Source organism: Algoriphagus ratkowskyi (genome assembly GCF_002150505.1).
Lineage (GTDB): Bacteria > Bacteroidota > Bacteroidia > Cytophagales > Cyclobacteriaceae > Algoriphagus > Algoriphagus ratkowskyi.
Window position 1 is genome coordinate 115,343 of record NZ_MSSV01000009.1, and the last position, 178,556, is coordinate 293,898.

Annotated in this window: 139 protein-coding genes, 3 tRNA genes, 1 other RNA gene and 1 pseudogene (1 of these 144 cut by a window edge); 44 read left to right on the forward strand and 100 right to left on the reverse strand. The window is 39.0% G+C overall.

Annotated features, from left to right (window positions below; all coding sequences use genetic code 11):
• The 5 genes from BVH02_RS11710 to BVH02_RS11730 form a co-directional block, all read right to left on the reverse strand.
• Positions 1-492, reverse strand: partial view of a SusD/RagB family nutrient-binding outer membrane lipoprotein gene (locus tag BVH02_RS11710; RefSeq protein WP_086501640.1) — the 5' end (the start) only. Its footprint begins 1,092 nt before the window's first position; 492 of the gene's 1,584 nt are visible here — the first part of the coding sequence; the start codon lies at positions 490-492; its stop codon lies beyond the left edge, outside the window.
• Between the two features lie 10 nt (positions 493-502).
• The gene (locus tag BVH02_RS11715) at positions 503-3,607 is read right to left on the reverse strand and encodes a SusC/RagA family TonB-linked outer membrane protein (RefSeq protein WP_086501641.1); all 3,105 of its coding nucleotides are present in this window, start codon (positions 3,605-3,607) and stop codon (positions 503-505) included.
• 482 nt (positions 3,608-4,089) lie between these two features.
• Positions 4,090-6,012, reverse strand: coding sequence for an OmpA family protein (locus BVH02_RS11720; protein ID WP_086501642.1), 1,923 nt, complete (start codon positions 6,010-6,012; stop codon positions 4,090-4,092).
• A gap of 4 nt (positions 6,013-6,016) precedes the next feature.
• Positions 6,017-6,643 carry a 7-carboxy-7-deazaguanine synthase QueE gene (locus BVH02_RS11725; protein WP_086501772.1) on the reverse strand — a complete coding sequence of 209 codons (627 nt, stop codon included), beginning with the start codon at positions 6,641-6,643 and terminating at the stop codon, positions 6,017-6,019.
• A gap of 179 nt (positions 6,644-6,822) precedes the next feature.
• The gene (locus BVH02_RS11730) at positions 6,823-8,427 is read right to left on the reverse strand and encodes an amidohydrolase (protein ID WP_086501643.1); all 1,605 of its coding nucleotides are present in this window, start codon (positions 8,425-8,427) and stop codon (positions 6,823-6,825) included.
• Between the two features lie 172 nt (positions 8,428-8,599).
• Between BVH02_RS11730 and leuS the strand changes: the two genes are divergently transcribed.
• The 5 genes from leuS (at position 8,600) to BVH02_RS11755 (ending at position 15,669) form a co-directional block, all read left to right on the forward strand.
• On the forward strand, positions 8,600-11,374 hold the full coding sequence (gene leuS / locus BVH02_RS11735; RefSeq protein WP_086501644.1) for a leucine--tRNA ligase: 2,775 nt from the start codon (positions 8,600-8,602) through the stop codon (positions 11,372-11,374).
• A gap of 88 nt (positions 11,375-11,462) precedes the next feature.
• The gene (locus tag BVH02_RS11740) at positions 11,463-12,485 is read left to right on the forward strand and encodes a glycosyltransferase family 4 protein (protein WP_086501645.1); all 1,023 of its coding nucleotides are present in this window, start codon (positions 11,463-11,465) and stop codon (positions 12,483-12,485) included.
• A gap of 528 nt (positions 12,486-13,013) precedes the next feature.
• Complete coding sequence (locus BVH02_RS11745) at positions 13,014-14,177, forward strand: dipeptidase (RefSeq protein WP_086501646.1); 1,164 nt, start codon at positions 13,014-13,016, stop codon at positions 14,175-14,177.
• Entirely contained in the window at positions 14,178-14,906 is a 729-nt protein-coding gene (locus tag BVH02_RS11750; RefSeq protein WP_086501647.1) for a VIT1/CCC1 transporter family protein, read from the forward strand.
• Position 14,907: 1 nt separating this feature from the next.
• Positions 14,908-15,669: a DUF5995 family protein gene (locus BVH02_RS11755; RefSeq protein WP_086501648.1), complete on the forward strand. Its 762-nt coding sequence runs from the start codon at positions 14,908-14,910 to the stop codon at positions 15,667-15,669.
• Between the two features lie 20 nt (positions 15,670-15,689).
• Here the strand turns inward: BVH02_RS11755 and BVH02_RS11760 are convergent, their stop codons facing one another.
• Positions 15,690-16,811 (reverse strand): DUF4407 domain-containing protein, encoded by a 1,122-nt coding sequence (locus BVH02_RS11760; protein WP_086501649.1) that lies wholly within the window; start codon positions 16,809-16,811, stop codon positions 15,690-15,692.
• Positions 16,812-17,110: 299 nt separating this feature from the next.
• Here BVH02_RS11760 and BVH02_RS11765 point away from each other — a divergent pair, with 299 nt between their 5' ends.
• The 3 genes from BVH02_RS11765 to BVH02_RS11775 all read left to right on the forward strand — a co-directional run bounded on the left by BVH02_RS11765 (position 17,111) and on the right by BVH02_RS11775 (position 19,754).
• On the forward strand, positions 17,111-17,758 hold the full coding sequence (locus tag BVH02_RS11765) for a GDSL-type esterase/lipase family protein (protein WP_086501650.1): 648 nt from the start codon (positions 17,111-17,113) through the stop codon (positions 17,756-17,758).
• Positions 17,759-17,965: 207 nt separating this feature from the next.
• Positions 17,966-19,066 carry a peptide-methionine (R)-S-oxide reductase MsrB gene (gene msrB / locus BVH02_RS11770; protein WP_086501773.1) on the forward strand — a complete coding sequence of 367 codons (1,101 nt, stop codon included), beginning with the start codon at positions 17,966-17,968 and terminating at the stop codon, positions 19,064-19,066.
• Positions 19,067-19,346: 280 nt separating this feature from the next.
• The gene (locus BVH02_RS11775) at positions 19,347-19,754 is read left to right on the forward strand and encodes a hypothetical protein (RefSeq protein ID WP_086501651.1); all 408 of its coding nucleotides are present in this window, start codon (positions 19,347-19,349) and stop codon (positions 19,752-19,754) included.
• On the opposite strand, the gene BVH02_RS11780 is transcribed toward BVH02_RS11775, so the two are convergent.
• From BVH02_RS11780 to trxA, 13 genes are all read right to left on the reverse strand, one after another.
• Positions 19,755-20,186 carry a Dabb family protein gene (locus tag BVH02_RS11780; protein ID WP_086501774.1) on the reverse strand — a complete coding sequence of 144 codons (432 nt, stop codon included), beginning with the start codon at positions 20,184-20,186 and terminating at the stop codon, positions 19,755-19,757. It lies immediately after the preceding gene.
• A gap of 281 nt (positions 20,187-20,467) precedes the next feature.
• Entirely contained in the window at positions 20,468-20,662 is a 195-nt protein-coding gene (locus BVH02_RS11785; protein ID WP_086501652.1) for a cold-shock protein, read from the reverse strand.
• Positions 20,663-20,666: 4 nt separating this feature from the next.
• Entirely contained in the window at positions 20,667-20,957 is a 291-nt protein-coding gene (locus tag BVH02_RS11790; protein WP_086501653.1) for a cold-shock protein, read from the reverse strand.
• A 9-nt stretch (positions 20,958-20,966) separates the two neighbouring features.
• Entirely contained in the window at positions 20,967-22,169 is a 1,203-nt protein-coding gene (locus BVH02_RS11795) for a DEAD/DEAH box helicase (RefSeq protein WP_086501654.1), read from the reverse strand.
• A gap of 7 nt (positions 22,170-22,176) precedes the next feature.
• Positions 22,177-23,169 (reverse strand): fatty acid desaturase family protein, encoded by a 993-nt coding sequence (locus tag BVH02_RS11800; protein ID WP_086501655.1) that lies wholly within the window; start codon positions 23,167-23,169, stop codon positions 22,177-22,179.
• A gap of 518 nt (positions 23,170-23,687) precedes the next feature.
• Positions 23,688-25,034, reverse strand: a complete 1,347-nt coding sequence (locus tag BVH02_RS11805; protein ID WP_086501656.1) for a hypothetical protein — start codon at positions 25,032-25,034, stop codon at positions 23,688-23,690.
• Positions 25,031-26,077: a c-type cytochrome gene (locus BVH02_RS11810; protein WP_086501657.1), complete on the reverse strand. Its 1,047-nt coding sequence runs from the start codon at positions 26,075-26,077 to the stop codon at positions 25,031-25,033. The genes BVH02_RS11805 and BVH02_RS11810 overlap by 4 nt, the downstream gene beginning before the upstream one ends.
• 107 nt (positions 26,078-26,184) lie before the next feature.
• On the reverse strand, positions 26,185-26,901 hold the full coding sequence (locus BVH02_RS11815; protein ID WP_086501658.1) for an acyl-[acyl-carrier-protein] thioesterase: 717 nt from the start codon (positions 26,899-26,901) through the stop codon (positions 26,185-26,187).
• On the reverse strand, positions 26,898-28,073 hold the full coding sequence (locus BVH02_RS11820) for an MFS transporter (protein WP_086501659.1): 1,176 nt from the start codon (positions 28,071-28,073) through the stop codon (positions 26,898-26,900). Before BVH02_RS11820 ends, BVH02_RS11815 begins: the two co-directional genes overlap by 4 nt.
• Positions 28,074-28,334: 261 nt before the next feature.
• Complete coding sequence (locus BVH02_RS11825) at positions 28,335-28,820, reverse strand: DUF6691 family protein (protein WP_086501660.1); 486 nt, start codon at positions 28,818-28,820, stop codon at positions 28,335-28,337.
• Between the two features lie 10 nt (positions 28,821-28,830).
• The gene (locus BVH02_RS11830) at positions 28,831-29,412 is read right to left on the reverse strand and encodes a YeeE/YedE family protein (RefSeq protein WP_086501661.1); all 582 of its coding nucleotides are present in this window, start codon (positions 29,410-29,412) and stop codon (positions 28,831-28,833) included.
• A gap of 259 nt (positions 29,413-29,671) precedes the next feature.
• A complete protein-coding gene (locus BVH02_RS11835) occupies positions 29,672-31,093 on the reverse strand; it encodes an MBL fold metallo-hydrolase (RefSeq protein ID WP_086501662.1) in 1,422 nt (473 codons plus the stop codon).
• A gap of 184 nt (positions 31,094-31,277) precedes the next feature.
• Positions 31,278-31,592 carry a thioredoxin gene (gene trxA, locus BVH02_RS11840; protein ID WP_086501663.1) on the reverse strand — a complete coding sequence of 105 codons (315 nt, stop codon included), beginning with the start codon at positions 31,590-31,592 and terminating at the stop codon, positions 31,278-31,280.
• A gap of 167 nt (positions 31,593-31,759) precedes the next feature.
• On the opposite strand from trxA, the gene BVH02_RS11845 reads away from it, so the two are divergent.
• Positions 31,760-34,741, forward strand: coding sequence for a glycosyltransferase family 117 protein (locus BVH02_RS11845; protein ID WP_086501664.1), 2,982 nt, complete (start codon positions 31,760-31,762; stop codon positions 34,739-34,741).
• A 433-nt stretch (positions 34,742-35,174) separates the two neighbouring features.
• On the opposite strand, the gene BVH02_RS11850 is transcribed toward BVH02_RS11845, so the two are convergent.
• The 21 genes from BVH02_RS11850 to BVH02_RS11950 all read right to left on the reverse strand — a co-directional run bounded on the left by BVH02_RS11850 (position 35,175) and on the right by BVH02_RS11950 (position 62,149).
• Positions 35,175-35,369, reverse strand: coding sequence for a DUF6728 family protein (locus tag BVH02_RS11850; protein ID WP_086501665.1), 195 nt, complete (start codon positions 35,367-35,369; stop codon positions 35,175-35,177).
• A 125-nt stretch (positions 35,370-35,494) separates the two neighbouring features.
• Positions 35,495-37,477: a (E)-4-hydroxy-3-methylbut-2-enyl-diphosphate synthase gene (gene ispG, locus BVH02_RS11855; protein WP_086501666.1), complete on the reverse strand. Its 1,983-nt coding sequence runs from the start codon at positions 37,475-37,477 to the stop codon at positions 35,495-35,497.
• Positions 37,478-37,483: 6 nt separating this feature from the next.
• A complete protein-coding gene (locus BVH02_RS11860; protein WP_086501667.1) occupies positions 37,484-38,188 on the reverse strand; it encodes an SDR family oxidoreductase in 705 nt (234 codons plus the stop codon).
• 63 nt (positions 38,189-38,251) lie between these two features.
• Positions 38,252-41,716, reverse strand: a complete 3,465-nt coding sequence (locus tag BVH02_RS11865; RefSeq protein ID WP_086501668.1) for a hypothetical protein — start codon at positions 41,714-41,716, stop codon at positions 38,252-38,254.
• A gap of 46 nt (positions 41,717-41,762) precedes the next feature.
• Positions 41,763-45,467, reverse strand: a complete 3,705-nt coding sequence (locus tag BVH02_RS11870) for a sensor histidine kinase (RefSeq protein ID WP_086501669.1) — start codon at positions 45,465-45,467, stop codon at positions 41,763-41,765.
• Between the two features lie 56 nt (positions 45,468-45,523).
• The gene (locus BVH02_RS11875) at positions 45,524-45,775 is read right to left on the reverse strand and encodes a hypothetical protein (protein ID WP_086501670.1); all 252 of its coding nucleotides are present in this window, start codon (positions 45,773-45,775) and stop codon (positions 45,524-45,526) included.
• Positions 45,776-45,895: 120 nt separating this feature from the next.
• Positions 45,896-46,450: a DUF420 domain-containing protein gene (locus BVH02_RS11880; protein WP_086501671.1), complete on the reverse strand. Its 555-nt coding sequence runs from the start codon at positions 46,448-46,450 to the stop codon at positions 45,896-45,898.
• Positions 46,431-47,105 carry an SCO family protein gene (locus BVH02_RS11885; protein ID WP_086501672.1) on the reverse strand — a complete coding sequence of 225 codons (675 nt, stop codon included), beginning with the start codon at positions 47,103-47,105 and terminating at the stop codon, positions 46,431-46,433. Before BVH02_RS11885 ends, BVH02_RS11880 begins: the two co-directional genes overlap by 20 nt.
• A 76-nt stretch (positions 47,106-47,181) precedes the next feature.
• A complete protein-coding gene (locus BVH02_RS11890) occupies positions 47,182-47,514 on the reverse strand; it encodes a cytochrome C oxidase subunit IV family protein (RefSeq protein ID WP_086501673.1) in 333 nt (110 codons plus the stop codon).
• A gap of 18 nt (positions 47,515-47,532) precedes the next feature.
• Positions 47,533-48,309, reverse strand: a complete 777-nt coding sequence (locus BVH02_RS11895; protein ID WP_086501674.1) for a cytochrome c oxidase subunit 3 — start codon at positions 48,307-48,309, stop codon at positions 47,533-47,535.
• Positions 48,310-48,336: 27 nt separating this feature from the next.
• Positions 48,337-48,918: a cytochrome c oxidase subunit 3 gene (locus BVH02_RS11900; RefSeq protein WP_086501775.1), complete on the reverse strand. Its 582-nt coding sequence runs from the start codon at positions 48,916-48,918 to the stop codon at positions 48,337-48,339.
• Positions 48,919-48,920: 2 nt separating this feature from the next.
• On the reverse strand, positions 48,921-49,823 hold the full coding sequence (cyoE, locus tag BVH02_RS11905; protein WP_086501675.1) for a heme o synthase: 903 nt from the start codon (positions 49,821-49,823) through the stop codon (positions 48,921-48,923).
• 2 nt (positions 49,824-49,825) lie between these two features.
• Positions 49,826-50,902 carry a COX15/CtaA family protein gene (locus BVH02_RS11910; RefSeq protein ID WP_086501676.1) on the reverse strand — a complete coding sequence of 359 codons (1,077 nt, stop codon included), beginning with the start codon at positions 50,900-50,902 and terminating at the stop codon, positions 49,826-49,828.
• Positions 50,886-52,769, reverse strand: a complete 1,884-nt coding sequence (locus BVH02_RS11915; protein ID WP_086501677.1) for a cytochrome c oxidase subunit I — start codon at positions 52,767-52,769, stop codon at positions 50,886-50,888. Before BVH02_RS11915 ends, BVH02_RS11910 begins: the two co-directional genes overlap by 17 nt.
• A gap of 18 nt (positions 52,770-52,787) precedes the next feature.
• On the reverse strand, positions 52,788-53,819 hold the full coding sequence (locus BVH02_RS11920) for a cytochrome c oxidase subunit II (RefSeq protein WP_086501678.1): 1,032 nt from the start codon (positions 53,817-53,819) through the stop codon (positions 52,788-52,790).
• A 22-nt stretch (positions 53,820-53,841) separates the two neighbouring features.
• Positions 53,842-55,134 (reverse strand): quinol:cytochrome C oxidoreductase, encoded by a 1,293-nt coding sequence (locus tag BVH02_RS11925; protein WP_086501679.1) that lies wholly within the window; start codon positions 55,132-55,134, stop codon positions 53,842-53,844.
• A 2-nt stretch (positions 55,135-55,136) separates the two neighbouring features.
• Positions 55,137-55,835, reverse strand: a complete 699-nt coding sequence (locus BVH02_RS11930) for a c-type cytochrome (RefSeq protein ID WP_086501680.1) — start codon at positions 55,833-55,835, stop codon at positions 55,137-55,139.
• A gap of 13 nt (positions 55,836-55,848) precedes the next feature.
• Entirely contained in the window at positions 55,849-56,379 is a 531-nt protein-coding gene (locus BVH02_RS11935; RefSeq protein ID WP_086501681.1) for a DUF3341 domain-containing protein, read from the reverse strand.
• Between the two features lie 2 nt (positions 56,380-56,381).
• A complete protein-coding gene (gene nrfD, locus BVH02_RS11940) occupies positions 56,382-57,746 on the reverse strand; it encodes an NrfD/PsrC family molybdoenzyme membrane anchor subunit (protein ID WP_086501682.1) in 1,365 nt (454 codons plus the stop codon).
• A gap of 17 nt (positions 57,747-57,763) precedes the next feature.
• Entirely contained in the window at positions 57,764-60,847 is a 3,084-nt protein-coding gene (locus BVH02_RS11945; protein ID WP_086501683.1) for a TAT-variant-translocated molybdopterin oxidoreductase, read from the reverse strand.
• A 39-nt stretch (positions 60,848-60,886) separates the two neighbouring features.
• Positions 60,887-62,149 (reverse strand): c-type cytochrome, encoded by a 1,263-nt coding sequence (locus BVH02_RS11950; RefSeq protein WP_086501684.1) that lies wholly within the window; start codon positions 62,147-62,149, stop codon positions 60,887-60,889.
• Positions 62,150-62,514: 365 nt separating this feature from the next.
• On the opposite strand from BVH02_RS11950, the gene BVH02_RS11955 reads away from it, so the two are divergent.
• Positions 62,515-62,585, forward strand: a tRNA-Cys gene (locus tag BVH02_RS11955).
• A gap of 116 nt (positions 62,586-62,701) precedes the next feature.
• Here the strand turns inward: BVH02_RS11955 and BVH02_RS11960 are convergent.
• The 3 genes from BVH02_RS11960 to BVH02_RS11970 all read right to left on the reverse strand — a co-directional run bounded on the left by BVH02_RS11960 (position 62,702) and on the right by BVH02_RS11970 (position 67,737).
• On the reverse strand, positions 62,702-63,247 hold the full coding sequence (locus tag BVH02_RS11960; RefSeq protein ID WP_086501685.1) for an outer membrane beta-barrel protein: 546 nt from the start codon (positions 63,245-63,247) through the stop codon (positions 62,702-62,704).
• A gap of 315 nt (positions 63,248-63,562) precedes the next feature.
• On the reverse strand, positions 63,563-65,338 hold the full coding sequence (rpsA, locus tag BVH02_RS11965; protein WP_086501686.1) for a 30S ribosomal protein S1: 1,776 nt from the start codon (positions 65,336-65,338) through the stop codon (positions 63,563-63,565).
• 743 nt (positions 65,339-66,081) lie between these two features.
• Entirely contained in the window at positions 66,082-67,737 is a 1,656-nt protein-coding gene (locus BVH02_RS11970; protein WP_086501687.1) for a vWA domain-containing protein, read from the reverse strand.
• Positions 67,738-68,382: 645 nt separating this feature from the next.
• Between BVH02_RS11970 and BVH02_RS11975 the strand changes: the two genes are divergently transcribed.
• On the forward strand, positions 68,383-69,171 hold the full coding sequence (locus tag BVH02_RS11975) for a LytR/AlgR family response regulator transcription factor (protein WP_086501688.1): 789 nt from the start codon (positions 68,383-68,385) through the stop codon (positions 69,169-69,171).
• A gap of 570 nt (positions 69,172-69,741) precedes the next feature.
• Here BVH02_RS11975 and BVH02_RS11980 read toward each other — a convergent pair.
• Positions 69,742-72,954, reverse strand: coding sequence for a S41 family peptidase (locus BVH02_RS11980; RefSeq protein WP_240507422.1), 3,213 nt, complete (start codon positions 72,952-72,954; stop codon positions 69,742-69,744).
• A gap of 967 nt (positions 72,955-73,921) precedes the next feature.
• Here BVH02_RS11980 and BVH02_RS11985 point away from each other — a divergent pair.
• Both BVH02_RS11985 and BVH02_RS11990 read left to right on the forward strand, forming a co-directional pair.
• A complete protein-coding gene (locus BVH02_RS11985; RefSeq protein ID WP_223271861.1) occupies positions 73,922-80,113 on the forward strand; it encodes a S8 family serine peptidase in 6,192 nt (2,063 codons plus the stop codon).
• 501 nt (positions 80,114-80,614) lie between these two features.
• The gene (locus BVH02_RS11990; protein ID WP_086501690.1) at positions 80,615-82,774 is read left to right on the forward strand and encodes a tetratricopeptide repeat-containing sensor histidine kinase; all 2,160 of its coding nucleotides are present in this window, start codon (positions 80,615-80,617) and stop codon (positions 82,772-82,774) included.
• A 642-nt stretch (positions 82,775-83,416) separates the two neighbouring features.
• On the opposite strand, the gene BVH02_RS12000 is transcribed toward BVH02_RS11990, so the two are convergent.
• Both BVH02_RS12000 and BVH02_RS12005 read right to left on the reverse strand, forming a co-directional pair.
• Positions 83,417-84,148: a LytR/AlgR family response regulator transcription factor gene (locus tag BVH02_RS12000; RefSeq protein ID WP_086501692.1), complete on the reverse strand. Its 732-nt coding sequence runs from the start codon at positions 84,146-84,148 to the stop codon at positions 83,417-83,419.
• Positions 84,145-86,091, reverse strand: coding sequence for a tetratricopeptide repeat protein (locus BVH02_RS12005; protein ID WP_086501777.1), 1,947 nt, complete (start codon positions 86,089-86,091; stop codon positions 84,145-84,147). The genes BVH02_RS12000 and BVH02_RS12005 overlap by 4 nt, the downstream gene beginning before the upstream one ends.
• A 193-nt stretch (positions 86,092-86,284) precedes the next feature.
• Here BVH02_RS12005 and BVH02_RS12010 point away from each other — a divergent pair, with 193 nt between their 5' ends.
• Complete coding sequence (locus BVH02_RS12010) at positions 86,285-86,803, forward strand: nuclear transport factor 2-like protein (protein WP_086501693.1); 519 nt, start codon at positions 86,285-86,287, stop codon at positions 86,801-86,803.
• A 283-nt stretch (positions 86,804-87,086) separates the two neighbouring features.
• On the opposite strand, the gene BVH02_RS12015 is transcribed toward BVH02_RS12010, so the two are convergent.
• The 8 genes from BVH02_RS12015 to BVH02_RS12050 form a co-directional block, all read right to left on the reverse strand.
• A complete protein-coding gene (locus BVH02_RS12015) occupies positions 87,087-88,106 on the reverse strand; it encodes a bifunctional 3-deoxy-7-phosphoheptulonate synthase/chorismate mutase (RefSeq protein WP_086501694.1) in 1,020 nt (339 codons plus the stop codon).
• Between the two features lie 104 nt (positions 88,107-88,210).
• Positions 88,211-88,993, reverse strand: a complete 783-nt coding sequence (gene trpA / locus BVH02_RS12020) for a tryptophan synthase subunit alpha (RefSeq protein WP_086501695.1) — start codon at positions 88,991-88,993, stop codon at positions 88,211-88,213.
• A 230-nt stretch (positions 88,994-89,223) separates the two neighbouring features.
• Positions 89,224-90,402, reverse strand: a complete 1,179-nt coding sequence (gene trpB, locus BVH02_RS12025) for a tryptophan synthase subunit beta (protein WP_086501696.1) — start codon at positions 90,400-90,402, stop codon at positions 89,224-89,226.
• Positions 90,403-90,411: 9 nt separating this feature from the next.
• On the reverse strand, positions 90,412-91,065 hold the full coding sequence (locus BVH02_RS12030; RefSeq protein WP_086501697.1) for a phosphoribosylanthranilate isomerase: 654 nt from the start codon (positions 91,063-91,065) through the stop codon (positions 90,412-90,414).
• Positions 91,066-91,176: 111 nt separating this feature from the next.
• On the reverse strand, positions 91,177-91,995 hold the full coding sequence (trpC, locus tag BVH02_RS12035) for an indole-3-glycerol phosphate synthase TrpC (protein WP_086501698.1): 819 nt from the start codon (positions 91,993-91,995) through the stop codon (positions 91,177-91,179).
• A gap of 6 nt (positions 91,996-92,001) precedes the next feature.
• Positions 92,002-93,012 (reverse strand): anthranilate phosphoribosyltransferase, encoded by a 1,011-nt coding sequence (gene trpD, locus BVH02_RS12040; protein ID WP_086501699.1) that lies wholly within the window; start codon positions 93,010-93,012, stop codon positions 92,002-92,004.
• Positions 93,013-93,042: 30 nt separating this feature from the next.
• Entirely contained in the window at positions 93,043-93,609 is a 567-nt protein-coding gene (locus BVH02_RS12045; RefSeq protein ID WP_086501700.1) for an anthranilate synthase component II, read from the reverse strand.
• Positions 93,610-93,650: 41 nt separating this feature from the next.
• On the reverse strand, positions 93,651-95,063 hold the full coding sequence (locus tag BVH02_RS12050; RefSeq protein WP_086501701.1) for an anthranilate synthase component I family protein: 1,413 nt from the start codon (positions 95,061-95,063) through the stop codon (positions 93,651-93,653).
• Positions 95,064-95,395: 332 nt separating this feature from the next.
• Here BVH02_RS12050 and BVH02_RS12055 point away from each other — a divergent pair, with 332 nt between their 5' ends.
• From BVH02_RS12055 to BVH02_RS12090, 8 genes are all read left to right on the forward strand, one after another.
• Positions 95,396-95,950, forward strand: a complete 555-nt coding sequence (locus BVH02_RS12055) for a hypothetical protein (RefSeq protein ID WP_086501702.1) — start codon at positions 95,396-95,398, stop codon at positions 95,948-95,950.
• Positions 95,951-95,974: 24 nt separating this feature from the next.
• Entirely contained in the window at positions 95,975-96,205 is a 231-nt protein-coding gene (locus BVH02_RS12060; RefSeq protein ID WP_086501703.1) for a hypothetical protein, read from the forward strand.
• Positions 96,206-96,324: 119 nt separating this feature from the next.
• Positions 96,325-96,410, forward strand: an RNA gene (gene ffs / locus BVH02_RS12065) — signal recognition particle sRNA small type.
• Positions 96,411-96,598: 188 nt separating this feature from the next.
• The gene (fsa, locus tag BVH02_RS12070) at positions 96,599-97,258 is read left to right on the forward strand and encodes a fructose-6-phosphate aldolase (protein ID WP_086501704.1); all 660 of its coding nucleotides are present in this window, start codon (positions 96,599-96,601) and stop codon (positions 97,256-97,258) included.
• A 43-nt stretch (positions 97,259-97,301) separates the two neighbouring features.
• The gene (locus BVH02_RS12075; RefSeq protein ID WP_086501705.1) at positions 97,302-97,505 is read left to right on the forward strand and encodes a fructose-6-phosphate aldolase; all 204 of its coding nucleotides are present in this window, start codon (positions 97,302-97,304) and stop codon (positions 97,503-97,505) included.
• Positions 97,506-97,507: 2 nt separating this feature from the next.
• Positions 97,508-98,218 (forward strand): cell division ATP-binding protein FtsE, encoded by a 711-nt coding sequence (locus BVH02_RS12080; RefSeq protein ID WP_086501706.1) that lies wholly within the window; start codon positions 97,508-97,510, stop codon positions 98,216-98,218.
• 63 nt (positions 98,219-98,281) lie between these two features.
• On the forward strand, positions 98,282-99,673 hold the full coding sequence (locus BVH02_RS12085; protein ID WP_086501707.1) for a S41 family peptidase: 1,392 nt from the start codon (positions 98,282-98,284) through the stop codon (positions 99,671-99,673).
• A gap of 185 nt (positions 99,674-99,858) precedes the next feature.
• Complete coding sequence (locus BVH02_RS12090; RefSeq protein WP_086501708.1) at positions 99,859-101,085, forward strand: S8 family peptidase; 1,227 nt, start codon at positions 99,859-99,861, stop codon at positions 101,083-101,085.
• 507 nt (positions 101,086-101,592) lie between these two features.
• Here BVH02_RS12090 and BVH02_RS12095 read toward each other — a convergent pair.
• From BVH02_RS12095 to BVH02_RS12110, 4 genes are all read right to left on the reverse strand, one after another.
• Positions 101,593-102,303, reverse strand: coding sequence for a tetratricopeptide repeat protein (locus BVH02_RS12095; protein WP_086501709.1), 711 nt, complete (start codon positions 102,301-102,303; stop codon positions 101,593-101,595).
• A gap of 21 nt (positions 102,304-102,324) precedes the next feature.
• A complete protein-coding gene (locus BVH02_RS12100; protein WP_086501710.1) occupies positions 102,325-103,758 on the reverse strand; it encodes a CCA tRNA nucleotidyltransferase in 1,434 nt (477 codons plus the stop codon).
• The gene (locus BVH02_RS12105; protein ID WP_086501711.1) at positions 103,755-104,324 is read right to left on the reverse strand and encodes a hypothetical protein; all 570 of its coding nucleotides are present in this window, start codon (positions 104,322-104,324) and stop codon (positions 103,755-103,757) included. Before BVH02_RS12105 ends, BVH02_RS12100 begins: the two co-directional genes overlap by 4 nt.
• Before the next feature lie 915 nt (positions 104,325-105,239).
• Complete coding sequence (locus BVH02_RS12110; protein ID WP_086501712.1) at positions 105,240-105,644, reverse strand: hypothetical protein; 405 nt, start codon at positions 105,642-105,644, stop codon at positions 105,240-105,242.
• Positions 105,645-106,851: 1,207 nt separating this feature from the next.
• Between BVH02_RS12110 and BVH02_RS12115 the strand changes: the two genes are divergently transcribed.
• Complete coding sequence (locus BVH02_RS12115) at positions 106,852-108,468, forward strand: CTP synthase (protein WP_086501713.1); 1,617 nt, start codon at positions 106,852-106,854, stop codon at positions 108,466-108,468.
• 42 nt (positions 108,469-108,510) lie between these two features.
• The gene (gene yidC, locus BVH02_RS12120) at positions 108,511-110,316 is read left to right on the forward strand and encodes a membrane protein insertase YidC (RefSeq protein WP_086501714.1); all 1,806 of its coding nucleotides are present in this window, start codon (positions 108,511-108,513) and stop codon (positions 110,314-110,316) included.
• 1,069 nt (positions 110,317-111,385) lie between these two features.
• On the opposite strand, the gene BVH02_RS12130 is transcribed toward yidC, so the two are convergent.
• Positions 111,386-111,459: transfer RNA gene (locus BVH02_RS12130), tRNA-Arg, on the reverse strand.
• A gap of 181 nt (positions 111,460-111,640) precedes the next feature.
• Between BVH02_RS12130 and BVH02_RS12135 the strand changes: the two genes are divergently transcribed.
• Complete coding sequence (locus tag BVH02_RS12135; protein ID WP_086501716.1) at positions 111,641-112,396, forward strand: porin family protein; 756 nt, start codon at positions 111,641-111,643, stop codon at positions 112,394-112,396.
• A gap of 49 nt (positions 112,397-112,445) precedes the next feature.
• On the opposite strand, the gene BVH02_RS21410 is transcribed toward BVH02_RS12135, so the two are convergent.
• Together BVH02_RS21410 and rpoN are read right to left on the reverse strand one after the other, a co-directional pair.
• Positions 112,446-113,066, reverse strand: coding sequence for a PA-phosphatase (locus BVH02_RS21410; protein ID WP_086501717.1), 621 nt, complete (start codon positions 113,064-113,066; stop codon positions 112,446-112,448).
• Positions 113,066-114,520, reverse strand: coding sequence for an RNA polymerase factor sigma-54 (gene rpoN / locus BVH02_RS12145; protein ID WP_086501718.1), 1,455 nt, complete (start codon positions 114,518-114,520; stop codon positions 113,066-113,068). Before rpoN ends, BVH02_RS21410 begins: the two co-directional genes overlap by 1 nt.
• Before the next feature lie 180 nt (positions 114,521-114,700).
• On the opposite strand from rpoN, the gene asnS reads away from it, so the two are divergent.
• On the forward strand, positions 114,701-116,152 hold the full coding sequence (gene asnS / locus BVH02_RS12150) for an asparagine--tRNA ligase (protein WP_086501719.1): 1,452 nt from the start codon (positions 114,701-114,703) through the stop codon (positions 116,150-116,152).
• Between the two features lie 162 nt (positions 116,153-116,314).
• On the opposite strand, the gene BVH02_RS12155 is transcribed toward asnS, so the two are convergent.
• From BVH02_RS12155 to BVH02_RS12240, 18 genes are all read right to left on the reverse strand, one after another.
• Entirely contained in the window at positions 116,315-117,784 is a 1,470-nt protein-coding gene (locus BVH02_RS12155; RefSeq protein ID WP_086501720.1) for an NAD(P)H-hydrate dehydratase, read from the reverse strand.
• Between the two features lie 2 nt (positions 117,785-117,786).
• On the reverse strand, positions 117,787-119,100 hold the full coding sequence (locus BVH02_RS12160; RefSeq protein WP_086501721.1) for an MFS transporter: 1,314 nt from the start codon (positions 119,098-119,100) through the stop codon (positions 117,787-117,789).
• A 61-nt stretch (positions 119,101-119,161) separates the two neighbouring features.
• On the reverse strand, positions 119,162-119,620 hold the full coding sequence (locus BVH02_RS12165) for an ExbD/TolR family protein (protein WP_086501722.1): 459 nt from the start codon (positions 119,618-119,620) through the stop codon (positions 119,162-119,164).
• Position 119,621: 1 nt separating this feature from the next.
• Positions 119,622-120,257 (reverse strand): ExbD/TolR family protein, encoded by a 636-nt coding sequence (locus tag BVH02_RS12170; protein WP_086501723.1) that lies wholly within the window; start codon positions 120,255-120,257, stop codon positions 119,622-119,624.
• Between the two features lies 1 nt (position 120,258).
• A complete protein-coding gene (locus BVH02_RS12175) occupies positions 120,259-120,588 on the reverse strand; it encodes a hypothetical protein (RefSeq protein ID WP_086501724.1) in 330 nt (109 codons plus the stop codon).
• A gap of 56 nt (positions 120,589-120,644) precedes the next feature.
• The gene (locus BVH02_RS12180; protein ID WP_086501725.1) at positions 120,645-121,442 is read right to left on the reverse strand and encodes a MotA/TolQ/ExbB proton channel family protein; all 798 of its coding nucleotides are present in this window, start codon (positions 121,440-121,442) and stop codon (positions 120,645-120,647) included.
• A gap of 519 nt (positions 121,443-121,961) precedes the next feature.
• Positions 121,962-123,515, reverse strand: coding sequence for a glycoside hydrolase (locus BVH02_RS12185; protein WP_086501778.1), 1,554 nt, complete (start codon positions 123,513-123,515; stop codon positions 121,962-121,964).
• Positions 123,516-123,734: 219 nt separating this feature from the next.
• Positions 123,735-124,415, reverse strand: coding sequence for a PAQR family membrane homeostasis protein TrhA (gene trhA, locus BVH02_RS12190; RefSeq protein WP_158093885.1), 681 nt, complete (start codon positions 124,413-124,415; stop codon positions 123,735-123,737).
• A 600-nt stretch (positions 124,416-125,015) separates the two neighbouring features.
• Complete coding sequence (locus tag BVH02_RS12195) at positions 125,016-125,660, reverse strand: hypothetical protein (RefSeq protein WP_086501727.1); 645 nt, start codon at positions 125,658-125,660, stop codon at positions 125,016-125,018.
• The gene (locus BVH02_RS12200; protein ID WP_086501728.1) at positions 125,653-126,045 is read right to left on the reverse strand and encodes a hypothetical protein; all 393 of its coding nucleotides are present in this window, start codon (positions 126,043-126,045) and stop codon (positions 125,653-125,655) included. The genes BVH02_RS12195 and BVH02_RS12200 overlap by 8 nt, the downstream gene beginning before the upstream one ends.
• A 717-nt stretch (positions 126,046-126,762) precedes the next feature.
• Positions 126,763-126,847 (reverse strand) — tRNA-Ser (locus BVH02_RS12205).
• A gap of 99 nt (positions 126,848-126,946) precedes the next feature.
• Entirely contained in the window at positions 126,947-128,014 is a 1,068-nt protein-coding gene (locus BVH02_RS12210) for an asparaginase (protein ID WP_086501729.1), read from the reverse strand.
• Positions 128,011-128,787, reverse strand: a complete 777-nt coding sequence (locus BVH02_RS12215) for a TatD family hydrolase (RefSeq protein ID WP_086501730.1) — start codon at positions 128,785-128,787, stop codon at positions 128,011-128,013. Before BVH02_RS12215 ends, BVH02_RS12210 begins: the two co-directional genes overlap by 4 nt.
• A gap of 128 nt (positions 128,788-128,915) precedes the next feature.
• The gene (locus BVH02_RS12220) at positions 128,916-130,025 is read right to left on the reverse strand and encodes a glycosyltransferase (RefSeq protein WP_086501731.1); all 1,110 of its coding nucleotides are present in this window, start codon (positions 130,023-130,025) and stop codon (positions 128,916-128,918) included.
• Positions 130,022-130,648: a polysaccharide deacetylase family protein gene (locus BVH02_RS12225; RefSeq protein WP_086501732.1), complete on the reverse strand. Its 627-nt coding sequence runs from the start codon at positions 130,646-130,648 to the stop codon at positions 130,022-130,024. Before BVH02_RS12225 ends, BVH02_RS12220 begins: the two co-directional genes overlap by 4 nt.
• Positions 130,649-130,652: 4 nt before the next feature.
• Positions 130,653-131,852, reverse strand: a complete 1,200-nt coding sequence (locus BVH02_RS12230) for a PP2C family protein-serine/threonine phosphatase (protein ID WP_086501733.1) — start codon at positions 131,850-131,852, stop codon at positions 130,653-130,655.
• A 2-nt stretch (positions 131,853-131,854) separates the two neighbouring features.
• Complete coding sequence (locus tag BVH02_RS12235) at positions 131,855-132,106, reverse strand: hypothetical protein (RefSeq protein ID WP_086501734.1); 252 nt, start codon at positions 132,104-132,106, stop codon at positions 131,855-131,857.
• 34 nt (positions 132,107-132,140) lie between these two features.
• On the reverse strand, positions 132,141-133,241 hold the full coding sequence (locus BVH02_RS12240; RefSeq protein WP_086501735.1) for a glycosyltransferase: 1,101 nt from the start codon (positions 133,239-133,241) through the stop codon (positions 132,141-132,143).
• A gap of 21 nt (positions 133,242-133,262) precedes the next feature.
• Here BVH02_RS12240 and ruvC point away from each other — a divergent pair, with 21 nt between their 5' ends.
• A complete protein-coding gene (gene ruvC, locus BVH02_RS12245) occupies positions 133,263-133,838 on the forward strand; it encodes a crossover junction endodeoxyribonuclease RuvC (RefSeq protein WP_086501736.1) in 576 nt (191 codons plus the stop codon).
• A 255-nt stretch (positions 133,839-134,093) separates the two neighbouring features.
• Here ruvC and BVH02_RS12250 read toward each other — a convergent pair whose 3' ends face one another.
• On the reverse strand, positions 134,094-134,648 hold the full coding sequence (locus BVH02_RS12250) for a porin family protein (RefSeq protein WP_086501737.1): 555 nt from the start codon (positions 134,646-134,648) through the stop codon (positions 134,094-134,096).
• A 179-nt stretch (positions 134,649-134,827) separates the two neighbouring features.
• On the opposite strand from BVH02_RS12250, the gene BVH02_RS12255 reads away from it, so the two are divergent.
• The gene (locus BVH02_RS12255; protein WP_086501738.1) at positions 134,828-135,391 is read left to right on the forward strand and encodes a Crp/Fnr family transcriptional regulator; all 564 of its coding nucleotides are present in this window, start codon (positions 134,828-134,830) and stop codon (positions 135,389-135,391) included.
• Positions 135,392-135,535: 144 nt separating this feature from the next.
• Here BVH02_RS12255 and BVH02_RS12260 read toward each other — a convergent pair whose 3' ends face one another.
• The 3 genes from BVH02_RS12260 to BVH02_RS12270 all read right to left on the reverse strand — a co-directional run bounded on the left by BVH02_RS12260 (position 135,536) and on the right by BVH02_RS12270 (position 137,047).
• Entirely contained in the window at positions 135,536-135,922 is a 387-nt protein-coding gene (locus BVH02_RS12260; protein WP_223271860.1) for a hypothetical protein, read from the reverse strand.
• Between the two features lie 170 nt (positions 135,923-136,092).
• Complete coding sequence (locus BVH02_RS12265; RefSeq protein WP_086501739.1) at positions 136,093-136,581, reverse strand: hypothetical protein; 489 nt, start codon at positions 136,579-136,581, stop codon at positions 136,093-136,095.
• A 91-nt stretch (positions 136,582-136,672) separates the two neighbouring features.
• Positions 136,673-137,047 (reverse strand): hypothetical protein, encoded by a 375-nt coding sequence (locus tag BVH02_RS12270; protein ID WP_143244210.1) that lies wholly within the window; start codon positions 137,045-137,047, stop codon positions 136,673-136,675.
• A gap of 89 nt (positions 137,048-137,136) precedes the next feature.
• Between BVH02_RS12270 and BVH02_RS12275 the strand changes: the two genes are divergently transcribed.
• The 11 genes from BVH02_RS12275 to BVH02_RS12325 all read left to right on the forward strand — a co-directional run bounded on the left by BVH02_RS12275 (position 137,137) and on the right by BVH02_RS12325 (position 154,421).
• Positions 137,137-138,597, forward strand: coding sequence for a potassium/proton antiporter (locus tag BVH02_RS12275; protein WP_086501741.1), 1,461 nt, complete (start codon positions 137,137-137,139; stop codon positions 138,595-138,597).
• 438 nt (positions 138,598-139,035) lie between these two features.
• Positions 139,036-140,406: a purple acid phosphatase family protein gene (locus BVH02_RS12280; protein WP_086501742.1), complete on the forward strand. Its 1,371-nt coding sequence runs from the start codon at positions 139,036-139,038 to the stop codon at positions 140,404-140,406.
• Positions 140,407-140,659: 253 nt separating this feature from the next.
• The gene (locus BVH02_RS12285; RefSeq protein WP_086501743.1) at positions 140,660-145,594 is read left to right on the forward strand and encodes a translocation/assembly module TamB domain-containing protein; all 4,935 of its coding nucleotides are present in this window, start codon (positions 140,660-140,662) and stop codon (positions 145,592-145,594) included.
• Positions 145,584-147,878 carry a translocation and assembly module lipoprotein TamL gene (gene tamL, locus BVH02_RS12290; protein WP_086501779.1) on the forward strand — a complete coding sequence of 765 codons (2,295 nt, stop codon included), beginning with the start codon at positions 145,584-145,586 and terminating at the stop codon, positions 147,876-147,878. The genes BVH02_RS12285 and tamL overlap by 11 nt, the downstream gene beginning before the upstream one ends.
• A gap of 65 nt (positions 147,879-147,943) precedes the next feature.
• Positions 147,944-149,827 (forward strand): DUF4153 domain-containing protein, encoded by a 1,884-nt coding sequence (locus BVH02_RS12295; RefSeq protein ID WP_086501744.1) that lies wholly within the window; start codon positions 147,944-147,946, stop codon positions 149,825-149,827.
• 109 nt (positions 149,828-149,936) lie between these two features.
• Entirely contained in the window at positions 149,937-150,836 is a 900-nt protein-coding gene (locus BVH02_RS12300; protein WP_086501745.1) for a DnaJ C-terminal domain-containing protein, read from the forward strand.
• A gap of 1 nt (position 150,837) precedes the next feature.
• On the forward strand, positions 150,838-151,140 hold the full coding sequence (locus BVH02_RS12305) for a chaperone modulator CbpM (protein WP_086501746.1): 303 nt from the start codon (positions 150,838-150,840) through the stop codon (positions 151,138-151,140).
• A 21-nt stretch (positions 151,141-151,161) separates the two neighbouring features.
• Positions 151,162-151,620 carry a DinB family protein gene (locus BVH02_RS12310; protein ID WP_086501747.1) on the forward strand — a complete coding sequence of 153 codons (459 nt, stop codon included), beginning with the start codon at positions 151,162-151,164 and terminating at the stop codon, positions 151,618-151,620.
• A 13-nt stretch (positions 151,621-151,633) separates the two neighbouring features.
• The gene (locus BVH02_RS12315; RefSeq protein ID WP_317045428.1) at positions 151,634-152,131 is read left to right on the forward strand and encodes a VOC family protein; all 498 of its coding nucleotides are present in this window, start codon (positions 151,634-151,636) and stop codon (positions 152,129-152,131) included.
• A 36-nt stretch (positions 152,132-152,167) separates the two neighbouring features.
• Positions 152,168-152,731 (forward strand): class I SAM-dependent methyltransferase, encoded by a 564-nt coding sequence (locus tag BVH02_RS12320; protein WP_223271859.1) that lies wholly within the window; start codon positions 152,168-152,170, stop codon positions 152,729-152,731.
• 583 nt (positions 152,732-153,314) lie between these two features.
• Positions 153,315-154,421, forward strand: coding sequence for an acyltransferase family protein (locus tag BVH02_RS12325; protein ID WP_086501748.1), 1,107 nt, complete (start codon positions 153,315-153,317; stop codon positions 154,419-154,421).
• A 233-nt stretch (positions 154,422-154,654) separates the two neighbouring features.
• On the opposite strand, the gene BVH02_RS12330 is transcribed toward BVH02_RS12325, so the two are convergent.
• Positions 154,655-155,191 (reverse strand): pyridoxamine 5'-phosphate oxidase family protein, encoded by a 537-nt coding sequence (locus BVH02_RS12330; protein WP_086501749.1) that lies wholly within the window; start codon positions 155,189-155,191, stop codon positions 154,655-154,657.
• A 218-nt stretch (positions 155,192-155,409) separates the two neighbouring features.
• Positions 155,410-156,504, reverse strand: coding sequence for an SGNH/GDSL hydrolase family protein (locus BVH02_RS12335; protein ID WP_086501750.1), 1,095 nt, complete (start codon positions 156,502-156,504; stop codon positions 155,410-155,412).
• Between the two features lie 207 nt (positions 156,505-156,711).
• Between BVH02_RS12335 and BVH02_RS12340 the strand changes: the two genes are divergently transcribed.
• The 3 genes from BVH02_RS12340 to BVH02_RS12350 all read left to right on the forward strand — a co-directional run bounded on the left by BVH02_RS12340 (position 156,712) and on the right by BVH02_RS12350 (position 161,522).
• Positions 156,712-159,720 carry a PVC-type heme-binding CxxCH protein gene (locus BVH02_RS12340; RefSeq protein ID WP_086501751.1) on the forward strand — a complete coding sequence of 1,003 codons (3,009 nt, stop codon included), beginning with the start codon at positions 156,712-156,714 and terminating at the stop codon, positions 159,718-159,720.
• Positions 159,721-159,912: 192 nt separating this feature from the next.
• On the forward strand, positions 159,913-160,653 hold the full coding sequence (bla, locus tag BVH02_RS12345) for a subclass B1 metallo-beta-lactamase (protein ID WP_086501752.1): 741 nt from the start codon (positions 159,913-159,915) through the stop codon (positions 160,651-160,653).
• A 146-nt stretch (positions 160,654-160,799) separates the two neighbouring features.
• A complete protein-coding gene (locus BVH02_RS12350) occupies positions 160,800-161,522 on the forward strand; it encodes a 3-ketoacyl-ACP reductase (RefSeq protein ID WP_086501753.1) in 723 nt (240 codons plus the stop codon).
• Between the two features lie 36 nt (positions 161,523-161,558).
• On the opposite strand, the pseudogene BVH02_RS12355 reads toward BVH02_RS12350, so the two are convergent.
• Positions 161,559-162,670: pseudogene (locus BVH02_RS12355) on the reverse strand (endo-1,4-beta-xylanase).
• A gap of 194 nt (positions 162,671-162,864) precedes the next feature.
• Between BVH02_RS12355 and BVH02_RS12360 the strand changes: the two are divergent.
• Both BVH02_RS12360 and BVH02_RS12365 read left to right on the forward strand, forming a co-directional pair.
• Positions 162,865-164,157: a parallel beta-helix domain-containing protein gene (locus BVH02_RS12360; RefSeq protein WP_086501754.1), complete on the forward strand. Its 1,293-nt coding sequence runs from the start codon at positions 162,865-162,867 to the stop codon at positions 164,155-164,157.
• Complete coding sequence (locus BVH02_RS12365; RefSeq protein ID WP_086501755.1) at positions 164,157-165,248, forward strand: SO2930 family diheme c-type cytochrome; 1,092 nt, start codon at positions 164,157-164,159, stop codon at positions 165,246-165,248. Before BVH02_RS12360 ends, BVH02_RS12365 begins: the two co-directional genes overlap by 1 nt.
• A gap of 186 nt (positions 165,249-165,434) precedes the next feature.
• Here the strand turns inward: BVH02_RS12365 and BVH02_RS12370 are convergent, their stop codons facing one another.
• The 14 genes from BVH02_RS12370 to BVH02_RS12435 form a co-directional block, all read right to left on the reverse strand.
• The gene (locus tag BVH02_RS12370; protein ID WP_086501756.1) at positions 165,435-166,031 is read right to left on the reverse strand and encodes a porin family protein; all 597 of its coding nucleotides are present in this window, start codon (positions 166,029-166,031) and stop codon (positions 165,435-165,437) included.
• Positions 166,032-166,104: 73 nt separating this feature from the next.
• On the reverse strand, positions 166,105-167,178 hold the full coding sequence (locus BVH02_RS12375; protein WP_086501757.1) for an alanine racemase: 1,074 nt from the start codon (positions 167,176-167,178) through the stop codon (positions 166,105-166,107).
• Position 167,179: 1 nt separating this feature from the next.
• Complete coding sequence (locus tag BVH02_RS12380) at positions 167,180-167,620, reverse strand: GNAT family N-acetyltransferase (protein ID WP_086501758.1); 441 nt, start codon at positions 167,618-167,620, stop codon at positions 167,180-167,182.
• Positions 167,617-169,053, reverse strand: coding sequence for a sodium:solute symporter family protein (locus tag BVH02_RS12385; protein ID WP_086501759.1), 1,437 nt, complete (start codon positions 169,051-169,053; stop codon positions 167,617-167,619). The genes BVH02_RS12380 and BVH02_RS12385 overlap by 4 nt, the downstream gene beginning before the upstream one ends.
• Before the next feature lie 466 nt (positions 169,054-169,519).
• Entirely contained in the window at positions 169,520-169,837 is a 318-nt protein-coding gene (locus BVH02_RS12390; protein ID WP_086501760.1) for a hypothetical protein, read from the reverse strand.
• A gap of 60 nt (positions 169,838-169,897) precedes the next feature.
• Positions 169,898-170,692 carry an alpha/beta fold hydrolase gene (locus BVH02_RS12395; RefSeq protein WP_086501761.1) on the reverse strand — a complete coding sequence of 265 codons (795 nt, stop codon included), beginning with the start codon at positions 170,690-170,692 and terminating at the stop codon, positions 169,898-169,900.
• Between the two features lie 234 nt (positions 170,693-170,926).
• Positions 170,927-171,910 (reverse strand): glycosyltransferase, encoded by a 984-nt coding sequence (locus BVH02_RS12400; RefSeq protein ID WP_086501762.1) that lies wholly within the window; start codon positions 171,908-171,910, stop codon positions 170,927-170,929.
• A gap of 413 nt (positions 171,911-172,323) precedes the next feature.
• Complete coding sequence (locus BVH02_RS12405; protein WP_223271858.1) at positions 172,324-172,605, reverse strand: HD domain-containing protein; 282 nt, start codon at positions 172,603-172,605, stop codon at positions 172,324-172,326.
• 590 nt (positions 172,606-173,195) lie between these two features.
• Positions 173,196-174,947: a WG repeat-containing protein gene (locus tag BVH02_RS12410; RefSeq protein WP_086501763.1), complete on the reverse strand. Its 1,752-nt coding sequence runs from the start codon at positions 174,945-174,947 to the stop codon at positions 173,196-173,198.
• A gap of 244 nt (positions 174,948-175,191) precedes the next feature.
• Positions 175,192-175,638, reverse strand: coding sequence for a hypothetical protein (locus tag BVH02_RS12415; RefSeq protein WP_143244211.1), 447 nt, complete (start codon positions 175,636-175,638; stop codon positions 175,192-175,194).
• Positions 175,631-176,098 (reverse strand): hypothetical protein, encoded by a 468-nt coding sequence (locus BVH02_RS12420; RefSeq protein ID WP_086501765.1) that lies wholly within the window; start codon positions 176,096-176,098, stop codon positions 175,631-175,633. Before BVH02_RS12420 ends, BVH02_RS12415 begins: the two co-directional genes overlap by 8 nt.
• 179 nt (positions 176,099-176,277) lie before the next feature.
• Positions 176,278-177,033: a hypothetical protein gene (locus BVH02_RS12425; RefSeq protein ID WP_086501766.1), complete on the reverse strand. Its 756-nt coding sequence runs from the start codon at positions 177,031-177,033 to the stop codon at positions 176,278-176,280.
• A 192-nt stretch (positions 177,034-177,225) separates the two neighbouring features.
• The gene (locus BVH02_RS12430; protein WP_086501767.1) at positions 177,226-177,825 is read right to left on the reverse strand and encodes a hypothetical protein; all 600 of its coding nucleotides are present in this window, start codon (positions 177,823-177,825) and stop codon (positions 177,226-177,228) included.
• Positions 177,826-177,986: 161 nt separating this feature from the next.
• A complete protein-coding gene (locus tag BVH02_RS12435; protein WP_143244212.1) occupies positions 177,987-178,415 on the reverse strand; it encodes a hypothetical protein in 429 nt (142 codons plus the stop codon).
• Between the last annotated feature and the right edge of the window lie 141 nt (positions 178,416-178,556).

A 178,556-nucleotide genomic window follows, 5' to 3' on the forward strand; every position in this document is an offset into this window, starting at 1 on the left:
TTTGTACACCTCAGTCTGGCTATCATAAGCAGGAGTTACGTTGATTGCTCCTTTAAGACCTTCGCTATAAGGAACATCTCCGAAAACATCAACCAACATAGCGTAATCAAATGCTTTCATAGTCTTAGCTACGGCATTAAAGTAAGCTAGACCTGGCTCCTCTGCTGATTGATCTTCAATATATTGATAGTTGACTAAATCATCATAAGTAGAACTCCAAAGCGTGTTATAAGAAGTTGTGGTCATGTTATAAGTAACAATTGCACCCCATCCACCATAACCACCAGCATTGACGGTGTATCCATTAATCCACATTGCATTGTAGCTGTATTGCAAAAATAAGTTTGCAGAACTAACAAGGGCATTTGGCAATACAAGCTCAGGCGTAGCTGAAGTTGCTTCATTAGGATTCACATTATCTCCTAGAAATGACTCACATGCCGTGAGGGAGATAAAGGAAGCAAGAATAAATATTCTTAATATATTTCTCATTTCAATTTTATTAAAATGTTAATGTAATAGAACCACCGTAGAATCTTGTAGGCGGTGATGCAGATAGTGTTACAATACCTACAGCATTTCCGTCATTGAAGTTGAAATCAGGATCCGTGTAAATATTTGAATTTGGAGTGAAGATCAATAAGTTTCTTCCTTGTGCAGTGATAGTAGCTCCTTGGATAAATCCAATCTTGCTCATCATAGTAGCTGGGAAGTCGTATGAAAGTGCAACTTCTCTCAGTTTCCAGTAAGCACCGTCAATTAGGTAGTTTTCTGCTACGTTTCTTCTGAATGAACCATCTGTCCAGAATCCAGCACCACCATCTGTTACTGTTACATTTGTGTTTTCAATGTATGTTCCTGGACTCTCAGGATTCTCATAAGATGAATTTGGAATTACAAAACGCTCTCTATTGAAGTAAGTAGTAGTAATACCTGATCCAGAGAAGTCAAATGATCCACCTCCGCTGTAATAGATGCTATATCCACCTCTGTATTCAGCAAGTGCATAAAGTCTAAATCCTTTATAAAGTAGTTCAGTATTCAGACCCAGTCTATGTCTTGGCTGGGTATTACCAAGCTGTACTTGCCCTTCAGCAACACTTGGATATCCAGAGTTAGCATCTACAATAATTCTTCCTTGGTCATCTCTCTTGTAAACAGATCCTATCAACATAGGGTAAGACTCCCCTTCGATTGCATATACTTGAGCGTTTCCACCTGTTGAAAGTGCTAATCTATCCAAATCGTCAGCGATCTCTTTTACGTAGTTATCATTGAAAGTATAGTTAGCGCCTATGTTGATCTGGAAGTTATTTCTAGAAAATGCAGTTACATTCAACATGGTTTCATATCCTTGGTTTATCACGATACCTGTGTTTTGCAAGTATGAAGAGAAACCTGTAGAGTTAGCCACTCCAGTAGGAATAGTTTGATTTTCTGTCTCTGACTGGTAGTAAGTGAACGATCCGTTTACTTTACCGTCAAATAAGATGAAATCCGTACCAAACTCGTAGGATGTAGTAATCTCTGGCTCAAGATCAGCTGCAACCAAACGATTGTCCAAAGAATAACCTGAAAGGCTACCGAAAGGAAATCCAGAAGATGGGCTGAACGTAGGGTTCAATTCGTATGGATCCAAGTTAACTTGTCCTACCTGAGAAATACCACCTCTAACTTTGAACTGAGAGATAACTTTACCTTTCATAGTAGGGAAAGCGTCAGAAGCCACAAACGAAACGTTTGCTGCTGGATAGAAGAATGATCTGTTCTCTTTAGAAAGAGTGGAGACCCAATCATTTCTACCTGTTAATTCAAGGAACAAGTAATCTTTGTATGCAGTCTTGAATTGTGCAAATACACCAACTTGGCTTGACTCAAAGTTACTTTCACTTGCACCAGCCTCACCTACTCTGTTAGACACATTATATAGGTCCGGAATTACCAGGCCGTTAGCGGTAGCATCTACATTCTTAGACTGATTCTTTCTTAATTGGTTACCCAATAATAGGTTGAAGAACAAGTCATCACCAACTGGTTTCTTCAAATTGATTAAGAAATCAGAGATAAGCTGGTTGCTGTAGCCAGCTCCATCAGAAGTATATCCAGCCATATCAGTTTTTGCTGATGAAATGCCTTTGGTATAATCCGTAAATGTAAATTTACCAGTAGTACTCTTATTATAATTAGTTCTATTTGACATACCTACACGATATGTGAAATCCAACCATGTAAGCGGCTTATACTTCAACTCTACGTTACCTACGAGATAATTATTTCCAGAATCCTGACGGCTATTATCCGCTTGGAAATAAGGGTTATCATAGTACTCATTGTAGTATCCGTTTGGATTAGCAAAAGGATCATTTCTCCAATCTTTATAACTAGTCAATGGAACATGAGCAGGAGTCTGGAGGATCTGATCATACATACTAGAAGTTGCTCTAGTAATATCATATTTGTTCTGAACATAGTTAGTAGATAAATTCAAAGACAATTTATCACTGAACTTTCTTGTGCTGTTGAATCTAACGGATGCTCTAGTATACTTGTCACCTGGAGTAGTACCGTCATTCGTAAGGTACTGAGCAGAGAAGAAGTTTGTTGATTTATCATCACCACCGCTAATAGATACATCTGTCTGGTTGGTTACACCGGTCTCCCAAAAATCATTTTTGGAGTTAGTGTTAGAATAAGGAACAGTCTGAATAGAACCATCTTCCAAAGGCTTACCTATTTGCACCATAGATCCATCGAATCGTGGACCGTACTGCTGATTCTCGTAAGAAACATACTCATGAGGATATCCACCCGCATAACCAGAACCAAACTCATCCTGAATCTTTGGATAGAAACTCACTTGCTCAAGATTAACAGTATGTCCTACTGTTACTTTTGGAGCCCCAGATTTACCTTTCTTCGTAACGATGATCAATGCACCGTTAGATGCAGCAGAACCGTAAAGGGCAGCAGCGTTAGCACCATTAAGTACAGTGATTTCTTGGATATCCTGAGGATTAAGATTACCTAGGATTGTATTAGGAACAATAACATTATCCACAACAATCAAGGCTTCGTTGTCTCCAGTTAAAGAACGGCTACCTCTCAATATAACTCTTACGTTAGGGTTGACACCAGAACCGGTTGTATTGATTTGAAGACCTGCAACTTTACCAGTCAAACCAGCAGCTACGTTAGCAGCTCTACCTTGAGCCACGTCACGTGTCTCAATGCTTGTTGCATTGTAACCCATCTCAACTCGTCTGGACTCAATACCTGCCGCACCTGTGATCACGACTTCACTCAAACTCTGAACATCTGGTTGTAAAACAACGTCGATAACAGACTGCTGACCAATATTGATCTCCTGAGTAGTTGTTCCGATGAAACTAAACACCAAAACTTTCCCATCAGTTGGGATATCCAATGTGTACTTACCATCAATGTCTGTGGCAGCACCTACGCTAGTACCTTTAACTAATACAGTAGCGCCTGGTATTGGCCCACCATCTTCGCCCGAAGATACTATTCCGGTTACTTTACGCCCCTGTGCAAATGCCACAGCACTTACTAGGAAAAGCGAAAGCCCTAGGAGTAAAATTTTCTTCATAAGTAATATGATTTGGTTTATATTATATACCAATGATATTCTTAATGAAGGAAAATCACAAAACAGCGGTCTAAAAAAGCAGGTAGTAGCCTAAATCAGTGTTTTAACAAAAATTGGGCATTGATCTAAACTTCCAAATTATAATTGGAAAGTGAATTAAAAAACTACTTCATTTTAGGAATATAGACTGTTATTCTATTGTTAACAAAAGTTAATTTTCTGCTAAAAAACAATTGTGGTTGAATAACGCTCTTAAATAGACAGGGATATTTTTATATTTCAATATATGGCTTCTAGACAAAATTTAAACCATTCTATTTATTAGAATTAAGACTATAAGTACCTAAAAATTCAGTATTAGTAAAATTTTAATCGGATTACACTAGATCAATTATTTATATAACTATTTCAGTAAAAATGAAATTAACTAATTAGATTATATTAGAAAGGTAACAATCTGTTTATAATTAATTAATAAGGCTTTATAAAATTTTTATAGTTATTCTTCGGTTTAGTGCTTGATTTTGAACTGTGGTATTTGGGACCATAGGTTCATTATCTCCCTTACCTTCAACCAACACTCTACCATGATGAAACCCATGGCTCGTCATATATTCTTGAACACTTTTGGCTCGATCTAAACTTAGCTTCTGGTTGTAAATTGCGCTACCTACATTATCCGTATGTCCCGTAATCAAAATATTTACATTTGGGTTTTCAGCCAAAAACTTCACAAGCCTAGAAAGTGATGAAATTGACTCAGACCTTAATTGATACTCATCAAATTCAAAAAATACATTTTCAAATATGAATTCTTCTCCCGAAGCCACAGGAATCAACTCAACTTTTAAATCTTTTACATTTTTGACATTATCCCGATCTACATTGTAAATCTTTGGCAGAAAACCTTTTTTCTCTACATACAAACCAGATATAGCTTTCTCAGGATATAACATGGTGAATGCTCCGGTTTTTCCATCAGCCTTAAACTGGTAAAGTGTGCTATCATTTGCCAAAGACACCAATGATAAGGTAGCGTCAATTGGCTCGCCAGTCTTTGAATTAAAAACTTTCCCTTCAGTTACTGTTAAGTTTTCCCCTAATGAGATTTCATCGGGAAATTTGAACCTATACAATAAGGAACGGTCATTTTCATTTTCGGAAGTAGTCAACTCTGTGAAATAGGCGTAGTCTTTTTGGGCAGTTATAAACAATGCGACCTGATCCAACTGATCATTGATCGGAAACCCAAGATTAGTAGGTTTAGTAAATTCACCATCAATCACCTTTGAAAGCTGTATATCCATACCACCAAATCCAGGGTGACCATTAGATGAGAAAAAAAGTATCTCATTATTAAAGAACATAAAAGGAGAAATTTCATCTTTTGGTGTATTCACTATGGGACCAAGATTTTTTGCCTCAGACCAGGTAGCCTCATTTTGCATGACAGTATACCAAATATCATTTCCCCCATATCCTCCTTTACGATTAGAGGAAAAAAACAAAACCCTTCCATCTGCAGAAAGTGAAGGTTGGGAATCCCAGGATCTGGAGTTCACATTTTTACCCATATTTTTAGGTCGCTGCCACATTCCATTTACTTTGTACGCTATGTACAAATCACAACTCCCCTCAGAGTCTGGCGCATCGCATGACGTGTAAATCAAAATATTACCATCCGCAGTTATTGAACAAGTCCCTTCATTATAAGGAGAGTTTATAGCCTGCGCTACACTTTGGGGTTTTGACCAAGCTCCCTCTGGAGAAACATAAGCCATATAAATATCTTCCTTATCGTTATTCCCTATTCCATCTCTTTTAGTAAAAAGCATCTGCTCGCCATCCGCAGTGAGCACGGGGAAATATTGCAATTGAAATTCATTGAGGGGTTCAGGCAGTCTCTCCTTTTCAATCTGTTTAAAATTCCCTAGCTGAGTAGTTAAAAAATCCATTTGAGCCTTCATCTCACTATAATAGTGTGACTGTCGAAAAGACTCCTCAAATAAAGGATCTACAGTTACGAACTCATTAAAAGCTTCTTGAAACTTCCCTTGTTTTAAATACAAATTGGTAAAGACCCAACCTATATCAGCGCGATTTTTATTAGAAGCATTTTTCCCACCAAGTTTTCCCTTTCCTACACTTGCGGTATTCTCGGCATCTTCCAATTTACCTTGGGTAATCTGGAGCTGAGCCAATTTCACGTAAGCCTCCAAAAATGAAGCTTCTCGTTTAATCGCATTTTGATATTTCTCTATTGCTTCATCATAATTCCGAATAAGTGTAAGCGCCTCTCCTTCCTGATACATCTTGATCGCCCTACCATCAACAATAGAATAGCTTTGCGCATTCGCGAAAGAAAGGGTAAGAAAAAATAAGAATATGGCTAAAACAGGACGCATGGTCTTAGGGAATGTCCATAAATTTATGAGTTTGCAGCGATATTTTCCATTTTGGGTGATTTTTCGCAAAATCGATAATGACTGGAGTGAACTTGTCCGCCTTGCTCCACTCTGGCTGAAGCCTTAATTCACAGCTAGAATTCACTAATCTCGCATGCTCTTCAGCAAACTCAAAATCACTTTGATGAAAAACTACAACTTTCAATTCATCTGCCTCATCATAGATAGATGGATGTGGTTTTTTAAATTTCTTAGGAGAAAAACAAACCCAGTCAAAATCACCTGAAAATGGATGAGCTCCAGAAGTTTCAATATTTGTCGTAAACCCTTTTTCTTTCAAAAGTGCAGTCAATGGACCCAAATTGTACATCAAAGGCTCACCACCTGTGATTACAACTAATCTCCCTGGAAAAGCCACTGCGTCTTCCACAAGTTGCTCTATGGAAATAACAGGCCATTTTCCAGCCTCCCAACTTTCTTTGACATCACACCAGACACAACCCACATCACAGCCACCAAGCCGGATAAAATAAGCGGGATGCCCGGTAAATCTACCTTCTCCTTGTATCGTGTAAAATGCTTCCATCAGCGGAAGCTCTAAACCTTTCGCTACTAACTCCTTTGTATTCATATTCATCTGAATTTTTGATAAAGCGGGCAATTGAACCGCTGGGTGAATGAAGACGCAAAGGTAGGGAATGGATTGGGAAATTCTAAAATTGAAAAATTGGAAGATTTTTCTCCTAATCAAACCGCAACAAATTTTCGTACGGCTTGATGGAGTTAATCAATATCCTATATTCCAATTGTTCAATCCTTCTTAATCGTAGGGTATTTCACACCAAGCTGCTCTAAATAAGTGTCGAATTTTGTCTCATCATAATAGAATTTCTCAAGCTGTGGACGGAACTGATCCATGATTTGCTTATTCAAATAAATCGGAGCCTCATCATCTGTAGTGATCATTGGTTTGTATTCAGTTTCTTTTGTCTGGACATTTTTGAAATAATCCCAAGCTTCATCTACCAACTCCGGCTTCAGAAGAAAGTCTAGTATCGTCATCGCTGCTGCTTTTGCGCCAGCGGTCACTCCTTTGTGCGCAATAGGAGTAGCCATCGCTATTGCATTGCTCCAATGATGCCCTTGGAGTCCAGGGATATTAGAAGGAAACCTCAACGTAACTGTTGGAACTACCCAGGAGACATCGCCGATATCATCTGAACCCCCAGAAACTGGAATGATTACTGGCATACCCAAGGTGTCAAGTTTAGTCGATAGCCCTTCGATTTTACTCGATCCAACTTCTTCCTGTACCGCTTTTGCCAGTGCTTGATCAGCATCAGACCATTCTGGCAATCCCACCTTTAAGATGTTCACATACATCTTTTCAGCTATCACTTTATTAAAATGCCTTGGCCATGCGGTTCCCAATATTTTCGATGACACTTCTGTATCTGTCATTAAAGCTGCTCCTTCAGCCATCTTATTCGCAGTTGCATACATTTCCATGATTCCCTCATAGGTTACATCCCTGAAATAATACCAAATAGAAGCTTTAGAAGGAACTACATTAGGCTGATCCCCGCCGTCTGTGAAGATAGAATGAGAGCGTTTCAGCGGATCCATATGTTCCCGCTTGTAGTTCCAACCCACATTCATTAGCTCTGCAGCATCAAGTGCACTTCTTCCTCTCCACGGCGAACCTGCGGAATGTGCAGCCTCACCTGAGAAAGTATATTCCACCGAGATCAAGCCCGTGCCAGAAGTCTGACCATAGCTTACTCCGAGGTTATTTGCCACATGGGTAAAGATGCAAATATCAACATCATCAAATAATCCATCACGTGTGTACCATGCTTTTGCTGCGACCAATTCCTCTGCTATGCCTGGCCAAAGCACAAGCGTACCACCGATATTTTCCCTCTCCATGATTTTCTTAACTGCCAAAGCTGCGGTGACATTTAAAGGTATGCCTGCATTATGCCCTTCTCCGTGACCAGGAGCACCCTCGACCATAGGCTTATGATAAGCTACACCTGGATATTGGGATGCCTTCGGGATGTCATCCACATCCGAACCTAATGCTATTGTAGGCCCTTCGCCATTTTTCCAAGTGGCAAACCATGCCGTAGGAATGCCTGAAACCCCCATTTCTATTTCAAAACCATTTTCCTCCAAAATTCCAGTTAGGTAATTTGAAGACTCTACTTCCTGAAAACCTAGCTCCGCAAAACTGAAAATTTTATCAACCATGACTTGACTCATTTTCGCATCCGCTTCGACCAGTTCCATCGCTTCTTGCTTGAGTGCGTCAATTTGCTTTTGAGAGATCTTCTTTTGTGCCAAAGAAAAATGTGCAAGACACATTAGAAGCATTAACATGCTCAATGCTCTACTATTTGAATTAAGTTTCATGGATATGGTGGTTTGTCAGGATGTAAAATACTAAAATCTTTCAAATCATCCCTGAGAAAAGTAACAGAGGAAATAATAGGATTTAGGGAGGAATTACCGATTTGAACCACAAAGCCCACCAATTTTCCTATTTTTGCAGGCGTTTAGCTAAAAAACTAGAAATAATTCAATCATGGCGGAATACACTTTTAAGGAGATCGAGAAGAAATGGCAGGCATACTGGGAAAAGAATCAAACTTTCCTCGCCAAAGTAAATCCTGACAAACCAAAGTTTTATTCCTTGGATATGTTCCCCTATCCATCAGGAGCTGGACTTCACGTAGGGCATCCGCTTGGTTATATCGCATCGGATATCGTTTCCAGATTCAAGAAACTCAAAGGTTTCAATGTCCTCCACCCGATGGGCTACGACAGCTTTGGCCTTCCAGCTGAGCAATACGCAATACAAACCGGACAGCACCCGGCAATCACCACCGAGCAAAATATCTCACGCTATACAGAACAGCTGAAGAATATTGGGTTTGCTTTTGACTGGAGTAAAGAAGTGAGAACTTCAAACCCTGATTATTACAAATGGACGCAATGGATCTTCATGCAGCTTTTCAATAGCTACTATGATCTTGATGCTGATAAAGCACTTTCGATTGACTCATTAATTGAGCGATTTGAGAAAGAAGGCAACGCTACAGTAAAAACAGTTTGCGACGAGGACACTGAGAAGTTTAGCGCTTCGGACTGGAGTGCTTACTCCGAAAAAGAAAAACAAGAAATACTGCTTAAATATAGATTGACCTTCCTAGCCGAAACTACCGTAAACTGGTGTTCAGCATTAGGCACTGTTCTTTCGAATGACGAAGTAAAGGAAGGCTTCTCCGAACGAGGTGGACATCCAGTAGAGCGCAAGAAAATGATGCAGTGGTCGATGAGAATCACCGCATATGCTGATCGCCTACTCAAAGGTTTGGACAAACTAGATTGGTCTGAGCCAGTCAAAGAAATGCAGCGAAACTGGATAGGCAAATCCATCGGGGCTGACGTTGTGTTCCAGGTAAAAGATTCCGAACAAACCATCAAAGTCTTCACCACGCGTGTGGACACTATATATGGTGTGACATATTTGGCTTTGGCACCAGAATCTGATCTGGCAGCAGCATTAATCACAGAAGATCAGCGAGAGAAAGCTGAAGCATACATAGAAGTAGCAAAAAACCGTTCCGAGCGGGACAGAATGAGTGATGTCAAAACCATCTCTGGCGCTTTCACTGGTTCTTATGCGATCAACCCCTTCAACGGAGAAGAAATCCAGGTTTGGGTGGCTGATTACGTTTTGGCTGGATATGGTACCGGTGCAGTGATGGCAGTACCTGCTCATGATGAGCGAGATTTCAACTTTGCGGAGCACTTCGACCTAGAGATCCGACAAGTGATCGATGGCTCGATGGAGGAAGGCTCTTTCCCTGGAAAAGGAGGCTTGATTATCAATTCAGGCTTCATTTCCAATTTGTATATGAAAGATGCCATGACCAAAGCGATTGAGTTTTTGGAAGAGAAAGGCATAGGAAAAGGTAAAATCCAATACAGAATGCGTGACGCGATTTTCACTCGTCAGCGCTATTGGGGCGAGCCACTTCCTGTTTATTTCAAAGAGGGATTGCCTTATTTGATAGATGAAAAAGATTTGCCTTTGGTTTTGCCAGAGGTAGATAAATACTTACCCACTGAAGATGGTGAGCCTCCACTTGCTCGCGCAAAAGACTGGAACTACAAAACTTCGGATGGAGAATTTCCATTGGAAAGAAGCACGATGCCAGGCTGGGCAGGATCTAGCTGGTATTTCTTCAGATATATGGATCCAAAGAATGAAACTGAGTTTGCGGACAAAACAATAACGGATTATTGGGGAGCTGTAGATTTATACATTGGAGGATCCGAGCATGCGACAGGTCACCTATTGTATTCCAGATTCTGGACAAAGTTCTTGTATGACCTTGGAGTTGTGAGCATAGAAGAACCCTTCCAGAAGATGATCAACCAAGGCATGATCCAAGGAAGATCGAACTTTGTGTACAGAGTGAAAGGCACAAACAAGTTTGTAAGCTACGGTCTGAAAGATCAGCACGACACATTTGCAATGCATGTGGATGTGAATATTGTCTACAACGATCAGTTGAATCTAGAGAAATTCAAAGCATGGAGACCTGATTTGGCGGATGCCGAATTCATCCTAGAGGACGGCAAATACATCTGCGGATCTGAAGTGGAAAAAATGTCTAAGTCGAAATACAACGTGGTCAATCCAGATGACATCATCGAGCGCTACGGGGCGGATACGTTAAGATTGTACGAGATGTTCCTTGGGCCATTGGAGCAATTCAAACCTTGGAATACCAATGGAATCGACGGAGTATATAAGTTTTTGAGAAAACTTTGGAACCTCTACCACTCCAACGCTGGAGAACTACAGATTTCCGATGCGGAGCCAAGCAAAGGAGAATACAAAGCGCTGCATAAAGCCATCAAGAAGATGGAAGATGACATGACAAACTTCTCATTCAACACTTCTGTATCGAGCTTTATGATCTGTGTAAATGAACTAAGCGCTCTAAAGTCTAACAAACGTGCGATTTTAGAACCATTAGCGCTAGTGGTTTCTCCGTATGCACCGCACATTGCCGAAGAACTTTGGAGTTTACTAGGACATGAAGGTTCTATTACCGAAGCTACATTCCCTATTTTTGATGAAAGTCACCTGAAAGAAAGTGCATTTGAATATCCTGTCATGATCAATGGAAAAATGAGAGCGAAGCTTAAACTTGACCTTTCTTTGAGTAAGGATGAAATTCAGGAAGCTGCTTTGGCAGATGAAAATGTACAGAAATGGCTGGAAGGAAAAGCACCTAAGAAGATCATTATCGTACCAGGAAAGATTGTGAATTTGGTGATTTAAATTTTTAAGCAATAATTGAAAGGGGCAAAGAGAATATAGCATTCATTTTCTTTGCTCCTTCTTTACTTTAAGAACTATCTTACTATCAATGATCATTTACACCTACCCCGTTCGTACTGCATTTACCGATCGAGACTTAGAAATGATCAGCCCAGAACTGGCTATAAAAGGAATCGAATTCACTCAAAGCCCTATAAAGCTTCCATTTTACTTTATACTGCAATTCTTCCAATTACTTTGGTTTCTTCCCAAGACTAATCAATACCTCTGTTTTTTTGGCGGCTATCATAGTGTGCTACCGGTATGGTTTGGCAAAGTCTTCCACAAAAAATGCGTGATCCAAGCGGGCGGTACTGATTGCATTAATATGCCAGAAATAGACTATGGTAACTTCCGTAAGAAATGGCTTCGCAAAGCAACTGTTTACAGTTTTAAAAATTGCAGTTTGATTTTGCCAGTCGCAGAGGCATTAGTCAAGCAGGAATATAGATATGACCCAACTATTTCTCCTAAGCAAGGTCTATTAAATTTAATTCCTTTTCTGAGCACTCCGATTCATGTTATTCCAAATGGATTTGACACAGATTTTTGGAAGGATCAGAATCTAGACAGATTACCTAATTCGCTTATTTCTATAGCAACTGGCACTTCTAAAAGATCTAGAGCAATTGTCAAGGGATATGATTTGATAGAAAAATTAGCTTCGCTTCATCCTGATATAAACATCACTTTGGTAGGAGACGAAAACTATTCTTCCCCATCGCAAAATATAAAAGTGGTTGGCAAACAAAGCCGAAGTGAATTACACAAGCTTTATAACTCTAACCACATCTATCTTCAACTCTCCACCTCAGAAGGCTTTCCAAATGCACTAGCAGAAGCTATGGCTTGCGGTTGTATTCCTATCGGATCAGCTGTGGGAGCTATTCCTGAAATCATCGGATCACCTGAGCTTATTCTTAAGACCAAAAACTTCGATCAATTAGAATCTATTGTCCAAAATTTAATAAAGACTGACACAACTGACAAGCGAAATAGTAGTAGAGAAAGAATAGTAACAAACTTTTCTTATCAAAAAAGGAAAGCAATGCTATTATCAGAACTAGCTTAGTTAGCGTCAAATTGAAGTCATATTCCTCGATACCAGTCTTTTCGGAATTTTCGGAAGGGCTTTTTCAATTATGCCAAATTTTCAATTAGATAGCTCCTAAATAAAATTGGCCACTAAAACAAACCGATATTTCTATAATCAACACAAATTTGATCTGCATCAAACTTATTTTAAACCAATATTCCTCATATTATCTATATGTTAAAAAAAGTATGGACAAAAAAAAGGGGCTTTTTGGAAAAAGCCCCTTAGAGTGGGTCTATTATCAATCATCTAAAACCAAATATACTTTTGTAATCCTTACTGTGTATTTGTTTTTTTGATCTTTATATTTCCTTAAACATAAGGAAAATGTTTTAAACTGCCCAAAAACAAATAATTATTTTTTTTAGAAATTAGCTTTTCCATTTCTTTAAAACAGGAAAGAGTCCTATAACCACATTGTATATCCTACTCAAAGCTTCGTATATGTTATTTTTTTAACACAAACTCTATTTTTTATTACCTTCAAAAGTGTAACCACCTGCTATGAAGAAAATAATTATTGTTTTGGGAACGATCACAATTCTGTACTATGCTACCACCTTACTAGTCCCTCCCTATATTGAAACCCAAAGAAACCCAGTTAAGTCAGCACCTCCCTATTCCGTATCATCAGAAGCTCAAGCTATATATGATCGATTGGATTTCATCTCAGATTTACACTGCGACGCTTTGCTGTGGGGAAGAGACCTGACCAAAAGAGGAAGTAGAGGACAGGTGGACTTCCCTCGTATGCGTGAAGCTAGTGTTGCATTAGAAATGTTTACCATTGTAACCAAATCTCCTGCTGGCCAAAATATGCAAAGCAACACAACCAATGCTTTTGACAATATCACACCATTAACAATCGCAAAAGGGGAATCTCCAGCCAACTGGTTTAGTCTGATCAATCGAACACTCACTCAGTCCGAAAACCTAGCCAATTTTATAGAAGGTGAAAATGGACAAGCTATTTTAATCAAGACTAAAACAGACCTGAATAAATTGATTGCCGCTAGAAAAAACGATAAATCTGTCATAGGTGGGATGTTAGGTATAGAAGGCGCGCATGCGCTAGAAGGTGAAATAGAAAACCTTGACAGAGTATATGCAGCTGGAGTTCGCATGATTGGATTGACTCATTTTTTCGATAACGAACTTGGAGGCTCTGCCCATGGACAGAGCCAGGCTGGCCTTACAGAATTTGAAAGATCAGTTGTGAAAAAAATGAATGAATTGGGAATATTTGTGGATCTAGCTCATTGCTCAGCAGCGATTATTGACGACGTACTTGAAATTACCAACATGCCAGTGATGGTGTCTCACACGGGAGTGCGTGGAGTCTTGGATTCTCAAAGAAACCTTAGTGACAATCATATTCAGAAGATTGCTAAGAATGGCGGGATCATAGGAATCGCTTTTTTTGATGAAGCTGTGGGAGTCCCAGAATTGCCCAATATTATTGCTTCAATCAAGCATATTAGAGATCTAGTAGGAGTTGAATATGTTGCACTAGGATCAGATTATGATGGTTCAGTAGCTGTTCCATTTGACATCACAGGATTCCCGTTTTTAGTTGAGGGAATGATGAACGCTGGTTTTAGCCAAGATGAGATCAAAGCTGTGATGGGCGAGAACGTGAAGAGATTTTTACTTCAAAACCTTAAATAGATGAAAGAAACACATATCCACCAAGAGAATAGATATTTTCAAAAATTCCAGGAATATATCCGGGAGTTCGTTTACGGAGGAATTGATGGAGCCATTACTACTTTTGCCGTAGTAGCTGGTGGATTTGGAGCTAACCTAGACTCTGGAATTATTATAATTTTAGGTTTTGCCAATCTGCTTGCTGATGGCTTCTCAATGTCTGTTGGCGCTTATCTCTCTGCCAAAAGCGACAAGGAAAATTACAAGAAACATGAAGCTTTAGAGTACTGGGAAATTGAGAATCTTCCAGAAACAGAGCGTGAAGAAATCTCAGATATATATAAAGCGAAGGGTTTTGAAGGAGAATTATTGGAAAAAGTAGTGGATCAAATCACCTCCAATAAAGATCTCTGGGTAGCGGAAATGATGAAAGACGAATTAAATCTAATGGAGGAAACTAAGAGCCCATTCAAAATTGGTTTGGCAACATTTATATCTTTTATAATCGTGGGTTTTATCCCACTTACAGTTTATCTATGGACATTTGTCTATCCTTCCCCTATTAATATTTTCTTTTGGACAAGTGTGCTTACCACATTAGCCTTTGTAATTATCGGAGCTTTAAAATCACTTGTTAATCAGACTTCACCTATTAAAAGCATTGCTGAAACAGTTGCACTGGGGCTTTTAGCAGCTATTGTAGCTTTCTATGTAGGAGATATTTTACAGACATTTTTTATCAAAAGCTAAGATGAAAACCATAGATGAAGTTCTCGTAAGAATGGATCAAATAGTAGAGGAATGTAAAATCACCGAATCACGAATTGGATATTTTGCAATTCTTTACAGGCAAGTAACTCGGAGAATTCGAGATGGGATTATTACTCGGGAGTTTGAAGACAATCCTAGAATGGAGAGATTGGATGTGCTATTTGCAGGTCGATTCATCAATGCGTATAACTCTTGGAGAAGCGGCCAAAAGCCCTCAGAAAGTTGGTTTTTAGCTTTTGAGGAAGGCAAAGCAAATAAGCATCTTGTACTTCAGCATTTGCTCTTAGGCATCAATGCACATATCAACCTGGATCTTGGTGTATCAGCAGCAGACACGATGGGAATCGAACCTATCGCAGGTATTCAAAGCGACTTCAACAAGATTAATGCTGTCCTGGCGGAATTGGTGGATGGAGTTAAATCAAACATCAGTAAAGTTTCACCGATTTTCGGCTGGCTAATTCCCTTAGTAAAAGGGCGAGATGAAATGCTATTAAACTTCTCCATCCAACTAGCAAGAGATGGTGCTTGGAAATATGCGGGAGAATATTACGATTGCGAAGATCGCCTTTTATCGATTCAGGAACGAGATGTGAATATTGCCAAGCTGGCGAACAGGTTGATCAATCCCGGGAAATTTCTTCTTTTCGTAGTGAAAATGGTGGGATTTGCAGAATGGAAGTCTGTAAGCCACACTATGGATCAACTGGATGTTATGGTACAGCAAACAAAAACAAGTTGAAGAGATTTCTTTAAAGATCTTCAAGTTTTCACTCGCCATTTATCCTCTATATCAGCTATTTCCATCTCAGTTTGGATTTTGTTTTTTCGATTGGTTTTCTCTTTTTGTAGATCCGAAGCATAGAAATGTGTCTCTTGAAAATAGCTAATCCTCGCCTCGGATTCTCCTTTAGCAAGCGTCCATTTTTCACCTTTGAACAACTTCACCTTATCTTCGTGCAGCTCCAAATATTCATCATAGGGCCCACGAGGTGAAATTAATTTCACGAAGATTGGCGCAGTTTCAATTGCTATAAAAAGCAACATAATAAAAATATTTGCCGTAGCCATTGAAGCGCTTTCTTTGGTCAATCCATCAAGCGCCTCCATACGCGCGGCCAACCCATCAAAGCCTTCAATTCCCGGCTGCTGCTTCTCAAACTCCACTTGTCGCAACACAACAAACGCTCGAATCTGAGCTTCCAACGTATCGACTCGGACCTGATTTCTCAGCCTCAGCTCATCTAATGTTACTTGTGCTGCATCCAATTGCTGTTCTTTTTTCTTCGCATTTGTTCCAAGGCCGATTATCCCACTTGTTCCTGTTGTTTTCTCTCCAAAACGCTCCGCATCATATTCAACTTGTAGCTGATCACGATAAGTTTCAAAATTTACAACCTCAGCTTTTAGTGTGTCTATCTTAGATTCTAGCTCTTGAATTTCAGGAAAGCCTTTCGCTAAATTCAACTTTGATTCAGCAATAAATTCAGTTCTCTTCTCATCAATCTTTCTATCAATTTCTCGTTCAAACATTTTCAACTCTAAAGGCTTAGAAATCACCAAGGCGAGTAAAACTGCTAAAACTAACCTAGGTATTGCCAACTTCCATTCCGTCCAGGCACGCTCACTTTTACGCATACTAGAAACAATAAATCTATCTAGATTGAAGATCATCAGCCCCCAAAGCAATCCGAAAAAAATGGCTGGCCAAATGGATTGAAAGACCGTAAACAAAGCATAACCCGCAGCCAAAGCTGCTAGCACACCGGTAAAAAAAACTGTCGCTCCAATTCCTACATATTTATTTGATTCGGTTGGGGCCCGCTTGAGCAATGAAATATTAGCGCCGCTACAAAACCAGAAAAAGCGAGTTATGAATTCCATATGGGTAAGAAGTGTTGATCTGAATAAATAGACAATGCTAAAACTTCTCCAAAAACCTTGTTCTCAAATAGACATACGTTTATTGGGACGGAACTGATGAAAAAGCTCCGTTATAACCTCTATACTTCGATTACATGTGATGGAAAAAATAGCACTAAATTTAAAATCAAACAGGAGCTGTGTCCGAACTGTTCGAAAATGCTCGTGTCCTGTACGGAAATGTTCACGTTTTCAAACAACTAGACACCAATCAAATAATTCGAAGCCTTTTTATTATCCGACTTGACTATATTTAGCTTATGAAAAAACTAATCTCATCCCTCGTTCTACTCATTTTAATACAGTTCACTTTTGCCCAAGAAATCGCCTTTCAAGGAGAGGTAACTAAGCGTGCGAAAGAAATAGACGATAGTGGATGGGAAAAAGGAAGTGTAGTATTCACAGGCAGCTCTAGTGTGAGAATGTGGAAAAACCTGCAAGAGCAATTTCCAGAGGTATCAATTATTAACTCAGCTTTCGGAGGATCTAGAGCCGATCAGCTATTGATCCACTTAGAACAGACTGTTCTCCGATATGCGCCTTCAAAAGTATTCATCTACGAGGGCGATAATGATATCAACTCAGGTCAAGAAGTATCAGAAGTGATGGAGAATCTAAACGAATTGGTCACCAAAATTCATGCAAAGTATCCAAGTACTATCGTAAATCTGATAGCAGCAAAACCAAGCCCTTCTCGATGGGATAAGAAGGTGTCATACTTGGCTTTAAACGACATGATTCGTCAATTCGCCACCACTCATGATAATGTTCATTTTGTGAATGTATGGGACATCATGTTGGATGATTCAGGGAAGCCAAGAGCCGATATTTTTTTAGGTGACGAGCTCCACATGAATGAAAAAGGATATGAACTATGGAAGGAAATATTTATTCCTTTTATGAAATAGTGCTTAAGTTAAGATGAAGTATCATTCGTTCTAGTTGAAGATATTCTTCTACATCCTGACCAGTAAAACAAACCGAGTATAGATTCATCTCGTATTTAAATATATCGCAATCTTAAAAACTCTTAACACTCAAAACAGAATAGCATTTATAGAGTTTACAAAGAAATGATTGTTAAATCATCAAAAACAAAAAAGGACACTATAAATATGTTTAGCTCAACTAAATTCATGACGTCTATGCTTTCCCTTATCGTAGCACTGATGTTTTCCTGTGGTAACACTACGGTTCAAAACCAAGAAGCGTCTGCAGATACAGACAAAAATGCAAACTTTAGTGGAGACACGGAACTAGCGACTTTCGCGGGCGGATGTTTCTGGTGTGTAGAAGCTCCATTTGAAGGCATTGACGGCGTAATAACTGTAATCTCTGGATATGCTGGAGGTAAAGAGAAAAATCCTACATACGGGGAAGTTTCTGGCGGAAAAACTTCTCACAAAGAGGCTGTTCAAATTACCTTCGACCCAGAAGTAATCAGTTATTCTGAACTAGTCGATATCTTCTGGCAAACTTATGACCCTACGGACGTAGGAGGCTCATTTTATGACAGAGGTTCGCAGTACGAGTCTGCGATTTTCTTTCATGATGCTGCGCAAAAGAAAGTGGCTGACGAGTCTAAGAAATTGTTAGATAAATCAGGGAAATTCGAAAAACCAATAGCTACTCCCCTAGTTAAATACACAAATTTCTACCCTGCAGAGGAGTATCACCAAGATTATTACAAGAAGAGCTCTGTAGAATATTATGCTTACAGAAATGGTTCTGGACGTGACAAATTCATAAAAGATCACTGGCCAGAACTAAGTGACAAAGAATACACTGCGCCTTCTCAATCAGAACTCAAAAAGACATTGACTTCATTGCAATATGATGTTACTCAGGAAGATGCTACAGAGCATTCTTTTCAGAATGAATACAATGGCAACCACGAAGATGGTATTTATGTAGACATCATATCTGGAGCGCCATTATTTAGCTCTAAGGACAAATATGAGTCAGGTTCGGGATGGCCAAGCTTTACAAAGCCTATTGATGCGAGAGTATTGGAAAAGCCAACGGACAATGATCTGGGAATGCTTAGAGTTGAGGTAAGAAGTAAATTTGGAAAAAGTCATTTAGGACATGTGTTTTACGATGGTCCCGAGCCTACAAGCTTGAGATATTGTATGAATTCAGCAGCAATGAAATTTATTCCAAAAAAGGATATGGAAGCCTCAGGCTACGGAGACTATTTGTGGCTGGTTAATTGAAATATGTTTATCCCAAATCACATCAATAAGCTAAGATTGACTTGCGGAAAGCCCTAATTCAAGTGACAGAAATAGCTCCATCCTAGAGTTTAGTAATTTATAAGTCGCTTTTAATCTGTTAATGATCTTGAAGCGGACACATTTTGATTTTTAGAGATAAGGCTACTTTCGAGTAGCCTTATCTCTTTAATACTCTTTTTAAGACTAAGAATTTTTTTTGAGAATTTTTAGACATTAAAATCATCTCGATATCTATCTTTAAGTCAAACTTATTCTCATCATGAAAAAATTCGCTTGGATTGCTGGTATCGTCATAGTTGGATTAGTCGCCGGTATTTTTTGGTATAAATTCTACTTCGTTTTTGGCGAAGGTGTAAAAGCTGGAAGCTTAAATTACTTTGTAAAAAAAGGAGTATTATTCAAGACATATGAAGGCCGGGTAGTCCAGGAAGGATTTCAAAGCCCTACGGCCGGCGGATTACAAAGTAACGAGTTTCGGTTCAGCGTAGCAGACGGCGACATCGCAGAACAACTAGAAAGAGCTTCAGGTAAGTTTGTAGAGCTTCGCTATAAGGAATATAACGGAACTCTTCCCTGGAGAGGCACAAGTAACTTTGTAGTGATAGAAGTACTAACTGTAAACAATGCAGGCAAAACTGACGGATCAGCCCTGCCTTTTAATCAATAATTAAGGTCTAGTCCAGTAATCGACCACCGTCACCTTATCCAAGTGAGGGCCTAGGATGGTGCCAAATGCCGCATGAGCTGGATGAGGTAAGTATGCATCACGTGCTTCATCAGAATGGAAAGTCAATACAAAAGCGTGGGTTAGTCCTTGATTCAACCCTTCTGGGCTTGAGTTTAGACCATATTCAAAAGCTTTAATTCCTTCAATTTCGTTCTGAAGGTTTCTGAAAGCGTCTATAACTGATTGAATATCTTCTTGTGAAGAAGTTTCTTTGAAGCTAAAAAAAACGTTGTGTCTTAATACTGAATCTGGTTCTGTAGCCATTATTTCCTTTTGATTATTTTCTGTCGTTTCGTTCTTGGAGTGATTTTCTGTCTTATCAGTGCATGATAGAGCTAAAAATAATGGGATAAAATAGAGTAGTTTTTTCATAGGTTTTTGATTTTTCATCAATCTAAGGAGATTCGCCCTATAAATCCAGATCTTAAGAAGATTCGCAAACTGTTTCTTGAAGATTGGAAAAGAAAGTGAATTTAGCACGTATGTTTTAAGCTTCAAAGTGAAAACATGCTACTGCTTAAAACTTACTATTTCAAAACTAAATAGAAGTGCAGTTTTGTAAGAAATGACATTAGGACAAAAAAATGCCTGCAAATCATAGATCTGCAGGCATCCAACTTTGTATTTCTTAACTGGGCAGAGCCCAATAGGAATTACTTAGCTACTTTAACGTTCACAGCGTTAACGCCTTTTTTACCCTGAACTACGTCATAAGTAACGTGATCGTTCTCACGGATTTCGTGTACTAGACCGGAGTGGTGTACGAATACATCTTCACTGTTGTCTGCTGGTGTAATAAAACCAAAACCTTTGGTTGTGTTAAAGAATTTTACTGTTCCTTCATTCATGATACTAACTTTTTAAATTGGTGTTTCTATTATTTTGTTGTTGTGCATTGTTGGGATATTCTCTTCTAGGAGGAGGACCTTCCTTTCTTTGCGGGTTTTCTTTTTTAGGGGGTTCTGGTTCTGGCGGTGTGTCTGAGATGTTACCAAACTCATCCACGTACGCAATCATATCGTCAAGATCTCCACTTTTCGGTTGATCCTTACGAGCAGCCATCTTCTCTTGCTTATCTCTCTTTTTTCTCTTTTTGAGTTCTGCTTTTTGCTTTTTAATGAATGTGTTCTGGTTTTTCGACATATCGCTATTTTAATTGACAAATGTTATGGCCCGTCCGGTTTTTCCGGCTCGACCTGTCCGACCAATTCTGTGGATATAACTATCCATAGACATAGGAAGCTGGTAATTGATCACATGGGTTACATCAGCTACGTCTATACCTCTAGCAGCAACATCAGTCGCTACCAATACTCTAGTCGTCCCAGATTTGAACTCATCAATAGTTCTGTTCCGGAAATTTTGGGACTTATTACCATGTATCAACCCTGAATTTATTCCGGACTGATTTAATTGTTTACTTAACTTATCCGCAAGTCGTTTAGTTTCAGTAAAAATAATTACTTTCTCTAATTCGTTTCCTTTGAACATATCAGCTAGTATCATAAACTTATCCTTTCCTTCAGGAACTCGGATAATTTCTTGATCTACATTCTCACTAGTAGTTCCGCCAGAATTTACTTTGATCTCTACAGGATTATTAAGTAATCCATCAATCATCGCTTTCTGACTTGGCTCCAATGTCGCAGAGAACAGCATAGTCTGACTTCTCTTCGTCATCAAATTTACGAGTTTTTTTACATCATGTACAAAACCCATATCCAACATTCTGTCAAACTCATCCAATACTAGCGTATTAACACGATTGAGATGCAACAGTTTACGATTGGAAAGATCCAATAGTCTACCTGGAGTACCCACGATGACATGGAGCTTTCTGTTCAAAGCTTTAAAGTCCGAATTGATATTTGTGCCACCGATAAAAGTGTTAGAATATAAATTCATCCCTTTACTTAGACTTTTAAATTCCTCTTCGATCTGCAAAGCCAACTCACGAGTCGGAGTTACGATTAAAGCAGTGAAATTCTGAGGATCAAGCTTTGCGTGCTCAATAATCGGAATCAAAAACGCTCCGGTTTTACCCGAACCTGTATTTGATATCCCGAGCAAATCTCTTCTATCCATCAAGGACGGAATAGCTTGCTCCTGAATATTGGTCATGCTTTCATACCCTTTTGCTACTATATTTCTTAGCAATGTGGCATTCAAATTTACACTTGAGAAAGGTGTATCAGACCTAAAACCTTCTTGTCCACTAGGCTCTGCCTTTTTGACCAACAAGTAAGGATCCAGTTTCGACTCTTTCTTTTTATTCTGACCTGGTCTTCCAGTAGGACGTGAAGTACGTCTTTGACTGGCTGCTGGTCTTGTATTAGTGTTTCTATTACTATTCATGATATAATTAGGCTTTTACTGGCTTTACCTCAGGAGCATTCCCTAGTAAGTAAAGCATTTTAAAATGATCCAATACAGCCATCAAAAAATGAGGTTTCGAATAATAAGGCACGTTAAATTCTTCTGCGGTAGCCTTCACTATAGGTGCGATCTCCTTGTAATGCACATGGCATATATCAGGAAATAAATGATGTTCAACTTGAAAATTCAATCCACCAACAAACCAAAATAACACTTTAGATTTGGGTGCAAAATTGCAAGTAGTAGCTAATTGATGCAATATTCTTTCCCCCTCTACAACACCGTCGGTGTCAGCCTTAGGGAAATCAACCACTTCTACGATGTGTGCGATTTGGAATACCATGGTAATGATAAACCCAGTCACAAAATGCATCATTACAAATGCTAGAATAATAAATCCAGCTGAGACAGGAGAGAAAATTAATGGCAAACCTAAAACAACACAGAAGTATGCTATTTTCAGAAGCACCAACTTAAGTATTCCTTTTTTGTAAGCTTTCTCACCACCTTTCACAAGACCCATATTATAATATCTCGTGAATCGAATGAAGTCTTTTGCGGTCACCCATGAAAGGGTAGATAGAGAATAAAAAAACCACGCATACAAATGTTGGTATTTGTGCATAGGTGTTTTTTCCGCATTGGGAGAAAATCTCAAAAAGAATGGAGCATTGATATCGTCGTCATGCTCATGAATATTCGTGTAGCTATGATGAAGGACATTGTGCTGCAAGTGCCAAACCATAGAACTGGCTCCCACCATATCAAGGGTATATCCTACCCAGGTATTTACTTTTTTGTTTTTGGAATATGACCCATGTATAGCATCGTGCATAACGCCCATGCCCACACCCGCCATTCCAAAGGCTGAAAGTAGATAACATCCAAATAACTGAATTGTGGTAGAAGCGACGCCGGTAATAACCAAAATCACAGGTACGACATACATGGATATCAACAAGATAGACTTGATGACCATCCCAGTATTTGCATACTTAGATTTGTTTGTGGACTTGAAATGTCCATAAACCCTAGCTCTTAGTGTTTGGGAGAATTCAGATAATTCTGATTCTGAGAACCTTACTGTCTTAATGGCACTGAAATTAAATTATAAATACTAATGTTTCCCGTGGGATTTTCTCTGCAGGTTTTAATTCTAAGACTGGACTTGACCGAATCTTGTGAATTAAAAAAGTAGAAAGATGAAGAATTAAAACCTTGCGAGGGGAAACTCTTGAATTTGCTACTTGGGCAGGTTGATAATCAACGCATACTTTATTTCAAGTAAAAAGGATATCCGAGGACAGCGCCTTTATGCCTGCAAATGTGCGAAGAAGATTTTGCAAATCCTAATCACCCCTAAATATTTCATGTTTTACACAAGCTATTTAGCCCAAAATCTTAAAATAAATTAGCTAATAGCCGAACAACTCAAATTAGACCAACATTTCAGTTTATCACAGCCTAAATATTTATACATTTTCTATTTGAGAATTCTTAATTCCATCTCCAATTCAGAATGCCATTTACATGAACCATCCTAACTTTATTATATTCCTGACCTGGTTTTAGACTCTGATTACCCAATGCTTCTTTGTTCATGACTAGCAATTGAAAATCAAATTTCGGAATTGACTCAGGCGAATATTTCATACCCAGATTGATTTGCCGATAGGACGGCATATTGTATTTGTTCTCCGAAGGAGCATTCAAAGCTGGGAGCCAATGGAGACCTAAATGGGCAAATGCTTTAAGTTTGGTCCTAGGGACGCTATATTCTGCAAACAACGTGAGTGCATTCAAGGAGCTAAACCCTTCATTTCTTTCTCGGGGAATAAACGTGTACCAAGCGTCTTTCCCCCACTCTCTCGGGCTGAGCCAAATCCCTTCGCCACCTGTTTTGGTATAATTCAGATTTAGGTGCCATGCTGCTTTTTTATATCCAAATCTCGTGGAAATCGCCCAGTTTCTGTCTTCTGGATTCTTGTATTGAAATATAGGGTTTAAATTTCCTCCATCTCCCAACCCTGCTTGAAATCCTGCTTGTAGCCCCCACAGCCATGTAATCCCAGACTCCTCACTAACCCACCTTTTTTCTGTTTGAGCCCAAAAAGTAGTAGAAACATTCTGAACCAGCGTATTTGAGGCACGTATACTCAGCCCTTCCCATTCCTTAGACAGTTCAGCAATCCCGATCCAATTGCTTTCGGTATTTCCCGCATAGAGTGATGCTTCTCCATCTGGATTCCTCCCTCCAGGAAATACACCAATACTTTGCCCCACAGAAAGCCATTCGCTCGTCCCACGCACACTCATTTTTCCAATCCCCCAGGCAGTAAAATTCCACTTATCCTCCGTAATAAGCCAAACTTTTGCGCCTTCCACTCCTGTAGGAGAAAGCCGGCCATCCTGTGCATTGATCCAATCTTCGTCGATTGCCATTCTACCTGCCGAAATACCCCAATTGTTCTTTGAATAGGTTAAAGAGAGATTTTCCAGTTTTCCGAAAAAGCGATCATCCAAATCTAGTAAATCAAATAAGCCTACCTCATATCTATTTACTCCTCCACTAGTAGGATCCGCAGCAGTTAAATCACTACTCCATAGATTTCCAAAAACTCTGTAACCAATTCTAAAGTCCCAATTCTCAGCATAGGTAAGTTTTGTCCCCATGTGGAAGCTGGTCCCTAATGCATAATCGTCCTTGTACGTTTCTGGGTAACTCGTACTCATCCAAAACATTCGAAAATGTACGTCTGGGGAAATTTCAAGCTTTTTTTCAGCTTTCTGAGCAAAAGATATTAATGGGAAGCAAAGGATGATTACTGACAAAAACTTTTTCATTTCTTAGCAGCAGCTTTAATCTCCTTAAACGGCCCGAATTTATGCTGCTCCTCTGAAAACCCATCCGAAAATGGTCCAAATGGATGATCCATAGGTTTCTTGGAAATATCAGGCCAGTCATCCTGGAAATCTTTCTTAGGTCTATCTAGGCTATTTACATAGGCAGCCACATCCCATGACTCTTCGTCTGAAAGAATAGGATTTTCAAAAGTTGCCCCAAAAGGCATATTGGCTTTCACATAGCCTGCAAATCGTGACATTCTAAATAATCCAGCTCCCTGATTATAACTGTGCTCGCCCCAAAGTGGTGGATAAGTGTAGCCAGATCCATCAGACTCCATCACTCCTTGCCCATCGGACATGTGACAGCTCACACATTGTCTTTCGTAAATGGTTTTCCCTTTTAAAGGATCCGCAGCTCTATCAAGTAATGGGACTTCGTAAATCCCCGCTCCTTTCGGACTTTTACCTTTTTCCACATCTTGACCCAACCAATTCATGTATGCCACCATGGCCTTCATTTCTTGGCTATTATCTGCCAAAGCTTCCCCATTCAGACTACGCTGGAAGCAGCCGTTGATTCTGGACTGAATATCTTCTGATTGGCCAGATCTACCTCGCACCTTAGGATAGGTGCTTTTCGCCGCAGAATAATTATTTCCCAAGGGCACCGTCCCAGCCTGTAAATGGCAATTTTGGCAATTCAGACCATTTGAGATCTTTTTCACTTTACCATTTGGCCCTAGGTATTCAGAGGTGTTGGCAATGAGTTCTCGACCATATTTGATTTCATCAGCATTCAACTCTTCATCCACTGATGCCCAGTCAGGTGCTACCCACATCCCAACTGGATCCATTAAAGCCTTAGATTTTGGTGCGGCGGATGGTTCTTGAGTTTTGGCTAAATGCTCTGTGGAAGGTTGTAAACCCACATTATCAAAATACAAAACACCGCCAACTAAACCAACGAGTAAGGCTGCTAATAAAAGCAGAACCATGATCAAAGGGAAAAGCTGATGTAAAGGTTTGGAAGCCTGATTCATAATTACCGATTAAGCTACAAAAATGAGGGTAATCATCCTTGCCGGATGTGATGAAGATCACTTAGACAATTTAAAAAACCTATTTCTTGAATTTTATATCAGACCTCTCATTTGGCTGTCGCCAAAAAAACTAACTTCTCCCCTACTAAACCCTGAACTATAAAGTCGCTTTCATTTCTATACAAATGAATATCTAATTCATCTTCCTTGACGCATTCCGCAAGGTAATTAATCAGAAAACGTGGTGTATCGCATCCATTTTCCCGAAGGATGTTTTCCACCCAGCGCACATAACTTGTATTGTTGACATGATTATTCAGGTCAAGATCAGAATACCTGACCTTTAGCTTTTCACTCTTAAGGAGTTCACCTTCACATTTAATCTTCTCAGGTTGCCAAGCCGGTTTTTCTTCAGGATTAAACAGCTCCGCAGACAATACTTTCTCTGGCCTCAAAATCCTCTTTGATTGCACATTCATCAGCACCCATGAACTCATCGCATGTGCTAAAACAACTCCTTGAAAATCAGTAACCAAAAACTCTCGAAACGCGAAAAGCTTATCCTGTCCACGTCCAGCAGTATAAACCTTGATCGAATCCCCCCAAGAAGGCAGATTCTCACATTTGATATCCATGCGAGCCATAATCCAGGACAAATGCTGCTCTTGTAGGTTTCTTCCAAAATCAGCGGAATCAGCATGTCTCCAAGCTATTTCCTGAAAAAGATTAGACAAGGCCGTCAAACTCAACTTCCCATCTGGATCGACCTGATAGGAGCGAACTTCAAAATCTTTTTGAAACTGAAAGGAAGGGTTTGAGCTCATTTAATTTGGTTAGGTGAAGGTTTTACCGGAATCAGAAATACTGCTTTTCGCACACTAGAAAGTACAGTAATCCCCAGACCACTCACAGCAATAAGCGCAAATGAGACTTTTAAATTAAATAATTCTGCGATAAATCCGATTAATGGAGGACCTAACAAAAAGCCAAAGAATGAAATAGTCGATACCAATGCCAATGCAACACTAGGCGTATATAATTTAGAGCGACCCGCAATACTATATGAAAGTGGTATGATAGAAGCAACACCTAGACCTACCAGTAAAAAACCTACCGTCGCCATCGCTACTGAAGGGAAAAGAACTGATAAGCTTAATCCCGTAAATATCAAAATCCCACTTACTTGGATCACTTCGACCTTAGTATATCTAGCGGCAACCTTATCAGTTACAAATCTCCCGGCAGCCATAGCACCCATAAATGCCACATATCCTAAAGCAATTAAAGTAGGATCTGACTGGACTACTTTCTTAAAATAAACCCCCGACCAGTCAAACATACAGCCTTCAGCCATCATACCCAGAAATGCAATAAGACTGATTCTAAGCAATAGCGCATCCGGTTTCCTAATCACCATTCCTCCTCCACTTTCAGTCGCTCTCTTTTCTTTGACAATGTAGCCTTGGGCAGAAAGTATAATGATGATGGAAATAGCCATCACTACGAAGTAATGTTGCGCTGGAGAAAAGCCGAAAAATATCAACAAAGCTCCCAATCCTGCTCCAGAGAAACCAGCCAAACTCCATAAGCCATGAAAGGAAGCCAGAATACTTTTCCCCATCTTATCTTCCAAATCTAAGGCCTGTGTATTAAGTGAAATATTCATCACATTTCCAAGCATACCATATAGGATCAGTACTGGAGTTATCATCCATGTAGTCGGAGCTAGACCGATCAATGGCAAGGTCATGGCATAGGCGAAAGCCCCAAACATAACCACTGCACGGCTTCCAAACTGATGCACTGCCCAGCCAGCTATAGGTAAACCTATGACTGATCCCAGCGGCAAAAACAACAAAAGTGTTCCTAATTGTCCTTCGGAAAGATCAAACTTGGCTTGGATATCTGGAATCCTCGCTGCCCAAGATGCAAAGCAAAGACCGGCGAAAAAGAAAAAAGCACCTAGGGCAACTCGTCTTTTGGAAAGTATGTTCATGAATAAACTAGGTTTAGGAGGCTCACAAAAGTAGGCAACATTAGATCAAAATCATGTCCTTTTCAGAACATTGACTCTCAAAACTGGTTACCTTAGTCAAACTTACTTTACCCAAAAACCCATGGAATTGGTCATAGCAGCAGGCGTAATCGTTACCGCCATATTTTTAATCCGCTTTATTATCAAAAAAGTTTTTGATTGAAAAAGCCACTTCCGTTGGAGAAAGTGGCTTTCAAAATTCTATTTTCAATTATTAGCGTATCAATTCGGGAGCTTATCCGAAAACTTCCCGTAAACCCACGTCCCGGCGATAGCTGATAGTAAGGTTATAATAATCACTGTAAACCCACTTCCAATCTGCGCAAACAGCGGCCCTGGACATGCACCTGTAATCGCCCAACCTAGACCAAAGATAAACCCGCCATAGATCTGTCCTTTTCGGAATTCCTTCGTCGGTATCTTAATTTCCTCACCTGCGATAGACTTAACTTTTAAACGCTTGATTAGTTGAATGGAAATAATACCTACTACTATCGCGGAGCCTATCACTCCATACATGTGAAATGAATCCAATCTGAACATTTCCTGTATTCTGAACCAAGAGATAATCTCTGCCTTCACAAATACGATCCCAAACAAAATTCCCAGAATCAGGTATTTTATTAAAGCAAAACCTTTCTCTCCAGTCTCTTGTAAATTCGGAGCATCACAAACCGCCTCTTGTATATTTTTATTTTTTACGTTCATTTTCTATTTCTTAAAATCCTACCAACTTCATTAAAGGCGCTAAAAATACCTGCGTCATGAGAAAACCACCCACCATAAAGAAAAGGGTAGCAACCATGGATGGCCATTGTAGCGAACTAATTCCCATGATCGCATGACCAGAAGTACATCCTCCTGCGTAGCGAGTTCCAAAACCAACTAGGAATCCACCCAGAACAAAGAATACCAGTCCTTTGGCAGTGAAAATATTTTCCCATGAGAAAATATCTGTTGGCATAAGGCCAGAGAAATCTGTGATTCCCAAAGCAGCCAAATCAGTCTGAGTTTGTGCAGCTATTACAATTTCATCGGGATTTGACATGAAGGTGGTGGCTATAAAACCTCCTACTAGTACGCCTAGGACAAATACCAAATTCCACATTTCCTTTCTCCAGTTATAGTTGAAAAAAGGAATACCTGCTGGAATGCAGATCGCACAGGCATGACGAAGGGAAGATGAGATTCCAAAGCTCTTGTTTCCCAAAATTAGAAGTGCCGGAACAGTAAGTCCGATCATGGGTCCAGCGATATACCATGGCCAGGGCTGGGAGATCCAGTCTATAAATTGATTCATATATGTTTATTAATCGGATGTTTTTTTAAGTATATACTCTAACTGAAGTTAGAGCCCTTTTCTTCTTTGTTTGACCGGTTGGAAGACCGATGACCGAAGAGGCCTAAAGGCTAGCGTTAATCTTATTCTGTAATACTTTTTGATTTTTAACAGAGCAAATTCCACTCATAAATATTCAAAAAGAGTGGTCTGTGAGGACACAGACCACGGCTCTACTTATAGTCTTGAATCTAATATCTTATGTCTCAATACTTACTACTTACAGCAACGTAGTTGGGCAAACGAAATCTGAAACCTTGAATTTCTCAGATTCTTTGAGATCTTTGAAACCGCCATTGATATCAATCAGATTATCATATCCTCTTGCTCTTAGGATTGAATTGAAAACCATCGATCTGTAGCCACCAGCGCAATGCACGTAGTAGGTTTTATCCTTGTCTATCTTCGCCATGCTTTCATTGATGTAATCAAGAGGGGCATTTTCTGCATCTTGCACATGCTCAGATTGGAATTCACTTTCTTTTCTCACATCCAAAATAGAAATGTCAGGATTTGATTTTTGGATTTCAGAAAGCTCATCCGCTGAAATGGATTTGATTTGATCAATTTCCAGACCTGATTGTTTCCAAGATTCAATTCCTCCATCCAAATATCCAATCGCATAGTCATAACCTACTCTTGCAAGTCTAGTAATTACTTCTTCTTCTCTTCCTTCCTCTGCTACGACAAGAATTTCTTGTTTCAAATCAGGAATCATCGCTCCCACCCAAACAGCAAAGCTTCCGTCGATTCCGATATTTACTGAATTAGGCACAAAGCCTTTTGCGAAAACCTGTGGTGCACGAGTATCCAAGATCAACGCGCCAGTTTCATTCGCAGCAGCTTCAAATTCCACTGGTGTCAAAGGTTTCACGCCTCTTTCTATTACCGTGTCGATGCTATCATATCCTTCGATATTCATCATCACATTCTGAGGGAAATATGCTGGAGGAGGAGTCAGCCCAGTAATCACTTCTTTGATAAACTGCTCTTTGGTCATTTCCTGAAGTGCATAATTCGTTTTCTTCTGGTTACCCAAAGAATCAGAAGTCTCCTTGCTCATGTTTTTGCCACAGGCGGAACCTGCACCATGCGCTGGATAGACGGTCAATCCATCTGAAAGTGGCATTATTTTATTGCGAAGCGAATCGTATAAATGACCTGCTAGAATTTCCTGAGTCAAATCAGCAACTACTTTCTGTGCCAAATCTGGTCTTCCGACATCGCCTATAAATAAGGTGTCGCCTGTGAAAATCGCTTCTGCATTTCCTTCCTCGTTGAAAAGCAGGTAGCAAGAACTCTCCATAGTATGACCTGGCGTGTGGATCAGTTTGATTTTGGCTTTCCCAATCTGGAACTCTTCTCCGTCCTGAGCGATGTGCGCTGCAAAACCTAGCTTCATATCAGTAGGGCCATAGACAATCTCAGCACCTGTTTTTTTTGCCAAATCTATATGACCTGAAACAAAGTCAGCATGAAAGTGAGTTTCAAACACATACTTTATTTTAGCATTTCTCCGATCGGCTTTCTCAATGTAAGGCTGAACTTCTCTCAGCGGATCGATTACCGCAGCTTCTCCGTCTGACTCAATATAATAAGCTCCTTGGGCTAAACATCCTGTATATATCTGTTCTATTTTCATATCTATGTTTCTATTAATATTTTTTCTCTAGAAGTAAAATGAGACTCAGTATCTCAGAGGATGACGAACTTCAGGATTTCGGCTCTTCGGTCTCCCGTCATCGGTCTTCCAGCTGTTAATCTCTTTACAAAAGTAGGGGTTTGAGTTTTAGCCCTGAATGACTTTTGTCACAGAAGGCTCAAGCTTACTCTATAATATTAGAATTTATGGTTTTGACCAGCTGATGAGCTGGAACAACGCCAGACTCTCTCCATAAGATTTTCCCTTTCTGGAAAAGTATCAAGGTTGGGACACCTCGAACTTGGAATTTGCTCGCCGCTAATTGGTTTTTGTCTACATCTACTTTCAGTATTTTCACTTTATCCCCCAATTGCTTAGCAGTATCTTCCAAAATAGGTTGCATCATCTTACAGGGACCACACCAAGTGGCGAAGAAATCCACTAATACAGCTTGGTCTCCATCAATAAGTTCCTGGAATGTTTTGGCTTTCGTAGGCATGATTTCTGATTTTTTTTTCACAACAAAAGTAGAAGCAATATCAGTTCAACTCAGTAATTATTATCACATAGTGTTGGAGGAAGAAACATGAAGTGTTTTAAAATACCTAAAATCGACCTATTTGGCATTTATTTTTTTTATTTTCGCCAGTCAAATTCCACTCAATAATGCTCAATTACAAGCAAATCAATAATCTGACCGGTTGGGTCGTTTTTGCGGTAGCTACTTTGGTATACGTTCTTACTGTAGAACAAACTGCTAGTTTCTGGGATCCAGGAGAGTTCATAGCCGTAGCATACAAGTTACAAGTGCCTCACCCTCCAGGAGCTCCATTCTTTCTTTTGGTGTACCGCATGTTCAGTTTCTTTGCTTTCGGAGATCCTTTACAGGTGGCCTATTGGATGAATATCGGTAGTGCGCTATTCTCTAGCTTCTCCATTTTATTCCTTTTTTGGTCAATTACCTTATTTGGCAAAAAGCTTTTCAAAGTAACAGAAGGTCAGGAAAGTAAGGGCGAAACTATAACCTTGATGGGTGCTGGAATCGTTGGCGCACTGGTTTACACATTTTCAGATAGCTTCTGGTATTCTGCGGTAGAATCCGAAGTTTACGCCATGTCCTCATTTTTCACAGCGATTGTGATTTGGGCATTCTTGAGGTGGGATACAATCACAGATCCACGTGAAGAGAATAAATGGATGATTTTCATCGCTTATCTGATCGGACTTTCTATCGGCGTCCACTTGCTTAACTTGGTGACTTTGCCTGCTTTGGCACTGATATACTATTTCAAAAAGTATGAAAAGCCAACACTCAAAGGTGGCTTTCTTGCCATGTTCCTTGGTGGCATTGCTTTGATCATTATAAACAATCTCATCATCCCTGGACTGCCTAGCTTAGCTGGTTCAATGGAGATTTTCTTTGTCAATAGCATTGGGTTACCATTCGGATCAGGTATCGTGGTATTCATGCTCTTGTTTTTCGTAGCGGTATATTATGCCTATAGATACTCTCGCAAAAAAGGGAATGCCATTCTAAATACGGCTCTTTTATCTTTCATTTTTATTCTGATAGGATATTCGAGTTATGCACTGATAGTGGTTCGAGCCAATCAAGATCCTATCATCAATGAAAATGCACCAAAGGATATCGTAAGCTTTGTATCGTATCTGAAGCGTGAGCAGTACGGCTACAGACCTCTGCTTCATGGTCAATATTTCACCGCTAAATTAGTAGCGCAGGAAGAAGGTGCTCCTGTTTATATGAAGGGCAAGGATAAGTACGAGATTGTGGATTATTCTTTAGAAAACACCTACGATCCTACTAAGACCACATTACTTCCACGAGTTTATTCTACGCAGGAAAACCACAAAAGACTTTATAGGCAAAAACTTGGTTTGAGAGAAGGGCAAGATCCTACCTTCGGAGACAACATGTATTTCATGTTTTCTCATCAACTAGGCAAAATGTACTGGAGATACTTCATGTGGAATTTCTCTGGAAAAGAGTCTGATTTCAGCGATGCTCCATGGGTAGGAATTACCGATGCATTTAAAGATTATCCTGAATATATTACTGACAACAAGGGGCACAACAACTACTTAATGCTTCCCTTATTGCTTGGTATCATAGGTTTGTTTTTCCAAGCCAAAGTAGATCCGAAGTCATTCTATGTGAATTTAATGCTATTCCTGATGATGGGAGTGGTGCTAGTACTCTACCTGAATTCCCCTCCGGTTGAGCCGAGAGAGAGAGATTATATCTATGTAGGTAGTTTCTATGCATTTGCTATCTGGGTTGGTATCGGCGTGATGGCAATCGCACATATGATCGGTAGGGCGACGAAGAATCTAGCAACTGCTGGAATCATCGCAACACTACTTACTTTGCCAGTAGCTGGACTCATGGGAGCTCAAAACTGGAATGACCACAATCGAAAAGGAAGATATTTCTCAGTGGATTCTGCAAGAAACTTCCTAGCATCCTGTGCGCCAAATGCAATCTTATTTACCGGTGGTGATAATGATACATTCCCACTTTGGTATGTGCAGGAAGTAGAAGGATTCCGAACCGACGTCAGAGTGATTGTATTGAGCTACTTCGATACGGATTGGTATGTGGAGCAGATGACGCGACCAGTGAATGAATCTGAAGCTTTACCATTCAGTCTTGCGCCTAATCGCTACCAAAAAGGTACAAATGATGTGCTTTACGTAGTAGAAAGAGAAAACATGAATGCTATTTCTGCGAAGGAATATCTGAAATTGCTGAACTCTGGATCTGATCTGCTGAAAATGGAAACAGGTGGTAAGTCTGTAGCCAATATGGTTCCTTCAAGAAACTTGATTCTGGAAGTGGACAGCTCAGCAGTTTCCAATAAGAATATCATTCCTGAAGAGTTTGCCCCGCTTTTTGCTCCGCAAATGAATCTTCAGGTAACTGGAAACTATGTAACCAAAGGCACTTTGATGTTGATTGATTTGATTGTTTCTAATAACTGGGAGAGACCAATTTACTTCAACAATACCTCGCTGGCGACTATAGGAATTAACATTCAGGATCATGTGGTCATGGAAGGCCTTACCTATCGTTTACTTCCTGTCACAAAGCCTGAATACATTCGGGAGGAATTAGTAAATGCTGATTTGGCTTATGAGAACTATATGACCAAGTTTGCTTTCCGAGGCATGAATAACACAGATGCCTACTTGGATGAGGAATATAGAAGATTTGCCTCCAATCACAGAAGTGCATTGAACAGTATCGTAATTGCATTGCTTGACAATAATGACATGGAAAAAGCAGCTACGCTTCTAAACTATGGCTTGGAAGTAATGCCAAACGAAGCTATTCCATACGATCTTTCCAGCGGTCAGTCAGTCCCTCTTTTCTTTGAGGTTGGAGAAGATGAAAAAGCGCTTGATATAATAGACAAAGTTTCTAAGAAATCACTGGATATGATCGAGTATTATACCAGCGAGAAAAGAGAGTATGATAGAGAGATGATGATCTCAGTAGAGATGATCAAATATTTCATTCCGCTTTTGGAAGAAAGAGGTTATCAGGAAAAAGCTCAGGAACTGAAGCTCAGAATGGAGCAATTCCTCGGTCCTCAACAAAGTGGTGGTAGCGCTTTGGAGAGAAGGTAATTCTATGTAGTTATCACTGCTATGGTAAACTTTACGGAAGACCGAAGACAGGGGACCGGAGGGCCTTCAATGCTAGTGATTTCTATAAAATAAGTCGCTTTTGATCATTTTCTGAGAACTAGCGGAAATACATATAATTCTATAGAAAAGGGGTTCGAAGATTATTCGAATCCTTTTTTTTTGTGGAAAAAAATTTAACTGCGATGAGCACAGAGTTATTTACTAAGAACAATTTTAGTGAGATTGAAATATAGATAAGAGTTAAGTCAACCCATTTCAAAATACCTTACTTCACAAACTCGATTTTGAGTGATGAGTGAAATAGGTTTAAGTATTCGTAATACCGAGAAAATATCAGCAAGCCAAATACTGACAACCAATAATAGTTGCGTTCTCTGCGAAAAACTTAGCGTACTCTGCAGCTAAAATAAACTCAAATAAACCGCTTCACAATCCAAAAAATGATAGCCAACAGAAACACGACTATAGAAATCTTGTTGATTCCATGCATCATGCGGAGGTTGTAATTAGATTTTTGGTTGGGATCAGGCTTTTGAAAAACTCGAACGAAGTAGTTTCCAAAATCACCCATATTGAAGAAACCTTTTACTTTATTGTGATCAGACATGGCTCAGTTTTATTGGGTAAACAGAAGTGAAATGTATTTGGTTTACTTAACGCTTTAAAACCTGCATTTGGAGAAGCATGATAACCTAAAAATAAACCTTCAAAGTCGAAAAAAGACCTCAAAAATTACATTATTTCAGGCTCATTCCACATTCCGTCTTCTTTGATGATCTCTATCAATTTATCGACAGCTTTTTCTGATGGAACAGAGCGCTCCATGACTTCTTTACCTTTGTAAAGGGTGATTTTGCCTTTTCCAGAACCTACATAGCCATAATCGGCATCGGCCATTTCTCCTGGTCCATTCACGATACACCCCATAATACCGATCTTCACACCTTTTAAATGATCAGTTCGCTTACGGATCATCGCAGTAGTTTCCTGCAAGTCAAATAAGGTTCTACCACATGAAGGACAGGAAATGTATTCAGTCTTGGACATTCGAGTTCTCGCTGCTTGAAGTACACCGAAACCAACGGAATTATGCAGTTTGATTTGTTCGATGATCTCCTCGCGGGAATGGGATTGCTCCTTTTCCAAGGATATAAAAATTCCATCACCTAAGCCATCTATCAACAAGCCTCCTACATCCGTGGCTGCATAAAGCATCGTTTCATCCTGAGATTGGTCTGGATAACTAACTTTCACTATCACCGGGATGTCAGATTTGGCTTCCAATAAACTCACAAATGCTCGCCTCAAAGCTGGCATTGCATGAATATTATCAGTTTTTAGAATTAGCACAGTGTCTTTTCTCTCAGAGACCAGTGTAATTGCTTCAGCTATCTGCGTATCAAAGATTTCCAAGAAATTCAACTCCGAATGAAACTTGTCTGATGCAGAAAAACTTGATAAATCAAAAAGCGGAAATTTGTTTTGTTGATCTGAGCTTGTTCGCCAATTCACTACATCTTGAATCTCCTTCATGCCATTTGGCAGCATAAAAGAAATTGGATTAGCACCAGAATAAAGAAAATCACATCCCTGATCATTCATTTTCCACTTGTCCAGTTCTGGCAAATAGAAATGCCCGACTGATTTCATTTCTTTCTCCGTGATCTTGTCGATCTTGGAAATATCAGTGATTACTCGAGGCACATTGTGCCCTCCAAAATTGTATAACTCAGCACTGTGACGTTTGAAGTGCTCGTAAGGATTAACTGGATATGCATGAATTGGCTTGATCTCCACATGTCCCGAACGGTGTGCATATCGATCAATCAGAGCTTTCGCAACTGGCGCTTCAAACTCAGGGTCTTCAGTGAGAGAAACCCGAACCGTATCACCCAGCCCATCTTCCAACAAAGTCCCGATTCCGACAGCAGACTTGATTCTTCCGTCTTCTGCTTCTCCAGCTTCTGTCACACCGAGATGCAAAGGATAAGGCTTGAAACCTCCTTCATTCAGCTTCTGAACTAGCATGCGATAGGCTTGAACCATCACTTGTGTATTTGAAGACTTCATCGAAATCACAATATCGAAGTAATTCTCATCTTCGCAAATCCTTAAAAATTCCAGCGCAGACTCCACCATTCCTAGCGGAGTGTCACCATACCTACTCATGATACGATCAGATAGTGAACCGTGATTAGTTCCAATCCGCATTGCCGTACCATGTTCCTTACATATTTTTACCAAGGGCAAAAAGCGCTCGCGGATTCTATCCAATTCATCCTGATAGCTGGCGTCTGTATATTCTATAACTTCAAATTTTTTCTTGTCCGCATAATTCCCTGGATTAACACGCACTTTTTCTACGATCCGAGCAGCTACTTCTGCAGCATTAGGCGTAAAGTGAATGTCTGCAACCAATGGCGTATTGTATCCTCTTTTACGAAGCCCATCTTTGATATGACGGAGATTTTCTGCCTCTTTGATGCTTGGTGCTGTTATTCTCACTAATTCACAACCTGCCTCAATCATTCGGATACTTTGCTCGATAGAGCCATCAGTATCCATCGTATCGATGGTTGTCATGGACTGCACCACAATAGGGTTATTACCTCCAATGATTACATTACCGATTTTTACGGGTATGGTTTTTCTCCTGGAATAGCCCGTTAAGCTATCGCAATAAAGCTGATCTACTGATTTGATAATTGACTCCATATTGGGTTATATATCTCCTAATTGAGGGCGGATTACTATTTCTTCAACAACAGACTGGGGCGAAAGGTTATAGGCAGCCCATACACTTTCAGCCACATCTTCTGATTTCATGAATCTTTCGATAGGCAAATCAACTCCTTCCCAGCTTGAAGTATAAGTAGCTCCAGCAAGAATTGAAGTCACTTTGATCTGGTGAGGTTTTAGCTCCTCTCGAAGGCACTTGGTCATACCGAGCATTGCCCATTTGGAAACTGCATAGGTACCACCGTTTGGGTAGGCAGTAAGTCCTGCGACTGAACCCATGGTGAAAATATGTCCTGATTTCTTATCTATCATTTCATTCACAAAACCTCGAGTGAGATAATAAGCAGAATACAGATTGGTTTGCATCATCAGCTCAAAATTCCCTTCCGGTTCATTATGAATAGCTCCGGGCAAGAACACACCTGTATTATTCACTAAAACATCTGGTAGCGCCACAGCTTTGACTTTGTCTACAAATCTGCTCACATCTTCTTTTTTAGAAAGATCTGCCTGATAAGCTAGCACCTTAATATTCGGGTATTTGTCTTCCAGAACTATTTTCAGGCTAGCCAGATCAGACTCATTTCTCGCACAGGTGAAGATGTCAAAACCTTCTGATGCAAAGCGCTCAATGATCGCTCTTCCGATTCCTTTAGTACCTCCAGTGACCAGGATGCTTTTGTTCATTTCGTTCGTAGTTTAATAGTTAGTGTGACAACTATTTAGCTTGCGCAAAGTTACATTAAATTATCAAAACAGAGCCGAAACTTGCATTCGCCCCACATGGACAATCTGATCCAATCCCTGTGAATTTCTGCCTTCATATACCAAATTAAGCTGAAGCCCCTCTCCTATTTTCTGAAGCCAATTCACATTCCAGGTCACATTGGTTCCTGGCGTCAACGCTTGAAGCATTTCATAACCGACTGGCGAATTTGCTACCCCATTATAATCAATCTGAATAAGTTTGAGGGTTGAGGTTAATGTGGTTTTTACTGCTCGGGAAAAGCGAAAATCTAGCCCTATTTGATTCAAAAGTGCTTTTTCTTTGAACTCAATGTTGGCTGTATTTACTTTTCCTGTGAAAGAATAGGTAGCGGTAGTTCTGAAATAAGGTGTGGGTTGCCAGGAAAACTCAGGTCCAATTTGGCTTTGAGATATATCATAATTGCGATTATCTAAGAAGTCAGAAGCAGAAAGTCGATCACCTTTCCCCGCCAAAATCCTCAATGTGGTCTGCCCAGAGAAATTATACCGCGTGTTCAACTTCCAATCTTTCTGAATAAAATCCTCAAAACCACCAGACAGCAGTTGCTTAAACTGAGAATCAAAATAGGATAAGTCAAAGCCGTATTTGGCTGAAGCTCGATTAAAGAAAAAACTGGAACGAATCACTTGGCGGATGGATAATAGATCTTCTCTGTTTATTCCACCTACAAACGGATTGATACGGGCAGCAAAGTCGTCGGAAGTAACTTTCTTTTCCACGCTCAAACTGGTATTGTTGGAAAATCTATGCAAAAATGTCTTAACTCCACCTGCAGCCTTCCATGATTCTGGGAATTTTGCTTGAAGTCTATAATTCAAAATACTAGTGTAAGCTTGAATGTAAGTGTCTGTAGGTACAAAAATCTTTATATACTCTTTCTCCTCCGGATTGATCGCCAGATAAAATTCATTTAATTGCTGTATTCCATCTCCGTTATCATCTCGCCATGTATGTGTCCCGTCTCCGTTAGGTGCTGGTAAAAAGACAAACTCACGCTGCAATTCACGACCATTCCCTATAGCATATGAAATTTCATTTCTAATCAGATTCTTTCCCAAACTGCCCTGGTAATCCAACTTTCCCATCACCGTCAGTTCGGATTGCAAATCACGCTGCACATACTCAATCTCTCTATAGGTAAAGGTGCTACTTAAACTATGATTTGTCCATTGCTTTCGAAATGTGAAATTAGTAGTAAATGCACGCGTATCATCAAGCAATTGACCTGCATAAGGCGCTTTATCCTCCCGCCATGCTGCATCAGCCAAGAAGGAATAACTCAGTGTGTCATTGCTTCGCAAATAGACCAGATGCTGCTGAAAATTCATTGCGGTACTGACTACAGAATCAGACTCCGAATTTATCAACGCATTCCGATCAACCGAAAACTGATAACCTGGTACGATGACTTTTGTATTACAGCTCACATCTCCCAAGTAGCGAATCCAGTCAGAGTTCAGTGAATCCTGCTTTGAATTTAACCGAAAGAATTCTTGTCTTAGGCGGATTTTGGAACCGAGCTGAAGATTCCAATTCGCTACATGTTGTGTTCCGTTTAATACATTCTCCCTATTCCTCAAGTAAAAAAGATAATCGAATCGATTCAAAGCATCTTTTTCAAAACCTATTCCAGCTCGGAAGAATTGCTCGGCGGCGGCAGCTTGCAAAGCTTGCTGATCTAAACCCCAGTCCCGATCAAACTCTATGTACCTGAATCGATCTATGAAATTGAAGTTGGTAGAATTGTATTCGTATTCCGTCTGTGCTTTCATTGTGTAGCCTTTGAAAAGCGATGACTCACGACCTTCACTTTGAAGCCCAACTTTCATCCCCAACCCTTGATTGTCATCGTCATCCAACACAGAAAAAAGATTCTGATCTAGGGAGGAAAGTGCTAGTTCCGTGTAAACCTTCTCGTGATCATTCAACTTTATTCTTGTTCCTGCCGTCACCATTCGCTTGCTGTCTGGCAGTGGAAGTTGGGATAGAATAGAATAATCACCCTGTGGCTGTCCCATCAGTCGAGGCACATATTCATAAACGGTTCCATTGGATAATTGACTGGACCGACGATAATCCCCCAGTCCAGCACCAACTTGAGAAAAGCCTAAGTCAAAATGCGCTTCCAAAGGATTTGTGGAGTATTGGTAATAAATCAATGGGTTTTCAAACTCATCGTATTCGATTATTTTGGCATATAAAATCCTATTCTGATCAAAGGCAACACTGTCGATCCGAGGAATCCTTGCCAGCTCAGAACTGTCACCTACAGCAGCCAGGAGACCCAATTCCTTCTGAGAATAATCAGTAAACAGTGGTCTATTCTTATTATCCTTTTCCAGATAGTAATTCAGATAAACATCCACTTTCCCGTTCGTCTGGGTATGATTCGCACCGATGATAGATCGAGAATAATTGCGCTCGGAATATTCAAAATCTACCCGAACTCGGGAATATTGCGTGATTAGCACTTTAGGAGTAAAGGTGATTTCCGCCTGATTGTAGTCGATTACATAATCTTCATTGAATCCGCGCTTGAGTTGTTTTCCATCTAAGAATACTTTCTCAGAACTAGCCATGATGATTACATAGCGCTCATTATTTGGTCCAGTGACGCGATATGGTCCGAGCACACCTTCCAGAATCGGCAGTTGCATGGAAGCAAATTTCCCCTTGGCGATGGAAGCAAAAGCCTGTGAGCTAGCGTTCCAATTGTTTTTCATTTTATAATTGGAGGTAAACTGCAAGCCTTGTACATTTTTATAATAGCGCAAAAACTCTGATTGCCGCTGCTGCAACACAACGTCTCCAGCAGCCAGGCTAAAATCATCGTTGTACAATTCAATTAGGACATTGTCGAAGTCCTGAATCTGCTGAGTATTCCCTTCAGGTTGAAAAGGCACGTTTTGATCGGTGATGCTGGCTCGGATTTTCAAGTTGTCCGAGATATCTCCTTCTAGCTGTAGATTGAGTGCTGAGTTAACAAAAACATTCTGGGTATTCCCAAAGGATATTCCACGTGTGAGACTTCCGGATTTGTAGAGATTAGTGGTGGGAAAAAGTTCTTCACGAAAATCGAAAGCTGGCAATTCTGCCATGCGATTATCCTTAAATTGAGCTGTAGAATCGTAATCCGACAATAAGGTCCTACGCGCAATTGGCTGATCAAAACGAATGGAGAAGGTCCTATAGCAGATTAGAAGCGAATCAGGCTTAGCCTCATTTTCAAAAAGCACCTGTAAGGTATTCGTGTTCAACTGGTATTTGGAATTGTAGACTTTGCCGCTAATATCCGTAATGCTGATCGTTTCCTCTAGGACAGAAAGTGAATCAGGTACTGTAGGGTTAACATATATTTCTGAATCTACCCATCGACATTTCTCCTGAGCTTTTACCGAAGTAAAAAAGCCAAGTATTAAAACCCAGAACAATAGCCAAACACGCATACTCAATCCGAAATGCCTTTTGATTTGAAGGTACTAAAAAGATGATTTATCCTATCAATGGAAAGGTAAGATAGAAGGTAGTACCCTTGCCTAGTTCAGTGTCGAACCAGATTTTGCCACCTGCAGTTTCCACACCGCTTTTTGCGATAGCCAATCCCAGGCCAGAGCCGGTGGATTTTGTAGAGAAATTAGGTATAAAGATTTTATCCTTCAGTTCATCTGAGATTCCTTTGCCATTGTCTGTGATTTCTAAGAAAACAGCCTGATCCGTCAACCATAGCCAAATTTTTATTACAGGCTTTGTTCCTGGCTCCACAGCTTGCATGCCATTTATTATGAGATTGGAAATCACTCTTCCAAAAAGCTTGTCATCACCCATTATAGGAATGTCTTTTTTGAATGAATCATCTTGAAAAACCAATTCTAATTGTTGGTCACCGCTAAACAGTTCTAAAACTTTATTCAACACAGATTTGAAATTAATCAACTCATTGTTAGGCAAAGGCATCTTTGCAAACGTGGAAAAAGAGGAAGCAATCCCGCTCAGCGCATCCACTTGGTGAATTAATGTCTCTAGCGATCTCTTTAGCTTTTCCGGCTCGTCTAATCTTCCTGCATCCTGCAAACGAATCAAGTGCTGCAGAGTAAGCTTCATAGGTGTCAGAGGATTTTTGATTTCATGAGCCACTTGCTTTGCCATCTCCCGCCATGCCGACTCTTTCTCTGTAGTTGCGAGTACTTTTTTACTGTTTTCCAGTTTGAAAAGCATGTTGTTATACTCATTTACCAATAGACCAATTTCATCTTTGGAACCCCAATACATAGGCTCATTATTTTCCAAGTTTGTAGCTTTTAGCTTTTGAGTAAGTAACTTGAAAGGAAATGTAAGATTGGTTGACACAAAATATGAAACGAATAAAAAGAGGATGAAAATCACCACAAAAGCATTGAAAATATTACTCAGCACATCTGCAATTAGCGTATTTAGTTCAGTTTCAGATTCAAAAAACGGGACAGCCAAAATCCCTAAATTCTTTTGATTCGCTGTGGCTGGAATAGATAGATATACTGCTTTGTACCTCAAATTCCCTACCTGCTCATCTGCTAAATATTGACTTTGGCCCATCTCCTGAATTTCCGCGATAGCTTTCGGATTGATTAGTGGTGAGAGTATCTTTTTATCAAAAATGTTTGGGCGGTTGGTAGATTCCAGTTTGCCTTCTACGCTATATAGATGGATATCACTTGCTGTAGTATTTGCTAGTTCGTTCACCTCTTCATTGAGGTCATCACTATTCACTTCTTCAGGCTTTTGGTTGTTGAGGAAGCTTCCGAGATTCCCCCTTATCAGTGTTGCCTTCTGTATATATTGCCTATCTAGGTCATTTCTATAGCTATTTGCCAATAGTCCAATCGTGATAATACTGATGATAAGAATGGGGAAAAAGAAGGCGAAATTAAGATAAAGCTGAAGCTTTGTGGAATAATTAAATTCAAAATTCTTGACACCAGTGGCCAATGTATTGGTCAAAATCGTCATGAAAGTCATGATAACGAAGAGAACGAAGAACAATGAAATATTTCCAAAAAAGTGGGCCAAGGTGATAATCTTGGAGGAAACTATGATCACTTCATCCCCATTATTAATCCCAAAATGGTGATATCCGCCTTGAGATACGCCATCTGTAAATAATGAATTCCGAGCCAAAACTCGCTCAAAATCTTTACTTAAGTAGTTAAAGGAGCCTGAGTTTCTTATAAACTCTTTATCCTGGAATATGGAATAATCATACACCACCGGATCTAGTTTGTCATTGTATTTTTTGTCCAACAAAAGTTTAGGATAAACGCTTGTAGACTGTACTCGTAATTGACGAAGCTCTAAAAAAACAGTTCCAAGCGAAGAACTTTCTTTGCTCATAGGCACAAAGGCCAAAAACCGATTTCCATTATTCGATTCATTGCCACGGATGAAGTATAAATCTTTTACACTCGTCGCATTATCACTTTTAATGTACTCTAATTGGAGGTCCTTTAGATTCTGAGAATTTGACGGCCCCAAGATTTGCTGTCCAGATGCAGCAAAAATACGGACTTGAACTTCAAATTGATCGAAATAATTATCTAGGTAGATTCTCCTGATTTTTGTTTCAATAGGCTCTTTAGAGAAAAGCGGATCCGAAATCCTATTTTGAATAAACAAATCACCTTTGATTCTAGTGAAAATTTCTCCTAGGAAAAATTCCGTCATCACATCATTCTCAATAAGATTTTGATTTGCAAACCGGGTTTTAGATTGAATTAATTCGCTTTTCTCAGCCTGAAATGTACTAATCCCACTAATAATTGCAGTAACCAAGCAGGCGAAAAAGAAGGTCAGAAATGTATCAAGTCCAAGTTTAAAGGCATTCTTAAATAACTCAAGTCGAATAATGGCAAATAGAAAGCCCAAGTGAATCAGGCAAACTACCCCACCCCAAACGGTGAAATAGAATAATACTCCTGCCATAGGAAGACCTACGATAACAAGCCATTTGTAATAGACATTTTTGCGTGGATTGATTTCCAATAGCAAGCTAAACATCGTCAGCGAAATCAGCACATACACAGCGCCCCAGAGAAATAGCATAAAAAAACTGATTCCTTTGAACCAGTCAAAAGATGGTATGGAGCTAATATCTAGTCCCCACTGCGAATTGAGCATTAAATCTCGTGGGAGTGACCACACCATGTAGACACCTATGGAGCTAACAATAACTGCGAAGAAGAAAAACACCAGAAACTCACGGTGAGATTTCAGAACTGCTATTTTTTCATGCATCGCCTTAGAGGCTAGCTGAAAGATCACCATTCCTAATATGAGACAACCGCACAAGGTGTTGATCATTAAATCACCAAGGCTAGGATTGAACCAGGATGAGGCATAATTAGAGGAATTGAATAAGGATAAATTGAGAACGTTGCTAGGAAAATCGAGCAACAACATCATCATTCTAAAACCTCCAAGAACTAAAATCGCATACCCAATAGCCTGCCATCTTAGTCCCTTTTTCCATTTACTTAATACAAAACCAAAACTTAAAAGAAAATAAAGTAGAAAAATAGAGGTAAAGAAAATTAGTATGGCGGGGTTAACAACCCTTCCTGAGGGGATATAGCCAAAAAGGAAATTTACTCCAAAAAGCGGAATTCCCGCAAGATTAGTGACTATTAAAGAAGCCTCGTCAGGATTGGCAAATAGCTCAAATCGATCGTTACCAAAGATTTCTGGATTTGCTCCAGTGATCAGGTAATTATTTTCAATATTTCCCGGCCAAATCAAGCGAAGCACATGAAGCATCACATAATCAACCCCATTTCTTTTGACATTTCGGACTTTAAGCAATAGAGTGCCATATGGATCTTCAAGGAGTTGGTATTCTCTCGTAAGATCTACTTGAGAAAAATCTAAGGTTAACGAGAAATCCGACCAATATACCAGTTTTTTATCCGGACTAAGTATGAAAAAAGGATAGCTATGATTAGGTGTACTTGTTTGCCCAAAACTCAAGGTATCATCAGGCCTAACATCCATTAGAACCCGAATAAAATCCTCATCAAACGCTCTATCTACTTTCTGCACACGATCCTGTAATGCCTGCAAATAGGTGTCTTGATCACTTTTTTGGAAGAAAAAGAAATTTAAGATTAATACAGCTAGAAGGGAGAAAATACTGATCAAAATGATCAGGCGACGAGAATCATGCTTCATTTAGATGTAAAATAAAAAAAGCAAAGTCCTTGATCAAACTTTGCTTTTCTATTCATTTATTTTAAGGCTATTTTAGCCCTTCTTTTTTTAGCGTTTCGATACCAGAAAAAGCCTAGTACCATCGCAATGGCGTAGGGCATAACAAAGAGGTACATGATACCAAGGTTCAACCCAGCTGCGATGCTAGTATCTCCATTTGCAACATTATTTTCGACTGAAGCCCGACACATGGCACACTGAGCAAAGCTAGAAGTGTGAACCAAAAAAGCTACGAGGCAAAGAAATCCGATTTTGAATGCTTTATTCATCTGTTAGAATTTATTTCAATTGTCATATGAAATCTAGCACAAGCAATAATCAATTTCCTGTGCTACTTAGAGTCATACTCGATATTATAATAGTCCTACGTTTTATAAGAACGCAGGTTTTTAATGTACGTAATACGGACTGATCATCAGGTAAACAATTACTCCACTGACAGTCACATAAAGCCAGATTGGAAAAGCAAATTTAACAACTTTCCGGTGTTTCACACGCTGATCTGTGTATCCATAATAGTAAGCAAAGAGGATTGGGAAAAGAGCCACGGCTGCAAGTATTATATGGGTAATCAACAGGAAGTAATAAAAACTCCTGATCGATCCTTCTCCACCAAAAGTGGTGCTTTCCGCCGCAGCGTGATAAATCACATAAGACACTAAGAAAATAGCTCCTAATCCAAAAGCGACAGTCATTGAAGCTCTATGGTAGGAAATATTTCCTTTTTTGATAAACACAAAGCCGGCAATCAAGGCTACTGTAGCAGCTGAGTTTATTATTGCATTCAGATGTGGAAGGAAATACACCCAGTCAGCTCCTAAATCAAGTTTGGCTGGCATAAAGATAAGTAACGCCACCACTATAGGGATGATCACGGATATGGCGATAATCCATCCTTTAACCTTTGCCTCATTCTCTAGCAGTCTATTCTCCTTCGCTTGCATGTAACAACACTTTAGTCTCTAACATCAATAAATCCACATCTTCCCTGGAGGTACCACTATAATACCCTCTAATACGACCTAGTTCATCGACTAGTACAAATTTATCACTGTGAACAAAATCGTCTGGAACACCCAAACCATCGATGGTTGGAATCATGAAACCACATTTGGCTAGGTTGTAAATCTTCTCTACATCACCTGTTAAGAAATCCCACTTGCCAGCTACACCATTATACTTTTGCGCATACTCATTGAGAATTTCAGGTGTGTCATAAGTAGGATCGATACTGATAGACATAATCTGAACTTGATCTTCATTTCTAAACATATCATTTACCCTTTCCATTTCTGAGGACATTTTAGGGCAAATGCTAGGACAGGACGTAAAGAAAAAGTCAACTATGGTGATTTTACCCTGCATTTCTGCTCTTCCAACTTCCCGTCCATCCTGATTAGAGAATGTAAACTCTGGGATGAAATGCTGAGTGGTATCTGAAGTAGGACAATCTTGATATGGACTATCTACGCCTTTCTCATAAAAGATTGGAATATCATACGTATTACTACCAAAACCTTTTAAGAACATAAAAATCAAGATAGGGACCAAAAGGATGCATACGAGCACGAAGCCTTGCAATATTCTTAAACTTTTCATACTAGTGGTTTAACAAAAAAGAAGGTTAAAGTGTCTCACTTCAACCTTCTTTTTAAATAAATATTGAGAAATTAGCCTAATACCAGCGTAATGAAAATATCACCGTTCCTTCTTTTACAAGAACAACTATGAGCCAAAACAAGAATACTATCGGTACTAAAATAGAATAAATCAATGGCTTGACCTCATCTCCGAGGTGCATGAATTCCATCATTATATATTTTGCTTTCCATACGGTCAATACCATAAACAGTACGTAAAGTAAGATGCCTCTAGGCATGGTAAAAGCCATTACGAATTCTGCAGCCGTTATTAACAGCAGAATCAACGCTGTTTTCCAGATTTTCTTAATCTTATCGTCGTTTCTAGGAACAACGGAAAGTGTAGATTTATTTTCTTGAATATCCATAATTCTAATTTTAAGGGCTTAGATCAGGTAGAATAAAGTAAATACAAAGACCCATACAAGGTCAACAAAGTGCCAATACAAACCGACTTTTTCTACCATTTCGTAGTGACCACGTCTGTCATAAACTCCAACAGCTGCCTGATAAAACACCATGAAAAGGAGTATCACACCTATAGTAACGTGGAATCCGTGGAATCCTGTGATAAAGAAGAAAAGGTTTGCGAAGGATGCTGGACCATACTCATTTACAACCAAGTTTGCTCCGAAAACTGTTTCAGTAACATTTTGGCTAAACACATTGATGTAATTTAAAACCGCTCCGGTGTCAGAACCATGAATGAAGTGATTCCACTCCCAAGCTTGACATCCCAAGAATGTTATGCCTCCAAAAAGCGTCCACAGCATCCACTTTACAACATCATTTCTGTCATTTCTGTGACCAGCTTCTACAGCCAATACCATAGTAACAGAACTTGCGATAAGTATAAAGGTCATTAGACCTACGAAAACAAGTGGAAGATGAACTCCATGTACAAATGGAATAGCATCGAATACCAGCTCAGGAATTGGCCAATATTCATTAGAACCTACAAAGTCCGTAGCAGGGCCTGCATAAGCAGGATAACTGACACGGATGCCAATATAGGTAATCAAAAAAGCAGCAAAAGTAAAGATATCCGAAAGTAGGAAAAACCACATCATGAGTTTCCCATAGCTAGCTTTGAGAGGTTCGTTACCACCTCCCCAAACGCCTCTTTTCGAACTTACTCCTATAGCAGTAGAATGCGCAGACATAAGATATTGATTTGTACTTGGTTAATTTTAATGATTCAAAAGCAAAAACATAAATAGATATAACCACAAAGCCGCTAAGAAATGCCAAAATGTGGTCGCCATTTCAAGTGTATCTAATGACTTGGAATGGACTTTATATCTATAAGTCGAAATTAATACAATAATCAGAAATATCACACCGCTGATTAAGTGAACTGCATGCAATCCTGTGAAAACATACAGAAAGGATCCTGAAGGATTGCCAACGAAAAACACATTTTCGTCAACCAAAGCTACCCAGCTATACCACTGACTTACTAAAAACCCAAGTCCAAATAGAACGGCTAAAGTAATACCTATCCTAAGCCCCATGAGATTATCTTTCTTTGCAGAAGAATAAGCGTATTGAAGGAATATACTGCTGATAATCACTATAGCAGAAGAAAACCAGAAAATGGATGGAAGATCATATTCTAACCAATTCCCTTCAGATTGTCTCACAATATAAGCACTTGTAAGGCCTGCAAAGATCATTACAATAGTTACTAAGAACAGCCATAACCCAAACTTCTTTGGATGCATAGCAATGGGCTGTTCTACCATATCGACGTATTTCAATTCCTTTTCCATCATTACGGTAGTTTATCTAATAAATATGCAATCTGTACGATTGGCAAATATAAAAAGGAGCCAAACATAATTCTAAGTGCCGATTTGCGAGAGCAATCTTTCATCAAGGAGAAAGTCTGAGCAAGAAATAAAACACCACATACAGTCGCTACAATGCCTGAAGTCATCCCCGTAAGTCCGAAATAAGTAGGAAGCAATCCGAGAGGCAACAAAAACAAAGTGTAAATCATTATTTGAATAGCTGTATTCAAATCTTTTCCACCACCACTTGGTAGCAACTTAAATCCTGCTGCCTTGTAATCCTCATCTCCAACCCAGGCAATAGCCCAAAAGTGAGGAAATTGCCAGATAAACTGAATTCCAAAGATTATTAAAGCTTCATGAGTAATAGCTCCAGTAGCAGCTGTCCATCCTAATAGCGGAGGAAGAGCACCAGGAATAGCGCCAACAAAAACAGCAATAGGACCTACTCTTTTCAGTGGCGTATATACAAATACATACAGCACCATACTTAAAATACCCAACCAAGTAGTCAGAGGATTGGTGAAATACCAAAGTAAACCTACACCTAGGATAGCTACTAATGATGTAACCCAAAGGGCCTCTTGTAAAGAAATGAGTTTTTGAGGAAGAGGTCGGTTTTGCGTACGCTTCATCAACTTATCGAGATCACGCTCAAGGATCTCATTGGCAGCGCAAGAGGCACCACTAATTAAGAATCCACCAATAGCTAAACCTAGAAATCCAGACCAACCAAAACTAACCCCGCGATCACCAAGAATGTAGCCAAATACTGCTGAGAAAGTAACTAAAGCAGAAAGCCTTAATTTAATCAACTCAGCGTAAGCTTTAACCTTGATTAGCACTATGTTACTAATATGGTCAGTTACTTCCACTGTCCTCATATTCAATTTGTATTTAATCGATATTGAACGTTTTCTCTGATTTCTAGAAGTAAGATGACTTGAACACCTATAATCAAAGTACCTAATAAGAGATGGATTGGCTGAAGAAATGCAGGGATACCGAAGTATGCCATTGTTATTCCTGTAGCTATTTCCAGTATAATCAGAATCATCAAGACCTGAGACCAAAGATTCACTTGAGACTTTCTAAGGGTATATTTGAAAGCCCAGAAGAAGTACAACACATGGATTGCTACCAGAACTATTGAGAACGACCGATGAATAAGGAATTCAAACCCGATTCTATCTATCCATTCGTTTCTAAGCATATTTCCAAGTGAGGAAGAAATTATATCTATCTGCTCACGAACCTGAGTACCTAACACAATCTGAATAAGCATTAAGAAAGTACCTATTAATAGGACTAACTCTATTCGTTGTGGGACGTCCATTTTCACCCCTTCACTTTTGACCAACTTGCCGGATCTATGATACACATTGATTAAGAGAGAGACTAGAAGCAAAGCTTGCAACATATGGAAAGTAATCATCCAGTGCAGCAAATTTGTAGAAACTACAATTGAACCTATCCATCCAATGAAAATCACAAGAATCAGATTGAAAACAGAAAGGATAGGAATCCATCGATCTAACTTACCTAGTGGAAAAGATTTCCAAACTGTAAGAATAATCAACAAACCAATGATAACTCCTGCCAATCGATTGAGATATTCAATCCATGTTTTCATTGGATTGAATTCTTCTTCAATAAGAATGGACTTATCATTTGCTATTTCTTCAGCTTTTTCTGAGAATCCTAGTCTTTCAATTGTGGCCACAAACCGTTCGTTCTTGGCAATTCTTTTATTTAAATAAATCTCCTGATAATTTGCTGGCAGTTGATCCACACTAGTAGGTGGAATAAAACTACCAAAGCATTTCGGCCAATCGGGACAGCCCATTCCAGAACCGGAACTTCTAACTATCCCACCGATAAGTATCAGTATATAAACAGCTATCACCGTAATTACACTCACACGGCGAAAGCTGTTTATCAATTTATCAGTGACTTGTTGCATTTGAAGCCATTACGTCTTCTTCTTCCTTCATAATCTCTAATTCAAGTTTAACCATTTCCTGCTCGTGAGGAAGGTTTGACTCTGGAGTAGCTGAAAGAGGAACAGTTTGCATAATGAAGTCCTCTTCAGCACCTGGCTTAGAGTAATCATATGGCCATCTATATACAGTAGGAATCTCACCTGGCCAATTACCGTGACCTGGTACAAGAGGAGTCGACCACTCCAATGTATTTGATCTCCAAGGGTTCAATGTTGCTTTTCTACCTTTATACATAGAATAGAAGAAGTTGAACAAGAAGATAAACTGTGCAGCAAAGGTGATGATTGCAGCTACTGACACAAACATGTTTAAATCAGTGTACATGTTCGCAAACTCAAAGCTTGTCCAGCTATAGTATCTTCTTGGAAAACCTGCGATGCCTATGTAGTGCATTGGGAAAAACACTAAATAAACTCCTACAAATGATAACCAGAAGTGAATGTATCCCAATTTAGCATCCATCATCCTTCCGAACATTTTAGGGAACCAGTGGTAAACACCAGCTACCATTCCAAAGAAAGATGCTGCTCCCATCACCAAGTGAAAGTGAGCAACTACGAAGTATGTATCGTGCAATTGAATATCAATTGCTGAGTTACCAAGGAAGATACCTGTTAATCCACCTGAGATAAAGAATGAAACCAAACCTATAGAGAACAACATGGCTGGAGTAAAAATCAAGTTTCCTCTCCAAAGCGTGGTCAAGTAATTAAATACTTTCACGGCAGATGGGATTGCAATAATCAAAGTAAGGAACATGAAGATAGATCCAAGGAAAGGATTCATACCTGACACGAACATATGGTGAGCCCAAACCACGAAGGAAAGCACTGTAATACCAAGCAAAGAAATAATCATCGCCTTGTATCCAAAGATCGGCTTTCTTGAGTTAGTAGAGATCACTTCAGATGTAATACCCAAAGCAGGAAGTAATACAATATACACTTCAGGGTGACCTAAGAACCAAAACAAATGCTGATATAGAACTGGGCTACCGCCTGTGTTAGGAAGAGCTTCTCCACCAATATATATATCAGAAAGATAGAATGAAGTACCAAAACTTCTATCAAATACCAATAGTAATGCCGCTGCAAACAGAACAGGGAAGGACAATAGTCCAATTACTGCAGTAAGGAAGAATGCCCAAATAGTCAAAGGAAGCTTAGAGAAAGACATTCCTTTTGTTCTCAGGTTAATTACCGTGGTAATGTAATTGATACCGCCCATTAGAGACGATGCAATAAATAAAGTCATCGCTACTAACCATAAGGTCATTCCAAGGCCTGAACCTGGAATTGCTTGTTCCAATGCAGATAAAGGTGGGTAGACTACCCATCCACCAGCAGCGGGACCAGTTTTAAGAAACAATGATATAAACATGATAACTCCAGAAAGGAAAAACAACCAATAGGAAAGCATGTTCATAAAACCCGATGCCATATCTCTAGCACCGATTTGCAATGGAATAAGAAAGTTGGAAAATGTCCCACTCAAGCCTGCCGTCAACACGAAGAATACCATAATGGTACCATGCATTGTCACTAATGCTAAATAGAAGGTAGGATCAAGTTTCCCGGTTTCGTCAATCCAACCACCCAAAATCGGACGAAGGAATGACATATCCATATCAGGAAAGCCTAATTGCAACCTAAACAGGATAGAAAGAAAACCACCAATCAGAGCCCAGAACATACCTGTTACCAAGTATTGCTTTGCGATCATTTTGTGATCTTGGGAGAAAATATATTTTGTTACAAAATTATCATGGTGCTCATGGTCATGATGATCGTGTGCTGCGTCATGATTTGCGACAGATGCTGTTGACATAATCTATAATTTTGTTTGTTACTTTTCGGTTATTTGAATTTCTGCAACCTCTTTTGTTTCAGAAGAAGTACCAGCTGCTAAAGCTGGATTCATTTGAATAAAAGACTTTTGCTCAGCATACCACTTCTGATAAGCTTCGGGCTCTACTACTTCAATTACTTTTCTCATTGAGAAATGACCGCGTCCACAGATCTCTGTACATGCTATCTCGTAGTTGAAATCTGGGTTCCCTGTTTCTATTCTCATTTCAGCAGTTGTCTTAGTAGGCACAAACCAAAAACGAGTTGGCATACCAGGTACAGCATCCATTTTGAGTCTCATATGAGGCGCAAATACAGAGTGCAAAACATCACGAGCTCTGATTTTGAATAGAACTGGCTCTCCTTTAGGTATTACTACTACAGGAGAAGGAAAGTCATCAATTGAGTTCTTATCCGTAAAGTCAACACCATGGGCATTAGTAGCAGTGATCATACGATAATCAAAGTCACCGAGCACATTATCTTTACCTGCATACCTGATATCCCACTGAAACTGTGAACCCATAATCTCTACGATATGAGCATTTTCAGGAGCCGGTGCAGTTATGTCTGACCATGCCATCCAGCCCGAGATAACTAAGCCTGCCAATACCACACCTGGTACAGCTGTCCAAATCACTTCAAGCTTGTTATTATGAGGATAGAAAGACGCTTTACGAGTCTCACTATATTGATATTTATATGGGAAAATGAACAACAATACGTGTGTAATCAAAAAGACTATTCCCGTAATCGCCATGGTCCACCAGAACAACGAATCAGTTACTACTCCATGTTCTGAAGCTACTGGTAAGTCATAATTGTCGAATTCCTTAATAGAATACCAAAACAATAAAATGGTTGAGCCTATTAGAAAAACAACAAATAAAATTGCGTTTATCTTGTTACTCCCTGAGGCGATCTTCTTATCAGATCCTTTTACCACAGAGACTAACGTTTGGATTCGATATACCATCCATATTATGGAAAATATCAAAAGAACCCCTACTCCAATCAGAAATCCGTACATACCTTAATTATTTCGGCTGTTATTAAATGTGATGATTATAGCTTTCTTCAAGCATTGGATGGTTTTTAGGAACCAATTTTCCTTTTGCCAATCCAGATAGAACTACAAAAGTAAAAGCTGCACCATATACTAGGAACATCCCTACTTCCATGAATCCAACGCCTCCATTATGTCCTAAAGTACCTGGCTGAACCATTAGGAAGAAATCTACCCAGTGACCAGCAATGATCATAAGACAAACAAGTTTCAAAAACACACCATGTCTCTTAGAATCTCTTGTCATTAATAACAGGAATGGAAGGACAAAGTTCATCGCTAAGTTCACAAATATAAATGGACCATAGATATCACTTGATAATCTCTCCAAGAAGTACACAGACTCCTCAGGGATATTTGCATAATAGATAAGCAAGAACTGAGAGAACCATAGGTAAGTCCAGAAAATTGTAAAACCAAAGATGAATTTCCCTAGATCATGAACATGGTTTTCATTAACCATTTCAAGAAGACCTTGACCTTTCAGAAACAATATCAACAAGGTCATTGTAGCAAGTCCAGCTACAAACCATGATGAAAACACATACCATCCAAACAGTGTAGAGAACCAATGTGTGTCAATTGACATTACCCAGTCCCATGCTGCAACAGAAGAAGAAACTGCGAAGAAGATTAAGAAATATGCAGACCAGCTTCTGATAGTATACCAGGAAGAAGTACCACCCGCTAAATCCTCATTATAGGTTAAGCTTTGAAATTTCTTAAAGAAGAACACCCAGAAACCAAAGAACAAAACCATTCTAATAACGAAGAATATAGGAAATGTACCCTTAGCCATTGGCCAGTAAAAGAAAGCTCCTTTGCCATCTATGATACTATCATAGTCTGCGGAAGCCTTATCAAATAAGGAAGCATGAGTCCAATGGAACAAGTCATGACTTGCCACAAAGAATGTAACAATCATCAAAACACCTGCAATTGGCAACCAATTGCCTAAAGATAGCATTACGCGTATGATAGCTGCTGACCATCCTGCCTGAGCGGCATACTGAATAGCAAAGAAGAAAACTCCTATGATTGCAATACCTGTATAATACACGTTATTAATCCAAAGGTTAGCGTATAGACGCTGGTACCAATGAAAAGCGTGACCTTCTGCCGCACCAGCTTCAGCATGACCACCACCAAATATCGCCATGATGATACCAATGATAAGCAGTATTGCTCCGATACCCAAAACTGTAAATAAGCCTTTTTTGGTCGCAGCTGTGAAATCAAATTTTTGATCCAGATTATAGTGTTGTACGTCGTGAGCCATAATTAATTAGCTGGAGTTTCTACTTGTGTAACATCTTGGTCAGATACTTCTGCTACTGCAGTATCAGCATTCTGTCCGCCTTGGAGATCTTGTTTCACATAGTGAACAATCTTCCATATGTTTTCTGGAGTAATCTGAGAACCATGGGCTCCCATTCTTCCTTTACCTTTCATGACTACATGGTAAATATGTCCTTCTGAAAGGCCGAGGTAAGCACCACCCTTTAGGTTGGCTACACCACCTATGATATTGCCTACAGTCCCATCTCCTTCACCACCCGCACCATGACATGGGGTACAATAAAGTTGAAACAACCGCTTGCCTTCAGTCAATACCGCATCATCTAACTTAATAGGGTTCTTAGTAGAAGCACTTTCTTCTACTTCAAATGCTTTATATCTATATGGCAAATAGCCGTTCTTATCCCTAGGAACAGTATTAGCAACTGGCTCACGCATATTCATGTTGTGAGGGTTGTTAATATTACTATTAAAATATTCGCCTTTGCCATCCTCTCGTGTAGAAATGAGATCACCTTTTGTCTCAAAATCAGTAATCTGCGTCAATGGCTCATAAGCAACCGAGTGATACATCTGAGGGGCAAATTCTAAGCCTTGATTCTCACCGCCAGCTCCACAGCTAGCAAGGGAAAACCCTGCTACTGCAATTCCTAAAATACCTACTGTTTTAGCAATCTTCATATTTCCAGATTTACTATTCAAAACTTTTTTTATTAACCTCTGATGCTCCAGAAGACTTCAAAATCTCTTCAATTTTAGCCAATTCAATAGCTGAATTATTAGCTATGTCAATTGCCATCACATGCTTATCATCAGTTATTCTCAAATCAAATATTCTTGGTTGTGCCCAAGGTTTTAGATCTGTGCTGACCATAAATACGCCTACCATACCGAACGAAGCCAATAAGACAGTCAATTCGAAGGTAACTGGAATGAATGTAGGTAAAGATCCAAAATCCTTACCGCCAATGATCATCGGCCAGTCAAATGCCATCATATAATACTGCATGGTCAAAGCCAGTGTAGTACCTAGCAGTCCAAATAAGAAAGCTGCGATTGGCAATCTACTTCTCTTGTAGCCTAAGTAATCATCTATCCCGTGAACAGGGTAAGGTGAATAGACCTCGTGAATTTGGATGCCTGAAGATCTTACCTGCTTAATAGCATGAAGTAATACATCCTCATCTTCATAAACTCCAGTAACAAAATGTGTATCTCTTTCCATGATTATTTATTCACTTTATCAGATGAAGACTTAAGAACAGCTTTCACTTCTGCCATATTGATTACCGGGAAGAATTTGGCAAACAAGAAGAATAATGTGAAGAACAAGCCAAACGTAAATAAGTATATTCCTACGTCCGCCCAAGTTGGATAGAACATCGCCCAAGAAGATGGCAGATAATCTCTATGAAGAGAGGTTACGATAATTACAAATCGCTCAAACCACATCCCGATATTCACTACAATTGATAGAATAAATGTAGCTACAATAGAAGTTCGGATCTTTTTAATCCAGAACAATTGTGGAGAGATCACATTACAGGTCATCATTGACCAGTAAGCCCACCAGTATGGACCGAACATTCTATTCATGAAAGCATATTGCTCTGCCTCTACGCCTGAATACCAAGCCATGAAAAATTCGGTGATATACGCAATACCTACAATGGAACCAGTGATGATGATTACAATATTCATCAATTCTATGTGTCCAATGGTAATATAATCTTCTAGGCTATAAACCTTACGGGTTACTATCATCAGAGTCAATACCATGGCGAAACCAGAGAAAATCGCACCTGCTACAAAGTAAGGTGGAAAAATAGTGGTGTGCCATCCTGGTATTACAGAAGTTGCAAAATCGAATGATACAATCGTGTGTACAGAAAGTACAAGTGGAGTAGCAAGACCAGCAAGGATCAAGGACACTGACTCATATCTGCTCCATGATTTTGCAGCGCCATCCCAACCAAATGAAAGTGCTCCGTAAATAATCTTTCTAAGACCTGTAGCTCTATCTCTAATGGTAGCGAAATCAGGAATCAAACCAATGTACCAGAAAACTAAGGATACAGAGAAGTAAGTGGAAATCGCAAACACATCCCAAAGGAGTGGTGAGTTAAAGTTAACCCAAAGAGATCCGAAGACGTTTGGAAGTGGAAGTGCCCAATAAGCTCCTAACCATGGACGTCCCATGTGAAGTACCGGAAACATCGCTGCGCAAATAACCGCAAAAATGGTCATCGCCTCAGCTGCTCTGTTAATAGAAGTTCTCCACTTCTGTCTGAAAAGTAATAGTACAGCGGAAATAAGTGTTCCGGCGTGACCAATACCTACCCACCAAACGAAGTTGGTGATATCCCAAGCCCAGCCTACAGTTTTGTTTAGTCCCCACATACCAATGCCTTCCCAGAGAGTGGCAATCACAGCAATAGATCCTAAAGCTAAAACCCCGGCAGAAGTAAGGAAAGCAAGGAACCACCTGATATTCGGTTTTGCTTCTACATGACGTGCCACATCATTTGTGACGTCATGGTAGGATTTACCTCCGGTAACTAACGGTTCGCGTACGGATGAAGTAACCTGCATAGTTTAATAAATTTTGATTACGCTTCGTTTAAGTCTTTATTTCTGATTTTGGTAAAGTACCAAACGTTTGGACTCACGTTGATCTCTTCCAAAACATGGTATGCTCGTTCCTCATTTACTTCCTTAAGTGCAGAAGTAGTATCTTCCTTAATCTTCAGAAGCTTGTAAAGATTGCTACTTGTGTCATTCATATCTCCAAAAACCAAAGCATCTGTAGGACATGCAACGGCACAAGCTACATTGATGTCTCCATCCTGAACTTTACGCTTCTCACGCTTAGCCTCTAGTTTCCCAGCCTGGATTCTCTGAACACACATGGAGCATTTTTCCATTACACCACGTGCACGAACAGTCACATCCGGATTCAAGACCATTTTACCCAAATCATCATTTTGAGCTACATTGACTCCTGCGAAGTCTTTGTTATCGTGGTATTTGAACCAGTTAAATCGACGCACTTTATACGGACAGTTGTTTGCACAATATCTTGTACCAATACATCTGTTATATGTCATTTGATTAAGACCCTCAGAAGAGTGGGTTGTAGCAGCAACAGGACAAACAGTCTCACAAGGAGCGTTGTTACACTGCTGACACATCATAGGCTGAAAAGTAACCTCAGGATTACTAGCAGCTACTTCCATTGCTTTCAAATCATCCGCAGGAGCATCTGAAGAATAGTAGCGATCTATTCTGATCCATGCCATCTCTCTTCTATTCAATACTTCCTGCTTACCTACTACTGCCACGTTATTTTCAACCTGACAGGCAATAGAACATGCAGAGCAACCGATACAAGAGTTCATATCAATAGCTAAGCCCCAGTGGTGCTGAGAATACTGGTGACCAGACCAAAGAGAAATCTTAGATGGCTTCACAAATTCACCTTCCTTGTAAATCTTTGGATGATATCTACCAGCAGAAGCATCTTTCTGATACTCGCTTAATACAGACTCCTGAATCACGTTCTCACGGCCCATAAATGTCTGATGGGTTTGCGTACGGGCAATTCTATAAGAATCTCCAGTTGCAGAAACTTCTACACCAGAGGTAATATCAAAATTCACAAAGCCTTTAGACGAATCAAGTAATTCGTAGGCGTTAACACCTACTCCATTAGCTACGCGTCCAGCTTTTGTCCTACCATATCCAACTGCCAAACCAAACGTACCTTCTGCCTGACCTGGCTGAATCATGATCGGTATGATCAATGACTTGCCATTAACAGAAATAGAAGCTTTGCTAGTCTCACCTTCATACATGGTCACACCGTTATCGGTAGCCCATTTTTGAGAAACAGTCAGGTAATTATCCCAAGTTGCCTTAGAGATAGGATCTGACATTTCTTGTAGCCAAGGGTTGTTAGCATAGGTGCCGTTACCAATACCTATTTTAGTATAAACTACCAATTCAGCAGAAGTATTATCAGCAGAATAATCACTCGACACAGCAGAAGCTGCGGCACTAACATTACCTACTGGAGCTAATGCTGATGTAGTAGAACTAATAGCTAAGACTCCATTGTATAAAGTCTGATCCCAGAATTGCTGGAAAGTTCCACCTGTTTCAACCTGAGCAAAAACATCACCTTGCCAGTTGTTTTGAAGGAAATCATAATAGGTAGTAGAATCACCTGCCCATACCAAGAAAGATTCTTGTGCTTGTCTAGTATCAAAAAGTGGCGTGATGGTAGGCTGAGCCAAAGAGAAGTGTCCCTTCTTTGGTTCGAAGTCATTCCAAGACTCTAGGAAGTGATGATCTGGAGCTACTATCTGCACTAAGGAAGATGTTTCATCCAAAGTACCATTAGTAGAAATAGTTACTTTTGTTTTTGCAAGTCCTGCAGCAATTTCAGCACCTCTCGCAAAATCATAGACTGGATTACAGTTATAGAATATAACTCCTCCTACTTTTCCAGCATTTAAATCAGTTACAAACTGATTCATTTTAGCATCATCACCTTTTCTATAATAAGCAGGGTTAGCGAAATCAACTGTTGTTCCGTTGCTACCAAGCATTTCATTGATTGCATTGATTACCACCTGAACATTTGGATCATTTGATCCAGAGATGACCAAAGAAGCATTCTTGCTAGCCCAAAGATCAGTAGCTGCTTTCTCTAAATGTGCTACTTCAACCGCTGGAGCAGAAACTGTAGCTGCACCCGCTTTCTTAGCAATAGCATTATATAAAGCAAGAACAGCCAAACCGCTTTGAGAAGCTCTAATTGGAGTTCTATAATCAGCATTGGCACCAGCAAGGGACAAGTTAGATTCAAACTGATAATGTCTAGACATTTCAGGCTTCTCTTTGCTGATTTTTCTTGTCTGAGCATATTGACGAGCAAATTCAATTGGAGAAATCCAAGACCCTAAGAAGTCAGCTCCAAAGGATACAATTGTTTTTGCTTTGTCAAATGAATAGGAAGGAAGAACTGCTGAACCGTAATAAGTCTCCGCAGCCTTTGTAATACCATAATTAGAAAGTGGATCATACATGATTAATTCCACGTTACCATTTCCATCAGCTAATTGCTGGATCGCTTTTAGGGTAGATGGTGAAATGATCGTGTTAGATACTACTTTCACAGCACCTGCAGAAGCAAGAGCAGACTTAGCCTGCGCGTCTACAGTTTTCCAATCGGATGGTTGACCACCGCTGTAAGGAACTGCCAATCTTTCTTTATCATATAATGAAAGAACAGAAGCCTCAACGATCGCATTTACTTTTCCTTTATTGATAGGAGAAAGATCGTTTCCGTCAATTTTGATTGGACGACCTTCCCTAGTCTTTACTACTATAGAAGCATAATCTCCACCAGTAGAATAAGTCGAAGCGTAATAATTAGGGATAGATGGATTAATATCAACCGGCTTATTCACATAAGGGATCATCTTCCTGACTGGAGCCTCACATGCTGCCAAAGAGGCTGCTGCTAAGCTGAATCCCATAACTTTAAGAAAATCTCTTCTAGTAGAACTTCCGTCTTCATTTACTACGGATGGAAGTTCGGGAAATTCACCCTCGGCTTTTTTTACAAACTCAGGGTCATTGCTTAACTGCTCAAGCCCTTTCCAGTACGTTTTTTTATTTTCCTTCATTTTATGATATAAGAATGAATTTGCGAAAAGAATAATGAATTAATAGTGACACTTAGCACACTCCAAACCTCCGATGTCTTTGACTTTCAAAGCATCTTTAGAGGCAGAATGAACCTGAACCAACTTATCATAATAGGCATTGCCTTCAGTGGTGATTTCCGTCTGTCTGTGACAGTCGATACACCAACCCATGGTAAGCGCACTATGTTGTCCGACTACTTCCATTTCCTGAATAGGACCATGGCAAGTCTGACATTCTACCTCTCCCACCACCACGTGCTGAGAGTGATTGAAATAGGCCAAATCAGGAAGGTTGTGAACTCTTACCCACTCAATTGGCTGATTATTATCTACCGCATCATAGATTTTCTGAATTTCTGGAGAAACACCTTCCTTACCTTGTATGTTTTGCACATGTGTGTGGCAGTTCATACAAATGTTAGCTGAAGGAATATTTGCCGACTTACCGATCTCCACACCAGTATGACAATACTGACACTCGATCTGTAATGTACCAGCGTGAAGTGCGTGTGAATAAGCAATTGGCTGCTCTGGAGCATATCCTTGCTGTAAACCAACAGAGTAAAGTCCATCAAGGGCCGTTTTGGCAACTAGTGCGATCACAAGTGCAGTCACGATAACTACAAACATGTCGCTTTTAAATACTTTTTTAAGATCTGTCTTCTGATTGACAAACTCATCATCATCAGCATCAAGATCTTGCTTCGTCAGGTATTTAGTCAGTACCGAAATTATCAATCCTAGTACAACCAGAATCAAAAGAAGAACAACAACTAATACGCCTAGTATTACAGTAAGATATTCGTTTGGAATCCCTCCGCCTGTCGCAACTGCAGCACCATCAGCTCCAACCGTAGCTACTGCTGCCGAAGGATCTACTACATCACCAAATTCTATATAAGAAAGCAGGTTGTTTAGATCGTCATCCGATAAAAACTCGTGAGCTGGCATCGGAGTACCATTAAATTCTTTAAAAAGCTTGTTGTAATAAGCATTACCCGAAGCAATTACAACTGCTGAGTTTTTTATAAAGCTTTTCACACTTTCAATACCAGATCTATCGGTTGACCCCCTTAGGGCAGGTCCAACTAACTTCTGGTCGAGTTTGTGACAAGTCTTACAATTGGTATTGAATAGAGCCTTTCCTGCTGCTACTGCTTCGTCGCCACTCTCAACCGCAGGATCTGCAGCAAAAGCCTGCATCCCGATCAGCATGAAAAACAGCACTGCCAGTGTGTGGAAATTCGATCGAACCCCTACTAACGAGCGTTTAGATAACATATTATAGCTAATTAAATAGTTTATGTGGTTTATTATAACCCCTGCAAAGGTACTACCCGAAGCCAATTTTTCAAACTGGAATTGATAGTATACGGATGTTTGTCCAGACCTCCTTTTGATTTCATATCGCATTGTTTAACAGTTATTTAAGCATTTATTATTGGCATATATATAATTTAGAATCGATATAAATAGAATGTATTTTGCCGCCATCCGAAACTTCAAATGAATTATCACGATATACCGCTTCTGATTAATGGATTCAAATTAAAGTTCAGGCTCATTGGCAAGCAAAGTTTAAAAATAAGTAATTCCTTTTTTGCAGATGTAGAGATAATAACTACATTTGCATTCCAATTGAGATTGGTCGAGTGGCCGAGTGGCTAGGCAGAGGTCTGCAAAACCTCGTACAGCGGTTCGAATCCGCTCTCGACCTCAACAAAAAAGCATCCCGAATTCGGGATGCTTTTTTCATTTTCATAAGTCTCCCTATATTTTTCTCTAAAACAGATATCCTACACCAAACTGAACTCCCAGCTCTTGTAAGACTTGCTAATATGTCCCTTCTTTCTCAAATGGAATCACATTATGTCTTTTATAATTTGGAAAAATGGAGAAAGAAAACTTCTCCTTTTTCAACTTAGCTCCCAATCCTATTAAATACCCAAACCCGCTTTGGTCGGATAAATTATTTTCTTCTGAAAGCTGAAAATCTAAGACCGGCCCGGCTGCTGCATAAAAAATCTTCCCTAATGCATACTCCGCATAGACAGGAATAGACAGCATCTGGAAATCGGGATTATGAATATAGCCACTCGCGCAATAAATACATGGAGGAGAATTTGGATTGAAATCAACCTTAGCAAAGGAATAATTTAAGCCTCCACTAAGTGAGAACTTATCATTAATACTTTTTGAAAGAAGAATGCCCACCTCCATTAAATTCTCAATATCCACAGAGCTAGCTCCATCGAGATCTTCGTTCCAATTGGCCATAGCTCCCGAAGCGCCAAAATAGCCTTTCAACTCTAACCCTGATTGCGCAGTGACCGAAAAACTAATTGAAAGGATAAGTAATAGTAAAAGTGCATTTTTCATAAGGTCAAAATTAATGATAAAACTAGTTTAGCCAGTACGAAAGACTGAGTCGAAATACTACAAAAACTCATCAAACAGCATAACACCTATCACAACTAGTCCTGCTTCGGGAGAAGCAGAACAACCATAAGAAACAAAATGGAAGACATGGTACTAGTTGAGGTCCAAGTCTGAAGACTTGAACCAATATTCAATTGTTTTCTCCGCGGGACCTCTGTGTACTCTGTGGTTAAATCAAAAAAAAACGCCGACTTTTCAGCCGGCGTTTTCAATATATTAAGTAAGTCTCGATTCTAATATCTAGAATCTAATGCCTTACTTCTTTCCTTCCATTTGCTCTTTCAACTGAGTCAATGCGTCCAAGTCACCAAGTGTTGACTTTTCTGCCGGAGCTGAAGAGGTAGAAGTAGAAGCAGAACCTGAATCAGATTTCTTCTTGGCTTCTTTCTTAGCTGGCTTCGCATCTTCTCTGAACATCGCTGTGTGAGAAAGAACGATTCTCTTATCATCTTTAGAGAATTCAGATACTTTGAAATCCAAAGACTCACCAACCTCTACTTGAGATCCGTCTTCTTTTTCCAAGTTCTTCACAGTAGCAAATCCTTCAAGACCGTAAGGTAATTCAAGAACTGCACCTTTGTCATTTTTGGAAACTACAGTACACTTATGCTCTGATCCAATAGGGAATACAGATTCGAAAGTATCCCATGGATTTTCTTCCAATTGCTTATGACCAAGAGCAAGTCTTCTGTTGTCCACATCAAGCTCAAGAACAGCTACTGCTAGCTCGTCTCCTACTTTTACAAACTCAGATGGATGCTTAATTTTCTTAGTCCAAGAAAGATCAGATACGTGAACCAAACCGTCGATACCTTCTTCCAATTCAAGGAATAGACCGAAGTTAGTCAAGTTTCTTACCACACCTGTGTGCTTAGAACCTACTGCGTACTTAGTACCCATGTCGTTCTTAGTCCAAGGATCTTCAGTCAATTGCTTGATACCAAGAGACATTTTTCTGTCGTCTTTGTCCAAAGTCAATACTACAGCTTCGATTTCGTCGCTTACTTTCACAAAGTCAGCAGGATTTCTCAAATGCTGAGACCAGCTCATTTCAGAAACGTGAATCAAACCTTCAACACCTGGAGCAAGCTCAAGGAACGCACCGTAGTCAGCTACGTTTACGATCTTACCCTTAACTCTAGATCCAATTTCAAGGCTTGACGCCAAAGAATCCCAAGGATGAGCAGTAAGCTGCTTCATACCCAAAGAAATTCTCTTCTTATCATCATCAAAGTCAAGAACCACAATCTGAACTTTCTGATCAAGTTGCAATACTTCTTCTGGGTGATTGATACGTCCCCAAGAGATATCTGTAATGTGAAGAAGACCATCTACACCACCCAAATCGATGAATACACCGAAGTTAGTCATGTTCTTGATCACACCTTCCAATACTTGACCTTTCTCAAGGTTGTTTAGAATCTCAGCTTTTTGCTTCTCAAGATCTTTCTCGATCAACACTTTGTGAGATACTACTACGTTATCATTTGCGTGGTTGATTTTCACCACTTTAACTTCCATTTTCTTACCTACATAGATATCGAAATCTCTAATAGGCTTCACGTCGATCTGAGAACCTGGCAAGAATGCTTCAACACCGTAGATATCTACGATCAAACCACCTTTAGTTCTTCTTTTCACAAGACCTTCGATCACGTTATCAAACTCAAGCGCATCTTCGATGTCTTTCCATGCACGTACAATCTTAGCTTTCTTGCGCGAAAGGATTAATTGTCCTAGTGAATTCTCTTGCTCTTCGATGAATACTTCTACTGTATCACCTACATTGATAGACTCAAGGTCTCTGAATTCAGAAAGAGGAACCAATCCGTCAGACTTAAAGCCTACGTTGATGATTACATCTTTATCATTAACACCTACTACAGTACCTTTGATAACTTCTTTTTCAGTGATCGTGCCCAATGTATCTTCATACATCGCAGCCATTTGAGCGCGTTCTTCTTTGGAATAGCCTTCACCAAAACCTTTGGTTTCGATACTGTCCCAGTTAAAATCTTCTTGTTTTGACATAATAGTACAAACCCTGAATAGCAACAGTCCGCGGGTCAAAAGACTATCGTTTTTAGTTGTAAATCAGCGTATTAGGTCAACCAAATACACACCATTCACTCGAATGGATTACAAAGGTAGGGATTTATTGATAAAGGAGGTAGAAAACTTCTTTCATGTTGATCTGATTCCTTTAGGTACTGAGAGAGATTTTATTAGTCACCATTGAGTATTTTATAGTGCTGCAGATTAATACTTGGAATGATGCATCAAAGAAATTAAACTTGAAAAGAATTACTACTGCAGATTGCTAGAATATGTGCAGATAACCTAAAAACATTTTGATGAGTTTAGACTACTTTCTCAAGTGCGTTTATAGGCCTCAAATGAAAGTGTAAGGCTACTTCAAAACAAAAAGCCAATATAGCCGAGGTAGGAATTCATCACGGTTTGTCTATTCTGGCTATTTCTTCAGATTTACCCCCAACCACTTAGTTTAAAAATCTGAAGTCTGAAGCCTATTTGAATCTCATCGCCGATACAGAAATCATTAAGGCTTTAAGTACCTTTTAAAAAAAAGCAGAAGTCATCCTAAATATCGTTCAGGTCAACTCCAATACTTCACTCGAAACTTACAATTTTACAAAACGGTCTAATTAAAAATGGACGAAATCATTTTCATATTTTGACCAATAGATTTATCAAAGAAATGAAAAAGGAGGTTGATGATCACCAACCTCCTATCTAATTGAAAAATGTTAAAACTACCTTATGATAATGATGTCTTCTCCTTCAAAATCTGTCCCGTCCATTAACTGGCCTTTTATTTTGACTTTAATTACATCATCTTTAGAAACATTCCCTAGAGCCTCAGTAACTGTCTGAGCGTCAAACTTAATAGTTACATCCATAAACCCATCACTTCCCAAGGTATTACAAGCGCCGGATTCAAAGGGCTTTTCTACTAAGGGCTCATATGGGGTGGATACATCCTCATAGGCATTACGGATTGGAGAAACACCTTCTAAAGTAACTGTAGCCATGTTAATTTCAGTAACGTCAAAGTCTGCTGTCCCTAAAATTGCGGTAGGAATAACACCTTTTCTTTTCAATTGAATGGGATTTGGACAGCCACCGGGCTGCACATCAAAAGCAACATACACAACTGGTTCGGGAACAGTGATGGTTACTGACGTTTTCGCATATTCAGCACCATCGCCGACTAGGCAAAGATCAAATGTGTATTCTCCTGGAGCTGTACCTTCTGGAACAGTAATGGTGACATCAAAATCTCTTTCAATAGGCTCATTCAATACAATTCCAGTATAAGAACTGGGAGAAACACCTGTAAGCCAAGTTGAATAGGTTGGATCGCAAGTTTCAATACTTAAATCATCAATTTTATTCAAGCTTTCAGCAATGATATTCGCAATAAATTCAGCCACATCTGGGTTGCTGGCATCAAAGGGAAAAGCATCTCCACCTGTAAGTAGGGAGGCAGCTTTCCATAGTGCAAAATCATTACCCGCGGTTGAACCTGAAAACAAAGTGATTAAAGTATAACCGTTATCTTTTAATTCATTGATGGTTTGGACGAAGGCAAGATCATCGCCGCTACCCGCTACCCCATCCCTGCCAGGATCTGGGCCACTAGTAACTCCATTTACTCCTATCAGACCAAAGACATTACAATCATGAGGAATATTGTCCAACCAATAAATGGCGATCTTTTTTGAACCTGATCTCCAATTTATGGATTCATCATTGTATAATTCCCAAAGAGCTCGGGTGTAACTTTCCGGAGCATCATATCCGTTTTTCAACACTATGGAATTTATGCCGCTTTCAGTATTGGAAAGGTCAGAACTTAAATTTGCATCTAGGTTGTAGGGGTAATCAGAACCACTCCCATATATACTTCCATATCCACATCCACTAAAGCTACCATTATAATCCACCTGTGAAATCGCACCAAAATTCGTGTCGGGTATCAGGCTCCTGACTGCATTCATTATGTTAATGGAATTTGCTTTCGCTGTATTGAGCACAGCTCCCATACTTCCTGATACATCCAACATAAACATCACATCTCCCGAAGAAGGAGCCCCATTAATTTTTCCGGTAAGGGTTTGCGTATGGCTTTCTTCCGGCATAAGCGTTTCTTCGATCGGGGATTCCAAACTTGATTCCGAAGAAGATATACTTAAATTAAAATTATTTGATTTTGAATAATCCTTTAAAGGAACCAGAGAAGGTGGTGGATCTCCTTCGAACTGATTAGCAGACATATCGCCGGCAATTTGTTGGTCTAAATTTGAAACGTCTTTTTGCCCTTCAGTCAATTCCTGACAGGCCATAAATGCGAATAAGATAAAAAGACTGCCGCATATTTTTAAAATACTTTTCTCTAAATTTTTCATGTATTAGATAATTATGGATAAAAGAAAGAATAGTGATAAAAAGAATTATACCGACTTGCGCCAGACCTTCAGCAGTACTCCCTAACAAATCTTAAAGAATTTCGATTGGTAATCGAAAGTGATTGGAGCTGGTATGCTGTTCAATATTTGAATATATATTGAATTTACCCTAAGTACTTTTTTAAAAAAACAAAGAATGTACAGCTGACCTTTCATAGTTTCCCAATACTGCATATGGATGTATAAATGGTATTAAATACTGTTTTTTGTATATCAGACGAATTTTAATACTTGGAAAAGTATCATTATTGAAAATATATAGTAATTTAGAAATATCTTAAATCCAATAAGTGATTTTATTTATTACTAGTTTATACGTCATATTTTTGTAAAAATGCTTTTAGAGCCACTCCTATATTTTTCAATTTTATATGAAGTATAAACTATTTTATAACTATATCGGAATAGTTGTTAGGTCAAAGAGATTTTGAACAATAGTATAACCAAAAACTAAATTGACTATTCTACTATATAGTTCTATTAGAATGTAGATTTAATACTTAAGTGGTGTGTGCAGTCAATTCTGTTTGCTTCGCATAAAGATCATTTACAGTTAGTTTGTTATTTAGTTTTCAAATTTAAATTATGAAAGATCTTATTCGGATAATTAGTGTAGAAAGTGAAGCAGAAGTTTTGGAATCCTTAAAGCATATTCTTGAAAATACAATGGAAGGCGCCCAACTCCTAAAGAACTACTCTAGACCAGATAATTTTTTGCAAGATTGCAAAAGGGGTTTGCATGACTTTGATCTTTTATTTTTGAACTTTGAAATGTTTCCCTTCAAAGGAATAGAACTCATAAATGAAATGAAAAAGAACACACCTTTTCCTCATTTCGATATTGTTTTTTTAACTCTTAACAATAATATCACTTTAAATACTAACCAAAATCCTGATGTGGATTATCTTAATATACCCTTAATACCAGAAGAGCTTCAATTCTTCATTAAAAATTGGAAAAGAAAGAGATTTCTAAGTAAAGAACCATCACAAACCCAATTCCCGCAAGAGTTTGTAGAAAAAGCTAAAAAGGCAACAAATCAATTAGCTATTCCTACACTGGAAGGTTATGAAATCATTGATATTGATCAAATTATCAGGTGCGAAGCAGATCGGAACTACACTTATATTCACCAAATCGGTGTAAAAAAACCATACTTAATATCCAAAAATTTAAAAGATTTTGAAAAGGCACTCAGTCCAAATGGATTTTTAAGAATTCACAATTCACATTTGATTAATCCAATTTACATTAAGAAGATTTTGAAAGCGGATGGAGGTTTATTACAAATGGTCGACAGTGCTAAAATTAGAATATCCAGAAATAAAGCCTTAGCAATGGAAAAACTTTTCATCAACATAACAAGAATATGATCATTCACCAGCTTCATTACTGAATTACAGGCCGTGAAACTTGATTAACGGGTATATATCTTGCATTAGAGAAATTTAGAGCTGAAGTAGTTGGTTTTAGGGATAGTTCATGGCTCAGAGTTATCGTTCCATCTCCTATTGTTGGCTATTCGAGGAATCGGGAGAAAAATATGATTAACCCCAAGCTATATCCTTCAACTTGAGATTTTTTTTCAATTAGCCTTGCGCCACCACCCTAGGTCATGATAGCAAAAATGGAGAAATTTCTGTCGGTCAGCTAAAACTGTAGAATTGAATAAAGGTTACATAGAGCGCGATTCGCACATCAAAAGCAACAAAATAATCAGCATAGCAAAATTGAACATTAACGGAAATGACTCTATATTAAATATCAGGGATGGCATGGCTTTACTTTGGGCAATGAAAAATTTGCCAAATCACCACGCCACCACTAGAGATAGATTCAGAGTATCATCCAACCCGACTAAGACACTCTTTGTACCCTCTGGAAAACCTCCGAGATCTTTTAGGATAAATCAAAAAAAGACCTGCTTTCGCAGGCCTTTTCATTTAATTATTTCCTTTCTTAAAACTCTTATCCGGATAAGCCGGCGGCTGAGGAACAGGTCTAGGATCACCTTTGATCAATTCTTTCAAATGTTCGATTGCGGCATCCAATTGCGCATCTGATCCATCGAAAGAAGCTTTGGGCAAATTGATCACTTCAATATCTGGTATAAAACCAACTCCCTCTATCAACCATTCTACGCCTTGGTCATTATCCGCACCGCCCAAATTCTCTCCATAAACACCATTCATCGGCGCTCGTGCGATACCATTATCAGAAAGAGTATTGGAACCCGAAAGCCAAACTTCACCACCCCAAGTTCTAGCACCGATGGCTTTCCCCATGCCCAATCTCCTGAAGCCTTCAGCAAAAGCCTCCCCATCGGAAGCGGTAAATTCATCCACCAGCAAAACCAAATGACCACGGAATGCATAGGGCATATTCCAATAAGACTCGCCAGTTCTACCCTTCCAATAAAAGAATACCTCACGCATCAATTTCTCCAAAATGAAGGAATCGATATTTCCTCCGCGATTTTGGCGCACATCAATGACCAAGCCTTTTTTCTTAAATTGAGGATAAAAATCACGATACCATTGGTGGATATCTGTTTCAGTCATTGCACGAAGATGGACATAGCCCATGTCTCCGCCTGATTTTTCATCTACCTCCATTCTTCGCGTCCATTCCCACTCGTTGTATCTAAGGTTGGCTTCTGCTCGGGAAGAAATAGGCTTGAGAATTCGATCCGTTTTAGCTTTGCCCTCGGCTGTCAATAATGAAACTCGAATTTGCTTGCCCGCTTTGTCGCGTAGGAGCGCATAGATATCTGGCACTTCCATCACGCTTACTCCATCTATATGCGTAATGATATCACCTTCGGCTATGTTGACATCTGGATGCGAAAGTGGAGACATCTCGTCTGGATAATCTGGGTCAGATTGATAGATATGTGTAACTGTGTAACCATGTAGCTTTTCGTTTCGAGTCAATTGAGCACCAAGCATTCCGAAGCTAATATCATCTTCTCCATCCCGAAGATCTCCTCCTCTTACCGAAGTGTGGAGCACAGAAAGCTCACCTACCATCTCTCCGATTACATCTGAAAGTTCCGCTCTTGTAGTCACACGATCCACTAAAGGAAAGTATTTTTCTCGCATCCCATCCCAATCTACACCGTGCATATTTGCATCATAAAAATAGTCCCGCTCCATCCTCCAAGCATCAGTAAAGATCTGCTTCCAGTCTTCCCGAGGATCAATGGAGAATTTTACGCTGGAGAAATCGACTTTCGTTTTAGATAGATCTGTAACTGGAGAAGTCCCTAATTCCACAACAGAATACGTGGATCCACTTCGAACCAAAATATATTTGTTATTGAGAGAAACTGAATAGCTTCGCACATTTTCGATGAACGCTTTTGGCTCAGGATTATTAGAAATCATTGCCATCATCAAAGGCGCTTTCTCATCACCTCTTGCTCCACCACCATAGAATACGCCCATTCCAGGGCCTATCTCATGAAAATAAAGTGCTTTATCCGTCACAATCAGATTGGTGTAATTCCCCGCAGGTATCGGCACTTCACGAAGTCGCTCTAGCAGTCCAGCTTCCTCAATCGTTACCGTTACTTTTTCAGTCGCTTTATCCTTCTCTTTCTCTTTAGCAATTTCTAATTCATTGGAATAGAAGAATGGAGAAATCAAGTCTTTTTTCAGACCAATCTGATAAATTTTCATCTGCTTTTCCCAGAAAGGCTCCGGTTGTCGCTGCCCCCATGGACTGCTGATGACAGACTGGAAATTACGATCTGAAAGAAAATAAAGCCAATTGCCATCCGGACTCCACTGCGGACTCAAGCTGTTTGCCCGATCCGAAGTCATGGCGATTCGCTTTTTGGTATCCACATTAAATGCGTGGATTTGGGAGAATGTATTAGTTGCCGCTTGCACAAATGCGATCCATTTGCTGTCAGGTGACCAAGACATCCCATTGATATCTTCATCGGAAACCGTGATTTTAGTTTGATTTCCAGTGTTTTTGTCCAATATCCAAAGGATCATGTTCAGATCAAGAAATGCGATCTTGGACCCATCCGGCGAAGGAAGCATGTCAAATTTTAAGGTGTTACCATTCTTGGAAAGTTGTTTTCCCTGATCCATTCCAAAGCTGTTGTATTCGTGGATTTCAAATTCAGAACTTTCATCCGAAAAAGTCAAAATCGATTTTCCGTCAGGAGAAAAAATTGCGTCTCGATAACGTACCCCATCTTTTCGGCTGAGCCGAACAGTCCTTCCTTCTTTCGCGGGAATTGAAAAAACTCGACCTCTAGTAGTCAATGCAATCCGCTCTCCATCATTGCTGACGGCGATTCCAGTCAAATTATCCATTGGATTGTCAACCCATTTTTCGCGCAATTGATCAAAGTCTGAGACCAAAGAAATAGCCAAGGTCTTAGCCGAATTATCTCCAAGGCTCATTATTTTCAAATCTGCTCCGACACGATATACCAACTGATTTCCTGAAAGGGAAAACTCACGAACATCAAAGCTCGGCTCTTTAGTGATCTGGCTCATCGCTCCGCCAGTTTGATCCATCACCCAGACATTGACGATTCCATCACGAGAAGAAAGGAAATAGACTTTGCCCTGATGGGCGACAGGATGATGATCTTCGCCTTTGTAGTCTTGGGTTAGTTTTACTGCTTCGGCTACCCCAGAAGTGTATTTCCAGATTTGTCGAGCGGTACCGCCTTCGTAGCGTTTGGTCACATTGTTGTGGAAAGTTGGTCGGACGAAAAAGTAGGTTTGCCCATCTTCTGAGAAGCTACCTTCAGCGGCCATTTCCAGAGGCAAAAAAGATTTGGCTCCAGTTTCCATATTGATAGTCAATGTCATGAGTTTTGGAAGTGTCGCATATTGATTGGTGACGTAGCCGATTTCGGTTGCAGACTTCCAATCTATGGGGATCGAAGCTGCTGGCTCGTAGGTCAATCTTTTCGGCAAGCCACCTGCCATAGGCATCATATAAACCTCTGTAGGACCTTCATAGCTTGCGGCATAGGCCACCCATTTTCCATCAGGAGAAAGTTTGGGATCTGATTCATCTCCTGGATGTGAAGTAAGCCGGATGGCTTGTCCGCCCGAAATCGGAACTTTCCAAATATCACCTTCGGAAACAAATACGATTTGTTCAGCATTTACGTCTGGATGCATTAAATAGCCAGGTTGCGTTTGAGCTTGGCTAAAACTGACACTACAGCTTATCGCAAGCAGGAGAAAGATGTTTTTGAAATTCATTTTTTTTTACGGATTAGATACAAAAAATACAATTTTCTGTGAGTTTCAAATTGAAATTCCTATGAAACCCCTTATTTTCTACGGATAAGGATTTTATTGAAATAGAAAGATTTTTAAGTGCTATGCAAATTTTATTAGAATCACTTTTTTATAACTATTGATTCTCACAATAATCAAATGTAATTAAGTTAATCCCGATCGTTTTTTTCATCAACTAAATTGATCTCTTCTCTGATTTCTGAGGCCTATTTCGCAATAGAAATTTTTTCCTTTTACAAATTCTTATTCCTATGAAAAACCTAACCCTTGCCAATCGTGTCAAGTTATCGTAGCACCTTTCTAATAGTTTGCTTATTTAAGTAGCTTCAACCCCCAAGAAATTCATATAGAATTTCATTTCCATTGAACTCGCTTCTTCGCAGTTCATGGACTCAAGCATCTTTCAAAATAGGTTTGGAAAGAATTAAGGAAGCTTCGGACATTTTATTTATTGATTCGTCCAAATCAGTTTTTTGCTGTCATTGGGAATGTACTTCTTCAGTATTATATCTATAAAAAGAAGCTGATGAATTCTAGATAAAGTAGTATTAGTCACTTTCATTTCGCCTTTTTTAAGTCTTGGATTCTAAAAATTTCAGAAGCATCTCAGGTGATGTTACCTGAAACTCATTATTGCTGTGACAGTAAGAAAGTCTACCAAGAATAATTGAATTAAGTTGAAGAAGTGGCTAAGATGATTCAAGACTGAAAAAGGACTAAAAGTTCTTGGGCGAGTTTCAAATTTGTTGATAAAGATAAATTTTTTGGCGATTAAGGTATAACTCAGGTATTAACCAAGTTGCAAAGTGCTTTCCCGTTTTGACGTAATTAAAACTCTTTTGACATGAAAAATTCCGCGATGCGCACATTCTTCTCACTAAGCAACAATCTGCTTTTTCTATTATTTCTTTCTATAAATTTTTCTTATGCGCAGAATGTTCAATTAGAACAAGGTCAGAATGGAGGACTTAAAAATATTCCTGTAAGCCCCGTAAACTGGGCTACTGGAAACTCCAATAATAGTAATAGTCATTTTTTTGAAGGTCAATCCATTCCCTATCGCTTAACTATCTCCAAGCTGAAGCCTGGGAACCATACCGTGGAGATTGAATGGGACACACGTGAAAAAAACAAAAGCGCTATAGACTACATCACTAGTTATGATAGAATCTGCGAGCAGGTTATCCCCCATGCTGGGTCTCCTAGCTTTGGATTAATCTCTACACCAAATGGAATACCCCAACCCTCCACCAGTTTCAGCGAACTTTCTGAAACTGAAAAGAAAATTGCCATCTATGGAGGCACAATAGGTGAGATAAAATATGTCTTGCAGGAAAATAATTCAGGAACTAGCTCGATCACCAGAATACAAATATCATTTACTGCCATCGGCAGCAACGGAGCCAATAATACGGTTATCATAGCTTGGGGTGGTCACATTTCTAGTGCACAAGATTGGGGTGAAGGGAATTCTGCCTCTTCAATAAGTGGATCTCCCTATCATACTAGAGTAGTCTCACTAAATAGTAAATCAATGGGAAGCCAAAGTCGCTCTGTGCAAGCTGCTTCCGAGATGATTGATTTTGACACAGCCTGTGCCATTCAAGGCAAAATTGAAGTTTGTGATGGTTCCTCTGCCAGCTACACGGTGCCTTCTGGAAATTCCGCATATTTTTGGTCTGTATCTGATGGAGGGGAAATTATTTCAGGGCAAGGCACTAATTCGATCCAAGTAAATTGGTCTAACTCTGGAACAGTATCTGTCAACATAGAAAATCGAGGAGCATGTTCTCCAACACAATGTAGCTTAGATGTCACCCTCACTACACCTCCTGTATTGTCAGTTGTAGATGCGGTATTATGTAGCACCGAGAATGGAGGAAATACTGCAATTACTAATTTAACGAATTTTGCCACTGTCGATTTTGGCGAGCTGATTTTTTCACGAAATGGTCATGTAATAATTACTCCAGAGTCCATTTTGGTTAATAATGGTGACGTGATTGACGTTAAGGCAGTGGGTGGATGTGGCAACACAGAAGCATTTAAAGTAACGGTTAACAATCGACAGGTTTTCGGTATCTGCTCTCAAGGAAAAGTATATGAACTCATAGGTGCGGAATTATCTGCCCTCTACGAGATTTATGATAGGTCTCAAACAGTCGAAACAAATGAACTATTCTTTATCAGCGGAAACGAAGTGCTTATTGAAGTAATCTATGTAAAGGACAAGTTTGCTGAAGCAAAAGCGATAATTGAAGATTTAGGATTTGTTACTCCAACTGAAGAAGTTTTAAAACAAGACCCGAATTCATTAATTATTGCTGGATTTTTTCCTATAAATGCATTATTAGATTTAAATCAGTACCCAGAAATAATCAACTATGTACGTCCTGCTATCCCTCCTGTTGCAAATAAAGGTGCATCCACTACGCAGGGTGATAGAGTGATGCGCTCTAATCTTGTGAGGGCAGGATATATTCATTCTGAGGGAGATCAAGCTATTGACGGGACAAGCATTAAAATCGGAGTTCTATCGGACAGTTATGCCACGCGTTCAGACGCTGGAGTGAATACATTAGCAAACGATATTACTAATGGCGATTTGCCAGAGAGCCTCTATTTCTTAAGGGAATTGCCAAGCCGATTTGGAATTGGATCCGATGAAGGTCGTGCCATGTTGCAGATCATCCACGATGTCGCACCGGGAGCCCAGCTTGGTTTCCGAACAGGAATCGTTACTGCTGGAGATTTTGCACAAGGAATTCGTGATATAGCTGCAGCAGGAAGTGATATAATAGTAGATGATATTACCTACATCACCGAACCATTCTATAGTGATGGAAAGGTGGCAAATGCAGTGAATGAAGTTTCTGCCAATGGCGTTTCATATTTCACTTCTGCCGGAAATTTTGGGAGTAAATCCTTCGAAGGTGTATTTAATCCTGATAGTGGTTCGTCAATTGACTTACCGTTGAACAATGGTGAGTGGGCAGGACGAGGCAGAGTTCATCAATTTAGTGGTGGCAATACAACTCAATCCATTAAAGTTTTCCCGGGGAAAAATGGACCCGCTGTCTATATGATTGCCTTACAATGGGATGATCCACTCTATTCCTTTGACCAGACAGGTAGCTTATATGACCTTGATATTTATTTGAAAGATTTCGGTGTTCCTCTTTTTGGCTTTAATCGTAACAACGCCAACGGTGATCCAATTGAGATTCTTTCCTTTACTATTTCGGAAGAAACCACCATCGATCTTTTAATCGCAAGAGAATGTGAAAGTTGCACTGACCTTGATTCAAACACCGGTATCAAGTTTAAATATATTGTTTTCAGAGGCGAGCTTGATCCAAACGATCACAATGGAATAAATTCATCTACAATTTTTGGCCACGCCAATTCTAGTGAGGCAATGACAGTAGGTGCAGTACTTTATGCCAATACCTCAGTATATGGATTTGACCCAGCATTAGTACCTAGTGGAACCGAGCCGTTCACTGTTGCTACATTCTCTTCAAGAGGTGGAACAACTACCTCTGGGGAGATTCGCAACAAGCCTGATTTCACTGGACCAAATGGTGTGAATACTACCGTAAGCTTTGGAGCACCAAATTTAGAAGATGATAATTTTCCAAATTTCTTCGGTACCTCAGCAGCAGCGCCACATGTAGCTGCAATTGCTGCCTTAGTAAAGCAAGCCCGTATTAAGTATTATCCAGAAACCAATCCCGAAGATTGGATTGGCGGAGTTGGGGTCAGTTTGCCTGCGGATATACGAAGAGTATTAAAAACTACTGCACAAGACATGCATGAAGCTGGAGACGATATTAAGTCAGGGTCTGGCCTTATTCGGGCTGACAGGGCATTGCTTAAACTCGCCACACCGAATCCTGATAATATCCAGCTGGTTTATGATTCAATTATTAGCCCTGGTGAAGTTGAATTTGTGCTGAAAATTATCGGCACTAATTTATATGAAGGCTCACAAGTTTATTTACGGGATGAATTCTTGATCCCAACCTATTTGATTAATGATCAAGGCTTAGGATATCTTGAGGTGACAATCCCTCCATTCGAGGGTAATCCAGGAGTCACTGTAGTTAACAGTCCCATATCTGACAGCGAACTGGATGGAGGAACCGCTGGCCCCATATATTTCTTTGATATTGTCAAAAAAACCATAGCCATCCGTGCGGATGATATGACCAAAAAATATGCTCAAGTTATAGCTCCTTTTGTAGCAAGTGTCTATGAACTAGTGGATATCAACTGGGTAAAGAGTGAACTGACTCTGGAAGAAGTCGGCCTTACACTAAACTCCGATAATCTGGACACTTCATTGGAAACACTAACACTTTTCAGTCCAATTAGTGGTGACCTAGCCGAAGTGGGAACTTATACAATCACTGCTTCCCATTCACCTACGAATTTTGAATTCTCTGATTTATTCAACTATGTAGGAGTAGTTCAAGAGAATGGTGACCTACGCTATGACGGAATAAATGATGCCTTCGGCGATTATGGTCCAGGTATCATCACAGTTGAAACTTTACCGATTACCATCAAGCCTGTGGATTTGATAGATCAATTATCCATAGAATATGGGGCTTCAATAAGCGATGCTTTAAAATTCGAAGTAATCATAGCTGATGAGCTGATTGAGTCAGAAGGCTTGGTGAAAATAATCGATGTAGCAAGTTTAAAAAGCGATATACTCCTCAAATATTTCCAAGATCTTGAATTGGCCAAAAAATTAGAAGACAATAGTTTGCCTCTGGGTATTTTTAATGGCAGGACAATACTTAACAAAGATAGTTTTATTAACAAAAGCTTTATGGTCAGTGGACGTACGATTATCAATGGGCGCACAATAATCAACGGGCGTACCATCCTCAATGGTAGAACTATAATCAATTCCGCTTATGATGTCTCAGGGGAGTCCTTCCTTGAATACCTTGAAAATCAGGAAACTCAGGAACTAAAACCAGTGAGCATCAATGGCAGAACTATGATTAATGCTCGTACGATGATCAACGCAAGAACCATTGTCAATGGTCGTACGATCATCAACGGACGTACAATTATCAATGCGCGCACAATTCTAAACGGACGTACTATAATTAACTCGAGAACAATTATCAATAGTAGTGGAGGCGAAGTAGAAGGTACGGAAGATAATAGCTTAGTGATTTTTGGTGAAAATGATTTGGAAATTGCTGAGAAAGGCGAAAATGCAGAAATCGGGAAATATTATGATTTCGGTGCGGAAATCGGCGAAAATGATGATGATTTCAACCTAGAATTTTTCTCAATTAATATGGTAACTGGGACAGATGTTGGTCAACATTTTATCATTCCAGGGACTTTTGAATCTAGGAACTTTAGTGTATCCTATTTACCTGGAGACCTCAATATTACTCCTGCTACCCTTACTGCTGAAACAACAGCTAATCCAGATTTGATCGTGTACGGTGAAACAGCGCCAGAATATAAAACTGCATTTGCAGGATTTGAAGTAAGTACAAGTTTCCTTGATCCTAATGGAAATGAAGTGATCCTAGATGATGACGAAGAATCGGTAGTTGACACTGTTACTTATTCATTGCTTCTCGATGAGACAAACTTCGAAAGCACCGGTTTGATCTCAGCTGGTATTTATGAAATTAACCCAAGTGTTATTCTTAGTGAGCCTTCCAATTACATTATCGGTACCGTAACTAGAGGTACGCTGAAAGTAGAAAAAGCAACCCCCTCGGTATCTGTTACAGGTGGCTTATTTGAATATGATGGTCAACCTGTGGTTTCAACTGCATCAGCCTATGGAATAGGAGGAGAGGAAGATTTACTTGACATAGACCTAATTACCATAGAATATGAAGGAACGCTAGATACCAATTATGCGCCCACCATTACCCCACCTATATTTCCAGGTACTTACCGTGTCATTGCAAATTTTGTAGGAAATGAGAATTACAATGAAGCCAATTCAGAATATGCATCATTGGTGATCGTCGGATGCATCAATGTAGCTCCTGAAATACTCGGCTTTGAAACAGCCATGGGATCTGGAAATACAAGTAATTCTGCAACCATAAAAAAACCTGATAATACCCAAATCGGAGATTTATTGATTGTAGGTTTAATGTTCGAAAAAGGTCAAGCTCCTTCTGTATCACCTCCGGATAAAAACTGGGTACTTATAAATCGGGTGAACCAGGAAAATCAAGTTGCAATGATCACTTATTACAAAGTAGTAAAGAGCAACAATGAGCCGGAGACTTATGGGTTCCGAATCAATCAAGCACCGAAATGGAATATGGGAATCACCCGAGTGAGCGGTTCGGATATCTATCATAGTGATGGACCTATCGTTGCATTTAGTGGAGCATCTGGATCCCCAGATTTACTCGCCACTGCTCCTTCGCTGACAATTACAGAATGTAATACTATGGTGATGGTATTTTATGCCAATAAGAAAGATGCCACATGGACACCTCCAGTAGGGACAATTGAAGTTTATGATGTCCCTAATAACCAACAGGGATTGACTTCAAATATGATGTCATATTATATACAAACTGAAGCTGGAGAAACTGAGGAATTAATTGCTACTGCATCAATTAGTGACCATTGGATAGCTCAGGCGATTGCCATACGACCAATGTCAAACAATTTGGAAAATGCCAGACTAAAACCATTACCTATCGAAACTATCATCGAATTGCCGAAATCAGAAGAACTGTCGAATCTCTCGGGAGAAGAATTCCAAGGTGATATAATTGTCTATCCTAATCCGGTGAAAGACGTCCTCAATTTAAGACTTAGAGGTTATTTAGAAAATGCACCTAATATGTATTCTTTAGTGCTTGCTGATGCGCTTGGCCGAAGTCTTCCGTGGAAAGGCGAATGGCATCAAAAGGAAAGTCGTTTGGAGTTAGATTTCTCCCAAATGAAGGTTGGGCTATATATCATAAATATTCAAACCCAATTTGGTGTAAAAACTATCCGTATCATCAAAACTTCGCAGTAAGAGTTATATCATTTGAGTTACAAACAAGAATGGATTCACATCCATTCTTGTTTGTTTTTAGCTCAATTTGACAACTTGATAAAATTGGTTTTTTTAACTTCTAAATCTTGAAATATGGAGATTGCTGCTGCAAAAAAATGCTAATGCACAAGTTAAAGACATGGAATAGACTATTTGAAAGGACTTAAAATCAGAACTTTAAATAAAAAATTATCAATATCGTTTGGCTAAATTTGAACAAAAGGAATTGATATACTTTAATCGTTGAATTTAATTTACGAATATCCGCTTTTCTGCAAGTGGTGATACCTAAGCTGTATTGGGTTTGATTTTCGCTTACACTTAGGCCAAATTTGTCATCGGTCTGCTGTCGCCTGGCTAAGCAAAGCAAATTAGGCTACTGGCAAAGTAGCGGATAATCAGAATTTACTAATTACAGGTTGGATGAGTTTAGAATACTCTCAGTCTGATTGAGAAAAAAATCAGTATATTCTTAGCTATATGACGACTTATATACAACTACTTTTTTTAGTATCATTATCTATTCCACTTGGAAGTGAAAGCTACGCCCAATCTACCAAAGCGGATAGTTTATTTTACATTACTGAAAAGACAAATAATGACAGCGTAAAAGTTATACATTATTTAGACTTGGGGCTAGAACTTTTTAGTTCAGACATAAATCGAGCAATCAGTTACTTTGATGAAGCTATTCGATTAGGAAATAAAATACACTACAAAAAAGGCTTGGCAGATGCTTATAATGCCAAAGGGAGGGCAATCGCCCAACAAGGTGATTTCTTGGAATCCATTGTGAATTTTCAAGAAGCATTAAAGTATTTCCATGAGATTAATGATAGAACAGGAGAAGCCAATATCCTAAGTAATCTAGGCTCCATTTATTATATGTTGGGGAATAGCACTAAAGCTTTGGAGCTACATTTTGAATCCCTTAAGATTTCAGAAGAACTTGACAACAAATTAAGAATAGGGACTTCATTTAATAACATCGGAACGGTTTACCTTAAAAACAGAAGCACCATAAATGATGCTTTGTCTTTCTTCAAGAAATCCTTGGAGGTGTTCCAAAGCATACAACAGGAACTAGGAATCGCCACTGCGGCAATGAATATAGGGGAAGTATATTTTTTAAAATTGAATTATGATTCCGCCATCTACTTTCATGAAATGGCTTTAGATCTCTGTGATGAAACTATTGATGCTACATTTCCCCTCACACAATTAGGAGAAATTAACTCCACATTGGGCAATTTTCAAAAGGCATATGATTTTCACAGGCGCGCTTTAGCAATATCAGAGAGATTGGATGCCAAATTTGAACTGACCCAAGTTCTCATTGGATTGGCAAAGACTCAAAAAAAACGAGGCAATTTTAATGACGCTATTATTTCTTTTGAAAGAGCAAAATTACTGGCAAAAGAAATTGATGCAAAAGATGAATTGGTGGATGTGTATTTAAATTTGGCTGAGACCAGAGCACTTGTTGGAGACTTTATGGCCGCCTACGAAAATGAGGTCAATGCAAAGTATGTGAAGGAGGAAATTGCAAAAACCAGTACAGCACGAATGATTGAACAGCTTCAATATGAATTTGAATTGAATAAAAAAGAAGCAGAAATAGCACTTCTACAAAAAGATACCGAATTAAAAAATGCAGCAGTATTTAATCAAAGGATACTCATATTTGCTACTTTATGTGGTTTGTTTATGTTTCTTGTAATCAGTATTTCACTGTATAGAAACAATTTGGGTAAACAAAAAGCAAATAAGCTGCTTCAGAGACAAAAGGAAGAAATTCATGCTCAGAGGGAAAACATCGAATCCGCTTATGATCAACTGAAGTCAACTCAATCACAACTGATCCAATCTGAAAAGATGGCTTCTATGGGTGAACTTGCCTCAGGAATTGCTCATGAGATTCAGAATCCGCTGAACTTCGTGAATAACTTCTCTGAGGTCAGTAGAGAACTGATCGAGGAAGTGGAAGAAGAAAGAGCTAAAAACCAAGGAGCAAGAGATGAGGAATTAGTTTCTGAAATCTTGAGTGATCTGAAAGAAAACCTTTCCAAAATCAACCACCACGGTAAGCGCGCCGGCGATATTGTAAAAGGCATGTTGGAGCACAGCCGCAGCACAATTGGCGAAAAAGTAGCCACAGACCTCAATGCTTTGGCCGAATCATATTTAAGACTGTGTTACCATGGGCTACGAGCAAAGGATAAGTCCTTCAATGTAAATTTTGAATTAAACCTCGATTCTAACCTTCCTGAAGTTGAGATCATCCCTCAAGATATCGGAAGGGTCTTAATGAATCTTATTAATAATGCTTTTTATGCCTGTGCTGAGCGAAGTCAGAGTACGGCAAGTGAACCCATGGAGGGTTATAGACCACTCGTTACCATCTCTACCAAAAACCTAGGCGATAGAGTTCAAATAGCAGTCAAAGACAATGGATCTGGCATCCCCGACACTATCAAAGGCAAAATCTTCCAACCCTTCTTTACTACCAAGCCTACTGGGAAAGGAACAGGCTTGGGCCTATCTCTTTCTTATGATATCGTGAAAGCGCATGGAGGAGAGTTGAAGGTGGAGAGTAAGGAAGGGATTGCAAGTGAGTTTAGGATTTTGTTAATGATTTGACAGATTCAGAAGGACAGGTTTGAAACCTATCTTTCCTCTACAAACCTCCTCCCCCGATGCTAAATTTATTTTTCTGGAAACATCCTTGGGAAAAATTTAAGCCATGTTCGGACACTATAGATTCTACTTCGTCCAAAATAGTTTTTGATTTCAACTATAATTTAATTCATTGACAAAACGTTTTCAAAACGATCTATATAATCTTTACAAATATATAAGCTTTCAAATTCCAAAGTATTATTATGCTTTTGCTCAATCCAATATCATAAATCGAAAAGACAGCAGTAGTTTTTTTTAATTAAAGCCACTGACAATTTAGACTACATTTTTTTTAAGGGTGATTACATTTTTTAATTAATGCTAGTAGTAATTAACGTTACTATTAGCATTGATTTTTAATTTGATAGAACCAGAATGTACAATGAATATTTAGATGCACTTTACCTTTATCGGACAAGTTTGAAGCCGCAGGAGGATGATACTTGAGAGTTACTGTTTTAGAAATTACTACAAAGAAGTGTTTGGCAGTTTTAGGGTTTAATTGACCTAGGTTAGCTAAATCGAGTTTAAAGGGTGAGAAACCTAGTGACATAAAAAAACTAAGCTATTTTAGTATTGATTCCTTAAAATTTTTACCCTCTACTAAACCTTATTCACCAGTCTTAACAAATCCTCCTTGTATTGCTTCCCAATAGGAATGAGCTTTCCTTTCAGCTCTACACTAGAATCGGTGACAGCATCGAGTTTGGAAAAGTTGACCATAAAAGAACGGTGAATTCGTACAAATCGCTTAGGATCTATTTTATCACAAAACTTATTGAGCGGACTTACGATCATATAAGACTGTTGTGCTGTGATGATTTTACAATAATTGCGTTCGGCCTCTACCCACAGAATATCATCCAGCATTACTTTGATCAACTTATTATGGTTGCGGATGAAAATTCTGTCGTCATAAACGTCACTCCCTTGTTCCATGAAGGAAATAGTTGCTGAAGTTTCTTTTATTCTTTCCCTTACCAAGGCAATTGTTCTTTCTAAATTCTGTTTCGTAAAAGGCTTGGAAATAAATGCAAAAGGATGAGTCTCCTTTGCTTTTTCGAAGGTGGCATCATCCTCGTTTGCAGTAAGAAAAATCAAAGGAATATCTAGAAATCTATGTATTTCATGTGCGGCATCTATTCCGGTAGTTTTTCCTTTTAGATGTATATCCATCAGAATAATGTCCGGCTTGGACTCCAAAGCATGATGGATAGCCTCCTCCCCTTTGGTTTCTATCCCGGTGACTTCATAACCAAGTTTACTCAGTTGCAAACTGATATTTGCGGCGATAATCATATCATCTTCGACGATCAAAATTCTAGTTGGGCTCATGCTGCTTTGTTAAGTACAAATTCAAAGTTAAACTCAGTCCCTGATTCGTTAACTAAGGTCATTTTCCCATCCAGCTGCCTTGTTAGCAGGCTTATCAACTCCCTTCCAAATCCAGTTCCCTGCACAGGATAATTTTCCACGATACCTATACCGTCGTCAGATACTTTCAAGAAAAGGCTTCCTCCTTTTTCAACTAAGCTGACGCAAATCTGGCCAGTTTGCTGATTAGGAAAAGCGTATTTAAGCGAATTAGAGATCAATTCATTGACAATTAAACCAATAGGAATTGCTGCTTCCACGTCCAATTCCAGAGAATTCATTTCTACAGAAAACTTGATTCGACCCGAAGCATCAAAAGTATCTAAAATGAATCTCCCCAAACCCTTAAAAAACTCTTTCATCTTCACGTCTTTCAGGTTGCCTTCTTTGTACAAACTAAGGTGAATCATTCCCATACTTTGAACTCTAGTGTAAGTTTCCTCCATGATCTGTCTTAATTTGGGCTCTTCGATTTTGGCAATCTGAAGGGTAAGTAAGCTGGATATCGTCTCCAGATTATTTTTGACACGATGATGGATTTCTTTCAGTAGAAACTCTTTCTCTTCATTCTTTTTTTCTAAAAGTGTACTGTATTTTTTCTTTCGAAGGAAAACTCGGTAGAGTAGAAATAGAATGATGATCAACACCCCTGCAAGTGTCCGGTAGAAGATCTGTAGAATCCGCTGACTATCCAACTTGGCTTCTTGTAATTTGATTGTATTTTCCTTCTGTGTCACGTCCATTTCAGTCTGAAGTAAGGCGATCTGCTTTTCGGCTTCGCCGGTAAAAACTTCCTTGCGGAGTTCGTCAGATTTTCTAGAAGCGACAAGAGCCATTTGAAATTCGCCGTAACCTTCATAGGATTTGCTCAACTCTTCATAGACAAGGCTTAAGTAAAACTTATCGCCAAAATTTTCTCCAACCGCATCAATACTTGTTTCTAAAAAATTAGCAGCCTGCAAATAATCCCCTGAGTCATTATTCACCTTCCCTAAGGCCATATAGGAACGCATGATCATAAACTCATTATTGAGCAATTCTGCATAGCGAAGAGCTTCTAAGCCAGATAGCTGAGCCTCCGCATAATCACCCATTTTTGTTTGTAAATTGGCCAAAGCTATGAAGGTGTCACTAAGATTATTATAAAAACCATAGCGCTCCCCCAATTGAGCTGAATGTTGGAAATACTGTAGTGCCTGCTTTGGCCGTTCCAGATCTACAAGAAATTGCCCCACTAGATGAAGTGTGAAATCATAATCCAGATCTTTGAGGCCTCTTTTTTCAAATAGCTCAAGAGATTTTAATCCATAATTTAAGGCAGCATCAAATTTGCCTTGCTTCCAAAAAAGGTTGCTCATATCTGAATAGGCCATAGCGATCGCTTTATTGTCCCCATACTTTTCTCCTATCTCCAGTGTTTTGGAGGCATAAACAAATGCTTCTCCTAGCAGTCCCTTTCGCTCATATACATAGCTTAAATTTGTGTAAAGTAACCAAGCTTCACTCTCAGGTATTTTCAGAATCGCTTCTCTGAGCACATACTCTGCCAGTTGCAATTCCTCCATCCGCAGTAATATGGCACCTTGCGACACCATTAATCGACCCTCCCAATAGAAATCCTTTTTCTTTCTAGCTTCTTCCAAACCCAATTCTATATAATCCAGCGCTACATTTAAATTTCGAGTATGATAATAATAGCCAATGTCATTGAGGACCTGTAATCTGAGGGGAGAATCTTTTGGTATTTCATAGACAGCTTTTTCTAGCTTTTCGAGGTAGTCAGACTGAAAATCATCAGTATCTACAAAGACTTCTTTGTATTGAAAAAATCCATTTCTTAATTCAATCTGCGCAAATCCAGAGGTAGAAATGAGAATAAAGCTCAGTAAAAAAAACTTCTTCATTTCTAAATGTAACATTTTGATCTGTTTGAAAACCAGATTATTGTGTTTAAAAATAGCAATAGGAAAATATTTTGGGCAGATAGGAAAGTTTTAAGCCACGTTCATACCAATCCATTTTTATAGATGCTTGTAGAAATCCAACTTATATAGAATTAAGTCAATTGAACATTCTTACCATTAAAACCATAAAACTATGAAGAGGCTTCTTTTCTTTGCTTTGATCCTTTCGTCATTTGGTTGTACTACCGAAACAAGGTATACCCAGCAATCTCCCGAGATAGATATTTTCAAATCCATTATTGGAAATTATGTAGCTGGAGAATGGAATGAATACGCAGCTCATTATGCAGATGGAGCAGTGATTTTCTTTAATGTCACGGAAGATTACCCTTCCTCTATCCAAGAAATTATCGCTGGACAAAAGCTGAGTATTGAACCTCTATCAACCTATTCTTTTGACCGAGATGAGGAAGAATTAGAGATGGTAATGACGGACGAAGGCGAAACGTGGGTCAATTACTGGGGCTTATGGAAAGGAACTATTGCGGCCAATAATAAAACTTTCGAAATGACGGTGCATATCACTTCCCAGTTTGTAGATGGAAAAATCGTAAAAGCTCACGGCTATTGGAACATCGCTCCATTGCAGATGGAGCTAATGCAGATACAAGAAGCGGCAGCAACTATAGCTGAGGAAGAAACGCTTGATTAAAATAAACTAACAAACTTTTTACTCCCAGAAAGAATTTCAACTTACGTATTGGGCTATCTACTGAGGATTATTTTTTGGTGATTATGTCACTTTCAAAGTTTCTATTTACTGGATATGGTATCTATTCCAGCTTTTCGAACTGGGTTTAGCTTTTTTAAGCTATAGCCTTATTTGGAAAATTGATATCTCAATCGATTGCGATCATTGCAAAAACTCTGCGCCAGCTGCAGATAAATACTATGCATAAAAAAAGCCAGCGTCTCCACTGGCTCTAATTTTTTCATTATAATAAATCAAATCCTTTTCGCATCGCAAAGCTCTCTCTGATCCAGCCTGCAAGTCTTGCACTTTGTGCAAAATCCAGTGTCTGCTGTCCGTCGGAATAGGCTTTCTCCGGCACTTCATGCGATTCGTAGATAATCCCGTCGGCTCCTGACATCACTCCTGCCAAAGCCATCTGAGGAACGTAAGCTCTGATTCCAATTCCATGTGAAGGATCAACAATCACAGGTAGGTGGGATTTCGCTTTCAAGATCGGAATAGCATTCAAATCTAAGGTGTTTCTAGATGCACGCTCGTAGGTACGTATGCCTCTTTCGCAGAGAATCAATTTTTCATTTCCTCCCGAGAACACATACTCTGCAGACTGCAAAAGTTCTTCGATCGTACCAGAAATACCGCGCTTGATCATTACTGCCTTGTCTACTTTACCAAGCTCGTCCAGCAAATTAAAGTTCTGAGAGTTTCTCGCTCCCACTTGATACACATCCACGTAAGGATACATTTCTTCTATCTGGGAAGTTTGCATCACTTCGGTGACAATCTTGATTCCTGCTTCGCTCGCGATTTTATGCCATAGCTTTAAGCCCTCCAGCCCCAAACCACGGAATGCGTAAGGGCTTGACCTAGGTTTGAACACGCCACCACGCATCATTTTAATGTCATTTTCTACGCAGTGAGCTACCACAGCACGGATTTGCTCTTCTGTCTCAATGGAGCAAGGCCCGGTGATCACAGCCATTTCTCCTTCTTTGATGAAAATTCCATCGCCTAAATCCACGGAAGTTGGCTTGGCTTTCCACTTTTTGGAAACCAATTTGTATTCGTCAGAGACAATGTGAATGTCAATAATTCCGTCCATGTTGCCGATTTTACGGATATCGAATTCCTTTTTACCGATACCAATTAGATAAGAACCCAATTGGGTTTTTACTTCAGTGGTTTTATAGCCTACTCCATTGACCTCAAGGATCAATTTGTCTTTTTGGCTGTCGGAAATATCGGGTTGAAGTTGGATGATCATATTTATTTGTGATTTGCGAAGTACGATTTACGAGGCCTTCTGTAGAGTTAAGTTTATTGGAATAGGTTAAGATTGAGTATAGAAAATTTTCGAATTTTCAAATCTTACAATTTTTCAATAATGACTGATTGAATATATGTCTGAATGTCTTCATTTAAGCTTTTTGAGCTTTTTACGGTTTTGATGAATGCAGAGCCGATGATTGCTCCATTGCTATTTTCGGAAGCTTTGGAGAACGTTTCAGCATCTGAAATTCCAAAACCTATCAGTCTTGGGTTTTTCAAATTCAATGCCTGTACTCTTTCGAAATAGGAGACTTGCTCTTCTGTAATTCCTGATTTCGCGCCTGTGACTCCATGAGATGAAACCATGTAGATGAATCCACTGGTGTTTTCATCAATTTCTTTGATCCGCTTTTCGGTAGTTTGAGGTGAGATCAAGAAGGTGTTCACCAAGCCATACTGCTCGAACAATGCCTTGTAATCATCTAAATATTGCTGCATTGGCAGATCTGGAAGTATCAATCCATCAACTCCTACTTCTTGGCATTTCTTGCAAAATGCTTCCATACCATACTGCATGATAGGATTCAAATAGCCCATCATCACCACGGGAATGTGAATTTTGGAGCGAAATCCTTTGAGTTGTTCAAATAACTTTTTCAAACTTATCCCATTTTCCAAAGCAATCATATTACTATCCTGAATCGTAGGACCATCTGCGATAGGATCAGAATATGGGACGCCAATCTCTATAATATCTGCTCCTCCTGCCTGAATCGCCTCCATAATCGGAAGTGTGTCCTCTAGCGCAGGAAAACCTGCCGTAAAGTAGATCGAGAGCACACGGCTCTTTTTGCTATTGAATAAGGTATGTATTCGGTTCATCTTGATTTGATTGGAAAATTGAAAGATTGAAAAATTGGAAGATTAGGTTGAAAGGTTAGAGAGTTGTTTGGTTGGAAAGTTTGAGACTTCATCATTTAATATTAGAGATTCTTCATTCATTATTTTTTCAGGAAAAGAATGAATTCTAAAATTATAGTCGAGAATCAATTTGATCTTGTGTATCGTAAATCGAAATTCTCAAATTCTATTTCTTACTTGATACTTACAACTCAGTAATTTCCCCATTTAATGTAGGTTTCCAGATCCTTGTCTCCTCTTCCGGAAAGATTGATAACAATCACATCATCCTTGGAATATTCGATCAAATTCAATGCATAAAGTGCGTGAGCAGATTCTATGGCAGGGATAATTCCTTCAAGCTTGCTGAGTTCAAAGCCTGCAGCCATTGCATCTTTATCTTCTACAGCTACGAACTCACCTCTTCCCACATCAAACAAATGCGCATGAACTGGCCCAATTCCTGGGTAGTCTAAACCTGCTGAAATCGAATGTGGCTCTACCACTTGTCCATCTTCTGTCTGCATCAATATCGTCTTCGATCCATGCAATATCCCTGGAGTACCCAAAGCCGTTGTTGCAGCGGACTTACCTGAATTAACTCCCAATCCAGCAGCTTCAGCAGCTACTAATCGTACTTCAGGTGTATTGTAATAATGGTAAAAAGCCCCAGCAGCATTTGATCCTCCACCCACGCAGGCGATCACGATATCCGGATTTTCTCTTCCTTCTTTCTCCTTCAACTGCCATTTCATTTCCTCGGAAATCACAGACTGAAATCTCGCTACCATTTCTGGATATGGATGTGGCCCTACTACAGAACCGATAATATAATGTGTGCCAACTGGATCATTGATCCAGGCACGCATGGCTTCATTGGTTGCATCTTTAAGCGTTTTTGAGCCTGAAATCGCAGGAACTACTTTGGCTCCCAAGATTTTCATGCGTTCCACATTGGGATGCTGACGAGCGATGTCGATTTCACCCATGTAAACAGTGCATTCCATGCCCATCAGTGCGCAAACTGTAGCCGTAGCCACGCCATGCTGACCAGCGCCAGTCTCAGCAATAATCCGCTTTTTGCCAAGCTTCTTAGCCAAAATAATCTGACCAATTGTATTGTTCACCTTATGAGCTCCGGTATGACAAAGATCTTCGCGCTTGAGGTAGATTTTGGCACCGTGCTTTTCAGAAAGTCGGGAAGCAAAATACAGCGGCGTAGGTCTGCCTACATAGTCTTTCAGCAAACCTCTGAATTCGTCCTGAAACTCGTGTGAAGCCATGATTGCCTCGTAGTTTTCTTTCAGTTCTTCGATATTTGGGTGCAGCATTTCGGGGATGTAAGCTCCGCCAAACTTGCCGTAAAAACCCTTTTCATCTACTTTGATCATTTCTTGTAGTTAGTTATTGGTTGCTGGATGTTTGTCAATCCCAAGTAACCCATTCTTAAAACTTTTCAGTTTTTTTATATTCTTCAATCCAGGGGCATCTTCAAATTTGGAATTCAAATCCACTCCCACGAGTCGCGGTAATCGATGTGCCAAATCCATAATCTCCTCCATACTTTCCTCATCCAATCCTCCACTCAGTAAAAATCCAACTTCAAAGGGATAGCCTTCCAGCACATCCCAATTGAATCTTTTCCCAGAGCCCCCGTGCTCGACGGTTGCAGTATCAAATAGAAAGTATTCTACCAACCCCACATAGTCTCTCAATGTTTCCCAATCGATGCTTTCTCCTACTGAAATAACTTTCCAAAGTTTCTTGCCAGTTTTCAACTTCAACTCCCGCACATACTCCGGGCTCTCATTTCCATGAAGTTGAATTGTGGAAAGCTTAAATTCATCGATTTTATCTAGGACAAAGTCAACGGACTCATTTACAAATACTCCAACTTTGGGCACTTCTACTACTTGAATTGACGCTGCAAAATCATCGGATACATACCTTGGGGACTTCGAATAGAATATCAAGCCCATCCAATCAGGCTTAACTTCTTGGATCAGGTTGTGGATATTTTCCGCTTCCCGCATTCCGCAGACTTTGAATTTCATGTGTTTATTATTTGATTTTTTATAGGCCAAAAAGCCTATGTCTAACGTCAATACATATCATTTCGTGATACGTATCCTCACTGCTGTCGTCCTCAGGCAGCATCGATTTCATTAGAAGCTTACTTCTGCTTCCTCTGTCAAGATCTTCTTATACTCTTTGATGAAAGTATAAGCGGCTTGTTCTGGACGGCTTGATTTCATAAAGTTCTCACCGATTAGGAACCCATCGAAACCAGCTTTTTTCAAGGTGATTAAAGTAACAGGATCAGAAATTCCAGATTCAGAAATCTTCACAAAGTCAGACGGAATCTTATCTACTAAGTCTAGAGACGTTTGTAACGATACCTCGAAAGTCTTCAGGTTTCGATTGTTCACCCCAACTAAATCCAAATCTGCACATAAGCTTCTTTCCAACTCTTGGCCATCGTGCACCTCCATCAGCACTTCCAGGCCAAGGCTTTTTGCGAAAGCCGCCAACTCCTTCAATCTAGCTGGCTCTAAAGCCGCAGCAATTAAAAGAACACAGTCAGCACCTATAGATTTTGCTTCTAAGATCTGGTATTCATCCACCACAAAGTCCTTGCGAAGGATTGGGCAAAAGTTGAACTTTCGAGCTCCCATCAGATCTGCATTGCTTCCGCCAAAGAAATCCGTGTCGGTCAAAATCGATAAGGCAGAAGCTCCAGCCTGCATATATCCGATACTTACAGCTTCTACTGCAGCAGAACCATTGATCAAGCCTTTGGAAGGTGACTTTCTTTTGAATTCCGAGATGATCCCTGACTTTTCCGGATCACACACGTACTTTTTCATGGAGACCACTTTCCCTTCGAAATAAGCACTTTTCTCCAAAAGTTTTACTGGCACCAAACTGCTTCTTTCAGCTACTTCGATGTGCTTTTGAGCAATAATTTTATCTAAAATGTTCATGATTTTTTAAGCTAAAGAGACTGTTGTTTTAGGCTTGACCAGTCCGTTAAATACCTGAAGTGCTTTTTGGTTTAGTAGGGATTCTTCCGCCACAGCCACTGCATCTACAAAAGAAAGTCCTTCTCGAGCGGTGACCAATGCGGCAGCCGAGTTGGCGATTACCACCGAATTTTGGCTTTTGGTACCTTTCCCTTTTAGGATATTTTCAAATATTTTCGCAGATTCCTGAATGGTCTCTCCACCCTGTATAGATGCTGCGGTTAACTTAGACAAGCCAATATTTTCAGGAGAAAAGACTTTTTCCCCGGAATTAGAAATCATCTTAAAGTCACCTGTAAGTGAAATCTCATCATAGCCATCCAAGGCATGGAGAATAGAGAATCTACCTTCCATATCCTGATAGAGATATCCATATAAACGAGCTAATTCCAAGCTAAATACGCCTACCAATTGCTTCCTAGGAAAACTAGGGTTTACCATCGGACCTAGCATATTGAAGAAGGTTTTCACACCTAAGTCTTTTCTGATCGGGCCGACATGCTTCATAGCCGGGTGAAAAAGTGGTGCATGCAAGAAACATATTCCAACCTCATCCAAACTTTGACGGATTTTATCTAGATCACTTGTGAACTCGTAGCCAAAGTAGGCGAGCAAATTAGAAGACCCACAGATGGATGAAACACCAGTATTTCCATGCTTGGCGACATTTTGTCCGGCTCCAGCAACTATAAAGGAGGAAAGTGTAGAGATATTAAAGGTGTCTTTGCCGTCTCCGCCTGTACCGCATAGATCCATAGCGTCATACTCGTCGATTTCCACCGGAATACATCGCTCTAGCATGGCTTCGCGGAAGCCAGACAATTCCTCCACAGTAATGCTACGCATTAGATACACCGTCATAAATGCAGCAATCTGACTTGTATTGTAATTTCCGGCGGTAATGTTTTTTAAAACCTCTTTCGCATCCTCTTTAGTGAGGGTTCGATGTGCGATGAGGTGATTTAAAATATCTTTCATAATATGATGGGGGTTGGGTGGTTCTGTTTCTTAATTCTCCATCCAGTTTTTGAGAATCTGAACTCCGTTTTCTGTAAGAATGCTCTCGGGGTGAAATTGCATTCCTCTGACATCATAACTCTTATGCCTAATGGCCATAATTTGATTATCAGGCGTACGTGCGATCACTTCCAAGTCTGGTGAAAGGGTGTTTTCATCGACAACCCAGGAGTGATATCTACCAATACTAAAAGTATCGGGAACGTTTTTGAAAAGCAAATCATCTTCTACTTTTACTATAGAGGCCACGCCATGAAGTACTTCGGACAAATTGATCAGCTCTCCTCCAAAGGCTTCTCCGATTGCCTGGTGACCTAAGCAGACGCCTAATATAGATTTGGTCGCCGCATATTTCTTCAAAAGTTCAGGCATTATCCCTGCGTCTTTTGGAACTCCCGGACCAGGCGAAAGAATTATTTTATCGTATTGAGCTACGTCTTCCAAAGAAATCTTATCATTTCGGAATACATCCATCTGCGCGCCATAGCCCAACTGCCTTATTATGTAAACCAGGTTGTAGGTGAAGGAATCGTAATTATCAAGGACGAGTATTTTCATTTTAATTTATTGAAAGATTGGAAGATTGAAAAATTGGAAGATTAAATACTCTCAGCTGCGCGCAACGCCACTCTCAGCGCTTCCAACTTATTAGCAACTTCCTGCAATTCAGAAGGAATAGTCGATTTGGCAACTACTCCTGCACCTGCTTGAAATCGAAGTTGATTGTTTTCAGAGACAAATGATCTAATCAAAATTGCATGATTGAAATCTCCATTGAATCCTAAATAACCAATAGCTCCTCCATAAAACGTTCGGGATACATTTTCCAACTCATCTATCAGCTGCATTGCTCTGTATTTTGGAGCGCCAGAAAGTGTTCCTGCCGGAAATGTATCTGCTACTAATTGAAGAGGGTTCGTGCCTTCTGGTAATTCTCCAGTCACTTTGGAAACCAAATGAATGACGTGAGAATAGTATTGAATCTCCTTAAATACATCCACAGATACTTTTTCTGAAGACCTACTCAAATCATTCCTTGCCAAGTCCACCAGCATTACATGTTCCGAATTCTCTTTAGGATCATCGTAAAGCTGACGAGCCAATACCGCATCATCTTGGTCATTGCCTGTTCTGCGGAAAGTGCCTGCTATGGGGTAGATCGTAGCTTTTTTATCCTTAACTACAATCTGCGCTTCAGGAGAACTTCCAAAAACCTTGAAGGAACCATAATCGAAATAGAATAAATAAGGGGATGGATTTACCGATCGAAGCGCTCGGTAGACATTAAATTCATCGCCTTTGAAAGCTGTGCTGAATCGACGAGAAAGCACAATTTGAAATACATCTCCTTTGAAGCAATGTTCCCGCCCCTGGTTCAAAATTTTCAAAAACTCCTCATCCGTATAGTTTGATTCTTCCTCACCTACACGCTGGAAGGAGTAACTTGGGATATTTTTATTATTCAGGAGACGCTCGATCTCCTCCATCATTTCTACATTTTCTGCTCCTGCGACTCTATGCTCAAGCAAGTGCAGTTCATTTTTGTAGTGATCTACGACGATTACATTCTGATAGACCGAATACTGCATCATCGGCACATCAGTTGGGTTGGTGTTCTGAAGTGTAATATCTTCAAAATAGGCTACCGTGTCGTATTGAATGTATCCAAAGAGCCCATTCGAGCTGAACTTGAATTTATCCTGAGCTACATCAAACTTATCACCGAATGCACGCAGACTCTGCATCAAGTTCTGATGCGAACTCACTTCATAGCTTTCCTTTTTGCCAGAAGGAAGACTTTCCACGACCTTGCCTGCATTGAAGGTAAACGTTGCTAATGGATTAAAACAGATATAAGAATAACTGTTTTCATGTCCATGGTAATCAGAACTTTCCAGCAGAATAGGATTTGCGAATCGATCTCGGATCTGCAAATAGATACTTACCGGCGTGATCGTATCTGCCAATCGCTTTTGATAAGTAGTCAGTATTGGAAATTTAACTTGAGTCATTCGTGCTTGTTTTTTATCATGAAAAAAGGCTTACCGGAGATCCAGTAAGCCTTTTATACTATGTATAGCGCAAAATTAAATGCAGGGGCTTTCTAAACTTCCTTTTGGAAAGAGTAAGAGTGCCACCACCAATATTTGTTTGCGATTGTTTTCATAAGAGTGAGGGCAAATTTATAAAGGGAATATTAAGGACAAAGCATCAACCCATTTTTTTTATCAAAAAATTATACTTTTCGGTAAAAAAACCATGGATCAAGCACTCTCATAGACGATAAAAATAAAACTATAAATCCTTTATTCCGTTGACATCAAGCAACTAAGCCTAGTACAGCATGAAAAATAATCTACTCGCTCTTGTATTAATTTTTTCTAGTATTGGAATTATTACTGCTCAATCTTCCGCAGAATGGAAAGCCCCTATGTACCAAGTTAGCTTTGAATCTGATTCGGGTGCTATGGCTCAGATGCAAATTGACAAAGGGTATCGATACGCAGACCTTGATTTTGAAGGAAGAAAATTTCATTTGTTTTTTAACCATGACAACAATGAAATAAAGAATGCTAGAATTATGGAGCCTAAAACCAACCTGCAAATCGCCAGAGGAAGAGGAAGTTATTTCTGGGGTAATGCCCGTTTTGAATTTGTAGACGGAGAAGTTTACAAAGTCAAAAGGAAAAATAAAGCGAATGGATATGAAATAATCGGGCCATACGGAACTCTTTTCAAGGTGGAAAATCATGCTATTAGTCCTGTGAAACCTATAAACGAAAAAGACTTTTTGACACAAGCTTTCTATGTCTTTCAGAGAATCAAGGTTACTCAAAGTAATCCTTCAGATGTGATGATATTTTACTCAAACTACTATCCTATCGGCCCGAATGAGTAATTTTGTCAAAAAAAATTAATAACAATGGCTAAATCATTTCCACAATATTTCAAGCGAGTTTTTGACGATTATCAAGTTCTCGTACAAGTGAATACAGATACTTTCAAAGGTGTAGAACTGATTGTTCATCCTGATGGAAAGATAGAAAAGACCGAAATAGAATTCGACGAAGATATTTTTGATGACCTTGCTGCGGATGAATTCATGCAATGCAATGTCCTTGAATTCCAGATGCACATGGCAAAAGCCACATAATTTCAAATCTTAAATTTGAGATTTAAAATTAATACTCCTCATAGTCAGCACAGAAAGCCTGAAAAGCTGCAATTCAGTACGAGAATATTGTAAACATTAATTTTCTCCTTACTTTTGTCGCGGCGGCACGACCAGCTCCTGCTGAATCCCCCAGGTCCGGAAGGAAGCAAGGGTAAGTAGTTGAGCGGTGCGATGCCGCTTCTTTTTTGCCCTATTTTTTCTCTGGCATACCCAATCAGGTTCCAAATCTTGATTAATCTTCTAACTTTGTTTCTTACAATAAAATCCATTTGGAATTATCCTATTGAATGGCTTTTTTCTTGTTTTCAATTTTAAAACCTGAGAAACAAAGCCTGAGACGAGCGATTTCAATCCCTATTAAACAATTCAAACATGAAATTCTTTATTGACACAGCAAACCTAGATGACATTCGCGAAGCTTATGAACTAGGAGTATTAGATGGCGTAACTACCAACCCTTCCTTGATGGCCAAAGAAGGCATCAGTGGAGATGAGAAAGTAAGAGCTCACTACAAAGCGATCTGTGATATCGTAGATGATAAAGTAAGTGCTGAAGTAATCTCTACGGATTTCGAAGGCATGATCAGAGAAGGCAAAGAACTTGCTAAGATTGATGACAAAATCGTGGTGAAAATTCCGATGGTAAAAGACGGCATTAAAGCACTTAAATATTTCAGCAACGAAGGTATCCGTACCAACTGTACTTTGATTTTCTCTGCTGGTCAAGCGCTGATAGCAGCAAAAGCCGGAGCTAATTATGTATCTCCTTTCATCGGCAGATTAGATGATATCGCATATGATGGAATGGATCTTATCGCCCAGATCGTACATATCTATGGCAACTATGGCTTCGAAACAGAAGTTCTCGCAGCATCAGTAAGGCACACAATGCACTTATTAAAATGTGCTGAAGTTGGAGCTGACGTAGTCACTTGTCCATTAAAAGTAATCACTGGCTTGATAAACCATCCACTTACGGATTCAGGTTTGGCAACATTTTTGGCAGATCATGCCAAAGCAGCTGGAAAATAATTAATGAAGGACCGGCTATTGCCGGTCTTTTTTACTTCTTCTTATGTATATAATAAAAGTAAAAGGCAAAGCGAAAATCCCTGATTACATTCAGATCAGAGATGAAAACTTTGTATTAGTAGCTTATTTCAGAGCAGATAGGCCATTAAAAAAAATGGAGAAATTTGGTCTGGAAGGAAAGGAAGAGGAGCTTGAAGCGTTAATCCTGGGCCTCCCATTTGGGAAATTGCAAAAATTAGAACTATAAGAATGGATTTCAGTACTCAGCCTGTACTTCAGGTAAACCAAGCGACGATCTTTCAAGGTATAGATCCTATCCTAACCAATGTAAACTTCTCCGTGGAGCAACATGAATTTGTGTTTCTAATCGGTAGAACTGGCAGTGGAAAAAGTTCCTTGTTGAAAACACTTTATGCCGATTTAGAGCTGAAAAGTGGAACTGCTGAAGTCGCTGGATTTGGATTAGAAAATATTAAGATTAAAGAAATTCCTTTTTTGAGAAGAAAAATTGGAATTATTTTTCAGGATTTCCAGCTTTTCAACGACAGATCAGTTGCTGAAAATCTTGCCTTTGTGATGAGAGCAACTGGCTGGAAAGATAAAGCTAAAATCAACGATAGAATGGCTGAAGTGCTCCTTTTGGTAGGACTGAATAATGCATCAAGCAAAATGCCACATCAACTATCTGGCGGTGAGCAGCAGCGCGTAGTTATTGCAAGAGCTTTACTCAACGAGCCTTCGATATTGCTAGCGGATGAACCTACTGGAAATCTCGATCCAGATGTGGCAGATGGTATCTTCAAACTTTTCCAAGAAATAAATAAAAAGGGTACTGCCATACTCATGGCAACCCATAATTATGATTTACTTCGTAAGTACCCTTATCGAGTCCTTAAATGTGAAAATGGAGAATTGCAGGATAGTCAAACACACGACGTTTCTTATGGTTCTACGTTCTAATATCAAATCTTAATTAAACAGAATTGCAAATGCTACGTTTGTAATTTTCCAGACATTCTAACTATGAAAGTTAATCACCTACCAAAATTTCTCCTATTAGTTATCTTTAGCGGATTACTTTGGAGCTGTAAAGAGGAAGTAGAACCTATCGTAGAGCCCGATGCTACCCTAGAGGAGAACATTAACGCATGGATTTACGACGTGATGGATGAGGTTTATTACTGGAGACTGAATCTACAAACACCAGTAGCAGCGACTTCTGATCCATCAGATTATTTCAATTCATTATTATTTAAGCCTACAGATCGCTTTTCGGTGATTTACCCTGATTATCAAGTATTGATTAATTCACTCCAGGGAATTTCGCTAGATCCTGGTTATGAGTTTCAATTGTATCGAATCACTGATACCAACGATATATATGCGGAGATACTTTATGTTAAGAAAAACAGTCCCGCTGCAGGCCTAGATCTAAAACGTGGCGATAGGATACTTTCTATAAACGGGACACCCTTAACAATTGAAAACTACCGGAACCTTCTTGGGCAAACCACTAAAACCCATACTATTTCAAATTTACGCTACGATGACGAAGCAAGAGGATACATAGCGAGACCGGATATCTCTATTACTCCAGTTGAATTTTCCGAGGATCCAAATTTCCTTGATACAGTTTATACAGTCAATGATCAAAAAATCGGCTATATAGTATATAATTTCTTTGCACCAGGTGTAACTGGAGATAATACAAAATACGATAAAGAAATGGATGCCGTGTTTGCCAAAATGAAAGCTGCAAACATCAATAACTTAGTATTGGATCTGAGATATAATGGCGGTGGATATGTAAGTTCGGCAGTAAATCTTGCTAGTTTGATTGGTCCAGGAGTAACAAGTTCAAACATATTCTCAAAGACAAGATATAACACATTTCTAATGGAGAATATCCCTAGTTTGAGCAGCGTCAAAACAGCATTTCTAAACAAAGCAGAAAACCTTGGCAATACATTGGCTGGGAATCGCCTTTACGTTCTTACTTCTTCTGGAACTGCTTCTGCTTCTGAATTAATCATAAATGGCCTTAAACCTTATATGGATGTATTTCTAATTGGTGATGTCACATACGGTAAAAATGTAGGTTCAATTGCTATAGAAGATGAAGAAAATCCGAACAACCCTTATGGATTACTTCCTATCGTGACCCAGAGTTTCAATAGCCTTGACGAATCAGATTATAGTACTGGCTTCAAACCAAATGTTACTGTTAAAGAAAATACAGAAAGGCTAAAAGCATTAGGGGATGTAAATGAGATCATGCTCCGAACTGCTATAGAGCGAATCACTGGAGTACCTTCTTCTGGTAGATTTGCCAAATTCGAACGAGAAGTAATTGTCACTACCCTTGAAGATAAAATACGAACAGGAAAGATGATAGAAAATTCAATCATCAAATAATTCGCATTTCACCATTACTAAATAGTCCCAAAAAACAACTAGTTTTTTGGGACTATTTTTTTTTGTATAAGCATAAAGGTTAAGGAGTTGGATTAACGAAACTTTTTTAAGACATTAAAAAACCTAAATACCGTAAGTATTCTAGTTTAACGTTAATGTAATCCATTTTATAAACCCCAATCCTTATGTTTAAGCAAAAACCACTTTGGAGAAAGCCTGCTTTATTCGCAGGAATCATCATAGGAGCTGTTGCATTCTCCTGTCAGCAAAATACCGAATCACCTATTACAGGAGATTCTATTGAGTTCGTCAAATTCCAATCCGGAGACATAATTCCTGGAAAGTACATTGTCACTTTAATGCCAACAGGTATAAATTTCAGAAAAGATTTGTCATACGATGCCGTTCAGGCAACCATGAGAAAAACAGGATCTGAATTATTATCCAAATACAGAATTGACCAAGAGAATCTCGGTTTTGTATATGGTAGTAGTATAGAGGGATTTGCGGTTTCTTTAACCGAAGAGCAATATCAAGCAATCTCAAAAGACCCTTCCATTAAAGCAATTGAAGCAGATCGAGTGATTGCATTAGGACCACCTCCAGGCAAAGGCCCGGGAAGTGGAGGAGGAGGAAGTACTGCAAGTCAACAGATTCCTTATGGCATCGAAAGAGTACACGGCGGAGCAACATACACTGGATCGAAAAAAGCATATATCATCGATTCAGGAATTGACTCTTCCCACGAAGATCTGAACGTAAGTACTAGCTTAGGATTTAATGCTTTTACCAAGGGAAAAGATGCTAGTTTAGATTCTGACGGGAATGGTCACGGAACACACGTAGCTGGTACCGTGGGAGCGAAAGACAATTCTGTAGGAGTCATCGGTGTAGCAGCAGGTGTTACAGTTATACCTGTGAAAGTGTTGGACTCGAGAGGTTCAGGCTCTTATTCAGGTGTAATTGCCGGAGTAGATTTTGTGAAAGCAAATGCAACATCTGGTGATGTAGCAAATATGAGTTTGGGCGGTCCTATTTCAGATGCTCTTGATGCTGCTGTGGTTTCATTAGCTGCAAGCGGAGTGAAAGTAGCCCTAGCAGCAGGAAACGAATCTGATAATGCAAATAATCATTCTCCTGCTCGAGCAAATCATGCAAACATTTATACAATTTCTGCCATAGACAGCTCTGATAAATTTGCTTCTTTCTCTAACTATGGCAATCCGCCAATTGATTTTGCAGCACCAGGTGTAGGTATACTATCTACTGTTCCTGGTGGATACGCAAGTTATAGTGGAACCTCCATGGCCTCACCGCATGTGTGTGGACTATTAATATGGGGCAACCCTGGCAACGGCGGTAATGCAATCGGAGATCCAGATGGGAACCCAGATCAAATTGCAATTAGATAATTTTTGATAAATAATATCAATGGGTGATCCAGATGGGTCACCCATTTTTTTACTCATTATCGATTTTTTAAGGACCTATTTAATCACTCAGCCCCTATATCAAAGTATTTGCATCTGAGATTAAACATCTAAATTTTATGGAAAACCCTGAAAGCTTCAACCTTATCAATTTGCTTTTTGGGCTGTCTTGCGCTCGTACAAAGTGTAATCTGTCCATACAGCCAACTTATAACACAAGAAGTAAAGAGAAAAAATAATTAGTGAAAAACTCCACAAAGATCATTTCCTTAAGCTTCGGCAGCTCTTAACTAATCGCTAGTATAGCTTATTTCTTTTTTTAGCTATTAGAAATAATTCCTACTTCGTCAAGTATTTGGCATTTGCTTAAGGACAATCCTCTCCATATTGTTCTGTAAATTTTGCTCTTAACAGAAGGCTAATTTTCTCTGTGAAATACCAAAAAAAAACCGACATTAATGCCGGTTTCAGTATCAGAAATTGAATAGATCAATTTGTTTTTGCTAGGTTTTCTTTGGCAAGATCAAATTCAGGATCAAGAGAAATAGCCTCTTGGAAAGCAGCCTTAGCCTCAGTTTTAGAACCTTGGTCCAAATAGATCATTCCCTTTAAGTTCAATGCAGCGGCTTTCATACTAACCTCTTGTGTCTCCACCTGTGACTTAGGAAAACCTACTTTCTCATCAGGCTTGGCATTTTTCACCAGCATATTCATTGAGTTTAACGCCTCAGGATATTTTTTTAAACTATACTGAATAAACCCTGATTTGTAAAGGCTAAAATTATCTCCACTTATCAAATAAAGTGTTTCAAAATATGGAAGAGCTTTCTCCAATGCTCCAACTTGTTCAAGGGAATTGGCTGCAATTTCCAAAGAGGCAATGCTCTTGTCATTTACTTTTAATACTTCCATGGAAACTAATGCAGCCGACATCGCCTGCCCAGCCTCATAATAAACTGAGCCCAGCATCTCAACATATCGTAAGTCCTCAGGATTTCTAACGATCAAGTTATAAAGTGAATTCTTCGCAACGGCGATATCATTAAATCGCAAGGCTAATTGATAAGTAGCCTGATCAGCTATATTTAATGATTGCTTAATTTTAGGATCGAGCCTACTTACAGCAGTTGAGTCGATAGTCTGGGCAATTGTTGTGCTGGCACAAACGGCCATAAGCAGCATGAATAATACGTGCTTCATTTGAGTTAATTTTAATTTAGTTTATGAATTTGGGAGATCTAACACAGGAGACAATCCTTTGGATTTAGCAATCTCAAGCATCAATTCACGTGCCTGTATAGGATTGTTGTGAATTTTACCCTCCAATATAGCTTCTTTTATTTCCTCTTTAATATCTCCAATGATTTTTGAAGGCTCCAAGCCAAAAATCGCCATGATTTCCTCTCCAGAGATGGGCGGCTGGAAGTTTCTGACCTGATCTTTCTCTTCCACTTCAAGTAGCTTTTGCGCTACATTATCGAAATTATCTAAATAACGCTTTACTTTCTTATTGTTTTTTGAAGTCACATCTGCGCGACAAAGCTTCATCAGATCATCGATATCATCTCCAGCTTCGAATAGCAGTCTTCTCATTGCAGAATCCGTCACCTCATTTTTGACCAGTGCAATAGGTCTAAGATGGAGTTTAACTAATTTCTGCACATATTTCATGCGCTCATCCATCGGAAGCTTCATTCTCCGAAAGATTTCAGGGGTCATCCGTGCCCCTTTATCTTCATGTCCGTGGAATGTCCATCCGACTTTCTTATTAAATCGCTTTGTAGCTGGCTTGGCTATATCATGAAGGATTGCTGCCCAGCGTAACCAGAGGTCATCACTCAGCAAGCATACATTATCTAGCACTTGTAACGTATGGTAAAAATTATCTTTGTGGGACTTGTCATCTACAGAATCGACTCCTTGTAAATCAACCATTTCGGGAAAAAACTCATGGAGCAACTTGCCAGCAAATAACAATTTGAAACCATAGGATGGTTTTTTCACCTGAATGATTTTGTTTAGTTCGACAATTATCCTTTCCCCAGAAATAATATTTAAGCGAGAAGCATTCTCACTTAATGCGTGAAATGTGTCTCCATCAATATCGAAATCCAGTTGTGCGGCAAATCGAACTGCACGTAACATACGAAGTGGATCATCTGAAAAAGTGACATTCGGTTCTAGCGGTGTGCGAATTATTTTTTTCCTGATATCCGAAAGTCCTCCTAATGGATCCAACAATTCGCCATAATCTTCAGCATTCAAAGAGATCGCCATAGCGTTGATGGTAAAATCTCTTCTCTCTAAATCCTCCAGAAGAGTTCCCGTCTCTACGATAGGATTACGGGATTCGGAACGGTACGATTCTTTACGAGCACCTACAAATTCCAATTCCCACTCATCCAATTTCAGCATTGCTGTTCCGAAATTCTTAAATACAGAAAGTGGTACATGCCCCTCAAATTGTAAAGCAACTTCTTTGGCTAATTCTATTCCACTTCCTACGCAGGTAAAATCAATATCCTTACATGGCCTATTCAGCACCAAGTCTCTCACATACCCGCCGACCACATAGGTTTTTACTCCTAGGTTGGTAGCGGCTGTCGCTACCTTCCCAAAAACTTCGAATTCGTCAAGATGCGATTTAAAATTCATCCTTTTATAATTTTAACATCCCCATCGGGACCCAAATACATCTCCTTAGCACTAGGGCTTAAAAGTGGAAATAACAGTGGAGTCTGATGCGTTGTGGTTTCTTTAGTGTCTATTTTCACAAGTACTGGCTGAGAAATCTGAAACAATAATTTATTCCACGAAGGCTCCATTACTAAGCTGAACTTAAGTACTCCGTCTATTATTGGGCCATTTTTGACGATACTATTTGCGGGACTATGATACACCGTTGGCTTATTGGCATATTCTATGATATCTAAGGAAACCTCTGAAAACTGCTGGCATATCAAACGGATTTGAAATAAATCAAACAATAAAAATGTCCAATCATCTCCCATGTCAGATTTCCATTGCTCAGGTTTCATGAGCGTGATTACTTTCCCATTTCCTTCTTTTAGGTGCAAAATTCCATTTTCCCTAAAAGCTGCTACTAATTGTGAATGATCCAAAGTGATTTGTTTTTTCACAAAAATAATCAGAAAAACGAGAGCAGTCGACAAAACCGTAGAATCCAAACAAACCTGACCCTTATAAGGGGAGTTTTCCATATAAATAAGAAAGCCACCGATTACCTAATTCAGGTAGGAACAGCTGACAAATTGAAATACTATAAAATCAGGTCCCTCTAAAGCACATCCATTATATGTATGTCTTCTAATTCTGTAAATGAAAACCCTTCGTTTACAACTTGATTAAACTGGAGAGTATATAAAATTCCTTTGAGATGGTAGGAAAAATCAAAAACACATACTATTGAAAAAAGCCTGTGAATAGACCAGAAGCTCACAAAATCACCTAGTTAGGAAATAAACTTAATTTACTTAAGGAAAAATAGAACTTCATTTACAGGGTCAAGGCGTGTTTGCATCTACAAAATCAACAGTTATAAACTTGATTTTTAAAAAAAACGAATTATAAAAATGTAGAAGATGACATATAGCTGACTAACTCAACTAGTAAACACAATTAGATAGAGCAATAAAATTCTTCTGGGAATATCTTTCACAAAAAGTAATAAAACACAACTTCTATGAAAGATTCATGCAAAAATATGAAGGTGTGTTAAAGATCAACACAACGACTGCTGGCTTTCATAATTCTATACTAATAAAACTTCGCTCTAAAAAGCACATCAATATATACTACTGCAATCTGTATATTAGCTCGATTAATAGATGGCACAACAGTAAAAACACAAATTAAGGACCTACCTTTCTTCTAATCTGCAAGAGAAAACTCCTTATCTGTACCAAACAATTAACTGCAAATTCTCTTCCTGAGTTAACAAATTAACTTTCCGACCCCTCATCTGTGTGCTTAATTATCTATAATAGTGATTCTTTCAAAATTGATTGTCACATTATTTGCATAGATCCCACGAAGAAGAACGACAAGTATATTAATTGACTCACTAAACAATAAAGGCAGCTTTTTAGCTGCCTTTATTGTTTAGTGAGAAAGGATTAACCTCTTAACCAGTTGATAAACGTCTGGTAACCAACACCAATTTCTCTAGCAAATGCTGCTTTAGTCTTTTTACCTGCAGCTTCAACTTTTTTCCACTCTTCTACAATTTTACTTTTCTCTGAATCAGAAAACGTTCTTCTTTTAGTGCTCTTTGCAGACACACCGTTTCCAGTTACAAGTGAAATCAATTCATTCAACTCATTTAAGAATTTAGCATCATTCAAATGAAGACCAGCATTTTCCAACTTCTTAATTACTTGATTCTTAGGGTTAACAGGGGTGACTGCAATTCCTTGGCTAGCTGCATCATGCAAATCAATCTTATTACCTTCTGAAGTAACATAAATAAATCCATCACCTTTTTTAAGGTCAGCAATAGCTTCTTTGATTAAATCTCTCATATTTTGACTTGTTAAATCTATATTTTATCAATAATTCCTGCAATATAATAGAAATATTAAATATATATAATACAATCTAATTCAAAATTAGACTTTTTAACACTTTAAATAACTGGCTAATTTTCAGAATAGTTTTCTATCCAATGGGCAATTAAGTTATTGGATGTACATTTCTGTATTATTGAACTGAAATAGATTTTTTCCACACTCCTATTTACAAGTATCGTATTATAGTCTTCAAACTCTTATTTCTTCTGCAAGTTTTCCTATAATACTTCAAAATTTGTGGGAATCTGTGCAGAATTTACACCTAGCTTGTAGTGGTACTCAATAGACGATGAATATTCATTCAAAGTTTCCGTTGAAAATAACTAGGAGAATTTAGACTCAGCCTTTCAAACTTAAACAATAAGATAGATTCATTCGCGTTCTTCAAGATGGCAATTTCTCCAAAACCTAGATTTAGTTAGATATCATTGCTTAGGGTATCCACAAAAAATAGAACAAAATACTTACATAATTTCTGATACTCTTGGAGGATAGCTTTTTAATAAATATTCTCTTTTTAGGTCAACAATATTTAGTCAATTTGATTCCTGCGGATTTACATTGAATTAAATGTTCAAATCTTGAAGCATCAGGAAAATTCAAGTTGGGCAAGTTGCAGATCAATGACTTATAATCTATAAGCATCGCATCAAATAAATCCATATACCATGTTTATCACTTCAACGTTCTCATCGAATTCTGTCCATTTTATTCGTGAAAACAACCTTATGGGATGCAATCTTAAAGTCTCATTTTCATTCAGACTCAAGTGACTCTAGTCTATTAATTTTTGATCAATACATTGATTTACTAAAAAAAATTTCTGTTTAACGATGTCTTTTCTCTTCTGTTTAATACCTAACCATATAAATTTGTGCACTAATACTACTTCTTTTAAAAACCTTAAATTCCCTAATTCTTTCTGTTAGAATTCTGTATCAGTAGTCTTAATTCTTCAAATCTTAACATTTACAATTAGATAAAGCTAGTTACATCAACAATTAATTGACACGTACTGTCGCAACACGCTTTTAGGCAAAAAAAGATTAAAACCGAGAAAACTGATCTATTTCCTATTCAAAAAGCCATTAATCGGGAATTTTTCCATAATTTTGAGCCCCATAAGAATCCAAACAATTTTCCATCCTCCCCCATTCTTATGGCTTCAAGCACCAAATACATATTTATTACCGGAGGAGTTACCTCCTCTCTCGGCAAAGGCATTATCGCAGCTTCATTAGGCAAGCTGCTTCAGGCCAGAGGCTTCAAAGTAACCATCCAGAAATTTGATCCTTATCTTAATATAGATCCAGGAACGTTAAACCCTTATGAACATGGTGAATGCTATGTTACAGATGATGGGGCTGAAACAGACTTGGACCTGGGACATTACGAGCGTTTTCTAAACATCACTACTTCTCAGGATAATAACATCACTACTGGAAGGATCTATAACAACGTGATCACTAGGGAACGTAAAGGTGAATTTCTGGGTAAAACCGTTCAGGTCATTCCGCACATTACAGACGAAATAAAATCCAACTTTTATAAGCTGGGTGAAGAAGGGAAATATGACGTAGTAATTACTGAAATCGGTGGTTGCGTTGGAGACATCGAATCTTTACCATTTATTGAAGCAGTAAGGCAAGCGAAATGGGATCTAGGTCCAAATCGTTTCTTAGTCATTCACCTGACGTTGATTCCTTATCTAAAAGCTGCCAAAGAATTAAAGACAAAGCCTACTCAGCATTCTGTTAAGCAATTGCTGGAAGCAGGTATACAGCCAGATATCTTGGTTTGTCGCACAGAATATCACTTACCTTCTGATGTCAAGAAGAAATTGGCGCTTTTCTGCAATGTCCAATTGAACAACGTGATTGAAGCGATGGATGCTGACTCGATCTACGATGTGCCTTTGTTGATGAAAAAGGAAAAATTAGATGAGCGTGTGATGACTAAGCTGAAGCTTACATCCAAAGAGAATACAGACTTGGAAAACTGGAAAGACTTCCTTGGAAAACTTAAAAACCCGACGCAAGAAGTAAAAATCGGTTTGGTTGGAAAGTACGTCTCTTTACCCGACTCCTATAAATCTATCATAGAATCATTCACGCATGCTGGCGCTTCTATAGAATGTGAAGTAGATCTTCGTCTGATCTCATCAGAAGAAATAAATGCTGACAACATCGCTTCCAAACTAAAGGACCTAGATGGGATTTTAGTAGCTCCAGGTTTTGGAGAAAGAGGTTTTGAGGGAAAAATAGAAACTGTCAAATACGCACGTGAAAATAACATTCCCTTTCTAGGAATTTGTCTTGGAATGCAGGTAGCTGTGATAGAGTACGCCAGAAACGTACTCCATCTGAACGATGCGAATAGTACGGAAATGGATTCTGAGACGAAAAACCCTGTAATAGGGTTGATGGAAGATCAAAAAAATATAGATCAAATGGGTGGAACCATGCGACTGGGTTCCTATGCTTGCGAACTCAAAAAGGGAAGTAAGTCCTTTCAGGCCTATGGAAAATCTAAAATCCAAGAGAGACACCGTCACCGATACGAATTTAATAATAAGTATCTAGAAGTATTGGAGGAAAATGGCATGATCGCTACCGGTAAAAATCCTGAGACAGGATTAGTGGAGATTGTAGAAATCAAAAACCATCCTTGGTTTGTCGGAGTCCAATTTCATCCAGAATATAAAAGTACAGTACTAACCCCACAGCCACTTTTCGTGAAATTCATCCAAGCGGCGGTGGACAATAAAATCAAATAGAACTTCCCCGAAGACTAGTTATCGGGTTTACGATTAAACTTTATGGACAGAAATCAAGCAACTGGTTTGATCCTTTTTGCAGCGGTCATCTTGATCTATTCGCTTTTCTTTGCGAGCACTCCCGAGATGCCAGAAGTGGAAACAGTAACCACCGAGCAAGCAGAATCGAACCAATCAAATACAGCCGGTCAACAGACGATTGCAGATACCGTTTCTGAAAACGACAGCACGCTGGATGCAACAAGAGTTGCAAAATATGGTGTACTAGCTACTCTCACTGTGGGAGAGGAAAAAACGCTCATACTTGAAAATGACCTCATTCAGGTAGAGATTTCCTCCAAAGGAGCTGGCGTGAAAAAGGTAATTCTAAAGGAATACAAAAGTTCACAGATGGAGCCTTTGGAACTTCTCAATGAAAAAAGTTCTAAAATGGACTTTCTTTTAGAAGGTAGAAATGGCCCTGTAGACCTGAAAGACCTTTATTTTACCTCATCAATAGAAAATAGCCAAAATGAGGAAGGGGTAAACACCAAGACTTTGACGTTAACTTCTGGAACTGAAAGTGGTCAAATCATCCAGTCATTCACGTTGACTGATGGAAGCTATCAGGTGCAGAAATCTTTCGAAATTGATCGCTACCAAGGTGTTTTCACAGGAACTGAACTCCTCTTCAATTGGGAAGATCAAGTAATCGCCCAAGAAAGCAATCTTGCTGAATCCAGAAGACAATCTAGACTGAACTATTACACTTCCGAGGGTTCTTTTGACAATTTGGGAGCCGGTGATGATTTAGAGCAAGAAACAATTGGCGAGCCGGTGAAATGGGTTGGATTTAGTCAGCGATTCTTTACTGCAGCGATCATTGCAGACACCGACTTCAGAAATGTATCCGTCACTCAAAGCACACCAGAAGATAGTGCTATCGTACGTGTGATGACTACTAGCCTATCTATTCCTCTTCAAGACGGTAAGGTTAATTACACTTATTACTTTGGTCCAGATGAGTATAAAACCTTAAAAAAGGTGACAGACGGATTTGAGGATAATGTGGACATGGGTTACTTCTTTGTCAGCTGGGTCAACAAGTACATTATCGTCAACCTATTTGCCTTCCTAGAGAAGTTCTTCACCAACTATGGTGTCATCATAATCATCATCGTATTCCTGATCAAACTCGCACTTTTCCCACTAACCTACAAGTCCTACATAGGCATGGCGAAAATGCGTGTGATCAAACCAGAAATCGATGAACTGAAAGAAAAATACGGTGATGACGCTACGAAGATGCAACAAGAGCAAATGAAGCTTTTCTCTAAATTGGGTGTAAGTCCAATCTCTGGATGTCTGCCAATGGTTCTTCAGATGCCATTCCTCTTTGCCTTATTTTTCTTCTTTCCTAACGCAATTGAGCTTCGTCAGGAGTCCTTCCTATGGGCTACTGATCTTTCGACCTACGACACCTTCTTCAACCTGCCGTTTACGATTCCATTCTATGGATCACACGTAAGTATGTTTACACTGCTGATGACTGTGTCTCAGATTGCGTACACCCACTTTAACAATCAGCTGACTACAGCAACTGGTCCAATGAAAAACTTGGGTTATATCATGCCAGTTATGTTTATGTTCATATTGAACTCCTACCCTGCTGGATTGAGCTTCTACTATTTCGTATCCAATGTGGTTACTTTTGGTCAGCAGGCTTTGATCAAACTATTTGTAGATGATGAGAAAATCCGTGCAAAAGTGGAAGAAAGCAAAGCGAAAAACGTGAACAAGAAGAAATCAAAGTTCCAGCAGAAACTGGAAGATGCGATGAAAGCTGGGGAAACTAGCCGTAAAAAATAATTTAAAAGGGATTAAAAAACCAAGCCCCCATTAAGTTTACTACTTTTTGGGGGCATTTTTATGTTCAAATAAATCTACTCAGTTTGATTATTGACAGGTATAGCTGGTATAATCATTTTTGACAAGGGACCAAAGCTTATTAGCCTCATCACGATAAGTGATCGTTAGGGTCGTTTTACTTATTTCAATATTCCCATTACTTATTACACTTGATCCGTCAGTTAGACCTATAGTACATGGACCATTAATTTCCTTTACGTCAACTAACCTGGTGTCTTCAAAAAGGCTACAGCCGGACATAACCAAAATAAATAGGGGAAGACACTTTTTCATTGCAATGATGGGTAAATTTGTTTGTCGAAAATGGAGAAATTTTTACTCTAAAAAAAAGTATCCTCAAAAGAAGCTGCTGAAAATGTACTAAAAAACCCAAAACTATAAATGAGTCTTTTGGCATAAACGGCTCCATGGTTTAATCCAGATTTCATCCTGGTTTAAAATTTTAGGATGTATTCACCTAAGTAATCACATCTGTAAAGAAATGAAAACTAGCTAAAGTAGAAGGCAAATGTTCTTTCAATCAATTTCTGAAATTTCACCATAAAGGTCTTACAAGTAATAAAACCATTCAAAACACTAGAATGGTTGTGCGGAGAAGGATCTTTAACAGCCTGCGTCCATGTAATCAGAAACTAGTAAACCTTGACATTTATATCTTCTTCCTTGCCCCATAAGGCCGCACGCAATAGTAACGGTATTAAGGGTTGAGAATTCTATCTATCAGCTAAACGACTATTCAGCAGGCTTAAAATCGTGTCACTAGACTTTTGATTAGTTTCATACTGGCATCATTCTGGGCTAAATGTGATTTAACCTTTATAATAAAAAAATCATCTTTAATTCCTTTAATTGTTTGGAACAATGGTGTTATAAAAAAATCATTATCGCCGTTATCTATGAAATTCCACCTTATGACTGCAATAAGATTCTCTTGGTCACCAACTAAAATATCATCCTAAAACGCCCTTGGCCTGAAATAGAAAAAGCTCAGCAGTTACGCTGAGCTTTGTGACCTCGTCAAGATTCAAACTTGAAACCTCCTGAGCCGTAATCAGGTGCTCTATTCAGTTGAGCTACGAAGCCGAATTGGAATGCAAAGGTATCCAAAATTCGATTTGATCCAAATAAACAGCCACAAGAAATTTAGAATTTTTCAACCTGCGCTACTTTTCCCCTTAAGAATAATTAAGATCAAAAAAGGGGTAAATCCTCTGGGATTTCCTATTTTTGCCCGCATTGAATGCATTATAAGTAAACCAATTTGATGAAAAAAATATACACCTTCCTACTAGCCTTTGCTTTGATTCAAACAGCTTTCGCTCAGGACACCCTGGAAATTGCAAAAAAATCAAAGACTTCCATCGGAGGAAGACCTAACATTCCAAGTGATTTGAAGTTTGAATTTGGCTTTAATCAACTCAATAACAGGTCAGAAGACATGAGTATTCGCTTCTTAGGCTCCCGCACATTCAATGTTTACTATCAGTATCCTGTTTCCATTTTCGGTGATGCGTCTGGATTCACAATGGACATTGGTATCGGATTAGGAACAGACAAATATGCATTCAAGGATGATCAGACTTTATACAACAACCCAGCTTTAGGTCCAGAATCAAGTGTGTTGAAAGATATTACTGATGTGTTGGGTACTAATATTAACATTAAGAAAAATACAGTCGCCGCTAATTACGTTGACATTCCGCTAGATTTCACCTACCACTTCAACAAGGCGAACTACACAAAGGGCTTTCAAGTTAGTGTTGGTGGGAAATTCGGATACTTATACGAGTCACATACCAAAGTGAAGTATGAGGACGCTGCTGATCTTAAAAGACAAGTCAAAGATTCTCAAAATTATGGTTTCGAGAAATTTCGATATGGTTTATCTGTGAAAGCTGGATCCCCCGGATTTTATGCATGGAGTTACTTTGGCTTGAATCAAGTATTTCAAAAAGGTCTTGGTCCAAATGGCACAGAAGCAACTCAAATCAACTTTGGTATTGCTGTGAATGTTTTCTAAAGAGAGATTCTTTAATAAAAATTAAAACCGAACTAACGTTCGGTTTTTTTTATGCCCAAATCCAGCTAAATCCAATAAAACAAAGGGTAAACCCAAAAATTAGTCCTATATAAATCTCGGTAGGCCTATGAGCGTCCAAGTGTAACCTAACTGTTCCAACTAGCCCAGCCAACATCAAGAGGCCTAATAAAGGATATACTGGCTGAAACGTAGGGAATCTATATCCTAGCACAAGCACGGCAGCAAGCAAGCCACCCATACCAGTCATGTGTGCAGACATCTTCCAGAAAAAAGTAACAATAGTAAGTAGTACAATAGCCAAAGTTATCACCCCTAATGCTTGCCAGAGAATAGGGTCCAGTTCATTCATCTCTCTTAAAAAATAAACCGTAAGGAGGTAATAAATGCTTGTTACTGTGAATGGGATTGCTCGATCCTTTAGCTCCGCCATATGGACACTTTTCAGAGTACCGCTTAATCTCAATCCAAAAATGGTAACCATAGGGATAACCAAAGTGGATAATACGAGAAGATAGAACAGCCGACTTTTGAATGACTCAGGAATACTAGTTGCCTCTGGCACTACAAATAGAGCTAAGCCAAAAACCAAACTGGGTACCACCAATGGCTGCAATACAACTGAAATAATCAATGAAAAAACTCTCTTCACTACAATTCCTTTCTAAGTCTGGCAACAGGAATTTGAAGCTGCTCACGATATTTAGCCACGGTTCTTCGCGCGATGTTATATCCTTTACCATTTAGCATCTTGACGAGCTTATCATCGGAAAGTGGCTTCTTCTTGTCTTCTGCGTCAACCATACTTTGCAGCACAGATTTCACTTCGCGATTACTCACGTCCTCACCGCTATCAGTAGAGATACCTTCAGAGAAGAAGTACTTTAGTGGATAGACGCCGAACTCTGTTTGAATGGCTTTACTATTTGCTACTCTAGACACAGTAGAAATATCCATATCAATCCGCTCTGCAATATCTTTCAAAATCATCGGACGAAGATTGGTCTCATCTCCATCGATGAAAAACTCCTTTTGATACTGCAGGATCGCTTCCATAGTTCTCAAAAGAGTATTTTGCCGCTGCTTGATGGCATCGATAAACCATTTGGCGGCATCTAATTTTTGCTTTACAAATGTGACCGTTTCTTTGAGTTTTTTATCCCGCTTATCACTCTTATCATATGCGTCAAACATCTCTGAATAAGATCTGGAAATCCTCAATTCAGGTGCATTTTTAGAGTTCAAACTAATCTCAAATTTGCCGGCCGTATTTGTCAGCATGAAATCTGGTATGATATATTGAGTGCGAACTAATCCATCTGCCACTCCTCCCGGCTTTGGGTTGAGCTTTGTGATCAGATTAACTGCATCCTTTGTCTGCTCGTCATTGAGGTCACATCGCTTCTGAATTTTGGCATAGTGCTTTTTTGTGAATTCATCAAAGCAATCATGCATTATCCTCAGCGCATTGCGTACGATAGGGTCGTCAGGATGATCCTTGCGCTCTAACTGTATAGTAAGGCATTCTTGAAGGTTTCTAGAGGCGATACCTGCTGGATCAAAAGTTTGGATCTTTCTCAGGATCTCCTCCAGTTCGTCTGTATCAGTTTCTATATTTTGGCTAAAAGCCAAGTCATTAATTATTGCTTCGAGATCTCTCCTGATGTAGCCATCATTCTCAATACTTCCGATCAGCTGCTCACCGATAATCTTTTTTCTATCATCTAGTCTGAGGAAATTCAACTGAGAGACTAGCTGCTCATGGAGAGATGATTGACTGGAAATAGGAATTTCTCGATCTTCCTCGTCGGCATTATAGTTACCGTCACCTTGCATTTTGTACCCCCCATACTCATCATCAAGGTAATCATCGATATTTACATCGCGTTCATCCTGTGGAGACTCCTCTTCATAGTTATCTTCATAATCTTCATCCGCACTATCTTTTTCTTCTGTTTTACCTTCTTCCAGCGCTGGATTAATTTCGAGTTCCTCTTCAATTCGGGTGTCTAATTCGGCAGTCGGGACCTGCAGCAACTTGATAAATTGTATCTGCTGAGGAGATAACTTCTGAGAAAGTGATTGGCTAAGATTTAACTTTTGCATTCAGTATGGGATAAAACCTGCTGTTTGGGTTCAAAAAAGGCCTTTTCGTTTGAAAAAGCCCTTATGCCAAAGTTAGGAAAAACAAGCAATCTTTTGATAAAAAGCTTATTTAATCGTTTTTTTGCATTCCTTTTAACTTATTCGCGGACTGAAATACACCCGCACTAACAAATACATCAAATGGCATTTAATAAACGAATCAAAATCAAGACCATCCTGGATACAAATCCGATTGGAACAGAAGTGACGCTGATGGGCTGGGTTCGTACCAAAAGAGGAAACAAAAACGTTTCTTTCATCGCACTGAATGACGGCTCTATCATTACCAATTACCAAGTGGTGGCTGATCCAAATTTAATTTCTGAGGAAGTTCTTAAAAAATGTACCACTGGCGCCTGTCTTAAAGTCACTGGAAATGTAGTAGCCTCTCAGGGTGCTGGACAAAGCTCAGAGCTCAATGCTATAGTTATTGAAATATTAGGCGAAGCAGATCCTGAAAAATATCCCCTGCAGCCAAAAAAACATTCGATGGAATTCCTTCGAGAAAATGCGCATTTGAGAATGCGTACCAGTACGTTTAGCGCTGTTTTCAGAGTTAGACATGCCTTAGCTTTTGCCGTACATAAATATTTCAATGACAAGGGATTTTTCTACATCCATACACCAATCATCACAGCCTCTGATGCAGAAGGTGCTGGGGAAACATTTAAAGTAACTACGCTTGACCTGAAAAACCCGCCAAAGAATGATGACGGAACGATAGACTATACGAAAGATTTCTTTGAAAGAGAGACCAATCTGACGGTTTCTGGGCAATTGGAAGGCGAACTTGCAGCCATGGCCCTAGCAGACATCTATACATTTGGCCCAACTTTCCGTGCTGAGAATTCGAATACTACCAGGCATTTGGCTGAGTTCTGGATGATAGAGCCAGAAATGGCTTTCTACGATGCAGAAGACAATGCTGATCTAGCAGAGGACTTCTTGAAATATGTGATTCAATATGCACTTGACAATTGTGGGGAAGATTTAGCATTTCTTGATGCCAGACTTCTGGAGGATGAAAAGGTTAAGCCTGCAGATCAGCGTAGCGAAATGAGCTTAATTGATAAGTTGAAATTTGTTGCAGATAATGACTTCGTAAGAATCACATACACGGAGGCCATTGATATTCTAAGAAATTCTAACCCTAACAAGAAAAAGAAATTCTCTTACCTAATCGATTCTTGGGGTGCGGATTTGCAATCTGAGCATGAGCGATTCTTGGTTGAAAAGCATTTCAAAAAGCCCGTTATCTTGACTGATTACCCTAAAGACATCAAGTCGTTCTACATGCGTCAAAATGAAGACGGAAAAACTGTGGCGGCTATGGACATCCTATTTCCTGGTATAGGTGAAATAGTAGGAGGATCGCAGCGAGAAGAACGTATGGATGTGCTGACCAAAAGAATGGAAGAAATGAACATCCCACAAGATGAAATGTGGTGGTACCTAGACACCAGAAGATTTGGAGCGACACCGCATGCAGGCTTCGGACTTGGCTTTGAGCGAATGGTACTCTTCGTCACAGGAATGGGTAATATTAGGGATGTGATCGCATTCCCACGAACTCCCGGAAATTCCGAATTTTAACACACGAAAGCCCGATAGAAATATCGGGCTTTTTTTGATTGTTATTTATTGTGGCAATGGTTACAAAATAATTACGCAAAGAACACAGCTAAATAGTGTAGTGAAAATTGATAAGCCAAAAAATCCCTACAGGACATTAAAAAGTTGCTTAAAAGCTATGATTTAAGAAATATTCAGTTGAATATATGTTTCAGGGATTGCATCTATTATATCACTTGCAATCAAAGACCTTCTTTTAGATTTTGAGGCTATTTCTCCTGCCAAACCATGATGAAATACTCCACAAAGAACAGCGTTCTCCGGACTATACCCCATACCTAAATACGAAGTAATCATCCCTGTAAGTACATCCCCAGATCCGCCAGTAGCCATGTACTTAGTGCCGGATGAGTTAAAAATTTGTCTGCCATCAGGTAAGTTTATTACTGTATTAGCACCCTTTAAAACCAGAATTAATTTGTTATCCATGCAAAATTTCTTAGCCATTTCCATTCTTTTAGAATGATCTGCAGCTGGCCCCAAAAGACGTGTAAATTCACCGATATGTGGCGTCAAAACAGAGTTCTTTGGCAACAGATGCAATAGATCAAGATTTCTTGCAAGTAGATTCAGAGCGTCAGCATCGATAACTATCGGCTTTTTGAAATCTTGCAGAAACTGTTTGAATAAACGGTCTCTATTACCTATACCCCACCCAGGTCCAATCCCAACAGCATCGTAAATCTCAGGATTGGGTATTAATCCCCAAGAAGACATTGCCTCAGGAACAGCAGTCTGAATAATAGCTCGCTCAGAATCCTCCATATGGCATGTAACCAACCCAGATCCAGTACGTAATGCACTTTTGGCACAAAGAATTAATGCTCCCATCTTACCGGGGCTACCGCCTACAAGTAGAACCTTACCCATATCACCTTTATAACTGAACCTGCTAAATATTTTGTGCAAAGGGCGAATATCAACTGCTTCCAAATAATAAAAAGTTGACATTAGGTTATTATAAGCCTCTTCCAAAATACCAATCTTTAGCACTACTAGTTCACCTACAAATTCAGCGTTCTCTGGATACATGAGTGAAAGCTTAGGGAACTCAAAACTGACTGTAAAATCTGCTTTAATTGCAGTTCCATTCACTACTTCATCTGACGGCAGACCTGAGGGAACATCAATGCTAATTACTGTTCCTTTAAATGTATTTAGCTTTCGTATAATTTCAATAGCATCAGTCCGCAACTCACCCTTCAGTCCTACTCCAAGAAATGCATCTATCAAAATTCCACCATTAGGGAATACCCAATCTTCAAAATCGTGGATTTGAATGATTTCGGGAAGACTGCTAAAATTCACGAGCGCATCTTTGCTCAGTCTTTCAATAGACTTGAAACAATTAAGTATCGAAACTGAATAGGATTGATCTGCTAGCATCCTAGCAACAGCAAAACCGTCACCTCCATTATTCCCAGCGCCTACTGCTATTTGAATAGGTTGATCTATGGGTAACTCTTGGTTTAAAAACCAATTGACAAACTCCGTAGAAGCGGCTTCCATCAACTCATGACTAGTTTGACCAGATCGGCTCAACTGATTGGAATCCAATTCTTTGATTTGAATCCCCGAGAGAATTTTTTGCATAGTTATGCCCTTTCAGTATTTAGACCCTTTTTAGGGATTGTGACTAAAAGTAGGAAACCTAGACCAACAAGAAAAAATATACCTAAGGAAAGCGCTGAATTCCTCATACTTCCAGTGATTTGCTCAATAAATCCATATGAGAATGTACCAAGAACTATTGCCAGTTTTTCTGTTACATCGTAAAAGCTAAAGTAAGAAGCATGATCGGTAGTGTTTCTAGGAATTAATTTTGAAAAAGTTGATCTTGAGAGGGATTGTATCCCACCCATAACAAAACCTACTATAAATGCCAAGGCAAAGAATTCATAGACAGTATACACATAATAAGCACCTGCACAGATCCCTACCCATATCATTACCATAATTACCAAACTTTGCTTATTCCCATACTTTTTGGAAATAAAAGCAAAGAAATAGCTACCTGCAATTGCAACAATCTGAATAATCAAAATTGTGATAATTAATTGGTCACCGGGCAGTCCAAGCTCTTTATCACCAAATGTGGCGGCCAAATACATAACCGTTTGAACACCCATTGAGTAAAAAAAGAATGAAGCTAAGAAGCGATACATTACTTTGATTTGCTTGACTTCATTCCAAACTTTCCTGATTTCCTGATATCCTTTTAGTAAAAACTCCCTTTTAATATCTTTCCCAAAAGGATTTTGAGGCAGGATTTTAAAAGGAATCTGAGCAAATCCAGCCCACCAAAGACCAGTAATTAAAAAAGAATACCGCGCTGCCATCCCACCATCAGATAGCATAAACCAAGAGGGGAATTGTATCATCAACAAGTTGACAACCAAAAGAATTACACTACCAACGTATCCTAGGGCGAATCCCTTTGCGCTTAGTAGGTCATACTTGTCAGGAGTAGTAATCTCAGGCAAATAGGCATTATAAAACACAATACTTCCTGCATACCCCACACTGGCTAGCACACTGAAACAAATACCCCACTCCAGATTATTACCATCAAAAAAGAACAAGGCAATACAGGATATAGAACCGAGATAAGCAAAGAACTTCATAAACTGAAGCTTCTTCCCACTTGCATCGGCTATACCAGAAAGTATAGGCGAAATCAATGCTATAATTAAAAATGAAAAGGAAATGGAATAGGAATACAAAACAGTATTAACTACCTCAAAGCCAAAAAAATTAACGGTATCATTAACATTGAGCCCTTTGGTAACACTGTTGAAATAAACAGGGAATATTGTTGAAGTAATAACTAAACTATAGACTGAATTTGCCCAGTCGTACATCACCCAGGCATTTTGAACCTTCTTAGTGTTTTTAAGGGATGAAAGCATAGTATAAAAAAAAGCTATCCCGATTTACAGGATAGCTTTAATATTTAATAAAGTATATGTACTATTTAACTTTTCCTATTGAAGCATAAAGCACTCTTCTTGCGTCAGCTTCTCTAAGTTCATTCTGAACATCAGAAATTGGACCCATTTTAACGTCTCTATCAACTTTCATAGATATAGTAATACCTCCTCTGTCCGATTCAGGAAGCATATCACGCTCTTGATTTACCCACTGTACAATATCAGGAGTATTCATGAGCGCATCGTTTGCTTGTACTCTAGGCTCAGTGCCGTGAAGTGCTGTATTCTTAGGTTTTCCTATGAAAATATAAGAAATAAGCGTCTTCTTCTGAAGCTTCTGAAGCTGAGTAGCAGCAGGGATCTTTTGCTCAACTAATATCTCTTGCTCTCTCAACACAGTTGTTACCATGAAGAAGAAGAGAAGCATAAAGATAATATCTGGTAAAGCCGAAGTAGGTATATTTACCTCTGCTTTTGTTTTCTTTCCAAACTTTGCCATATCAATTTCCTCCTATTTTATCAGGTTCTGCAATAGATATCGCCATCGGTATCCCCTCTTTTCCACGATCTATCAAGCTTTCCTCCGCGTCATTCTTACCGGTCAAAGCTCTATATTCATCCGTACTTAGATTAACTCTAGCAGCATAGATATCAAAATATGCTTTTTTAGCTAAATCGAATACTTCAAGATACTTTTCATAGCTCGTGCCACGGTCAGTCTTAATAGATATTACTGCGTCTCCCGGATCATCAGATGATTCTGGATTTCTACCCGCTAGCGCTTTTACTGAAGCCGGAAGTGAATTGTATAAGGCAACTGATGCTTCATCAGGTGATCCGAAGTTCATAATGAATGCCTTCAACTCTTCATCAAGCCCGTCTGTGTTATCTCTATAATCACCTTCGATCAAATATTGATCGTTAGAATTTATTCGAATAACAAAGATGTTTCTTTCGTTCAAATCAATCTCAGGCGGAGGATTGAGTGGATCCAGCTTCGGTGGAAGGACATTCAAAATACCCTTATCCGATGCGATCGTTGTAGTGACGAGAAAGAAGATCAGCAGCAGGAAAGCAATATCTGCCATAGAGCCTGCATTGACCTCCGTACTCATTCTATTTTTCTTTCTAGCCATATTACTTTATCGCTTTAGTCACTTCTGTCAATACAATGCTACCAAGAGCAATGATTGCAAGAATGTATGTGGTGATCAACATTCCACCTACCAATTGAGATCCACCAGGAGTCAAATTGAAAGGAGATGCTGCAAATTTAGGAAGTACTTCATTGCTTGAAATTGAATAAGCAATAAAGAACAATACAACTATACCGATAATTCCCGCCGCAGTTTTAAGCAAGCTCTTTGGATTGTCCAAAGACTTGATCAATGGCATTAATATTGCCAATACAGCTCCAACTCCGATTAGGATGTAACTTCCGTATAATAAGATGTCATAAGTATCCATAATGTAGTTTTTCTTTGAGGTTAACTTTTAATTTAAGGTTTGATAAAATTAACGGTTTATCTACCAGTTAATTTATGTCTTACCAAGATGTCAACCAATGAGATAGAAGCATCTTCCATATCATTAACCAAAGAATCAATTTTAGCTACACAATAGTTGTAAAACAACTGAAGGATAATCGCAACGATCAAACCAGCAACTGTGGTCAAAAGGGCGATCTTAATACCACCTGCTACTAGAGAAGGAGAGATATCACCTGCTGCTTCAATAGAGTCAAATGCACCAATCATACCGATTACTGTACCCATGAATCCTAACATTGGAGCAAGAGAGATAAATAGAGAGATCCAAATTAGACCTTTTTCTAATCTACCCATTTCTACAGAACCATAAGAAATAATAGACTTCTCTACCATTTCGATTCCTTCTGAGTATCTCATCAAACCTTGTGTAAAGATCGAAGCTACAGGGCCTTTAGTGTTTTTAGTAACATCTTTAGCCGCTTCAATTCCACCTGACTCAAGAGCATCTTCTACTTTGATCAACAATTTTTTCGTGTTGGTCGTAGATAGATTCAAGGTGATAATTCTTTCCAAAGCAACCGCAAGACCCAAGATCAAACAGATCAATACTGGAGTCATGTAAAGAGGATCACCTTCGATGAACTTCTCCTTTACTACTTGGTGGAAACTTTGCTCCTCTGCGACGATCTCATCATCTACAATTGTGGGAGATGCGGCAGGCTGAACTGCTACTGGGGTTGTTTCTTCTTGTGCTGCAGTATCTTGTGCGTTAGAAATAACGGGTACGAATAGGATGCCTGCAAGCATGAACAAAGCGATTAACTTTCTCATAATGTTGATTTTAAATAGTCTTTTGATAAAGGTTAAATGGTTTCTACTCTGGAATCGAGTTTTAAAGTTATCATTTTTTAAATTCAAAAAACAAACGACTCTTTTAGAATTTTGTGAAAAATCAGGCTTATATCTCAGGATTAAGCAAGCTTTTACACGAACGGAAGTATTTCCTTTTACATTTTAAAAGACACGTAGCTCCAAAACTCTATGGTAAGGTTCTTATTTTTTCTCAGAAAGAAAAATAAAATTGTCTCCTAACGTATAGCTTTTTTCAAAATGATCAGAATATCCTGATTAATTGGTTTTTATATAGTGCGATTAAGAGATATTATTTTAGATGCATAGGTTCTGACTCTGTAAATCCACACTATCCTAGCCTCAAACTATACAGCATTACGAAATTTTAAAACACCTAATTCATAATTTCGTGTGCGAAATGCTATTTTTATTATTCACTATTGAGGGATATACAATTTCGAGCAATTGTGTAATAATTGAAAAAACTCTGATCCGATCCTATTTTTCTAATATTACAGTGACTATCGACCTAGCTGGAATAACAACCGAGTTCCCAGATGTCCCCACATCTACAAACTCTAAACTCTTATTCTGTGAAGTAATGTAGAGACGTTTCATCGTGTAGGAGGAGTTATCCCCTGTCAAACTCACCTTTAAATCACCTATCTCAGAGTTCACCACAATCATCACAACCTCACGCTGGTCAGCCGACTGATAAGCTGAAACCAAAAACTCTGGCGACTGATACTTTGAATTATTCAGTTCAACTCCAACACGTTTATATCCTGGCCGAACAAACCTACTGAAGTTACCCAACCCCCAAAGCATTTTGCTTTCGTAGAAATCACCATCTTCCTTATTTTTGTCGATGTAAATTAAACCATCCTTATAGTCATAGGGAGATAGTGCAATCCACCAATGCCAGGCACTTGCATTGGAAATAGTGAGGTCATTGTGAATTACTTTAGCAATGTAGAGCGCTGGATCAATTCCCAGATCCCTACCATTCCCTTTGATTTCTCCGGCATTATCTCCCAAAATACAGTATTCGCTCATCCAATAACCAAGCCCCTCTATCGTATTTAGAGCTGTTCTGAGGCTTTCCCTCTGACTAATTGCGGAGGCAAATGGAGAGGTTGAAAAGTAACTATGTGCAGAAATGGATTTGCTTACATGCTTCAAGTCACCAATGTAATTGAAGGATTCTGGCTGAAAGAAATCCGTAATCTGCTCTCCTCTCCCACTTTTATCCGCTTGCTCATAGAGATAATTGATTTTTCCGGCTTCAGCAATATCAATCTTGGTCTCCAATTTATTTTTCTCCAGAGCATCATCTAAAGCCTTGACAATCTCAGCTATTTCCGCATTAAAAAAAGGCGTTCCTTCTTGCCCCCTATCTGACCAATCCCACTGCGGTTCATTCACAGGACTCACATAGTCTATGTTCAGCCCTTTCTCTCCAAGACCTTTAATTACCTGCGCCAAATATTCGCCGTAGGCGTTATAGTGATCTGATTTAAGATTTGATCTCCCAAGTATGGCATATGCCTGGCCAGTATCCGTCATAGAAACTGGAGGGCTATTGGCAAAGACTAACAAATTTGCAACACCATATTTTTTGGCAGCCTTGGCAAACCAAACTTGCCCCGCTTGCTTTGACCAATCGTAAGATCCATCAGCATTCATAAAAGACTCCGCTCGCCTCCACTCATCGCGAATACCACTTTGTGCACCTTGTTCTGCACTACCAGCTCCGATATTAAATCTCCACATTGACAAACCTATACCTTTCGGGTTTCCCGCACCATCATTCTCATTGCTGAAAAGTAGTTCGGCAATTGAATTTTTCTTTTGATCTGGCCAAAGTCCTACAAATTGCGCTGACCAGGCATCTGAAGCTCCAAAATGCTCAATAGTCTGGTAGGTGTCTTTAGTGAGGAGGTGTATATCTATAGTCTCTGAAAGGCTTAGATCCACTGGCTTTACTTGGGCATTAACTTTAAGTGTAAGGAAAATTGCTATCCCAACAAATAAGATGGTATTCTTATACATAATTTTTCTAGTATCCATTCTGCTTGACCTAAGGAGAATGTTTAAATTAAGTCTAAAAAAGTATTGAAAATTATCACGATCGAAAAATAGTATCCTTTTAAGGATGTGAGCTGCAGCCGAATCATGCGGATACAATTTCTGAATCTGCGAGATGCTATCTCAATAGAAGTTAGCAGACAACCGAAAACTAATTGAGTACAGTCCAGTTTTTTCCATTATTTATTCCTCATCACTTCTCACCGCAACTGTCTGAATCGATTGAATAATAAAAGTCCAGTGAAATCCGACTCCCAGTAATACTGCAAAATGAAATATCTCGTGAGGCCCTAAGTAGCCTTGTTTTAAAACTGGGTAGTTTACTCCATCAATGATGGCTCCTACGGTGTAAGCCAGCCCACCATATACCAGGTATTTGAAGGATATAGATTTCTTTAATTTCCATATCCCAATCACAGACACCATACCAAGCCATCCAAATATCAGAAAGATGGCATGTGTCATGTACTCGGGAAGATCTTCAAAATAGATTGACACAAGAGTAATCCCAAGCGTTGCGATCACCGAAGTAATGATCGTGATTCCCCATTTCATAAAACCGGTAAAGAGAATAACGTGAATAGCTATCAACGTCCCAGCAATCAATAAAAAAATACCTGCGTGATCAAGTATTCTTAGCACATAGCGAGCGGTAGTCTCTCTTTCGATTAAATGGTACGTTCCACTCATGCTAAGCAGGAAAATGGAAGCAAAGCCATAAATCAAAACTGGAAGTGGGTGTTTTCTTCCTACTCCACCTTTCTTAAAAAGAAACACAAGAAGAATCCCCACAGCTAAAGCTCCTAATAAATGAGTCCAGGAATCAATAGGATCGTCAAAACCAAGAATTGGATAAGTGTTCATTGGCGAAGGGGGATAATCTAAGCGTGAAAGTTCGGCAAGAAGTAGTAGCGTAATTATTTTAGAGAGTATACATGTAAGCATCTCTTCCACTGAAAGCAATTTCAGGATACGATAGTTCTGAAATGCAGATTTTCTATTTGTGGTTTGTGGAAATATTCGCCTTTAGTAAAGAGATCACTGATGTCGAAAGCTGGACAAATTGGATTAGATTTTTTCTGGGAGCAATTATTGGCCAGGCAAAGAAAAAAATGATCAAATATGCACAAAGTCATTTGCGTCTCATAAAGTAAGTGAGATGAGACAAAAGAATATCTTGTATCTCATCTGTAATACATAAAAATAAATAAGCAAAACAGCTTTGGATGGCTCTTACTTTTCCAACCCTACGAATGCGCGAGAATCCAAAGGTTTGAGAATCTATTTATGATCATCTATACTTTGACTAGTACTGTCCCATAAAAGGTGTGTAAATGGATATTTGAGACTTTGATTAAATGGATGAGTTTTTGAGACTTAAAATTGGGGCTTTTCAGCGGAGATATCCTTACCAAAACTGTCTCAAAAAACGGTCGTTTTACGAGACATTAAACCTTGCTAAATTTAAACGTTTTTTGACTTTTCTATCAAGCGATTTTCAATACGAAAAATTAGGTCATACACATAGTCAAAATATGGTTTCGAAGTTTGTGTTGCAAAACTCTCCATCTGTAGAGCTTGAAGAAAGGGTATTATTTTTTGATTTACACTGATCTCCTTTTTCTCATTGGGATTAGAAAAATTCCCTTGGATCATTTTTAAATCATCTGGTAAATGAGCTAAAATATTGCTTGAGTCTGCATGTGAAAATCCATTTCTCATTAAAATCCGAATTCGATCGAAAAGGTAGTTTTTTTCTTCGCCTGTTATAAGCTCAAATTTTTTACACAGTTCAATTGAATTTGCTAAAGAAATTGTTCCGTACTTTTTATGTGGTTCTTGAAAAACCTCATTCCATTTATTAGTTTCTATTGACCCAATTCCAATTTCACTATTTATCAAAGCAAGCTTTAGAAGTCGTTCTAATAAATGATTTGTAAGTGTTATTGCTGCTCTATCAAAATTCAAGAGGAGACAATTGTTAATTTCAAATAAAAGCGTTCGTAGTTCACAAAAAACCTCTAGGTTGATTTCATAATATTTCGCACGATCATTGAAATTCGCTCCTATTTTGTTCTGGAACGATTTTTCGAATTCATCTTTATCCATACAGATGATTGTTATACAGTGCTATATAATTTGTCCAAGATCTGCGCTGCAGAACGCACCGGTGATAGTAGAAAATGAATAGGCAATTAGGTGGCCAGTCCAAAACGCCATTGATTTGCTTGTGGCTACTATGCCCGGAAAAGATTAATATGCGAGTAAAAAAGCGGCTTGAGGCCGCTTTTTCCTCAAACCATTCGGGATTATATTTTAATTCCTCTTTGGTAATCCCATTCAAGATGAAATCTTCTCCACTATCATTGCTTATATGATGAATTTTTCCAATCGATTTGAGCTTTTCGATCATCTTCCAGGCATTTGCTCTGCTTCCTTCATTGATCTCAATGAATTCTTCTTCTGTGACCCTTATAATTTCATTTTGGTTCATGGTAACTATTATTAATGGTGAACCTAAATTTACAACAAATACAGAATATTTACAAATGTTTAAATATAGAAACAAAATATAATTCTTATATTATAATAAAACCAAAATAATAAATCGTTATTTCAAGATTACTATTAATCCGGATTCCAGTGAATTACTATCACACAGAAGTATAGTAATATTCTTACCCGTAATTTTAAAATCAGTGAATTCCGATTTCGACATTCTCGATAAAATCCAAAATATCCCGGGAAAACTCGAACCCATATTCCTGAAGGATTGTGCTTTGCTCTCTTAGCGTATCTCACGTTCCGATCAAATACAGGTAATGGATGTTTAGAAAAACAGATTTATGATGTACCCCTGTTACCGCGTCCTGTGAAGACTATTTAAAAATGATCGCTATTTTTTTGATTGGTCATAATTTCCATAGAATTATAAAATAAGGAGAAGTGTCAGTTCCAAAAAAACACCAGATATCGCTACTGATTTCGCTAATAATTCAAATAAAAAAACCCTACCTATCATTTTTTCTGATAGTTAGGGTTTTTAGATGTAGAGAGGAAAGGGTTGCTCATACGCGCAAGCATGCCGCACTGTCCCTCGCGAATCTCCCGATGGTCGATTTCAAACCCGAGGGTTCTCACCCCTTCCAAATTCATCTTGATTTAGACTAAAAAGAAAAAGCCAACTTTATTGCTAAAGTTGGCTCTAATGTAGAGAGGAAGGGATTCGAACCCTCGATACCTTGCAGTATACACGCTTTCCAAGCGTGCGCCTTCAGCCACTCGGCCACCTCTCTAGGTTGTTTTCTGATCCAGCATTCTGAATCGGAGTGCAAAGAAAATTATTATTAGTGCCCTTTCCAAATAATCCCAGAAAATAGCCAATGAATTTGCTTCTATGCGCTCATCTCTCCTGCCAGAGCCACTTTCAGCTTGGCCACAATGACCTCGTGTTTACTCTCCTGCCCAAGCAAAAACATCAATTTTGTCACAGCTGCTTCCGTAGTCATATCTGTTCCGCTAATTACCCCCACATTAAGTAGTTCTTTGCTAGTCTCATATCTTCCCTGGATCACTCGACCTCCATTACATTGCGACACATTTAGTATAATCACTCCTTTTTTAATCGCTTTTTGCAAGGAATTCATAAACCAGTCCTCACTTGGACTATTTCCCGATCCGTAAGTTTCCAACACAATGGCCTTGAGTCCTTCAATATTCAGCATGGCATCAATCACTTTTTGTGTAATCCCGGGAAATAGCTTGAGAATAAGTACATTATTATCCAGCGTATTTCTAGTTACTAGCTTCTTATGGGATTCCAGCGGACGAATAGCCTGAGTATTATAATCTATCACGATTCCAGATTCGGCCAGCGGAGGATAATTCTCCGATTCAAAGGCATCAAAATGCACACTTTGCACTTTTTTGGAGCGATTTCCTCTCAACAGTAAGTGGTTAAAGAAAATACAAACCTCAGGCACTATCGGCTCTCCATTGATCTTTGCAGTAGCAATCTCAAGGGAAGTCATAAGATTTTCACGCGCATCTGATCGCATAGCGGAGATCGGCAACTGAGCTCCTGTAAAGATCACAGGTTTATTCAAGCCTTGTAGCATATAACTCAGCATCGAAGCAGAATATGCCATAGTGTCGGTACCATGTAACACCACAAAGCCATCATAGCTATCGTAATTCTCATAAATAATATATGCCATGTCCTTCCAATGACTCATGGAAACGTTGGATGAGTCTATCGGCTCAGGAAAGGAAATCACCGTAATGGCAATATCCATGGTATATAGGATAGGGATTTTCTCCAGTATCTGCCCGAAGTTGAACGGCACAAGTGCACCGCTATCATCATAAGCCATCCCAAGCGTACCACCAGTATATATAATGAGTACTGAGGATGTCTTGCTGGTGCGAAGTGCAGTATTTAATCGTACTATCTTATAGTTCATGATTCAATCTCACGGAATAAGTTAAGGGCATTTTCTTTTGTCTTGAGCGCTACTTCCTCTTTTGAAAGCTGTAGAAAATCTCCAATTTTCTCTGCTATAAATGGTAAATATGCCGGAGAGTTCCGCTTGCCTCTGAACGGTACAGGAGCAAGATAAGGAGCGTCTGTCTCCAAAACTAAATGCTCGATGCTGATTTCAGGGATTACTTTATCCAATCCCCCATTCTTGAAAGTAGCTACTCCACCGATTCCCAGCAGAAAGCCCATCTCAATGATTTGCTCTGCCTGATCCAGATTTCCATTGAAACAATGGAAGATCCCTTTTAACTTGCCGTCAAGCTCTGCCTTCACTATGGCAATTGTTTCGTCCATAGAATCTCGGCAGTGAAGGACAATCGGTAAATCTCTTTCCTTTGCCCAACTGATCTGAATTTTCAGCGCCTCTTTTTGCTGCTCAAAAAACGTCTTGTCCCAATATAAGTCCAGTCCAATCTCTCCAATAGCTGCAAACTGACGTTTATTCAGCCAGTCTTCCATGATAACCAGTTGCTCCCGAAAGTCCTCTTTCACATCACATGGATGCAGACCCATCATAGGAATGCATAAACCCGGATATTTCTCTTCGCAAGCGAGCATAGCTTCTATAGTGGATACGTCCACATTTGGCATGTAAACTCGCTCAATACCAGCATCTCTGATTTCTTGAATCACTTGATCACGATCCGAGTCAAACTTAGTTGAATAAATATGTGCGTGGGTCTCTATGTAATTCATACAATTATAATAAGTCTTATTAAATCCAATACCTGTCCGAATATTTCGGGTTGGAATCTGTCATAAATCATAATTATTCCAGGTGTAAGCCATGGTATTATACCTGTATGCCCCTGGGAGGCTTGATTTCAGGGGTATATTCTGGATTTCCATTGGGTCTTGGAAGGCCAAAAATAGTAAAGAATAGTAAGGAGGATGGTATAGAAATTATAAAAATCAAAAAGCAGTAAGTATATCCATTTGATAATTGCTCCTGATTTCCGGGCTATTCTTGCAAGAAATATGCCTTGCAAAACTATTTTGACCAATGAAAGAGCTAGCCCTACCGACACATTTATACTCATTATGGCAACTATAACTATGAAGTAAACTACTTGTAATGCTAATGCAAGTTTCCAATAAAAAGGCAGCGTCATCACGCCGCTAAGCCATCGCTTTCGTTGATGCAGCAAATTCATAAAACTCGTTTCGGCTTTGGTTTTAACAAGCATTCCTGGACTCACTTGATGCACTATAGAATAACCTGCATGCTGAATCGCTCTGGAGATTTCCAGATCTTCGGTTAGGCAAAATGGCAAGTTCTTAAAACCTCCACTTCGCTGATAAGCTTCTTTGCTGATCACCATATTATTTCCCAAGCCGGTTGTCGGAATGTTCAGATCTGTTGCCACTTTCACAAAACCCAAAGTCAACCACCAATCAATCTCCTGAAATTTTTCTAGCATGCCCGTCGCTTTCACCTGAGTGATCCCGATTACTATCCCAACATTTTCCCCGAAACAACTTACTCCTTCCCGTATCCAATCAGGATTCACATCACAATCCGCGTCTGTGAAAAAATAGTAATCTCCAGTGGCCCTCTCTTCCAAAATCGCCAATGCATTAGCCTTGCCATTTTCATTGTAAAGGGCAGTTTCTGATGATGATATCGTGATAAAAGTTCTGTTAGATGCCACCTTGCACCAGTCCTCTAAAATCACAGAAGTACCATCAGTACTCTGATCATCGACAAAGAGTAACTGGATTTGATCTTTAAGATAATCCAATTGCTCTAAAGAACGCAAAAGATCAGGAAGGTCTTTTTCCTCATTTCTGGCTGCTACCAGAACAGACACAAGAGGTAAGTCTTTTGGAAGCTTTCTTGGATGGTCTTTCCAGAAAATTTCAATACGTACTACAGCAATGACGAACTGAGCCAGTATCAACCCAACTATTCCATAACATATCCAGACTATCATAAGACATCTGCTTTCCAACCCATATCCTGTATGAAATCAAGGTATTGAGGTAGGATCTTTGGCAAAAGCTCCTTAGTCTTTATTTGATCATGAAAGACTGCAATAGTTCCAGGCTTGGTGTACTGGACGGATTTCTTCAATACTACTTCTGATTTCAAATTTCGATCATAATCACCAGAAAGCATATCCCACATCACTAGCTGATGAAATCTAGACACCTCCACTGCCTGGCTCGATTTGATCAGCCCATAGGGAGGGCGGAATAACTTTGTCTTTATCCCAAGCACATCTCCCAGTACTTTATCGCAAAGTTCTACATTATCCAAATAGATTGTCTTTTCGGTTTTCCACCCATTCATGTGATTGAAGGTGTGGTTCCCGAGCTTATGCCCTGCACTCACAATTTCCTGTGCCAAAGATGGATATCTAGCTACATTGTCCCCAACTATAAAAAAAGTCGCTTTCTGATCTCTTTTGGCCAATTCTTCCAAAACATAATCAGTAACTCCTGGCACTGGCCCATCGTCAAAAGTCAAGTAAACCGTCTTTTCCTCAGCACTTTTGCTCCAAAGTCTCTTAGGGAAAAGGCGCTGAACTAGTACGGGAACCGTATGCCAGATCATTCTATTAGAATCTTAAACTTAGCAAGGTCAGATCATCTCTCAGCGGCACATTTTTGGAAAACTGCTCAATCTTTTTCAAAAACTTCCGATGAAAATCATCTGGATCCATACCCATATTCTTGGTGACAAATGCCTCTAATCGATCTTCTCCGTACTCCTCTTCCTCGGGGTTCATCGCTTCTGTCAGACCGTCCGTGTAGAGATGTAGGGAAAAATTAGTAAGATGTTCACGTTTACCTATCTCCAAGAAGGGTAACTCATCAAAAGCTCCAAGGATTGTAGTTCCTGCCTGCAAGCTTTCAAATTCACCGGTTGCATCACGGCAAAGCAAAGGCGGGTTATGTCCAGCATTTACATACATAAGTTCGCGAGTTTTGAAATTGAAATAGCCTAGAAAAAAAGTAATGAATCGCTCCCCATGTGTATTTTCATATAGGGTATAGTTCAGCTGCTTTACGACCATTTCCAGATCTGCATCGCTGCGCAAAAGTGTACGCAATGCCGCTTGAAAATTAGACATCAAAAGTGCCGCAGCAATTCCTTTGCCTGATACATCCGCAATACAAAAGTAAACTTCGTCTTTGGATTTGCGGATCAGATCATAGTAATCTCCGCCCACCATGCTATGAGGTAAATAAGTGACCTTTGCTTTCAGCTCCTTATCTATAGGAAGTTCGGCTGGGAAAAGCATTTGCTGCACCTGAGAAGCAATAGCTACTTCCCGATTTAAGATTTCCTGCTCGAGTTGCTTTCGGGCAAATCGCTTATTTTCCAGTGCCACCACCAGAATATTGGTTAAAGCTTTAGTGAAATCAAGATCCAATTCCAAAGCCTCATCTTTCCTACGCAGAAAGAGAATCGCTAGCATCTTGTCTTTATGGTAGACTGGCAAATATTCAAGTTGTTCCAAAGAATAATCTGCTTCCAATTCCAAGCTTAATTCTCCCTGCTGATCCACTACCTGACTAGCAGCGATCAATTTCGGAATCTTCCCTTTTACGCCATGGGAGATTTTATTTTCAAAAGCGCCTTCTTTCGCCACGAAGAGTATCAATGCTTTGATATTCAGATGGACTAAACAGGTAAACTTGAAAATATTAAGCAAAATTGCTTCAGACTGATTCTCATTGATCGCCTGCGTAATTTCCAGCAGCGATTTCAATTGCAGTTCCTTGCGTTGATATTTATGTGTTTCAGTGATCAATTCTATAATGTGTTATGTGCCATCAGCCCTTTTTTTGTTGCCAAAAAATATAAGCCACTCCCCTCTTTAATAATATCTACTGTACTAAATCTCTCTTTGTCCGGATCATCCAGACATTTGACATAACCTTGAGAAAAAAGGCTTTGAAGGGTAGAGAGTAATAATTCTTCCTCCCATTCCAAGGTTTCCAAAAGATAACTATAGGGCTGAACGAAGTAAAGTTCGTCCATCAAATCAAATTCCTCGTCGTTCATGATTCTAAATTCAGTTTCTAAAATTAACACTTCTCTAGTTCCTTCTGCCCTTCCAAGTGAATTTTCCTCTGAATACTCCCCATCCAACTCGCAAGACATAAAAAGGATGCACAAAGGAAGTTTGAAGGAAAGAATAAGGACTGGAAAACCTACCGAAGCTTTTTAACACCTTTCCCAAACTCAATTTCTCTGCAGCTATTTTCAGCAGCCAAACTAACCCTAAAGCGAGTACACCTTTAACGCCTGATGAAATCAAATAAAAACTTCCAAGCCAAATTAACTGCGCCAAAAAACCTCCAGCGGCGGATAGGGCGTGAGAGATGGAGAAGTGTGCTTTCCATTTACTTGCCCAGCGAACGCGCTGATTAATTAAGCTTTGCCAAGTTTGCTCTGCCCTTGTTGTAACCAATATCTGGGAAGAATTTAAATAGACGCAGGCATCTCTCCCATACATTCCAGCTATTTTTTTTAAAAGAAACTCATCGTCTCCTGAGGCAATCTGCCGATTTCCTTCGTACCCATCCACCTGTTCAAATGCAGACTTCCTATAGGACAAGTTCGCACCACTGCAGATTAAGGGTTCTTTTTTGGCAAAAAAGTAATTTGTAACCAACAAAATACTTGCCCAGTCTAATGATTGAAACACCTCCAAAAAGGTGTTTTTTACCTCCACTAATACTGCTCCGGCCACGAGCTGGACCTGAGGATCCTGAAATGGATAAACCATTTCTTCAATCCAGGATTCTTTAAAACTACAGTCCATATCGGTGCACAGAATAATTTCTCCAACCGCCAAATTCACCCCATATTCTATAGAAGCTTTTTTTCCATTTGTTGGGATTTTGAGGATTTGAACATTTCTTTCCTCTAAAAAATACTGCTCCAATAGCTGAAAGGACGCATCCTCAGAATGATCATCTATAAGTAGAATCTCAAGATTTGGATAGCTTAACTTCTTTAGATTTAAGCTCAAATTCAAAGCATTTTCTGCTTCATTACGGAATGGGACAATAAGCGTCACCTCGGGATAAATGGCTTGAACATCAGCCGAATCCACTTTTTTGTGCCAAAATCGACTCATCCACCAAAGTATTGTGAAGTAACTCAGAGACCAGATGAGGTAAAAACTTAGCATGTTTTGGGCTAACTTGCGGGGGTGAGCAAAGAACAAGAAAAAGCGCCAAACGAAAAAATTATCCTAGGCATTGATCCCGGCACAAACGTCATGGGCTATGCATTGATTTTGACAGAAGGCAAAAAATACAAGATCCTTCAATATGGTGTGATTCATCTCAAAAAGTATGAAACACATGAATTGAAACTTAAGAAGATTTTTGAGCGGATCACGGGAATTTTGGAAGAATTCATGCCAGATAGCGTGGCTTTGGAAGCACCTTTTTTTGGTGTAAATGTGCAATCTATGCTCAAGCTCGGTCGAGCTCAAGGTGTAGCGATGGCGGCAGCGTTGGCGAGAGATATCCCGATCACTGAATATTCTCCTAAGAAAGTGAAGCAGTCCGTCACTGGAAATGGAAACGCATCAAAGGAGCAAGTTGCCGCAATGCTTCAAACACTTTTTTCGCTCACTGAGCTACCCAAAATGTTGGATGCTACAGATGCATTGGCTGTCGCGCTTTGTCATCATTTTCACGATGGAAGGTTACAGACAAAAGGAAGAAATGCAGGTTGGAAATCATTTATCGAAGATAACCCAGACCGGCTGAAGAAATAATAACACAGTGAATTGTAATGTTGGTAAGTAGTAAAAAGTAAAACCCGGCGCTAACCGGGTTTTTAAGTATTTCTATATAATGTATATCCAAAATTGCCACTTTCAGATTGAAGCCACTTCCGTCTTCTGTCTCCCATCTTCCGTCTTCTGTCTCCTGTCTCCTGTCTCCTGTCTTCTGTCTCCCATCTTCCGTCTTCTGTCTCCTGTCTTCCAGCTTCAAAAGCTAAATGACTACTTGTAAAATTTCGAAATCACCTAGAAATCATACCCTATTGAAATCTTCAACACATTGTTTTTAACGTTCTGATTGTAATAATTCACGCTCTGAAATCCTAAATCATAGCTTAGCTGAGCATTCAATCCGAGCGGTAAATTAGCTCCAACACCTATTACACCCCCGATATCATAGCCCTTGACAGGCTCTGTACTGGTATCAGTATCACCATTCAAAAACTCTAATTTTCTCGATACTAAGACCGACCCTTGTGGACCAGCGAAAACATTCAGAAATGGAAGGAAATTCACACGAAGCAATACCGGAAGATCTATATAGTTCAGTCGATCGTTTTTGACCCCACCATCATTCACTGAAGCGATTCGCTCGTGCCCTTTTTGAGAATATTGAAGTCCCGGTTCTATGGAAATAAATCCCAAGTCTTTTTTATAATATGCTCCAACATGAAACCCTGCAATAGCATCGGAATCAAAATCAGTGAAATTTGCGCTGCTGAAGCCTGCACGAACGCCAACTTGTGCCTGAGCAGTACCAAAGAACCCAAGTGCGAATACTAAAAGCAAAAGTTTTTTCATTATATATTAATTAGTTAGTAAGTAAAGTTCTGGTTGATAACTATGATTAAAAGCATAACTTCTTAGATATTTCTTCAATTAAGAGGTGTATTAATCTGCTTCTTTTTAAATTAACTGCGCAAATTTAAGTCTTCAAAAATTATTTCTACTCAGCCACCACGACTTTTAGCAACTACCAAATGGAAAATTTCTTAAGCCTATTCAGCAAATTCCCTACCATAAGCGATGAGGCCAAAGCTGCATTTGCAAGTCATTTAGTTGAATTTGAGGTAGAAAAAGGCTTTTTACTCGAAAAAGAGGGGCAAATAAGTCGCTATCTATACTTTGTAATACAAGGATCCGCTAGAAGCTATTACATCAGAGAAAATCGGGATATCACAGTTTCTTTCACGCTGGACGAAGAATTTGTCACCGCTATGCATTCTTTTATTACCCGGAAACCTTCCTATGAAAACATTGAAACAATGGAGAAAAGCAAGGTTTTTAAAATTTCCTATGACAATCTTCAAGCTTGCTTTCTCGAACACCCTGAACTCGAACGAGCTTATAGAATGATTTTGGAACAATACTATATCGTCTTAGAAGAGCATCAGATATTCAACAAATTCAAAACTGCTAAGGAAAGATACCTCGAATTGATGCAATACCGACCAAAAGTCATTCACAGGGCTTCTGTAGGCCAAATTGCTTCTTTCCTCGACATGACTATAGAGACACTTAGCAGAATTAGAGCAAAGATTTAATTCTTAGTAAGCCGTGCTAACAAGAAATCAACTCTACGTAAGCTTAATCATAGATTAACTGCCACTCCCTTTAAACTGATCTTCTTTGTAAGCGAATAGCACATTGAAAATTGTCAAGGAACCATAGGCTCATGTGATGTATTGCTAGAGATGCACTCGATCCTCGTCGTCAAGCTTTGGATGATTGCTGATGTTTTGTTCTAGTACTCTCAGTTTTTCGCGCACCATCACGATCTTATGGAAAAATGCTGACATCGGAATTTTTTTGGGCTGAAGTGATTCATCATTAGGTTCAAAAACCACTTTACCACCTATCCATTTACTACCCAAAAGCACAATTGGTGCTCGCTCGGAAGTTTGCATCAGCGCTTCTCGTATGGCCTTTTCCACGTCCTTCATTGTGAGTATGGGGAAGTCAGGAGCCTTAGCTTCCTTCACCGTAAATCCTTCATAATCTCTCGCAAGGATCTTGACTTCTTCGCTGGAATAAAAATAAATTTTGTAATACGTGTCATCCAGAGATAGAATCATTCCAGTCCCAAACTTTGGGTGTGCTAATTTGCTCCCCGGAGTCAGCTCACTCGCATGTTTTATTCTTAGAATAATTTATGAAACCTAAAATAAGGAATTTTGACATACCTGATTTAATGGCGTAACTCAAACTTAAAGAAAACGGGAGGTTTTTGACCTCCCGTCGCTACTTAATTTCTCAATTCATTTATTTTCTTCGACCAAGTTTGAGCTAGCTCCCACTCGTTCACCAAATAATCACTTAGGTCCTCGTTATATATTTCAACTTCGAAAGGCCGAATGTGTTCGTTAAACTGGTCCAGCACCAAAGTCACTTTGTTGATTATTTGAATTTTCTCTTTGCCTTTATTTATTTCCCGAAAAGTTCTGATTGGCTTACAAAGCCGCACTTGACTTAAATCTATTTTTTGAACCTTCGTCTCAGTCTCCTGTCTATTTAAGAAAAGTAGCTGCTTATTTTCTTGATCCAAACCTATACAATACGATTCTCGCCAGGTTTCAAAGTCACGTGCTTTAAGATGGCTAGCGTCACCTTCAGACTTGAGTTGTTCCTTCAGCAGATTGCCTTTATTCTTTTGTTTAGAATGATTGATAAGTAATGGAAGACAAACCATTGTGATCAAAAGGATCGATATAATTACTAATGTTAGTTCATTCATTATTTTCTAGTTAGATAAAATGGAATTTTAGTCCTGCCTGACATAATTAGTCAGGAGGAATAAGCAATGTCACGTAGAATTGCGCTCCGTTTTACCAGAAATAATGGAAAGGGAAAATGATCTTTGAAGTGGTGAGCGCACCTGGAATAGGTGAAGTTGAAAAAGCCCTATTTATCGTTTCTTCGTTAGAAAATATAAATAGAAATTTATTTATGGATGAAAAAAGTACTGGCCAATGTCCTGTTACGGACCACAAATGCTCCTGAGAAACTTCTCTTGAACTATTCCAATCAGGTCTGACACTCTGGTGAAAATCAAAGAAATTTGCTTCCCCATTAGCAACACTAGTAAGATTTCTGCCACCAAATTCATCTACAACTACCGGCTCTCCAAATCCTGCTGTTGGCATAACCACCCACAGGAATAGGTAATAAAAAAGGTATAAAAGAGAATTAAGTTTCTTCATTTTTTTTACGTAAGGCGACCCTTCGTATAGTTATCTCGCACAAAAGTAAGCTAATCTCATTAGTTTTGATCTAATACCAATATACATCAATGTCTCTCACCGCCGAAAATATCCTTTTAATCAGTTCTCTCTTACTTTTAGCAGGTGTACTAGCTAGCAAAACTGCAGGCAAGACAGGCATCCCAATGCTCTTAATATTCCTTGGAATAGGAATGTTGGCGGGATCAGATGGAATCGGTGGGATCAGATTTGACAATCCAGACGTCGCTCAGTTTCTCGGAATCATTGCCCTGACCTATATTCTATACTCTGGTGGTATAGATACCAAATGGCCTAGTATTAAACCTGTTCTTAGGCAGGGAATTATGCTCTCTACGGTAGGTGTATTGCTTACTAGTTTATCTCTTGGTGGTTTTGTTTATATGATTTCAGAGCTCACTTTTCTTGAAAGTTTACTTCTTGGCTCTATAGTATCCTCCACCGATGCTGCTGCTGTCTTTTCTGTTTTGAGGGCAAAAAGCATAGGTTTGAAAGGAAATATCAGGCCACTGCTGGAGCTAGAAAGCGGCAGTAATGATCCTATGGCTTATTTCCTTACCATATCAATACTAGGACTTGTCACGCTACAGACTGGATCTATCTGGGAAATTGTCTCGCTATTTTTTATTCAGATGATCGTTGGAGGCTTGTTGGGATGGTTATTTGGAACGGTTACAGTCATATTGACGAATAAAGTGAACCTGGATTTCGAAGGATTATATCCCGTAATGCTACTCGCTTTGGTCCTCATCACATATACTACAGCAGATCTGCTTAATGGTAATGGTTTTCTAGCAGTTTACATCAGTGCAATCACAGTAGGTAATGCCAATATGGCTCACAAAAAGAGTCTTATGAAGTTTTTTGATGGTGTCGCATGGCTTATGCAGGTAGTCATGTTTATCACCTTGGGCTTACTGGTATTCCCTAAACAACTCGTCCCAGTCTCGGGAATAGCCATATTGGCCGCTCTCTTTTTGATTTTTGTGGCGCGACCTCTTGGCGTTTTTATTTCGTTGTCATTTTTTAAATTTAAGCTTCGCGAAAAGGCATTCATTTCCTGGGTTGGGCTGAGAGGAGCTGTTCCAATTGTATTTGCAACCTTTCCTCTAATAGCGGGCATAGAAATGTCATCCACCATTTTTCACATAGTATTCTTCATTGTACTGACCTCTGTTGCTATTCAGGCGACTACTTTGCCTTTGGCTGCAAGACTTTTACATCTTTCCCTCCCTGCTTCCTTAAAAAAGCGTTCTATGCTTGATCTAGAACTTTCTGAAGATTTTAAAAATGCGATTCTTGAAATCCAACTTCCTAAAGACAGCCCGATTTCGGGGAAGAGAATTTTAGAACTTGGTTTTCCAAGCACCAGCTTAATTGTACTAGTAAAAAGAAGTGGCAAATTCATCACTCCGAATGGTCAGACAACGCTCGAAGATGAGGACGAGCTTATGATCATGATGGAAAATGACCAGGAAGAAAAACAAATTAAAAACCTACTTCAGGTATAATTAGTGATGATACTCTTGATCGGGAGTATTCTATTGGTGATGATTCCCTAGATTGGCAGGATACTCCATTTGTGCTTGCTTTTCTTCTACTCTTTGATCTGATACTACTGTGGCAATACAGAGATTTTTTCATACCACTTATCAACGAAGGATAATGTCGATTTGACATCAAAACCCAAGTAGCTCGAACTAGAAATGGGCACTTAATCTAGCTTGTAGGTCTCGGACTTCAGTTTCTTTCTATCCAAGTATCTTATTGGAATTGGTCGGCAGCATATCTCATAGTCGAGTTTGGATTGGTCTTGACGGGGTTGAGCTTTGGAGTGGATCGCCAGAGACCTGCGAATATTGAATTAAGAATTCCTTAACATGACTTCTTGTGATATGCGAACTTTTAGTATCTTCTTTATTCTTTCAAATTCTCTAAACATCCCATCGATGAAAGTTTTTACAAAGTTCAACTGTCTCTTCGCCCTATTTTTCTTAGCGACTTCATTTAATCTTATAGCCCAAACTTTTCTACCTACAACTTTTCCTGATCGTATAATTTTAACATGGTCGGATGATCCTATGACTACACAGTCTGTCACTTGGAGAACATCTGCAGAGGTAATGGATTCTAAGGCACAATTCATCCTAGCACCAAATACTCCAATTTACTTGGAGGAGGTACAGACTTTTGATGCCAAGACTGAATTCCTTGACGTTGACAGTGTACAGGCAAACTATCACTCTGTTACTTTTCAAAACCTAAAGCCTGCCACTACTTATGCATACCGCGTGGGTAAAGAGGAAACTTGGAGCGAATGGCATCAATTCACCACCGCTCCTGAAAAGGGTGCTCCTTTCTCCTTCGTTTATTTTGGAGATGCACAAAACAACTTGAAATCGCAGTGGTCTAGAATTATCCGCCAAGCATATTCTAATCTACCTAAAGCAGCCTTTATGCTACATGCAGGTGATTTGATCAATAGTACACAGGATGATTCCGAATGGGGTGAGTGGAATTATGCAGGATCATTTATCAATGCCATGATTCCGAGCATTGCTACTCCTGGCAACCATGAATATGACCGTGAAGAAGGTGGCACCTTGGTCCTCGACTATCACTGGAAAAAGCAATTCACATTTCCTGAAAATGGACCGAAAGAGTTTGAAGAAACTGTTTACTATACTGACTATTCGGACATGAGACTGATTTCTCTCAACTCTCAAGAGATAGTTTCAGACGAAAATTCCATGGCTATTCAAAAAGATTGGCTAGAAAAAGTATTGTCAGAAAACACTCAAAAGTGGACAATTATTACTTTTCATCATCCGATATATTCTTCCGGAACTGGCCGAGACAACCAAGAGTTTCGCGAAGCTTTCAAGCCCATTTTTGAAAAATACAAAGTTGACCTTGTACTTCAGGGTCATGACCATTCCTATGGTCGAGGAAGAAATCTTCCTTCTGGAGTTGCAAATCAAGATGAAGCAGCTCAAGGACCCGTATATGTCGTGTCTGTCTCTGGACCAAAAATGTATAACCTCACATTTGACAAGTGGATGGATCGCGCAGCATCCAACACGCAGCTTTACCAGCTGATCAGCATAGAAGGCAACAGCTTAAATTATGGAGCTTACACTGCTACGGGGGAATTATATGATGCTTTTGAACTGATCAAAGACGAAGGAAAGCCTAAAGAATTTATTGATAGAGCTGATAAAGCTATACAAGAAGCGATTGAGTTAACACCTGGATCAGATAAAAAAATGACGGCTGAGGAAATGGCGGAATACATGCGAACATATAAAAAAGATAATTAGGAAACTTTTCAAAAAACAATTTCACTAATATCAAGTTTTAAATATTGCGTTATACCCCCTATTTTGGCTTGTTTCTTGACAGATAAGTAGGTAGAATAAAAAGACCTCAAAATTCCACTGCTAAAAGGCTTAACCTATTAAAACTTTTCTGACCAAATTTTTAAAGATTCTAGGCATTATACTGGGCGTAATTTTAGCGCTTATAATAATCCTGATTCTATTCATCAGAAGCCCATGGGGTCAGGGTATAGTTGTGGATAAAGCCACCAGTTATGTCTCAGGAAAAACAGGCACTGAAGTAGCTATAGAGCGTCTTTTCATTACTTTTTCAGGTAATATTTACTTAGAAGGTTTATACATTGCTGATACAAAAGGTGACACCTTAATTTACTCAAAAAACTTAGAAGCTGGAGTCGCTTTTGCACCACTTCTGAGTACTGGAAATATCAATGTTACCAAGCTAGATTGGGAAGGCTTAAAAGCTAGGGTAACTCGCAGTGCGGTAACAGAAAAATTCAACTTTGATTTTTTAATTGAGGCGTTTGCTTCCCAACCTGCGGATTCCACCCTGACTTTAGCTGCTGACACCACGGCTTCAGATCCTTTGAAAATAAAACTTTCACCTATTTCTCTAAGGGATTTTGACATCATGTTCTTCGATGAAGTGATGGGAATTGATGCTTCTATCTTGCTTGGGCAATTGGATGTCACAATTCCTGGATTGGATCTGGAAACTTACGAGTTTGACATCAAAGAAATAGCTTTACAAAATACCAGAATCAAATATCATCAAACGAAACCTTTTCCTGCTACTGAAGAACCTGAGGAAGAACCACTAAGTCCAATACTGAACTTGGATAAATTAAACTTAACCAATGTTTCGGTAGATTATGTCAGCTTAGCGGATAGTCAGAAAGCACAAGTTCAAATCGGGAATTTACGTGTTGAATTACCTGAAGCAAATCTAACAACCCAATCAGTCAAACTCACTACACTAGCGTTAGAAAAATCCTCGATTTTATTCCATGATTTCTATGAAGCCATTTTCATCGAAACTGCCATTACCTCTCCTGCTGCCCCTTTTGAATGGCCAGCATGGATAGTGGAAGTAGATAGAATATCGATAGACTCTACCGACATCGAGTACAAATCTGCAGATGTTTCCATCAAAAAAGGATACTTCAATCCGGAATCTATTGTCATTTCAAATCTTACTTTTGATGGCGAGAATTTATTTCTAAAGGATGAAAAAGTAAGCGCAAAAGTAAACACTATACATTTTTTAGAAGGCAGTGGTTTTGAGCTTAAAGAATTGAAATTCGGATTAGAGGCCGGAAATAATTCTATGGTTCTTTCGGATTTTCTATTGGCAACCAATCGCAGCACATTGGATGCAGTAGCATCATTGGAATACCCTTCCATTCAAGCATTGATAGATAATCCAGATGTTGTTCAGTTGGATTTGCTCGTAAATCAATCCTCCGTGGATGTGAGAGATAGTTATTTTTTCGCTCCAGAACTAGCCCAAGACACGCTGCTACGCGAACTTGATGACGCTCCTTTCAACCTAGAGTTACAGGCACTAGGAAGTCTTAAATCTATGGATATCCGCAATGCCAGGATGAATTGGGGAGAAACTAGTTTCTCAGCAACAGGCTCTGCACAAAACATATTGGATGTAGATCTGCTAACATTTGATTTCCCAACAATTAAGCTCCATACGGATCGGGCAACTCTCCTGAAATTTGTGAAAGAGGAAGATTATGGGATTCAATTTCCTGAGCAAATAAATTTGCAAGCTACAGCGAGTGGGAAGCTGGATGATCTCTTGGCGAAGCTCAACCTTGAAACTGAAATGGGGAATATCCAGTGGAACGGAGGCTATCAAAATAATGGTTTGCTCGCTTTTGATGCAGACCTCAATGTAGATCAGTTACAGCTAGGAAAGCTTCTAAAGATGCCTGAGCTGGACACGCTGACATTCCATCTTCTTGCAACGGGCTCGGGGTCTAGCCTCAATGATTTAAATGGGGAATTGACTTTCACTTTTGATCGCCTGAAACTATACGGAACTGATTATTCTGGATTGAAGCTGGATGGCAAATTAGTGGATGGAGCTGGTGATTTACGGTCAAGTTTGAACTCGGAGTTTTTGGATTACGATTTACTTACCAAAGTGGATTTAGATTCAATCAATTCAATCGTAGATCTTACGCTAGATCTCAAAGGTGCTGACTTTTTTGCACTTGGGCTCACAGGTAAAAGCGCGAGAACCAGATTCAACCTAGCCGCAAATTTCGAAGGAAATTTTGAAGAATTTGATTTCTCGTCGATCGTACAAAATGCAACTTTTTTATATGACAAAAAGAATTATCCAGTTGGCAGCCTCACGTTTGATGCAAGTGTTCGCGACGATTCTACCAGTGTAGATATCGCCAGTTCATTGATAAATGGCTACATCCGAACTAATACTAATCCTGCGGATTTAACTACCGCAATTACAGAGCATTTCCGCCATTATCTAGACAAGGCAGATTCAATTCATTCTGTAGGAGAAGGGAAAATCGTGATGGATGTAGACATCAAAATTTCAGATGACCCATTACTTAGCGAGGTACTTTTACAAGGTATAGAGCAGTTTGATTCTGCTAGAATTAAGGCGCATTACATTCAAGAGATAGACTCGCTTACCGCGGATATAGAATTCCCATATGTGAATTATGCAGGTACCGAAGTGGATAGCTTGGGTCTTAGAATCCGATCTAATAAGGATATACTAAGGATGTATTTTGGTTTTCAGGCCCTAACTTCTGGCCCACTAAATATGGGTAAGACCTTTCTCACTGGTCAACTGGCTGACTCAAGATTATATTTTGATTTTCATTCTTACCAAGAGGACGAGCGAAAATACCACGTGTCCTCAGATATCGGCTTGGCAGGGGATACCCTTAGTTATCACGTTTCATCTATTGATCTTATACTTGAAGGAGAGCAATGGCAAGTGGCGGAGAAAAACTTGGTGAAATACTCTGGCGAAAGTCTGGAATTCAAAGATTTTAAATTTACCAGAGACAATCAAGAAATCTCTTTTGTCAATAACGTGGAAGAATCCACCGATGAAAATATTGCATTAGTATTCAACGACTTCAGATTATCTACAATTACAAGTTTATTAAATCCCGAAGAGATAATAGCTGGAGGCAATATGAACGGAAGATTGGTGGTAGAAAATCCCTTCGGTGCATTGGGATTATTAGGTGAGTTGAAAATCGACAGTCTTAAAGTTGTCGATGTCCCTCTTGGAAATCTGAATTTGGAGGCGACAGCAAAAAGTCTCGGAAATTATGCGTTAGCTCTAGATCTGAAAGATGGTGGATTTGACCTTGATCTAACAGGAGATTTTGTAGCAAATGAGGCTGGTGGAGATTTTGATATCAAACTTGATCTGAACAGGATTGAAATGGAAAAAATAGCTGCGCTTACACAAGATCAAATAGTGAATGCAGCTGGATATCTATCCGGAACAATTACAGCCAATGGGACCACAGCCGAACCTCGATACGCAGGTGAAGTCCAGTTCCATGAAGCATCCTTTGTCCCAGCGCAACTCAGCACTAAATACCTCCTCTCTAACGAGAAACTCAACTTAGATAATGAAGGTATTTACTTTGAAAAATTTACTTTCCGTGATGCAGATAACAACACATTTGCCATCAACGGCATGATAGGCACAGAAAGTTATCTTAATCCAACATTTGATTTGCAGCTTACTGCGGACAATTTTATGGCGGTCAATTCTACCGACAAGGATAATGAGTTAATCTATGGCAAAGCCACGCTTAGCGCAGATGTCAGCATAGAAGGAGACTTAGTGCTCCCAGTGGTTAAGGCTAACCTTACAATCAAAGACAATACCGATCTTACCATTATCATCCCTAAATCTGAGCTTGATCTGGTGGAAAGACAGGGCGTAGTTATGTTCGTCAATAAAGATAATCCTGATGATATTCTCACCCGTCAACTGGAAGAAACTACGGCTGCTTTTTCAGGATTCGATATACAGGCGATTTTAAATATCGATCCTATAGCACTTTTCACAATCGTAATAGATCCAGCTACAGGCGACAATCTAAAAGTAGGTGGGCAAGCCGATCTGCAAATGGATATCAATCCTAATGGACGTATCACCTTAAGTGGAAATTTTGAGATTTCTACCGGACACTATGAAATGTCCCTTTATAATCTAGTGAGTAAAAAATTCGACATCAATCCAGGTAGCAGAATCACTTGGAATGGCGACCCTATGGATGCCAATTTAGACATTCGCGCTATCTATAGAGTAGAAACCGCAGCTTCACAACTCATGTCTGCGCAGCTTACCGGAAGTAATAATGAAACCCAATCGCAGTACCAACAACAACTTCCTTTCTTGGTTTATCTGAATGTAAATGGAGATTTACTTAAACCAGAAATTTCGTTTTTGCTGGATATGCCTGAAAACCAACGAGGAGCTTTTGGCGGAAATGTATATTCTCGAGTACTTCAAATCAATGAGCAGGAAGATGAATTGAATAAGCAAGTATTCTCGCTTCTCGTACTTAATAGATTCTTCCCTTCTACTGGAAGTGATGGCTCTGGTGGCGGTGCAGAATCTATCGCGAGAAATTCTGTTAGTCAGGTTCTTTCTGATCAAATGAATGCCCTTTCTAGCAAACTCTTCGGAGACAGTGGTTTCCAAGTAGGTTTTGATGTGGATAGCTATCAGGATTTCCAATCGGGCAGAGCTACAAATAGAACAGACTTAAACATCAATGCGAAGCAAACGCTTTTTGATGATCGCTTGATTGTACAGGTAGGAAGTCAAGTCGACATAGAAGGAAGTTCTCAGGGCTCTGACCAAGCAAATTCCATTCTTGCAAATGTTAGTTTTGAATATCTGCTGACAGAAGATGGGCGATGGAGAATTCGTGCTTTTCGCAAAAACCAGTTTGAAAGTATCGTCGATGGACAGCTAGTAGTTACAGGCGGCGGTTTGATTTTCAATCGGGAATTCAATGCTTTCGCAGAATTATGGAAAACTCCTATCTCTTCATCTGGTAAAACAAATCCAATCGATGAATTGGAGAAAAAAAACAAAAAGGAAAAGAAGAAAAATCGGGCTAAAGAATCAGAAGAAAATGAGGATTAAAGGATTCATATCAGCTATTTATTTAATTCTACTTGCAGCTATTCTCAGCTGTAGTGTGAAAAAGTATATCCCTGAGGATGAGTTTCTATACACGGGAGCAACTCTTGATGTGCAGACAGAAGCTGACATCAAAGACCTTAAGGATTTAGAGGAAGAGCTGGAAGGCCTACTTCGTCCAGAACCTAATTCCAAAATTCTTGGGATGTACGTGGGGCTTTGGGCACATTACAAGGCGACTAAAGACAAACCTGGGTTCATCAATCGCTTTTTAAATAAAAAGCTAGGTGAAGAACCTGTCTATTTCAGTCAAGTAACGCCTAGCCGTACCGAAGATCTAATCTTAAATAGGCTTGAAAACAGAGGTTTTTTTTATAGTCGCGCCAATTCAGAAGTTAGCAGAAAAAACAAATTTGCTGAAGTAGCCTACACTGCTTCCATATCCGAACCATATACACTTAGCCAGGTTGAAGTGGAGCGGGACAGCATGGAAATTGACAGAGAAATCATCGCATTGATGAAAGAAACCACGCTGGATTCAGGTAGTCGGTTTGATCTAAACACTCTGAAATTTGAAAGAAATCGAATTGATTCAGCGCTCAAAGCAAAGGGTTACTATAATTTTAACAGTGACTACCTCATCTTCGAAGCAGACACCAATATTTCAGACAGCGCAAGGAGTTTCAAACTTTACCTTCGAATGAAGCAAAATGTCCCTAAAAACGGGATCATACCTTACAAAATTGACTCAATCCTTGTTTTCCCAAACTACTCAATCGATGAAAATGGGGAGAAAATAGACACAGTTTATTTAGACGGGAAAAATTTCATTCAGGGAAATGACACATTCAAACCAGAACTTTTGAACGAGTATATTCTCATCCAAAAGGACCAGCGATACGATCCAACTCTTTCCAGACTTTCGAGCAATAGACTGAGTTCTATTGGCAACTACAAATTTGTCAATCTAAGGTATGAGGAGCTATTCACTTCAGATTCTCTTGGGCATCTCAAGGCTAGTTTCTATTTATCTCCCTTAACCAAAAGATCAGTCAGAGCCGAGTTATTGGGAGTTTCCAAATCAAATAATTTCGCTGGGCCGGCCTTAAATCTGGTCTACAGAAACAGAAATCTATTCAATGGTGGCGAGACTTTTAATCTAACTGGAAGGATTGGATATGAATTTCAGATTGCCGGAGGAGAGGGCAGAAAGGGACTAGAGTCATTGGAACTCGGTTTATCAGCTAATCTTATTTTTCCACGAGTGATCTTTTTTGTACCTATCAAAGATAAATTCAGTTACTCTGTCCCTAAAACAAAAATGGGTATTGGTGTCGAATATTTAAGTCGCGGTGGATTGTATAATCTCAATTCAGTTTCTGCCAACTATGGCTATTTCTGGAATGCAAATAAATATGCTTATCACGAAATCAACCCGATTAGTGTGAGTCTGGTGAATCTCAGCAAAACTTCGCCTGAGTTTGATAAGATTCTTGATGATAATCCATTTTTAAAACGAAGTTTCGAGCAGAATTTTATCGCTGGACTTAATTATACATTTAACTATAACAAGCTAAATGACAGATACCGAACTCATGGGTACTTTCTGGGTGCCAGCCTTGATTTCGCAGGAAATGCATTGAATCTCATCGATAAAATGGGAGACAAAGAGGATGGGAAGATTCTTGGCCTAGAGTATGCCCAGTACGGCAAATTAGATCTTGATCTTCGATATCATTATAACATAGACCAAAATCAAACAATTGCGACACGTATATTTGCAGGATTTGGTTTACCATTTGGCAATTCTGAGTCCTTGCCCTACATCAAGCAATACTTTTCTGGAGGACCTAATAGCGTAAGGGCATTCCGAATCCGATCTATAGGTCCTGGAACGTATCGCCCAGAAGACTTCGATGTTAATTCCTATTTCGATCAAACAGGTGATATCCGAATCGAAGGAAATATAGAGTATCGCTTTCCTATTGTTTCCTTCCTAAAAGGAGCATTGTTTGCGGATGCTGGAAATATTTGGTTGATCAACGAAAACGAAGCTCTTCCAGGCGGGAAATTCACCTCCGATTGGTGGAATGAAATGGCCGTAGGTACGGGTGTTGGATTGCGAGTAGACATCCAGTTTTTCGTGATTCGATTAGATCTAGCGACACCAGTTCGCATACCATACCTGCCAGAAGGAGAACGATGGGGGAACACTTTTGATATAGGAAGTAAAACATGGAGGAAAGAAAATTTGATTTTCAATTTTGCTATTGGATATCCTTTTTAATAAATCCTTAGAACCTGAATTGTACAGTATCTTAGGTTAAAATTATTATTAACCCATCAGATATCATGAAATTCCCTTCACTAACTCAACTTCAAACTGATGGGAAAAACGCAGCTTTTCGCTTTCCATTTAGCTTGCTGTTCGGGGTTTTGGCTGCAGCCTTAAGCATTTACCTTATCGACTCGGAACCTACGGATAAGCTCTGGCTCCTTAATCTTCTCCTTACTTTTGCACTTGGCATTCCCTTGTACTTTTGCATTGATGTCCTTGCCGAAAAAAATAAGTTCAACACACTACAAAGACAGATTTCTTGGTTGATTGGACTAGTTTTCTTGGGTTTAATTTACTTAAGCTTCCCCGCTGAAGACACCTTTTCGAATACTCGAGTTCCCTACATCAGGTATGCTATTTACAATTTGGCAATTCACTTGATGGTTGCGTTCCTACCTTATTTTGGAAGTGATAATCAGGAGAGATTTTGGAATTACAATAGGATTTTATTTACTAGGCTGATTACGGGAGTCTATTATTCTTTAGTGCTTGTAATTGGAATCAGCCTTGCTCTATTAGCCATCGATGCGCTTTTCGACGCCAACATAGACGGGAAGATCTATCCACAGATTTTCACACTTACTATCGGGATTTTCAACACTTGGTTTTTCCTTGCGGGTATCCCGAGGTCCTTTGAAAATGAGGTTTCTTTGGATGACTATCCTAAAGGATTAAAGATTTTCACCCAGTTTATCCTTATTCCACTTCTGCTGGTTTATCTCTGCATCCTGTATTTCTATGGTGCGAAAATTATCATCACGGGGGACTGGCCAAAGGGTATCGTGACATATATGATCGTAGCAATATCGGTACTGGGAATTTTCACCAATCTGCTTCTTTATCCCTACCAAACGTGGAAAGAAAGTGATTGGATTAAGACCTTTCATCGAGGATATTATCTAGCGCTTATCCCATTGGTCATCCTTCTTTTCTTAGCAATAGGCATTCGGATTCAAGACTATGGACTTACTGTAAATCGATACATTATTACCTTGATGGGGTTTTGGCTCGCTTTCATATCTCTCTATTTTTCCTTTGGAGCCAAGAACATCAAGATTATTCCCCTTTCCCTATCCATTTTTATGATTTTAGCATCTTTTGGCCCTTGGGGAATGTTTAGCCTCAGCGAAAGAATTCAGCGAAACCGACTTTCTGAGATTTTGACAGAAAACAACATCTTAATTAATGACAAAATCCAACAGGAAGTCAAGTGGGATATCGGACAAAATGGGAACCTCAAACCTCAAGTCGAATTACGAACAAAATCACTACCACGAGAGGACATGAACGAGGTCAATTCCATCCTCCAATACTTGGAAGATTATCATGGCATGGAGAACATCTATCCATGGTTTGAGCAAGATTTGAAAACGCTCTTAGATAAATCGAAAGACTCTCTTACAAATCCCACTCCCCTTCCAAGTAAACTCGTCATCGAATCGATGAATTTGACATATGTCTCGTATTATGACATGCAGAGTTCTTCTGAATATTACAAAGAGCTAACACTAGTGGTAGAACCTGATTTTCAGTTAACGATTTCCGGCTATGACTACATGCGTCACATCACTGTAGGTGCTGGGAATCAGCGAGAGGAATCCTTTGCTGACCGCAAATATCACGTGACATTAGGAAAGGACAACAAAGCAATCCTTATCCTAAAATGGGCTGAAGGATCGATAACAATAGATTGCTCAGATTATTTGAAAGACCTTCTCAACCAATACGGCAGCGGATATCACACTATACCTTCCGAGGAATTAGTCATTATTAGAAATAAGAATGATCTGGAAATCAAACTACAAATCAGCTCGGTTACGATAACAAATTCGGGAGACGAACTAATGCTACAAAGTTTAGAAGGGTTTTTGCTAGTCAAAGAAATATCAGAGAGATAACATGCTGATTTTCCATCCTAAAATCATTCTCAGTATCTTGTTTACAAGAAACTCAAACTTGAATTTCGGATTCCATTTTTCTACCCTAAAGTAAATTTCAGTAAAAAATATGGCATTCATAGATTACTATAGCATCCTGGGCATTGACAAAAATGCTAGTGAGGCAGACATCAAAAAAGCCTTCCGAAAACAAGCCCGGAAGTATCATCCCGACGTAAATTCTGACGATAAGACTGCGGAGCACAAATTCAAGGAAGTAAATGAGGCTAATGAAGTTCTCAGCGACCCTGAAAAGCGTAAGAAATACGACAAGTACGGAAAGGACTGGAAGCAAGCTGATCAGTTTGACCAAGCTGGAGGAAGACAGCAGCGCAGTCAAGGAAATCCTGGGGCTGGTTTTGGTGGCCAAGGTTTTGGAGGAGCAGATTATTCAGATTTCTTCGAGTCCATGTTTGGTGGATCTGGAGGAGGTTTCAGGCAAGGAGGTCGCAGTGCCAAGTTCAAAGGGCAGGATTTCAATGCAGAACTTCAGCTGAGTATTCATGATGCTCACGAAACTCACAAGCAAATTCTCACTGTCAATGGAAATAATATCCGCCTGACGATCGCTGCTGGCATTGCAGATGGGCAGACGATTAAGATCAAAGGAAAAGGAGCTTCTGGAGTTAATGGCGGGCCAAACGGAGACTTGTACATTAAGTTTATGATCAACAATAACACTAAATTCCAGCGTGAAGGAGATAATCTTTATTCTTCAGTTGAACTGGATCTCTATACAGCCTTGCTCGGCGGGGAGCTTCTGGCAGATACATTTGACGGAAAAGTCAAACTTAAAGTAGCTCCAGAAACTCAAGCCGGAACCAAAGTGAGACTCAAAGGAAAGGGATTTCCTGTCTATAAAAAAGAAGGAGAATTTGGAGATTTGATCCTTACATATTCCATCAAAAACCCAACGAATCTGACGGCAGAAGAGAAGAAGTTATTTGAACAACTCCAAAAACTACGATAAGATGGCACAGCAAGAATTGATATTGATAGAGACGCTCTGTACACATTATGAAGTCGAGATCTCATTTGTGGACACACTTTACAGTTTGGGTCTGATCGAAATTCATACCATAGAACAGGTGAGGTTTATTCCCGAAGAGAATGTTGGTGATTTGGAAAAAATGATCCGAATCCATCAGGATCTTGAGGTCAATCCAGAAGGCATCGATGTGATACTCAACTTGCTCAGCAAAGTAGATGATTTAAAAAACGAGCTCGCCGAAACAAAAAGCAAACTGAGACGCTTTGAACTTACTCACCCATAAATAAACTACCCAAATTTAACTATGACAAATAACTTTCAACTCTGGAAAACCAATCGCGCCATTTACGCCAAATTCCTTCAGCATAACACATTGGAGCAGCTTAACATGATCCCCGAAGGATTCAACAATAACCTCATCTGGAATATTGGTCATGTGATCGCAGTTCAGCAGCGTCTGGTCTATGGTCTTTCTGGTCTTCAGATGAATATAACTGACGAACTATTTCAGAAATACAAGCCTGGGACAATTCCCAATCATGATGAACCAGTGGAAACTGTGGAGCTCTTCAAAGAACTTTTGAGCTCTACTATTGATCAAACCATAGCTGATTTTGAGGCAGGGGAATTTAATGATTACACAGAATACACCACTTCTAAAGGCTTTCATCTCTCTAGTGCTGAAGATGCCATTGCTTTTAACAATTACCATGAAGCACTACACTTGGGGACAATGGTTTCCATTTTAAAATTCATACACTGAAATCCGCTGCATCATGAATAGGACCTTAATTCTGGCAACTGCAATGACAGGAGCTTTTAGCCTTGGGCTTTTCTTCAATTCTGTTTTCTATTCTGATCAAAAACAAGCAATTCAAATTCAACAAAAACCTAACACAGGCATGAAACTAGGAGCATTTTCTATAAGCCTCAGCGTCCAAGATCTTAATGTATCTAAAGCATTTTATGAGAACCTTGGCTTTAGTCAATTTGGCGGTTCTATGGACAGCAACTACCTGATCATGAAGAATGAAAGCACTTTGATCGGGTTGTTCCAAGGGATGTTTGAAGGCAACATCCTTACCTTTAATCCAGGCTGGGATGAAAATGCACAACCTTTGAAAGAATATAATGATGTTCGAGAGATCCAGCAGAAACTTCAGTCAAGCAAAATAGAAATAGTAAATCCTTCGGATCAAAGTACCACAGGCCCAGCTAGTTTTATGGTGACAGATCCCGACGGAAACATGATATTATTTGACCAGCATTTGTAGAAATACCAATTAAAACTCCAGCAACTTTTTAGCATAATGAATAAATCCAGCATACAAGAGATCCGTGAAAGATTCGATAAGGATGTAGAGCGATTTGCGAATCTTGACACCGGACAAGTCGCTACAATTGACGCCAATATTTCTTTGGAACTGATCACAGAAGCCGCCAAGCGTATTGTTCCAAATGCTAAAAACATCCTTGACGTAGGCTGTGGAGCAGGAAATTATACATTGAAAATGCTCAGCAAAGCACCTGATCTGTCTTGTTGGCTTGTAGATCTCAGTGGCAACATGCTGGAAAAAGCTATGGAACAAGTCTCAAGCCAAACCAGTGGAACAGTCTCAATTTTTCAAGCTGACATTAGAGACGTGATCCTTCCGGAATCAAGCTTCGATATTATTTTGGCGGGGGCAGTTTTGCATCATTTGCGGGAAGATGACGATTGGGAAAGGACTTTTGCGAAGCTTTTCTCACTCCTCAAATCTGGAGGATGTTTGATGATCTCAGATCTGATCACTCAGGACACAGAAACACTAAATGAATACACCTGGGAGCGCTATGGAGATTATCTGGAAAGCGTAGGTGGAAAAGAATACTGAGAAAAAGTTCTTGCTTATGTTGCAATAGAAGATTCTCCGAGATCGATGAATTATCAGTTGGATCTGATGAAAAAAGTTGGCTTCAGCAAAGTGGAAATCCTCCACAAAAACATGTGTTTTGGTGCTTTTGGCGGAATAAAATAGAAAACTCTCAAACACCTCTTTAGTGCAGATGCCGCAAGTGCAAGGATCATTCTGGACTATTTGGAATAAATCGGAATCCCTACCAAAAGCCAAACTTGGAAGACAGCTTTCTATAGGCTTAGAAATCAATAAGGGCACGTTTCTTTATGATCTGGAAAAATTTCTATACTCAGGAAATTTATTCCTTAAAGTATTGATATGCTGATTTCCTTCTAAGAGTCTGAAATTACAATGGCATCCCGCTTTTGGTCTGAATGGGTTTAGGCAATCAAGCAGACATATAACAATGAAAAAGTGGATTTGGGAATAGGTGAAAAACATCTAGTTAAAGGTGCTGATAAAGCGTCTTTTTTTTGTGTTCTGCCATTGATCAAGATTAATCATATAGCATACATGTTTTTCTCTATCTTAGAACTACCACTGACCCAATCGAATTTAAATGAGCGAGCTTAAACTTTCTGGCCAACAAAGGCTTGTTTCCTTAGATTTATTTCGCGGATTGACCATGTTTTTGCTAGTGGCAGAGGCAGCATTAGTTTATAAATATCTTCTTGATGCAAGTCCAGAAGGAACGTTCATTCATAATTTCTTCCTTCAATTCACTCATCATCCATGGCATGGACTTAGATTTTGGGACTTGATTCAGCCATTTTTCATGTTTATTGTTGGGGTTGCTATGCCATTTTCACTAAACAAAAGATTGGCCGTGGCTGGTGATAGAAGAAAGGTAACCCGGCATATTTTAAAAAGATGCCTACTACTCTTCCTCTTCGGAACTGGTCTTCATTGTGTGTATGCAGGTGAATTGGTATTTGAACTATGGAATGTCCTTACTCAATTATCCATCACCATTCTGATCACATACTTCCTTTTAGACAGCTCGTGGAAACTTCAATTTGGTGTTTCCATAGGTTTAATAGCCATCACAGAAATTGCTTACAGGCTCTATAATCCAGAGCTTCCTTTTGAGCATGGAGCCAACTTCGGCAATTTCATGGATCAAGTCTTGATGGGCAAAATCAATTCTGGCGGTTGGGTAGCGATCAACTTTATCCCTACAGCAGCACATACTATCTGGGGAGCTATCTGCGGAAATCTACTTTTATCTTCGAAGTCTGAAAAAGAGAAAATTATGTTATTGGTAATTGCCGGTGTAGCGGCATTGGCCATTGGTTATAGTTTGGACCTAGCTGGTATCACCCCCATAGTAAAACGAATCAGCACTTCATCATTCGCATTTGCCTCAGGAGGATGGGCTATTTTAGCGTTAGCTTTTTCTTACTGGCTCGTGGACGTCAAAAAGAAAAATGGATGGGTTTTCCCCTTTGTCATTGTAGGTATGAACTCCATATTCATTTATCTTTTTGCTGAGATCTTAGGACATCGCTGGCTGTTTGGTTTTATTGAAATTTTTAGTGCCGGAATATTAGAACCTATTGGTATGGGAGAAACTGCGATTGCAATCATTACGGCGTTTCTAACTTTGGGAGCGATGTGGTATTTGTGTTATTTTCTATATAAAAAGAAAATATTTTTTAGAATTTAGGAAAACTTCTCTTGTAACAACGAGGAGAGACGATTGATTTCTCAATTCATGAACAGCGGGAATTATATATCACATAATAGAAGTCCAGGATTACAGAATCAAAACGACCTTGTCAACAATTCATTTCGTTTGACATAAGCAGTGGCACAAATATTACAATTTGCTCCTAATTGCTGAAAAAAAAATGTGATCCAGTTCCCTGGATCACATTATAAACTTTAGCGTGACCCCAACTACACGTCTAAAGTACCTTCAATGGAATCATCCATTGTTTTTCCTGATATCGCTGAGATTAAAACTTTAATTCCAGCGATAGTATTACCATGCTTATTGTCCCAGTAATAACCACTTTTCGGGATAAATTGTATCACAGAAATCCTAGGATCATCCTTCCCTTCGGTAAACCAAGCTTTCACAGTGGGATCCCAAAGCTCTTCAATTTTTGCTCTATCATCTGTAATTACCGCATGGCCATTTAACTCCAGAAAATCGGAATACGATGAACCTTGGAAATAAAGTGTGACATCAGTATCTGCTGCGATTTCCATGTTTTTCATGCTGTCTTTTGCGCTAAAAAACCAGATATTACCAGCGTCGTCCGTCTTTTGCACTGACATTGGACGTGATTTATGAGAATTATTTAAGGTGGTAGAAGTGACAAAAAAACAAGAACCAGACTTATCGATCAGCTCACGGATTTTTTCTACTGCCTTCGATCCGGCAAGATTTTCTCTATTTTGTTCTTCTTGGTTTTGGTCTATTGAGTTCATGGTATAGTTGGTTTAAAACTTCAAAAATTAAACCCAAGATTTGGGTTCATCCCTAGTACTGCAAACAGATTGCCTAATGAGAATTATCGAATCAAACCTTGTACAAAATCAATGTTTCAAAGCAGTTAGGAGAGATATAGACCTTTTCGCTCAGACATTTAATATCAGAAACCAAAAAAAACCCATAGCATTAATACCTGATTCGGGGAAATAGATTCCTATCTAGTTTCTCCTAAAATCTCTTTAAACTTCTTAGAATAGGCAGAAGAATACTTGACCATACCTAGGTCACTAGGATGAGTCCCGTCCACAAAGTCATCTATTCCCATTCCAATTTCATCCTTGGTAAGCGTATAGATCTTAGAAACTCCTGATGTAAGCAGTTGATCAAAACTTTCCTGTAGCCAAATATTCAGATTTGTATAAATTTCAGCTCTCGATTCATATACCATACCATCAGAATAACCTGCATGCTCTGTCAAAAGAATCGGGGTATCCGGATACTTAGTACGAATTGTATTCACTGCAAAAATCAGTTTCTCTTTCACCTCCTCAGCAGAAAAGCTGCCCAAATTAGGTAGGCAGTCCAACACGAAAATGGCAGGATCTATTTGAGTAAGTAAGTCTATAACCTCCGGCTCCATTCTACCATTTCCCGAAAAACCAAGATTTATCATTGGCATATTCATTTCCCTAGCCAAGATATTTGTCCAAGCCATTCCAGCTCTTGAGGCACTGGCTCCTTGAGCTATGGAAGTACCATAAATCAAAATTGGTTTTTCAACTCGTTTTGGAGTAAACGCAAAATTTTTATCATCTGGCACTCCAATTTCCAGATCAGTCAGTCCATTGTAAAGTGGCAGAAATAGGTAGAATTCTTTCAACTTAGCTTGATCATTATCCAAGTGAAATTTATAACTCACTTTTTCCCCAAACTGATAACTCCCTCTAATCCACAACCAGTTTCCGGTTTCATCTTTGGTGTACAAATCAACTCCAGAAACTCCTGTGGCTGGCATATGCGGCATTTGTATGTTTCCAGTTGGAAGATATGAAACGCTGATTTCCTCACTATCTGATGTGAACCTAAGCATCAGTCCAGCCGTCTGCCTAGACAGATTCCATACAGGTGTTCTCACTGAATTTACAGCAGAATCAGGAAGTCGATTAAATCCTATATCGTCCCAACCTCTTCCTTCCAGCGCCTGCATCATCTCGGGACTTTCTCCAAACCACTTGGTTTCCTGCGCGAATGAAAAAGTTGAGGACGTAAAGAAAAATAGAGTTGCTAAGTATTTAAGAGTACATTTCATGCGCTGATGATAAGGTTCTGGAAAGTGAGATACTATATAGAGTCAAAAGAAAATAGATCGCTTGAGGTGGTGGATCTGTAGCGTCTAATTTTCATCAAGTCAAAAATTTACTTCGCAAAGTATTCTAAAACAACATTCTCCAAACATTCCCAGCACTTTTCCTTAATTTGATGTCTTGATTATCAAACCCTGCTAACCGCCCACCCTATGTTTAAGAAATTTACGATTCTCAGTCTACTGGGATTTTTACTTTTTTCCTGCGAAAAAAAACCTGCTCAACTCACAGACGAAGAATATTCTAACCTCACTGACGAACAAAAGAGATCTTCAAAGCACGCTGTCGACGGCATAATTTTAGAAGACGACCGTCTTGAGCTCACGCTTTTTGCTTCAGAACCAATGATGTCAAATCCTACTAATATGGACATTGATGATCGTGGGCGGATATGGATTGCTGAAGCATATAATTATCGAAATACCTTAAACCCAAGAAACCCTACTCGAGCTGAAGGTGACCGAATTCTGATCATGGAGGATACCGACGGCGATGGAGTAGCTGATGTATCAAAGGTATTTTATCAAGGGAATGACATAAATGCAGCCTTAGGAATTGCTGTATTTGGAGACAAAGTTTATGTATCTGTCAGTCCATATGTCTATGTTTTCACCGATGCGGATGGAGATGATATTCCAGAGAAAAAGGAGATCCTTTTTCAAGGTGTAGGAGGCATTCAGCATGACCATGGTATGCATGCGTTTACTTTCGGTCCTGACGGAAAGTTCTATTTCAACTACGGAAATAATGGTGAAGGCTTACATCATGCAGATGGTTCTCCGATAATAGATCCACTAGGCAGACCTGTGAATAATCAAACTCAACCGTATAAGGAAGGAATGGTCTTTCGCATGAATCCAGATGGATCAGATACGGAAATTTTAGCATGGAACTTTAGAAATAACTACGAAGTGGCTACCGATAGCTACGGTAGAATGTGGCAGTCTGATAATGATGACGATGGGAATCGAAGTACTCGAATCAACTACGTGATGGATTACGGCAATTACGGTTTCAAGGACGAATTCACCGGTGCTGACTGGAGATCAAGAAGAATCAATATTGAGGACTCAGTCTATCTGCAGCACTGGCATTTGAACGACCCTGGAGTAGTTCCAAACCTACTTCAAACGTATGCTGGATCGCCTACTGGGATTTTGATCTATGAAGGAAAACTTCTTCCTGAGGAATATCAGAATCAAATGATCCATTCAGACCCTGGTCCAAATATCGTAAGAGCATATCCAGCCGTTCCATCTGGAGCTGGATTCTCTGCAAAAATTATTAATCTCCTCGATGGAAATCCCCGAGACAATTGGTTTAGACCTTCAGATGTGACAGTAGCTCCTGACGGTTCTTTGTTCATATCGGACTGGTATGACCCGGGAGTTGGTGGGCATGCGATGGGAGATCTGGATAGAGGGAGAGTCTATAGGCTTGCGCCAAAAGATGTCGATTACAATGTAGTTAAGCCTGATTACACTAGTATTTCATCGTTGATCACCTTGCTACAAAATCCAAATCGTGCGACTCACTTCAAGTCTTTTATGGCCTTGGTAGCAAAAGGAAATGAAGCCAAAGATGCCTTGGAGAAACTATTTACCGAAGGAGAAAGCCGAATGAGAGCTAGAGCATTCTGGGTACTTACTAAGCTTCCAAATGGCAACGATTACATCAAAACTGCTGCAACTGATACAGATGAGAATATCCGTGTGGCCGCTATTCGTGCTTATAGAAACAATAAGATGAGTGATGTGTCATTCTTGCTGGAAATGGCGGGTGACGAATCTGCACAAGTTCGCAGAGAAGTAGCACTTGCAATTCGGTACAAATCGAATCCAGAAGTATGGCTGAAACTCGTAGAGGGCTATGAATCTGGTGATCGTTGGTATTTGGAGGCACTGGGAATTGCAGCTGAAGGATTTTGGGATGATTACTTACCCTTATACCTTGCAGATAAGGAACAAAACTGGATGGGAAATCAGGCTGCAAAAGATATCGTTTGGAGATCTCGGTCTTCAAATACGTCAGTACTTCTTGGGAAAATCATTCTTTCTCAGCCAGGCAGAAACAATCTATCCTTTTATCGTGCTTTTGATTTCCAATCGCCTTCTTCCAAAAACTCAACATTGAAAACCCTCTTGGCAACAGCTCCAGAAGAAGACCAGCTAATAATTCTAAGACAGATCATTTTTGATCCAACATCTCCGGATCGTGAAGTTCTTGACCTCGCCAAAAAGACTGCGGGAAGTATCGCCGATGATCGAGACTTCTTGGACATTGTAAGCAAGTATGGTTTGACAGATCAAAAAGTCAGATTAGAGAAGTTGATCTACCAGTCAGAAAATGATCAGAACTCACAAAAAGCTGCTGATAGCTACGCTTCACTGTATGGAATGGAAGCTGTAAGTCTGTCTATAAATGATAAGGATCAGGCTAAAGCAATTACTTCTATTGAGAAATTTGGCACTATCGACAATGAATCAATGGCTAGGCTTCTCGCAACTATTTACTTGGACGAATCCAAGTCGGTAGAAGTAAGGACCGCTGCGATGGATGCTGCCAAAGGTTTTAATTCCGAACCGTATCTATGGGAACTTGCAAAAGCTGATCAAATCCCAGCGGACATGATCCCAATCGCTCAGAAAATCCTGCAATCCTCTTGGAATGGAACTATACGCGCAGAGGCAAATGAGAAATTCGGGACTGCATCAGCTAAAACCACTAGTGATATTTCCAAACTAATAACCCAAAAAGGAGATATTGAAAAAGGTCTTATGATTGCAAACAATTACTGCCTTGCCTGTCACAAAATAGCTGACAAAGGAATAGACTTTGGGCCGGGTCTCTCAGAGATTGGCGATAAACTATCGAAGGAAGGGCTATATAATTCCATCATCAATCCATCAGAAGGAATGGGATTTGGTTATGAAACACAGCTCGTAAAAATGAAGGACGGAACACAGTTCACCTGCATCGTCAATTCTAAAACAGAGAATGACCTAGTGGTGAAACTCATCGGAACCTCTGAGCAAAAGATATATAAATTGGTGGATGTCGAAAGTGTAACACAGCTAGACGAATCCCTCATGCCTAAATTCCCACTTTCAGAAACCGAGTTGGTAGATTTGGTGAGCTATTTGGAGACGCTGAGGAAATAGGGATTCTGTGAAGGAATATTTTAAAATCCCAGCTTATGAAAATAGGCTGGGAATTTTATGAAAATAATTTTAACCGCTAAGATTTCGCAAAGGTCACAGTTGTCCTGCTTCTCCAGAAGCCGGACTTAAACTATTTTTCCTTGTAAGATATAATATTTGATATTGAGTATTTTCAACATTCAGAAAACTACTATGAAAGCTAATCTTTTAATCCTTATCGTGTTTACTCAGTTTATAATCCTTGATGTGAGCAGCCAGCAGACCAATAAAATCTACGAATCCGAAACCCTCCAAATCGAGCAAATCAGTCCAGACACCTTTGTGCATATCAGCTATCTGAATACAAATGATTTTGGCAAGGTGGCTTGTAATGGGATGATTGTAATAAATGATGGAGAAGCATTGGTCTTTGATACTCCAGCAAGTGATGAAGCGAGTTTGGAATTGATCAATTGGTTGGAAAATGATCGAGAGGTAAAAGTCAAAGGAGTTGTCGCTACACATTTCCATTGGGATTGCTTAGGCGGACTGAATGAATTTCATGTGAAAGGAATCCCTTCTTACGCTTCTGACAAGACTATAGCTTTGGCCCGAGCCGCAGGATATCCAATTCCTGAAAATGGCTTTAAAAAGAAAATGAACTTGGAAGCTGGAAATATTGAAGTCATCAACCAATTCCTTGGTGAAGGACATACCAAGGATAATTTCGTGGCCTATGTTCCTTCGGACAAAGTCATTTTCGGAGGATGCATGATCAAAGCGCTCGGTGCCGGGAATGGAAACCTCGAAGATGCCAATGTAGCCGAATGGTCTGCTACTGTGAGAAAAGTAAAATCAACTTTTCCTGAGACACTCATCGTTATTCCCGGTCATGGAAAAATCGGTGGAACGGAGTTGCTGGATTATACGGTTGAGATGTTTAAGACGAAATAATCCTGATTCTTTGTAAATCAAAAAGATTCAAAGCTCTTCCCTTCTGCTAAAAGCAGATAGGAAGAGCTTTTTTTGATAAAAAGCCTGTCAACTGAACTCAATTTCACTTCAGCTGTTTTCTTACTAATAACTACCAACACAAAACCATGGAATCACTACAAGGAAAAACCGCGCTGATCACAGGAGCTGGAAAAGGATTAGGCAAAGCAATTGCCATAGCTCTAGCAAAGGAAGGCGTTAATCTCGCACTTTTATCCAGAACAGAATCAGATCTATTGGCAGTCAAAGAAATCGTAGGAGAAATCGACTCATCACTGAAAGTAAGCTATGCCGTTGCAGATCAGTCTGACTTCTCAAGCATCAAAACTGCAATCGCATCATTGACCTCCGAAGTTGGAGTGCCTGATATTTTAGTGAATAATGCGGGTGTTGGGAAGTTTGGGAAATTCCTCGATTTGGAAGTTTCCGAATGGGAAAACATCATTAAAGTCAACCTACTTGGCGTCTATTATATCATTCACGAAGTCCTTCCAGGTATGCTGGAGCGTAAATCAGGAGATATCGTGAATGTATCCTCTACCGCTGGCCAAAAGGGAAATGCGATAACAAGTGCATACAGTGCATCCAAATTTGGATTAAATGGCCTAACCGAATCATTGATGATGGAAGTTCGGAAATCAGATATTCGTGTATTCAGTATGACTCCTAGCACAATTGCCACTGATTTGGCTATCGGAAATAACCTGACAGATGGCAATCCTGACACAGTGCTGCAACCGGAGGATTTTGCTGAATTGCTAGTCTCTCACCTCAAACTACCAAAAAGAGCTTTGGTGAAAAACGTGGAGTTTTGGTCAACAAATCCATAATTTGTTCTGAGCAGTGATCTGCATTTAATTCATTGATCACTGCTCAGAAACTTCCCTCAACTTCTCAAAAACATCCTCCTTCAACTTCAACTCTCGATCAAAAAGTAAAGGATAATTAGTGCGCCCACGTACTGGAAAGTTATTCAACCAACTTTTTCCATCATGCAGGCCCCACAAAGTAACTCTGCTGATTTTGTCTTTATGTTTCTGGAAAAGCTGAAAAAGGTCGGCATATCGCTGTGCAAGTTTCACTTTAGCCTCCGGAGAAATCCCATTTACAAAAGGATTGTACTCCGGAGAATTCGCAAAGTTGATGTTCAAATCAGCTCCTTGAGCACTACTAGGTCGAGGAAGCACATCCACATCAAGCTCAGTAATCACGACCTTGAAACCAGCTTCAGAGATTTCAATAATCCCTTGCTCTATATCCTCCAGTGTAGGACTGCCCAGCATGTAATGCCCCTGCATTCCAATGGCATCAACACGAATCCCCTCAGCTTTCATTTCCTTCGCCAGCTCCAAAATTCCTTTTCGCTTCGAAGCTTTCCACACATTGTAGTCATTGTAATAAAGTTCGGCTTCAGGATCTACTTCATGCGCCTTGCGAAAAGCTACTTTAATAAAATCCTTTCCCGCGACATTGTACCATTTTGATTCCCTAAAACTCCCGTCTTCATTGAAGGCCTCATTCACCACATCCCAACCGTCAATTCTTCCTTTGTATCGCCCAGCTACTGCAGCTATATGATCCCCCATTCTGGAAAGCAATTCATTTTTGCCAACTAAATCTCCTCCTTCATCCTCAAACACCCAATCTGGAACCTGCTGATGCCAAACCAAACAATGGCCTATCGTAAAAGCACCTAGTTTTTTCCCCAAGTCCACATAATCATCTCCAAACTCAAAATCAAAACGATCCAATTCTGGATGACCTTCTCCCATTTCAATCCATTTTCAGGACTTAAACTGTTAAAATGCTTCTCAATTACGGCTAAAGCTCCTGTCTCCTTTCCAGATACCTGCTGCACATTTACCGCAACTCCTATGAAAAAGCTATCTTTGAAAAGATCTTTAAGACCATCATCTTTTGGTTTTTGAGCTGAAAAAATTACAGTAAGTAGAATAAAGGTTAGCGTAGTTCTTAACATAGTTATTTTAGTTTAATAGGCTTAGGCAAATTAGCAAAAAGAATATTCTTATACTGATTTGCTTAAAATATGGTCTCAAATCTAGAAATAGTATACATTAACCAATCATAATTCTATTTTTTGACAAAAGTCAAGGTATAAAATTTTTGTATATACCTAGCTTTGAAACTAAGAGTAAACTCACCGAAAAAATCATGAAACAACTCAATTACCTAGTTCTATTTCTAGTTGCGATCATTGGATTTAGCTGTAGCACTTCTTCAAATGAACAGACTTTTGACACATCGAATCTCGTACGTGCTTCAGCAGAGGAAACAGACAAACTAGTGGAAGAATTTATTATGGCGGAAGATGGGGCTATTATCGATATCCCGGCAGGTTTTTATGAGTTCAACACCCAACTTATCCTCGACAACAAGTCCAATATCATCATTAAAGGTGCTGGAATGGAAAACACCGTACTTTCATTTAAAAATTTGAAGACGGGCGGAGAAGGAATCAAGTTGGTAGGAAATAACCTAACGATCCAAGATCTAACTGTAGAAGATGCACCTGGTGATGGAGTGAAAGTCCAACATACTGACGGAATTACTTTTCGCAGAATCAACGTAACATGGACGAATGGAGATAAGTCAAAAAATGGCACATACGCGATCTATCCTGTTCAATGCAAGAATGTAATGATCGATGAGGTCATCGCTTCTCACTCCCGTGATGCCGGAATCTACGTAGGTCAGTCTGAAAATATTGTTGTCAAAAACTCTCTTGCTTTTGGTAATGTGGCTGGCATCGAGATAGAAAACTGTGACAATGCCGAGGTATATGGCAACGTAGCCCGTGATAATGCAGGTGGAATCTTGGTTTTTAACCTTCCGGGTTTGCCAAAAGCTGATGGAGCAAGAACCAAAATCTACGACAATGACATCATCGATAATAACCATGAAAACTTCGCTACCGCTAACGGTGAGGGAGCAAATGGCAACACGGTAACAATGATTCCTCCTGGATCAGGCATAATATTATTGGCTGCCAAAGAAGTAGAAATCTACAACAACCGCATCCTACGCAATAAAACCACTGGTATCGGCATCGCTAGTTACCAGATTACTGGTTTTCCGGCAGAGGCACCGAACTGGTCTCCTTACACTTCCGATATTTATATTCATGACAATGAGTATGACCGTACAAAAGGCTTTCCAGATCTCACCAGAGAACTAGGGCAATTGATCAGCATATACAATGCACACGGCAAAGCCAAAACGCAGGACATTATCTATGACGGAATTTTTGATGAGTCTATTAGCAAGGATATCTTGAGTAATCCGATGAGAATTTGCTTGTCCGAAAAAAATATAGCCGATCTATTCTTCACCCGCTTCTTCTTAATGGATGGTGACGACAATATTGAGTCATTTGCAGATGCTACACCTTTCCAAAACTGTAACGTCAGCGTAAACACCAACGTCAGCGCAGTAGCTGAAATGTAATGAAAACCACTAAAATCTTCTGGGGATTTAATCTGTTGCTAGCCTTGGTGATTGTCAGTTTCGCCTGCCAAAACGAAGCTACAAAAACGGAAATCGCAGCCCCTGTTTACACAGATGAGGTTGCATCTGGAGTTTTTCCTTACGAACGACTTTCTACTTATGGTTTCTTTTCTGGAGAACTAAACCAGCTCAACCCGATAGAGGAAGTGATCCCCTACAAACCTGCTTCCTCACTTTTCACAGATTACGCCATGAAAAGTCGCTTTATTTTCTTTCCTGAAGGGAAAAAAGCTGTTTTATTGGCCAATGAAATTGATTATCCTCAGGGGACTATTTTAATCAAGAATTTCTATTATCCCGCCGATTTCAGGAAACCAGAGGGCAAAAGAAGAATAATTGAAACTCGGCTTTTTATAAATGAGGCAAAAGGATGGCAAGGCTATCCATACATATGGGATGACAGCCAGACTGAGGCGATTTTGAAAGTCATAGGTGGAGAAATTGAAGTTTCATTTACCGATTACGAAGGAAAAGATCAGGTGATCAATTACATCGTACCCAATAAAAATCAGTGCAAAACCTGCCATAATAATTCTGAAAATTTGGTTCCTATTGGTGTAAAAGTACAGCATCTTAATAACGAATTAGAATATAATACTGGCAAAAACAATCAATTAGCTTATTGGACGGAGCTAGATAAACTTGAAGGTTTTGAAGGTGAAAAAGCTCATCCTTCCATGATCAACTATGAAGACAAAAATCTTCCTTTAGATGATCGCGCGATGGCCTATTTGGATATTAATTGCTCTCATTGTCATAGCGCAGTTGGCCCAGCAAGCACATCAGGCCTATTCCTCTCTTACGATCAAACAGATCCACGGAAGCTTGGAGTCAATAAAATCCCCGTTGCAGCAGGTAATGGCGCTGGCACATTTGATTTTGACATCGTTCCAGGTAAAGCAGATGAATCTATTCTCACACATAGGATGAACTCCACGGAAGTAGGAGTGGCTATGCCGGAGCTTGGAAGAACAACCGTCCATAAGGAAGGCGTTCAGCTAATCAAGAATTGGATTAATGGAATGAAGTGAAGTATGACCGATGCTGCGAATTCATTCAATTTGACCTTATAGAAAATCGTAAACTTCTACTGAAAAAATTACTCAAACAAATGAAGCCTGAACTATCAGGCTTTGTGTTTTCCTTCCCCTTTGCGGTTAAACAAAAAAAATGCCTCCACTTTTAAAAGGGAGGCATTTTCAATTTACTAATACTTCTTAGAATGTGAAACCAGCAGATAATTTAAATCCTCTGTTATAAACATCAGCGTCAGAATCCTTGAAGATCGGTGTAAAACCATAATCATAAGAAGCCTGAACATTGAAGCCCTTAGGAAGATTATATCCTAGTCCGAAAACTAAGCCCAAATCAGTTTCTTTGATATCATCAGAATCATAAGAAACTGTATTCCCGAAGAAATCACCTTCAAACTTAGATTTTGCTAAGAAAGAAATCTGAGGTCCAGCGAAAATATTAAATCCCGCAGAAGGGTATAATCTGAAAAGTACTGGCACATCTACATAACTTAATATCGCTCTGCTATTTGCTATGTTGTCATACTGAGTACCTTTTACCGAATAGAACACACCTGGCTCTAAAGCCAATCGATCTGTCATGAATAACATGGTGTAACCACCTACATGAAAGCCTACTCTATTAGTGTAGTCATTTTCTGAGACATCAGAACCTCCAAAGTTAAAGAGGCTGGCACCACCTCTAACACCAAAACCACCTGGCTTATCAGCCGATAGTTGCGCATGAGACATTTGACTTACGCCAATTCCTAGGGCAAGAAATAACAATAATTTTTTCATAGTCGAATACTAGTTGGTTTTCCAAATCCTATTGCCACGACCATGCCAAAAAAATATCACTCTAATTAAAAAGCTACCCTATTACCTTTTTATCGATGTAATTTGAATTCAATAAACTCAGCGCCCCCATATATTTCATGTCAAAATTCAGTGTATCACCCACCTTATAGTTATTAGGATTTACCCCTAAATTAATGATCAACATATCAGAGCTTCCTCCAAGGATTTCATATTCCCCATCTACAGGCAATAAGTACTTTGGATCCACATCAAGTAATCCTATGTCAATGATGGCTCTGAAAGAGCTTTTACCGTAGAGTGACTCATCGATTTCCATGGTCTCTCCTTGAGGATTAGCAGCAAGATTACCAACTGGTAAAAGCGGTTTTTCCTGCATTTCAATGATCTCAGCGTGCAATTCAAACACATCTCCATTCATGCCTGCAATCACATTTTCCTCAAATAAATCTACTCCAAAATACAAGGTCTCTCCTACCCGGAAATGATTGATCCCTTTAGGCAATTGCTGGGTCAGCATGAGCGGAATAGTCACAGAGGTACCGGCAGAAACCCATGGTATTTCCTTATTGAATTTCAACTCAATAATTTGTTTGTAAAGAGATAGCTGAATGAGTTTATCCGTCGAAGGCATCACCCCATTTAGGCAATTTAAGTTAGTGCCAAGGCCGATGACGTCGATGTTTGGTAGCTGGAAAATCTGGGAATAAAATTCCACCAATTGCTCTCCCATCACCCCTTCACGCAGGTCACCCGTTTCGACCATTATTATGATTTTGTGAATCCTATTTTGCCCCACAGCCTCTTGACTGATCCAACGAATAGTTTCCAATTCGCTATTCAAGCTTACATCTGCAAACTGGACCATTTTGCCAATATTTCTTTTGGAAACCGGCTTGATATATACCGTTTGAATTTCGGAGTTGAGAGATTTCACCATCGCCAAATTAGAAATCCGGCTATCATGAATTTCCCTCACTCCAAGATTAATAAGCTCTTGAAGAAAAAGTCTGTTTCCACAGAGTAATTTTGACACTACTCCCCATGAGACTTCACTATGTTCGAAAGTTTTTTTGAGAAAGTCAAAGTTCTCCTTAAGCTTACCTCTATTTAAAGTCAAAAAAGCCATGCTACTTAGTTAGTCTCATTTCGAGATATTTATTAGTGAAGCCAATTCTTTCGTAAAGTTTCTTTGCAGGATTTTCAGGCTCCACGTGTAGAGCTATTGACCCATTGGCCATTTTGATAGCCAATTCCATGATTTTCCCACCAATCCCTTTTCCTCTTTGCGCAGCATCTACAGCAATGTAAACCAAAATATTCTCTGGAATATATCCAGACATACCTGTTTTATTCATGATTAACACCCCAAGAAGTTTCCCTTCTTCGCGAGCCATCACTACAAAACCTCCAGCATGCATGCTTTGATCGAGTGCATAATCAAGGCACTTCATAATATCATCTTTTGGATCGCCATACTGCCCAAGGTGATGAAAAAGGAAATCTGCGATCTCATTTTTTTGAAGATATGTTGCAGAATCAATGGCTGATAAAGTTTCTAGTTTGATCATATTGATTTTAACTTTGAACTGTTAATTTTTTCGAAATAAATTACTGACAAAAACGTCAGCAAAGAGAGCGTAAGCCCAAATAAATTGGCATCTAAGCCAAGCGGAAGTGAGACTTCAGCGATAATCAATCCTGCAGTCAAGGATCCACCAGCAATCATGGAGGAAGTAGCTGCTGTGGCACTGTTCTGTCCAAAGAACAAACCTGCCACTACTGGCACAAATAGCCCTGAAACCATAAACGCATAGGAATATAACATCAAACTCAAAACTTCCGTCATTTGCCAAGCAATAATAATTGCAACTATTCCGATGAGTAAAGTAAGAAGCTGAGACATTCTCATCTCCTCCTTCAGAGATTTTTGTTTGAAATACTTACCTATGATATCGGTTGTCAAATTTCCCGAAGCGGCCATTAAACAGGAATCTGCAGTAGAGAGAACTGCGGAGAAATAAGCAGACATCATCAAACCCAAAATACCAGCAGGTAAAATCTGGCTTAGTAAAACTGGAAGTCCCATCTCGGGATCCATGGCTGTGGTAAAACCTTCCAATGCACCTTGCTCCACTGCTACTCTAGATAGTAAACCTAAAGAAACACCTAAAAGTGCCATGATGGGCCATTCAAATAAGCCCGCAATAAACCATGCCTTTTTTGCAGATTGGACATCTCGCGCTGCAAAGATCCGCTGATAGAGGGTCATTCCCACAAACCATATGGGGATAATCGTGATTCCCCAATTAGCCAGATCCTGCCATCTCAGATTGGAAAATGAAAAAAACTCCTGCGGCAATGTGCTCTGTATCCCTTCCCAGCCTCCAACAAAATTGTATGAAATCGGAATGCCAATGAACATTAATCCCGCCATTAATACTATCCATTGTATGGTATCCGTGTAAATCACAGCTTTCAGGCCACCCATCACAGTATAGACTACAGCTATGGCTCCCATGACCAACAAAGCATACGAAAGATCGAGTTCTTTGAAAGTACCAGAAGCTAGTTTTGCCCCAGCTAGTAACTGAGAAGAAGTAAATCCTAGATATCCAAGAAAGCAGATTACTGCTGCAACTTTGGCAGTAGTGGAATTATAAAGGTGTCCGATGATCTGAGGAAAGGTGAAAAACTTAGCAAAAGCTGGGTCTGATTTTACTCTCGGAATCAAAACTACCGCAGCAAGCCAAGCTCCTAATAGACCTGTGAAGAGCATCCAGGAACCAGACATCCCCATCACAAAACCTAGTCCGCCTAGGCCAATAGAAAAACCTCCGCCTACGTCAGTCGCTACGACTGATAGACCAATATGCCAATGGCCAATGTTCCGACCTCCCACATAGTAATCCTCCTGATCTGAGTTCTTTCTCATGTAAAAAAATCCCACACCCAGCATCGCCAGCATGTAGGCCACAAAGATCCCCAGATCTATATAACTCATATCTATTTTCTATTTGTAACAAAATCTTTTTAAAATATAATTTTTCAAAGTTAGGCAATAAGCCTCGTATTCAAAATTTTATTGGGTTTTTAGGTAAAGATTAATCTCTGAGTGCAATTTCGTGTTGAAATAGTATAAATACAGAAAATTGTGAGGAATCAATTATTGAGTCCATTTCGCCCCATGGCAACTGGTATGTCATAGGTCTGAGCTAAGAAACCAAAGAGTATACAAGCACAGACAGAATTGTGGAAAATCACTTTATAACAAAAATGTCTAATGCTCTCCGGAGGTGGCAGAAAATTTTGCTTTTCTAGCTGGAAGATGAAATAGCTGTTTGAAACTGTCGTAAACGGAAAAAGAAAAGTGCGCGACCTTTTAAAAAAATGGAGAAATATTTAGTCCGGCTAGTGAAGTTAAGTAAACGTCAAAGTTTGAAGAGTTGAATTCCTGTACTCAAGATTAATCAAGGAGTTGTTTTTTCATCTGTGCTGCTGATACTTGCTCCTGAACAACACTCACGAAAAATAGCCAGAGCTTTGATTGTTTTGCTGCTTTTTTCTTTAGCTATATCAATCAAAGACATTAAAGGACTTCGTAAAGGAAAGGTTTCATTATTAGTGTAAGCTGACAAAAACACCTTCTCAAGTACTTTTCCAGCTATGGGATCTTGCTGAACAATGCTTAGAATTTTGCCATATACAGGCGGCGCATACACATCATAGAGCTCGGGGGTTAATTTCCGGCTATTCTGAATTTTCTCTTGATTGTTATCCAGCTTCATAAAATTTTCAATTAGAAGACTTAAGGTACGAAGTATCTCATTTCGAGCACTATCGACTTCTTAATTTATAAAATTACTGATGATATTGGCAGTTTCAGTAGGATGACTCATATGCGGACAATGGCCATGAGCATTCAATACGGTTAGTGTATTATTGAAAGTATTTGCATGGATATATTCTCCTACTGTCAATGGCGCTATCATATCGTCAGAGCATTGAATAGTCAGGCTTTCTACAGGTATTAGAGGAAGGTCTTTCCGATTGTCTGACAAAAATGTAACCCGTGCAAATTGCTTCGCAATCCCGGGGTCAATTGAGCAAAAGCTATCTGTCAGTTCTTTTGTAAGTTGGTCCCCGTTTTTTGAATTCATTATAGAAGGAGCTAATGACCTAGCCCAGGTGATATAATCTTCTTCCATTACCTCGAGTAAGTCATCTATAGTTTCTTGATCAAATCCTCCTGTGTAATCTCCCGAATTAATATAGCAGGGAGATGGTCCAACGAAAACAAGTTTCTCAAAAACCTCTGGTCTTTTAATAGAAGCTATTGCGCCTACCATGCAGCTTACCGAATGCCCAATAAATATCGCATTGCTCAATTCCAATGCATCACATACCTCCAGAAGATCACTTACATAGCCTTCCAATGAAGCGTATTTTTGAGAATCATAGGATGCTAAATCTGACTTTCCTGCTCCGATATAATCAAGCAAAACTAGTTTGTAATTTTCGCTGAAAAAAGGAATTAGATGCTTCCAAGCATTCTGATCGCATCCAAATCCATGAGCAAACACAAGAACTTTGCTACCTTCTCCGAGGACATTTACATTGTTTCTTTTCAGGATACTCGTCATAGATGTTTACTGTATTACTATTTGAAAACTTAATAATACATAAATACATCATGATAAGTCAAATAAAAATTATTTGCTTTATTGAAATACTACTTCACTTACATAGATTTTACTTTCAGTGTAAAAGATCTTAAGCAAGAAAGATCATCTTCCTTGAATTTTTCCTTATAGTCTTAACATTGATCAAAATTTCAAGCTTTAATCTTAACAGAGGAAATTCATACATCACCTTACCTATGCCAAGCTTTTGGAGCAGTAATACGGTTGAGTTTCAAATTGTGCTCCTAGTTGTTGAATGGATTCGTTAACATATTGCGCCGTAGCATGTTCAGAGCATTTTTCATTCCACCACATTCTTGTTGAATAACTAATTTTTTCTAATTCAAGAGGATTGTCGAGTAATTGTGAAACTTTTTTTAATCCTTCTTCCCAAGTAGCTACTTGAATAATTGGAGAATCCTTATAGAAGAAAGTATCCGGAAGTTTCTCTGAAACAATAACACAACCTGCTCTCATAGCTTCATAATGGCGAAAACACTCCGCTGAATAAAAACCCATTGGGCACAATACGATTTTACTATTTGCAATCATTTTCCCATATTTTGCAGGAGTAATACCTTGCCTAAATCCATTTGTAAAGCGGATATGTGAATTGGGAAATCTATTGTCAAAGTTCGATTTTATTGATACTACCAATTTTTTTATTACAGATAGTCTATTTAAAGTAGGTACCCTGATAGGTAAAAACATAGAGACTAAAGAGGAATAAAATTTAATTCTTGGATTATTCAAGTTCCCAATAAAAAATACAGAATTTTTTCTCGAATCAAGTGGCACAATAGGAAGCTGCGGCACTTCTCTTACACAGCCTAATGAAAAATTAAAAATATTGGCGGAAGCAATTGGATCATTATGCATATATGCCTTAAATATTGCGTAATAATTAGACGATAAATAATCAGGTAATGCTCCTGATTCATCGGACATAAAAATTAGAACTTTTTTCTTTTTTGACTTATAAACGGCACTTGATGGAATTACATTGGCATCGTGTGATGAAAGAATAAAAAACAGGTAATCATTAAATTCTTCTTTCATTATTTTCGACAATGAAAGAAACACATTTTTTATAAAAACAGTCTCATTGAGGCACTCTAGCTTATTATCTGAAGATTCATCAAAAAGAACATTATGCAGTCCTTCAATTATTTTTTTCATGAGGGTAAATTTAAAATTTCACTTAGTTTTTACAAAATCTGCAAGTGTACATCCCTACTAACTGAAATTCCATCAGAAATTAGAAGTTACTCTCTAAACATAAGCGTTTCGGATAGCTCTGAATATTTCCCGTGATGCACAATTCAAGCCAAGTAATAATGTGCTAAACAAAAAAGTGGCTGTCTTATACATAGGAATAGCCCCTGATTTATAAAAGTTGAGATTTGACTCGAATTATCCATTCTTAGACTTCTCATTTGAGTTTTGAGACAGCCGCTTTTTAATAAATATTAAGATTCTCAACATTCTCACTATTCAAAGAAGCTGAGAAGTAATCTCCGCTCATTCGAGTAATAATAGCCAAGCTGATGACATTTTGGACATTCTGCCTCATCAGTCTCACCAGATAAAAACTAGTCACAAACGGCTATACAGTCTTCTGCTTGAGCTGTCGGTAGAAGCCAAAAGATCCGTTTTGCAGCAAGAAGTTCCTCTTCACTATTCGTATGGTTCTTGGTAGAATCATAGATAAATGTGTCGCCAGTATCGATCTCTACGATGTCATAGATCAGTACCATTTTCACAACTTTAAGTACGTCTATTGGCTTATCTGAATGCTCAGCCAAAACAATTGTCATCATCGCCAAATGCCAACTATGCTCTGCTTCATTTTCGGGTCTGTCACTAATGAACAACCGATACTTGTTCTGAATCTATTACAACTTGTCTATTTCTTTGATGAATGCTACTTGTTGAAATAGATTGGCTGGGTGCATTGTGTTGTGGGATTTTGAGGTGATTTTATTGATTGAGTGAAATCAGGATAATTAACTGTGATCACTATTTAAGAAAAATGAAAATATCTTAAATAGCGAGTCTTCTAATAAAGATTTTGATCAAAAAGTTAATTAAGAAAATCACATATTAAAGGCAAAAGATGAAGATATAAACGCCTTTACTCAAAGTAGCCATTGGGAACCCAAGCAAAATTCAGCATCATTTACCTCCTGTCGCTGTTGAATAACATCTATTTTCTGCTTGATTAGAAAGTTAATCTGCTTCAATAAGATAATTGTTTGACAGTAAATCCTTCGGCTATTGAAGAGAGAGAGTAGATAAGTTAAATGGTAACGTTTAGTATATGAAAAGTAGGCGATTTCGAAGCTCGAAACTTTCGGTTAAGCACAAAGTTTGACACGAGCCAAAAGCCTTGAATTTACTAATATTTCGCCTATTTTTTATATACATTGTTAGCAACTGGGTTTTATTCATTTTCCAATAAATACTAAAACTTTTCGTCAATCAGTTTCTTGCTTACACTTGGTTCAATTACTTTTCCGTCTGTGTCCGTAGAAAAGTACTTTCCATTTTCTTTGACATAAATTGTGTCCAATGGTTCTTGTGTCAAATATGGCCATTCCCACAAAATCTGTTCGTATTTGATAGGATGGATTATTTTGTTATTCCAATCAACTGTTCCATAAAGTCCATCATTTTTTACTTTAATTAGTTTTGAGTTGTCTACAAAAATCTCATCATATTGGGTTGGAATTACGATTTCTCCATCTCTGCTTATCAATCCTTTTTTACCATTTTTAGTTACGAAATGCTCTTTTGGTCCGTATTCTACCCAATTAGATATTTCTTCGTATTCTATTGGGATGATTACGTTTTTATTTATATCAATAACACCAAATTGTTCGTTTTGCTGAACAATAAATCTTTCATTTTCATCATAAAATGCAGGTATTATATCTTGATAAGAAAATGAGATTATTTGATTACCATTTTTGTCAAACATTCCTGCTTTGTTTGACTTTTTAATTATGTAATAATCAAAAAATTTACTCGAATAAATCTCATCATATTCTAAGGGTAGAATGATTTGTCCTTTATAATCTATTAAACCATACTTGCCATTTTGTTTTGCGTACGTTACTGACTTACCATCAAAAGCCTTGATTTCTTGATATTGAAAAGGAATTTCTTTTATTCCTTTTTCCGAAACTGTTCCTGTCATTCCTGAACTGTTAGTCAATACAAAATATCTTTGATATGAATCTTCTGTTTTGTAGCTATCCCACTCGAATTCTTTAATGTCAAAATCTGTTATTGGATTTGCGTTACTATCTAAAAGTTGAATATTTTGACCTTTTTTTACAGCGAAAAGGTTAGATTCATTAGAATATTCAGTAGGATGCTCAATTAAGTCATATTTCAATGGAACTATGGTTTGTCCCAAAGTGTCTATAATTCCATATCTTCCATTTTGTGCTACAATTGCTAATTGATTTCGGAATGGTTCACCCACCCCATAAGCCCCAAAAGGTACAATCTCGTTAAACTCATTATTGATATATGCAACTTTACCGTCTTTTTCGACACGACATAAACCTTTTTGAAAATAAGTGTAGTTTCTATCATTGTAATATGATTCAGTTATTTTATCGTATTTAAAGTCAGTCAATTGTTTGCCTGAGCAAGAAAAAAATGCCCATTTTCCGTTTTTCATTGCACAAACCAATGAATCGATTTTGTTGCTTCTAACTTTCTCAAATTGGATAGGAATAACCTCATTGCCACTTTGGTCAATAAATCCGTATTTGCCATTTAACTTAGCACTTGCCAATCTGCATTTATAAAAGTGGCTTTCGTTTTCGTACTTAAACGGCACTACTACATTACCTTTTCTATCTAAATAACCGTATTTACCATTTTTCTTTGCTGGTGCAAGTCCGTGAGAAAAAACACTTAAATCATCATAGATGAATGGTATTATTGTGTCTTGTTTTATATTAATGTAGCCACTCTTTCCATTTGAATGGGCTAATATCATTCCTTCTTCATCAATTGGATTGAGAAATTTGTATTTGTTTAGTGGTATTATGGTGTCTCCATTTTGATTCACAAATCCCCAAGATTTTTCTCCCATAACTCGATTGAAACTTTGAGATTCAGTTACATTCAAGTCAGTGTTTTGCGGTTTGCAAGAAACAGCAACGAAGAGTAGAAATATTATGTTTAGAAATTTGTTCATTAGTTGGTTTTGCCTTGTTGCTAACGTGATTCAGCTTGGAGACGGCGGGCATTTGGAACCGTTAACTTCCAACCTACTCCTAACTTCTTAAAGATACAAAACTTTCTATTTACTCGGAACAGCCCGCTGTATCCAAGGTGATGTTGGCACACGTTTATCTTTTCACAAAGTAGTTAAATGATCCTTTATGATATCTGTAAACATTATCATCTCCTTTAGAAAGGATTACTATTTCTGAAAAAGCTTACTTCCCAAAATCACCTCCTACATTAAATTGAATTCTTACGGTATCATTTTCAACAAGTAAGCCTTTTGAACATCCAATTATCTTATTGTTTGTGGTATCGGCTAAAGAGAAATCTGAAACTTCACAATCAAAACTGGCATCTACTATTTTAAAACCCGGTTGCGATAAAAAGACTTTAATATTAATTTGTTCTCCAATTTCAACTGTGTCAGGTGATATTGATTGCATTAAAACAGGCTCGATTGTTTCTCCATGTCTGTTGGAATTATTCACATTCAATATTTGGTTTCCTTCTTGATATTGAATTTTATCAATATTTTTTTCTGCACATGATGCAAAAATTAATAAAGTGAAAATGATAAAGTAATTTTTCATTTTTGATATAGCCTCAAATTCGCTAAGTGGCTTCCTAGATTTTTTTCTTTGATGTTTTATTTTATTCACTTTCAACTTTTAACTGGTGTTTTGACATAATCATTATTATGAAAAGAGCCATAACAATTCCTGCAAAATATATTGGTTCGGAATAAATGTATTCCCATTGTTCTATCAAGGACATTTTTCGGTTTTCATTATTAACCATCAAAGAATTTGAATAATCGAGCCTTTTGTAAACGCTAATAACCAAAAAAACTAAGGAAGTTAGTATTGGAACAATGAGTGAATAACGTCCTATTTTCAATCCTAACTTTTTTGAAGTTAAAAACCCCAAACCACCAATTATTACTGTAAGCCAAAACAGAAACTCAACAACAATTTCCCAATATGGTCGTGCATATCCAAAAGTTTCAGGATTAAGGCCCCCAGTTAATTCATAATTTAAAAGATGATATCCTGTTTTAACAGCAAAATAACCTCCTATGAGGAGAAAAATTACTCCGATTAACTGGATTACTTTTTTCATTAAGTTTTTGAATGTGGAGTATCGTTTTTAAATGTGTGCCAACGTGTGGCTATATGATAAGTTGGGCATTTTGAAACACCAACCTTTCAATTTACCACAATTATTATTTGATATTAAAATGCTCATATATAGTGCTTTCTGCCCAATTTATTATATAGCGTGTTGTAGTGCGTTTCGTTTTAATTCCACAATCTTAGTATGAAAGGTTTCAGTATTTCCAATTTTCCATTAACCTTTTCTAACGGGATTTTTGTTGGACTGCTAAAATTCACTTTCTTATCTATTTCACTATTTCTGAATGACATTATTTTGGCGGAAATTATTTTACCAAAACTGGTCACCACACGAACTTTTGTTTCTGGGCAGTAGTATCCTTTTCGTCCTTCGTATTGTAATGCTTCTTCTTTAACTTCTTTTTTTAGTTCGTCTGATGATAACTCAACTTCAAAAGTTCTTTCAGGTGTCTCTGCAAACCTAACATTATAAGTTTTGTCGTTGTTTAAATAATACCAACAATTAACTTCTTCGGTAGTCGGCTTATATATATACGAGCCAATTCCTATTAACATAAATAGAGGGACTAAAAGAAATTTCTTAGTAAGGGTATCTATTAATTTAATCTCTGTTTTCGTTGAGAAAAGAAGTCCTGTGCTTAATAAAAAGGGAATAACACCGAATAACATTCTTCCGTAATTTCCTTCATCGAAGAATATAACAAACCCAATAGTTTCAGCACTTAATATAATCCAAAGACAAGCCGAAATAATAAAAATCAGGCTCGCTTTTTTATGTTTAGTAATTCCGGCAATAATGGCAATTACGGTTAATATAGTCAGGAAGGGAAAGTGAAGTCCAACGGAAAATAATTTAGTCCACGCAATTAGTAGTCCCCAAATCACTAACAAAATTGAAAGGATGTATTTAAGTATTCTCATCGTTTTTTTTAATGCACTACAACGTTAAATATATGGCAAGTGGGGCAGAAAACAATCGATTACTTTCGGATTAGCCACAAGCCAAATCTTTTTATTTTGTTTTAATTTTTCTCTTTTAACACCAAATCAAAAGATTTGGCGACTTTGAAAATAGACAGCAACCTTTCGATTAAACACTAATCGCCCAATTTGCTATATATAGTGTTGTGAGCTGGCATTTTCACACAGTTTATATTTTTCTTGCGTTTCGTTAGAGAATAGAATAGTAAGATGATCAGCCCAATAATAATTGTCAGATTCATTTTCTTTTATCTCAAGAGTGGCAATCCAAATTTTATTTTTATCGAATAATAATTCCCAAGTTTGGGGTAATTTAGTAATTGTGTCTTCTGATTTAACTATTCGGTCATTTTTATATTCAGTAGTAATTCCTTCGCTGATATCCCATAAAATTCCGATTCCAGATATTTTTTCTCCAATCAGTTTTTTCCAATTAAGGCTTTCCGAAACATTTATGATTTTAAACCCTTCTTTTTCTTTCTCTAATTTGTCAATAATAGTAAATCCTACACCATAACTGTAAAACTCGCTGTCCCACATTATTTGAATCAGCTTTCCGTTTTCCAATCGGAATATCACATTCATATCGACGGAATGAATATCCGTTGAGAATTCCCAAAATTCAGAATGGTCAGTTTCCCAATTAATTTCCTCATAGTAAACTTCACGAACCTTTTGTCCGATTAACTCACTTTTTATTCTATCATAATATTTACTTTCTTTTTCGGTCATTCTCTGCTGGCTCACAACGGCCAAGGCTATGGCAAGTGCGGGATTTTGAAACCGAAACTATGTACGCCAGACCGAATGTTATTTAGTTGCAATATCTTCATATTTAAGCAGTCAGCCCGCATTTGCTATAACTGATGTTGTGCTTTCGTGCATTTTCATTTTCATTCATTTGGTCTCCATTCAAAATACTTATCTTTCAATGGATTCCATGTTCTCAGTCTATTTCCAAGTCTGTTCAATGAAGCTGGTTCTGATTCGATTTCAAATTTCGATTCGTGATGTGCAGAACCTGTTCCGTTGTTAGTCACTTCAATTTTCAAAGCAGAATATCCATTTGGTTCAAGGCAATAAGCTTCAATCAGGAGATAGTAATCCCATTTGTCCCCTTTTTCTCCAAGTTCATAAGTTGCTTTATCCTTAGTCGTTTTAGGGAATTCAACAAGGTTAGTCGCGAAATCTTGAAATTCGTCTGAGTAGCCATAAAATTCCAAAGTCGTTGAACAGATTTCGTTACTAAAGAATCCTTGGAAATGAATGGTGTCATCTCCTGGGTCAATGTCGAGGACTCTTATTTTAATCTCAGATTTCATTTTTTTCGCATGAAGCACAACGCCATGGCTATGGCAAGTGCGGGATTTTGAAATCGAATCTTTGTCCGCCAGACCGAATGTTGTTTAGATGCAATATCTTCATTTTTAAGCAGTCAGCCCGCATTTGCTATAGGTGATGTT

Coding starts and splice junctions, on each gene's coding strand:
- BVH02_RS11715 (WP_086501641.1), bottom strand. CDS start 3,607: ATGAAGAAAATTTTACTCCTAGGGCTTTCGCTTTTCCTAGTAAGTGCT.
- BVH02_RS11720 (WP_086501642.1), bottom strand. CDS start 6,012: ATGCGTCCTGTTTTAGCCATATTCTTATTTTTTCTTACCCTTTCTTTC.
- BVH02_RS11725 (WP_086501772.1), bottom strand. CDS start 6,643: ATGAATACAAAGGAGTTAGTAGCGAAAGGTTTAGAGCTTCCGCTGATG.
- BVH02_RS11730 (WP_086501643.1), bottom strand. CDS start 8,427: ATGAAACTTAATTCAAATAGTAGAGCATTGAGCATGTTAATGCTTCTA.
- leuS (WP_086501644.1), top strand. CDS start 8,600: ATGGCGGAATACACTTTTAAGGAGATCGAGAAGAAATGGCAGGCATAC.
- BVH02_RS11740 (WP_086501645.1), top strand. CDS start 11,463: ATGATCATTTACACCTACCCCGTTCGTACTGCATTTACCGATCGAGAC.
- BVH02_RS11745 (WP_086501646.1), top strand. CDS start 13,014: ATGAAGAAAATAATTATTGTTTTGGGAACGATCACAATTCTGTACTAT.
- BVH02_RS11750 (WP_086501647.1), top strand. CDS start 14,178: ATGAAAGAAACACATATCCACCAAGAGAATAGATATTTTCAAAAATTC.
- BVH02_RS11755 (WP_086501648.1), top strand. CDS start 14,908: ATGAAAACCATAGATGAAGTTCTCGTAAGAATGGATCAAATAGTAGAG.
- BVH02_RS11760 (WP_086501649.1), bottom strand. CDS start 16,811: ATGGAATTCATAACTCGCTTTTTCTGGTTTTGTAGCGGCGCTAATATT.
- BVH02_RS11765 (WP_086501650.1), top strand. CDS start 17,111: ATGAAAAAACTAATCTCATCCCTCGTTCTACTCATTTTAATACAGTTC.
- msrB (WP_086501773.1), top strand. CDS start 17,966: ATGTTTAGCTCAACTAAATTCATGACGTCTATGCTTTCCCTTATCGTA.
- BVH02_RS11775 (WP_086501651.1), top strand. CDS start 19,347: ATGAAAAAATTCGCTTGGATTGCTGGTATCGTCATAGTTGGATTAGTC.
- BVH02_RS11780 (WP_086501774.1), bottom strand. CDS start 20,186: ATGAAAAAACTACTCTATTTTATCCCATTATTTTTAGCTCTATCATGC.
- BVH02_RS11785 (WP_086501652.1), bottom strand. CDS start 20,662: ATGAATGAAGGAACAGTAAAATTCTTTAACACAACCAAAGGTTTTGGT.
- BVH02_RS11790 (WP_086501653.1), bottom strand. CDS start 20,957: ATGTCGAAAAACCAGAACACATTCATTAAAAAGCAAAAAGCAGAACTC.
- BVH02_RS11795 (WP_086501654.1), bottom strand. CDS start 22,169: ATGAATAGTAATAGAAACACTAATACAAGACCAGCAGCCAGTCAAAGA.
- BVH02_RS11800 (WP_086501655.1), bottom strand. CDS start 23,169: ATGGTCATCAAGTCTATCTTGTTGATATCCATGTATGTCGTACCTGTG.
- BVH02_RS11805 (WP_086501656.1), bottom strand. CDS start 25,034: ATGAAAAAGTTTTTGTCAGTAATCATCCTTTGCTTCCCATTAATATCT.
- BVH02_RS11810 (WP_086501657.1), bottom strand. CDS start 26,077: ATGAATCAGGCTTCCAAACCTTTACATCAGCTTTTCCCTTTGATCATG.
- BVH02_RS11815 (WP_086501658.1), bottom strand. CDS start 26,901: ATGAGCTCAAACCCTTCCTTTCAGTTTCAAAAAGATTTTGAAGTTCGC.
- BVH02_RS11820 (WP_086501659.1), bottom strand. CDS start 28,073: ATGAACATACTTTCCAAAAGACGAGTTGCCCTAGGTGCTTTTTTCTTT.
- BVH02_RS11825 (WP_086501660.1), bottom strand. CDS start 28,820: ATGAACGTAAAAAATAAAAATATACAAGAGGCGGTTTGTGATGCTCCG.
- BVH02_RS11830 (WP_086501661.1), bottom strand. CDS start 29,412: ATGAATCAATTTATAGACTGGATCTCCCAGCCCTGGCCATGGTATATC.
- BVH02_RS11835 (WP_086501662.1), bottom strand. CDS start 31,093: ATGAAAATAGAACAGATATATACAGGATGTTTAGCCCAAGGAGCTTAT.
- trxA (WP_086501663.1), bottom strand. CDS start 31,592: ATGCCTACGAAAGCCAAAACATTCCAGGAACTTATTGATGGAGACCAA.
- BVH02_RS11845 (WP_086501664.1), top strand. CDS start 31,760: ATGCTCAATTACAAGCAAATCAATAATCTGACCGGTTGGGTCGTTTTT.
- BVH02_RS11850 (WP_086501665.1), bottom strand. CDS start 35,369: ATGTCTGATCACAATAAAGTAAAAGGTTTCTTCAATATGGGTGATTTT.
- ispG (WP_086501666.1), bottom strand. CDS start 37,477: ATGGAGTCAATTATCAAATCAGTAGATCAGCTTTATTGCGATAGCTTA.
- BVH02_RS11860 (WP_086501667.1), bottom strand. CDS start 38,188: ATGAACAAAAGCATCCTGGTCACTGGAGGTACTAAAGGAATCGGAAGA.
- BVH02_RS11865 (WP_086501668.1), bottom strand. CDS start 41,716: ATGCGTGTTTGGCTATTGTTCTGGGTTTTAATACTTGGCTTTTTTACT.
- BVH02_RS11870 (WP_086501669.1), bottom strand. CDS start 45,467: ATGAAGCATGATTCTCGTCGCCTGATCATTTTGATCAGTATTTTCTCC.
- BVH02_RS11875 (WP_086501670.1), bottom strand. CDS start 45,775: ATGAATAAAGCATTCAAAATCGGATTTCTTTGCCTCGTAGCTTTTTTG.
- BVH02_RS11880 (WP_086501671.1), bottom strand. CDS start 46,450: ATGCAAGCGAAGGAGAATAGACTGCTAGAGAATGAGGCAAAGGTTAAA.
- BVH02_RS11885 (WP_086501672.1), bottom strand. CDS start 47,105: ATGAAAAGTTTAAGAATATTGCAAGGCTTCGTGCTCGTATGCATCCTT.
- BVH02_RS11890 (WP_086501673.1), bottom strand. CDS start 47,514: ATGGATATTCAAGAAAATAAATCTACACTTTCCGTTGTTCCTAGAAAC.
- BVH02_RS11895 (WP_086501674.1), bottom strand. CDS start 48,309: ATGTCTGCGCATTCTACTGCTATAGGAGTAAGTTCGAAAAGAGGCGTT.
- BVH02_RS11900 (WP_086501775.1), bottom strand. CDS start 48,918: ATGGAAAAGGAATTGAAATACGTCGATATGGTAGAACAGCCCATTGCT.
- cyoE (WP_086501675.1), bottom strand. CDS start 49,823: ATGAGGACAGTGGAAGTAACTGACCATATTAGTAACATAGTGCTAATC.
- BVH02_RS11910 (WP_086501676.1), bottom strand. CDS start 50,902: ATGCAACAAGTCACTGATAAATTGATAAACAGCTTTCGCCGTGTGAGT.
- BVH02_RS11915 (WP_086501677.1), bottom strand. CDS start 52,769: ATGTCAACAGCATCTGTCGCAAATCATGACGCAGCACACGATCATCAT.
- BVH02_RS11920 (WP_086501678.1), bottom strand. CDS start 53,819: ATGTACGGATTTCTGATTGGAGTAGGGGTTCTTTTGATATTTTCCATA.
- BVH02_RS11925 (WP_086501679.1), bottom strand. CDS start 55,134: ATGGCTCACGACGTACAACACTATAATCTGGATCAAAAATTTGATTTC.
- BVH02_RS11930 (WP_086501680.1), bottom strand. CDS start 55,835: ATGAAGATTGCTAAAACAGTAGGTATTTTAGGAATTGCAGTAGCAGGG.
- BVH02_RS11935 (WP_086501681.1), bottom strand. CDS start 56,379: ATGGAAAGAGATACACATTTTGTTACTGGAGTTTATGAAGATGAGGAT.
- nrfD (WP_086501682.1), bottom strand. CDS start 57,746: ATGCAGGTTACTTCATCCGTACGCGAACCGTTAGTTACCGGAGGTAAA.
- BVH02_RS11945 (WP_086501683.1), bottom strand. CDS start 60,847: ATGAAGGAAAATAAAAAAACGTACTGGAAAGGGCTTGAGCAGTTAAGC.
- BVH02_RS11950 (WP_086501684.1), bottom strand. CDS start 62,149: ATGTTATCTAAACGCTCGTTAGTAGGGGTTCGATCGAATTTCCACACA.
- BVH02_RS11960 (WP_086501685.1), bottom strand. CDS start 63,247: ATGAAAAATGCACTTTTACTATTACTTATCCTTTCAATTAGTTTTTCG.
- rpsA (WP_086501686.1), bottom strand. CDS start 65,338: ATGTCAAAACAAGAAGATTTTAACTGGGACAGTATCGAAACCAAAGGT.
- BVH02_RS11970 (WP_086501687.1), bottom strand. CDS start 67,737: ATGAAAAATTTAGAGAAAAGTATTTTAAAAATATGCGGCAGTCTTTTT.
- BVH02_RS11975 (WP_086501688.1), top strand. CDS start 68,383: ATGAAAGATCTTATTCGGATAATTAGTGTAGAAAGTGAAGCAGAAGTT.
- BVH02_RS11980 (WP_240507422.1), bottom strand. CDS start 72,954: ATGCATCCAGACGTAAATGCTGAACAAATCGTATTTGTTTCCGAAGGT.
- BVH02_RS11985 (WP_223271861.1), top strand. CDS start 73,922: ATGAAAAATTCCGCGATGCGCACATTCTTCTCACTAAGCAACAATCTG.
- BVH02_RS11990 (WP_086501690.1), top strand. CDS start 80,615: ATGACGACTTATATACAACTACTTTTTTTAGTATCATTATCTATTCCA.
- BVH02_RS12000 (WP_086501692.1), bottom strand. CDS start 84,148: ATGAGCCCAACTAGAATTTTGATCGTCGAAGATGATATGATTATCGCC.
- BVH02_RS12005 (WP_086501777.1), bottom strand. CDS start 86,091: ATGAAGAAGTTTTTTTTACTGAGCTTTATTCTCATTTCTACCTCTGGA.
- BVH02_RS12010 (WP_086501693.1), top strand. CDS start 86,285: ATGAAGAGGCTTCTTTTCTTTGCTTTGATCCTTTCGTCATTTGGTTGT.
- BVH02_RS12015 (WP_086501694.1), bottom strand. CDS start 88,106: ATGATCATCCAACTTCAACCCGATATTTCCGACAGCCAAAAAGACAAA.
- trpA (WP_086501695.1), bottom strand. CDS start 88,993: ATGAACCGAATACATACCTTATTCAATAGCAAAAAGAGCCGTGTGCTC.
- trpB (WP_086501696.1), bottom strand. CDS start 90,402: ATGATCAAAGTAGATGAAAAGGGTTTTTACGGCAAGTTTGGCGGAGCT.
- BVH02_RS12030 (WP_086501697.1), bottom strand. CDS start 91,065: ATGAAATTCAAAGTCTGCGGAATGCGGGAAGCGGAAAATATCCACAAC.
- trpC (WP_086501698.1), bottom strand. CDS start 91,995: ATGAACATTTTAGATAAAATTATTGCTCAAAAGCACATCGAAGTAGCT.
- trpD (WP_086501699.1), bottom strand. CDS start 93,012: ATGAAAGATATTTTAAATCACCTCATCGCACATCGAACCCTCACTAAA.
- BVH02_RS12045 (WP_086501700.1), bottom strand. CDS start 93,609: ATGAAAATACTCGTCCTTGATAATTACGATTCCTTCACCTACAACCTG.
- BVH02_RS12050 (WP_086501701.1), bottom strand. CDS start 95,063: ATGACTCAAGTTAAATTTCCAATACTGACTACTTATCAAAAGCGATTG.
- BVH02_RS12055 (WP_086501702.1), top strand. CDS start 95,396: ATGAAAAATAATCTACTCGCTCTTGTATTAATTTTTTCTAGTATTGGA.
- BVH02_RS12060 (WP_086501703.1), top strand. CDS start 95,975: ATGGCTAAATCATTTCCACAATATTTCAAGCGAGTTTTTGACGATTAT.
- fsa (WP_086501704.1), top strand. CDS start 96,599: ATGAAATTCTTTATTGACACAGCAAACCTAGATGACATTCGCGAAGCT.
- BVH02_RS12075 (WP_086501705.1), top strand. CDS start 97,302: ATGTATATAATAAAAGTAAAAGGCAAAGCGAAAATCCCTGATTACATT.
- BVH02_RS12080 (WP_086501706.1), top strand. CDS start 97,508: ATGGATTTCAGTACTCAGCCTGTACTTCAGGTAAACCAAGCGACGATC.
- BVH02_RS12085 (WP_086501707.1), top strand. CDS start 98,282: ATGAAAGTTAATCACCTACCAAAATTTCTCCTATTAGTTATCTTTAGC.
- BVH02_RS12090 (WP_086501708.1), top strand. CDS start 99,859: ATGTTTAAGCAAAAACCACTTTGGAGAAAGCCTGCTTTATTCGCAGGA.
- BVH02_RS12095 (WP_086501709.1), bottom strand. CDS start 102,303: ATGAAGCACGTATTATTCATGCTGCTTATGGCCGTTTGTGCCAGCACA.
- BVH02_RS12100 (WP_086501710.1), bottom strand. CDS start 103,758: ATGAATTTTAAATCGCATCTTGACGAATTCGAAGTTTTTGGGAAGGTA.
- BVH02_RS12105 (WP_086501711.1), bottom strand. CDS start 104,324: ATGGAAAACTCCCCTTATAAGGGTCAGGTTTGTTTGGATTCTACGGTT.
- BVH02_RS12110 (WP_086501712.1), bottom strand. CDS start 105,644: ATGAGAGATTTAATCAAAGAAGCTATTGCTGACCTTAAAAAAGGTGAT.
- BVH02_RS12115 (WP_086501713.1), top strand. CDS start 106,852: ATGGCTTCAAGCACCAAATACATATTTATTACCGGAGGAGTTACCTCC.
- yidC (WP_086501714.1), top strand. CDS start 108,511: ATGGACAGAAATCAAGCAACTGGTTTGATCCTTTTTGCAGCGGTCATC.
- BVH02_RS12135 (WP_086501716.1), top strand. CDS start 111,641: ATGAAAAAAATATACACCTTCCTACTAGCCTTTGCTTTGATTCAAACA.
- rpoN (WP_086501718.1), bottom strand. CDS start 114,520: ATGCAAAAGTTAAATCTTAGCCAATCACTTTCTCAGAAGTTATCTCCT.
- asnS (WP_086501719.1), top strand. CDS start 114,701: ATGGCATTTAATAAACGAATCAAAATCAAGACCATCCTGGATACAAAT.
- BVH02_RS12155 (WP_086501720.1), bottom strand. CDS start 117,784: ATGCAAAAAATTCTCTCGGGGATTCAAATCAAAGAATTGGATTCCAAT.
- BVH02_RS12160 (WP_086501721.1), bottom strand. CDS start 119,100: ATGCTTTCATCCCTTAAAAACACTAAGAAGGTTCAAAATGCCTGGGTG.
- BVH02_RS12165 (WP_086501722.1), bottom strand. CDS start 119,620: ATGGCAAAGTTTGGAAAGAAAACAAAAGCAGAGGTAAATATACCTACT.
- BVH02_RS12170 (WP_086501723.1), bottom strand. CDS start 120,257: ATGGCTAGAAAGAAAAATAGAATGAGTACGGAGGTCAATGCAGGCTCT.
- BVH02_RS12175 (WP_086501724.1), bottom strand. CDS start 120,588: ATGGATACTTATGACATCTTATTATACGGAAGTTACATCCTAATCGGA.
- BVH02_RS12180 (WP_086501725.1), bottom strand. CDS start 121,442: ATGAGAAAGTTAATCGCTTTGTTCATGCTTGCAGGCATCCTATTCGTA.
- BVH02_RS12185 (WP_086501778.1), bottom strand. CDS start 123,515: ATGTATAAGAATACCATCTTATTTGTTGGGATAGCAATTTTCCTTACA.
- trhA (WP_158093885.1), bottom strand. CDS start 124,415: ATGAACACTTATCCAATTCTTGGTTTTGACGATCCTATTGATTCCTGG.
- BVH02_RS12195 (WP_086501727.1), bottom strand. CDS start 125,660: ATGGATAAAGATGAATTCGAAAAATCGTTCCAGAACAAAATAGGAGCG.
- BVH02_RS12200 (WP_086501728.1), bottom strand. CDS start 126,045: ATGAACCAAAATGAAATTATAAGGGTCACAGAAGAAGAATTCATTGAG.
- BVH02_RS12210 (WP_086501729.1), bottom strand. CDS start 128,014: ATGAACTATAAGATAGTACGATTAAATACTGCACTTCGCACCAGCAAG.
- BVH02_RS12215 (WP_086501730.1), bottom strand. CDS start 128,787: ATGAATTACATAGAGACCCACGCACATATTTATTCAACTAAGTTTGAC.
- BVH02_RS12220 (WP_086501731.1), bottom strand. CDS start 130,025: ATGATAGTCTGGATATGTTATGGAATAGTTGGGTTGATACTGGCTCAG.
- BVH02_RS12225 (WP_086501732.1), bottom strand. CDS start 130,648: ATGATCTGGCATACGGTTCCCGTACTAGTTCAGCGCCTTTTCCCTAAG.
- BVH02_RS12235 (WP_086501734.1), bottom strand. CDS start 132,106: ATGAACGACGAGGAATTTGATTTGATGGACGAACTTTACTTCGTTCAG.
- BVH02_RS12240 (WP_086501735.1), bottom strand. CDS start 133,241: ATGCTAAGTTTTTACCTCATCTGGTCTCTGAGTTACTTCACAATACTT.
- BVH02_RS12250 (WP_086501737.1), bottom strand. CDS start 134,648: ATGAAAAAACTTTTGCTTTTAGTATTCGCACTTGGGTTCTTTGGTACT.
- BVH02_RS12255 (WP_086501738.1), top strand. CDS start 134,828: ATGGAAAATTTCTTAAGCCTATTCAGCAAATTCCCTACCATAAGCGAT.
- BVH02_RS12260 (WP_223271860.1), bottom strand. CDS start 135,922: ATGATTCTATCTCTGGATGACACGTATTACAAAATTTATTTTTATTCC.
- BVH02_RS12265 (WP_086501739.1), bottom strand. CDS start 136,581: ATGAATGAACTAACATTAGTAATTATATCGATCCTTTTGATCACAATG.
- BVH02_RS12270 (WP_143244210.1), bottom strand. CDS start 137,047: ATGAAGAAACTTAATTCTCTTTTATACCTTTTTTATTACCTATTCCTG.
- BVH02_RS12275 (WP_086501741.1), top strand. CDS start 137,137: ATGTCTCTCACCGCCGAAAATATCCTTTTAATCAGTTCTCTCTTACTT.
- BVH02_RS12280 (WP_086501742.1), top strand. CDS start 139,036: ATGAAAGTTTTTACAAAGTTCAACTGTCTCTTCGCCCTATTTTTCTTA.
- tamL (WP_086501779.1), top strand. CDS start 145,584: ATGAGGATTAAAGGATTCATATCAGCTATTTATTTAATTCTACTTGCA.
- BVH02_RS12295 (WP_086501744.1), top strand. CDS start 147,944: ATGAAATTCCCTTCACTAACTCAACTTCAAACTGATGGGAAAAACGCA.
- BVH02_RS12300 (WP_086501745.1), top strand. CDS start 149,937: ATGGCATTCATAGATTACTATAGCATCCTGGGCATTGACAAAAATGCT.
- BVH02_RS12305 (WP_086501746.1), top strand. CDS start 150,838: ATGGCACAGCAAGAATTGATATTGATAGAGACGCTCTGTACACATTAT.
- BVH02_RS12310 (WP_086501747.1), top strand. CDS start 151,162: ATGACAAATAACTTTCAACTCTGGAAAACCAATCGCGCCATTTACGCC.
- BVH02_RS12315 (WP_317045428.1), top strand. CDS start 151,634: ATGAATAGGACCTTAATTCTGGCAACTGCAATGACAGGAGCTTTTAGC.
- BVH02_RS12320 (WP_223271859.1), top strand. CDS start 152,168: ATGAATAAATCCAGCATACAAGAGATCCGTGAAAGATTCGATAAGGAT.
- BVH02_RS12325 (WP_086501748.1), top strand. CDS start 153,315: ATGAGCGAGCTTAAACTTTCTGGCCAACAAAGGCTTGTTTCCTTAGAT.
- BVH02_RS12330 (WP_086501749.1), bottom strand. CDS start 155,191: ATGAACTCAATAGACCAAAACCAAGAAGAACAAAATAGAGAAAATCTT.
- BVH02_RS12335 (WP_086501750.1), bottom strand. CDS start 156,504: ATGAAATGTACTCTTAAATACTTAGCAACTCTATTTTTCTTTACGTCC.
- BVH02_RS12340 (WP_086501751.1), top strand. CDS start 156,712: ATGTTTAAGAAATTTACGATTCTCAGTCTACTGGGATTTTTACTTTTT.
- bla (WP_086501752.1), top strand. CDS start 159,913: ATGAAAGCTAATCTTTTAATCCTTATCGTGTTTACTCAGTTTATAATC.
- BVH02_RS12350 (WP_086501753.1), top strand. CDS start 160,800: ATGGAATCACTACAAGGAAAAACCGCGCTGATCACAGGAGCTGGAAAA.
- BVH02_RS12360 (WP_086501754.1), top strand. CDS start 162,865: ATGAAACAACTCAATTACCTAGTTCTATTTCTAGTTGCGATCATTGGA.
- BVH02_RS12365 (WP_086501755.1), top strand. CDS start 164,157: ATGAAAACCACTAAAATCTTCTGGGGATTTAATCTGTTGCTAGCCTTG.
- BVH02_RS12370 (WP_086501756.1), bottom strand. CDS start 166,031: ATGAAAAAATTATTGTTATTTCTTGCCCTAGGAATTGGCGTAAGTCAA.
- BVH02_RS12375 (WP_086501757.1), bottom strand. CDS start 167,178: ATGGCTTTTTTGACTTTAAATAGAGGTAAGCTTAAGGAGAACTTTGAC.
- BVH02_RS12380 (WP_086501758.1), bottom strand. CDS start 167,620: ATGATCAAACTAGAAACTTTATCAGCCATTGATTCTGCAACATATCTT.
- BVH02_RS12385 (WP_086501759.1), bottom strand. CDS start 169,053: ATGAGTTATATAGATCTGGGGATCTTTGTGGCCTACATGCTGGCGATG.
- BVH02_RS12390 (WP_086501760.1), bottom strand. CDS start 169,837: ATGAAGCTGGATAACAATCAAGAGAAAATTCAGAATAGCCGGAAATTA.
- BVH02_RS12395 (WP_086501761.1), bottom strand. CDS start 170,692: ATGACGAGTATCCTGAAAAGAAACAATGTAAATGTCCTCGGAGAAGGT.
- BVH02_RS12400 (WP_086501762.1), bottom strand. CDS start 171,910: ATGAAAAAAATAATTGAAGGACTGCATAATGTTCTTTTTGATGAATCT.
- BVH02_RS12410 (WP_086501763.1), bottom strand. CDS start 174,947: ATGAACAAATTTCTAAACATAATATTTCTACTCTTCGTTGCTGTTTCT.
- BVH02_RS12420 (WP_086501765.1), bottom strand. CDS start 176,098: ATGAAAAAAGTAATCCAGTTAATCGGAGTAATTTTTCTCCTCATAGGA.
- BVH02_RS12425 (WP_086501766.1), bottom strand. CDS start 177,033: ATGAGAATACTTAAATACATCCTTTCAATTTTGTTAGTGATTTGGGGA.
- BVH02_RS12430 (WP_086501767.1), bottom strand. CDS start 177,825: ATGACCGAAAAAGAAAGTAAATATTATGATAGAATAAAAAGTGAGTTA.
- BVH02_RS12435 (WP_143244212.1), bottom strand. CDS start 178,415: ATGAAATCTGAGATTAAAATAAGAGTCCTCGACATTGACCCAGGAGAT.